Raw genomic sequence first — 230,686 nt, forward strand, 5'->3', positions numbered from 1 at the left:
CGCCTGCACGGAATACAATGCCTAATCCGCCTCCCAGGGTAACGCCCGCATAAAGAGCGGCAAGAAGATAATCATGGGAGTTATGGAAGGTGACAATCCAGCCTTTGTCGATCATCCATTCCATAAGGGCGAGGAAGCCGGATAAGGACACGACACCAATCAATGTATAGGCCATCTCGCCAAGGCCTAATTTCCTCCAGCCAATCAAGAAAAGCGGTATGTTCAAAATCAGCGTGGAAAGAGACAATGGAACCTCGGCAGCATAATTAAGCAATACGCCTATGCCGGTTACGCCGCCTTCCATCAGCTGATTCGGAATTACGAAATAATGAAGACCAAAAGCATAGATGGCTGTACCGACCAAGATAGGCAGTACGGTTTGAAGCTGAAGCATGAATTTCCGGGACATAAAATAAACTCCTTTTAAGTTCTTGAACAGGTTATTTATGTATTATAGCTTAACAGACGGTTCAAAAAACATTGTTTTCATTGCTTCTTTACGTTAACATAGGTGATATTAGCGTTATACATAAGGAAGAAAGGGTCATTCACACATGGCAGAGAAATCTTTAGCCGATATCCAACGTGAGGTGGATGCTTACATCGGTCAATTCAAGGAAGGCTACTTCAGCCCGCTAGCGCTTATGGCGCGAATGAGCGAAGAGGTTGGCGAGCTCGCTAGGGAAGTGAATCACTATTACGGCGAGAAACCAAAAAAGCCGAATGAAGAAGTAAACTCCGTTGAGATGGAGCTTGGCGATATTTTGTTTATTTTGTCCTGTTTTGCGAATTCGCTCAACATTGATTTGACGGAAGCGCATAACAAAGTCATGAATAAATTCAATACCCGGGACGCTAACCGCTGGACGAGAAAAAACGGCGAACAGTAGAACGCACCTTTACATATGCTGTACCATCAACCTGTGTACAAGGAGGATGGGCAGATGGACGGGGAAAGCTGCGTGAAGAAGGCGTATGAGTTTATTCTTAACAGTGATTTTGAACAAGCGATTTATTGGTTCGAGCAAGCGATAGCGGCAGAACCTCTAAATGCGAGCTATCAACATATATGCGCGGTTTCATGCGCCAGAAGCGGGAAATGGACCAAGGCGCATCAATATGCGAAGCAAGCAGTAGAGCTTGACGGAAATCATCCCGAATATCAATACCATTTACAAACGATTGAATCGAGACTACTCGTGGCTGCGGCGGAGCACAAGCTTGCGGAAGAGCCATCGCAGTATACGGATGCAATACCTTTGCTGCAGCAAGCTGCAGATCTGGATCCGCTTAGCTTCGAGGCGTTTTATTTGCTTGCGTTATCCTACTCGGAGATGGGGCGGTTGGAGGATTCCGTCATAAACGCCAGGGAAGCAATCAGATTAGATCCCGGTCATTCCGCGGCGCGCCGCTTATTCGCTGATGTGAATCGGAAGCGCAGAATGCTGCGCAAACGGGTGATGGGCAAACAACAACAGAAGGAATAGGTGATCTTGGTGGCAATTAAGGTAGCAGTAATCGGAGCAAGCGGCCGAATGGGCCGTGAAGTTGTGAAAATGGTGCTGGAGGACGAGGCGCTCGAGCTCGTTGCTGCCGTCGCTCCTTCAGCAGGTCCTGTGGACGCGGGCGTATTTGCTGGCAAAGCGAATACGGGAGTTACCGTTAGCGCAACCATTGAGGAAGCTTTAAGCAGCGCAAAGGCAGATGTTATGGTTGATTTCACCGTGCCGGCGCTTGCTTATCAGCATACCAAGGTCGCGATTGAGCACGGCGTTCGTCCCATCATGGGCACAACCGGTTTTACGCCGGAACAGATCGAAGAGCTGGACAAGCTTTGCCAGGAAAAAGGAATTGGCGGGCTTATTGCTCCAAACTTCTCGATTGGCGCCATTCTGATGATGAAATTCGCTGCGGAAGCATCCAAATATATGCCGCATGTTGAAATTATCGAATATCACGGCGATCAAAAGCTGGATGCCCCGTCGGGCACTTCAATCAAAACCGCCGAATTGATCTCTCAGGTTCGCCAGGAGCTTCGTCAAGGCAACCCTAAAGAGGAAGAAGTCATTGAAGGCGCGCGTGGCGGTTATTATAACGGCTTCCGTATACATAGCGTTAGACTTCCAGGCGTATTTGCGCAGCAAGAAGTTGTGTTTGGCGGTTATGGCCAAACGTTGAAGATCCGTCATGATTCCTATGACCGTGCCGGTTACATGCCCGGCGTTAACGTAGCGGTCAAGAAAGTGATGGACTACAGCGGTTTGGTTTATGGTTTTGAACATTTGATGGACTAATCTATATACAGCCTAGAAAGAGTGGGGATTATAGGATGTTGAAAATTTCCTTTATCGCGCATGACCGTAAAAAAGAAGAAATGGTTAACTTTGTAACCGCCTATGAGAGTGTCTTTGCGCCGCATGAATTATATTCTACCGGTACAACGGGCAGCCGTATTATGGAGAAAACAAATCTTCAGATCCAACGGTTTATGTCCGGTCCGCTTGGAGGAGACCAACAGATTGGCGCTATGGTTGCCCAAAACGAGATGGATCTCATTATTTTCCTCCGGGATCCGCTCATGGCACAGCCTCACGAGCCGGACATTATCGCTTTGCTCCGTCTTTGCGACGTACAAGGCATTCCGGTTGCAACAAACGTGGCTACTGCGGAACTGCTTGTCCGAGCGCTTGCGCGCGGCGATTTCGCATGGCGCGAGCTTGTACACAAATATAAGCCGGGTGTGGATGCACCATGAGCGAACCGTTAGATATTCTCGTCTTTGGCGCGCATGCGGATGATGCGGAGATCGGGATGGGCGGTACGATCGCGAAGTATACGGCTGCCGGGAAACGGGTAGGAATCTGTGATTTAACCGAAGCGGAAATGTCTTCAAACGGCACCGTGGAGCTAAGGAAGCAGGAAGCTTCCGCAGCTTCCTCGGTGCTTGGTTTATATACCCGTACCAATCTAGGATTGCCGGACCGCGGTCTCGAAATCAACAAGCCGCACATTGATGCGATTGTCGCGGAAATTCGCCGTTCCCGTCCGCGCATCGTATTCGCTCCGTATTGGGTGGACCGTCATCCGGATCACATCGCCTGCAGCAAGCTGGTTGAAGAGGCCGTATTTAATGCAAAGCTTCGCCGGTATATGCCGGAGCTGCCGGCCGTGCAGGTGGAACAATTCATCTATTATTATATAAACGATGTCGATAACGTCTCGCTTATGGTTGACGTATCGGACTTTTACGACCAAAAGAGACAATCTTTGATGGCGTACCAATCTCAATTCCAAACGGCTGCCCCCGGCGAAGACCGAGTGGCGACTCCTTTAACGGATCGTTATATCGAACGGGTTGAAGCCCGGGATAGTCTGCTTGGTCAGACTCGAGGCTGGAAATATGCGGAGGGCTTTGCCATCAAACGCCCGCATGCCATTGAGTGGTTTTAACAAAGATAAAAAAATCTCATAATCAAAATGATGTCGAATATATAAAATATCAGCATGTTACACGAGAGGGTGGACTTACGATATGGCACGTAAATTAAAAATCGGAATCACGTGTTATCCAACCCTGGGCGGTTCCGGCGTAGTGGCTACGGAGCTAGGCAAGTTGATGGCCGAACGCGGCCATGAAATTCATTTTATTACCCATAGCATACCGTTCCGTCTCGGGAAATTTCATAAAAACATCTTTTTCCATGAAGTTGAAGTTAACGATTATTACGTATTCCGTTATCCGCCGTATGATTTATCGCTAGCAAGCAAGATGGCCCAGGTAGCCAAAATGGAGAAGCTGGATCTTCTTCACGTGCATTACGCGGTTCCTCATGCCGTATGCGCGCATCTGGCCAAACAAATGATTGGCGACGGCTTCAAAACCGTTACGACGCTGCATGGCACGGACATTACCGTGCTTGCTCAGGATGAATCGCTGAAGGATTTGATTCGTCTGGCCATTAACGAAAGCGATGCCGTGACGGCCGTATCGCAGGACCTCATTAACGAAACAAGACAGCTCCTGGATATTACGCGCCCGATTGATCTGACGTACAATTTCGTAGATAAACGCGTTTATTATCCGCGCGACGCGGTATCTCTGCGGGCCGATTACGCGCAGCCTCATGAAAAAATACTTATGCATATCTCGAACTTCCGTCCGGTGAAGCGTGTTAGCGACGTTGTGGATGTTTTTGAACGCGTATCCTCGCAAATTCCAGCTAAGCTGCTGCTTGTTGGCGAAGGTCCGGAATTGTCCAAAATCCAATGCAAGATCCGTCAAATGGGTCTGGAAGACCGTGTCCATTTCCTTGGCAAGCAAGAGGACGTCGCGCAGGTTATTTCGATGGCTGACCTATTGCTCCTGCCTTCCGAGAAAGAGAGCTTTGGCCTTGTTGCGCTTGAAGCGATGGCCTGCGGAGTTCCAACCATTGGTTCAACTGCCGGGGGGATCCCTGAGCTTGTGACGCATGGCGAGACCGGTTATTTGTGCCCAATCGGCGATGTTGAAGGAATGGCTTCTTATGCCACTCAATTGCTCAAGGACGAGAAGCTTCATCAGTCGTTTAAGGAAGCTTGCTTGTTCCGAGCGCGCAACGAGTTCTGTAATGATGTGATCACCACGCAGTATGAACAAATCTATTATCGGGTTCTTGGAATGGAAGCCGATTTGCCGATGCCGGTATGCGAGGCCTAATACAGGAAGGAAGTGCCTAAGTCCATGGAAGTACGCTTCGCTTTGCCAAACCTCATGCTCCAGGCATTACCTGTGCTTGAAGCGCTTGTGCAGCAGGGCTTTGAAGCGTTTTTTGTCGGAGGCTGCGTGAGAGATACCGCAATGGGATTGCCGATTAAGGATGTAGATATTGCAACTTCGGCCAGACCCGAGCAGGTGATGTCGATTTTTCCGCGCTGCATTCCGACGGGGCTTCAGCACGGAACGGTAACGGTATTGCATGATGGTGAATCTTACGAAGTGACGACCTTCCGTACGGAATCGGAATACGAGAAGCATCGCCGCCCATTGCAGGTCGAATTCATCGACCGCCTGGACGGCGATTTGCTGCGCCGTGATTTAACCATTAATGCAATGGCAATGAATGCGGCCGGAGAATTATACGATCCTTTTCGCGGATTGGATGATCTCAATAAAAGAATGATTCGCTGCGTGGGCGACGCCGACGCCAGGTTTCAGGAGGATGCTCTGAGAATGCTGCGAACGGTCAGGTTTGCCTCGCAGTTTGAGTTCGCGATTGCGCACTCTACCTGGAGAGCGCTTATCAAGCATCGGGAGCTGCTTCGGCATATTGCCATGGAGCGGGTTCAAGCGGAATTAGACCGCATGATAGGCGGAGCTCATCCCGGCCGGGCATTGCATCTTCTCGCAGCTTGTAAATTGCTTGACTATACGGGTACCGTCCTGCCTGCAGCACACAAGCTTGCACAAGGCCATACCCTTTATCGCGGTCTAGACAAACTCGCTGACCCGGATACCCGTTACGCCGCGCTCCTAATGGCGGAAGGGATCACGCTCCCCGACGCGGAAGAAACATTAAAGGCGCTTCGTCTACCTACGCAGAAGATGAACGCCATATTGTCCGTTTTGTCCATTCAAACCGCCATGAAACAGTGGAACGGTAAGTCTGATTTGCGGCTTGTCTGGACAAGCCTGATCCTTCAATACGGGGAAGCGTCTCGCAGATGGCTCTCGATCGCAGCGTGGGATCGCAAGCATAATCTGCATGACCAGACAGAGCTACTGGATAAATGGCTGAACGGAATGCCCGCCATGACGTTAAAGCAGCTGAAGCTCAATGGCAAACAGCTTGCGGAAGGACTGCAGAGAGTACCTGGAACTTGGACAGGACAGCTGCTTAAGCAACTCCTGCTTGAGGTTGCGCTGGACAAGCTGCCAAACGAGAAGGAATTATTACTTAAGCAAGCCCAAATATGGAATGCCGAGGACCGATAACGATGTCAAATAATCGATTGCTTGAATTGTTTGAACTAAATCCCGGATCGTACGTGTCGGGAGAAATGATCAGCCATGAGCTGGGCGTCAGCCGGACAGCCGTATGGAAGCAGATTAAGAAGCTGGAATCGCTGGGCTATGTCTTCGAAGCGTCAAGACGGCTTGGTTATAAGCTCGTGTCACCGCCGGATACCTTGTCTGTACCTAAGCTGATAAGCGAACTGAAATCCAAGGTGTTCGGCAGCTCGATTGAGTGGCATGAAGCGGTGGACTCTACGCAAAATCTGGCACAAAAGCTGGCGGAAGAAGGTGCGCCTGAAGGGACACTGGTTATTGCGGAGCAGCAGCATAACGGGCGCGGCCGAATGGGACGCGGATGGGTATCGCCGCAAGGAAAGGGCATTTGGATGAGCATGGTGCTCCGCCCGTCCGTGCCGATTCATTTTGCTCCCCAGCTGACTCTTCTTACAGCGGTAGCCTTGTGCCGGAGCTTGCGGCGAATCACTTCGCTGCCTATTGGAATCAAATGGCCCAACGATCTGTTGATCGAAGGAAAGAAGATTAGCGGCATTTTGCTGGAATCGACGGCGGAAGAGGAACGTCTCCGCTATGTCATTGCCGGAATCGGCATTAGCGTTAACTTGGAGAAATCGGATTATCCGGAGGAAATCCTCGAGAAGGTTACTTCCCTTCGAATTGCCAATGGTGGGGACGGCTTTGACCGAATCACGGTTATATCCGATTTCTTGCAGGAATGGGAGCAGCTTTATTTCCTCTATCTGGATAAAGGATTTGCGCCGATTATTACGCTTTGGGAAGCGTTATCGGTATCCCTTAACCAGCCGGCGCGGCTAATCACCCCGCAAGGAACAATCGACGGCGTACCGATTGGCCTCGACGCAAGCGGCGCATTAACCGTTCGCAAGGACGACGGCAGCACGGTTGTCGTATTCTCCGCCGAAATGGGCGAGCCCGTACGCTAAAGGCGTTTACGGGCACGCCTTTTTTTGCTACTATAAAGGAAGCAGGCGGTATCTGGTAAGAGCTGCACTGCGAAGGGTAATAGATGTTGTAAGCAAGCAAGGCACACTCTGCTCTGAGCCGTAGGGACCGAGACAGAAGGAAGCAATTATTTAGCATACGTTTCCTTTTTCGTTCGGGAACCTTTTTAGCAGCGGCTAAAAGGTTTTTTTGTGTTTATCCTAAAACTTAAAAGGGGATGAAGCGTAATGAGGAAACGTTTGACGATTACCAACCTCAAGAAGATGAAGCAGGACAAAAATCCGATCTCGATGCTGACCGCTTACGATTATCCGTCTGCCGTACTGGCAGAGGAGGCTGGACTGGACGTTATTCTGGTCGGCGATTCGCTGGGTAACGTTGTACTTGGTTATGACACAACGATACCGGTTACGCTCGATGATATGATTTATCATACACGCGCCGTTGCGCGCGGTGCCAAGAACACCTTTATCGTTACCGACATGCCGTTTATGACTTACGGCATCGGCAGGGAAACCACTCTCCGCAATGCAGCCCGTCTTATGCAGGAGGGCGGAGCCCAGGCGCTGAAGCTGGAGGGCGGAACGGAGATTGCTTCTGAAGTCGAAGCGCTCGTCAAAGCCGGCATTCCGGTGATGGGTCATATCGGACTTACGCCGCAATCGGTGCACCAGCTTGGCGGCTACAAAGTGCAGGGCAAGCTGGAGAAGGAAGCCCAAAAGCTAATGGAAGATGCCAAAGCGCTGGAGGCTGCGGGAGCCTTCGCGATTGTTCTTGAGCTTGTGACAGAGCCAATCGCGGAAGCGATCAGCAAGGAACTGACGATTCCGACGATAGGAATCGGAGCCGGACGCGGCTGCGACGGCCAGGTTCTCGTGTATCACGATATTTTGCAATATTCTTCTCCTTATATGGAGAAAAAAATGGTCAAAACTTATGCGGATATCGGCTCCACAATCCGGAGCGCCATTAGCAGTTATGTCAATGAAGTGAAAGCGGGAGCTTTCCCGGCTGAGGAGCACACGTTTGGCGCCAAGCCGGCAGCGATCAATCATCTGTATGGCGCAGGAGAAGCAACAAATACAAACAACGGTCAGGCAAGCAGAGAGGAGTCTCCCAAGCGTGATTTTGTGTCGAACCATAGCTGAACTAAAAAACGAACTTATTCTTATTAAAAAATCAAACGACAATGCTACAATCGGCTTAGTGCCGACAATGGGATTCCTGCATGAAGGCCATGCCAGCCTGATGCGCCAATCGGTGTCGGAGAACACCGCTTCGGTCTTATCTATTTTTGTCAACCCGATGCAGTTTGGTCCTAACGAAGACTTCGAGCGTTATCCGAGAGACGAGGCGAGGGATCTTGCGATTGCGAAGGAGAACGGCATCGATATCGTCTTTATGCCGGATGTAAAGGAAATGTACCCTTCGAAGCCGCGCACTTCGGTTATTATAAGCCAGCTTACGGACCGTCTGTGCGGTGCCTCGAGACCGGGGCATTTTGACGGAGTGGGTCTGGTCGTCAGCAAGCTGTTCCATCTGGTTCAGCCCGACCGGGCGTATTTCGGCATGAAGGATGCCCAGCAGCTTGCGGTTATTCAGCAAATGACCGATGATCTGAACATTCCGGTTGAGATCGTGCCATGTCCGATTGTACGGGAACCGGACGGTCTTGCGCTCAGCTCGCGCAATGTCTATTTGTCGGCTGAACAGCGCCAGCAGGCTGTCGTCTTATCCCAATCGTTAACCCTTGCGAAACAATGGATGAAAGAGAAAGGGATTACTCCCGAGGAACTGCTTGCAAGGGTAAAAGCTAAAATCAACGAAGCGAGCCAAGCTGACATTGACTACGTGGAATGGCTGACTTATCCTTCTCTGGAGCTTCCGGCTTGGAATGAGCCAATTGCTGCCCAGAGCGGTAAATTTATTTTGGCGCTTGCCGTCAGATTTGGCTCCACGCGCTTGATTGATAATGCCTTATTCGTACCAATTACCGAGGTGAATGATCATGTATAGAACGATGATGAAATCGAAGCTGCACCGCGCAACCGTCACGGAAGCGAACCTGAACTATGTCGGCAGCATTACCATTGACGAGGATTTGATGGATGCGGCCGATATTTGGGAAAATGAAAAGGTGCAAATCGTAAACAACAACAACGGCGCGCGTTTTGAAACGTATGTCATTACGGGCAAACGCGGCTCCGGCGTTATTTGCCTGAACGGCGCGGCGGCGCGTCAGGTACAGCCGGGAGACCAGGTCATTATTATTTCTTATGCTTCCATGTCCAACGAAGAAGCGCGCGCTCACAAGCCGATCGTAACGATTCTGGACAGCGACAACCGTCCGCTGAAAAGCTTGTCCGAGGAAATTCACGCAACGGTTTTGTAAAGCACCGATTCCAGCGCTATGTAACGAATGGCATGGGGTATGAAAAGCACCCCCGAAACAAAGAATGAGCATAACACTCCTCAATTCTTTGGTGAAGGCGGGATGCGTAATGTTCCAACAAATGTTCGATGCCATGAACGAAATACTGGATCACCTAATTGAAGCCTATCCAACCGCAAGCGGCGAGCAGAAAGCCCAATTCGATGAGCAGCTCGTGATGCTTAAGAAAATGAGCGATTCCCTTGTCGAGCAGTGGATTGATTTCGAAGAAAAGTTTTCTTATTTTGTGGAGCAGCATGCAGCAACCTTGGAAGGTCCCGTGACGCAAATGATTCCGCCGCCCATGCTGGCGATGGAGAGCAGCACAGAACTTGGCGAGCCGCCTGCTAAGCCTTCACCGGCAGCAGGGCCGGCTGCGCCGTCACCATCCAAGAAGCCAACTGCGCCGCCGCAGACTATGCATTCTGCTGCCAACCAGGCAGAGGAACATCAATCAGTATCAGCCGAGGAAGCTTACAATGCGGAGCTTGATATGGAAGTGCCGTACGAATACGCGATGATGATCTCGAAGGGGCAGGGGTATTATAAATTATTTATGTTTTCTGATGCTGCCACTCATTTTCAATCTGCGGTTTCTTACCTTCCGGAATGTAATCTGGCCCGGCTGTATCTGGCAATGACGCATATGCATCTGCAAAATTGGAGTGAGGCGCAGCGGCATTTCCAATTGCTGGTTTCATTAACGGACTATCCGAAGTGGCGTGCTTTAGGCTATAATGCCCTTGGGTGCATTCAAGCGATTTATATGAATTTAGAGCAGGCGGAGCAATTTTTCATTAAAGCATACGAAACCTGCCCAAGCTTCAAGGACCCGTTAAACAATTTGAAATGTTGTAAAGAAACGCCGCAGCAATTATCCTTATTTTTCGGCAGTACCGAGCTTTGCTGCTTATGAGGGGATAGAAACGTAATGAAATTCGCAGTATTGGATTTGGAAACGACAGGACATAGCGTCAGCGACGATATTTTGCAGGTGGGTTTGGCCGTGCTGAACGACAACCTCGAAATCGTTGAAACCTACAGCTCCTTTGTACGTCCTACAATAGAAATTCCGGCATTTATTACGCAGCTGACCGGCATCGACGCCGATATGGTGGCGGATGCTCCGGAATTGGATGAGGTGCTTCTGCAGCTCATCCCTCATCTGGAGGATGCCGTGCTGGTCGCTCACAACGTTAACTTCGACGCCGGATTTTTGAATCAGGCGCTTGACCGTTGCGGCTACCATCCGTTTATCGGACGGCGGCTGGATACGATTGAGCTGCTAAGAATTTTGTATCCGTCGATAACGACGTACCAGCTGGGCGCCGTAACCGAGCTGTTCGGCATTGCGCATGATCAGCATCACCGTGCCGACAGCGACGCGGTAGCGACCGCCGAATTATTTGCTCAATCCGTACAAAAGCTCAGACAGTTGCCGCTGCTTACTTTGCAGCGGCTATCCTTTCTTATAGACAACGGGAGCGATCTGAGCTGGTTTATGGCCGAGACGTTGAAATATGCCGAGCTTCATACGTCTATCGACATGAATGCTTATCAATATTTCAATCAATTTGCTCTCAAAGCCGGGGAATGGACCGACGAGCAGCCTGCCCGCGCCGACCAGGAGGAGGATCCGCTTAAAGACGTGTCCTTCGAGCAATATTTGGACGGTATCCGGCAGCGCTTTATGGAGAAGTATCCGAATTACGAAGAGCGTGAAGCGCAAACAACGATGTTCCGCGAAGTTTACGATTCCTTGTGCAATGACCGCCATCTGCTGATCGAAGCGGGTACGGGCACAGGCAAATCGCTAGGTTATTTGATTCCGGCGCTTTATTACGGCATTCAACAGGAAAGCAAAATCGTGGTCAGCACTCATACGATTAATCTGCAGGAACAGCTTCGTCAGCGGGACGTACCGCTGCTTCGCGAGATTTTACCTTTTGATTTCCGTGCTTCAATCTTCAAAGGCAGGGGCAATTATTTGTGTCTGCGGAAATTTGAAAGTAAAATCAATGCGAAGGATCTAGTTGCTCCCATTGATGATGCCATCACGGCATCGCAAATGGTCGTTTGGCTTAGCGAAACGGAAACCGGCGATCAGGAGGAACTGAACTTCGGCAATAAAGGCGCAGATTTCTGGTCTACCGTGGCGAGCGACGCGGATTCTTGCCTTAACCGTCAATGTCCGTGGTTTAAGCGCTGCTATTACCACCGCGCCAAGCATGAATCCAATATTGCAGATGTATGTATTACGAATCATTCCATGCTGTTTACGGATGTTCAAGCGGATCACCGTCTGCTGCCAAGCTACAGCCACCTGATTATTGATGAAGCGCATCACGTGGAAGAAGTGGCGGGCAAGCATCTTGGCATGCAATTAAATTATTTCTCCTTGACGCACCAGACAACAAGGCTGTTTAAGGATGCCCGTTCCGGTCTGCTTCCGGCGCTCAGACTTCGTCTTCAGCAGGAGGATGACGAGCGGGTTCAGGCATGGACGGAGACGATCGATACGGTTATTCCCGTGTTCCAGGACGTAAAGGAGCATTGGGATAAGCTATTTGAGCTGCTGTATGCCTTTGTGGGAGAGTCGGGAGAGGCCGGCAATGATAACGGTCAGGCCGTATGCCGTTTGCGCAGCGATACCCCGCCAAAGGGCTGGGATGACGTTCTGACGATTGAGAACAATGTGCATACGGAGCTAAGCCGCGTTGTGAAGACGGTGGATAAGATGGCATCGGATATCAAGGACCGGCTTGACGATCAATCGATACAGGGACTGATTACGGATTTAAACGGCGTAGTCCGTGATTTGACCCGGGTCAAGGATGATCTCCGAACGTTCCTTAAGATGGAGCAGAACTCGGAAGTCTATTGGATTGAGGCAAGCACGACATACCGATACCGTTCCGTTCATCTGTACGCGGTACCGGTCGACGTAAGCAAGCAGCTTCAACAATATTTCTTTGACGTGAAGGACAGCATTATTCTTACATCCGCAACCTTGTCCGTTCATAAATCGTTCCAATATGCGGAAGAGCAGCTTGGGCTGGAAGGCTTTGAAGAAAATAACCGGCTGAAAACCGTGCAGCTTCCGTCTCCCTTTAATTACCGGGAGCAAGCATTGGTTATTATCCCGCGTAATTTCCCGACCCTGAAGGGTTCGGCGGGCGACCCTCAATTCATCTCGATGCTGGTAAGCTCGCTTGCCGACTCTGCGGTTGAGACAAAAGGCCGCATGCTTGTGCTGTTCACTTCTTACCGGATGCTGAAGCAGGTCTACGAGCCGCTTAAGGAAGCTTTGGCTGGCTCCGGCATTCAAGTGCTCGGCCAAGGCATTGACAGCGGCAACCGGACGAAGCTGACGAGACGGTTCACCCAGCAGCCGGAGACGGTTCTGCTTGGCACAAGCAGCTTCTGGGAAGGGGTGGACATCCCGGGCGAAGCACTGACTTGCCTGGCTATCGTCCGCCTGCCGTTTCAGCCGCCTAATCATCCGCTTGTTGAAGCGAAGTCGGAGCTCTTGCAGAAGCAGAAGCAGAATCCTTTCATGAAGCTGTCCATTCCGCAAGCGGTTATCCGTTTTAAGCAAGGCTTCGGCAGACTTGTACGGACGGCCAAGGACAAAGGAATTGTTATTATCTACGACACGCGCGTCATTGATACGTATTACGGCAAGCACTTCCTCTATTCGCTGCCCGGTCCGAAGATCGAAACGATGCATATCGACCAGATGGTACCGCGGATGCGGGAATGGCTGCAAACGGAAGAGGAGGAAATCGGGTGAAGCAGGCGAAAATATCGGAGGCCGTTGTGAGACGGCTTCCCATCTACCTGCAGGTGCTGAACGAATTGTATAACCGTGAAGTGCAGACGGTTTCGTCGCAGGAGCTAGGGCTTAAGCTGGACCTTAATCCAGCTCAAATCCGAAAGGATCTTGCCTATTTCGGGGACTTCGGCCGTAAAGGCATCGGTTACGACGTCTCTTACCTGATCGAGAAAATTCAGCAGATTCTGAAGCTCGACCAGCGGATTAACGTTGCGCTTGTTGGCGCCGGCAATCTCGGACATGCCTTGTGCAACTACAATAAGTACTCCAAGGACAACATGAAAATTGTCGCGGTCTTCGATGACCATCAGAACAAGATAGGCACGATGATCAACAATTTGACCATTCTGCCAATGGATAAGCTGAAGGAGACCGTTCAGGAGAACAATATCCGGATTGGCATTATTACGGTCCCGGGTCCGGAAGCGCAAAACGTGGCCAATCAATTCGTGGAGGCAGGAATCGAGGGCATCCTGAATTTCGCTCCGGCGATTTTGCGTTTGCCCGAGCATATCCGCATTCACCATGCGGACTTTACGAGAGAGTTGCTCAGCTTGGCTTATTATTTGGAGAAGGAAAGGAATGAGCAGGAAAATGGCGCAGTTGTGGATTGAGAACGGCCTGTTTGTAACAATGAACGATGCCAATGAGGTTTTCCGTGGCCATATGGTCGTTACGGACAACCGAATTACATATATCGGAGCGAAGGCTCCAACTGGCCTGGATGAGCAGGTTGAGCGAATCGACGGCAGCAAGCTGGCATTTATGCCTGGACTTATTAATACGCATGGCCATGCCGCCATGTCGCTGCTTCGCGGTTATTCGGACGACCAGAATCTGCAGGTATGGCTGGAGCAGAAGATGTGGCCGATGGAAGCCAAATACGTCGACCAAGATACGCGTGCGGGCAGCGCGCTTGCGATCGTGGAGATGCTGAAGACGGGAACGACCGCTTTCGTCGATATGTACGATCGCATGGATCAGGTTGCGCAAATGGTGGAGCAATCGGGAATCCGGGGTGCTTTGACCCGCGGCGTAATCGGATTGTGCCCGGAGGAGATTCAACAGGCGAAGCTGAAGGAAGCGATTGCTTTTGCCCGTGACTGGAACGGTAAGGCGGACGGCCGAATCACAACGATGATCTCTCCGCATGCTCCTTACACTTGCCCTCCTGATTATATTGAGAAGTTTGTGCAGGCAGCCCATGATTACGATCTGCCGGTTCATACCCATATGTCAGAGACGCTTGCCGAAGTGGAGCAAAATGTACGCGATTACGGCTCCCGTCCGGTTGAACATCTGGACAAGCTTGGTTTCTTCTCGCGGCCGGCGCTTGTTGCGCATGCCGTGCATCTGAACGATGAAGAGATTGCCCTGCTGGCCGAGCGCAACGTTGCCGTATCCCATAACCCTGTCAGCAACCTCAAGCTGGCAAGCGGCGTGGCCCGCGTTCCCGAGCTCCTTCGCGCAGGCGTGACGGTGTCGCTTGGGACGGACAGCGTAGCAAGCAACAACAACCTGGACCTGTTCAAAGAGATTAAATTTGCGGCGTTGCTCCATAAAGGAATCTCAGGCGATCCGACCGTCATTCCGGCGATGGAAGCATTGCGAATGGGAACCGTCTACGGTGCCCGTTCGATCTGGCAGGAAGGCAGCATCGGGCAGCTTGCGGAAGGAATGAAAGCCGATTTTATCGCGATTGATCTGGAACAGCCGCATTACTATCCGCTTACGGATATCGTATCCCACCTTGTTTATTCCGGATCCGGCCGGGACGTCAAGCATGTATGGGTAGACGGCAAAAAGGTTGTTCATAACGGCGAATGCACGATGATGGACGAGGAAAAAATCCGTTACGAGGCACAGGCCAGCTTTGAACGGCTGCTCAACGCATAATGAGAGCGACAACTAGAAAACGTCAGCCGGTGATGAGTCCGAAGCGCTGGCTGGCTGTTTTCCTTGTCGCTCTGGTTGCTGTCATTGCGGTAGTCATTATGTACTACAACACCATTCAGCAGCCGTTCTGGAATTCGGAGAATCCGATCCGGAAAGAGGCAAAGGAAGCAGCCGGCCTGAGCGAGGTATCATCCATCACGAAGCAGGTTTGGGATACGACATCGTGGATCGTGAAGGGCGAGAATGACGCGAAAGAAGAAATTTACGTATGGCTGATCGGTCCGGACAAGACCGTTCAAACGGTTAAAGCCTCCGAATCAACGGATAAAGATGCCATTAAGCAAGCCGTCTTGCAGAAGAAACCCGATGCGGCGGTCAAACGCATTCAGCCGGGAACTTTAAACGGCCAGCTCGTTTGGGAAGTATTCTATTCGCAAGGCAAGAATCCCGAGAAATACAGCTACGATTTCTATGATTTCCGCAGCGGTGCGTACGTGACCGAATATCATCTTCCCGCCAAAACAGCGAGCTAGCCGCAATAACGCGACTGGCTCCGCTTCCTGTTTTTACACCGCCTCTTTGATGTCGTTATATGATATACTTTCGTATGGCAGAGTTGATATACGTTAGTGTTGCTATATAACAGATATAGAGGAGGAAACCAACTATGAAACTTCGTATTGTCCCGTTCGTGCTTTCCGCTGTAGCTACAGCCTTGCTGCTATTCGGTGGATGGATGTTATATAAGCAGTTCGCCGTTGTTTCTCCTTTCCAGAAGTCTATTGGACAAATTGAAGGCATTGCTTCGGCGAATGCTCCTACTATAGATCAAGACCGCGTTTCGGTGCAGGTAACCCTTAAGCCGGATGCGAATTTGAAAGACGTTTACGAATCGATTTCCAAAGAAGGCAAAGAGGCGATTGGCAGCCGCGAGCTGTCGCTCGACATTACGAATCAAGCGCCAAGCGATCAATTAGAGAAGGTGTGGTCTTCGGTTCTGTTTAATGTGGCTGAAGCGATGGAAAAGAAAAACTACTCGGAGATTCCGAATGCTCTTCATAAAGCAATCGCAAATCACGCCGGCATTACATTCGAAACCGCGCTTGACGATAACAATGTGTACATTACGCTGAAGGATGGTAACTCGACGAAGTATGTAGTGCTTCCACGCACTCCTGCTATGCTGGAGGTGTCGGCTAATGCGTAAATATTGGATTGAGATTACGGCAGGCTTTGTTCTGATGACAGTTGTTTTCCTTGCTTACAGAGGAGTTAATATTTTCCCTGTCCTGCTGCTTGCTTGTTTGGCGGGGGGAGTCTGGTTTGCATCGCGCGGAGGCAAAGGACGTATGACCGCTCTGCCGGGGTCTAAGCGCAGCAAGCAGATTCACGCGGTATCCATCAGTTTTGATCAGATTGGCGGTCAAGACAGAGCCAAGCAAGAGCTTACCGAAGCTTTGGACTTCCTGGTTAAACAAGACGAGATTGCGAAGCTTGGCATTCGACCGATGAAAGGGATTCTCCTTACAGGCCCTCCGGGCACAGGTAAGACGCTGCTTGCGAAGGCAGCCGCCCATTATACGGATTCCATCTATCTGGCTGCCTCGGGCAGTGAATTCGTCGAGATGTATGTGGGCGTAGGTGCGGGACGTATCCGAGATTTGTTCAAAGAAGCTCGCGAGAAAGCAAGAAAAGCAGGCAAGAAAAGCGCCGTTATCTTTATCGACGAGATTGATGTTATCGGAGGCAAGCGGGACGGCGGGCAGCATCGTGAATACGATCAGACGCTGAATCAGCTGCTTACCGAAATGGACGGCATTCATTCCGACGAGGCGCCGCGTATCCTGATTATTGCCGCGACGAACCGCAAAGAGATGCTGGACAGCGCGCTTCTCCGTCCTGGGCGTTTCGACCGCCATATCGGCGTGGATCTACCGGACAAGAAAGGACGCCTTCATATTTTGCGTCTGCATGCGGCCAATAAACCGCTTGATGAGTCGGTTGACCTGGAACGAATCGCATCCGAATCGTTCGGCTTCTCCGGTGCCCAGCTGGAAAGCGTCATGAACGAAGGCGCAATCTACGCGATGCGCGAGCAGAGCGGGACGATTCTGGAGCAGCATCTGGCGATGGCCATCGATAAAGTCATGATGGGCGAGAAAACGGACCGCGAGGCTACGGCGGAAGAGCGTGAACGTGTTGCCTTGCACGAACTTGGTCATGCTATATCCGCAGAGCTGGTTCGGCCGGGCAGCGTATCTCAGGTGGCTTTGTCGCCGCGTGGTCAAGCGCTTGGTTATGTCCGTCATAACCCGCAGCAGGACCGCTACCTGTACACGAAAGAGTTCTTGGAAAGCCAGATTATGATCGCGCTTGGCGGAGCAGCCGCCGAAGAGATTTTCTACGGCGGACGCAGCACCGGCTCCCGAGGCGACTTCGATCAAGCGATGAATATCGTTCGCACAATGGTTGAATCGGGACTTACGGAGCTTGGCATCATTGACGCCAACATGATGACGCCGGACAAATGGGCGAACATTACCCGTTCCATCCTGGATGAGCTGATGAGCAAGACAAAAGCGATGCTGGAAGCAAAACGCGAAGTATTCGTTCAATCCCTGGATGTGCTGATCAAGGAAGAAACGCTTGGCGGCGACGATTTCCGTGCTCTTCTGAGCCGGTTGTCCCAAAGCGCATAATAATGGTATACCGTAATGAACGGCAGTTCATGTTAAACTGCCGTTCATTTTTTGGTGTAAAGGCAACAAAATCGAAAAGCGCATAAATCGTTCATTTGTTGTTCATGAGGTGTTCAAGATCCGTTCATCCTTCCGCCTTCATTCTTTGACTAAAAAAGGGTATAATGGATGCGAGGTAGAGAGAATTATTCTCAATCACACCCATAAAGAGAGAAAACATACGAGGAGAGAATTTACAGAATTATGGCAATTAAAAAAGTTGGCGTTATCGGCGCCGGTACAATGGGGCAAGGAATTGCGGAAATGCTCGCATCTAAAGGGCTGGATGTGTATGTAATCGAAAGCTCGGAGGAACGCTTAACATACGGTATGCAGATGATCGAACTCAACCTGGATAAGCAGATTGAGAAATGGGCTCTGACGCAGGCTGAGAAAAAACTGATTCTGAATCGTATCCATACATGCACGAGCTATGAGGACCTGACTTCCTGCGAGCTGGTTATCGAATCTATCACCGAGGATTTGGAAAGCAAAAAGCAGGTCATCAAGAAGCTGGACGAGATTTGCGACGATAACGTCATTATTGCCAGCAATACCTCCACGCTTAGCTTAACCGAGCTGGCAAGCGTAACCGTCCATCCGGAGCGCGTTATCGGCCTTCACTTTATTTATCCGGTATCCAAGATCGACCTGGTTGAAATTGTCCGCGGCCTGAAAACCTCCGATGCCACGTTTGACGCAACGAAGGAATTCGTGGATGAGGTGATTCAGAAAAAAGGAATCATGGTGTTCGAGTCGCCAGGTTTTGTAACAACCCGTCTGATCTGCCTCTTCATTAACGAAGCGCTGCATGTTCTCGAGGAAGGCGTAGCATCGGCCGAGGATATCGACAATGCGATGCGTATCGGCTATTCGTTCCAGAGCGGACCTTTCGAGATGGCGGACCGCTTTGGCTTAGACTCCGTCCTTGCTGCCCTTGACCGGATGTTCCGCGAGTACGGGGAATTGAAATACCGTCCGTCCATCGTCCTGAAGAAGATGGTGCGCGGTGGACATCTCGGCGTGAAATCGGGCGTCGGATTTTTCAAATATGACAAGGATGGGGACCGTATCTAGATGAAAGTACTCGTAATCAATGCAGGAAGCTCTTCGCTGAAATATCAGCTTTATAATATGGAGAATGAGACGGTGCTTGCGAGCGGGCGCGTAGAGAGAATCGGAATGGATTCCTCGATCGTGACCCACGAACCTCCAGGCAAGCCGGATGTGACGCAAGTAAGCGAGATTCTTGACCACATCACGGCGGTTAAAAAAGTGATCGACATGCTGACGCATCCCGAGCATGGCGTAGTAGCTTCGATGGGAGAGATCGACGCGGTTGGGCACCGGATCGTGCACGGCGGCGAAGTGTTCAAAAGCTCGGCGCTTGTAACGGCTGAAGTGAAGCAGGAAATCAAAAAGCTGTTCGATCTTGCTCCGCTTCATAATCCTGCGCATATGATGGGCATCAACGCGGTGGAAGCCAATATGCCTAACGTTCCGCAGGTGGTCGTATTCGATACCGCCTTCCATCAGACCATGCCTAATACTTCCTACTTGTATCCTATCCCTAGAGTGTTGTACCGCCGCCATAAAGTGCGTCGTTACGGCTTCCACGGAACATCGCATCAATATGTCAGCCGGAAGGCTGCCAAGTTCCTTGGCAAGCCCCTGGAGTCGCTGAAGATGATCTCCTGCCATATCGGCAACGGAGCAAGCGCAACGGCCATTCTGGACGGCAAGTCGTTCGACACCCGCATGGGGATGACGCCGCTGGAAGGCTTGATGATGGGTACCCGCAGCGGTGACCTGGATCCGGCCATTGTTCCGTACGTGATGAACAAAGAAGAACTGACGCTAAGCGAAGTGAATTCGATGCTGAATAAACACAGCGGCATGCTTGCGATCTCCGGCATCAGCAGCGATATGCGCGAAATCGTGGAAGCAATGGGCGAAGGCGACGCCAACGCAAAGCTGGCTTTCGATATGTATACGTACCGCGTCCGCAAATATATCGGCGCTTACGCGGCAGCGATGAACGGCGTTGACGTTATCCTGTTTACGGCAGGGGTTGGCGAGAACTCGAACGTTCTGCGCAAGGCGGTATGCGAAGGCATCTCGTTCCTGGGCGTTGAACTGGATGAAGAACGCAACAATATTCGCAGCAAGGAAGTACGCGAGATTTCGACGGATGCTTCCCGCGTGAAGGTACTGGTTGTACCGACTAACGAGGAGCTTCTAATCGCCCGCGATACGTATGCGATTGTGAAAGGCGAGTCCAAATAAGAATAGCAGTAGTTAAGGTAGCGGAGGGATCGATTGCATGAGCAATGAGGACATGTGGAAGGCCTATTCGCGGGGGATGGCGGCCGTCATGAATGAAGGGGGCGTGCATGTATCCGCGCTTCTTCTACGGTCTTACCGCCAATTGAATTTATCCGATACGGAAGCCATGCTGCTGCTGCAGCTTATGCTGTTCGGAGAATCGGAAGGGATTGAATTCCCCACAATGGAGCAGCTGGCAGAACGTACCGGCTCGACGACCAGAACCATTGAGCAGACGATTGGCCGTCTGATGAAAGAAGGTTTCTTGACCATCGACGAGCGGATTGATCCGGTGACCGGAATTCAATCCGAGCAATATAATTGGAGCGGATGGCTGCTGAAGGCTGCTGAATGGGCGGCTGAAGAGAAGCGGGAGACGCGGAGAGCGGAGCGGCGCACGGTGAAGCGGGCCACGGATCCGGGCAACATTTTCTCCGTGTTCGAACAGGAATTCGGACGTCTGTTATCGCCGATGGAATGCGAGACGATATCCGGATGGCTCGATCAGGACCGTTACGCGGATGAATTGATCCGGTTTGCCTTGAAGGAAGCCGTCTTTGCAGGCAAGCTGAATTTCCGTTATATCGACCGGATTCTGATCGAGTGGGGCCGAAACCGGGTGACGAACGTGGATGAGGCAAGAGCCCATTCCCAGAAGTTCCGTGGACCACGCGGATAGCACTTATATCGATTATACGAAAGCCTTGTACTTCCTAATGCGGAAGGACAAGGCTTTTTTCATTCCGTTATCGCGAGAACTGCTTCCTGTATTTCAGGGGCGATGTGCCTGCGTATGCCCGAAAGCAATTGGAAAAGTATGGCGCATGGCGGAAGCCCGTCTTATCGGCGATAACCGAGATGGACCATTCGGTCTTTACGAGAAGCAGCTTGGCTTGCTCCAGCCGATATTGGTGCAAATAGTCCATGGGGGAGCAGTGATAGATTTCTTTCATGCACCTGACGATGTAATTGGGATGAAAATGAAGCGCCTCCGCCAAGATCGCGTTGGTCAGCTCCGATTGATAATGCTGCCGGATATAGGCTTCCGTCTTGCTGGCGAGCTTCATGGCCGGAGAATCCGTATTCGCGCGATCCCGCCGTTCCTCCAGTAAGCCAAACAGCTCGATAAAGAGCTGATGTTCGTGCCAATAAACGCCTCGTTGATGCTCGTTGGAGTAGGTTAACAGCTGAACGAGATGCCGCTCGGCAAGAGTAAATTCAGGCGGCGCCGCATATTGGGGAATCTGGATAAAATAAGGGTTTTCCCAGACCTGTCGCAAAGGCATAGGCGGGGAAGAAGGTTCCGACGCATGCTCCTCCCATTCCCCTTTAAAGTCGAAATGAATCCAATAAAAGGATGTGTCGCTGTCGCAAGGCTTAGTCGAATAATGATAGCGGTCCGGCAGAAGCAGCAGCGCCTCACCGGCTTTGACTTCCCACTGCTTGTCTTCTTCCCCGATATATAACGTTCCTTTCGTTACCCACAGGAGATCAAACAAGCCAAGGTTGCGGCGGTTAGGATGTTGCTCGCCGGGCTTATACACGGTCTGGCCGATCGCGATGTAGTAGGGTATAGGAGGAAGCTGAAGGGTTACGTATGTCATGCGGTTAGCCCATCTCCCGTCAGTGTTATATTTTATAAAAAAGAAGGTCGTTTTGCTTGTAGTTTCCTTGTCTTCCCGAGAATAAACTAGAAATCAGCAATAATCAAATCTTTTATATTCGAGCAGGAGGAACGTTCATGGCGAAGCAACTTAACAGGCAGCTGGGAAGCAGTCAGGTACATATTGAGGATGCTTTTTGGAACCGCTTTACGGAGCTGGTGCGCGAGACCGTCATTCCTTATCAATGGGAAGCGTTAAACGACCGGATCGCGGATGCGGAGCCAAGCTATGCCATCCGTAATTTCCGTGTCGCGGCGGGACTTGAAGAGCATCCCTACGGCGGTATGGTGTTCCAGGACAGCGACGTGGCGAAGTGGCTGGAGGCGGTTGGTTATTCCTTGGCGAATCATCCCGATGCCGAGCTGGAGCGCACCGCAGATGAAGTGATTGATCTCATCGCGATGGCTCAGCATGAAAATGGCTATTTAAATACGTATTTCACGATAAAAGATCCGGGCAAGCAGTGGACCAATCTGTATGAGGCGCATGAGCTGTATTGCGCGGGCCATATGATGGAAGCGGCGGTTGCTTATTATGAAGCTACGGGAAAACGCAAGCTGCTGGACGTCATGAGCCGGTTCGCCGATCATATCGACGAGGTTTTCGGCGCGGAGGAAGGCAAGCTGAGAGGCTATGACGGCCATCAGGAGATTGAGCTTGCGCTGGTGAAGCTGTACCGGGCGACTGGGGAAGAGCGTTATTTGAAGCTGGCCCAGTTCTTTATTGACGAACGCGGGGCGGAGCCGAATTTCCTGGTCGAAGAAGGGATACAGCGTGACGGCTATAGTTTGTGGGCCGGAGGCAAACGCCCGATTCCAACCGTGCCGCAATTAGCGTACAACCAGGCGCATAAGCCGGTCCGCGAGCAGGAAGCGGCGGTGGGCCACTCGGTCCGCGCCGTGTATATGTATACCTCTATGGCGGATTTGGCGAGATTGACCGGGGATAAGCTGCTCCTTGAAGCCTGCGAGCGGTTATGGAACAACATGACGCGAAAACAAATGTATATTACCGGCGGCATCGGTTCCACGCATCACGGCGAGGCATTCTCCTTTGACTATGATCTGCCGAACGATACGGTATACGCGGAAACCTGCGCCTCTATCGGCCTCATCTTCTTTGCGCAGCGGATGCTGAAGCTGGAAGCAAAAAGCGAATACGCCGATGTCCTGGAGAGAGCATTGTATAACAACGTGGTAGGCAGCATGTCGCAGGACGGCAAGCATTACTTCTACGTCAATCCGCTTGAAGTATGGCCGCAAGCCTCCGAGAAAAATCCGGGCCGCCATCATGTGAAGGCCGAGCGTCAGAAATGGTTTGGCTGCTCCTGCTGTCCTCCCAACGTGGCGCGTCTGCTAAGCTCCTTGAATGACTATATTTATACGATATCTGCCGCGAACAATACGATTTACGCCCATTTGTTTATCGGCAGCGAAGCCCGATTTGAACTCGCTGCAGGCTCCGTTGCATTAAATCAGCAATCGCAGCTTCCGTGGAAAGGGTATACCCGATTCGAATTTACCGAAGTTCCGGGAACACCGTTTACATTTGCCCTTCGGATTCCATCCTGGAGCAGGGGGACGGCCGTACTGAAAATTAATGGCCAGGCGGCGGAATTCAAGGCAGAGAAGGGGTACGCAGTTGTTAACCGCAATTGGCAGCGGGGAGACGTTGCGGAATGGGAGCCGGCGCTTGAAGCTCAATTGACAGCCGCGCACCCTCAAATCCGCGCAAATGCCGGCAAGGTGGCTATTGAGCGCGGTCCGCTTGTTTATTGCTTGGAGGAAACGGATAACGGAAGTCCGCTTGCCGCGGTGTCGCTCGTTACAACGGGAGAGCTTCATTCTCGATTTGATGATCAATTGCTGGGCGGAGCGGTTGTCATTGAAGCCGAGGGGCAGCTGGATGAACAGGATTCCTGGCAGGAGGATACGCCGTATCGTCCGTATGAGCAGCGCAGCGCTTCAAAGCACATTCAGTTGAAGGCTGTACCATACTATCTCTGGGGCAACCGAGAGAAAGGCGAGATGACAGTCTGGATTCGGGCTTTGGGATAGATCGTAAGGAGAGCATGCGAATTGCCGCATGCTTTCTTTTTTACTGGGAAAAAGGACAATGCAAACTTTGCATTGTCCTTTTTTTGCATTTCCAGGAGTCATTAAACTGCTATACCTAGTAACCTGAGCGTTAGTAGACGGCGATGGAGATTTCTATAATTAAGTCAAATGCTAAAGAAACAGGTGACTTGAGACGATGCTAAAAAAACTGAAACGCTATTCAAGCTATTGGCAGCTTTACGTCATGGTACTTCCTGCCGCGATTATTCTGCTCATGAACAACTATGTACCGATGTTTGGTTTGCTGATTGCCTTCAAAAACGTGAATTACACGGACGGCATATTCGGCAGTCCTTGGGCAGGACTCTCTAATTTTAAATTTTTGTTTGCAACGAATGACTCATGGATCATCACGCGAAACACGATTTTGTATAACGCCGTTTTTATTCTGTTGAACATTACAATACCGGTTATTCTCGCAATCCTGCTTAACGAGCTAAGGAGCAAGTTTCTGCCGAAGCTTTATCAAAGCGCGATGTTCTTCCCATTCTTTTTATCGATGGTTGTTGTCAGTTATCTCGTATTCGCATTCTTGAGTCCCGAAAATGGGTTTATGAATAGCACCGTGCTTCCCTCCATGGGAATAGATCCTAAAGATTGGTACTCCGACCCTAAATATTGGCCTTTTATCCTTCCGCTCGTCAACGTGTGGAAAAATATCGGCTACTATACGATTTTTTTTGCGGCAGCCATGGTCGGATTCAATCAAGAATATTATGAAGCGGCCGTTATTGACGGCGCAGGCAAATGGCAGCAAGCCTTTCGGATTACGCTGCCTCAGTTGTACCCGTTAATTATCGTGCTGACCCTGCTTCAAATCGGTCGAATATTCTATGCCGATTTTGGCTTATTCTATCAAGTTCCGCTTGATGCAGGCGCTTTGTATAACACCACTAACGTCATTGACACCTATGTGTACCGCACTTTCATAAAAATGGGCGATACGGGGATGTCTTCGGCAGCCGGGCTTTATCAGTCGGTTATTGGTTTTGTAATTGTATTCGCTTCAAACTATATCGTCCGCAAGACTAACAAGGAAAATGCGCTGTTCTAGGAGGAGTTGCACATGCTGATTCGTCGCAAAAGAAGTTTCAACGACATTGGATTTACTGCGAATTTAGTCATTAATCTTATTTTTATAGGTATAGCCGTGTTATGCATCGTTCCCTTATTGCTTGTTATATCTGTGTCCTTTACGGATGAAAATACATTGATCAACGAAGGCTATCATTTCTTTCCAACACACTGGAGTACAACGGCTTACGAGTATCTATTTCAGGATATGAGCCAAATATTGAGATCTTACGGGAACTCCTTCCTGGTAACGGGAGTGGGGACTTTAATCGGCCTTGTTATTATGGCTCTATATGCTTACCCGATTGCAAGAACGGACTTTCCGCATCAGAAATTTTTCTCCATATTCATGTTTCTGACGATGCTGTTTAATGGAGGCCTTGTTCCATGGTACATGGTATACGTGAAGTATCTTCATCTGAAAGACAGCTATTGGGCGCTTATATTGCCTATGCTCGTTGGGCCGTTTTTTGTCCTTATTTTAAGAACCTTCTTCAAGGGCTTGCCTATTGAATTAATTGAATCTGCCAAGATTGACGGGGCAAGCGAATTCAGAATCTTTAGATCCGTCATTCTTCCGTTATCTACGCCGGTGCTTGCAACCGTAGCTTTGTTCTCCACCCTGGGCTACTGGAATGACTGGTTTATGAGCCTTGTCTTCATTACGGATGACAGCAAGGTCTCGCTTCAATACCTGATGTACAAAACGATGCTGAACATCCAGTACTTAAGCGCCAATACGCAGGCTGCTCAAGGGATAGCCTCAGGGGGCACGCATATCGAGCTGCCGAGCGAATCTGCCCGCATGGCCATGTGTATTGTCGGAATCGGACCCATTATATTCGCTTATCCTTTTTTCCAGCGTTACTTCGTAAAAGGACTTACGGTTGGTGCCGTTAAAGGCTAATAGCAGCTATACCCGGAAATTCCGGATAGCATAGATGAGTAAAAAGTTTTACACTAAAAAGGGAGGCAAAAAGCAATGAAGAAGCTATCTTTCGCACTACTATCTGTAACCGTTTGTATGTCTCTGGCACTTGCTGCTTGCGGCAACAATGAAGCCAACAAAACAGAAGAAGGAAATAAGCCTACGGATACTTCAAGCCCGGCGACTGCAACAAACAGTGGGGGAGACGAACAGGCAAGCCAGTTAAAGCCGTATAAATTAACGATGTTTTATCCTGGCACCCCTCAGCCGGATGAAGCGAAAGTAGAAGAGAAAATGAATGAGATTCTGACGAAAAAAATCAACGCAACCATCGATATCCAAACGATTGACTGGGGCGCTTGGAATGATAAAATGAATCTCATGTTCGCTACGGGAGAACCGGCTGACGTTATCTTCACGGCCAGTTGGAACGGGCATGCCCAGAATGCCAAGAAAGGCGCATTTCTCGAGTTGGATGAATTATTGAACAAATACGGCAAGGAGATTCTGGCTACGGAGAATCCGAAATTCCTGGAAGGGGCGCGAATCGACGGCAAGCTTTATGCGATTCCAACCAATAAAGAAATCGGAACAAGCCGCGGTGTAGTGGTACGCAAAGACATAGCCGAGAAATACAACATGAATTTCTCGAATGTAAAAACGATTGCCGATCTTGAGCCATTCTTGAAAACCGTGAAAGAGAAAGAACCTGGAATGACACCGCTGTTTGAATCGCAAACGGCTACCATTCCTACGTTCGCAAGCGTTCGGGATGCTCTTGGCGATGCTACTATTCCGGGGGTTATCTCTGCAACTGGCACGGATACAAAAGTCTACAATTATTACGAAACACCGGAAGCTCTGGACACTTTCAAAGTGATGCGGTCGTTCTTTACTCAAGGTTATATTAATAAAGACGCAGCAACCAGCAAACAGTCCGCATCCGATGTAGCGAAAGCGGGAAAAATATTTATGTGGCCGGAAGCACTGAAGCCGGGTAAGGATAAAGAGCTGGAAGCTACAGTCGGCTATCCGCTTCAACAGATTGAATTGACGCCGGCTTATATTACAACGGGCGAAACAACAAATTCCATGCTTGGCATTTCGAAAACCTCCAAAGACCCTGAGCGTGCCATGATGCTTATTAATCTTCTTCATTCGGATAAAGAACTGCTTAATCTGCTCGACTTCGGCATCGAAGGCGTACATTACGAAAAAGTAAGCGACAACGTCATTAAGCTGCCTGCTGGCACTGATCCAAGTAAACGAACGTACAATCCCGGTTCCGCATGGATGTTTGGCGACCAATTCCTGAATTATTTGTGGGATAATGAGGACCCGACGAAATGGGATAAATTTAAGGAATTTAATAACAGTGCCATTGCATCTCCTGGTCTTGGCTTTGTCTTCGACTTTGAGCCTGTTAAATCAGAAGTAGCTGTACAGAATAATATCGGACCAGAGTTCCTTGCCGCTTTGGAAGTTGGAGCGGTTGATCCGGAGGAAGTACTTCCGAAATTCATCGAGAAGATGAAAGCCGGAGGACTTGACAAAATTATTGCAGAAAAACAAAAACAACTGGATGCCTTCCTCGCGGCGAAAAAATAGCGCATGAAAAGAAAGAGCTGTACAGGTGACTGTACAGCTCTTTCTTCGTGTAGAAATTATTTATTTAAATAACCATTGCGATATTCCTGTGGAGTTTGTCCAATCACTTTTTTAAACATCTTGGCGAAATGGGAGAAGTGGGTATAGCCAACGGAGGAGGCGGCATTGCTAATCTTTATTTCAGGCTCCTGAAGAAGCTGCTTCGCCTTTTCCATTCGAACTTTGACAATGAAGTCGCTAAGCGAGATTCCTTTCTCTTTTTTAAACAGTCTTGAAAGGTAGGCAGCGTTTAAATGAACATGCAAGGCGATCTGCTCACGCGATAACTCATCGTCCAGATGCTCATAAATATAATCCGATACGGCTTCGATCACGCTGGATTGGTAATTGGGCTGTTCTTCATTCCACTCAAAATAACGTTCCGCAACTTGAATGGCCCATTGACGGGCATGCGAAATCGAGCGTAGAGCCGACTCTTCTTGCCAGTTAATGTTGAACGGAAGGCTTGATGCGCCTCTATTTATCCCCGCCTGGTAATAAAAGTTCAAATAACTTCCGTAAAAAGCCTGCAAGGATTGAGGAGTAGCCGAGTCCTCCAATAAGCTGTCAAACCATAGATGAATTCGCTCCATTAATTCATTCGATTTGCGAGTTTCCAATAAGACCATCCATTCCGTATAAGGCGGCAGCGTGAGCCGGCTTTCAGAAGGAGTTCCTCTGAGATCTCTGTAATAAAGAACCGTACGGTGCTTAGTAAGATTGTTTCTCTCCATGTGAAGCAATTCGCGGAACATGGAGGATACGGAAGGAAGGGGAACGGCATCTCCAATATAGCAGGAAAGATCCACCCTGAAATACGTTCTGCATTGCTGGATATATTGCGTGCATCTTTCCGTCATTTCACTTGTAAATAGGGAAGAACAATCCTCGGGACGCTCGAAAAAAAGCAAAACGACATTAGAACCATGGCGCTCTTGCAGAATCTGGCCCGGATGAGTTCCCAATAATAGCTCGCCGGCGGCATTGCGCAAAGCATACTCCAGGATTTCTTCATCGCGTGTTGTCAAGGCTGTTTGCCATTGTTCAATGCTAATCAGAATGGGAAGCACATGCATATCTTCCGTAACCGGAATATGGTAGAGCTCCGCAGCCGCCTCGAGCTTATCTTGAGCGGCAGAAGAGCGCTCGTTGATCAAATCCTGCCAGAATCGCTCGCGTAATAGAGGAAGCTGTTGATTCCATTGCTTCTGGTACATATCGTAATCGACCGTGTATTGCTTTACTTTTTTCAATTCCGTGATTTTCGTTAAAGCATTCGTTACTAAACCTTTCAGTTCATTGAAATCAAGAGGCTTTAACAGATAGTGCAGGCTGCCGTGTTTTATAGCTTTTTGAGCATAGTCGAAATTGGCATGGCCTGTCGTAATAATGGTAGCGAGATCAGGATAATGTTCATGAACAAATTCGAGCAGATGCAATCCGCTTTTGCCCGGCATCTCAATATCCGTAATTAGTATATCGATAGCATGATTAGTCAGCAATTCAACGGCTTCATCGTAATCATACGCTTCATAAATCGAGGATATCGGCATGTCGCTCCAATCAATGCCGGAGGCGATAGCTTTTACCGCAATCATTTCATCGTCGACGATCAACAAAGTAAACATAGGATGAGCCCCCGTTCCCGTACACATATATTCAAAAAGTTGTTCTCCTACTATAATGATCAGCCTCTAATAAGTATAGCAGTTAGATGACTACTTCTATCAGTTTGGTGATTTTGAACGGAAGGGAATAGTCATTATAATTTTTAGTCCGCCTTTCTCGGCGTGCTCAAAATCACATGAGACTTGATCATCGCCATAATAAAGCTTTAACCTCCGAAGCGCATTCCAAATGCCAAGATGCTTGTTATCCGAATGGGATTGCTGGGCGACAAGCTGAAGATTGTTTAATTGCTCTTCACTTACCCCGGCTCCGTTATCTTCAATAACCAAAATAACCTGGTCGATTTCATTAGCAAACGAGTTCCATTCGGCATGCAAACGTATAGTAAACGGATTGATTTTTCTGCGGAAGCCATGAATGATCGCATTCTCTATAAAAGGTTGAACCGTTAGCGGAGGAATATGAAGCAATTCCAGGTCTTGCGAAAGCTGAACGTCAAAGAGCAGAGCAGATGGATACCGGTATTTCTGTATCGCAAGATAATTGCGGATATGCTCGATTTCCTCCCTTAAAGTAATGACCTGTCTGGAGCTTGTCGTTACAAATCGGAAATAAGCAGCAAGCAGGCGGGTCATCTCCTGGACAGAATGAAAATCGTGCAGCTGGGCCATACCGTTTATGATATTTAGGCTGTTGGCATAAAAGTGAGGGTTAATTTGCATCTGCAGCTGCTTCATTTCTGCCTGCTGAACGCGCAGTTTCTCCTCATAGATAAACAGTTTAAGGCTTTTAATCTCTTCGGCCATGTTATTGAAGGTAGACGTCATGTACTGAAATTCAGTGGAAGCGTTGAGATCAAGACGCAAATCGAAATTCCCGTGAGACAACCGTCTCATTCCGCCTATAATTTGCTGCATGGGCCGGATAAGAATCCGCTGCATAAAGACTAAATACAGAATAATGATAAGTACGATAGCGGCTGGTATCAGCAAAATGACCTTTTGAAAAAAAGACAGCTTTTGCACGATATCGCTGGACGGAATAAGAATGACGTAGCGCAGATCCATGGAAGCGGATGATTTCATTATGAACAGATGCTGCTCATGATCGATTGTCACGGTGCGTTCGATGGGGCTTGAATCGTTTGGATTGGAATCAATGGTTTGTTTAATCCACTTTAATTGCCCATCCGTTAAACCCTCGTTTACAAGCGTAGTTCCGTTCTTATCTAGAATGACCGAGTTTTTTATATTGAGCGATTCAAGCAGATTATTCAGATTAAACCATGCCCCTAGCTGCAAGGTAGAGCTCGCATTATAAATGCGGATGAGGTAATGGATTCCGTTAAGTTCATAGTAGGTTGTATCTAGCAGTCCGCGTTGCGGAACCGGCTGAAGTTCGCTGCGCTCCTTCATCAAATGGTTAGCGGCTTCAAGCTTCCCTTCGTATTCCGTTGTCTGATTGGACGAAATAACGGCCTCTTTGTTTTTTAAAGAGTAAAGCATTAGCGTATCGATACCGGTCATATAGCTCTGATTGATATTAAATCTATTGCTGACTCTCACTTTGGTCAGCGTATAGTTTGTTTGGTCTGCCAAAGACAGATCCATGCTGTTCACATCAAGCTCTTGCTGCTGAACATTGATCAGATATCTTTCGGCCGCGGTCATCATATCGTCGGTTTGTTTAACGAAGTTGGCCAATGTGGTTTCATGGGCCTCAATAGCCTGACCTTCGACGACGTTTTTCGCGTAGTTGTTATTATAGAACAGCAAAAAAACTAGCGGCATGATGACTAGCAGAAACAATAGAATGAATTTAATGCGAATAGACCGAAACCATTCGTTATTCTGAAATTGTATCTTCATCTGTAAGCCCTTTCTTTAAATGAGTACCCCCATTATGAAAGTGATTATGGTTCTTGTCCAGCAATTTGTGAGAGAAGGGAATGACACGCTAATTTAAGTCATGAGAATGCTATAGTTGGTTATTTAACTGATAGAGCAATCAATGTCGGGACGATATACTCTTCGTGAATCTGGAAGAGGAGAGAGGAGGATTCAAAGAAAGGACCGGATTGGATCAAGGATTATTTTGAAAGCGGTTTCTGAAGTTTCGAAATGAATTCGGAGGGTTGTATATGTTGAAACACGCTAAAATTCTGGCTGAAACATGCAGGCCAGTGCTAATGGCATTTCTCTGTCTAATCGTTTGCTTGTCCATGTTCCCCGTTGCAGTCCCGTCGACCGCTGCGGCGGCATCCAGCAATGTATTGGCTAACGGCGATTTTGAGGAGGGCACCAACAATTGGACCGCTTCGGGCGGCAATTATTTTCAGGTGGTCGATGACGCAAGCATTGCGCATGGCGGTTCCAAAGCATTAAAGATTGAGGGTGCCATAGGCGCCTACGAGAGATATGAGCAGCAAGTTCCTGTCGAAGACGATGCTGAATACATTTTGTCGGGATATATCAAATCAGCGTCAACCGATGGTGCCGTAGAGATCTTTTTCCCTTGGGATAACGGCAGCGCGAAATGGATTCAAGTGTCTCAAACCGATAACTGGGAAGCGTTCTCCGTGACCATAAATCCGAAGACTAACAAATATTTTGGAATTAAACATGTTCGAATAGCGTTGTATACCTGGATGATCTTTCGCTCGTGAAAAAAGAGGCTGCAGGCAAGGACTATTATATGTCAACAACAGGCAGCGATCAGAATGACGGCAGCTTGAACAGCCCGTTTGCGACCGTTGCCCATTTTGTAACTCTTGCAAAGCCGGGTGATACTTTATATATTCGCGGCGGTTTCTATGAGCAAAGCACGGATATTACTTGTTCGGGAACGGAAAATGCCTGGATCACGATCCGAAACTATCCGAATGAGGTGCCGATTTTTGACGGTTCGGATTATTGGCACACGGGAAGCAGCTCCAAGACAAGAATAGCCGCTTTCTTTGGAAACGCCGGCTCCAATTATATCGTCATTCAAGGCTTGGTCATGCAAAACTACATTATGTCCGCGATTACAATCGGTTACCGGGAAAAGGATTCCAACGGGCAGTATATCGGAGCCCCGGCTACGCATTATAAAATCCGTTATAACCTTGTGGACCGCATTGGTCAAAACGGTATTTCTTCCGGTTCCGGCGCATCTGACATTACGTATGAGAACAATATCGTAGGCCGGACAGGATACGATATGACCTTTGGCTCCTGGTCAAGCGGATTAAACTTCCTGGATCTGAGCGGAGACGAGAATTACGTCCGTAATAATGTTTCCTACCAAAATATTGATGTTTCCGCACGTCATACCGACGGTAACGGCATGATTCTGGATACCAGCGGTCCCAATACGTCAGTGGTGGTCGAAAATAATTTATTTTTTATGAACGGCGGGGTGGGCATCGCGTGGACGGATGCCAGCAATGCGATAATCCGGAATAATACGCTTTATGAGAACGGACAAGATCCGGATTATGTAAATGGCCCGACAGGCATGGCGTTCTGGGAGGCGCACCATAACATTGACCTCTCCAATAATATTGTGTATCAAAGAAACAAAAACGGATTAAAAACAAATATTCCTTTTGATGAGGACAGCGAGATCACCGCAAACAATATCTCCGGCCAGCCTGGCGCTCATAATCCGAAGTTTATGGACCCGGCTAACGCGGATTTTGCATTAGCGGACGATTCGCCGGACATTGATCGGGGCTACAGCAGCAAGGGCCCTCTGGATACCGTTGTGTTTGACCATAAAGCTCTAAAAAAACAAACGACTGGTCAACCGGTGGATTGGTTCACCTTCGCACCGGATATGGATTATATCATCGGCAAAGGCGGACTTGAACATATATTTACGCCGGCAGAGCGTGAAGCTGAAAACGGAAGAGTAGATTTGGGGGCGTTCACCAGCTCCTATACAAACGCTAATCCCGATGCCGTTATTCCGGATGAGGAGCTTCCGCCAGAACCTCCTAAAGCCATAGAGTTGTTGTCCAACCAAGGCTTTGAAACCGGAGTTGCCGGTTGGAACGCGCTCGAAAGCAGCATTAGCAGCATCAACAGTATTCAAGCCTGCCAAAGCGGCTATCAGTGCATGCAGATTTCGGGTCGTTCCGCATTCTGGAATGGCATCTATCAGTCGATCACCTCTAAGGTGAAAAACGACAAGACCTATAATGTAAGCGGGTACGTTAAATTGCCTGATCAAGCAACCGCAACCGGCAAGCAAATCGCGCTCTATATTAAGATTGTCATGGACAGCGACCCGGTAAACGGGCAAGGCACGAAGGACGGCAATACGTACATGATTGGAAAGGTAACGCCGTCCGCAGCCGGCTGGCAGCAAATTGCGGGCACGATTTCCACGCCGCCATCTGGAAAGATCGAGGAATTCCAGCTCCTTGTGCAAGGAGCGCCCGACTGGAACGGCGATCCCGATGCCTATAACGATACAACGCCAATTCTTGTTGACAACTTGTCTATTAAGGAGCAATTGGGCAAGACGAAATTAACAACAAATGCGGCTAAGGGAAAACCGGATGCCATTGATGGAAAGGCTGACCGCGCCTGGGATTTTCTTAATGAGACGAAGCTGTCCGATTCCAGCAGCTACAAGGCACTATGGGATGAAGGAAATCTTTATCTGCTGATCAATGTAAAAGACGCAACGATCGATAGCCGCGATCATGTGGATCTATTTATTAATGGAGATTACGATAAGTTGTCTTCCTATGAAGGAGAGAATGACCGCATGCTGCGGGTAGCAAGATCCGGTACCGCAAGCGGAGGCAGCTTTGATGCCGCGGTGAAAGAAGTACCCGGAGGCTATATTGTAGAAAGCAAAATTCCGTTCCCGGCGAAGACATTGTCCAAATCGCAGCTGTTAGGGTTTGATATAAAGCTGACGAATAATGATCAAGAAGTCGCGTGGAACAATACTGACCTTAGCCAGTCCGAAGATAAGCAATCGCTTGGCAAGCTTCAGTTGATTCAGCAAAACGGAAAAACGGCTTATGTACCGAAGGGCACGCCAAAGCTTGAACTTCAAAGCGGCATTGACCCTTTGTGGGACAAAGGGGCCGAGCTTAAGACGGAGATCAAGACAGGAGAAAGCCAGAAGAACGGTACGTTCCGTTTATTGTGGGATGATCAATACTTGTATGTCCTTGCTCACGTTACCGGCAGCACGTCTCTTAACAAGGACAATGGGAATGCTTACGAACAGGATTCAATAGAGTTTTTCAAGGACGAGAATAACGAGAAGACGCCGCTGTATCAAAATGACGACGGCCAATTCAGAATCAATTATGCCAATGAACAGAGCATAAACAGCAAAAAGGCTGAAGAATTGGTCTCTTATGCGAAGGCTGACGAAAACGATTATTGGGTGTCGGCTAAGGTGAAATGGACGCTTGGGCATTCGGTGAACGATGTACTTGGATTGGATTTGCAAATCAACGATACGAACGGTACTTCCGGCAGAACAGGAACGCTGAATTGGTCGGATGGAACAGGTCAAGGCTGGCAGAGCACGGAGGGGTACGGTTATATGAAACTGGCATCCGCTCCGAATCATGATACTCCAGATACTCCCGATACGGGAAATGCGGTTATTGATCATGCCCCGCGGATTACCGTAACGGCAGGCACCATTGGCATAAATCCTGCGGAGTCCGATACAACTGCGGATATTGAATTAAGCGATGCCGTCCTTCGAACGGCCATTCAGGCCGCTTCAACCAACAACGCTTCTCTAATCATAAAGCTGGAAACGGCTGGAATATTAAGTCAGGCTCGGTTTCGCCTGCCGGCAGCATCCATGCTAGAGGCGCAGAAGAAGGGGATAAAATCAATTATATTCCAAACTCCATTCCTGATCATGACGTTGAAAGCAGACGCAATAAAGGAATTGGATGCAAACAAGAAGAGCTTCCTTGTAGAGCTGAATAACGGGAAGACGGAAGCCATCGTTGGACCAAATGGACAACAGCAGGGCAGCGTCTATGAAGCTTCACTATTTGTAGACGGTCAGCCGGTTCATACGTTCAAGACCGATAAATCCGTTAGTCTTCAAATTCCGTACGCCTTAAAGCCCGGGGAAGAAGCACACCGAGTTGTGGCTGCTTACGTGAATGACAGCAGCCATTTAGAGATGATTCGCAGCTCGACGTATGACCCATCGACTGGCCTGGTTTATTTCATACCGGCTCACTTCAGCCAGTTTACGGTCTTATCGTCAGCAAATACGTTCAATGATCTCGCTAGCGTTCCTTGGGCGGAAGAAAGCATTGAAGGGCTGGCCGCCCGCGGTATTGTCGCCGGTTATGGCAGCAATCAATATTCACCGGGCAAACCGGTTACCCGTGCGGAATTCGTATCCATGCTTGCCGCGTTTCTTCCTGAGGCCACTACTCAATCGAAAAAATTTAAAGATGTGAAATCGGATGCCTGGTATGCCCGCTCCATATCCGCTGCAGCGGAGCTAGGCTTGATCAAAGGGTATGAGGACGGTCGTTTTGGACCAGACCGGTTTATAACAAGACAAGAAGTGGCCGTTCTTATATGGCGTGCGGTTCAAGCTCTTCAAATGAATCTTCCTGAGCAACCGGCTCATTCATTTAAGGATGATAAGATGATTGCCGGATATGCAAAAGACAGCGTCTCCCGATTGCAAGCCGCAGGTTTATTGAAGGGCGACCAGGCCGATAGGTTTAATCCGACCCAAAACGCTACGCGGGCGGAATCAGCAGTATTGTTGTACCAATTGCTCCTGCAACTGCAAAAGCAATTCTGATTAAAAACGCGGCCTGCCAACCGAGCAGGCCGCGTTTTTATGAATTAGAAAGAGCCATTTATCGATAGTCATGAAAGTGCTTACAATGGTAATCCCAGTGTTAGAAATACAAAGGTTCTAAAATCTATTATTAAGGCAGAAGCGTCCGCTCGTTAGTTTCGGACGTTAGAGGGGGTGGAGAAATAGTAACGCAGGAAAGGATACCATTACCTTAAAAACGGAGGATGATTGAATTGAAGCGTTTAAGAAAAACAATGACCGTTCTTGCAGCCTTGTTATTCGCGGTAAGCATTGCTGTACCGTTGCCTAAGGCGCATGCGGCATCCAGCTATTACGTAGCTCCCAATGGAAGTTATTCCAACGATGGTTCTTTTAGTTCGCCATGGCCGACCATAGCCAAAGCGATGGAAGCGGTACAGCCTGGCGATACGATCTATGTTCGCGGGGGAACATACACGGGTGAAACGTACTTAACGAAATCCGGCAATGCCAATGCCTACATTACGATTCGGAATTATCCCGGCGAAATTCCAATCCTAGACGGCAACGGAACCTCGGGTGTTGCCTTTTATTACGGCGAAGGACAGCAGGGGGCGGGAAATGGCAGTTATATAAATATTGAAGGTTTTATCATTAGGAACTACTGGCGGTCTGCGATTAATATAGGAGCAGCGAGTCAGGTTATCTACCAGGAGGATGGCAGAGACATCTCGCCTTACCAAACCATCTCTCACCTCAATATTCGCAATAATGTCATAGACCGATGCGGTCAAAACGGCATTTCCATTTTTAATGCAAGCGATGTTCTCGTTGAGAATAATCTTGTCGGACGTACAGGCTGGGACCCGAATACGGGCTCTTGGTCAAGCGGCATTAATTTCTGGGGTATGTACGGAACCAATAATGTCATTCGAAACAATGTATCCTATCATAACGTAGACGTATCCAACAACCATACGGACGGAAACGGCATTATCGTGGATCTTTCTTTCCATAAAGGCGGGGCAAAGATCGAAAACAATCTTCTCTTCGAAAATGGCGGTCTCGGCATTGCGATAACGGACAGCGCTTACTCAAGGATTTTTAATAACACTCTAGCCAACAATGGCAAAGAACCGACTTATATTCAAGTGAATTCGGGACTTGTATTTGCCGGACAGGATTCTACCGATCAAGTAAACGTGCGCAACAACATTGTCTATCAGAGTACCATCGGCACGAACGGGGCCATGTTCTATGCGTTTTCCAGCGGCTATACGAATAGCGTATTCTCCAATAACAATGTCTCTGGCCAAGCTGGCGCGAGCGACCCGCAGTTCGTGGATACGAACAACGCGGACTTCACCCTCAGCGCTTCATCCAGCAGTATAGATGCGGGAACGTCAACGGATACTCCGGATGACGGGCTCGTATTTGATCAAGAAGCGCTGATGCAGACAACAGCCAATCAACCGATTTCCTGGTACCGGTGGGCACCGGACTGGAATTACATTGCAAGCAAAGGCGAAATTAAAAACTTGTTCGGATCCGTTGCAAGGCCGCAAGGTTCTGCCAAGGATCTAGGCGCTTTTGAGCGCGCTTCGGGAATAACGCCAAGCTCAGGTACTATAACTTTAAAGGCAAAGGCAAATGGCTTATACGTACGCGCGCATGTCGATCAGAATTACGCGCCATTGTTGGCGGTTGCCTCTAACGCTCAGGCTTGGGAGACTTTCCAGCGAATCGACAACGGAGACGGAACCGTGTCTTTTAAGGCAACTAACGGAAAATACGTGCAAGCCAACGCGAGCTGGACGGATGCTCCGCTGCAAGCGATCTCGGATCAAATTCAACAGTGGGAGAAATTCCAGGAGATAGTAAATTCAGACGGATCCAAATCCTATAAGGCATTAGCGACCAATCTCTACGTTTCGTGTAATCCGAATGCCAATAACGCCGGACTATATGCCAATCAGTCTTCCATTGGCATGTGGGAGAAATTTGATTAATAGAATACATTCGAAGCCGCCACTGATGTGACGGCTTTTTTTTGATTCGCAGAATTAGTCATTAGACTGTTACCGAAGGTTTTCAAACTGTTAGAGGCCGATTCAGGAGGCGAATATACTTAAGCATACGGAAAAATAAAGAACGAAGGAGTGGAAATGTTGACAATCCGAGTAGGCATCATCGGATGCGGATCTATTGCGCAATTTCGCCATGCGCCTGAATATGCCGGACATCCGGACGTGCGGCTTGCCGCTTTCTACGATCGTAATCCTGAACGCTCCGCGAGAATGGCTGAAAAGTACGGAAGTAACGTCAAAGAGTCAACTGAAGCCCTGCTTCAAGATCCCGATATCGATGCGGTGAGCATTTGCACGTCCAATGAAACGCATCATGACCTTTCCATCGCAGCACTCCGCGCAGGCAAGCATGTCCTCTGCGAGAAGCCGATAAGCGTGACGATAGAAGAAGCGGAAGCAATGAAAGAAGCCGCATTGCAAGCGGATCGTATTCTCATGATCGCGCATAATCAACGCTTTAACGAGTCGCATCGAATGGCCAGGACGCTTCTTCGGGAGGGAGCCATTGGAAGAGTATTATCCGTTCGCGTGACATTTGGACATAGCGGGCCGGAAAACTGGGCTTATGTCAAAAGCACGAAATCCTGGTTCTTCGACAAGACAAGGTCCGTATTTGGCGCCGCAGGCGACCTTGGCATACACAAATTCGATCTTGTAAGGTTTTTGCTTGATGACGATTTGTCTGAAATCGCCGCGCTTGACGGGACGCTACATAAATCCGATGAGAATGGTTCGCCGGTAGCCGTAAATGACAATATGGTCTGCGTCTTTCGGACGAGCAGAGGCGTGCTGGGTACGATGGCCTTAAGCTGGACCTATTACGGCGAAGAAGATAATAGCACGATTATTTACGGAGAAAAAGGCATTATGAAAATTCTGGCAGATCCTATTCATCCGCTTATTGTTGTCCATGCGGATGGCAGCGTGGAAAGGTATCAATCTGCCGGCATGCAAACCAATGATAGTCAGTCCGACAGCGGAGTTATCCGGGAATTTATTGCTGCAATCCTGCAGAACGAATCTTCACCCGTGGACTGTAATGACGGAATAGCTTCCCTGCGCATGCTGCAAGCGGCAGCCCAATCCGCCAAAGAAGGACGTTTGATTACTATATAAAGGGAGGAAGACATATGTTGATGAATTCTTCAGGCATCTCTGCCTATAACTATTCTGAAAATTGCCCTGCAGCAACAGGCTTGCGTCTATTCGTTAATGGAAAGCGGGAGTTTTTGTTCCATGCTACCGTGGCTTGCTTTGCATCGTTTTCAATGGAGGGTAGAGCGGAAATTGCTATAGAGACGGATTTTCCGGTTGAGAGAGTTCATATAAGACCATTAAGCTTTGGAATCGAATATCAGCAGCACGAACGATCGATCTCGTTTGTAATCGCAGAGCCAATGAACGTATTCGTGGAAATCAATGATCAGAAGTATCCGTTGTTTATCTTTGCTAATCCACCTATGAAGGATGTGCCTTCCGAGAATGATCCGGATGTGATTTATTTCAAGGCGGGGGTGATTCACGAAGTTGGCACGCTGAGACTGAAGAGCAATCAGACTCTTTATATAGAGGGAGGAGCCGTTGTTCGCGGGGTCATTCGAGCTACGGATGCCGAGAACATTCGTATTTGCGGTTATGGCGTACTGGATGGGTCGCTTGAGCCGGCCGATGGTCCGGACCGCCGTCATTTCGTCGTGCTGGAGGGCTGCAGGAATGTAACAATGGAAGGAATTATATTAATAGAGACTCCCCACTGGATGATTGTCCTGGGCGATTGCGAAAATGTTGAAATTCGGAACATTAAGGAGATTGGGCATTGCGTATCCTCGGATGGTATCGACATCGTAGGATCCAGAAAAGTTCTTGTGGAAGGCGTGTTTCTGCGCAATAATGACGATTGCATTGCGGTAAAAGCCTTGAATAACTCCGAGCCAAGAAACGCGAAACGAACCTGGGCCAATGATGTACAAGACGTGATTATCAGAAACAGCGTTATGTATTCTGCCGAAGAGAACGGCGGGAATTGTCTGGAGATCGGATTTGAATTGAGAACCGGACTTGTCGAAAATATCGTGTTTGAGAATATTGATGTCATTGCCGTACATGGATTTGGCTCTGTATTCAGCATCCATAACGGCGACCGCGCCTTAGTTAGAAATGTTCGCTATGAGAATATCAGAATCGAGCATTTTTACGATAAGCTAATCGATATTAGAGTGGTTGATTCGCCTAAGTGGAATGAGGATAAGGTAAAAGGAGCGATTCGGGACATCCATTTTAAAAATATTCAGGCTATCGAGCAGCCGTTTAACAGCGGTTATACCTGCTCCCTCATCGGGGGAATCGCCTCTTCGACGGTCGATCATATTCTGATAGAAGATTTCTATTTGAACGATAAAAAGATCAACAATGAAGACGATTTATGGCTGCACACCAAGCATGCCAATCATATTCGATTCAAATAAAAGGAGTATGGAAAATGGTAACTTATATCGAATTTCCGGAATGCAACCGAGTAACGATTGGTCAAGAGAGATTGAATGATTCACCGTTAGGCGCAAAGGAAGTCATCATCCGCAATGAAGCCTCAATCATCAGTGCCGGCACGGAATTAGCAAGGCTAAAGGGCATTGAGCCGGGAACCGAGTTTCCGGTGCGGCCAGGATACGGTTCGATTGGAATCATTGAAGCAAAAGGCAGCGAAGTTACGGATTTCGAAATTGGAGATCGTGTATTTTACGCCGGCAAGCATGCCTCGAGAGAAAGATTCGTTCACGATCAAGGACATCAATGGGGACATTTATTTAAAGTCCCTGCCGATTTAGACCCGATTGAAGCTGCACTTGGCTGTATGGTGGAAATCGCCATGACAGCGCCTAACATGACCAGCCTGCGCCTTGGAGATACCGTTGTAGTATATGGACTTGGCATTGTAGGCGTGCTTGCCGCGCTCATGTATCAACTGAAGGGAGCCAGAGTCATTGGCGTAGATCCTCTTCAAGAAAGATGCGAATGGGCAAGGTCTTTAGGGATTCAAGAGGTTGTGGATTGCCATCCTTCTTCCCAGGTGGAGGAGGTGCTTCGATTAACCGGCGCGGAAGGTGCTCCGTTTACGGTTGATGCCGTTGGGCATGTTCGCGTCATTGAGAATTGCGTAAAGACGACGGCGCCGATGGGAGAGATCATTTTGCTTGGCTCGCCTCGTGTTCCGGTGGAGGGTGATTTGAACGCAATCATGTGGGATGTGCATCTTCATGGAAAATCGATTCGCGGAGCGCATATGTATCGTTATCCGGTTCGCCCTCAACGCGGCGTAAGCATGGATGTGGAATGGGTGTTTTCGACCGCCTTCCAGCTTATTCTCGACAAAAAGCTTGATGCATCGCGTTTCATTAGTCATGTCATCAGCCCGGAGCAGGCTCCTGAGATCTATCATGATCTTCTGTTAAACCCTAACGAATATAAAGCGGTTGTGATAGATTGGAGAACTTGTGAATGAAGACAGCTCTTCTGGAACTTCATAATTTCGCTGAACAAATAGAGCATGATGGAAAATGGGTATGGAGCAGAGTCCCGAATGCCGTGCGTCTGGAGTTGAATGCTTTGGCGCAGCAAACCTCCTTTTGCATGAGCGGCTCCGAAGTCAGGTTCCGCATGCAAAGTGACGAGGTTACGATAAGATTCAAGCTGGCAAACGAGCTGCAGCCGGGCGCAGCTCTTGCGGAAATCTTTCACGGCTGTTTCCCGGAGCCGGAACCTGACGTGTTCTTGGGGATTAATCCCGAGCTGCGTATCCGAAAACCGGAAAAGCTATCATTAATGAGAGCTATAGCCGAACAAGAAGACGCATGCTTTAATCCGGAATTGGTTCGAATTTTGCTACCGATAAATGCCAATATTGCCGAGATAGAGCTTGTTCAAGGCGCAATAGCAGCCCCTCTGCCGGAGGACAAGCCTTCGTTGCGCTGGCTTGCTTACGGTTCCTCGATTACGCATGGAGCATCGGCCGGCCTTCCAAGCTCAACTTATGCCATGAAAACGGCCAGCAGCTTGGGAGTTGATTTGATAAATTTAGGGTTCCCGGGCAGCGCTCTTTTAGATGATGCAGCTGCCGCTTATATAGCTAGCCGGACAGATTGGGATTTTGCAACGTTAGAGCTCGGAATCAATGTAAAATGGGATGTTGCTCACAATAAGCCGGTTCCCGTTTCCGTGTTTGAGGACAAGCTGGAGCGATTCCTGCCGCACATTGCCAATGCGCATAAGGACAAATGGATTTTTTGTATAGATATGTTTGCCATGCAGGGAGATTTCGACGGAGATCCGTTAGTCTATCCTTACCGTGAAGCTGTTAAAAAACGAGTGAAGCAATTAAATTTACCAAGGCTTATTCATCTGGACGGATTAGAGCTCTTATCGCAAGGAACAGGTCTAGCATCCGACCTTATTCATCCATCCAATTCTGGAATGGAGAAAATATCCCATAAACTCGCTGAAGTTATATTGGCTCATATGAGTCCATCCAAAGTTTGACCGCAAAGACAACCTTCTTCATTAAGGAAGGTTGTCTTCTTTACGATGCGGTTCTTGTTTATATTTGTGCTCGAATCGTCTGTAATAGGCCATCTTGCGTTATGCGTTGTAGAAGTTTAACTAATTGATCAATTGGAATTTTTTCTCCTTGCTGAAGCCAACTGCCTGTTACTCCTATCATGGCAGAAAGCGCATATTCAAGCACAATCTCCAATTCCATATTCATTGTAATACCGGTATTAGCCAGCTGTTGTACGATCATGTTGCTGTAGCTCGCCTTTATTTTATGTTGAAAAGAAGGGTCCCCGTGGTCCCCTAGAAGAACAGCTAAATATTTGCGGTGTGTGACGAGTTTATTCATCATTTGATCGAGCGGGATTGGAGCTTCGGTAAGTAAACTGACGGGTGTAATCTGCTGCAAATCCGCTATCAGTTCATCCTCTATTTGTGATAGAACGTCGTATACGTCCTTAAAATACTCATAGAAAGTACCGCGGTTGTACCCGGCACGTGAGGTAATTTCTCTGATCGTTATCTTTTCTATCCGTTTAACGGTATACAGCTCCCAGAACGCTTCCATTAAATTCTGTCTTGTTTGTACGGTTGTGTTAGATGAAGCTGGCATAGTTATTCCCTCTATTCCGTAAACGAATAATTCCGACATCTGTGACGAAGTTGTCGGTTGAACATACTTCCGGTGGATCTTAGACTAAAATCATACGACATGTTGTTGGAATTTTCAATTCGATATGAATGAGGAGCGTGTTTGTGAAGTGTTCACTGTATCCGTTAATCGTATTACTAAGAAATACGCAGCGAACAAAGGCGTTTTTGATCTATCATTTACTATTGGCGAAGGGGAGGTTTTTGGGTTTCTAGGTCCTAACGGGGCGGGCAAGACGACAACAATTCGCCATCTGCTAGGCTTTATTCGACCGGATAGCGGGAGCGCTTCTATACTGGGACAAGATTGCTGGCGTGAAACGAAGAGCATTCAGCGGCAACTTGGCTATTTGCCAGCAGAAATTGCACTGCCCAGCCATATGACCGGCACCGAGCTAATCCAGCATGCATCTCGTATGCGTGGATTATCAAGCCATAGTAAAGCTCAGGCGCTAATAGATCGATTCGAACTCGACCCGTCTATCCCTGTGAAGCGTATGTCAAAGGGGATGAAGCAGAAGGTCAGCATCATTTGCGCTTTCATGCATGATCCTCAGGTCATTGTGCTTGATGAACCGACAACTGGACTCGACCCTCTAATGCAGGCCGCTTTCGTCTCGTTAATCAAAGAAGAGAAGGCACAGGGGAAGAGCATTCTGATGTCTTCCCATCTATTTGAGGAAGTTGAAGGTACGTGCGATCGCATTGGCATTATCAAGCAAGGACGCCTCGTCTCCCTCGCTCATGCTGACGAGTTCATTCGCATGAACCGGGCAGTGTATGTCCTGACATTTGGTAATGCCAGTGATTATGAATCATTCCGACAAGGACCGTTTGCAATAACTTCTTCCGACGATAACCGGCTGCAGCTGACCATAGAAATGGAAGAAGGTCGTATTAACAGTCTGATTCAAGCGCTAGCTTCCCATGAATTAGTTTCTCTGCGTGAATCGCAAGCATCTCTGCAATCGCATTTTATGGCATTTTATCATTAAAGGAGGCTCACTTAATGTTTAACCTAGAGCTGTTCAAATATATTGCGAAGTCCCATTTCAAGTCATTCGCAATCATTACCGTTTCTCTTCTCGTTCTCATATCCATCATTATGACGGTCTTTGACCCGTCAACCATTGCGGATATTGCGGCTGCCAGCAAGGATGCTCCCGTCAATCCACTAGGAGATATCACAACATTAATCGCATTTGTCGCAAATCAATATTTCGGAAACTTCGTTATTATCTTAGGTATTATCTATTCTGTCATAACAGCTAACAAGCTTGTCGCCGAACAAGTGGACAAGGGCAGTATGGCATATCATCTGTCCATGCCGGTTACCCGGGTAGAATTGACGGCAACAAGCGCATTGTATTTGTTTTCATCACTTGCATCTTCTAGTATTCGGGGTTGGATGGAGCGTTGCAGAATCGGTACAGCCTGGAGAGCTGCCAGTTGGCATTTTTTTTACCCTCTCATGGGGGGCGTTTCTGCTGCATTCAGCTATCGCAAGCGTTGTATTCCTTGCTTCCTGCTTGTTTAATCGCTCTAGTCGAGCGCTAGCGCTTGGGGCAGGCTTAGCTGTTTTCTTCTTTGCAGCCGATCTACTATCGGGTTTGAGCAGCAGCCTGGAATGGATGCATAATCTTACGATCATTACGCTGCTGGACGTAGATGCTATTGTTTCCGGGGGAAGTTATGGCATTCAGTTGTTCGTTCTGGCCGCTGTATCGTGCAGCCTTACCTTGATTGGAATCAGCATCTTTAAACGTAAGGACTTGCCGATCTGATTCAGCAATAGGCATTTAATATAAGAGCTGAAGGGAACCCCTTCAGCTCTTGTCGGCTTCCTATCCTTATAGAACATATTCTTCAGCCCAGTACCGCGCAGGTACTGGGTTTATTGTATTGCGTTGCTTCATTCAGACTTCTAGTGCCATTTCCGGTGGACCGTTATAACAGATAAAGCCTTGCAATTACTGTATAGATTTTGTATATTGTTTGCATAGTTATTGTATAAATATTGTGTAGCTTAGGTTCCCTTATGGGGAAGAAGGTCTGTCGCATAGCTGCTGAACATTCTAAATGATAAGAGAGAGGATTACGTCTGACTCATGTACACCATTTCTCAAGTATCTGCTATAGTCGCTCTTCCCATTGTTACGATTCGAGCATGGGAGCAGAGATATGGGGCCATAAAACCTCTAAGAAAGGATTCTGGTCATCGACTATACGCGCAATCCGATATTGATGACTTGCTTTGGCTAAAAGAACAGAAGGAGAAAGGCATTAACATTGCACAGGCAGTTATGCTTCTGAAGCAGCGGCATTCTGTCCGAGTTCAGGAATTGGAGCTGCAGGACTCCGATAAGACATTGGGAGTCCCCCAAATGCTTCAGGAGACCTTAAATCCTTGTCTGGAGCTGCAAGAGCAGCTCTTCCATTCCTTTAGCCGTTATGAGACCGAAAAGGCAAAGCTGCTGTTAGACAAGGGGTTTGCGGTTTTTGGCTATGACAATATGATTTGGGAGGTTATTGTACCGCTCATGCATCGGGTTGGCGATAAATGGGAGGAAGGGGAGATAAGCGTGGCGCAAGAGCATTATATTACGCAGCTTGTGGTACAACGTTGCATGGTTTTTCTGCAAGTGTTCACCGCCACGCGCAATTACCCGAGAGTACTTGCCTTCTGTCCCCCTGGTGAACATCATCAATTTGGACTTCTTTTATTTGCGCTTTATCTTCGCCAACAGGGAGCGCAAGTCATTTATTTGGGTCCGGACACTCCTTTAGAAGGGATGATCCCTCTCATTCGGACACAAAACATTCATTTTGCTGCAATTTCCTTAAACAATGTGAACCGTCAACCAAACGCCGTTCATCTCATCGAGAAGCTAAAGAAGGAATTTCCTATGCTTCGTTTCGTGTTAGGTGGAGCGGGGTTTAACGGTATCGGTGAGCCATACCGCAGCTGGTGGCTTTCTGGAGGAACCCAGAGTGAATGGGAAAACTGGTTTAACGGCACCCTCTGCACCAATGAGGCAGTTACCGGTGATCAGGTATTCGAGTAAAGGAGGAATCGACGCATGCATACCCTTGCAGATAAAAGAATCGCCATAATCGGAGCTGGTCCCGGGGGTCTCGCGGCAGCTATGCTGCTCTCAGCCGCGGGCTTTAAGGTGACGATCTACGAGAAACAATCCTATTTAGGAGGCCGCACTTCCCGTTTGACCCTTGGGGACTATCATTTTGACAGGGGACCGACCTTTTTTATGATGCCCCAGCTCCTAGAGGAGCTGTTCGCCGCAACTGGACGCTCCTTGCATGATTATGTAAAGCTCCTGCCTCTTGATCCCTTGTATACACTGCGGTTTGGCAGCGTAGAATTCTCGCCCTCCTCCAACAATGAAGTAACGGCTGAAAGGATCAAATCCCGATTTCCAGGGAATGAAGATGGCTTCAGACGGTTTCTAGTGGATCAGCAGAAGCAGTTTGATGCCTTGGAGCCGCTTCTCAAACGTCCGTTTTCTTCCGTTGCCGACTACTTATCCAAGGATATTTTGAATGCACTTCCGCACCTGCATCCGTTTCAAAGCGTGTATGACCGATTAAAGCTTTATTTTAATGATGAGCGCTTAAGGTATGCATTCACCTTTCAGTCCAAATATTTGGGCATGTCCCCGTGGCAGTGTCCGGGAGCTTTCACCATGCTGTCCTTCTTGGAACACAGGTTTGGTCTCTATCATCCTGTCGGCGGAGTAAATCGGGTATGCGAAGCGATGGGCGAGGTTGTAAAAGAGAACGGCGGAGTGATTCATCTCTCTACGGGCGTTTCTCGCGTGCTTGTCAAACGGGGCAAGGCAGTTGGCGTTAAGCTGGATAACGGAGAGTCCGTCGAAGCGGATCATGTCATTATTAACGCAGATTTCGCAGCGGCGATGAGCAGCTTGTTCGCCCCTGGCGATCTAAGAAAATATACGCCAAAGAAGCTGGAGCGCAAACGTTACTCCTGTTCGGCCTTTATGCTTTATATGGGAGTGAAGAAACCTGTTTCTATGCCTCATCATGCGATATTGTTCGCAAATGACTATCGGAGGAACGTTGATGAAATGATGGGCGGAAGCACGCTGTCCAACGATCCATCCGTTTATGTGCATAATCCTTCGGTGCTTGACAGCACCCTTGCGCCGGAAGGTCATTCCGCCCTTTACGCGCTAATGCCCGTCCCTAATTTGAAATCGGGCATGGACTGGGGCCGAATTCGTGAGGAAGCGAGAGATCGAATGCTTGGAAGGCTGGAGAAGGAGCCCGAATTACGTAGTTTGTCCGCGTCCATCGAACGGGAAGCTGTCATTACTCCGCTCGACTGGCAGGATGCCCACCACATATTTGCAGGTGCTACGTTTAATCTTGCCCATACCCTCGATCAAATGATGCTGCTGCGTCCACGCAATCGCTTTGAAGAGATAGGGAACTGCTGGCTGGTCGGCGGAGGAACGCATCCCGGCAGCGGTCTGCCGACCATATTCGAATCCGCGCGGATTACCTCGCAACTGCTGCTTCAGGACGAAAGGGCTGCTAGCATTGCCTTATCGATGAATGGGGCCTCAGCCGGCGTTGCAAGACAGGGGAGGGTTAACCTATGAAAACAGCCATCGTTGGTGGAGGAATCGGAGGGATCGTGACCGCTTTGCTCTTGGCGAGGAAGGGGATGGAGGTCGAAATATACGAGAAGAGCGGTAAATTAGGCGGGCGTCTTGCTTACCAGGAAGGGGGCGGCTATCGGATTGATCAGGGACCAACTATCGTTCTGCTTCCAGAGATGCTGCTTGAAATATTGGCGGAGTGCGGAGTGGAACGGGATGCCCTGGAGCTTCTTCCATGCGACCCGATGTATGCCATCCATTATGGAGACGGCACAGTATTTCGCAAGTGGAAGGATACAGACGCCCAACTGGCGGAGATTTCCGTTACGTTCCCTGGCGAGGAAGAGGGCTTCAAGGATTACATACGGGACATGAGCCGGATATTTACGGAGGGAAAGCGCGCCTTTCTGGAAAAAGCGTTCCTGCGAAAAAGACATTTTCTCACTATCGGCAATTTGCAGCTGCTATCCAAATTAGGTGCTTTCAGAAGTGTACGTGGACTTTCCGGCCGTTATTTCCATAGCGAGCAATTGAAGGATGCTTTTTCGCTTCAAACGTTGTATATCGGAGGCTCGCCTTCTCGGGTGCCTGGAATATATACGCTGCTTCCGTATGCGGAGCATGCTTTTGGGGTGTGGTATCTAAAGGGGGGGTATGCTCGTCTTGTTGAAGTGCTGGAAAGAGAATTAAGGAAACAAGGAATAACCGTTCATTTGGAACAACCGGTAAGTCAATTGCACATCGAAGAAAGCGTATGCAAAGGACTTGTTACGCAAGGAGAGCTCAAGAGATATGATGCCGTCGTGTACAATGGCGATTTCCCGAACATACGGGAGCTATATCCCGATAATCTCACAGCTGCCAAGAAGAAAGCAGGCGGATTAATGGGCAAAAAATATGTCCCGTCCTCGGGCTGCATGCTCATTTACATGGGACTGAATCGTCAGTGGCCATGTTCCCATGTTCATCAGTTTTATCTGCCCGCTTCACTTACAGACAGCTTGAAAGAGATTTTCGAAGAGCACCGGATTCCTAAAGACCCGTCTTTTTATGTGTTTAATCCTTCGCGTATAGATGAACAGGCAGCCCCTCCCGGCAAATCGGTTCTTTACATGCTTGTACCTGTTCCTAGCGATGAATATATTGATTGGTCTAAAGCTGCCGAACCGCTTAAAGAACGGGTCATGCAGGAGGCGGAAAGAAGAGGATTTCCTGGTTTGCAGGACAGTGTGGAATGGTTGGAGCTGCGGACGCCTGCAGATGCGAGGAGAGATGGTTTGTATGGGGGAGGGAGTTTCGGTATTGCGCCAATCCTTAATCAATCCGGGTTGTTCCGTCCTCAGATTGTCCCTGATACCATTGCTGGCTTATATGCCGTTGGTGCTTCGCTCCATCCCGGAGGCGGGATACCCATCGTCATGCAGGGAGCTCGACTTGCCGCAAATCACATTGAAAAGGAGATGAAAGTTCATGGAGCTTCAACAGACATTGGAGCAATGCGAGCAATTAATCCGCGATAACTCCACTAGCTTCTACCGGGCGTTCAGTACGCTGCCCAGCCCGCAAAGGGAAGCGGTGTTTGTCATTTATGCTTTTTGCAGACTGATTGACAATTCGGTGGACGAACCGGAACAATCGCCCTTTACGCTGGAAGAGCTGGAGATGCAGTTCAAGCAGCTAGAGACTGCGCAAGGTCATTTCATCTGGCCTTCGCTTCGCTGGTTATTTGCCTGCTTTCCCCTTTCGCAAGAGCCTTTCTTCAGGCAAATGACCGGTCAACGCCGGGACGGAATCCTGACTCATTACAACTCAATGAAGGAATTGGAGGAATATTGCTATCTTGTGGCGGGAACGGTTGGGGAAATGCTGCTGCCCGTGCTGCATCCTTCTCCCGATAAGGAAGTAGTGGAGGCTGGTATCTATCTTGGCAAAGCTATGCAAGTAGTCAACATTATTCGGGATGTCGGGGCGGATATGCAGCTTGGCCGCCGCTATCTGCCTCTTGATTTAATGAATAAACATCATTATACTGCGGCGGAATTCGAGCGGAGAGAAGTGAATGCGAAATTTATTGCCATGCTGAACGAGCTCACGGAGCTGGCAGATCATTGGTTTGCTTTGGGGTTGTCTAATTTGAATGAGTATCCTGCCAAAAGCGCCTTTGCGGTTGAACTGGCTGCTTCGTATTATCGTGCGATAATAGATGAGGTTATACGAATCAAATACAATGTCTATAGGCGCCGCGCGGTTGTTGGAGCGCTTGCGAAGAAACGGATTTATACATCTCTTAAGTCGAAATATAATGCTTTGTCATCGGAAGAGAGGCATCCAGACGGCGAGGCGGTATCATGAATGATAGTCGGAAGAATAAAGGCTTTGACATGCTAAGGTTTAATCCAAGTATGCCAGGGAAACAGGAACTCACGACGGAACCGCTTCGGCTATTGTTTCTTGGCTGGTATGCCTGCGGTCTATTGCTCATGCTGACTGTAGGCGTGCCAGACGCGCTCACTTTCTCCAATGGCTTGTTTCTTGTGCTATATGCCTTGTATGCTCTTCGGATTGAAGCCGGCTTGCAGGAGAAGGCCGTTATCCGAAGCGTTAGGGCACTTGGGATTGCTGCAGCAGCTTTTCTGGCCGAAGTCCTTGGTGTAGCAACAGGATGGCCATTTGGCGAATATGTCTATACAAGTGAGCTTGGCTTTCTCGTAGCGGGAGTTCCCATTACAATGACCTGTGCATGGGTCGGCGTAGTGACAAATGCTGTGATGCTCGCCGAAGACTCCAGCTCCCGCATGACAAGGGCGGTGAAGACGGGTCTGTGGACCGTGCTCTTAGATCTTGTGCTGGATCCGGTTGCATCGGCTAGAGGCATGTGGATCTGGGGGGATGGTGAGAGTGGAGCCGAGGCCGTCCGGAATTTTGGCGCTTTTGGCTCAAATGGCTATTACGGTATACCATTCGTTAATTTCGTCGGCTGGTTTCTCTTATCCGCCTTATTATCCTTCCTTTATCCCAGACGGGTTACTAGTGCCGATGTAAGTAGGAGAAGCGTCCGGCTTATGGAGCTAATGCTAATGATGTTTGGCCTGCTTGGAATAAAGGCAGGGTTATGGATTTCCCCGATAGTTGCCGCAGGAGGCTGCCTCCTGCTGGAAGGAGTGCTGCGCCGTGATCCCCGCCGACAAAAGCCGTTTTTTTGAGAAATGGTTTACTCTCTACAACGAGAGATGGCTCATTAAGCGGTATTTCTATCGCGTTTATATGCGCGGCGAGTCCGATCCTGTTTCCGAAGGTCAGCCTGTTCTTTACCTGATGAATCACAGCTCATGGTGGGATGGCTTGCTTGTCTATGCGGTAGTCCGCCAAAGATCTAAACGGCAGCATTACATGATGATGGATGAAGAACAGCTCGCGAAATACCGGTTTTTTCGTCGCATTGGAGCCTTTTCCATAGATAAGCAAACGGTGAGCGGCATAGCGCAATCGCTGCGTTATGCCGAGAATCTGCTTAAGCAAGGCCATAGTGTCTGGTTGTTTCCGCAGGGAGATATCCGGCATCTGGAAGAGCGGCCTCTGAATTTCAAGAATGGTGCAGCCTATCTGCTGTCGCGAGTACCTGAAGCCGCGGTAATACCTGTGACGGCTTATTATAGCTTTGGAGTTAATCAAAAACCGGAAGCAGGGCTTTGGTTTGGCGCTCCTTTGGATGACAGCGAGCTGGCAGGGCTTAAATCCAGAGAAGTGACCTACCATATGAGCAAGCGGGTGCAAGATCAATTGGACGAACATCGGCGGCTGGCGATTAAAGCAGTGAGAGGCGAATCCATGACTGGCTTTTACCCTTTGTTTCCTGGAAGTGAAACGACGGATAGCAGATTTATGTCGCTGAAGAGGAGGTTTTCCCAATGGCGCTCTTACTTTGGACGGTAACGGTGCTGCTTGTTGTTCAGCTGCTGTTTGTCACTTGGAATCTGACCGGACTTCATCCGCTTGGGGGAACAGGGGAAGGCCGAAAACGGCTGGATGAAGGAAGGGAGGGTCATAAGGCAGAGGATATGTTACCGCCCCTACTGTCTATACTGATTCCCGCTCGCAACGAGGCTGATAACATCGCAGTCTGTGTTAAGTCCGCCTTGAGTGAGCAATCGCATCTGATCGAAGTGATCGTATTGGATGACGGCTCAACGGATGGCACGGCCGAAAAGGCGCTTTTAGCCGCTGCGGGAGATGCTCGGTTCACCTTGCTCTCCGGGGCAAAGCTGCCAGACGACTGGATGGGGAAATCTTTTGCTTGCCATCAGCTTGCCGCGGCTTCCCGCGGACAGTGGCTGCTGTTTCTAGATGCTGATGCACGTCTTGAGCCTGACGCCGTCGCCGCTGCTCTGGATACTGCGCTAGCCCAAGAGGAAGGCTTGGTTACTGGATTCCCTTATCAGGAGACCCGGTCGTATATGGAACGATTGATCGTTCCGCTAATGAACTTCACGATTGCCTGCCATCTGCCGATACGGCTTGTCCGGTCCTCGCGGGATCCCCGATTCGTTGCGGCACACGGAGCGTTCATGCTAGTTAATAGCGGAACCTATAAGGCGATAGGAGGCCATGAAGCTTTCCGCCAGCATCTTGTGGATGATATGCAGCTGGCCCGTTCGGTTAAGACGGCCGGTCATCCTGTTACGCTTGCGGACATTTCGGATTATGTGTCCATGCGAATGTATAAGGACGCAACTGGCGTATGGAACGGTTACAAAAAAAATCTGTTTGCCGGCCTCGGACGTCGCGCTCCACTTCTCCTGACGGTATTGATCTTCTATATGGCTCTTTACATTTTGCCGCCTGTTTGCTTGGTATTATACGGCATTTCGCTGACAACTGGTCATGGAGCAATCGGGGATAGTTTTGTCTTGGCGTGCGTGGGAACCTTATTGGGTTTCCTTATTAAAACCATAATTGACCACCGCGGCCGTTTTCCGATGAGGTATGCTCTCCTCCTTATGCCCGGCATGCTGGCGCTTGCGGGGATTGCTCTATCATCGTGGCTTGCTTCTGTCAGGGGAAAAGGTTATGAATGGAAAGGTAGGCGATATTCTTGAAGCGCGCAGTGATCATCGGCGGAGGCATCGGGGGGCTGTCGGCCGCTGTACGTTTGGCTGCAGCCGGCTGGTCCGTCACCATACTGGAACAGCAGAAGACGCTTGGCGGGAAGCTGCAAAAAATTCAATTGGACGAATTCTCCTTTGACCGTGGACCAAGCACGATAACGATGCGCCATGCTTTTCAATCGGTCTTTGCAGCGGCAGGAAGGCAGATGGAAGACTATGTGGAATTCGTTCCAATCAAAGAGGGAACTCGGAATGTATTCCCTGACGGGAGCATCGTGGATGTAAACGCAGATCTTGCGTTCATGGAAGAGCAAATCGCAGCATTCTCGTACAAAGACTCCCGCGCGCTGCGCCCGTTTATGCGAGAATCAGAGCGTCTGTACCGGCTTGCGGATAACTATTTTATGAATCGCCTTCTTCTGTCCTGGAGGGACAAAACGAATCCCCTCCTTTTAAAAGCTTTGCTTCAGGTTCGGCCCTTGCTGACTCTGGATCGTTTACTTCGGCGTTATTTTACCCATCCTCATACGCTTGCCTTGTTCGGGAGATATGCGACATACGTCGGCTCTGATCCAAGGCGAGCGCCATCGATATTCGCTATGCTCCCTTATCTGGAAGCCGTGCTAGGCGTTTACTCCGTTAAAGGAGGAACTTATTCGATTGTAGACGGCTTGCGCCGGCTGGCCGAGGAGCTTGGTGTACATATCCATACGATGACTAGAGCCAAGCGCATCATCGTCAGCGGTGATCGAGCGTCCGGAGTGGAGACCGAAAATGCAATTCATCATGCGGATATAGTTGTGGCTAATGGAGATGTCCTTTCTATAACGCAAGAGTTACTGGATAACCGATACCGGCCATCTGCGTTTAGACAGGAGCAGGCTGTTGACAAGTACGAGCCGTCTCTATCCGGATTTGTGCTGCTTGCGGGAACGAAGCGGCAGTATGATCTGCTCCGGCATCATACGGTTTTTTATCCCGATGAGTATGGCAGTGAATTTGAGGATATCTTCGTGAGAAAGCGGCCTCCCCGAGAACCAGCTATATATGTATGCTGGTCTGGCAGAACGGAAGCCGGAATGGCACCTGAAGGAGGGAGCAACCTATTTATATTGGTAAATGCTCCATATTGTACGGAGGAATTGCAGTGGAACGAAGTTGGCGAAGCCTATGCCGGTAGAACGGCAGAGCAATTGGAACGGCGAGGCTTGCATGGACTATCTAAGGATATGATAGCTTCGAGCCGGTATACGCCGGAGCAACTCAGGAAGGACACTTCCGCTTACAGAGGTGCCATTTACGGCATTTCCTCCAACTCTCCGAGCCAGACCTTTGCTCGCCCGTCCAATCGCAGTCATTTGAAGGGGTTATGGTTCGTAGGAGGAACAACTCACCCGGGTGGAGGCACTCCCCTGGTCGCGCTGTCAGGTCGGCTCGTTGCGGAAGCTATCTTAAACTCATGAATAAAGGAATAACGCACAGTGCCCTCTTCCGTTAGCGGGGAGAGGTGCTGTGCGTTATTTCTTTATAGCTCAAGAGGGGGCACTTCGATAATCAGGTCAGGCTCGTCATGAATAAATGTGATCTGAAAGGTTCCGCGAATATCCTTATTCGAGCTGGCTGCAGTGTCGTTTATTCGATTAGCGATTTGCAGCAGCAACGTATGGGTCTCTTCTGTTATCTTCAGCTGCGTCTGTTGAATAGAAGGATAAAGATGAATGGCGTCATCCGGTTCTATTTCAAATTGTATGCATAAGGATCGGTTCGAAAACATCCTATAATCGGTGACCCAACCGCCGCTGGATGTAATTATTTGCTTTGCATCATCCATAGCATCATGACGATTATATTTGGCTACGGCATTGATCCGTATAAAGGCGATTTCATTGCTCATAAACGTTGTTCCTCCAGAACTTGCAGGTTTCTTACTCATTATAGTAGGACGAAATGTATTGTTCAAACGAGAGTAAGAATCGTTACTTTCCGTATAATACTGGCTATTATAAGGCCTGAATCTTGCGATTGGTATGTCCGCCCGGCAATTCACAAGAAATGAGAATGAGCCGCATATTTTGGGAAGCAATTCAGTCCGTTCTCCAATAGACTTGAAGCAAGATAGCATTACACTACTGGAGGTATTTTAGATGGCTGGATGGGTTGGTCTAAAAGATTTATTGATCACGGAAGTGAAGCAGCGCAGCGACGAGGCATGTTTGGTGGATGGATTTCTGGAACGGATCCAGGCATCCGGAGACAGCCAATCGGAGTTAATGAAAATTTATGAAGAATTATGTGCTTTGGAGCCTGAGCAGCCCAATCATGATGAACCTGATGAACTGGAGGAGATCCGGAGGCTTCGCCCGAACGGTCCCCGCAAATTGGACAAAGAGCTTAGTCATGAACAATGGGCAGATAAATTCTATGGCGCTTGGCTTGGAAGAGCGATTGGCTGTGCGTTAGGAAAACCTCTCGAGTGGCCTCATTTCATGGCTGGCTCCAATGGCAGATCAGGATGGGAAAACGTGTACTTATGGTTCAAGGGAGCAAATGCTTGGCCGATTAAAGGTTATACCCCGGGCCACTCTACAGCCAAGGATGAATTTGGGATCGAGCTCGCTGCCTGGGGCTCCGCAAGTACAAGAGAACGAATTTCCTTCATGGAAACGGATGACGATATTCGCTATACCGTGCTTGGATTAATGATGCTGGAAAGAAAAGGTCTTGATTGGGATTCCTGGGATATAGGCAAGCTGTGGCATGAGGTCTTGTCCTATAACCAGGTTTGTACGGCGGAAACGCAGTCCTATCTGAATTTCGCGCAAGTCACTTATCATTATGGGGAGCAAGGGAGACCGGCGGATTGGTCGCAGAAGAAAGAATGGGTCCGCACTTATTTGAATCCATACCGCGAGTTTATCGGCGCACAAATTCGGGCAGACGGCTTCGCTTATGGAGCAGCCGGCCAGCCTGAGCTGGCAGCTGATTTCGCTTGGCGGGACGCTTCGTTCTCGCATGTGCGTAACGGAATTTATGGTGAAATGTTCGTGGCTGCCATGATCGCGGCCGCATTCGTGGAATCAGATCCGGTAAGAATCGTAGAGATCGGGCTAAGCGAAATTCCTTCAAATTGCCGTCTTGCACGAGATATTCATAAAGCGGTGGAAATCGCGCGGAGTACAGAAGATCAGCTCGCATTGGTTGAGAAGATCTGGAATGCCTTTAAGCACTACGATCCCGTGCATACGAACAATAATGCTGCTCTGGTAGCAGCATCCCTCGTATTTGCGAAAGGGGACTTCAATAAAGCTATCTCTACGTCGGTGTTGGGCGGATGGGATACCGACTGCAATGGAGCGACAGTAGGTTCCATTATGGGCGCATCGCTTGGTGCCAAGCAATTGCCTGCCCATTGGGTAGAACCGCTTCATGATACTTTGTATTCGGCTGTTATCGGTTTTCATCCGATTGCCATTTCAGAGTGCGCCAGAAGAAGTCACGAAGTCTATTTGAAATTGAAGGGACAGCAGAAAGCAGGCCATTAATACGATATGGATTGACGTCCGAGCGAGGGTGCATGACTCCCCATTCGGGCGTTTTTCAGTTACAATGAGGTAAAAAAGCTGAATTTATATCTTAGGAAGGTACGGCATGATACTGCACATTACCTATGAGGATAACGAACTTCCCATTAACAGTTTCAAATGGACGCCAAGCTTCGAGCTGGAGACGCAGCATCATCATCAAAGCTTTGAGATGGGCTTATGTCTTTCCGGTAGCGGGCAGTTCTATTTTGGCAGCACTGTTTATCGCGTAGTCCCAGGCGATATTTTTATCGTTAATATTCTGGAGAATCATATCGCCCAATCCGATCATGGTTGTCCTTGCGAGTTTTTATTCCTTAACTTTGATTCGGGGCTGCTTGCCAAGGAAGAGCCGGAGCTAATGGTGCCTTTTCGTTATTATCCGTTTCATTTTCAGAACCGCTTACACGGCAACACTGATAGTATGGAACGTCTTCGAACGATGATAAAGCAGATTTATGCAGAGAAAGAAGAGCGTGCTCCCGGTTATCGGACGGCGGTGAAAAGCTTGCTGATGACGATCTGCGTAGAGCTTCTCCGCATGTCCAAGGAAGAGATCAGCAATACGAAATGGCTCGATGGCATGCGAAACTATGAGCATATTAGGCCGGTGCTGCAATATATGGACGAGCATTACCAGACGGAAATCAGCTTATCCCAATTAGCTTCGTTATTTCACATCAGCGAGTCGCATCTATCAAGATTGATATTGGAAGCAACAGGAAGAAAGTTTAAAAGCTATTTGTCGACGCTTCGCATACAACATGCCAAGCGGCTATTAGCGACGACCATTATGCCGGTAACTGAAATTTGCTACGAATGCGGGTACCAAAGCATGGCTACTTTTTATCGCAATTTCAAGCAATTTGTAGAAATGTCGCCTGAAGATTATAGGCGCGTCATGCTGACGAATGTGTGAGGATAATAGACAAACATCCGCAGAAGCTTGACTCTGCGGATGTTTGTTATGGGTGTTTCCTTAGGTGATACTGCCCGATGCATCCCGGTATTCCTGTGGCGTCATTCCGAAATATTTCTTGAACAGCTTGATGAAATAGGGCGGGTTCTGATAACCGATTTTGCTGCAGATCTGGTAGATGCGATCATCCGTCTGCTTGAGCAAATAAGCGGCTTTCTCCATCTTGAGACGGATGATATATTCGCTTATATTTTCACCCGTCTCGGTTTTGAAAATTTTGGACAAGTACACCGGATGCATATGGATGTGATCGGCAATTTTCTGCAGCGTAACATCCTCAGCAAGATTAGCGTTAATGTAGCGCTGGATCTGCTGGATCGAGCTGTTTTTGGCTGTTGCCATCGATTGATTCATGTCTTCATAGAACAGTTCTATAACCTGAAGCGCCCACTCCTTCAACTGCTTGACACTAAGAAAGGGCTTATGGGAAACGAAGGGCTCATAAGCAGCGCCGAGCAGTTCCTCGAGCAGCTTGCCGTTCTTGTGGGCGGCATAAGCAAATGCAGCGCCAAGCTGGAAGAATACTTCCGTCAGCTGTTCGTGGGAATCCAGGCCGTGCGACTCCAGCTCGCTAGTAATGGCTTCAAGCTTGGTCAGAGTCATATCTCTTTGTCCCATATCCAGGATCTGCATCATGGTTGGGGTCTCGTACAAACTATTTATTGATCGCATAGCCATGCCTGTAGTCAGGTTATCTCCCGTTGTCATGAACATATCTTGATCATTGCCAACGCTTCGACGAATCGTTGTCACGCAGGCTTGATACAAGGAAGATATGTCATTGGCGAATATTCCCCACGAGCTTATGACAACGGAAATTTTCCCTTTAAGAAAAGTCCTTACGTTTTCTTGCAGCTTCAGCATGGTTTGTTCCAATAACCGGGATAACTGAGCTTCCGAGTCGGGGTAAGCAGCTAATTTCTCGGCTTTGCTTGTCTTCATTTTGATAAGCAGGACCAGGTAGTCATACGAATCTTTTCCTGCTACGAGATCAAAATGCGCGCCGAAGGTTTCTTCCGCAATGTTAAAAATCGCATATTCGAAAAGGGCCAGACTACTGGAATCAAACTTGGAGAAACCGTCTTCAAGCCGAAGGACTGCAATGGCAATGGAGTCATCTCCTTGCATCGGAATATGCAGCATCTCCAGCTTGGACTGCAGCTCTTCGCTGCCAAAGCGTTTGCCCTTGATGAGATCGTTAAGCAGGTTCGCCCGCAGCAGGGGGGCTTGCTCCTTCAAAGCCGCGTACACTTTTTTCTGAGTCAACAGCTCCGTCCACTCCGCAGTCAATACATCCTTCATTCGAGCGACGGCCTGAATAATCTCTTCGTCGCTGGCCGGTTTGATTAAATACTCCGTGACCTGGGAAGACATCGCCTGCTTGGCATAATTAAAGTCCGCGTACCCGGAGTGCACGATGCATTTCAGCCGGGGATTGGCTTCCTTAATCGTTTCGATCAATTCCAGCCCGCTCAGCTCGGGCATGCGAATATCGGTAATGACGATGTCAATAACATGCGTATTGATGACTTGAAGAGCTTCCTTGCCCGAATAGGCACGGTAGACCTGCTCGATGCCGATCTCTTCCCAGTTAATGGTCTCCGCCAGAGAATCGACAACCAGATGCTCGTCATCAACAATGAGTAATTGATACATAGCTAGCCCTCCGTGTTTTTAATTGGCCATACAAGCGATATTTTTAAGCCGCCGAGCGCGGCTTCTTCCATGTCTATACGTGCATCCGGGCCGTAGTGAAGGAGCAGACGCTGGGCAACATTCCACAGTCCGCATAGGTTGTCTTCATTACTTGATTTCATAATGCGATGCAGGAGAGAAGCACGTTCCTCCAGGTTAAGCCCAGCCCCATTATCTTCTACTGACAGCCGGTAGAATCCGGCTTCCCGGCAGCCATTTACCCGAATCCGGCCCGCTTGTGATCGGGGAGCTAGACCATGAATGATGGCATTCTCAACTAAAGGCTGCAGGATGAGCCGCGGTACTTCAAGTGCTCGCATATTGTCCGAGCATTCGATCTCATAGTTCATTTTGTGCATGCGCAGCTTGTGAATCTCCAGATAATTGCGGATGAGCTCCAGCTCCTCCTGGAGAGTGGACGCAGGATTCTCCAGTCGGGTGGCATAGCGGTAATAAGCGCCTAAATTCAGCGTCATGGAGATCACTGCGGCTTCGTTGCCCATCTTGGCGCTGTATTGAATAAAGTTCAAGCTGTTGTACAGAAAATGCGGATCAATCTGTGATTGCAGATGCTTAAGCTTAGCCTCCTGCAGCCGGATACGCGATTCATAGACGGTTTCAATTAACTCCTTAATTTGGTGAGCCATCGTGTTGAACTGATTGATCAGGAACTGGAATTCATTTTTTGGCGTGTAAGTAATTTGCGCATTATAATCCCCTCGCGTAATCGATCTAACGCTGGAGACAAGCTTCAGGATCGGCTTCTGCACATTGCGGTAAATCAGGAAAGACAACGTCAAGGCCAGTCCGATCAAGATGGCTAATGAACCCATAAAAATCTTGCTGGATCGGGAGATTGGCGCCAATACATCATTTAAGGGAAGAAAATCGACCAAATACCAATCGAGAGAATGGGATAACTGATAAGTAACAATATATTTTTTTCCATTCATTTGAACGGTTTCGTTGCCGGACTCCTTCAACTTGGATCCATTCAAATGTTTCATCAGAATAGAGATTTGCGGCTTTTCCGAATAACTGTTCATAATGGGAGCAATTCCAGGCTTATATAGAAACGGGTCATGGATACTGCCATTGCTTTTGAAGGTGTCCAGCATTTTGATAATGTTTTGCGCCGGGAACGAAATCTCGGTCAACAAGCGGTAGGAGGATACCGCATTATTCTCCATTAGATTAGGCTCCACGAAATATCGTAAAAAATATGGCGAGCTCCCGTACCTGTAATCCGGGGACGTATAGGCCCATTCCGTACTCAGATGTTTTTGGAGAAAGGACTCATTATAAGTGATATTTCCCGTATTGGAAATAGCCTCCTTGGCACTGGGAGAATAAACGGCAATTTGATTATCCCATGCCATCGAAGAGCTGTTGAGCTTCAGCTTCTCTTGTATATTCGATACAATTAAAAACTTGTCGTAAGGATAATGAACCTCTTCATAGTTGAGGTAGGACCTTACAGAGCTATCCCGTTCCATGATAAGAGCAAACGTGGAAAGCTGATCAACCATGGTATCCATTTGATTGGTTAATAGCTGCATATTGGAGGAACTTGATTTTAGAATTTCCTTCCGAACGACTGTATTGCTTGTTTGATTGGTATAAAAGTTGAGGGCGAGCAAGGGCAGGAGTATACCGATCAGAATAAAGTTGAATTTGGCAAAGGTGCTTAATCGAAGTGGCATGGGTACCTCCCGAGTACAAATAAAAGATTGGTTCATTCGACATAGGCTTATCATATCGGGAAACTTCAGCAGATGGAAGAGCAAGGCATGCAGGCGCGTGCGAATAATGCAAAGTGATTAAGAAAACATATCGAATCTTAATTTCGTCTTCTATCAGCCGGAAAATGAGGATGATAAGATTTACACATAGACAGACGAATCGACATAAAGGAGCGAAAACAATGCTCGGAAGAAAAGGCATACTGTATGCGATGTTGCTGCCAGGCATCCTGCTAACTTTCATTTTTCACTACTTGCCGATGATTGGACTGGTCATATCCTTTCAGAATTTCAAGCCTTGGTTAGGAATTACGGGGTCTGAATGGGTGGGATGGGATAACTTCCGGACTGTCTTTCAACGGGATGACAGTCTGCAGGTCATCTGGAACACCTTATTCATAGCATGCGCCAAAATTATAGTAAACCTGATAGTTCCTGTCGTGTTTGCTTTACTCCTCAATGAGGTGCGGCAAGCGCGGTTCAAGAAGACGATTCAAACGCTGGTGTACCTGCCGCACTTTTTATCCTGGGTTATCCTAGGCGGGATCATCATTGATATTTTATCGTCAAAAGGTATTGTAAACACGGTCATCCTGCCGACATTCGGAATCGATCCGATACTCTTTTTGGCAGACGGCAGCTGGTTCCGATTTGTTGTCATTGCCACGGATTCATGGAAGGAATTCGGCTTCGCCACGATCGTCTTCCTGGCTGCGCTGGCCGGCATTGATCCGTCGCTGTACGAAGCCGCGGAAGTGGACGGTGCAGGACGCTGGAAGATGACCTGGCATGTGACGCTGCCGGCTCTTGTGCCTATCGTAATCGTGGTAGCCACATTGGCGATGGGGAATGTACTTAACGCCGGTTTTGACCAGATCTTTAATCTTTACAATCCGCTAGTGTATGAAAAAGGCGATATTATCGATACTTTCGTCTACCGGGTAGGCCTTCTCAGCAGTCAATTCGGTCTCGCAACCGCTATAGGATTATTCAAATCTTTAATCGGATTCATCATGATCATCGCAGCCTATCAGCTGGCATCCCGATTCGCGAATTACCGCATTTTCTAGGAGGCAGACTATGTATTACAAATCGCGGCCTTATCGGCTATTCTATGCTATTAATATTATTGTTCTTTCCCTGGTTTCCGTACTTTGCTTGATACCGCTCATCCACGTGCTGGCTTTATCCTTTAGCAGCGGGGTTGCGGTCGAGACCAATCAGGTGTCCTTATGGCCAATTGGGTTTAATCTGGATTCTTACAGCCGGACATTCGCCGACGGTGCGTTCCTCGGAGCCTTGATGCATTCTATATTCCGAGTTGTACTTGGTGTAAGCATCGGTATGCTCGTTACGATCTTGACCGCATACCCGCTGTCCAAAATGGACGGCGGCGGGTTAAAGGGCGGAAAGCTGATTGCCTGGTACTTTGTTTTCACGATGCTGTTCAATGGCGGTCTTATACCTAACTATATCTTGATTCAGAAGCTCCATTTGATGGATTCGATCTGGGCCTTAGTGCTCCCGGGTGCGCTTAGTATTTACAACATGATACTGATGCTCAATTTCTTCCGGACGATTCCAAGGGAGCTGGAAGAAGCAAGCTTGATTGATGGAGCCGGTCATCTGACGACATTGTTCCGGATATATATTCCGGTTTCGCTGCCCTCCATTGCTACGATTGCTTTATTTGTGACGGTAGGCAGCTGGAATGCCTGGTTTGACGGGCTTATCTATATGCATAAAGAGAATTGGCCGCTGAGCACTTTGCTGCAAACGATGATTTCAGCTCCGGATCTAAGTCAGAAATCCGTTTCTGAATCGGAAATCATAAATTTGACGGAACGCTCGCTCCGTGCAGCTAAAATTTTCATCGGTGCTTTGCCGATCCTGCTTGTGTATCCTTTTTTGCAACGGTTCTTCGTTAAAGGCATCGTTGTAGGCGCCGTAAAAGGCTGATACTAAGGTTTCACGCTTTATTTTCATATAGAATTCATGAAGTTGACAAAATGAGAGGGGTATTACTATGCGTAAGAAAGTTTCGAAAGCAACCGCCATTCTGCTCATTTCAACGGTTGCATTCAGTACATTAGCAGCTTGCTCCAATGGAGGAAGCAACTCGGGCAATTCTTCATCCGAAGCTGGCGACAATGGATTTGCCAAGGGGAAATTTGATTCGCCTGTGACACTGACAACCATCGGCTGTATCAATTCTTCCTACAAATTCAAAGAGGGCGAATCTCTCGAGAACAATCTGCACACGCAATATATGAAGGAAAATCTGAACATTGATATCAAATACAAATACGTAACCGCTGCCGATCAATGTTCGAACAAGATTCGGCTTGACATGGCTGCGAACGATCCGCTGCCGGACGTGATGGCTATTAATGATCCGCAATTGATGGCCGATTTGATCGATTCGGGTAAAATGATGGATATTTCAGAGGCTTTCGAGAAGTATGCTTCACCTGAGTTGAAAAAAATGTACGACATTGATGAAAGCTACTGGGCGCAAGTCGTTAAAGACGGAAAGAAGTATGGCATTCCCGTATTGTCGAGAGCGCAGCAGAATGATCCGCTTCTGTGGATTCGCACGGATTATTTGAAAAAGCTGAACATGCAGGCGCCAAAAACATTCGAGGATCTTGAGAAGATTTTGGATGCAATGGTAAATACGGATTTAGGCAAAGGGAAGAACAATCCGCCTCTGGCGATTAGTCTTAAAGGCAATGGAGGCAGCATCTGGGATGGTCCGGTCTCCTGGCGCGGAGATGCAAGCTGGATATTCGGCGGCTTCGGAATTATTCCGACTTATTGGAACAAATGGCATGGTGATCAAATCGAATACGGATCCATTCAGCCGGAAATGAAGGATGCGCTTGCTTTAATGGCAGACTGGTTCAAAAAAGGATATATTTCTCCGGACGTAGGTCTCATTGATGTCGGGAAAAGCGATGAGACGTTCCGTACAGGCCAGGCGGGAATCACGGCAGGTCCTGTCTTTACATCAACCGTCGTACGTAATTATGTTCAGAAAAACGATCCAAACGCGACGGTGTCGCCATTCGAAATTCCTGCAGGACCTTCCGGCCAAGCAGGCCGTCACTTCACGGCAGTTCCGAATGGGGCAATCATGGTCAGCAAGGATTACAAACATATAGATGCGTTATTCCTCTACCTTAATAAATTAGTCGAGATTGGCAATCCGGCACCTGGCAGTGAGTTTGAGAAGGGTTGGAAGGAAGGCTATGATTACGTTCTGAAGGATGGCAAGGTGTCCAAATTAGAAGCGGACTTCCCGGACAAGCTCGCTGTTAACCCAAGCAAGTACTTCTTAACCGGTCAACCGATGATTGACCCGCAGCTGGAGCTGAACGCTCAAATGAAATTCTATAACGGAGAGAAGCCTTCTACTCCTTACGAACAAGGCTTGTATGACTTGATCCCTGAAAATGAAAGACAAAATCCAAAAACAGTAAACGACTGGCTTGGCGCCAAGTTAGTAACGGATCAAAAATCAGCGTCCATTGCCAACCTGTTCCTTGGACCGCAAACCGAGACGATGAAGTCCAAAGGGGAAGCGCTTAGCAAGATGGAAAGTGAAACGTTCCTCAAAATCATCTACGGTAAAGCCCCAATTGACGAGTTTGATACGTTCGTGAAGAACTGGAAGTCGATGGGCGGCGACAAAATTACGGAAGAAGTAAATGCCTGGTACGAAGCTGTACATGTTAAATAAGTAATGAAATAAAGCCAGCTGCAGCGTATGCCATAGCTGGCTTTTTCTAGGACCAGTGGAGCCGCTTCAACGTCTAAGTCCTATTTTGAGCCAAGAAGTGAAAGCGCTTTATTAGAATGTGGATGAATGGGAGGAGAGGAAGAGTATAATGAGGAAAATCGGAATATGGCTGTTGATGTTTACGCTAGTAATAAGTGCTGTATTAACTCCCGGCCTTTCGGGCAAGCAGGCATACGCAGCCGAGGGATTCGCGTATGACGCGGAGGCGGCATCGGGAGATATGGAGAATGTCTCCGGTCTTACCTGGACGAATGTACAAGCAGCCGTGGCAGGGAATTATATCATTCATATCCATTACAGCAATGCGGGGTCTGAGCCCAGACCGTTCAGCTTAAGGGTAAACGGGCAGAAGTATACCAGTTTTACGGGGATTCCAACGGGTGAAGAAGACACCTCTGGCGAGAATACGCCAACCGCGATCGTGCTGTTGAATCAAGGCTCGAACATGATTAACCTTTCTGCGGAAGGCGAAGGCGGTCCTAAGGTTAATTCGATTGAAGTAATCCCGTTTGCGACGATTGTTGAAGCCGAGAATGGAGGAGGTGCTGCTCATTCCGGCGTTACGATTGCCGCCAACTCCGGCACCGCTCCAGGATTCTCCGGCACCGGTTACGCCAGCATTGCTTCCGGCGTTAACGGATACTTGTTATACAATCATGTTGATGTTCCCCAAACCGGGACGTACACGATGAAAGTAAGATACAGTTTGGGCAATACGGCACGGCCTTACGCGATAACCGTGAATGGAGAGAGAATTCAAGATGCGAAAGGGGCTTCAACAAGCTCATGGGCGAACTGGCAGTATGAAGAAATAAAAGGAATCCGCTTAAACGCAGGTGCAAACACATTAAAGATTGAGCGGATCGGGACGAATGCGACGCCGGTCATCGACAGATTCGAGTTCGTTAACGAAGCAATACCCGATCTGGGAGACCAGACATTCCGTACAACGACTTTTGAGGCATCGGACGTGGATCCTGTCATCGCCGGAACAGAAACGGGGGCGACATTAAACTCCGCTCTGATTAGCGGCAGTGCGCTAAAAACCAGCTCCGCCAGCACTGTCAAAATCATCGACGACGAGGGGTCCCGTGTTGCAGAGGTAACAACGCCTTCGTACAAGCCAGGGATTATAGGTTTTCCTTTCCATTCCAGCTGGGTAGCGCCGGTTTCGATGAAGAGCTATACGTTGGAATCCCGTTTTCTGCTGAAGGATGAACAAGCCAATTACATCTTCAAGCTGATCAGTGCTTCCGGTATGGAAAGCCCGATCTTTACATTTGGAATGGACAATCAGATCTACGCCCGATCCAACGCAACAGAGACAGGGGCAATGGCTGCAAGAAGCAGCTGGAGTATGGATAATTGGAACAAGATCAAACTGATTGTTCATTTGGATACAAAAAGCTACGATTTGTACCTGAATGATACGCGAATCGTGAACAGCGAGTCTTTGCAAAACAACGCTTACTTAGGCGGACTTAAGGGCTTCATGATGGAAGTCAAGGACGGTGCGCGTCAGGAAACCAAAATCCTGGTTGATGATGTCCAGTTATCAGGTTCCAATAACGCTGGTACGGCTCCGGTTGCGAACCCGAACCCCGGAGCGGTCTTTGAAGAGCAGCCTTACATTGGAGAGCCTGTTCAATATTATGTCAGCCCTGGCGGAGTGGATGCCAATAATGGATTAAGCACGGCGACTGCTTTCAAGACCATAACGAAAGCGATAAGCGTTACGAATCCGGGTGATACCGTCAACCTCATGCCCGGAACCTATTCTCCGGTGAATGATGCCAATAACTTCGTGCTTATTAATCGTTCAGGGGCGAGGGATGTAAAAACCGGCGAAGAGCATTACATCACCTATAAAGCATACGACATGAACAATAAACCGAAGCTCCTCCTCCCTCCAGGAATTAAAGGGGTATGGGACATGGTTGATGTCTCGGCCAATTATATTATTCTGGATGGTCTGGAGATCGAAGGGAACAACCGGAATCTGACGCTAGCGGAAGGGGAAGCCAATTACGAGAGTATCGCAAGCGGAGGTTCCGACTGGTCGACATACGCGAAGACGAATACCAATGGAATCACTCTAAATGGTCATCATCTTGTCGTAAAGAATAGTCAAATCCATCATATGTCCGGCGGCGGTGTTGGCGGCGGCGGAGATTATATCACGATCGACCATAATGACATTTATTCGAATTCCTGGTATTCCTTTTATGCAACTAGCGGCATCAGCTTTATGAATGATAAGGATTACGATAACAATACGACGGATTATAAAATTATTGTCCGGAACAATCTGGTGCATGACAACGAAACCAAGGTGAAGTGGGAAAAGACGAAGGATTATTCGGATGGAAACGGCATTATTTTCGATGTCGATGAAACTTACAAAGGAAAAAAACTTGTCATAAACAACATTGTCTATGATAACGGCGGAGGCGGCATCCATATTTATCGCAGCAATAACGTTCATGTTATAAACAACACGGTCTATCACAACAGCAGAAGTCCTCACTTGAAATATCCCAATATGGATGTGCAGTCCGGCGACAATGCCATTTTCTTGAATAATATTTCGATTGCAAGGGATGAAGAAGGGGAGTATGCCAATGGCAGCGCGGGCTGGAATAATCTGTTCGCAAACAATATATATGGCGGTTTAACCCGGTTTCTTGGACAAAACGACAAGGTTGCCGACCCTGAATTTGTGTCCGTAGCGGATGAAACTTTTGATTTTCATCTGCAGCAGGATTCCCCGGCTATTGATACGGGCACCCGTACGATGGCGCCAAGTGAAGACTTCGATGGGAATGTTCGTCCGTTTGCAGGGACTGGAGCGAATGCGAGAGTAGATATCGGTGCCTATGAAACAGCATGGAATAATGCTTCTTTCCTTGAGGATGATACGGTGCAAATTACGGAACCTACCCCGGAAGTGCCGAAAGCTACAACGGCAGCAAAGGGAACGCCGGTTATTGATGGGGTTATCGATGATATTTGGTCTACGACACCAAGCAATCAAGCGCTCTATTTAAGCGACCCGACGAAAGGTTATCCATTAGCAAAGGTGCGATTGCTGTGGGATGAACATCAGTTATACGTATTGGCGGAGGTGGAGGATCACAATTTGAATGCCACCGGCGGAAACTTGTGGGAGCATGACTCCATGGAGTTCTTCGTAGACGAGAATGATGCTAAAACAGCAACGTATGAAGCAGATGACAGTCATTATCGCGTCAATTACCAGAATCTCAGAAGCGCGGGCAAGAACGCTACCGCTGACAGCTTTACTTCGGCGGCCAAGGTTGTTGACAGCGGCTATGTGATTGAAGCGGCTCTTCCTTTGCGAACGATTAAACCAACTGTCGGCACGGTAATCGGATTTGATTTTGGAGCGAGCGATGACAGCAATTATGACGGCATTCGGGATAATGCAACGATGTGGAGTAATCGAAAGCTGAATTCGAATGCATCCACGTCTTTATTCGGAAATGTAACTTTGGTAGCTCCACCGGCGGTGGCGCCTGGAGCCGGGAGCGGCAACGGCGACTCAGGCAGCGATACGAATTCACAGGTGAAGGTACCGGACAGTTCGGAAATCGAATTGAGTCCGGCATTAACGGGCAACAAGGCAGCTGCCGAGCTCACCGAGGCGATGCTTCATGCGATGTTGACCAAAGCAGCAACAGATGGCGAGGGAAATAAAAAAGTAACGGTGCACATCAAGGAAACGGCGGGTGCGCAGACCTATGTGCCATCCATTCCTGCGGCGTTCTTTAAAGGAATGGCGGGTTCTAACCAACTGGAGCTGAATACGGCATTGGCAACCATACTTTTATCCAACGAAATGCTGCAGGGAATAGATCTGGAAGGAGCATCGAAGGTTGAGATCACCATTGGCTCCGCTGACCGTTCCAAACTTTCAAGTGAAGTGAAAGGGAAAATTGGCGACAAGCCTGTCATTGATTTGGCCTTATTCGTGGACGGCAAGCAAGTAACATGGAAGAACAAGCAAGCTCCTGTCGTCGTGTCCATTCCGTATAAGCCAACACCGGATGAAAGGAAGAAGCCGGAGCATATCGCGATCTGGTATATAGACAGTGAAGGTAAGGTCGTAAAAATCCCTTCAGGACGCTATGAAGCTAGCACCGGAATGGTCATGTTCACTACCAATCATTTCAGTACGTTTGCCGTAGGTTATCATATCTCGGGCTTTTCGGATCTTGGGCCGTTCGAATGGGCGAAGGAGCCGGTTGAAGTATTGGTGTCCAAAGGCATTATTAAAGGTACAAGTGAAGCAACCTTTGGTCCAGGCAAAAGGATAACAAGAGCGGATTACATTTCCCTATTGATCCGCACCTTAGGAATAGAGAAAGATATAAGTTCAAATTTTGCAGATATTCAAGCAACGGATTATTTTTACAATGAGGTGGGTATTGCCAAGGAGCTTGGGATTGCAAAAGGGCTGAGCGATGGCCGTTTTGGTCCGCGGCAGGAGATCAGCAGGCAGGAAATGATGGTTCTGACTGCAAGAGCTTTGCAGGCTGCGGGATATTCATTGCCAATCGCGGCGGAGGAGAAAAGCTTGGACAGCTTTGCCGATGTTAATCTGGTATCCGAATATGCCAAGAGTAGTATGGCTGCACTTGTGCAAGCTGGAATGGTCCAAGGGGAGAGAGGCAATCTGAATCCAATAGGCTATTCAACCCGCGCAGAAGCGGTCGTGCTGATCTATAGAGTTTATCAACTTCTGAAATAACCTATAAAAAGTCTTGTGCGCAGCAAGAAGTTCACTGCGTGCAAGACTTATTAACTTGAGGTGACTTATGAACAAACCGACAATCCTGCTTCGTTCATCTTGGCAGACTGTGAATATTGGAGATATTGCGCATACTCCCGGCGTATTAAAGCTGTTGAATACTTATATGCCTGAGGCGGGGGTTATTCTATGGGCATCGGATGATTTCAATCAAGAGGTTCTCGCCATGCTCCGCAGACGCTTTCCTGAGCTTCAAGCCGTGCAGGGACGTATTGGCAATGATGGCCGTGCATCCAATCCGGAGCTGCAGAAAGCGGTGGAACAGAGTGATTTTCTGCTTCACGGCTCGGGTCCATTGCTTGTCGGCCATGAGGATGTGAAAGCATACCGGCAGCATACGGGCAAGCCATATGGTGTCTTTGGCATCACTTATGGCGGTTATAATGAATCGAATTGGCCGGCTATGCAGCAGCTCTTGTCAGAGGCAGCATTCGTCTATTTCCGCGACTCCGTTTCACTGGCGAAAGCCATAGACGATGGCATTTATTGTCCCATTATGAGGTTTGGGCCAGATGGCGCTTTCGCAGCAGATTTAAGAGATGACGCCCGGGCAACGGCCTTTTTAAACGAAAAAGGTCTGGAGGAGGGTCAATTTATTTGCTGTATTCCAAGGTACCGCTATACGCCGTTCTGGACAATAAAGAACGTTTCCTTCGATGAAGACAAGCATGCCTATAATCAAGCGATGAAGGAACTTGATCATGTTGAGCTCAGGCAGGCCGTTATCGAGATTGTGAGGAAGACTCCATATAAAGTGCTGATTTGTCCGGAGGATATGACCCAAATGGAACTCGGAAAAGAAATGCTGTGGGATGAGCTTCCAGAGGATGTTAAGCCGAACGTCGTTTGGAGAGACCGATTCTGGCTGACGGATGAGGCATTAAGCGTATATGTGCGTTCGGCTGGGCTTTTCGGCAATGAAATGCATTCGCCTATTATGTGTATTGGCAACGGGATTCCGGCTATCGTATGCAGGTTCAAAGAGCAGACCTCCAAAGGATACATGTGGCAGGACATCGGCCTTGACGAATGGCTGTTTGATTTGGATCTGGAGCAAGACAAAAAAAGAATTATCCCTGCTGTTCTCCAGTTAGCGATGAACGGAGAGTCTGCCAAGCATGCTGCGGCTCAGGCACAGCAGCGTGTTCAGGCACTCCAGCGCGAGATGGTGAATACGTTGAAGCGGGCTATGGGTTGATTTCACATGATAATGGATTATGAGTTTTTCAGTGGTTTTACTCCTCGAATGATCGAGGTGGCTATTCGAAATAGACAGGTATGGGAGCAGCTCGAATACCAAATCGCAAGGGAACGGACGGGTGTACACTCGCTTGCTTATGTGTACAGCGGAGAAGGGGTGCTTGCATTTGACGGCGAAGAGAAGCCTCTTGGTCCCGGAGACTTATTTCAAATCTGGCCGGGACTCCCCATGCGATTAACCTCCAGTCGTTCGAACCCTCTTCATTTCCATTCCTTTCTGTTTCAATACCGGACGATTCAATGGGAAGGGGGCACTATGCTCAGCCGCGAGGCGTCCGGGAAACTGCCGTTGCAGCTTGGAAACGCAGGGCCTGAGCAGATGGTGCTTGAATCTGTTTTTCGGGAGGCCTATGAGCTCTGGCAAGACAAAAACAACGGCTATGAGTGGCATGTCAAGCTGCAATTGTTAAATGCTCTTCAGCTTATTCAAAGACTAGGAGCCAATCGGGAAGATCATCCGGGTGCGGTGACCGCCGTTCAGAAGGCTATTCAGTATATGAAGCAGTCATTCAAAGAGAATCTTACCCGTGATCAGCTGGCAGAAAGCATTTCCTTGTCCCCCGGCTATTTCTCCGTCTTATTCAAAGCTCATACAGGCATTAGTCCAATCCGTTATTTAAACAAAATCAGAATTGATCAGTCTAAGTTATTGCTTAGAAATACGGATCTGCCTATTAAAGAAATTGCGGAGGAAAGCGGGTTCGAGGATTCCTTCTATTTCTCCAGATTGTTTCAGAAAGAGACGGGAATGTCTCCAAGAGATTTCCGAAAATCATAAGCTTTGAAGGGCATGAGAATCTGACAATAATCCAGATTCTCATGCCTTTTCTTCATGTACGTTAGATTCCCGGCATTGTAAAGTAGAGCTAATAAAGCGATTACATTTTTTGCAGGGCAAAGGAGAGGTTCCCATGACTAAGCCTAAAATTATTGATACGGATGTGCATAATGCGATTGCCAAGTCCGAAGATTTACTGCCATTCTTGCCGAGAGTATGGCATGAATATTGGAAATCGGCCGGAGCGGGCTACGGAGGCGGCTGGCATTCGCCAATTGGCGTATTGCGCTCCGATGCCATCCCGCCGGGAGGCGGCTTGCCTGGCAGCGATCCGAAGCATATGCTTGAGCATCATTTTCACAAGTACGGAATTGATTACGGCATATTGACGGGCTCCGGCATTCTGGGAATCTCGCTCAATCCCAATCCGGATTACGGGAACGTTATTGCAAGCGCGTATAACGATTGGCTTGCTGAGACATGGCTCAAGGCCAGCCCCGTCTATAAAGGCTCGATTCTGATTAATCATGCGGATCCACTGGCGGCGGCGAAAGAAATTGATCGTATGGCAGCTAACAAAAACATGGTGCAAGTTATCATGTGCAGCGGTTCGCGGATGCTGTTCGGTCAACGCTTCTATCATCCGATCTATGAGGCAGCTGAGCGTAACGGCTTGCCGGTGGCGGTTCATCCCGGAACGGAAGGAAGAGGGATTGCGGGCGCGCCTACGCCATCCGGTTATCCGACCTCTTACCTGGAATGGCATAATATATTGCCTGCTAACTATATGGCGCATGTCAATTCTCTTGTATGCGAAGGCGTATTTGAGAAGTTTCCCTCTTTGAAGTTCGTGGCGATTGAAGGCGGTATCGCTTGGCTGCCACATCTCATGTGGCGAATGGACAAGAACTACAAAGGCCTAAGAGATCTGGTGCCGTGGCTGAAGCGGCTGCCATCCGAATATATCAAGGAACATATTCGTCTGACGACTCAGCCGATAGAAGAGCCCGCCAACAACGAGCATCTGAATCAAATTTTGGATATGGTTGATGCCGGCAGAACCGTCATGTTCTCATCCGATTACCCGCATTGGGACTTTGATAATCCGAAGATGGCGCTTCAGCCGATTCGCAAGGAGCTTCGTCAGCGTATTTTGGTGGAGAACGCGATCGAGCTCTACGGTCTACACGAAGCTCCGCCTGCTGCCGTGACAGCTGCTGAAGCGGCTTCCAGTAAGGAGGAGTAGCAAGATGGAAAAAACGCAAAATCGTTACGAAGCGGCAACGGCCGAAGAACTGCGAAAGGCCAAACGATTGATCGTTACAGTCAAGGGAATGGAAATCGGCTTATTTGCGGCAGGGGAGCAGTTATTTGCCTGGCGCAACATTTGTCCCCATGCCGGCGCTCCGGTATGCCAAGGTCCGGTATGCGGGACAAGGCTGCCTTCCCTGGTCTATGAGTACAAGTATGGCAAAGATCAAGAAATTGTCCGTTGTCCGTGGCATGGCTGGGAGTTTGATTTGCTTACCGGGCAGCATCTGGTTGACGAGAAGGTAAAGCTGCGCGGTTATAAGGTTGAGGTGGAAGACGGCAAGGTATATGTCGTTATCTAATTTAAAATAGACGGAGGGTATACATTGTTAAGCAAACATTCAAAAAACAATCCCGTTGATTTTCTGATCATCGGCGGTGGTCCGGCAGGATTGTTCGCTGCTTTTTATGGAGGGATGCGCCAAGCCTCTGTGAAGATTATTGAGAGCATGCCTCAGCTTGGCGGTCAGCTGTCCGCGCTTTATCCCGAGAAATATATTTATGACATAGCCGGGTTCCCGAAGGTAACCGCCCAGGAGTTGGTTGACCGGTTGAAAGAACAGTTAAGCCATTTCCCAACAGACCTTGCTCTGGAGGAGAAGGTATTGAATGTCATCAAGCATGACGAGAGGCTGTTCGAAGTTGTAACCGATAAATCTTCCCATTATGCAAAAGCCGTCATTATTACGGGCGGTGTCGGAGCGTTTGAGCCTAGGAGGCTGGAGCATCCCGAAGCTGCCAGATTCGAGAGCAAAAATTTGCATTATTTCGTAGATGACCTTAAGCGCTTTGCCGGGCAGAAGGTGCTGATCAGCGGAGGCGGGGATTCTGCAGTCGACTGGTCGCTAATGCTGGAACCGATTGCGGAGCAAGTGACGCTCGTCCATCGCCGGGACAAATTCCGCGCGCATGAGCACAGCGTGCAGACTTTAATGAATTCGAAGGTTAACGTTCTGACGAATAAGGAAATTACCGGACTGTATGGCGATGAGGGGATCGAAGCCGTGACCCTTCTGGATACAAAGACGAAGGAAGAGGTTCGCCATGAGGTGGATGCCGTGATTGTGAACTATGGATTCGTATCCTCGCTTGGTCCTATTGCAGAGTGGGGAATCGATATTCAGAGCGGATCAATCGTAGTCGATACCCGCATGGAGACAAGCATACCGGGCATTTTCGCCGCAGGAGACATAACGACTTACCCAGGCAAGCTGAAGCTGATTGCGGTCGGCTTCGGAGAAGCGCCAACCGCGATTAATAACGCCAAGGTTTATATCGATCCGGATGCCAAGCTGTCGCCGGGTCACAGCAGTCATATGAAGCGTGCGTAAGGAAGTGGAGAGGTGTATGTAATTGCAAACGAAATAAAGTCGCCATCCGAGGCTTTTCTTGAAGAGCAGCGTGTGCCTTTTAATTGGAAAGCATGCTCTGTCCTGCCGGATGGTATATCGATAACCGAGCTGCATTGGCGTTCGCAGGAGTTGTTAGAGACGGATCATGCCCGGCTAAGGATCACAGTGGCTGTCGATGTCCGGGAGAATAAGACGATCGAAGTGTTTGCTCTGCGTACAAAGAACGTGCTGGGTACGCTGGATATCCGATATGCTCACGTATTCCAGATATTCGAACTGCCTTTAGGATTAAATGAAGCGCTGATCGCATTGAAGGAAGGGGTAGGGCTTCGCATGATAGAAGGAGAAGCCCCGCTGTGGTTTTTTGCAGGGAGTCCTTCCACTAGCAGCATCGAACCTGTGCATTTGCCGCATTTGATGATAGGAGATGCCAAGACGCCTCTGGAGTCGTTCGAGGACAGGTTTAATTCGCTGGCCAGCATTCAGCCATTCGGCTGGATGGAAGGCTGCGTACTTGACGGGCTGCTGGATGCTGGATTTACATCGACCGCACGCCGGCATTTGGAGCTGTTTGTGAAGAACAACGAACTGGTCTATGAGGATCCAAGAAGCAGACCTTCGGATGGCTGCTTCTACGGCATTGAATCTACGCTGCCGATCGCGATGCTTACGAAGCTAGTTCCAGCGCATCCTCTGGCGGACTTGGCCGTTCAATTCATGAAGAAGAGTGCGGATTCGCAAGGCGTAATAAAAGATGGCGATACCGTATCCGCGGAAGGCAGCTATACAATCGCGTACCCGTTATCCGTGATCGCCGCGCACCGGAAGGATCGCGAATTGGCACAGCTTGCCTTTAAACAGCTTGAATTAAGAAGTGCCTTGTTATGGGAAGGCGGAGCTTTATATTTAAGAAGGCAGGATAACGGGTCGCGCAGCTTCAGTAACTGGGGACGAGCATATGCGTGGCATCTGCTTGGGCTTATCCGCACGCTTGAACAATTGAAGGACAAAGAGTTGCTATCCAGTCAACAGCTGCAGCTTATCGAAGAGGAGTATAGGGAAACGCTGCGGCACGCCTATTCGTTCAGAAGCGTTAGAGGGCTATGGAGCTGCTTCATAGATGAAGAGGAGAGCGGCGTTGATACCTCGGCCTCTGCCGGAATTGCGGCGTCACTCGCCATTGCTGACCGTATAGGCATTCGCTTATTTAACGGCGCGTCTGATGCAGCACGCACGGCAGCATCTCTATATCGTTATCTAACGCCGGATGGATTGGTGGCCGGAACGGCACAAAGCAACAAAAACGGGGAAGAGCTGCAGCGAAGCGGGTATCGGGTTATATCGCAAATGACAATGGGACTGCTGGGACAATTGGCAGCGGCTTTACCTTGCAAGCAATGGCTTTAATGATAAACGGGGGGGGGATTCAGGTTGCATATTTCAATTAAGGCGACAGATGATCAAACCATTATACAAACGAATTTCTGGAATCATATTCATTTCCACCCGACAGATGCTATTGAAGACATCTGGGGGAAACGCGTACTGGATAAGGTTGCACAGGATCAAGCGGCCAAGTATGTGCGGATGTATGCCATGCTGGAGGATATTGTTACGAGATCGCCGGAAGGAGAACTTCAGTATGATTTTACCATGAATGATCATCGGCTTGATTATTTGCTCGGGCTCGGCTTTAAGCCGCTTATCTGTTATAATTTCATGCCTCGCGCCATAGCCAAAAACCCGTTGCAACTATCCAAGCTGGAGCGTTACAAAGGCAAACGCATCAATTATTCGGAACCGGCGAATTATCTGGAGTGGCAAGAGGTTGTCCATCAGTATGCAAAACATATAACAGAGCGATATGGCATCGAAGAGGTTAAGCAATGGTATATGCACTGCTGGAACGAGCCAGATCTCCATTACTGGCTGTCTGATCAAATCTATGCGGAGCATCAAGAGAAGCTCCCGGCCTACTGCCGGTTGTATGATCATTTTGCCGCGGGAGTGAAGCGCGTGTCCTCGGACCTTCGCATAGGCGGTCCTTCCGCTTGTTATGATCGCAGCTTCGTCGATGCCTTCCTTCGGCATACGAGAGAGGGCAGGAACGATGCGACCGGGGAAGCGGGAACTCCTATCGATTTCTTCTCCGTACATGTCTATTCCATTAACCCGGCTGAATTCAGCAAAGGTCTGCGGCCAAGCGTCAACGGCATTGTTGAACATATATTCCAGGAATACTCCGATATTGCGAAACGTCATGGCTATGGCGATTTGGAAATTATTGCGGATGAGTGGGGAGCGAGCAGCAACGGCTTCAGTAATGTGGACCATTATCCGGATCTGATTTTCAGGGAGACCGAGTATTTTCCGGCTTTCTACGTTCGCATGGTAGATACGTTAATTCGCGAGATGCCCAAACGGCAAATTCCGCTCAGCAAGATGATGATCTGTCTGTCGGGGCAGCATCATCTGGATCGGGATTTCGAGGGTTACCGGAGCTTCTTCACCTTAAATGACTACAAAAAACCTATCTATAACGGTTACGTTCTTATGGCTAAGCTAGGGAACAAACTGCTGTCACACCATACCGTCGATCGGGAAGAAGGTGTTGGAATCATTCCGACACAGGACGATAACGGCAATTATAAAATCGCATTGTATTATACAGATGACGATTTCTCCAAGAAGCTGGGCAGCAAGCGGGTTACCCTTCGTCTGGAGGGCATTCAAGGACGCTACCGGATACGCCACTACCGATTGGATCATACGCATAGCAATGCGTATACGATGTTCAAAGAGTTAGGCAGCCCGTCTCAGCCAACACAGCAGCAGCGGGAAGCCATTCAGCAGGCAGGAGAATTGACGCTGTATTACCCGGAGTACACGGCTGACCTTCAGGGCAGCTATGAAGAGCATATTGTACTAACGGGACATGCGGTATCATTCCTGGAATTAGAGCCCATTCATTACAATAAACAATAAAACATCATAAATGACTATTTTCTAATATAGGAAGTATGCATCTCCCCTGCGATAATGAATGACGAAGCTTGGTAGAAACAAACGATTACGGAGGAATAAAACATGAGTGTAAAATTTGGCGTACAGCTATACACATTAAGAGATCTAACCGCACGAAACTTTATAGGAACTTTAGAAAAAGTAGCCGCTCTTGGTTACCAAGGAGTAGAGTTTGCAGGCTATGGCGGAATAGAGGCTAATCAATTAAAAGAACGTTTGGATCAATTGGGCTTATTGGCGGCGGGCAGCCACGTTAGCTATGAGAGAATGCTATCTTCCCTGGAAGAAGAAATCACTTATAATAAAATATTAGGCAATCGAAACCTAATCATCCCTTACTTTGAAGGCAACAAATTCTCGGATGGGGAAGAACGCCGTCGATTTCTTGAAAACTTAAATCAAATAGGCCAAAAATGTGCCGAGGCTGATATGCAGCTGCTCTATCACAATCATGAATTTGAGTTTACGATCGAAGTAAATGGAAAAACGATGTTCGATTATATCTTTGACAGCATGGATAAAAGTCTGCTCCAAGCTGAATTAGATGCATGCTGGGCATTCCGCGCTGGTTACGACCCAGCAGCTATTATCAGGCAGTACAATGACCGGATGCCGCTTGTGCACTTAAAGGATATGAGGAAGAACAATGATGGACAAGTATTGACGGTTGAACTTGGACAAGGCGAGGTCAATCTGAATCGCATTGTTGCCGCTGCAACGGATTCGGCTGTCCAATGGCTTATTGTGGAGCAGGATGAATGTCAAGACGAACCTTTGGCAAGTATTGCAACAAGCATGGGATGGATCAAACGTAACACATAGACAACAACTTATAACGGTAATCTCAGGCTTACTCCCATCTGTTGAGTAAGCCTGAATTTTGTTTGGATAAGATACAACATCACGATAAATTCCTATCAATCTCGAAAAAGTTGCATATCTAAAATGACCCTCATTATTTAAGATGAAAGGGCAAGAATAAAAGTCGCAAATAATCAGGAGGGTTAAAGATGAGAGCTACAAACAAAAGATTAATGCTTGCCGTTCTTACTGTTACGCTTGCGGCGTTGACCGCATGCAGCAGCAATAATACGGATAAGGCTGAGGTTAACCATTCTAAAACAGAGAATAATCAAAAAGACACTGCAGCCTCTAATGACGGACCGCTCACAAAGTACCCGGAACCCGTAACGCTAACAACTGCCAAGGTGTTGGAGGGTGATGTGAAGTTTAAAGAAGGCGAGAGCATCGATAACAATATTATTGATAAATCAATCGAGGAAGACCTAAACATTAAAATGAAGTATTTGTGGACTGCTTCGAATACGGCGGAATTGACGGAGAAAATCAGGCTTGCCTTGTCTGCCAATCAAGAGCTTCCGGACATGCTCGCCATATCGGATCCTCTTCTTATGAACCAGCTGGTTCAGTCGGGCAAATATCAGGAGGTTGAGCCGGTTTTCGAGAAATATGCAGTCGACAATTGGAAACAAGGCTATGAGAGTCATCCTGAGGTTTGGAATGGTGTTACGTTTGAAGGCAAGAAATACGGTCTGCCGATGTTTAATATGGTTGGCCGCGGCAATGTCATGTGGATTAGGGAAGACTGGCTGAAAAAATTGAATCTCAAGGCTCCAACTACAATTGCGGAGCTGGAAACGGTTATGGACGCTTTCACGAATAAAGATCCTGATGGCAACGGGAAAAAAGACACCTATGGTTTGGCCGTAGCGTTAAAAGATATGGGGGTCAACAGCACGTGGCTTGGCAGCACGGATTTCGCGTTTGCGGCCGACGGCATCGTCTCCTCAGATAACGTCTGGTTGAAGAAGGAAGATAACTCGGTATACCAGCCTTTGCTTACTCCTGAAGCGAAAGGCGGCCTTGACCGGCTGCAGCAATGGATGAAGAAAGGTTATTTTCCGCAAGACAGCGGTATTTATGACAATATGAAAGCATCCGAGCTATTTACGAGCGGCAAAGCAGGCATTACTTTCGGGGCGTATTGGTTATCGATCTGGCCGTTTCCGGATCTGACCAAGAATGTGCCGGGCTCCGAATTCAAAGCTTATCCTTATCCGGTCGGAGAAGGCGGCAGCTACAAGGTAGCCATGGAAAGTCCAACGAACGGCGTCAATATTATGATTCGAAGCAAGATCGAGCATCCGGAAGCCGTTGTTAAATATTTAAACTGGTTCTTTAAAAACTATCTGGATCCGGGTAAAGGTTCTAAATACGAGTATGGCCTTGCCGAAGGTTATGATTGGGCAGTCGTCGACGGTCAACCAACAAATGATAAGAGCAAGGTACCTAACTATATGGATGCCGTTCGAATCAGTGTGCCGAAAGACTTCCAGCTTCCTGATGCCTGGATGCAAATGCTGCGCAAATTTACCGCCGGTGAGAAGCCGGTTACCCCGATGGAAGTGAAACAGTATGGCGGGGAGGACGCGAAGAGCTTGGAAGCAGCCAAGATTTTGCTGGACGACATCGACGCCGGACGTCAATTGAAGCCAATCATCGGCATCCCGGTTACGCCATCGATGATGACGAAAAACGCGATGCTGGACAAAATGCGCAAAGAAACGTTGACCAAAATCATTTACGGGGAAGCCTCCGTGGATTCGTATGACAAGTTTTTGGCCGATTATGACAAAGCCGGCTATGAGAAAATTAAGGCAGAAGTTAACGAATGGTATCAGTCAAGCAGTAAGTAAACGAAGGCGAAGCTTGCGATTTATCGCGGGCTTCGCTTTTTTTTGTTCGCCGATTCAGTCAGCGTGCATTAGATAGTGAAGACAGACAGGCCATATGGTCCTGTCTGTTTTTCATTCTGTCTGTGTCTGCCTTAATAAATCAAATGATGAACAAAACGTTATGAATGACGAAATCCTTTTCTATAACCTGTTTTGAGGAGTACCTATAATGAAATTACGGCCTCAATAAGTTATTACGCAAAAGGAGAGAAGATTTGATGGACACAAAACCGATTGCCGTCCAGACTCGCAAGCGACCTGGACGCCTATCTTCCCGGAGAAGCAACGGAATACTGTATCTCATGGTGCTGCCGGCAATCATAATTACGTTTATTTTTTCTTATTTACCAATCGGAGGATTGGTAATGGCCTTCCAGGAGTACCAGCCGTGGCTTGGCTTTGACGACTCGCCTTGGGTGGGGTTCGATCAGTTCCGCATGATCTTTCAGTTCCCGGATGCCGTACAAGTCATCTGGAACACGCTTATCATTGCGGGATTAAAAATTATGACCGGCCTGATCGTGCCTTTCGTTTTTGCCTTGCTATTAAATGAAGTCAGGATAAATGCATTTAAAAGAACGATTCAAACGCTTGTCTATCTGCCGCATTTTCTTTCCTGGGTTATTCTGGGCGGCATCCTGGTCGATGTCTTGTCTCCTTCAGGCGGTCTGTTCAACCGGCTGCTGGAGGCGCTTGGAATCGAATCGATCTTCTTTCTGGGGGACGGTGACTGGTTCCGAGTAACCGTTGTCCTCAGCGATATATGGAAGGAGTTTGGATTCTCGACGATTGTGTATTTGGCAGCACTGGCAGGCATAAATCCATCCTTGTATGAAGCAGCCGAAACAGACGGAGCTAATCGTTGGCAGCAGACGCTGTATATTACGGTGCCATCCCTTATTCCAATGGCGATTGTGCTAGGTACGTTGTCGCTTGGGAATATTCTGAATGCCGGGTTTGATCAAATTTTCAACCTTTACAGTCCGCTGGTATATACAAAAGGCGATATTATCGATACTTATGTTTATCGAATGGGCATACAAAGCGGGCAGCTCAGCTTTGGCACGGCGTTTGGTCTTTTCAAATCATTCGTTTCGACGGTTCTTATCGTTATTTCATACCGTCTGGCTTATAAATACGGCAATTACAAGATTTTCTGACGAGGAGCGACGGCATGTATTATAAAACAAAGGCTTACCGCGTATTTAATGGCTTCAATATGATATTCATAGGTTTGCTTGGACTGGCATGCATCCTTCCGCTTGTTCATATCCTGGCTGTCTCTTTTAGCGAGAAGGCCGCAGTAAGCGGGAATTTGGTTAATTTCTGGCCGGTGGGGTTCAATCTGGATGCCTATGCTAAAACAATGGACAATAAGCAGTTTCTAATCTCGCTTTGGATTTCCTTCGAGCGTGTCGTACTTGGAACTGCGGTTAGCATGTTGGTCGTCATTCTTGCCGCTTATCCACTATCGAAAGACAGAGGTGCGTTTAAAGGAAGAATGACGATTATGTGGTATTTCGTCATCACCATGCTGTTCAGCGGAGGATTAATCCCTTCCTATATATTGATCTCAAAGCTGCAATTAAACAACTCCATATGGGCGCTTGTACTGCCTGGAGCGGTAAGTGTTTGGAATATGATTTTGCTCATGAACTTTTTCCGCAATGTTCCTGTTGAATTGGAGGAGGCGGCACTTATCGATGGCGCTAATCACCTTCAGACCATGTGGAAGATCTATCTGCCCGTCTCCATGCCGGCCCTTGCCACCTTGTCCCTGTTTACGCTTGTCGGCCATTGGAACTCCTGGTTTGATGGGCTGATCTATATGACGCGGCCAGAAAAATATCCGCTGGCTACCTATCTGCAAACGATTGTGGTCAGTCATAATTTGAAGGATTTGATTACAAACGTGAATGATGTAGAGAAGTTGACGCAACGTTCCGTGCAAGCTGCGCAAATCTTTATCGCCGCTGTACCTGTTTTATTGGTCTATCCTTTTTTGCAACGGCATTTCGTTAAAGGTATGGTTATCGGCGCGGTAAAGGAATAGTCCGAGTCGTATGTGTTAATTCGCTGCTTAGAATAGGAGAGAAAAAAATGATAGCATTAAATGCGATAGTAACAAACGTATTCTCCATTTCCATTCATGAGAGGACGGATAAGCTTTGGACTTTAAGCTCGCTGCCTGGAAATGAAAGCATTGATTTTGAAGCGCCTCAATTCGAGTTAAATGGTGAATTAACAAAGTGTCGGCTTCTGTCCGTTATGAGCATCTACAATCCTCAAGAAATTGCGGAAGGGATAACCGAATACCAATTTGAAGGCACTGTGGAAACCAACGCGTTGCTCAAGCTACGCCTTATCTTTCGAATTGCTGAACGCAGCCCGGTGATCCGGTTTCGGTATGAGCTTCACAGCTCGGTACCTCAATGGATGACGAAAAGGGCAGAACAGGAACAGCTTGTATATACCAAAGTTTCACTGGATCAAATGCCTGTTGCAAAGGAAGTCCGATTCTCTGAATTTATTGAAATGGTACACAGCTTCTGTTTATCAGAATTACCATTAGCGGAGAACGATTTCAATAACAAACGAAAAGTGATGGGACCTCTGATCGCTGCAAGCGGAACAACAAGCAGCTTCCTGCTCGCTTATGAGCATGGTTCCCAGGTGCCGGATGCGTTTCTTCAATTCGAGCTGGAAGAGCATAGGGGAGTTTCTTTACATGCCGTCAAAGGCAATTATTTAAGAGATCAAATTCTGGATCTTAATAATCCGTTTTGTACGGTTTGGCTGCAAACGGCAATGGTAGAAGGAAATGAAGAGCAGCTGGCTAAGGAATACAGGTTGTTTGCCTTACGCGATTTTAGTTTGAATACGGAAAGCCGCAAGCCATATATTTTCTATAATACATGGAACATGCAGGAACGCTCCAAGCATTGGCATAAGGGGAAATTTCTCGACCCTATGCGGCAAGACCGGATCTTGGACGAAATCGATGCGGCGCATGAGATGGGAATCGAGGTATTTGTTATTGATGCAGGCTGGTTTGAGAAGACCGGAGATTGGCAGGTCAATCGTGAACGTTTCCCGGATGGGCTGGGGGCGGTTAAAAAGCGGTTAGATTGCTATGGCATGAAGCTGGGGTTATGGTTCGAACCCACTTCAGCCGCACTCTCGAGCCGTATGCTTGAGCGGTATAAGTCAAGCCGAATGTCTCGTGATGGAGTCTTGACTCCTCCGCGCCCGGTATGGGAGACCGAGGATAGCTGCTATATGTGTCTGGTCAGCGAATACTGGGAAGGATTTGCAGAAGAACTAATACGTGTTATAGGAGAGACCGGTGCTGCCTATCTGAAATGGGACTGGATCGCCCAATACGGATGCAGTGATCCAAACCATTGGCACGGCAATGAAAGCCATAGCGAGGAGGAGCGCTCAAATCGTTATGCCTTCTTATTGGGCAGTTATATGTCCAAGGTTGTGGACCGGGTTTGCGAGGTTTGCCCTGAGGTTATCGTGGATTTCGATGTGACAGAGGGCAACCGCTATGTAGGCCTTGGATTTCTGTCTTCAGGAAAATATTTTCTCATTAATAACGGGCCATACTACCATAATTATGACTTACCGCTCGACTTGAATGGAGGGAATGGCAATATCTTCTTTTATCCCGGACAGGCACGCGGATGGATTACACGGACACCGCTCAATTTGGATAAGTGGCTGCCGTCTGTTCTATTCTTGACGCACTACTATCCGGACGATCTTCCGGCCGGTAACCGGCTAACATCGCTTGCTTCCCTTATGTTAGGCCATAATGGGATATGGGGAGAGCTTACTAGAGTATCAAGTGAAGGCAGGGCATTTATACGATTATGGCTTGAACGTTACAAGCAGGTCAGGGACAGCATCACGATCAGCGCACCGATCGTTACTGGCGTTGTTGGCGGTAGCCCGGAAATTTACGAGAAAATTAATGCAAATAACGGAGAAGGCATCGTTTCTTTATTTGCAAGTTCAATTGGATCTTACAGCTATGTGACTCATCATCAGGTTCATAAAAATTATGTTGCGTCACCTGGAGTAAGGTTGACGTACACTTCCGAGGGGCATGCCTTAATCGAATTTACTGTAACCGAACCTGGTGCTGGAATTGTGTTGTTCGGCGTGCGGTGACGGAAAGAGCAATCTATACTACTATTCTAACAAGGAGTGGGCTTCTTTTTATTGCCATTTATCACTGACAGGTTAAAGGCAAACGGAGCATTTTAATGATTCTGGAGAAGCGTTAGCGGTCGCTTTTGTGAAGGGATCCCAACCTTACCCTGTTGATTTAAAGGGATCCCTGAGCAATGGCGATTGGAAGAACATTAAAATGCGCAGGTTGCTGTTTAACCAAATCCATTTCAACTAACCGTTCCGATAATCTTGTGGAGTAACATGGTAGTGCTTTTTGAACATTTTTATAAAATAAGAAGTATTCTGATAGCCGATCCTTTCGCATATCTCCTGAATTTTTAGATGCGTGTTTTTAAGATAATAAGCGGATTTATCCATCCTAAGCCTGTAGAGATAATCGCTTATGTTCTCTCCTGTCTCCAGCTTGTAAAGCTTTGAGAGATATCCTGGATTCAAATAGACATGCTCGGCGATGGCTTGCAAGGATACGTCATCCGCAAGCCGCTCTTCAACAAATTGCTGAACACGGTTGATAATGGAAGTATTTGTTGTAAGCTTTTCGTTTTCCATTTCCCGTTGGAACAAATGCAGCAAGCCTTCAGCCCAGCGACAAAATTGATCGGGAGAGCGCCGCGCGTTCATATCCAATTCAAGTGAAGGTTCTCCAATGACATCGGCGATCTGCTTGCCGCTTTTATGGGATAAGTAGTAAAAAGAGGATAACAGGAAATAGTAAACCTCGTTTATGTGCTCAATGGAATTTCCCCAGCTGCCAAACAATTCGGAAACAATGGCGCTTAATTTGAAGGAAGCATCTTCAAAGCGGCCTGCTTCGATTAAATGGGTGAGCAGGGGAGGTTCATACAAACTGCGTAACGACTGAATCCGGATCATTTCCGGCGACGTGTTGATGGTCTTGAAAATTCCGAATTTGCCGCGGATGAGCTTGCGCATTTCATGCAGCATGGATTCATATATTTCAGGCACTTCTTGCGGGAATTCCGCCCATGTGCTTAGAAGGATAGAGATGTTCCCTTTTAGATAATGCTCCACGTTATGCTGCAATTCCTCAGCTTTTAGTTCAACAATCCTCTCCGTGCTTAAATGAAGTTTGCCTGGGTCACCGGTATTTTTCGGTTTAAGTAGAATGGTGAGATACTCGTGGTGGTCTTTTCCATGCCACAAGTCGAATTCATTGTCCATTATTTCCTCAATCATATTGCAAACGGCGTACTCGAATAAATGCATGCTCTCTTTGCTGTAATTAAGCAAATTGCCTTCCATTCGAATCATAAGCATGGAGAACCTGTCTCCGAAACGGTATGGAATATCCAGAAGCTGCAGCTTATCGGACAACTCGCTGGTGATGTTTTTGCCATACAGCAGGTCGTTCAGCAGATTGCTTCTCAACAAAGGAAGATGCTGCCGGAGCGTATAGGAAGCCCGTTGCATGGAGCTTATCTCTTGCCATTCCTCTTGAAGCTGGGCGATCAGTCTCTTAACCGCTGCCATTAATTCTTCATCGCTGACCGGTTTAAGCAAGTATTCAAGTACCTGTGCCTTTAGAGCTTCCTTCGCATAATCAAATTCGGCAAATCCAGTTAATAAGATGCATTTCGATCGGGCTTTAATCGAACGAATACGCCGAATCAGCTCCAGACCGTCTATTCCCGGCATGCGAATATCGCTGATTACAAGATCAATGGGAGTAGATTGGAAAAGTTCCCATGCTTCGTTCCCGGAATAGCATTTATATACATTGGAGATGCCCAGCTCTTCCCATGGTATCCGAATGGCAAGAGCGTTCACGACCGATTCTTCATCGTCTACAAGCAGCAAATTCATAGATGTATCCCAGCCTTTACGAATCTATTGATGAATGTTGCCATTTTAACAGGAACTGCATTCCGCCTGAAGCGGTGGAATGAATGTTAAGACCGGATTCGGCCCCATACTGTAAAACAAGCCTCTGATGGACATTCCAGACACCGTAACCCCGATTATCTTCATGCTCTTTATTTAGAGAAGCCTTTAACGCTTCCAGGGTCTCTTGTGTCATGCCTCTTCCATTATCTTCGATAAGGATAGTGTTCCACCCATTATCTCGGAAGCCCTGTATTCGAATGACTCCGCCTTCCGCTTGAGGCTCGATCCCGTGGATAACGGCATTCTCTACAATGGGCTGAATGGAGAGGCGGGGCAGCGGTTGCTGTAATAATTCTTCCTGAAGATCAATGTCGAAACGCAGCCTTTTCATGCGAAGCTGCTGTATATTCAAGTAGTTTCTAACCAACCTGATTTCCTCTTCAACGGTAGCCCTTTCTTTATCTGTTTGAGTCGTATACCGGAAATATTCGCCTAGATTTAAAGACATGGCTACGACGGCTTTTTCATCGCTTAAGGTCGCCATATTCATAATGTAAAACAAACAGTTATAGAGAAAATGCGGGTTGATCTGCGATTGAAGCTGTTTGAGCCTGGCTTCTTTCGCATGAAGCTGTTCGGCATACACCTTTTCTATCAATTCTTGAATATCTTCAGCCATATAGTTAAAACCCGCGAATAAATAGCCAAATTCGGCGTCGCGGCGTTCCGGAATTCGGACCGAGTAATCTCCGTTACGGACCTTTCGAACTCCTTGCAGCAGCTGCTTGAGCGGCAATTGAATATATCGGTACAGCCAGAGCGAAGCGGCAATGCCGAATACAACCAAAACCCCGATTGATCCATAAAACCAATCACGGCTCTTCGTTATTGGATTAAGTATGGTATGAATCGGTACGATATCGATTAAATAACAGCCCATGCTTTCAATCTTAAACGCGTTTAGCACATAACTGGCTCCATCAAGTTTCACAATTTGATTGGCTTTAACATCACTCAAATTGCTGCTCAAATATTGAATCAATTCATTGCTATAGGATGCTCCTTTCAAAGCGTTTGTTAGAAAACCTTTTGCGGGATGATATAGCAATGTTTCTCCTGCCTGGTTTTGGTTATAGTCATCTATCAAATTTCGAAGCGTGTCGACTGAGAAATAGATCTTTGTAATCTGTTGAACATTCTGAGCATTAGCCTTATAAGGATCAACAACATAATGGGCGAAACGGAGAGCATGGTTTCCTTTAACGGTGGGGTCTTGTTCAAGTACCCAAGGTTTTTCCTGCAATAAAGGCAAATCCTCCAGTTTTAGAGGATTCGCTTGTGCCATCGATTCAGGAACAACTCGTTTAGCCTGCGGGTAATAGACCATAATTCGGCTATCCCATTTGCTTGCGATTTGCTGCAGACGCAGTTTCTGCTCGACGGCATTAAGAGACGAGATTTCTACATACGAAGAAAAATCGGCTCCGACTTGAAGGGATTGAACGGAGTAATCCCGGCTGATTACACTTGAGAGCATTACCAGGCGCTGTGCTTCCTCCTCCAGTTGACTGTTAAGGAATGATAGTCGATTAAGATTAATCTGCTGGATTTGTGATTTGATGACGTTTACGCTCGTGTTGTTGGAGTACCCATATAAAATGACAATCGGACAGAGTAATAGAATTAACATTACGATCAGCTTGATGAAAATATTCGCCTTTAATGCTTTCATTCCTTGGCCCCCTGTAGAAATGGTGAATAGAAGAGTATAAATCTCCAAATTGTTTTACTTTTACGAATAATAGGGACATTCCGGATGCCGTATATTGCTTCCTTAGATGCAGGAATGCTGATGGCATTATAGCAGATTCTGTTCGATTGAAACATGATTAAATAGTTTGGAGAATGCATCTTGATAGGTGTGTGCTTTTGGCAACCAAATCATTGCTTTTAACTAAATCATTCACCGCCAAAACTCGGTATAGTTAAGTTATTCCAATGATTAAAGGAGCTGTTTAAGAAATGAGTACACGTCCATTTATAAAAGCACTCGAAGCGGATGCAAGTCTGCAGCAAGTCATTACGGATGAGCAAGCCAGATTCTTCCTGGATAACGGTTATCTCGTTATTCGTAATGTCGTGAGCGGTGAGGAGCTTCAGCGGCTGCAGGAGCAGACTCTTCAGATTGTCGAGAAGGGACTTGCAGGTCAGGCGGAAGACAGCGACTACCTGTATCGGATCCGGACAAACGGAGAAAAGGTTTATTGGCGGACGGAGTATATCATCGACAAGTGCGAGGCGAACAAAGTGCTTTTGGGCCATCCGTTTATTCTGCATACCGTTGAGAAGCTGCAAGGTCCCAACTTTATCCCGACTTGGGATTCGCTTGTTGTTAAAGCGCCTAATAACGCGGCATCCGTGCCTTGGCATCGCGATGCGGCTGTACCGGTAGATTGTCAGGATCCAAGACCGATTTTTAATGTGGATTTCTATCTGGACGATGCGGATGAACGCTCTTGTCTGTGGGTTATTCCCGGTAGTCAGAACTGGTCGGCGTCTGAAGCGCAAGAACGCTGCTCCAAACCAGGGTTCGAGATGAGCGATGCGGTTCCGGTTCCAATGAAAGCGGGTGATGTAATTCTGCATAATATTCAGCTGCTGCACGGATCGCCGGAAGGGGAAGGAAACGCCATGCGCCGTACCGTCTATTATGAATTCCGTGCAGGAGAGATAGAGGCTCAATATGGACCGCATTCGCTGGCATATCTCCCGATTAAGCAGCGCATCTTGCAGGATTGTATAAGCAGGAGACAGCAATGCGATTATATTGAAGGAGAGAGGGCATTCGTGTACAAGCCAACTGGTACCTTTGCAGAGTATGGCAATGAAGCTCCCGGATCCTACCGAGTCCTGCATGATAAGTTTTGGAGAGACTAGTTGTTTTGGATCGCCAGTATGCAGCAAGTGAAACAAAAGAAGCGGACATTCCAAAGTGAAAAACGATTAGGACTTCGCTCTGCTTAGTTCATTCCTTGTGTCGGGTAAGGTAGGTTCCTTTCAGAGTCTGCCTTACCCGACACTCCATCTTTAAATAATTGACATAATTCAATCCAAACCTATATAGTGTAGTTAAGTAAACTAAACTAAACTATAATTCAACAGGAGGTTATTTTCTCTGGATAAAGAAGCAATCGCAATAGAAAAAGAAAGAAAAGAAAAAAAATCAGTTCTTTATAAAATAGGAATTGGACTTATTATAGTATCTCTTCTCTCTTGGCTTATTCCTGTAATAACTCCTATTACCCCTTTTTCAACTAAGGTAAAGGCAGCAATAATTACAGGCGCTATAATATTTTCAGAAGCAACGTTTTGGGGAGGAGCTTTATTAGTTGGAAAAGAAGTGGCTTCAAAATTTAAAAGGTTTTTAAACCCAAGAAATTGGAAGAAAAAACAACGACATAATGGAGTTCAAGATGATGGAAAATAAAAAAATTGCCGAACAAATAAATAAGACAATAGAAGATATTTGGATGCTTATGGAAAAAAGCGAAAGAAAAATAACGGATTTTGGACTAAATAATCAACAACACGTAATGCTGTCGTTAATTATTCGGCACCCTTTTCCTTCACCTACAGAACTAGCTGAAAAAATGGAAATAACCAAAAGTGCGGTAAGTCAACAGTTAAAAAAACTTGAAAGAGATGGGTATATAAAAAAAATACAAGATGCGCATGATAAACGGGTATTTTCAATTGGGTTAGGAGAAAAGGGTATTATCTACAAAAAAGAACTAGACACATTTAATGAACAAATTCTTAAGGAATATACTTCAAAATTGTCGTTCGAAGAATTATCAAATATGTTATCTTCATTTCAAAAATTCCAAGAGTTGCTTGAACAAATAAAACACTAAAGTTATATTGTCTTTACCTGCGAGGTGTGGGGTAAAGGCGTTATTGATATTCGCCAGTATTTGAAGCGTTAATGGAATGAAACAGCGACAGTCTAGGACATTATTTTCTCGTCCTTGGCTGTCGCTGTTTCAATTGGACATCAGTTTGTTTGACAACCAGTACATTTCTTTTTACATCACCAGAATTCGCTTGCCGAATTCAAGATGATCCTCCATTTGTTTGGAAGCCTGCTCGGGCGCTCCGGAGCGAATGCTCTCGAAGATGCGGACATGATCCTCGTAGGATACCTTTATGCGAGCGCGATCCTTACGAAGTACGCTCATTGCAATCTGGTACAGCATATCTTGCAATTTCGCCATAGCAGCTACAATTTCGTCGTTGCCGCTGATTTCTGCGAGCTTATGGTGGAACAGGGTATCCGCCTTCGTAAAACCGGCATGGTCATCGGAAGAAACACAGCACTCTTGCTCCCGCAAATTCTCCTCAAACCATTTAATGTCGGAAGGGTCCCATATAAGTGCCGATAATTTGCGTACTACAAAGCTTTCAATGGCAATGCGATAATCGTATAAATCGATAGCTCGTTTAAGGGAAACTTCAGCAACTACGAGTCCTTTGTTTGGCGTGTATTTAGCCAGTCCTTGAGCATCAAGTCGCTCCAGTGCAGCGCGGATCGGAGTGCGGCTCATCTCTAGCATTTCGACCAGTGTTCGCTCAGTCAGGATGTCACCTGGCTTCAAATCTCCGTTTAAGATCAGTTGACGAAGCTGTATATAGGCTTTTTCTTTTAGAGTAATCGCTGTTTCGCTCATATATTCTCCTAAATAATTTGAAGTTGCTTCTTTAGATAATGAATACTGGAATCCATCCAGTCTCTCTCCAAACGAATAGTATCCTCTACAGTAGCGCTGTAAGGTGTCCATAGTTCAAGAATGGCATTTGCATGATTGTATGGAATCGCTGCCTTTAGAAGTTTTTCTATATTCAATTTACCATAACCAGCAGGTTTGCCCAAGATGGTGAAGCCCATTTGGTGATCTACACGGACGATGTCGAAATCCTTGAGGTGGAGATTAATCGTGTATGGCAATAACTCTCGTATAACCTCTTCAGGGCCTTCCAAAGCTCCAAATGAATTAACGGTGTCGAGGCAGCAGCCAAGCCATTTACTATCGAGAGAACGAAACAGATTAATTAACTGGCTGGTGGTATGAAGGCCGTGATTCTCAATAGCTATCTTAATTCCGGCAGATTCAAAGTCTGGCAGTACAGCTCGGAGCTGCTGCTCGGCGATATGGATATCTGGTTCGGTTATTAAGGTCCGGAATAAGGATGCTTGAAGCCTTCGCGCGATAGCAAGATACATGAGCAGATGTTCAGGCGAGGTCCCTCTTGTCCCAATCTCGAGCTCTATACCAAGCTCCTTGGCTAGTGAATTCAGCTCATCAAGCTCTTCCTCGCTTAGCAGATGAAGCGGTATATTATCGCAAATCTGGACAAGCGCTAGACCGTTCTGGTGAGCAATACGCAGCAAGTCTACGGCACGGATCGGTGCTTGCGGCTTCTCGTAACCAGGAACACCAACCGCCCAGGTCAGGGTATAAGAACTAAGACCTAACTTCATACTACACTCCTTTTTCTAATAAAATGGTTCTTTTTCAACATTGTATACAATTTCAATTTTATTGTATACATCAAATAAATCGTATGGTATTCTTTGCTTATTCAGTTGGTCTATTAAAGGAGAATGATCAATGACAACGCTTGCACTTATTGGCGCCGGAGGAAAAATGGGCTGCCGAATTACCGATAACTTAGTAAAGGCAACACATCCTGTTCATTATGTAGAGATCTATGAAAAAGGAATTCGGAATCTGGAGAAGCGCGGATTAAAGCCAACTCCTCAAAGTGAAGCAGTATCGAAGGCGGATTTAGTGATTCTGGCAATTCCGGATATAGCAATCGGCAAAGTGTCGCAAGAAGTCGTACGGGAAATGAAGCCAGGAGCCGTTCTTATGGTACTGGACCCGGCTGCCGCCTATTTGGGCCAGCTGCCTGAACGCGAGGATGTCACTTACTTCGCCGCTCATCCCTGTCATCCACCGGTATTTAATGATGAGGTAACTCTTGAGGCCAAACGCGACTTTTTTGGCGGTGTTGCCGCCAAGCAGGCGATCGTCTGTGCCTTAATTCAAGGTCCGGAGGAGCATTATGAGCTCGGCGAGCAGATTGCTCGCGAAATATTTGCGCCGGTTATGCGGGCCCATCGCATTACAATCGAGCAGATGGCCATGCTGGAGCCAACCATGGCGGAGACAATCAGCTCCATGATGGTAACGGTTCTTGGCGAGGCTATGGAGGAAGCGGTCAAACAAGGAGTTCCCTATGAAGCGGCGAAAGACTTTATGCTCGGCCATATTAACATCCAGCTGGGCATCGTGTTTGAAAAGGTAAATCCTTTCTCTGATGCTTGTCTTGTTGCTATCGAGTACGGACGCAGGGCGATGATTAGGGAAGGCTGGAAGGATCTGTATAAGCCGGAGAAGGTGTATGAACAGATTGATGTCATGCTTCATCCGGAGAAGTTACGGGATCTCAAGCTGGAGGGATAACACAAATGAAGTTGTGGAAAGTAGGGCTTGTCGGGACCGGATGGTGGTCTGAGAAGCATCTGAAGGCATGGTCGCAAATACCAAACGTTGAGATTGCAGCATTATGCAACCGCAGCCGGTCCAAACTGGTGGATCGTGCTCGCCAGTTCGGTGTAGGAGATGAGAATCTGTTCCAATCGCTGGAGGAGATGCTGGCCTTGGCAGACATCGATATCGTTGATATCGTAACTGGGCCTGAGACCCATCTGGATCTGGTACGTCAAGCGGCTTCGGCAGGCAAGCATATAATGTGCCAGAAGCCGTTCGCACCTTCTCTTGAGCAGGCTGTGGAAATGGTTGCGATAGCGAAGGAAGCGGGAGTCCGACTTATGGTTACGGAGAATTGGCGGTGGCTTCAGCCGTTCCAGACCATTAAGCAGCTGCTTGTTGAGGGAGTATTGGGACAGCTGCATGTGGCCAGATACGTGCATACGGATTATTACACGCCTCGTATGGAGCCTGGAGCTGTGTTGCCTCAGCCATTTTTCAGGGAAATGCCGAAGCTTCTGTTTTATGAAATGGGTGCGCATTGGTTTGATACTTGGCGTTTTCTGTTCGGGACGCCGGATCGGCTGTATGCCGAAACGTTGCGAGTTAGTCCCTATATCAAAGGGGAGGATTCCGGGATTGTTATCCTCGGTTACGAAAATTTCTACGGAATAATGGATATGAGCTGGGCGACGAGACAGAAGCTGGATGTACCGCTTGGCAAGGAAGTAGGGCCTGTTCATCTGGAGCAGCTGGTCATTGATGGAGAGAATGGCACCATAAAGCTCTACACCAGCGGAAAAATCAGCATCGTTGCCAAGGATAGCAGTCGTGAAGTGATAATTAAGGAAAAGACTGAGCTTGATCATGAGGAAAGTCATTATCGCTTGCAATCCCATTTTATCGAAGCTCTCGAAAAGAATGAGCCATTCCAAACAGAAGGAGATGATAACCTGGTTACGTTGCGTATGTTATTCGGGGTTTATGAAAGCGCAGCCAGTCATCTCCCTGTCCTCATGGAGAGGAGTGGGCAAGCTTGATTATTGATGTTCATGCCCATATTGGCTGGGATCATGTGTTTGATGAAGATTTTACCCTTGAAGAGCTGCTTGAAAAGCACGACAAATATGGGATTGCCACTACGATTGTTCAGCCCGCCACCTGCCATGATCTGGACACGGTACGCGCACAGCATGATGCTATTGGTGAACTCGGTAAGCGTTATCCCGGTCAGTTCCTGGGTATGGCCAACCCCAATCCTCATCTGCCTGACAAGGTGTACGAGGCAGAGGTTCGTCGCTGTATGGAGGAGCTTGGATTTGTGGGCATTAAAGTCCATACGTTCGCTCATGCCGTTCACCCTGGCAGCCGCGACGGAAGGAAAGTGTTCGGTCTGGCGAGCAAACTGGGAGTACCGGTTATGGTCCATACGGGAGCAGGTATTCCATTTGCCAATCCTGCCAATTTGATCGGCGTAGCGCAGGATTATCCGGAGCTTCCTATCGTGATGGCTCACTGCGGAATGATGATTATGGCCGGTGAGACGGAAATCGCAATGAAAGCATGCTCCAATCTATACGCCGATATTACCTGGACAGCAGGTTTTAACCTGCGGCATTGGTCTCGCCAATTCGGCGCTGACCGGTTCATGTTTGGTACGGATCATGCGGACAATACGGGCACCGAGCTGGCGAAGGTGAGAAGCTGCGGGCTTTCGCAGGAAGATCAGGATTGGATTTTGCATGGCACGGCCAAGAAAATATATAAGCTTTAATAGGCTTTTAATAAGAACGGAGGAAGCAGGGCGATGGTACAAAAACTTCGGGTAAGCGACAACGGGCGGCGCTTGACACAAGAAGACGGACAACCGTTCTTCTGGCTTGGCGATACGGCATGGGAACTATTTCATAAGCTGAACAGAGAGGAAGCAGAGCACTATCTGAGAACACGAGCGAACCAGCGGTTCAATGTCGTACAGGCGGTTGCTCTCGCCGAGCTGGATGGACTTGAGACGGCCAATGCATATGGCAAGCGGCCGTTAAGCAAGAATGAAGCGGGAGAATATGATCCTTCTTTGCCGTTAACGGAAGAAGAGGCTTACGATTATTGGAAGCATGTGGATTATATTATTGATTTCGCTGCCGAACTGGGGATTTATATTGCTCTGCTGCCGACTTGGGGAGACAAATACAATCTGATGTGGGGCAAGGGGCCAGTCGTGTTTAATGCTGAGAATGCCAATGCGTTCGGTCGCTGGCTGGGCGCAAGATATAGCAGCCGCTCCAATATCGTTTGGGTGCTGGGTGGCGACCGGCCCCTAACGGAATACGAGCATTTTGCCATTACAAGAGCGCTTGCCGCAGGAATTAAAGAAGGCGGCGCGGAACAATTGATGACGCTGCATCCGATGGGAGGGCATTCTTCATCCTACCATGTACATCGAGAGACTTGGCTTGATTTTAATATGATTCAATCGGGACATGGCGAAGGTGTGCAGCGCAACTATGAGAAGGTGCTGTACGATTATGGGCTCACGCCGGTTAAGCCAACGATGGACGCGGAGCCTTGCTACGAGGATCATCCTGTCGGCTTCAGAGCGGACAACGGCTACTTCGATCAATCGGATGTGCGCAAGGCTGCTTATTATGGAGTACTATCGGGAGCATGCGGACATACGTATGGACATCATTCGGTCTGGTGTATGAGTGGGGGGCAGTATGGATCCTTAGAGTTTGATCAGGCTGGAGGGTATGTTATATGCGAATGGAAGGCTGCGCTCGAGCGGCCTGGAGCCAATCAGATGAAATTTGTTCTGCAACTGCTAGAGTCCAAGGGTTTAGAAGAATTGATTCCAGACCAGGAGCTTCTTGAGGATAGCGGAGCAGGCTCCAATTATGTACCAGCAGCCAGAGGAAATACATTCGCCTTGTACTATTCGCCAAACGGGCTGTCCATTCATGCTCGACTTGGACGCTTATCTGGCCAGACGCTGTCTGCTTCTTGGTACAATCCAAGAAGCGGAGAATTCACCAATGCAGGAATACTGTCTAACGAAGGTACGAGACGCTTCATGCCTCCTAGCAGCGGAAGAGGTGAAGATTGGATATTGGTACTGGCCGAATAAAAAATATTAAGAAACGCAGTCAGTGTAAGAACATTTCCTTTGTACTGGTTACGTAGGACTTATTTACCTTTAAACACGGCATGCCGGACGTCCCTCTTTGGAATGGCAGAAAATCGTGACAGCTTGATTCCAATAGACGGATTTTGCGAGTCGAAGGATTTCACCTTCTGCTATGGCCAATTGGAAGGCTGAACGTCCGGAAGATGCGGGTAATCCGGGATGGAACGTAACAAGGTTCGACCTGGCTTTTTAAATAACCCGAAAATGAACTGATGCCCCAAGTATGCTAAAGCTACCGGAATAATCCCTCAGCCTGATAAAAAACTACTGATTATGACAGAAGTTGTCACTATTAACGGTTACACTATCAGTGAAAGATCAATCTTAAAGGTTGAAGGAGCTGAATAACTATGGAAGTGCAATTGATCCCGTATATTATGCTGGATGGAGGCGCTCGTGAGGCGATCGCCTTTTACGAGCAAGCGTTAGGAGCGAAGGTGGTATTCAAGACGACCTTCGGCGAAGCTGGGCAAGAGGTTTCGGAGCAGGCGAGGGACCGAGTGGCCCATTCCGTCCTGAAGATCGGAGGAACGGATCTGTATGTCGCCGATACAGACCCGGGGGTCCGGTTCACGCAGGGCAAGCAAGTAAACATCTGCATCAACATCGCCGATAAAGAGCAGGCCCATAAGTATTATGAGGCGCTGAAAGAGGGCGGACAGGTCGAACACCCTCTGCAGGAGGTCTACTTCAGTCCCGCGTACGGGATGGTAACCGACAAATTCGGCGTTACCTTCCAGATTTTTACGAAGAGGACGTAATGGTGGGTTCACCTTACGCAAGAACGATGGATGGGAGATTATAGTGCAATCAATATAGCTGCAGCAGGTCAGAGGATCTGCTGCAGCTTTTATTTATTACAATCTCTCCTCGAACGGGATTGATGCCGCGACTGCCTTTCAAGAAAAGTTATGAAGGAAACTTAATACAGTAAATCGATCTTTAGCCAGTCGCCGATGCTAATCGATTACGGTACGATTATGAGGCGAGACCTACCTGCAGAAGAAACGAGTAAGGAAACGATAGTGAAGCGAAGGAGGATGAACCTTGAATAACGAGAAATATGCAAACATGTTGATCATGCCAGAACTTAACACGATCGAGAAGCGACTGCTTCCTTTCGGCCTATTATCGGAGCTAAGACAGCAGACCCCTGTCCGGTACGATAGCGTTCGAAATTGCTGGGACGTCTTCTCATATGGAGAAGTCCAGCGCATCCTGAAGGATCCCAAAACATTTTCTTCCGTGAGAGGAGCGGCGGGAGGCCAAAATCTACTGTTCATCGATCCACCCAAGCATAAGCAGCTGCGCGATCTCGTCAATAAGGCGTTTACGCCGAAAGCGATTCAGGGGCTGGTGCCGCGTATTGAAGAGATTTCCGCGGACCTTCTGGATGGCGTGGACGGAGTGGATATGAATCTGGTTAGTGATTTCGCCACTCCGCTGCCGGTCATCGTCATCGCCGAGCTGCTCGGAACGCCAGCAGAGGACCGGGCTCATTTCAAACACTGGTCCGATATTCTCGTCGAAAGCGCTGAGGACGAGTCTGCCGAAGCATACGAGGCGATCATGCGGAAGCGTACGGTGGCGATGCAGGAGCTCGCCCAATATTTTGGGCAGCTGATTAAGGTCCGCTCTAGAATGCCGAAGGATGATCTGATCTCGGCCTTGCTCGCTGCGAAAATTGACGGGGTCCAACTGACGGAACATGAAGTGATCAGTTTTTGCGTGCTGCTACTTGCCGCCGGCAACGAAACGACGACCAATCTGATTGCGAACGGAATGCGCGTTCTGTGCGAGCAGCCCGAGCTGCAAGACGAGCTGAACCGGAGTCCAGAATTAATCCCCGGCTTCATTGAAGAGACGCTGCGGTATTACCCACCGATTATTGCGATAGGAAGGACCGCGACTATGGATGTCGAGCTCGGCTCGCACCGATTCAAAGCGGGCGACCAGATTATTGCCTGGGTGGGAGCGGCGAACCGTGACGAATCAGTCTTTGCCGCTCCCGACCGTTTCGATCCTCGCCGAATGCCAAATCCACATATGTCCTTCGGCTTCGGCATTCATTTTTGCCTGGGTGCGCCGCTCGCTCGATTGGAGGGCAAGATCGCGCTTCAAATGCTGACGAATCGGTTCGATCAGTTCCAACTGGCAGACGGAAACGACTTGGTGCCGATTCGAAGCTCGTTCGTCTTCGGCGTTAAGGAGTATCCAATTTCATTCGTACGACGATCCTGACGAATTCGTTTGTGGTATTCCTTAACGGGGCATGGAATTTTATAACTTATAGGTATGTAGGTTTCTTGAAAGAGAGAATGGTGTAATCGCATGGGAAATGGTATACGAAAAACATTCGTTAAGCTAAAAGGGAACGAAAACTCAATGAATCATGGGGCAGTTTGCGATCCGCAGCTGCTCCATTTTCATTGCGCTAACGGGAGGATAGCTTAATTTTGCTAACGAATAAATTAATCAATACAAAAAAGGAGAGGAAGTAGAAAAATAAATGTCCTCTTTTATACCAGTTTATAATAAGTTATACGAATGTTCGGATGTTTACTCGACCAGACCATTTAAGGCAGGTATTGAAGCGGACTTTGAATATTCTAGTGCTTTACTACGGGGGGATGTCAAGCCCTCTGAATCACTTGAGACTAGACATTTGAGAGGAACTCATACTCCATCACCTGCCATCTATACCGGCTTTTCTTTATTGCTACATGATTCGATTATTGAAACGTTTATTCAACAACAAATCACAGGCTGGGAATCTTACCGAATAACTCTTTATGGTAAAAACCATGAAATTATCCCCAACTATTCTGGGATTTCTATTACAGGCAGATGCAGCCCAGTGGACTACAACCGCAGTGGAATTGTTTATAAAGAATATCCCGGAGGAATTTTCCCTCGATTTAAGGGCAGCTATTTCAAGGATGATGTTTGGGATGGGACGGATCTGTTCATGGAGAACCCTGACGAACGAGGGTATACCTTGACTCAGTATGTTTCAGAACGGGTAAAAAACATTTTTGATAACAATAAAATTAAAAATTTGCAATTAACGAATCTGACAGAGAGAGAAATCGATGTAATGAAGATTGCACCTGAAAGAATTCCGGAACACTTGAGATAATGTTTGTAAACGGGTCTTAGACGGGAACAATAGCTTAATAAGAACAGTGCAGCAGCCGGTCAATAATGACCGGCTGCTGACGTTTCTCAACTAATGATCTGGATTGTTTAATGGCGCTAAGTGGGGGTTATTAGAAACATTTCCATTTATAATGCGTCTAATTGTAATGGCAGTAAGGACAAATTTGAAATATAGGAGCTGGTATAGTGTCTAATCACGTTTACAAACTCCTGATCGTGGCTGGTTTTGCATCACACGGCGGTACAACTCCTTCTGATTTCAAACTCGTAGATTACCCCAAATTCACTGATAATTGAGCAACACAGCGGCAGTTGGTCAGATGATAATATTCTGCTGTCTTACGATACGAGGAATTTTCTTATACACTATTTCAAACCAGGCTATGGATTTGAATATGTAGCTTCGTTTCCTATGATGAAGTTATTGTTGTCAGAGATTAAGTCCGATTAGAACTTTAAGCTAAACTGATGTGTAATAAGTTATAGGACTTCTTAAATTAATAAAATGCGGAGGTCAAGCAGTGTCAACTTTATTAGGATTGAAAAAGGTAATTGCACCGAAATTGTTGGAAGAGGGCTTTTCGTATGCAGGTAAACTAGACTCTATAAGTTGGGTGTTCTCGCGTGATTATAACGGAGTTACTCAGTCGTTCATATTCGAAAAAATATACTCAAACCCGGATACCATGCGACTTCAATTAAGGACTTCCGCCAATCGTGATACATTAGGACATCACGAATTAAATAACAATTTAGATCCGCTCGGACTTTCATACGAAGATAAAGAAGGCTACGAACAGATACTACATAGCTTTTTAAAAGTTATACCTCAAGGCATTGATTGGCTTAACTTATTTAGCATTCCTGATGTACTGCCTACAAAAGAACACTACTCTATGCTCGAATCTCTAATTGATACAAAAAGGGCTATTAGTCAAGACAGATTACAATCGAATCAGTTTCTTAATAACATAGAAAAAATGATTACTGAAAAGTCTAACGAAGGCACCATGCCTCCAGATTGGGATGCCATAACAGAAATTTCATTACAATTAGGAGAATCTATAAGAACATTATTTGGCGGTGAGTGGACCGTGGATACTAACTTCCAAAGGCCAATGGTTATGAATATTGGTGGCGTACTAAATAATAAAATAAACCCTCTTTATTTAGTATCTAGGTACTGGGGAAAGCCAGGGTACTATCACATCAATTTAATTATTGAAGCGATGAAAAATAGGCTGTAGGTTGGAGCGGTCACTATTGAACGGCTGCTTTTCTCAACTAAAGGGCAAGTTAGCTTGATGAATTATGCCCCCATTTATTGGAGATATTGAAACACAGGATGGGGGACTGAAAATGAAAGTGATTCAAAGCATCTGCTTGGTTGTAGCACTCTTAATTTTGCCTGCCTTTAATACTTCTACAGTACGGAATTTAAAGGTTGAGGATATTAATTCAATACAGGTAGTTACTGGACCCCAACATAGTGGCGAATTAGGAAACGAAGAGATCACACATGTAATTAACTGGCTTCATTTAGCAAAAAAAACGAAGGTAACAGGTGGATTTGACAAGCGCCCGACGGTGTTAAAAATAAAATTGAATGATGGGAGACTACTGGTTGTTACCAAAGCGGTTAGATGGATCCATACTAACAATCCTGATGGAAGTGGATTTTCACAGAGCATCCCCATTCAGGATGAAATTCTAATAAATTTCGATTCTCAAAGAATTCAGCTGAAATCACCAGAGTTGTTCAATTGGTTGACTGAAATCACATATGTGAAACTACACTGACGGCGAACATTAGTTGATAAGCGATCCATCGCTGATTTTGCATTGCTGCAAGCACCTCCCGGATTGAAAGCCTCTATATATTAAAGTATACATATTCCAAAGATCCGTACGACGACAATACCTCAACCAATCTCCTGCGCCGTCTCTTCTCGCAGCCTTCTAATATCACTGATCGGCGGGAGACCGAACAGCCTTGCGTATTCGCGGCTGAACTGCGAGGGGCTCTCGTAGCCGACACGGTAAGCGGCATCGGCGGCATCGAGGGATTCGGCCAACAGCAGGCGGCGCGCCTCTTGAAGGCGAATCCGCTTCAGGTACTGCAGCGGGCTCAGTGCAGTCACTTCCTTGAAATGACGGTGCAGCGACGAGGGACCCATATGGGCCATTCTCGCGAACTCGTCGATATGAAGCGGCTGGGCATAATCCAGCTTGATGCGGGCAATGACTCTGGCGATCCGACTAATGCCGCTACCGGCGAGGCCAAACTGCTTAAAGGCTTCACCTTGGCCTCCCTTCATTATACGGTAATAGATTTCGCGAACGATCAGCGGCGCCAGATGAGGAATGTCGCCAGGCGTATCCAGCAGCCGGACGAGCCGAACCGCCGCATCCAGAAGCTCGGGACTCGTCTGGTCGACGAATGCGCCCCGCTTCGCCTCTCTGCCGTCTTCCGCCTCCGGCTCCACGTCTTTCATCACTTCCAGCACCTGGGCGGGATCCAGACCAAGCCGCATGCACAAATAAGGCGCTTCGGGAGAAGCCTGAATAAGTTGTGAGGTGACCGGCAGATCGACCGATACTACAAAATGCGAGGAGGGACCATATGTAAAGCTGTCTCCTCCCAGCATAACGACCTTCGTGCCTCTGGCGACGATGACGATTGCTGGCTCATAAACCGTATTGACCGGTAGTGTGGTTTTTGAGCTGCGGATCAAATGCAGCAATGGCACGGATGTTCCGAACATCCCGTCTCTGCCCGTATGACGCTCGATCAACCAGACCAGCTCGGCGAGCGTGTCAGCTGACTTAAGGCCACAAAAGAACGATTGCCTGTCTTGATCGTCTCCTATCAGCGGCACTGCAAGTTGTGGTTGCGGCATTTTCTTCCTCCATCGTTTATCCTCTTGGTAAGTTCATTATAACACCGATCTCGTGCACACGTCTGTTCAGTCGGAGGATTAGGCAATAACTTGATACGAATCGGTTACCTAGTAAGGCACCAATCGTTGCATAATAAAGGCGAAGATTAAACATACCTGAAAAGAGAGGCGAATCCGAATATGAAAAGAAGAACGTTAGGCAAGAGTGGCCTTGAAGTGTCGGCGCTCGGACTCGGCTGCATGGGAATGTCCGACTTTTACAGCGGCAGGGACGACGAGGAATCCTTGCGCACGATCGACCGCGCATTGGAGCTAGGCATCAATCTGCTGGATACCGCGGATATGTATGGCGTCGGCAAAAATGAAGAATTGGTCGGCAAAGCACTCAAGGGACGCCGCGACAAGGTAGTAGTGGCGACCAAGTTTGGCAACATGCGTAGCGAGGACGGTAAATACCTAGGTATCAACGGCCGTCCAGAATATGTCAAGGCTGCCTGCGAAGCAAGCCTGCGTCGTCTCGGCGTCGAATACATTGATCTGTACTATCAGCACAGAGTCGATCCGAACACGCCGATCGAAGAGACGATCGGCGCAATGGCCGAGCTGGTACGCGAAGGCAAGGTGCGATACCTTGGTATGTCCGAGGCGGCTCCGGGTACCATTCGTCGTGCGGCAGCCGTGCATCCGATCGCCGCGCTGCAGACGGAGTATTCGCTGTGGAGTCGCGACGTCGAAGACGACATCTTGGCTGTATGTCGGGAGCTAGGCATCGGCTTCGTGCCGTACAGCCCGCTTGGCCGCGGATTTCTGACCGGGCAGATACGCAAGTTCGAGGATCTGGCGGAGGATGATTACCGCCGATTCTCCCCTCGCTTCCAAGGAGAAAACTTCCAGCGCAATCTGGATCTCGTCGAACGAGTCTCGGAGCTGGCTGCCGAAAAGGGCTGTGAGCCGTCACAGCTAGCGCTTGCCTGGTTGCTGGAGCAGGGAGACGATATCGTGCCAATTCCTGGTACAAAGCGAATCAAATACCTGGAGGAGAATGTAGGCTCGCTTGCAGTCGAGTTGACAGAAGCAGACTTGGTGCGCATCGACGAAGCGGCTCCGCGAGGAACGGCCTTTGGCTTGCGTTATCCCGAAGCTGCGATGAGTGGCCTCAACCTGTAAGGCTGATTTTCACCATCTAATCTCATACGTTAACGGCAGCCGATCTTTGAGATCGGCTGCTTTCGTGGTAGGGAAATTTATCTTTAGTCAACAAAACAGGGCAAATGACAATAACTTGATAAAGATAGTGACCTGGTCCTTAAATCCTTCATGAACTCTAGTTAACCAATCTTGAAATTACGATCACATGTTCGTTATAATATAGCTATAATGATGGTTTAGTTGGAGGAGACATATGTTTCAATCTTCAATGAAACTTGATGAAGTACGAGCAATAGGTAAAGAAAGAGCTATTGAGCAGTTGAAATTTCTGGTTGTGCAGCAAATTAGAGCAGCTGGCGAAGAGGAAATGAATTATAGACGATCAATCTCTGAGACTGAACAGGACCTAATAGTAGCTGCTATACTAAAGTAATTGAATTAAACGGTCGGTAGTCCGAAGGGACTTTCCGGCCCTTTAATTTATTGTCGGGTGACAGGAGCATCAAAAAAGGTATTTGGATGTAGTAAAAGTTATTATTATCGTTAAATTTGTAGCATAGTATGTAAGTGAATGCTCTGTAAAGTGGCTGCCACAACAATAGTAGAGTCTCCAAATTTTATGGACATTTCTGGGAATTGCATATACACTTTATAGTGGCTGGGCTTTTGAAGGCGACGGTCTCGCTTTTATGCATGCGGGTGGCACGATCGGAGAGGGACTATTCTTCGCAACGCTGGAAGGACCGGGCACCGTTTACATCCAATCCTTGCCGTTCAGCAGGCTGGCGAGCCGCGTATTCGCCGGATTCGGCACGGGAGGCAAGGAAGAAGGATGCGCGGGCAGGCGCTATCTTCAATATGCTGAAAGGCGACTAGCAGCCTATTCAACTACACTCCGTCCCGGATGGGATGGAGTTTTTTTGGCGGAGGTAATCGATAATGGACTATGATTTTAATCGAGTGTGGTTGACCAAGAAGTTCGAGGAGATACAGAAGCGAATTTTGAAAGCGCTTAATCAGCTGGATGATGGGCAGGTCAATTGGAGTCCGGGACCTAACAGCCATTCCATAGCGACGTTAATCAGGCATATGGAAGGCAATATGCTTGAACGAGTAAATAAAGGGATTCTCAATCAGGATATAGTAAGAGATCGCAATGCGGAGTTAAAGCCGACGTTCGCGACGAGCGAAGAGCTGTCAAGGAGCATACGGCAGCGCCTACAATTTGTGATAGAGACTATTTCCTCCTTATCGGATGAGCAGCTGGAACGAACGCAGCAGGTCCGCGGCAAGGAACGCACAAATGCGGATATGCTGCATCAATGCGCGGCGCATTATTCGGAGCACATGGGCCAGATATTTTATATCGCCAAGCAATTATTGAAGGAAGATTATCAATCGACGTCGATTTAAAAAACTCTCTAAAGCCGCATAGACAATTCCTTTAAGATTTGCTAAACTTTCAAACGGCGTATGTTTAGGGTAATTCACTTTTAAGGAAGAAGGGGACTGTAGATGAACAAAACAGAGCTTGCAAGAGAAATTATGCAAACGTCACGACTGACGGGAGAATTCAAGCTTCGCTCAGGTAAAACCTCGAATCATTATTTCGATAAATACTTGTTCGAATCGAATCCCGTGCTTCTGGCTGCAATCGCAGAACAGCTTGCACCCCTTGTTCCGGAAGGAACGGAAGTTTTAGCCGGACTTGAAATGGGCGGTATTCCGATTGCCACCGCGCTTTCCCTCAAAACGGGCATTCCGGTCGTCTTCGTCCGCAAGAGAGCGAAGGAATACGGAACAAGCAAATTGGCCGAAGGAATCGATATTACGGGCAAAAAAGTCTGCATTATCGAGGATGTCATTACTACGGGCGGACAGGTGCTCTTAAGCGCAGCAGACCTTCTGAACCACGATGCGGAGCTGAAAGAGGTGCTTTGCGTCATCGAGAATGAAAAGGCTGGCAGAGCCAATCTCGAGGAAGCCGAATTCGAAGTGCGCTCCTTGTTCAAGATGGAGGAATTACTGGCCGCAGTTGAAGAAATCGTATAAGAAACCCGCATTTATTAATTCCATAGTAGTAATAACAAAAAGCTGGTCAATCTCGTAGTACGCGAGTTGACCAGCTTTTTCGGTTCATTTACGGCCGTTCAGCATTTCCCAGCGGTACACGTATTCGAACAGGAACTCAAACGCTTCGATATGGCGCTTTGCTTCAAAGGCGTTCGCACCCCATGCGTAAATGCCGTGCTTGCGGAGAATAATGCCCGGAATCCGCTTGTCGAGCCGCTCCGTCACTTCCGGTACGATGCGAGGAATTTCAGCGAAGTTGGAGACGATCGGAATGTCGATATGTGCTTCCTCTTCCCAGATGTTGAGGCCCTTGATCAGTTCAACCCCATCCACAGGCACGGCTCTGCGTTCCCAGAACCATTCGGACATAACGGCGCTGTACACGGAGTGAACGTGGAAAATAGCGCCTGCGCCCGTTAAACGGTAGATCTCATTATGGATAAGCGTTTCGGCAGACGGCTTTAGGCTTGTTGCTTCGCAAGCTTTGCCATCCTTGTCGACAAACAAGTAATCCTCCGGCGTATGTACCGTTTTATCCTTGCCGCTTGCCGTAATGGCGAAGTAGAATTCATCAGGGTTGAAATCCCCTACGCGAACCGAGAGATTGCCGCTTGTTCCGGCAAACCAGCCGCGGGAGGCGAACAGTTCTTTAACGCTGCGCAGTTCGGCGAGCGCCTGCTGCTTTTGTTCCAGCTTAATATCGGTAAAAGCCATGTTAAACGATCCTTTCTTTTTTCAGTTCATGCACAATGTCATGGAAGGTAGTAAATTCGGTATGCGGGAGGCCAAGCTCCTTGCATTTATCCGTCAAATGATGGCGGGAGAAGACCGTATCGGCCAGCTTGGCGCCTTCAAAGTCGGTTACGCTGTCGCCGATAATAATCCGCTCGTATTCGCTTGCCGGGAAACGACGCATGATCGTTGTTTTGCACATGCCGCAGTCATTGGTGCAATGCTCGTCGCATGGATGCGGCCAGGTGATTTCGATCTGCTCGCCGCTGAAGTCGCTGCCGTTGCAGTAGATATGATCCTCGGGAATGCCAAACCGGGCAAGCACCGGATACACGAAGAAGTCGATGCCGCCGCTGGTCACGTAGAACTCGATCTGCTCGTCCTTGCAATATTGGAGAAGCTCGGCAAAGCCGTCACGGATTTGCACGTTGTTGATGCCATACTCCACAACTTCCTTTTGAATGGAAGTCGGGAGGAGGCGGAACATCTGGCCAACGCCGTCGCGGATCGAAATTTTCTGGGAAAGAACCGCGTTTGCAATGTCTTCCCATCCCGGCGGATTAAAATGCTTGATGATAGCTACAATGTTATCGTTGACGGTGATGGTTCCGTCAAAGTCGCAGAAGATGATGCGTTTCTTGGCTGTTGTCATTCCTTAATCCCCCATGCGTCAATAGCCGCTTGAAGCGGCTCATTACCCGGCTGCGCCGCTGCTTCGCGAAGCGGTACGCCGTTCATAGCTGCCGTGATCGCGCTGCGGAAAGCTTTTCCGCCTGCCGCCGTGCCCATTGGATGGCCGTGGATGCCGCCGCCGGCATTAACGACCACGTCCGTGCCAAAGTCGCGCAAAATAAGCGGAACGAGTCCGGGATGGATACCGGCGGACGGTACCGGGAAGCTGGTCCGGAGCGTATCCGAAGGCGCGAGAAGCGCGTCTTTTACCGCCAGGTTCTCTTCCTTCGGCATCACGACTGAACCGTAAGGGGAAGGGAAGAGAACAAGATCCGCGCCTGCCAGACGCATCAGCTTGCCAAGCAGGACGGAAGCGCTGATTCCGTAATGCGGCGATGGATAAAAGGCGCCTGCCATTGCCGGATGCGCAGCGATCGGCACATTAATCTCAGGATCCTTGCTTAGCTCGTGCAGCACGTCGTAGCCGTACGACAATACGTTGAACAGCAATGCGTTTGCACCAGCCGCGATAGCTTTGCGCGCTTGGCTTGCGAGCTGCGAGGTAGGGCCTGTCAGGTTAACCGCGTACAACAACTTTTGACCGGTTTCCTGCTGGGCTTTGCGGGCTGCCTCCATGCAAACCTCCACGCGCTTTTCCAGAGGCGTAAGCGGGTTCTCGAACAGGATCTCGTCATCCTTGATAAGGTCGACACCGCCAAGCGCCTGCTTATAGAACTGCTCCTGAAGGTTCGGAAGATCATGTCCGACTACGGATTTAAAGATACTCATCAGGAGCGGGCGATCGTGAACGCCAAGAAGCTGACGCACGCCTTCCAGGCCGAATTTGGGACCAGGGAAGGCGGATTGGAACTGCTCCGAGACATCCAGATCAATGAGCTTGATTTTGCCGTCCATGGACAGCTTGCCGAAGATCGTCACGAGCAGGGCAGGGATATCGCGGCTGAAGTTGATGTCAGGGTACGCAATGCGGATATCCGCGAAACGCTCGCTGCCCGCCTGTTCATGGACTTCTACGGACAATACCTTGCCAAGATGCTTCTCCATCTCGGCTTTGCGAGCTTCAGGGAGCTCCGTCCAGCTTCCAACCGTTAAGCCAACGGCGATGGACAAAGCTTTTTTATCGAAATCCGCTTTCTCGTCAAAGCAGCGGTAAGTAGCGACACACATTTGATTCATTAGGACAACGTGCTCCTTTCAATATCCGATCCGATTTCGCCTGCGCGTTCAGCCGAACGCAGCATGCCGCGAACGACGGCTTCCGTTAACCCGCTAGCAGCCATGGATTCGATCGCAGCCTGCGTTGTACCGTTAGGGGAGGTGACCTTGCGGCGGAGCTCAGCAGGCTCTTCGCCGGTTGTTCTGACCATCTCGGCAGCGCCAAGAACGGTCTGAACGATCAGCTCCTTCGCTTGGTCGGCAGGGAGGCCAAGCTTCTCCGCGGCTTGCATCATGGCTTCCATGAAGAAATAAACATATGCCGGGCCGCTGCCTGACACGCCAACGATCGAATCCTGCAGCGATTCCTCGACAACCGCATTAATGCCGATCGAAGCGAACATCGTTTCCGCAAGCTTGCGTTGTTCTTCCGTAACGCTGCCCGAGTAGCTGATACCCGTTACTCCCAGGCCGATTGTGCTCGAAGTATTGGGCATCGTGCGTACGATGGCGGTGGACCTGCCCAGCACGCGTTCGATGGAAGAGATCGACAGACCGGCAATAACCGAGACGATCAGCTGCTTCTCCGAGAGGAGATGCTTGATGGACGAAATCGCGCTGATGGCATCCTTAGGCTTCATCGCCAGGAAAATAATATCCGCATCCTGAATAAACTGCTCGTTCGTAGAGCCGTTTAACACCGTCTGAATACCATACTTCTCGCTCAGCTCGTTCAAACGGTCCGCGTTCTGACGGTTCAGCATCGAGATTTGCTCCGGCTTTGTCAGCTTTTGATTAATAAGTCCGCGTACGATAGCTTCCGCCATCGACCCCGCGCCGTAGAAGCTGATTTTCAAAGCTTCAATGTCTATTCCGGCATTTGTTTGTTCCATTGATAACATTTCGTTCACCCTCCAAGCTTGTTTTCCTCTATCTTAACCGCGGATTTGACCGTTGCCGTAAACCCGGAATTTTGTTGATGTTAGAGCCGGCAGACCCATTGGTCCGCGTGCATGCAGCTTTTGCGTGCTGATTCCAATTTCCGCGCCAAAGCCGAATTCGAAGCCGTCCGTGAAGCGGGTAGAAGCGTTATGATAAACCGCTGCCGCGTCAACCTCGTTCAGGAAGCGCTCGGCATGTCCGGCATTCTCCGTTACAATGCATTCCGAATGCTTCGTGCTGTATTTGCGAATGTGATCAAGCGCCTCGTCTAAGTTTGCTACAATACGAATATTTAAAACATAATCGTTATATTCCGTAGCAAAATCCTGTTCAGTGGCAAGCTTGACTTGCGTTACGTTTTCCGTCGTTTGTTTATCGCCGCGCAGTTCGACGTTTGCCGCAAGGAAGCGGTCAGCGATTTGCTCAAGATGTTTCTCTGCAAATGCTTCGTGCAGAATCAGGGTTTCCATCGAATTGCAGACGGAAGGACGCTGAACCTTTGCGTTGAAGGCGATTCGTTCCGCCATGTCGTAATCCGCGCTCTCATCGACGAATGTATGGCAGATGCCGGCACCCGTCTCGATAACCGGCACGGTCGCGTTTTCGACTACATTACGGATCAGGGCTGCGCCGCCGCGCGGGATGACAACATCGAGCAATCCGTTTAATTTAAGCATCTCGTTAACGGAAGCGCGGTCCGAATCTTCAATCAGCTGAATCGCATCCTCAGGCAAAGCGGTTGAAGCCAGCGCTTCCCTAAGCACCTCAACGATGCGGCGGTTCGAGTCCAGAGCGGCGGAGCCTCCGCGAAGCACAACGCAGTTGCCGGTTTTGAGGCAAAGGCCTACAGCGTCAACGGTAACGTTAGGACGCGCTTCGTAGATCATGCCGATAACCCCAAGCGGCACGCGCGTTTTCTCTACGCGAAGACCGTTAGGACGGTCGAATTGCTCAAGCAGCTCTCCCACCGGATCCGGAAGCTCCACAACTTGGCGAAGACCTTCGGCAATGTCCGCAACGCGGCTTTCGTTCAAGGCGAGACGGTCCAGCAGGGAAGGGCTTGTGCCGTTTTCCCGGCCTCGTTCCAGATCTTTTTTATTGGCTTCGATAATAGAAGCCTGATTCTTGATAAGGGCATCGGCCATCGCCGTAAGAGCGGTGTTTTTCTGCGCGGTCGTCATTTTGTTCATAATGCTGGCAGCGGCCTGAGCAAGCGTTGCTTTTTGTCTAACTTCACTAACCATCTTGATTCCTCCTAAAATGAATTGCGAAGCAATTCATGCTTCGAAAGCATAAACTTAATGAAATGCTACATCCCCTATCGCAGGGAAACCCACTCGTCGCGGTGAATGACTTCGATTCGGTTAACATCCACCCGGCGTTTTACTTCTTCGGTACTGAGACCGGCTACGGCTTGAACCTGCCAAGCTTCGTAGTTTACGACGCCGCGGCCAATCGTGTCTCCGGTCAGGTTTGTTACCTCTACAACATCTCCCGAATGAAAATCGCCTTGAATCTCGCGGATGCCGGCTGGCAGCAAGCTTTTGCCGCGTACAAGCAGGGCATGCTCGGCGCCGTCGTCAACGATAATGCGTCCATGGGGGTTGGAGTGGAAGCCCAGCCATTGCTTCTTCATGGGCAGGCTATGTAACCGGGTATCGAAATAAGTGCCTTTGCCCGTACCGTCAACGGCTAATTGCAGATCACCAGCCTGTTGAACTTTTCCGATAAAAGCTCTGACGCCGCCGCGCATGGAAATTCGCGCAGCCTCGATCTTGGAGCGCATGCCCCCGGTACCGACCGCAGAGCCAGCTCCTCCAGCCAGCTGCATAATTTCCTCCGAGATCTGATCCACCCGTTCGATCTTGACGGCCTCCGGATTTTTTCGCGGATCCTCCGTATACAGGCCGTCCATATCGGTTATCATGACCAGGCTGCTTGCTTTCGTCATCGCCGCAACCAGCGCGGACAATTTGTCGTTATCGCCAAACTTCAGCTCAAGCTCGTCGGTAGCCACCGTGTCGTTTTCATTAATGATAGGTATGATGCGGAGGCGAAGCAATTCCTCTATCGTTTTAAGCGCATTCTGAATCCGTTTGCGGTTGGAGAAGTCTGCCCGGGTCAGCAGGATTTGGGCCACCCCAATGCCGAACTCTCCGAAAGCTTCCTGATAAGCCTGCATGAGCAGCGCCTGGCCAACCGCGGCAGCTGCCTGCTTCTCGTGTACCGCTTTTGGCCGCGCTGCGTAACCGATCTGGCGGAAGCCCGCAGCGACCGCGCCGGAGGTTACCAGAATAAGAGGGCAGCCTTGCTTGTGCAAAGCGGCGAGTTCAGAAGCAAAATAGGTGATACGTTCGCGGTTTAAGCCGCCTTCTTCCGAGGTTAAGGAGCTGCTACCGATTTTGACAACAATTCTCTCCGACATCTTCTCATCCCATTTCCTGACAAAATAAAAAGACCTTCGTCCATAAAGGACGAAAGTCTATAGCTTCCGCGGTACCACCTTTGTTGACCGAATGGCAAATACGCGCAATCAGGTCCATCTCAAGCCTCATAACAGGAGGCGCTGTCCGGCTCTCGCCGGCCGCTCGGGGGTTGGATTCAGCAAGGAACCGAGGCAAATCTTGCAGCCTGACGAATTTGCTCTCTGGGCACGGCCGCCCTCGCTTACTAGTCCCGTCATCACGTTACATGTTCAGTTAATGCTAGCATATCATGATCATTCCTTACTGTAAAGCAAGGCAAACGCCATAAAACAGCCGTCAGACCGGGATTTGCCGGTCTGACGGACAGATTAAAAGATGCCTAGCTTGCCTATCCGTTCGATGGCTTCAACGAGCCGTTCCTCGCTTGTCAAAAGGCCAAGGCGCACATAACCTTCGCCATGCGTGCCGAAACCGTTGCCCGGCGCGACAACAACGTCGGCTTGCTCAAGGACTAGGTCCGCGAAGGATTCGGAGGTATAGCCCTCTGGTACCGGAAGCCAGCAGAAGAAGGAGCCGCCGGGACGGTCAGCTTTCCAGCCGATTTTCGCAAGTGCCCCGAATACCGCTTCGCGTCGGCTTTCGTAACGGGCAGTCAGCTCGGTTACGCAATCCTGCGGACCCGTAAGGGCGAGCGCGGCCGCTTCCTGAATGCCGCCAAACAGGCTGCAGTAGTAATGATCCTGGATGAGATTGATCAGGGAGACGATCTGGGCATTGCCGATGGCAAAGCCAACCCGCCAGCCAGCCATGTTGTATGTTTTGGAAAGCGTATAGAACTCTACGCCAACTTCCTTGGCGCCGGGCGTTTGAAGGAAGCTGACCGGTTTTTTGCCGTCAAATCCAATGGCGCCGTAAGCAAAGTCGCTTGCAACTACGACTCCCGTGCGGCGTGCAAAGGCAACTGTCTGCTCATAAAAGGCGGAATCCGCAACGGCGCCGGTCGGATTGTTCGGATAATTAATGAACATCAGCTTGGCGCGTTTCAAAGCTTCCTGATCAATAGCGCTGTAATCAGGCAAGAAACGGTTAGCCGCCGTCAGCGGCATAAAGCTCATCTCCGCACCGGAAAGCGCAACGCCCGACCAGTAGTCCGGATAACCGGGATCCGGAACAAGACATACGTCACCTGGATTAAGCAGGCACTGGCTGATTTCAACGAGACCCGTTTTGCCTCCGAACAAAATGGCAACCTCGGTAGCAGGATCCACCTCAACGCCATAATCCTCTTTATAGCGTGTGGCTACCGCTTCCTTCAGGAACGAATAGCCGCTGAAAGGAGGGTAACGGTGGTACAACGGATTAGCCGACGCTTCCTGCATTTTTGCTACGATATGGGGAGGGGTAGGCTGGTCCGGATTGCCTTGCCCCAGATTGATCACATCCCGGCCTTTGGCGGCTTGGGCATTCGCTTTGCCGACAAGCTTGGCGAAAAATTGCGTTGGCAGCGCCGTCATGCGGTCTGCCGGTTTGATTACATGCTCACTCACTCGAGTTTCCATTTGCTCACACTCCACCATCAATGCTCTCTAATCGCCTTAACGACATTAGCTTAAATGTAGCATGTAAAAACCGTTTATGTCGAGTAAATTAGTCGGCATGGAGCGTGCAATTAGACAGTTTTATTCCGCAGGAATCCCGATTTTCTTAATAAACGGTTTAATGTCCTCTTTGAAGAGCAGCAGGTAAGGTCTACGCTGTTCATCGAATACGAGAAGGAGCGGAGGCTTGCCATCGCAATAAAACAAGAACACATCGTCGGCCATCAGCTTGGTGCCGTTGACGGAAATCGTAACGGGCTTCTCTAGCGGCACGCGGTAAACGTAATTGCAGCTGTCGTCATTCGTAAGCTGAGGGGCAAGTCCCGTAATGGATGAGATCCATTTGTTCGCAAATTCCTGGTACTCCTTGTCGTTTGGCGTGGTAAGCACGACTTTGCCGGCTTTCACGTCAAATACCTGAACGGGTTTAAAAGGCTGATCCTCCGGTGCTGCCGCAAAGGCGGAGGCAGAGGCGAACGTCAGCATGACGCATAAGGCGAGCAGCAGGGCTGCTAATTGTTTTTGGCGCATTTTATATCTCTCCTTGTCCGGGAATGAATAACTCTTCTCCATTAATCTGTCCATCTTGACACAGAACCATGAGAAGGTATCATTAGGGAAAAGTAATCGATGAAAGGAACAAGGCCTATGACACAGCTATTGCGTATTGCGCTTTTGCAAATGAATATAGAGGTAGGACAGCCCGAAGCGAATTTCGCCAAGCTGTCCGCCATGCTCGAGGAGGCTGCTTCCCAGCCTAACAAACCGGATGTCATCGTCTTTCCGGAGATGTGGAACACAGGTTATGCCTTAACCGAAATTACGGAGCTCGCTGACCCGCATGGTGAACGCACGAAAGCTTACCTCACGGAATTCAGCCGCAAGCACGGCATTCATATCATTGCCGGATCGATCGCGGAAGGGCGCGAAGACGGCGTGTACAACACGATTTACGCTTTTGACCGGGAAGGAAATCAGATCGGGGATTATTCGAAAATTCATTTGTTCCGCTTAATGGATGAGGAGAAATACCTGGCAGCGGGCGATAAGCTTGGCAAGCTTGAGATTGAGGGCGCGGGAGCAGGAATGATGATCTGCTATGACATCCGGTTCCCGGAGCTGGCCAGAAAGCTTGCGCTGGATGGAGCGAAGCTGCTCTTCGTGCCGGCTGAATGGCCGCATCCGAGGCTTCATCACTGGCGCACGCTTCTGACGGCCCGCGCGATCGAAAACCAAATGTTCGTTATTGCCTGCAACCGCGTAGGCATTAGCGGAGAGACGCATTTCTTCGGGCATTCGATGATTCTTGATCCTTGGGGCGAGACCATTGCCGAAGCCGGGGAAGAAGAGACGATTGTTTACGCCGAGATCGATTTATCTCTCGTTGATGCCGTACGCGGTAAAATTCCGGTATTCGAGGACCGCAGACCTTCCTTATATTAAGGAGCTATTTGTACGGACTGATCGTTTTGTTCATCGTTTCAATAAACGCCACGGCCGCTTTGGACAAATACCGTCCTTTGCGGCTGGCGATTATCAAGGTGCGGGAAGGACGGTCCTTTAGCGATAAATAAACGGGTACGAAATCGCCGCCCGCGGCCCGGGTCAGCATTTTCGGGACAAACGTGATGCCCATGCCGCCCGCAATCAGCGATTGCACCGTCTCAATGTTGCTGCTCTCAAACACGATGTTAGGAGTAAATCCAGCCTGCTGGCACAGATGCACCAGAATCTGGCGGAAGCCTTGGCCTTTCTTCAAGCCGATGAAATGCTCGTCCCGCAGCTCCTCGATCGAAATCTCGTCGGTGCGTCCGGCCAGGCGATGGCTGGGCGGTACGGCCAGGCAGATTTCCTCTTCCATTAGCGGTTCCCATTCCAGCGTCTGATCGACGAGAGGAAGAGTAAGCAGGCTTAAATCCGTTCCCCCGTTAGCCGTAAGCTGCTCCAGCTTGACGGTTGTGTCTTCTACTAATATGACCTCGATCTGCGGATACAGTTCCCCGAACACCGGCAGTACCAGCGGCAGTATATGCGATCCCGTGATAGGCAGCGTCCCTACGACAAGACGGCCTCGCTTCATCTGCGCCATATCGTCCATCTCTTGCTTTAGCTGCTCGATGGCATCCAGAATCGACTGGGATTTATCCACGAATACCTGGCCGGCCTGCGTCAGCTCAACCGAATTCGTCGTGCGGCGGAACAGCAGGACGCCTAGCTCTTGTTCTAGCTTGGACAGCTGCTGGCTGAGCGAAGGCTGCGCGATATGCAGCTTCTCGGCAGCGCGCGAAAAATTTTTCTCGATTGCGATTTGAATGACGTATTGAAGTTGTCTAAGTTCCATTCCAGCATTCCCCTTATAGTCCAAATGAGAATAGTTATCGATATTTTATAGTTATTGCCTATAATCATTATAGATATTATATCTTTGTTGAATCAAGCAGGAGATGCTATGCTAGTAACATCTAATAGAGCAAAGCGATTTATTCGCTTGAACGATGGGGTGAACATAATGACGAAAAGAACACTGTTTGAGAAAATCTGGGATAAGCACGTCATTCATCAAGAAGAGGGCAAACCAAGCATCATTTACATCGACCTTCATCTGGTGCACGAGGTAACTTCGCCGCAAGCATTCGAAGGACTCCGTTTGTCGAACCGCAAAGTTCGCCGTCCTGACCTGACATTCGCGACAATGGACCACAACGTTCCTACCAAGGACCGCTTCAATATTAAAGACCCGATCTCCAAACAACAAATCGATACGTTGACGCAAAACTGCGCGGACTTCGGCGTAAAATTGTTCGACCTGAACAACCTCGACCAAGGCGTCGTGCACGTTATGGGTCCTGAGATCGGCCTGACTTACCCGGGCAAAACAATCGTCTGCGGCGACAGCCACACTTCGACGCACGGCGCGTTTGGCGCTCTTGCGTTCGGTATCGGTACTTCCGAGGTTGAGCACGTTATGGCGACGCAATGTTTGCAGCAAGCAAAACCTAAAACCATGGAAGTTCGCTTCAACGGTTCCCGCAAACCGGGCGTTACCGCGAAGGACTTGATCCTTGGCGTTATCGCGAAATACGGCACGGACTTCGCTACCGGTTACGTTATCGAGTACACAGGCGAAGCTATCCGCTCCCTGACTATGGAAGAGCGCATGACGGTCTGCAACATGTCGATCGAAGGCGGCGCGCGCGCCGGTCTGATCGCACCGGACCAAACTACGTTCGACTACCTGAAAGGCCGCGAGTACGCTCCTGCGAACTACGACGAAGCCGTGGAAGACTGGAAGCAGCTTACAACAGACGAAGGCGCGACTTACGATACAGTGGTTGAATTCGATGTTGATTCGCTGATCCCGCAAGTAACTTGGGGCACTAGCCCGGGCATGGGTACGGACATCACTTCTTCCGTTCCGTTCCCGAAAGATCTGCCAACGGAAAACGAGCGCAAAGCAGCGGAAAAAGCGCTTGAATATATGGACCTGAAACCGGGTACGCCAATGTCCGAAATCGAGATCGACTATGTCTTTATCGGTTCCTGCACAAACGGCCGTATCGAAGACCTTCGCGCTGCGGCTGAAATCGCGCGCGGCTACAAAGTAAGCGAGAAAGTAACGGCTATCGTCGTTCCGGGCTCCGGACGCGTTAAGCTGCAAGCTGAAAAAGAAGGTCTCGACAAAGTATTTACGGAAGCTGGTTTCGAATGGCGCGAAGCAGGCTGCTCGATGTGCCTTGCGATGAACCCTGACGTATTGCAGCCTGGACAACGCTGCGCATCGACATCCAACCGTAACTTCGAAGGCCGTCAAGGCCGCGGCGGACGCACGCATCTCGTATCGCCTGCAATGGCTGTAGCAGCTGCAATCAATGGCCGCTTTACGGACGTGCGCGACTGGAAAATCAAATCCGAAGTGTTGAACTAATTGAACGTGTGAGAGAGGGGTATTACCGACATGGAAGCTTTTAAACAACTTACGGGCATCGTTGCCCCGGTCGACCGCGTGAATGTCGACACGGACGCTATCATTCCTAAACAATTCCTGAAACGCATCGAGCGCAGCGGCTTTGGCCAATTCCTGTTCTTCGAATGGCGCTTCCACGAAAACGGCGAGGTAAACGCTGATTTCGAACCAAACAAACCGCGCTATCAAGGCGCTTCCGTTCTGATCTCCCGCGCGAACTTTGGCTGCGGCTCCTCCCGCGAGCATGCTCCTTGGGCGATTCTGGACTATGGCTTCAAAGTTGTTATCGCACCTTCGTATGCGGACATTTTCTATAACAACTGCTTCAAGAACGGCATTCTGCCAATCAAGCTGAGCGAAGAGCAAGTCGAAGACCTGTTCCAACGCACGGCGAAGCATGAGGGCTACAAGCTGTCGGTTGATCTCGAGAACAAAAAGCTGACTGACGAATACGGTCTTGATCTTTCCTTCGATCTTGACGAGCACCGCCGCCAGTTCCTGCTTCTTGGTCTGGACGACATCGGCCTGACACTGCAGCATGAAGACGAAATCACAGCTTACGAACAAAAGCGCCCTGCCTATTTGGGTTAATAGATAGACTAAGAAAAGGGGGCAGCTCTTCGGACAAAGAAGAGTTGTCCTCTTTTTTCCTCTGCACGCAACTTTTTCTGACAAATTGCGTCTATTTAATCGTCTAGCAAAGTCGAATGATCTCACATTCGATGCAGGCAATTTCAGTCATCGAGGTGGAAAATGAAGAAGAAGTTTGTACCTATTTTGTTGTTTATGGCGGTTCTGTTTACTTTGTTCACTGGAGTGGGACAAGCTGCAACAACGCCAGTCGTCCCGAAGCTTTATCTGAACGACCAATTGCTGAAGCCTTATGATGATCCACAGATCGTCAACGATTTTACCCTCGTCCCGATCAGGGTCGTGTCCGAGAACATGGGCTATGAGGTAAATTGGGCGGCAGCTACAAAGACAGTCACCATACATAACGATCAGAACGTAATTGTACTTACCATTGACAACAACATCGCACTCGTTAACAACAACAAGGTGCAAATGGACATGTCTGCCAAGCTGCAGAAGGGCAGAACAACGATGATTCCAATCCGTTTCGTAAGCGAACAGCTTGGATTAACGGTGAAATGGGATCAAGCGTCTCAGTCCGTCTATTTGTACAAAGCAGCGGACCCTGATGAACCTTCAACTACGCCGGATCCCGGTCAGACAGGTTCGATCACTTCGATTCAATACGACAGCAGCTTCGGCATTATCATCAATTACGATGGTAAAGTAACGGCGAATAAACCGTTTAAGCTCGATAGTCCCAAGCGCATCGTAATCGATTTCCCGAACGCGACTTATTCGGACAATTTGTCGTCGCAATTCATGGGCGCGGAAACACGCATTCCCGTAGCGGATAATCCGTACATCTCCATGTTCCGTTACTCGGTATTTTCTACGAATCCGGCTACTGCTAGACTAGTGCTTGATTTGAATACGGACAAAGATGCGGATGCCGTGGTTCAAGATAACGGAGCCGGGGTAATAACCATTGGTCTCACGGATCCGGTGACAACTCCTCCGGTTGATACCACAACCCCTCCGGTAACAACAGATCCGGGTACGAAAGTATACAACGTTGTAATCGATGCCGGTCACGGCGGAACCGACCCAGGCGCGAAAAGCATTAACGGCCGCTGGGAGAAGGAAGTAAACCTTGCTATTTCTCTTAAAGTCAAAGCTTTGCTGGACAAAGAAAAAAATATTAAGCCGCTGCTTAGCAGACCGGAAGATAAATTCGTAACGCTTGCAGACCGCGTAACGTTCGCCAAGAACAACAAAGCGGATATTTTTATTTCGATTCATGCGAACAGCAATCCTACATCGAGCGTGTCCGGAACCGAAACTTACTATACGCGCGACAACAGTAAAGCGCTTGCGAATGTGATCCACAAGCATCTCGTGAAGGCTACCGGTCTTAAGGACCGCGGCGTGAAATACGGAAACCTGCATGTAACGAGAGAAACAACGATGCCTGCCATTTTGCTCGAGACCGGGTTTTTGTCCAATAAAGGCGACTCCGATATCCTGTACAGCGATGCGGCGCAAAATAAAATGGCATCAGAAATCGTAGCTGGAATTAAGGAGTACCTGAAACTTTCCTAGATTCTAAGAATTTAATCTTTTGACTTAGATATAAGGGCTTAGAATTCACCGGAATGAGACAAGCTTGCCGTCCAAGAACGGCGAAAGCAGTTTCACCTTGAGAAAGCGAGGAATTCGATCGTGCGCAAACCGGCATTCATCCTATTATTATTAGCCGTTATTCTTACCGCAGCCGCATGCGGAAACACAAACAAACCTCTCGGGCAGTCCGGAAATGAGGTAAGCGGCAATGCACCTTCTCCAAGCCCAACGATAGAAGCGCCTGCAACTACGGAGGAAGCGGCGACTCCCGATCCATCCGTAGAACCGACCGTACAGGCTGAACAAGAAACTTCCGTTAAGATCTATTATTCGGATACGGAGCTCGAGAAGATGGTATCTAAGGATATTCAAGTGAAGTCGGGCTCCAATGAAGACCTGATCAAGCAGGCCTTGGCTGCTTTGCAGCAGGATGGACCCGAAGGCACGGTGAATTTGTGGAAGCCTATTCCAATCAAATCCGTGACGCTTAAGGACAAAGCGGTAACTATCGACATTGAGCTGCCGGATACCGCCCGTCTTGGCGCACCGGGAGAGCAAATGCTGCTGGATTCCCTGGGTCAGACCTTGTTCCAGTTTGATTTTGTGCAATCTTACGATCTTCTGGTTGACGGTAAAGCGCTGGAGAGCCTGATGGGTCACTTTGATCTTGACCATCCAACGGTTCGTCATTCCTAGAATCAAACAAATGAATTGAGGAGGATTATTCAACCATGCCAAAGCATTCATCCCGTTCCAAACTTATTGCCGGCGCCTTAGCGTTCTCCTTGCTTGCCGGTGGCACCTCCATTGCGATTCCGGCTCCATCCGCGTTTGCGGCCGTATCGAACAGCATGTTTGTTGACACGATCCCCGCATGGGCGCAGAAGCATGTTTCCAAGCTGGCGCTTCAAGGCATTATTAATGGTTATAAAACATCCAGCGGCACGACGGAATTCCGCCCTCTGAAAAGTGTCTCCCAAGAAGAAGCGGTCGTTATGGCTCTTCGTTTCGCCGGACTTGAGGGTGAAGTAGATCCGGACGGTATCGTCGCGTATCCGGATTCCTTCAAGGTAAGCAGCTATGCGAAGCCTTATATTATTGTAGCTTTCAAGAATGGTCTTCTTGACCAGAATGATGAGTACGCCAACGCGGCTGCCAACCCGAAAGCAGCATGGGGCACAACGCCGGCGACTCGCGAATGGGTAACGAAGCTGTTGGTGAAAGCCATTGACAAGAAACAATTAGCGGATGATCTGAGCAAGACCGCTTCCACGTTCGCCGACGGCAATCAGATTACGGCAAAATATTTGGGCTACGTTAACGCGGCCGTATCGCTTGACCTGGTAAAAGGCGTATCCGCGACGAAGTTCGATCCGAAAGCTCCGGTTAACCGTGCGAGCCTTGCCACTCTGTTCAGCCGGGCAGAGAAGCAATACAAGGTGCCTTATGCCGGACAAGTAAGCGGCATTGTTACCGCTCAAACCGCTACATCGATCACGCTGTTCAGCGAAGGGAAAGAAACAACCTACACGCTGGATTCCAATACTTTGTACTATTCGGCAGACAGCGATAACGCCATTGCGGCGGGGGATATCAAGCTGTATACGGACGTTACACTGATTGGCAACTCCGGCAAAGCGCTGTACGTGGAAACGCAAGGCACGGAGCAGCATGTCAAAACGACAATCGCCAAGCTGGACCGCATCAATACGACGGACCGTTACTTCTACGCATGGGTAAACGACGAGCCTGTGAAGTTCACGTATAGCAGCGCGGTTACCGTAAAAGACAGCACCGGCAAAACGCTTCAAATCTCCGATCTGAAGCGCGATACGAATCTGACGATCGTACAGGATACTTTCCGTACGGCTCCTCAGGTTGTATCCATTACGGCAGAAGCGCAGACTGGCGCTAATACCGTAACCGGACAATTCTATTCCGCAGGCAGCGGCCTGATTAACTATCTGGTAGACGGCACTCTGCAGTCCAAGTTCCTGGCCGATAACGTAGTTGTCGTGATCAACGGCATCGATTCGCCCACGGTTAGCGACTTGCTTAAAGACGTTGATAATATCAAGCTGACATTGAATGATAATCAGCAAGTGACGCGCATTGAGGTGGTAAACCGGAATGTCTCGACGATAGAGTCCGCTACGGTTGTCAATTACAGCGGCGATAATAAGCTGCTTACGGTATTCGATCCTGCAACTTCGAACGCCAATGCTTTGTTCCTGACGGATTCCACCAAGATTGATTACAGCGGATCGTCTATCACGGTAAGCCAGGCCAGATCTTATCTGGTTGCGAACCGCAAAGTGAAAATTACGTATTCCGGCAAAAACATTATCTCGCTCAGCTTTATTTACAAACAAACCGGCAGCTTGGTGTCGGTAAATACAACGGATAAATTATTGTCCGTTAAACTCGATTCGGGCGAAAAGGTATCCATTCCTTACGTGTCGCCGCTTCTCCAAATTCCCGGCGTATCCTTGCCTACAATCGGAAGTCTGCAGGCAGGGGATACCGTAACCGTACTGCTGGATGCCAACCAGGAGAAAGCGGCTACGATTCAGGTTCATAAAACCTTGCAGTACCAGGTTGTGTCCGCAAATGCGTCGACGAAGCTAGTTACGGTGAAAGCGGCAGATAATTCGCAGAAAGACATTTCGCTGGTTAATGTTCCGATCACGGACGAGAACGGAAATGCCTTGACGGTGGGCGCTTTGACAAGCGGCACGATCATTAATGTCCCTTACATCGGCAGCAACATCCAGTCGGTGAAGACGATTACGATGAAATACGGCACCGTTTCCTCCGTTGCGGCAAGCAGCTTGACCGTTACCGAATCTAACGGCACATCGTCAACGGTGACGTTCTCGAAAGGCATTAAAGTCATCAAAGGCACTCAGACAACCTATTCGTCCTCCGCGATAGCCGCGGGAGATATCATTCAAGTCTACAAGGACGAGAACGAGCAGACGATTGTTACGGTAGCAGTCGGCGACAAGCGTACCTTCTGGAAGTACGATGCTCCTAACGCAACCCTGTGGACTTACAAAAATACTTCGGAGGATAACAGCAACTTTGCTTATATTACTTCGAACACAAAAATCCTGTATAACAATGCGTCCATCCAAGTGAGCGCATTAAAAGACGGGGATACGATTACGGTATATGCCTTCAATAATACGGCTCTCAAAATCGTAAAATCGTAGGCTTTTGTTAAAAATTAACGGGATTTCATGAAGACCTCGGCCTAAATTCTTATATTTTGTGAAAATACCGTCCAAAAGGGCGGTTTTTTCTTTATTTAGGGCTGAATAAGGTTGCTTCTCGTGACAAATTTCGCTACACTTTGAACGATAGTGTTTGGGATTAGGAGAGAGACGATGAATGCGAAGCAGAAGATGCGACATATATTGGATACGTTGGCGGAGATGTTCCCGGATGCACATTGTGAATTGCATCACAGCAACCCGTTCGAACTGACCATAGCCGTCCTGCTGTCGGCCCAATGTACGGATGAGACGGTGAACAAAGTCACGGTCAATCTGTTTCAGAAATACAAACGGCCGGAGGATTATTTGGCTGTGCCGCTGGAAGAGCTGGAGCAGGATATTCGCCGTATCGGATTATTCCGCAGTAAGGCATCTAATATTCAAAAGCTATGCCGCATCCTAATCGATAAATACGAAGGGGAAGTTCCCGAGAGGCATGAGCAGCTGACGGAGCTGCCCGGCGTTGGGCGAAAGACAGCCAATGTGGTTGTCTCGAACGCGTTTGGCGTTCCCGCAATCGCCGTAGATACGCATGTGGAGCGGGTATCGAAACGGCTTGGCGTGGCTAAGCTGGATGATACCGTGCTGGAAGTCGAAAAGAAGCTGATGAAGCTTGTGCCCCGCGAGGAATGGACGCTCACCCATCACCGGCTAATTTTTTTCGGCCGCTATCATTGCAAAGCACAAAACCCGCAATGTCCGATATGCCCGCTGCTGGATCTGTGCAAGGAAGGCAAACAGCGTATGAAGCCGGGTGGACAAACGAAAACTAAAATTAAGGCAACTAAACCGAAAAAAGCCAGTGAAGGATGATGAAGATGAAATGCATTTCCGTGTATACAAACAATTTTGAACTGTTCTCCGATATTTTTGAGCAGGTTCTCGAAGCACCTCCGCAAGAAAACGAGGATATTCTGGTAGAAGGCGTCACCGTAAGCGGCTCCGGCGATGTACCGGATCAGTACATCGAGCGTATGCGCCAAAAGCCTGAAGTCGTTGTTATGAAGGAAAAAGAACGCAACATTATGATTTTGCAGCACGGCAACGTGTTTGAAATCTGCCTGCCTGCGGAAGAGGAAGCTGTATAGACCATGATGGAAACGACAGTACGAAGCATGACAGAAGCACTGTCCCATGCCGCTGCGGAAATGCAGTCGGCGGGCGACAGTCTACACGCAAAGCAAGTACTGGAGTTGAACAGTAAGCTGGCCGAAGGCCGGCTTACTGTTGCATTTTGCGGACATTTTTCAGCCGGCAAATCAACTCTGGTCAACCGATTATGCGGAGCACAACTGCTTCCGTCCAGCCCGATCCCTACAAGCGCAAACGTTGTGGCCATTCGCGGCGGCGAGACGGCAAAGGCAAGCGTCGTTAGCTTGAAGAACGGAGAGCGCGTCAGCGTGGATATTCCGCTCGAGGAGCTGGACGCGTATTGCAAAGACGGCGAGAACATTGAATCCGTATCGATCTATTATCCTACCGATCGCCTTGGCGATCATACGGTTCTTCTTGATACTCCCGGTATCGATTCCACGGATGACGCTCACAGAATGTCGACCGAATCCGCTCTTCATTTGGCGGATGTCGTCTTTTATGTAATGGATTATAACCATGTCCAATCCGAGATTAACTTTGCGTTTGCGAAGCAATTGAAGGACTGGGGCAAGCCCTTATACTTTATCGTAAATCAGATTGATAAGCACCGTGACCGTGAATTGTCGTTCGAGCAGTACCGGAAGAGTGTGGAAGAAGCGTTTCAAGCTTGGCATCTGGAGCCGGCGGGAATCGTTTATTTGTCGTTGCGGCAGCCGGATCATCCCCACCAGGAATGGGAGCAGCTGGAGCTTTTGCTGTCCCAGCTGGCAGAGGAAAGAGTGCCTCTTGCGGCTTACAGCGTAGACGCTTCGCTGCATCATCTGGTGGCCGAGCACAAGAAATGGTGGGACCTGCGGGATGAGCCGGAGCGCGAACGCCTAATAGCGGAAGCCGGCGGCGAGGAAGCCGCAGCCAAGGTGAAGGCGGAGATGGCTCAGCTTGAAGCCGAGAAGAACAGGCTTGCCGAAGAGCCGGAGCGCTTGCGCGTTGAGCTCCGCCGCAGCGTTCAGTCGCTTCTGGATAACGCGATCATTACCCCTGCGCCATTGCGGGACAAAGCGCATGTCTTCTTGGAAAGCCGGAAGCCTGGCTTTAAGACGGGCCTGCTGTTTGCCGGGGCGAAAACGGCAGCCGAGCAGGAACGCAGACTGGAGACGTTCCGGACCGAATTTGCTTCCCAGGTGAATGCGGCCATTGATTGGCATGTGAAGGACTTGCTTCGCCGTGCGGCGGAGAAGGCCGGTTATCCGGCTGACCGGATGGAGCAGGAGCTGATCTCCGGCTTGTCCTGGCAGCCTGAGCCGAACTGGCTTATTGAGAAAGTAAATACAGGAGCTACCTTCGGCAATGAATATACGATGGTTTACAGCCGCGAGCTGGCTGCGGAAGTGAAGCTCATCTACCGCAAGCACGCGTTCGATATCATCGACGTGCTTGCGCAGCATGTTGCCGCGGCGAGCACAGCCGCAGCGGATGAGGTTGCCGCGCAGCTATCGGCGCTTGGCGAGCAGGCCGGCGCGCTCGCGCAGCTAGCGGCGCTGACGCAGCGCGCTGCCGCGCATGCGGCGCAGCTTGCCGCAGCGCTGCCGCCGCGCGCGCCGCGCCCGGCGCTGCCGGCGCCTCGCGCCGCGCACGCGGCTGCGCCAGCGGCAAGCGCCGCGGCTGCGCCAAGCGCCGGCGCGCCAGCGCAGCCGCGCATGGCCGCGAGCGCAGCGGCGCCGCAAGCTGGCGCCGCGCTGGCCAGCGGCGCAGCGCTCGCGCAGCAGCATAGCGCCGCTGCGCGCCTCGAGCGCGTGGCTTCGCTGCTCGCGCCTTACGCGCCGCTGACCGCCAGCGCGGACGCTATGCGCGATAAAGCCAACCGGCTGCGGGACAGCCGGTTCACCATCGCGCTGTTCGGAGCCTTCAGCGCGGGCAAATCCTCGCTCGCGAACGCGCTGCTTGGCGAGCCGGTGCTGCCGGTGTCGCCGAACCCGACAACTGCAGCGATCAACCGCCTCGTGCCGCCGACGGCCGAGCACGAGCATGGCACGGCCCTTGTCGTCATGAAATCCCATGACGCCATTATCGAAGACCTGCGCTACTCGCTGGCGCTGCTTGGCGAGGACGCATCCGAATCCGCCTTGCCGAATGCATCGGCCATCATGCTTGCCATTGATATGCTTACCCCGGATGTCATCCATGCCGGCGGACGTCCGCATTACAGCTTCCTTCGCGCAGCCCGCAAAGGCTGGGAAGCGCATGAAGCGCTGCTTGGCACCCAAATCTCGGTCTCGCAGGACGAATACGAGAAGTTTGTAGCCGAGGAGTCCCGTTCTTGCTTCGTCAGCGAAATCGAGCTTCATTACGATTGCCCGTTGACGCGCCAAGGGATCGTGCTTGTGGATACGCCGGGGGCAGACTCCGTGAATGCCCGGCATACGGGCGTAGCCTTTAATTACATCAAGAACGCGGACGCCGTTTTGTTCGTCACTTACTATAACCACGCCTTCTCGCAAGCGGACCGTCAGTTCCTGATGCAGCTTGGACGGGTGAAGGATCAATTCGAGCTTGATAAAATGTTCTTCCTGGTCAACGCAGCCGACCTGGCAGCCGATGACGAAGAGCTTGAAGGCGTGCTAAGCCACGTCGAGAGCAACCTGCTTCAGCATGGCATCCGTAACCCGCGCTTGTTCCCGGTATCCAGCCTGCAAGGCTTGGATGCCAAGATGGACGGCAATATGGAGCTGCTCTCCCAATCGGGGATCGGCGCCTTTGAACAGTCGTTCCTTGGCTTCGTGCAGAACGATCTCGGCAAGCTGGCTATTGATGCTGCAGAGCAGGAGATTACAAGAGCCGCTTCCACGGTGGCCGGCTGGCTGAAGAGCGCCGCGGGCGATGCCGCGTCCCGCCAAGCGGAAAGCGAACGCTTAGGCCAGCTGCAACTTGAGGCGAATGCCTCGATCCGGACGTTCCAGGAAAACGATCCTCCGGCGCAAATGCTTCAGGAGCTGAACGAGCTGCTCTATTACGTGGTGCAGCGGATTCAGCTTCGCTTCGGCGAGTTTTACAACTATGCGTTTAACCCTTCGACGCTGCAGGATGACGGCCGCGATCTGCGCAAAATGATCTGGACCGCATGGCTGGAGCTTCAGCGTCAAGTGCAGACCGAGCTGTCCCAGGAGCTTCAAGCGACAACGCTGCGTATGGACCGCAAGGTGAACAGCCTGCTCAAGAAGCTGTACGCGAATTTGACCGAGCAGCTGGAATCGCTGATTGCCGGTTACAGCAGCGCGGCTTACGCGGCTAAGGATCTTCCTACCCCGGATGCCGTTGCGGATTGGAAAATGTCCGGCGTGGATGCCAAATGGCTATGGAGCCGGTTCAAATCTCCCCGCCAATTTTTCGAGGGAGATGGCAAAGGCCAGCTTCGCAAAGAGCTGGAAGAGGCCGCTTCTCCTGCCTTGCAGGCGTGGATGAATGAGCATATCGACAGCTGGTCTGGCCTTTATACCGGCTTGTGGAGACAATGTGCGGAGGAGACGGGCGCTGCCCTTGCTGACGATTTATCCCGTTATGTGCAAGGCATGCAGACCTCCTTGTCCGACGAAGCGGATACCGAGCAGCTTGGCAGACTGCATCAGCAGATTGCGGAGCTTCAATCCTCGGTGGACGTTTAACCTTTTCATGCATTTATCGCGTTTTATGCCCGCAACGGCTTTATGAGCCGTTGCGGGCTTTTTTTGCGTCTAGGGGAGGTGCAGCGCCGTGAATCTTACGGACTATATCTTCGGAAAGCAATCCTTCGAATGCAGGGTGCGAGTATGATCATTGCTAGGTTAGTTAAAGGTTACTGCTCACAAAGTCGGTTTTTTGGAACAAATACACTGATTTTTAAATGGGAAATGCATGGCCTGCAACTATAATGAAGGGGTGATTTCCAGAATTTATCTGGTATAGGAAGAAAGGAGGGTAACCCTGGCAACTGCTTTTGTAAGCGTATCCAAATCTTTTTTTGGGAGGAATTAATAAATGGCAAAACGTGCAACTAGCGGGAAACCCATTCGTGCAATGATGGCTGGCGTTCTCGCCTTATCGCTTACGATGACGGGTTCTGCATGGGCAGCTCCTGCGGCGCAAGGTACCGTCGGCCAACAAGGGGGCAAAGAACGCGTGCAATTGGAATATTTGGACCGGGGACTTGCGGCAGCTACAACGTCTGAAGGCGTGTTTATCAGCTGGAGGCTTTTATCCTACGAGGTAACGGGCAGCACGGAAAAAGGTTTAACGGGACCGGCATTCAACGTCTATCGTGACGGGGTTAAGATCGCTACCGTAACGGACAGCACCAATTATCTGGATCCTTCGGGAGCATCGTCTTCCAAGTATTACGTGGCGGCGGTAACCGGCGGGAAAGAAACCGATCAAAGCGCGGTCGTTCAGCCATGGGAGCAGGCTTATTACGACCTGAAGCTGAACAAGCCTTCGGACGGGGTCACCCCAAAAGGCGAGGCTTACACGTATTCCGCTAATGATATGAGCGTAGGAGACGTAGACGGAGACGGGCGGTATGAGTTTTTCGTTAAATGGGAGCCTTCCAATTCCAAGGATGTCTCGCAGCGGGGCTATACGGGCAAAACCTATATCGATTGCTATACGTTCGAAGGCAAGCTGCTGTACCGGGTTGACCTTGGCGTTAACATTCGTTCCGGAGCGCATTACACGCAATTCCTGGTTTACGATTTTGACGGGGACGGCAAGTCGGAGATGATGTTCAAGACCGCACCGGGAACAAAAGTGTTGAAATACGGAGCAGACGGCAAGGTCGAATCCGAAAAATATATTACCATGCCAAAAGCGGATCTGGAGGCCGGCTACAGCAATGAAGATGATTACCGTCTCAGCGCGCAGGGCTATTACGATCATGTGGTGAACATGTTTATGGGCTGGAGCGACCGGGAAGAGGTGAAGAACGGCAGCTGGCCCAAAACGCTGGAGGAAGCTTTCGGCATAACGCCGAAATACAGCTATCCGCTGTCGCTTGAGGATGCGCGCAGCCTGACGGATTATTTCATGGATGTCTACGCGCCAAGCCGGAGCGTAAACAACAAGCTGCGCGAATTCGAGGGCTTTATTGTGGACGGGCCGGAGTACTTAACCGTATTCGAGGGAGCGACCGGCAAAGAGCTGGAGACCATTCCGTTCAAGACGCCTCGGGAGGATGACGGACTGTTGTGGGGCGATTATGCGATGAGCCGGATCGAGCCGGCTAACCGGGTTGACCGTTTCCTTGCCGGAGTTGCTTATCTGGACGGTCAAAATCCGTATGCCGTTTTTGCGAGAGGGTATTACACAAGATCAACTCTTGTCTCTTATGGTTGGGATGGCCATCATCTGAAGGAGAATTGGTACGTGGACAGCGGCTGGACGCCGATGACGAATCCGTTTAACGACGGACCGCATGGCCGGGACGGTACGGATCCGGAGTATGGCACGCTAACTACCCAAGGCGCGCACTCGTTAAGCGCGGCGGACGTAGACGGAGACGGCAAGCAGGAGATTGTTTACGGCTCCGCAACGATTGACAATGACGGCAGCCTGCTCTACAGCTCGATGGATGTGATGCCTCCTCAAAGCGCAACGCCCGGCGCGGTAGCAAGACTTGGTCACGGTGATGCTTTGCATGTGACGGACATCGATCCGAACCGCCCGGGTCTTGAAATCTTTATGGTTCATGAGGGCGGAGCTTATGCTCCTTACGGTTATTCGCTGCGCGATGCAAAGACCGGGGAAGTGTTGTACGGCGGATATACCGGCAAGGATACGGGACGCGGCATGATTGGGGATGTGGATCCAGCAAGACCTGGTCTGGAAACGTGGGCAGTTGGTCTCTGGAGCGCTGACGGTCAGAAGCTGGGGAATACGGCGCCGGGAACGAATATGAGCATCAAGTGGGCGGGGGATATGACGACGCAAATCGTGAATGGCGCTATCGACGTTACGCCAACCATTGAGGACTGGAAGCGTGGAAAACTGCTCACGGCAACCGGTACCTTGACCAACAACTATACGAAGGGTAATCCTTCGCTTGTGGCGGATATTTTCGGCGATTGGCGAGAGGAGCTGCTTGTACGTACAACGGACAGCAGCGCCATCCGAATTTATATGAGCACTGAGCTGACCGACCGGAAGCTGTATACCTTGATGCATGATCCGCAGTACAGAGCCGAGGTTGCCCGTCAAAATACGGCGTACAACCAGCCATCGTATACCAGCTTCTATTTTGCTTCGGATACGAACTTTAACAATGTTCCGGTTCCTGACGCATCGATTCCTGGTATCTTAAGCAGTCTGCAAAATAAGCTGGACGGTTATATCGCGGACGGCAGCGTAAAAGGGGCAATTGTCAGCCAGCTGACCAATACCCTTGAGCAAGCACAGCATCAATACGAGAAGGGCTCCAAGGACAAGGCCGTTGATTTTGTAGGCAAATTCCTGTCTCAGTTAGAGAAGCGTACCGGTAAGGATCAAGTTTCGGATGCGGCCGTCAAAAATCTGACCTCTCAAGCTCAGCTGTTAGTGTCGCAGTGGAGTAAATAATCGGAATAGAAAATTTGAGAGGTCACGGCGAAAGGGTTCCGCTTAAGCTCAGCTCATTCGAATGCTAAATTGCAGTTAAAAACGCGAATGAGGCACTTTTGCAGGCTGATCCACAAATAAAAGGGGCTATCCCATTTGTCATATTGATGACTTATGGTACGCCCCGTTTAATCATATCCGCCTTCGGCAGCGGGCAAGGCTTTATAAGCGTCTTTTCCCTCTACAATCTTCTGGATATAACTCCTCAGCTCGAGCAAATCCTTCGCATCCTTCGTCATGTCGCAGTACTCGTTTGTCCATGACAAGGTCTTCGTCTCGCCGTTTACGGTAATTTTCCAGCTGTCTGTACTGCTTGGCGTCTGTGAACAGTTACCCTTACGCGGGAATTGTTTCTCGTCCAGGACGGCGATTTCTTTCATTTTCCCGTAAATCGATTGAAGCTCATCGTTGCTAAAAGACAAAGCTGTCGTGGCTGTCCCCTTCGTGACGAGATCCTTGGTGACGGTGTGGTTGTACGTGTTGATTTCGTTTTTATGGTCTTCACCGTATCCGAAGCTGACCGAGAATCGGAAATCCTCCGGCATATCCTCGGGCATTTGAAGCTTTTTCGTTTCCTTGCTGCATCCCGCGATAAACGCAAAGGCAACGCTTAAGATGATAAGAATACGAATCATGTTCTCCCCCCTTGCAAAGATAACGCAAAAAGAGGAGGAATGGTTGCGCTTGTTTATGCCGTTTGCGTAGTTTTTGCTTGATTTCTGACAAGCGGGGGAAGAACGACAAAGTAATAAATGCTTACGCCAAGCATGCAGATGGCGAGGATATAATGCAGCCAGGTGATGGAGATCCAGGAGGGAAAAGCCAAGGCTACAAAGCCAAGAGCCAAGGAATGGCCCAGCATCATAACGGGATCGGTCAAAGCATTAACTTTCCCCATGAATTGCGGCGCAACAAGCTCGGGCATCCATCCGCCGATGACGATATTAGCGGGTGCAAGAATAACCCCGGTCAGAAGAATGAGGCCAAGATACGCGTAGATTGACGTTATAGAGCCGATTGTAAACGTAAGAAGGCTGGCGAGGAAGAAACCGGCAATCATGACAGGGGTCTTTGAAAATTTATTTATGAGGACAGGTGCAAGCATACTCCCGATTAAGAATCCGATGCCGAGAAAAATCATAATGAGGGAGGAATGGAGTAAATAATTTTCCGGACTTAATTTGTATTTCATGACGAAAATCGGAAGAACGGCAAACACGCCATTCACGATCCCGAAAAAGAAGAAGCCGTGTATCAGGTTCAACAGCAATTTGTTGCGATAGATATATTGAATTCCTTGCGCGAAATCTTTCCATATGAGTGAAGCGCTAATGTCGCGAACCCGGCTTTTCCCGTTCGGAATTCGGGCAGCTTCCGGATATCGTCCCCAAGCTATAAGCACGCCGGAGATAATAAAGCTGATCGCATCGATTAGAATGGCACCTTCAATCCCGAGCCAGTGATAGGCCGCCGCGCCAAGGCTTAAACCAAACAACATGAACAAAGCGCTGACGATCTGGTTTAATCCCGCTGCTTGAACATATTGTTCCTGCGCGAGACATCCTTGCACAAGTCCCATCTCGGCAGGACCGAAAAATCGGGCTACCGCGCTGCGAAGGAACAGTACCAGGAAACAAAGAAAGAGCCAATCGGTATGAACGCAAACAAGCAGGACGAATGTAAGTAGGGTACGGATCCAGTCACTGTAAGCCGCAATGAACTTTCGGTCGAAGCGGTCGGCGGCAACTCCGACAATCCAGAATACGGCGAGAGTCGGGATCGAATACATAAGCTCCGCGGTTGAGGCGAGCGAAGGTCGGGAAGCGAATCTGTCAACCAGATAATAAGCGAATGCCATATTGCCGATGACCGTTCCAAGCTGCGAAGCGATCGAAGCCATAAATAGCTTGTTAAACGCGGGATTGCGAAACAAAGTGATCACGGCTCATCCTCCTATTGGTTCTATCCGTCAAGGGACGGGTTTAATAAACGATAAAAGTATTGGCTCATCTCCTCAAGCTGAACGGTTGTGCGCGCCATTTCAGCGCCGACGGCAACGGTAAGGGTAATGATGCCTTCCTGATAGGAAGAGATCATTCTGGCGATGTCCGTTACCGGCTTTGCCGGATTAAATTCACCCTTGTCAATGCCTTTCTGGAGTAGGCCCGATAAACGGTTGATTCCATTCTCGTAACGTTGAAGCAATAATGCTCTTATCTCCTCGTCCCTCCAGCCGGTAAGGAAATATTCATAGAAGGCGGGAAGCAAGCTTTCGTTTCCGGGTAAGCACAGCTCTTCTTTCAACTGATTAATCTGATTGTTGATGATTGACCAGATGCGGGGATTCATGGCTAGAGCATCCTCTAGCTGCTTGTCGTATTCCTCGTCTTGATGGTCCATCAATGCTTCGAAAATCTCTTCTTTCGTTTGAAAATATAAGTAGATCCACCCTCGACTCATGCCCGTCTCAATGACAATATCCTTTAACGTTGCCGCACCATAGCCTTTTAGCGAAAACACTTGTTTTGCGGCTTCGAGAATTTGAAGCCTGCGTTGTTCCTTTTGATCGTTTGAAATTTTAGGCGACATCCTGCTTACCAACCTTTCATTAAAATGAACCGCGTGTCATTTTAATTATAATGACACGCGGTTCATTTTTCAATCGTTATGATCCATAATTTCCATTTTTCTCTCTATTGCCTGTTACTCCGGGTACCTGTATAACCGCCAACTGGCTGCCTTCCTTTGTTTTTCTCATAATGGGATAGAACAACTTACAAGAACAAGGAGGCGCTTGATATGCGTGCAATGATGATTCCACAGTTTGGCGATGCCGAAGTATTGACCCTAACCCGTCTGGAGGTCCCTGCACCTGGACCTTTTGAAGTTACGATAGATGTTGCTTATGCCGGGGTTAATTACGCCGAGGTGTTGTTCCGGAAAGGAGGCGTCCCGAATTTGCCTCTTCCTTTCGTACCTGGCATAGAGGTTTCCGGCACGATTCGAGAGATAGGGGAGAAGGTGACGGGCCTGCGCACTGGTCAGCGAGTTGCAGCCTTAACGATAGTTAGCGGAGGCGGATACGCGGAGGTGGTTAAAGTGAATGCGGATCTTGTTTTCCCGCTTGATGAAGCGGGAGGCCAAGTCAGCATGGAGAGCGCGGCTGCTTTCCCATCGAATGTAACGACTGCGTACATGATCATATCGCAGGTGTCCCGCATGCAGCGCGGAGAGACGGTGCTGGTCCACGCTGCTGCGGGAGGCGTGGGCAGCGCAATCGGCCAGGTAGCGAAGGCGCTTGGCGCCGGACTTGTTATCGGAACGGTCGGAAGTACGGATAAGGTGGACTATGCGAAAAGCCTAGGTTATGACGAAGTCTATCTGCGGGAGGATTTCGAGGAGCAAGTAACGGAAAGGACGGGCGGACGGGGAGTAGACGTTGCGGTGGATCCGGTTGGCGGGTTGATGAGGGAAGCGTCGCTGCGGCTGCTTAAGCCTCTCGGAAGATTAATTGCAATGGGGAATGCCGGCGACTCGGAAGACGTGAAGCAGTCCCTCAATGAATTATGGTTTACAAGCAAAACGGTATCGGGCTTTAATCTGCAGCTATTGAGCATGACCGCACCGCTGATGGTGGCTGAATCGGCCAGAAAGGCCTTGGCACTGGTAGCGAGCGGGGAGGTGAAAGTGGATGTAACCGGCCTTCTGCCGCTGCTCAGAGCCGAAGAGGCCCATAGACGAATCGAGGAAAGAAAATCCACGGGCAAAATCGTTTTAAAAATAGGCTCCTGACAGCATACCGTTAGCTGTTAAGCAGATGCTGCATGTTCTCTTGCGTACCGGTTCCTTCCACGGGAACGTAGACGCAGCAATGCGCGCTGCCGTTTCCGTTAATCTGGGAGAAGGTATTGATATTGAAGGTGAGCAGTCCGGCTTCGGGATGATGAAGACGAATGGTTTTGATGGTCTTATCCATAATGTCATGCGTCGACCATAAAGCGAGAAATTCCGGGCTTGCATCTATTAGTCGGTCAATCAGCTTGCGGAAGGCCAAGTCGTTTAAATTTTTCTCGTAGCGTCCGCGAAGCACTCCGGCCGTATATTGGGCATATTCTTCCCAATTCGGTAAGGAACGGCGTAAATTCTCGTTCATGAACGTCAGCCAGGCCATGCAGCGGTCTTCCGCGGGAACCGAGGGGAAATCGAAAATGATCCGGCAGGCGGCATCATTCCAGCTCAAAACCTCCGTGCGGTCCGTCGCAACGAAAGCAGGGTAAGGAAGCTGATCGATAAGCTTGTTGATATCCGGGGACAGCTGATTCACGGCCGGAGAAGGATTCGGCAGCTCCAGATTTGCCAGGTGAAGCATATGCAAATGCTCGTTCTTGCTTAGCTTCAATGCCTGGGCGACGCTGTCCAGCACTTGTCTGGAAGGGGCGGCAGCCCGCCCTTGCTCGAGCCAGGTATACCACGTGGTGCTGACGTGGGCAAGCTGGGCGACCTCTTCGCGGCGGAGCCCGGGCGTTCTTCGTTTGCCGTAACCCGAAGGGAGACCGGCTTCGGCAGGATTCATTTTCTCCCTGCGCGATTTCAGAAATTGTCCGAGCAGGACGGCTTTTTGCTTATCCATTCGGCATATCCTCCTCGTTTCTTTATACCCCATTATACTCGGGGATGAAGATGGAACAAGAGCAAGTCGCCGGCCTGCCGTACCCCATGCAAAGAAGCGTCCTTTCCTCGCGAAAGGGCGCATTTTTATTTTTAAAAAAATCTTTTCTTTGGCCTATTTACATATCCCTGTGTGTTTCTGTGCAAAAATGGAGGAATTGCCACACATCTGGGATGATTATGGATTATTTAGGAGGATACCCCGTTAATCTTTCCCGATTCGCCATAATCGGCTGTTTCAGCTAATTATACGTGATTATCTACTGTTTGCGCGGGTCTCGCCGTTACTGCTAATATTCATTGCATAATTATACAAATAAAGAACGGGGAGATGGATTTACTTGGACGTCTTTAGGCAATTGAAGCGGTTTTATTGGGTTGAGCGAAGGTATCTGCTGTCATCCATTATTTGTTTGATGTTTGCGACTGCGCTTGGCCTGGTGTATCCGAATTTGCTGCGTTACTTGATTGACGATGTTATCAAGCCAAAAGACTTTGACAAAGTGCCGATGCTAGCTCTTTCCGTCGTAGGGGTCGTTACCTTGAAGGGCTTCATGCAGTTCCTGCACGGATTTTTCGGCGGCAGGCTCGGCAACCGGGTAGTTTTCCGCATGCGCAACGCCTGTTACGACAAACTTCAAACGCTTTCATTCCAATATTACGATAAAGCGAAAACCGGCGATTTGATGTCCAGGCTAACGGCCGATCTTGAAGCAATCCGCCAATTTATCGGCTTTGGCTTTGCCCAGATTCTGAACGTAGCGCTGATGATCCTGTTCGGCGGAGCGATGATGATGTCAATCGACTGGAAGCTGACGCTGATTACGCTGGTCACGATCCCGTTCCTTGCTTTTACGGCAATCCGCTTTGAGAAACGGATTCATCCCGCCTTCCGCGAAATGCGCAAAGCGATGAGCAATCTGACAACGGCGGTTCAGGAAAATATTACGGGCGTGCGGACGGTCAAGTCCTTTGCGCGCGAGCCGCATGAGGTAGACAAATTTTCGAAGCGCAACGAGCAATACAAGGCGAATCAGATTGGCGCCTCTTCGATTTGGGCGAAGTTTTTCCCTTCGATGGAGCTTCTCGCCAACTTGAGCGTCGTCATCCTGCTGGTGGCAGGCGGTACGATGGTTATCCGCGGCTCCTTAACGCTTGGCGAACTTGTCGCCTTCTTCAGCTTAATCTGGTACATCATCGGTCCGATGTGGGGAATTGGATTCCATATCAATAACTATACCCAGTCCAAAGCATCAGGCGAGCGGATCATGGAGCTGCTTAACACGCATATCCATGTCCAAAGCATCGAAAACGCCGTTGAAGTGGATAAAGAAGTGGTTAGAGGCCATGTTCGCTTTGAGAACGTGACGTTCAATTATCCGGACAAAACGCCTGCGGTCACGAACATTAACATCGACGCGCCGGCGGGCAAAGTGGTTGGTCTCCTTGGGGCGACGGGCTCGGGCAAATCCACCATTATTCAACTCATGATGAGGGCTTATAACGTAAAAACGGGCCGGATTACTCTTGACGGCATCGATATTCAGAATCTGGATGTGCAAAGCCTGCGCAGCCAAATTGCACCGGTATTTCAGGAGACCTTCCTGTTCTCGGCTTCGATTCGCACCAACATTGCATACGGGGAAAAAAATGTAACGGACGAACAAATTATCCGCGCAGCCAAGCTTGCGAAAGCGCATGATTTCATTATGGAGCTGCCGCTCGGCTATGAAACGATCGTAGGCGAGAGAGGGATGGGCTTATCCGGCGGACAGAAGCAGCGTATTGCGATTGCCCGCGCGCTGATCCGCAATCCCCGGATTCTTATTCTGGACGATGCGACCAGCGCCGTCGACATGGAGACGGAACACGAGATCCAGGCAGGCTTTAAAGAGCTGATGGCCGGACGGACTACGTTTATCATTGCGCACCGGATTTCGTCGCTCCGCCATGCAGACGAAATTATCGTGTTGGATAACGGTCATATCGTGCAGCGCGGTACGCATAACGAGCTGATTGCCGAGCATGGACCTTATCGCGACACCTATAACATTCAATATGCCGATCGGCCGCTTGCGAACCTCGATTCTTCGATACCGGGGCGGAAAAGGAGCGTTGTTCAATGAGCAGTTCGAATAAGGAACTGAAGGATAGAATCAAGAATGCAAGCGAAAACGGCAAGAAAGAACGTTTTATTTACCAGGATGACGATGCGATCGAAAAACCGTTTAACTGGTCGCAGATGCGGCGCTTGTTCATTTATATGAAGCCGTATACGCGCCAATTGATTCCGGTAATTGTCGCCATGATTATCGGCACGATCACCAGGCTGACCATTCCGGCCTTAACCATTGTGGCGATTGATCAGGCTATTCAGCCGGAGAGTGGAGAAACGAGCTACGGTAAGCTTTATTTGGTTGCAGGCGTTATGGTGGCTCTATTCATTATCCAATGGGCTTCCAACCAGTATCGGATCAAGTATACGAACATTATCGGCCAGAAGGTTATCTACGACCTCCGCCATCACCTATTCCAGCATATTCAGAAGCTGTCGTTCCGTTTCTACGACAAGCGTCCCGCAGGCTCCGTGCTTGTGCGGGTAACCAATGACGTCAACGCCCTGCAGGATTTGTTCACGAACGGCGTCGTCAACTCGCTTATGGACTGCGTGCAGCTTGCCGGTATCGTGATCATCCTTCTGATCTGGAACTTCAAGCTTGGTCTTGCCGTGATGATTACGGTTCCGATTATGTTCCTTGTCTCTTCCGCGCTCCGCAAGCGAATCCGCTTCGCCTGGCAGGATGTGCGAAAGAAGCAGTCGCGGATCAACTCCCACTTGAACGAAAGCATTCAAGGGATGAAAATTACGCAGGCCTACGTACAGGAAAAAGAAAACATGCGTTTCTTCGATAACATGAATGCAGTCAACGTAAAAGCATGGAATAAGGCTTCGGCGCTTAACCAGACGTTTGGCCCGGTTATCGAGGTTACTTCGGCAATCGGTACGTTTATTTTGTTCTGGTACGGCTCTTATCTCATTGAGCATCAGGAGATTACCGTTGGTCTGCTCGTCGGCTTTGCCAACTATGTCGGCAACTTCTGGGATCCGATCAACCGCCTTGGCCAAGTGTATAACCAGCTGCTAGTCGCGATGGCTTCATCGGAGCGTATCTTCGAGTTCATCGACGAAGAGCCGACGGTAGGCGAACTGGAATACGCGAAGCCGCTTGCCAGTATTCGAGGCGACGTGCAATTCGATAATATCGTATTCGAGTACGAGAAAGGGCGCCCTGCGCTGCATGGCATCAGCATAAACGTAAAAGCCGGCCAGTCCATTGCGCTTGTTGGCCATACCGGCTCCGGCAAAAGCACGATTATTAACTTGCTCTGCCGCTTCTACGACCCGGTTTCCGGCGTTGTCCGGATTGACGGTCAAGACATTCGCAACATTACGCTAGACAGTCTTCGTTCTCAAGTAGGCTTGGTTATGCAGGATACCTTTATTTTCTCCGGCACCATCCGCGACAATATCCGTTACGGCTGCTTGAACGCAACGGACAACGAGATTGTAGAGGCTGCCAAAGCCGTTAACGCGCATGATTTCATCATGTCTCTGCCTGACGGATACGATACGGAAGTGGAGGAGCGGGGGAACGTTCTGTCGATGGGGCAGCGCCAGCTGCTTTCTTTCGCCCGCGCTTTGCTGGCGGATCCGCGCGTGCTGATCCTGGATGAAGCGACGGCAAGCATCGATACCGAGACGGAGCTGAAGATTCAGGAGGCGCTTAAGACGCTGCTGAAGGGACGCACGTCCTTCATGATCGCTCACCGTCTGTCAACGATCCGCAATGCGGACGAAATTATCGTTCTGGATCACGGCAGGATCGTAGAGCAGGGCAATCATGAAGCTTTAATCAAGAAAAACGGCGTTTATAACGGACTTATCGAGGCCCAATATCGATTCTTGTCGGCCTAGTATTGATTTTTAGTTAAAGAACCTCCACAATGGAAGAAAATAAACCAGACTTCGAGGAATACAAGGATATTCCGTTCGCTCGACGCTGGGTTCTTCCGGGAGGTTCTTTTTTATTATGTATGGATCACCATTGACAACGAATGCACGCAAGCTTCTTCTGCTCGGCTCGGGCGAGCTTGGCAAGGAGGTTGCGCTTGAGGCACAGCGCCTTGGCGTAGAGACTATCGCGGTTGACCGCTATGCGAACGCGCCGGCCATGCAGGTTGCCCATCGTTGCCATGTTACGGATATGCTTGACGGTGCCGCAATCAGACGGATTATCGAAGACGAGAAGCCGGACTTTATCGTTCCGGAGATTGAAGCGATTGCTACCGAAACGCTGCTGGAGCTTGAGCAAGAAGGCTTTAACGTCATCCCTACCGCACGCGCGGCACGTTTGACGATGGACCGCGAGGGCATCCGCCGTCTGGCGGCCGAGACGCTTGGTCTCCCAACGGCTCCTTATCGGTTCGCGGATTCGCTTGACGAACTTAAGTCCGCAGTCAAAGAGATAGGTCTGCCTTGCGTAATCAAGCCGATCATGAGCTCTTCCGGCAAAGGGCAAAGCGTCTGCAAGACGGAAGCGGACATCGAAAGCTGCTGGAATTATGCGATGGAAGGCGGCCGCGCGAAAAAAGCGCGGATTATCGTGGAAGGCTTTGTTACGTTCGAATCCGAAATTACGCTTCTTACGATCCGTTCGGTATCCGGAACAAGCTTCTGCGCGCCAATCGGCCATGTTCAGAAGGATGGGGACTATATCGAGTCCTGGCAGCCTCATAATATGACTCCGGAGCAAATCAAGCAAGCGGAAGATATTGCATTGCGTATTACGGACGAGCTTGGCGGTTACGGGCTGTACGGGGTAGAGCTGTTTATTACACGGGACGGCGTTCTGTTCAGCGAAGTATCTCCTCGTCCTCACGATACGGGCATGGTTACAATGGCGACGCAGGATTTGTCGGAGTTCGCCCTGCATGTACGCGCTATTCTCGGCTTCCCGATCCCGACGATCCGGCTGCTGACGCCTGGGGCAACCCATACACTGAAGGCGGACCGCGAATCGGCTTCTTTCCGTATCGGCGGCGTTGAACAAGCGCTCGCTCTGCCGAATACGCAGGTACGCGTCTTCGGCAAGCCGGAGACGAAAGTCGGCCGCCGGATGGCCGTAGCCTTGAGCTCGGCCGGCAGCGTTGACGAGGCGCGCGATCTGGCCCGCCAAGCGGCGGAATCACTCCATATTCAGTACGACTAATCAGACTTCTTAGCGGCGGCTTCCCTTGTGCGATAACAAGGAGGAGCCGCTCCTTTTTTGGCGAGTCATGAATGGAACTTGGCAATAACGAGCATGAATAATTTAGCGTGGGACGCGAATTTATGTTATTCTGTTAATCCATCGAGCGCATTTGACCGATATTGATAAGGGCACAAACTTCATAACCGTCGTTATACTCGTATCTTTACTAATCGGGATAAGTTGAATTAAAATAGCTTGAAGATATGGAAACGTGAAGCTTCGCAAAATTTAGGAGGCATACCCATGGCAGAGCAAGTAGATCTTTTCGCAAAAACAGCGGCCCCGGAACGGAATTACGAGGCCGATGACATACAAGTGCTCGAAGGCTTGACCGCTGTCAGAAAGCGGCCGGGCATGTACATTGGCAGCACGAGCAGCTCCGGCCTTCATCATCTGGTCTGGGAAATCGTCGATAACGCCGTGGACGAGCATTTAGCGAAATTTTGTACGGCGATCGACGTCACGCTGCACAAGAATGGCGCGGTTACCGTGCAGGATAACGGGCGCGGCATTCCGACAGGGATGCATAAGACAGGAATTCCGACGCCGCAGGTCGTATTCACCATCCTGCACGCGGGCGGCAAGTTTGGCGGCGGAGGATACAAGAAATCCGGCGGTCTGCACGGCGTAGGCGCTTCGGTAACAAACGCATTGTCCGAGTGGCTTGAAGTGGAAATTTTCCGTGACGGGAAAATACATAAGATGCGCTTCGAATACTGGGTAGACGATAAAGGCAAGGAGCATGTCGGCGAGCCGGTAACAGGGCTTGAGATTACGGGGAACACGAACCGGACGGGTAGCAAGGTAACGTTCAAACCGGACGCCCGCGTCTTCCAGGGCGGCACCTCGCTGAACTACGATACCCTGGCCGAGCGCCTGCAGGAGATTGCATTCCTGAACTCGGGCCTTAAGGTTACGATCAAGGACGACCGCAGCGGCAAAGAGGATATTTTCCACTACGAAGGCGGCGCCCGCCAGTTCGTGCAATATTTGAACGACGACAAGACCGTCCTGCACGATGTCGTTCATTTCACGGGAGAGAAAGACGAGATTGAAGTGGAGGTTGCCCTTCAGTACAACGACGGATATACCGAGACGATCGCATCCTTCGTGAACTCGATCCCGACACGCGGCGGCGGTACGCATGAGACCGGTTTCAAAACCGCTTATACGCGGGTTATGAACGAATATGCCCGCAAGGCTGGTCTCCTGAAGGAAAAGGAAAAGAATCTCGAAGGCAATGACCTGCGCGAAGGCATGATGTCGGTCATTAACATCAAGATGTCCGAGGTCGAATTCGTCGGCCAGACGAAGGACCAGCTGGGCAGCGCGTCGGCTCGCAGCGCGGTAGACGCCGTAGTCTCCGACAAAATGCAGGTGTTCCTGGAAGAGAATCCGCAGGTCGCGCAAATGCTGCTGAAGAAGGCGGTACAAGCCTCCAAGGCAAGAGAAGCGGCACGCAAAGCGCGCGAAGAGATCCGCAGCGGCAAGAAGAAGAGCGAAAGCTCCAATCTGAACGGCAAGCTGACGCCGGCGCAGTCGAAAGATTTCTCGCGCAACGAGCTGTTTATCGTCGAAGGGGATTCGGCGGGCGGCTCGGCGAAGCAGGGCCGGGATTCGAAGCATCAGGCCATACTGCCGCTGAAGGGCAAGCCGATGAACCCGGAAAAAGCGAAATTGCTGGATATTCTGAAGAACGAGGAATACAAAGCGATTATAAGCGCGATTGGAGCGGGCGTTGGTCCGGAATTCGACGCCGATGAATGCAATTACAACAAAATTATTATTATGACCGACGCGGATACGGACGGCGCGCATATTCAGGTGCTGCTGCTGACGTTCTTCTACCGGTACATGAAGCCGCTGATCGACACCGGGCGCGTCTATATCGCTCAGCCGCCGTTGTACAAAATTACTCGCAAATCAGGCAAGCTGGAGACCGTTCGGTACGCCTGGACGGACGAGCAGCTGCAAAACTATTTGAAGGAATTCGGCAAGAACTTTGAGCTTCAGCGCTATAAAGGACTTGGCGAGATGAACCCTGACCAGCTGTGGGAGACCACGATGGATCCGGAGACGCGGACGCTGCTGCAGGTGCAGATCGAGGATGCGGCCAAAGCAGAACGCCGCGTGTCAGCGCTGATGGGCGATAAAGTCGACCCGCGCAAGCGTTGGATTATCGAGAACGTGGACTTCACAGAATACGTAGAATAGGAGGTAACGGCATGGGCATGCTGGAACAGTTTTTACCGGCGTATTTGGAAGAGGTCGTTGGAGACCGATTCGGCCGTTATTCGAAATATATTATTCAGGACCGCGCTATTCCTGACGTAAGGGACGGGCTTAAGCCCGTTCAGCGCCGCATTTTGTATGCGATGTACGATTCGAACAATACCCCGGACAAGCCATACCGCAAATCGGCGAAAACCGTCGGGGATGTTATGGGTAATTACCACCCTCACGGCGACTCTTCGATCTATGAAGGCATGGTGCGGATGGCGCAGCCTTGGAAGATGGGCCATGTTCTGATCGACGGACACGGCAACTGGGGCTCGATGGACGACGACCCGGCAGCGGCAATGCGTTATACCGAAGCGCGCTTGTCGCCAATCGCCATGGAAATTTTGCGCGATATCGATAAACGGACCGTCCAATTCAAGGATAACTTCGATAATACGACGAAAGAGCCGGTTGTATTGCCGTCCCGCTATCCGAACCTGCTGGTGAATGGCACAAGCGGGATTTCGGCCGGTTTTGCGACGGAAATTCCGCCGCATAGCCTTCGAGAAACCATCGATGCTTGCATTGCCGTCATGGCTCGTCCGGAGATTACCGTTGAAGAGCTGATGGGCATCGTGAAGGGTCCGGATTTCCCGACCGGCGGCATTATTATGGGCGAGGAAGGAATCCGCGAAGCCTATACGACGGGCAAAGGCCGAATCTATATCCGCTCGAAAGTCGAGATCGAGGATGTACGCGGCGGCCGCCAGCAGATTACGATTACGGAAATTCCGTACCAGGTCGTGAAATCACGCCTTGTCAGCGCGATGGAAAATATCCGTCTCGAGAAGAAGGTAGAGGGGATCTCCGAGGTTCGCGACGAGAGCGGGCGCAACGGTCTTCGAATCGTTGTTGAGCTGAAGAAGGAAGCGGATGCGAACGGCATTTTGGCTTATTTGCTGAAGAAAACCGATCTTCAAGTCACTTACAACTTCAACATGGTCGCGATTGTGAACAAAGCGCCGCAGCAGCTTGGCATCAAGCAGATTCTAAGCGCTTATATCGAGCATCAGAAGGAAGTCGTGACTCACCGCACCAAATACGAGCTTGAGAAAGCCGAAGAGCGTGCGCATGTCGTGGAAGGCCTCGTAAAGGCGCTGAATATCCTCGACGAAGTAATTGCGACCATCAAAGCTTCCAAAAACCGCGCTGACGCGCAAAACAACCTCGTAGCGAAATACGGGTTCAGCGAGCGGCAGGCGGATGCCATTCTGACACTCCAATTGTATCGTTTGACGAACCTGGAGATAACGTCGCTGGAGAAAGAATTGAAAGAAACGCAGAAGAAGATCGCTTACCTGCGTTCGATCCTCGAGAGCGAGAAGAAGCTGCTTGGCGTAATCAAGGATGAGTTGACGGAGATCCGCGAGAAATACGGCATCGACCGCCGCTCGTCGATCCGCGGCGAAGTGGAAGAGCTGAAGGTGAACCTGGAGGTTATGGTTCAATCCGAAGACGTAATTGTTACGCTTAGCGAAGAAGGCTACATGAAGCGGACAAGCATGCTGTCGTTCACCCGGTCGGGCGGCGATCTGCAGACGGCAGGGGTGAAGGAAGGCGACGCCATCAGCAGCGTTTACGAAGTAAATACGATTGATAATCTGCTGCTATTCACCCGTAAAGGCCAGTACTACATGCTTCCCGTGCATCAAATTCCGGAGTTCAAATGGAAGGATACGGGGACGGCGGTCGTCAATATCGTACCGATTCCGAAAGACGATTCCATCATAGCCATTATTCCGGTGAAAGATTTCAATCTGCCTGGAGCATCGCTTGTATTTGTTACGAAACGCGCCCAGGTGAAACGGACGGAGCTTAAAGAATACATGACCACCCGTTCAACCGCCATTGCAGCCGCCAAGGTTGCGGACGGAGACGAGGTTATCCGAGTTATGCTAAGCGACGGAACGAAGCAGCTGCTGCTCGTCAGCAAGCTTGGCATGAGCATTCGATTCAGCGAGCAGGAAGTAAATGCAATGGGGCGCGTCGCCGCAGGCGTACGCGGCATGCAGCTTAGAGAAGAGGATGAGCTGATTGCGGCGGAATGGGTTGCGGATGACGAAGGCGAAGTGCTCGTCGTGACGGATTTGGGTTATGCGAAACGCACGCTGCTGCTTGACTATCCGCTGCAAGGAAGAGGCGGCAAAGGCGTTCAAACCTTCGAATTCAAGGAAGGCAAGCGCGTGAAGCCGAACGGCTCCGCACTCGTCGCAGCTTTGTACTGCAAGGAAGAGTTAGGCATTATAGCGCTTACATCGCAAGGCGGCCAGCTTGCGGCGTCTTCGGAAAAAGCGCCGATTGAAGACCGGAAGTCCATTGGACGCATCCTGCTTCCGCTCGATAAAAACGATGTTATTGCGACGATCTTTATCAGACCTGAAATATCTCCTCAATCATAAGGCCGGTTAGGCGGATCAAACCGTTCAATCAACCGAATGATTGCATCAAACATGACCCACATTGGCACCAGCTCATCCGGGCGGTCAAGCCATTGTGGGTCTTTTATGATGCCGTAGGCTTTTATCTTGCGAATGATTTCTGCTTTTTGGTCATCCATAGGGATCACTCCTTCATGCATCGATTCGACGAATTGGTCAGATGCCTATGCCCATTGTATGTCTACTGTTGTCAGAATGTTCGACTTTATCGCGATTAATGACTCAAATTATTAATCGGGTTAACCTTTTATTCGACATTAGCGAATGTTATAATTGGTATAAATGAGAAAATTGGACAGGAAGCGGGTGCTCATATGGTTTCAGAAGAATTTACTCGGCTGTGGATGAAGATGACAAGAGATTGGAAGGATAGTTTGGAAGATGGACTTGCGCCTCTGACGGAAGGTCAATTGAATGTACTTGATATTTTGCTGCGGCATGAGCCAATGAAGCCTTCTGAACTGCTGCAGTATCTTGCGACAACTCCTGCTGCCATTACAACTTTGCTCGACAGGATGGAGCGCAACGAGTTAATTGTACGTACAAGAGACAATCAAGACCGCAGGATCGTATGGGTTTCCGTATCGGAGAAAGGAAGAAGCGAGGCCCAGCGCGGAGCGGAAGTCCGCTCCAAGCTTATTGGAGATTCGCTGGACCGTATTTCTTCCCATAACCAGCAGCTTCTCGTGTATCTGCTGGGCAAGGTTGCAAATGCTTGATTAGCTTTACTGTGAATCCGTGTTTAACATAGCGCGCAGACGATTGCGAAGAACCTTAAGCGTTTGCTTCATGGAGCTGTAGTCATTCTCCGTAAGCAAGCTGTCGCTGGCCGCTGTAATCGTCTGCTCGACCGGCAGGATGCGGTATTTATAATAGCTGCCCGATAAGTAACGGTGTACCCATGTAGGAGTTGCTTCAATATCCGATAGCTCGATTGAGCCGTCGGATTTATTTTTTCGTACGGTTACTTTATAGATTACGCCATAATCCTTAGTGTCGCCGCGCTGTGCGGAGATGAAATTGCCCATAGAATAAATAATAAGTCCGTGTCTTTCATGTCCGCTCGCGTCGGTCGTATCAAGTACCTCGTACGGCTGTATAACATGGGGATGGGAGCCGGCAATGATATCCGCTCCTTCGGCAACCAGCTTGCGGGCGAGCTGCTTCTGCTCATCGTTAGGCGTTGTCTGATATTCGATGCCGAAGTGCAAAGCTATCGTTACAAAATCCGCGCCAAGCTTTTTCAAGCGATGAATATCGTTTATCATTTTCTGCTCATCGATTAAGGAGACGGCGTACGGCTTGCCCTTCGGAAGCGGGATTCCGTTAGTTCCGTAGGTGTAAGCGAGCAGCCCCATCTTGATGCCGTTATGCTCGACAATGACAGGCGTATCCGCTTCTTCCTGGGATTCCGCCGTACCTTTGATGACAAAAGGATATTGCTTGAGATGCTGCAAGGTGAGCATCAGTGCTTTGTCGCCTTTGTCGAGCGAATGATTATTGGCATTGGTCAGGATATTGAATCCGGCATACTGCAGCGCGTCCAGCAGCTCCACCGGAGCATTAAAACTTGGATAACCCGTATAGCCGTATGCGGGGCCGGCAACCGGTGTCTCCAGATTCGCCATTACCCAGTCGCCTTGTTCAAGAATCGGTTTGACTTCGTCGAAGAAATAATTGAAGTTGTATTTCTTCGTTTTGCTGTCATACGCGCCGGGAAGCTCCGGCTTATGCATCATGATGTCGCCTACGGCCATCCATACGGCTTCCTCGTATTCCGGGGTTGGCACTGGCGTTGGCACCGGCGTTGGCGTCGGCTCCGGCGTCGCGGTTGGTGCAACCGTAGGGTCCGGAGTGGCTGAAGGCTCTGCGGAAGGCTCAGGACTGTTTGAGACGACAGTTGGTTTGACGGAGTCCTGCTTGAGAGTTGCGGTAACGATAATCAAGATACCCGCTGCCGAAAGCAGCAGGAGAAAGAAATGAATGGTCAGGCGCTTCTTGCTTCGCATTCTGCGCATGAAGGGCGAATCCCTCCTTAAAGGTAGATGCTGGATGCTTCCTCGAGCTGATCGCTTGTCCACCAGGACCATGCGGGAGAACCGTATGGAACGGACCGGAAGCATTGAAGCTCTTTCGTAACCGGATGAGGCGCTTCCACCGAAGTAGACCAAAGGGCGATATCGGTTACGGACGCCGTGGCCGGAGCGCCGTATTTGCGGTCTGCGACAAGCGGACAGCCGATATAAGCCATTTGAGCCCGGATTTGATGCGGTCTGCCGGTATGCAGCTTTACGGCGATCAGGGAGTAACCTCCAGCCTGTGCGCATACCTTGTATTCCAGAATGGCTTCCTTCGCTTGGTCTGCGGGTTCTTTGAATACGGTTACTTGATTGCGTTTGGCGTCTTTGCGTATGTAATGGCGAAGACGGTCCTGCTGCTTAGCCGGTTTGCCGTGAACAACGCAGACATAGGTTTTGCCGAAAGTGCGGCTTCTGACGGCTTCGGACAAGCGGGACGCCGCCTTGGAGGTTTTTGCGAACAGCATCGCTCCGCCAACGGGCCGGTCCAGTCTGTGAACGAGGCCGAGGAAGACATTCCCCGGCTTGTTATGGCGGATTTTCAGATCCTGTTTAATTAGCGTCAGCATGTCAGGGTCCCCAGTCTCGTCCTCTTGGGACGGGATTCCGGGGAGCTTGACTACGGCAATAATATGATTGTCTTCATACAATACCGGTATTTGAGTTGCTTCGTTCCCTGCAGCCATTATTCCGACTCCCAGCGTCCAAGAATGCCGCAAGGCAAATGCAGGCCCGATTGGGTGATCGGCAAGCCGATTTCGCCGCAGTTGATCATGCCGCCGAATTTGCCCTTCATCGTCGTATGCAGCAAATTATGGAGCACGGTCGGAGACAGGCCGGTCGTATAGGAGTTGATCAGCAGGAACAACGGGTTATCCGAAAGGATAGTCGTACAGAATTCTAGGAACGGATAGAGGTTCTCTTCCAGCTTCCAGGTTTCGCCGTTAGGTCCGCGTCCGTAAGAAGGCGGATCCATGATGATCGCATCGTATTGGCGGCCGCGGCGCTGCTCGCGCTGCACGAATTTGAAGACATCATCGGTAATGTACCGGATTGGCGCGCTTTCAAGGCCGGATAGCTGCGCATTTTCTTTCGCCCATTGCACCATGCCTTTGGAAGCGTCCACGTGCACGACTTCCGCGCCGGCTGCCGCTGCAGCAACCGTAGCTCCGCCGGAGTAGGCAAACAGGTTCAGCACGCGGATTGGACGGCCTGCGGAACGGATTTTGTCCATCATCCAGCTCCAGTTCACCGCTTGTTCGGGGAACAGGCCGGTATGCTTGAAGTTGGTCGGCTTAATGTGAAACTTAAGCTCGCCGTAAGCGATGGTCCAGCGCTCGGGCAGGCTGGATTTGAACTGCCATTGTCCTCCTCCGGAGGAGCTGCGGTGATAATGCCCGTCTGCCTTTTTCCAGGCTCCGGATTCATCGGCGATTGGCCAAATGATCTGAGGATCCGGACGGCGGAGAATATATTGGCCCCAGCGTTCAAGCTTGTCCCCCGCACCAGTATCAATGACCTCGTAATCAACCCATTTATCTGCTACGTACATGTTATTGTAATCCTTCCTTGGTGTATAATTTTCGTTGTATTATAATGAAAGTCTTCGACTATTATAACGAAGCGCACCAGATGAAGCAATTAGGTTCATGCTTACGAAGCAAGAATCGCCACAAAAAGCGCGTGACAATTCTTTTCAGGAGGGACTTATTATTCGAAAACAAGGGTGGTTAATCGGTTTAACGGCAAGCTTGATTATCTTTATCACAGATGCGATGCTGGCTTCGCGCCATAATGTCTCGCAGCTGGATGAATCGGTTGCGGATTGGTTTGCAAGCATACATAGCGGTACCTTAACCGATGTGTTCAAGGCAATGACAACATTGGGGTCAACGGTAGGCATTATCGCAATTACGCTTTTGCTTGCGATATGGTTTGCCTGGAAGCAGGGGTGGAAGAGCGCGGTTCTGCTCATTGCGGGGGTAGCGGGGGCCTATGTAGTGAATACGCTCGTGAAGTCCGGCTTTGACCGGGCAAGACCGGCAATGGCTTGGGGAATCGAAGCTGACGGATCGAGCTTTCCGAGCGGCAATGCCATGCTGGCTATTGTGATGTACAGTCTGGCGGCGGCCTGGGTTTTAGCGGATAGCGGTATAAACCGTACGGTGAAGTGGATGACGGCTATGATCGCTATTGCGTTGATCATACTAATGGGAGCATCGCGTTTATATTTCAGCGTGCATTACGCCACTGACATAATCGGCGGTTATGCAGCCGGATTTGCAATCGTATGCCTCGTAATGGCTCTTGCCGGGGGGAAGAGGCTTAGTAGCCGCTAGTCAAAGTTGGACAGCGGCTAATTAAGACTCCCGGATAGCATCCAGCATTTTGTCGATGGATTCCTTGCGTTTGTCTTCGTCCATGTTATTGAGCAGACGGATGATCTCAGCCGCATCTGCTGCTACTTGAGGCTCTGTACCGCGTGTATCACCATCGATAATAAAATCCGTAGTGACTTCAAAAAAGGACGCTAGCTTAATCAGAGTCTCGTACACGGGCTGCCGGTTGTTGATCTCGTAGTGGCTGTAAGCGGATCGCGTTATTCCGATGGATTGTGCAACTATTTCTTGCGATAAGCTTCGCTCTCGGCGCAGCTCCTTTAGGCGATCTCCCATCGTCAAGGTCATTCGCTCCTCACATTGGTATCAATCAAGCAATATGTTACACTCACTAATAGTAATTTATGATACGAATCGTATCATTGTCAAGCTTTATATGAGAAAGTTACTAATATAATAAAAAAAAATAGGAAAGGGGATTGGAAATTATGGTTTTGACCTTTGAATGCGAATGCGGCAACAAAACAGGGCTGTTTGCAACCGGAGACCGCGATGAAACAGGAAGAGAATTTATCGAGCTGGAAGACGATGACCGCATGACTTATATCGTCGGAGAAGACGGAGTACTATTTAAATGTAAGTTTTGCGGATACACTTACCGTATGGACAAGCTATAAAACACAAAAAAATTATCAAAATGCATATTGAAATCCGGCCATGTTCGGAGTAGTATAGAGGATAAGTTGTACGTACAACTTATCCTCTATTTTTATTTTATTTTCAGATCATGTACGTACAAATTCATTCTCAGCTAGGAGGAATTATGGTGTTATCCATTAAACCTTATCAATTTTGGTTTGTAACAGGCAGTCAGCATTTGTACGGTCCAGAGACTTTGGAAGAGGTTGCCGTGCATTCGCAAAGCATTACTGCGGGATTAAACGAATCTTCTAACCTTCCATTTGAGATTGTATACAAACCGGTAGTGACAACTCCGGAGGAAATTTACAAAGTTTGCATTGAAGCGAAAGCGGATCCAAATTGCGCGGGCGTTGTTGCCTGGATGCATACCTTCTCGCCGGCGAAAATGTGGATCAGAGGACTTTCCGAGCTCCGCAAGCCGCTCCTTCATCTGCATACGCAATATAACCGCGATATTCCTTGGGATTCCATTGACATGGACTTTATGAACACGAACCAGTCGGCTCACGGCGACCGCGAATTCGGTCATATTTTTGCCCGTCTTGGCCTTGACCGCAAAGTGGTTACCGGACATTGGCAGGAGGGCGAGGTTCAATCCCGCATCGGCGCATGGATGAACTCCGCAGCAGCGTCCATGGAGAGCAAGAACCTGAAGATCGCAAGATTCGGCGATAATATGCGTCAAGTAGCCGTTACCGAAGGCGATAAAGTCGAAGCGCAAATCCAGCTTGGCTGGCAGATTGACGGCTACGGCATCGGTGATCTGGTTGCCAGCATGAACGAAGTGAGCGATGCAGAGGTACAAGCACTGCTGAACGAGTACACAGAGCGTTACGAGATTGCAAGCAGCGTCCGCGACAATGCCGCAGCTTGGGCAGCTATCGAAGAGCAGGCAAAAATCGAGCTTGGCATGAAGCGTTTCCTGCAAGCAGGCGGTTATACGGCATTCACAACAACCTTCGAAGACCTGCATGGCATGAAGCAGCTTCCGGGTCTGGCTGTTCAGCGCCTGATGGAGCAAGGCTATGGCTTCGGCGGCGAAGGCGACTGGAAGACTGCAGCGCTTACCCGCATTATGAAGCTGATGGCCGGCAATGTTGGCACGTCGTTCATGGAGGATTATACTTACCATCTGGAAAACGGCAACGAGATGATTCTTGGCGCTCATATGCTTGAGGTATGTCCGACAATTGCGGAGAGCAAGCCTCGCATTGAAGTTCATCCGCTCGGAATCGGCGGCAAAGCCGATCCTGCGCGTATCATCTTCGACGGTAAAGCAGGCGAAGCCGTAAACGCATCCCTGGTCGACCTAGGCAACCGTTTCCGTTTGATCATCAACGAAGTTGACGCGGTGAAGGTTGAGAAGGAAATGCCTAAGCTTCCTGTTGCCCGCGTATTGTGGAAGCCGCGTCCATCCCTTCGCGATTCGGCAGAAGCATGGATCTATGCAGGCGGCGCGCATCATACGGCGCTGTCGTATGTCGTAACGACGGATCAGCTTGTTGACTGGGCAGATATGCTCGGCATCGAGGTTGTCGTTATTGACAACAACACAACAATCCGCCAGTTCCGCCAAGAGCTGCGCTGGAACGAACAAAGCTTCGGCCGCCGTTAATCCGTAAGGCAGGCAAAAGGGCCATTCCACTTGTCATTGACAATGGGATGGCCCTTTAATTTATTTTATAAAACGGATTTCATGAGTAACACCTGGTACAGCGAACTCCAACAGCTTTTTGCCCTCTTGAATGAGATCTAGCTGTTCCTCTTTCGTGAGAGGGCGGAATGGATCGATAAGGAGTGCAGCCCTCTTGGTGTCGCGTTCGATGGACCATAATCCTTCGATGTAACCATTCAAAAGAATCGTTGAGCGGAGGATGCCATTAGCGGTGAAAATTCGTTTGCCATAATTAAGATTCATTACTCGCGATCGGTCGGCGATACCAAGCAGCATGGGATCAAATTCTCCGAGGAAGCGGACCGGAGGCATGTTGCCGGGATCCGGACGAGGAGCATCGGGCAGATCAAATAACTCATTTCCTAGTTCATCTCGGAAAATAACAAGGCCCGGTCTAAGATTCTCGAAATAATCCTTAAGTCGAGTAAGCCCCGACCAAGCTTGCATATCCTTAACGGATGCAGGGCCGTAAGCACTCAGATATCGCAGTACAAGCTGCTCGACGTCCGGCTGCTCAAGCATAGGCTGCTCCATCCAAACTTCAGCGGAAGTATGAATGGCTTGACCGCTTTCTCCCCACAATCCGCGTGGCGGAACTTGAACGAGAGGGACATAGGTACGTACAGCTGCTGCAAGTGCCTCCGGATCGGAATCCGGCCAATACGGGGCTAGCAGCTTGCCAATCTCGCTGAAGGTAAGGGGCTGCTCCTCTACGAGTTTTCTTCCTTCCGATGCAAGGACGTTCAAATCAACTGCGGCAAGACGTTTGCCGAAGCTGCCCTTGAGTGCGCGCTCTTGAGCCGGCTGGACCCATGGTCTGAGAAGCAGGCAGTCATTTGCCGATACCAAATGAAGCGTGGAGCGCATCAAAGCGATCCTTACTGCCAACCGATTCGAGATAAGCGTGGATAGATCGTCTGGGACAAATCCCTCAAGCCTTGTCCAAAGCGAGTAGTAAGGTGCTTGGGGAGCTTGGGCCTGCAAACCGATAAACCATTCTAATGCATGGTGAACAGGCGTATTCGAACGTGCGAGCAGCATTTGCCTTGCAAGGATAGCCCGGTTTAGCTCCAATGAGCTTATGGGCATGCCTTTACTAGTCATGGTTACCAGCGCCTTTTTATTCAGAATTGCTTTCCAATTTAGAATCTATTTCCAATTAGAGTAGCTCTATTCGGCGAAAGTTACAAGTCTGGCAAGCGATAAAAGAGCAGGTGGGGTTTTATCCATACCTATAAAAAAAGCCGGCAACAGAAGTGGGGCATCAACCAATTATTGGCGACCCCGGACTTCTTTGCCGGCTTTTTATTGTTATCTCGAAGTTACTGCAGTTTTCTCGCGAGCGGTTGCAGGTGCGGCAGCTCGGTTCTTTCTTTCAATGGCCAAGCTGACCAGGTAAACAAGCATAAAGATGACCATGGCTACCGCTGCCCAGCGGTACATGATTGAATAGCTGGAAGCCGAAGCGACGATACCGAGCAGCATGGAGCCTACGGCTACCCCAAAATCAATCGTATTGTAATACAAGCTGTTCGCGAAGCTGACTTGATGAGGAGCTGCCTCGCGCAGCATCCATGCTTGCGTTGTCGGCTGGATGGCGCCAAAACCAAACCCGTACAGCAATGCGGATACGATAATGAGCGGAAGGGAGTCTGCATAGGACAAGATGATTAAGCTGGCAATGACAACAAGCGCACCCGGGATAACGATGGGCATCGGTCCGCGGCGGTCAAACAGCTTGCCGGAAATCGGACGGATAATAAAGACGGTAAATACAATAAATAAGAAGAACAGGCCAATCTGTTCAATATGTTTTTGAGCGCCATAGAGCGCAATAAACCCAAGGATACCGCCGTAAGTAACGGACATTAACACATTAAGAATAGCGGGCACCATCATACGGCCGGTTGAAGATTCGGAAGCCGATTCTCCTACTCCGGTCTTGTTTGCCGATGGAGCTGGTTTGGCAGGCTGCTTTGGAATGCTGCGCATAACAAGTAGCAACGGAATAATAAGAACGAGGGCAATCGTACCGATCATCGCGAGGGTCGTAAATCCAAATTGCTTAATGACGGAAAGACCAATCATAGGACCAAGGGACATAGCGATACTGGTCGATAAACCGAAGTAACCGATGCCTTCTCCGGTTCTTTTCTTCGGGATAATCTGCGACACCAGGGTAGGGATAATGGTACTCGTCATCCCGAAGCCGATACCAAACAACGCGCGAAGAATAAGAAGCGATGTCATGGAGCCCGCGAACGGGTAGAGGACAGTTGCTATTGCTGCCAATACAAGACCCACGAACAAAATAACGTTGCGGTGAACCTTGCGAAGCAAGGCAGCGGTGGCAAACCGCGTAACGATTGCGGCTAAGGCGAATAGGCTTGTTACAAGACTAAGCGCGAAGTTATTCGGATGAAATTGCTCTTTCGCGTAAGTAGGGAATGGAGACAGCAGCATTTGCAGGCTCAAGAACAGCAGTAAATAGCTGACCGTTAAGGTTACGAATGACCGGCTCCATAGTTTGTCTGGTTGTATATTCATGTTGCTCATTACTCCTTTTCTTGATCGATTAAGCCTTTTGCATGTTCATTTAACTTTTTCAGAAGGCTTGTCATTTGCTCGTATTCGTCCGTAGACAAGACTTGTGCGATTTCCACCATCGTGCTGTATTCAATCGGTTCGATGGCATCCGCCGTCGCTCGTCCTTGCTCGGTGATAAAAACCTGGAAGGAACGCCGGTCATGCTCGCTGGCACGCTTCGTAACAAAGCCTTTTGCCTCCAGGGAATCGAGGATTCGGGTTGTTGTAGGCTTATCTTTGCCCGCACGGTCGGCAATTTCCTTCTGTATTAAGCCGTCTTCCTCGCGGACACGGTAGAGAACGGCCCATTGTTCGGGCGTCAAGCCAAATTCCTTAATGCGGGAGCTAAAGAAATTCGTCAGCTTCCGGTAGGTTGCTCCGAGCAGGAAGCCAATCGAATGATCCAATCCTTTCTGATGCATAGCGAATCACGCTCCAAAATTAGTTGTTATAACAACTATATGCCTGACAACTAATTTTGTCAATTCGAAAATAGTGGATTGGAAACGGAGAATGCGGGAAAAATAAACGGACTACACATAGAGGAGCAGAAAGAGGAATGAGAAAAACATCAGCATGGGTCCATACCTTATGGATCGCAGCCGTTTTGTCCTTGCTGGTTGCGCAGCATCCGGCTGAAGCACAGCAGGGGCCGTTTCATTTCGGATTCAAGAAAAGCGTAGGTGGACAGCTGCCGTCCATTAATGAAGAGGGCTTCAAGGATATTGTCATGAAGCATGGGGCGATTTTTCTCGGGGACACAACCAAGAAGGAGCTGTACATGACCTTCGATAACGGGTATGAGAACGGGTATACTCCGAAGGTGTTGGACGTGCTTAAGGAGAAGCAAGTGCCCGCGATCTTTTTCGTGACGGGGCATTACGTGAAGGACCAGCCGGAGCTGGTAAAGCGAATGGTCAATGAGGGACATCTGGTTGGCAATCATTCCTGGACGCATCCGGATATGACGCAAATCTCGTCGAACCAGATCCGTACGGAGCTCGAAAAGGTAAGGGAGCAGGTCCAATCGCTGACCGGTCAGCAAGCCATGACCTACCTGCGGCCGCCAAGAGGAATCTTCAGCGATAATGTGCTTGCGGTAAGCAAGGAGTCCGGATATACGAACGTATTCTGGTCCGTCGCTTATAAGGATTGGGACGTCAATCAGCAAAAAGGAGCGGGCTTCGCCTTTAATCAAGTCGTCGCGCAGCTTCATCCCGGAGCGGTAATCCTGCTTCATACCGTATCCAAAGACAATGCCGCCGCGCTCGGCTCAATTATTGACGAAGCCCGCAAGCAAGGCTATGAATTTAAAAGTCTCGATCAAATGACTGTCAAGACGTATGGCAATTAATTCGAAATAAGATGCTCGGAAGGTTCAAGAACGATAGACCAGCCGAACGGATCTTCAACCGTACCCTTTTGAATACCGGTCAGCGTGTCGTACAGCTTTTGCGACAGCTCGCCGGTATTTCCTCCGTTAATGACGTAACGCGTACCTTCCCAAGACAATTCTCCGATTGGAGAAATAACAGCGGCAGTACCCGTACCAAACGCTTCAACAAGACGGCCTTCCTGATGAGCCGTAATCACTTCGTCAATCGACAGCTGTCTTTCTTCTACCGGCACGTTCATATGCTTGAGCAGACGGATGATCGAGTCGCGCGTAATACCGTCCAGGATACTTCCATTCAGGGCAGGGGTTACAACCGTACCGTCAATGTTGAAGAAGACGTTCATGCTGCCGACTTCCTCGATATATTTGCGGTGAACGCCGTCCAGCCACAGAACCTGGGATGCGCCTTGCGCATACGCTTCTTCTTGCGCTTTCAAGCTTGCCGCGTAGTTGCCGGCAGTCTTCGCGTTGCCCACGCCGCCGCGTACCGCGCGAACGTATTGGGATTCCACGTGGATTTTAACCGGATGAATGCCTTCCGCGTAGTAAGAGCCTACCGGGGACATGATGATCATGAACATGTATTGCGTCGATGCGTTAACGCCAAGCTGGGCTTCTGTTGCGATAACGAATGGACGTACGTACAGGGAAGTTTCCGCGTCGGAAGGGATCCAGTCACGGTCTGTCAAGATAAGCTGCTTTAGTGCTTCAAGCGCCAGTTCCTCGTCAACGGCAGGGATGCTGAGACGCGCGTTGGAACGGTTGAGGCGCGCCATGTTCTGCTCCGGACGGAACATACGGATTTTGCCATCGCCGGTCAGGTAAGCTTTAAGGCCTTCAAAGATCGTTTGGCCATAATGGAACACTTTTGCCGCCGGATCGAGCGAAATCGGCTGATAAGGGACGATACGCGGGTTGTACCAGCCGCCCTTGGCTGCATCATAGTCCAAAATGAACATATGGTCCGTGTAGTACTTGCCGAATCCAAGCTCGGATGCTTTAGGTTTTTGCTTTTTGTTAGTAGAAAGTTCTATGGTAATGGCCTTGTTCATCGTCTTTGATCTCTCCTTGTTGCTCGTTTATAGTTGAATCGTACCATGCCAGCCGATATATTTAAAGTATCTGTTTTATCGCGAACGCATACCGAAAAGGTATATTGGGGGCTGGTTATGGATATTCGACAGTTAAGGTACTTTTTGGCGATCGCCAAGGAAGGACAAATTACCCGGGCAGCGAAAGCGCTTAATATGGAGCAGCCGCCGCTAAGCCGTCAACTGAAGCTGATGGAGGATGAATTAGGCGTAACTTTGTTTGACCGGAGCGGGAAGGGGCTAAGTCTGACGCATGCTGGCGAGCTTCTGCGGGATAAAGCAGAGAAGCTGCTGCAGGAATTTAACGAAACCATGCATGAGGTTAAGGAGCTCGACGCGGGCTTGCACGGCATGCTGGCTATCGGTTCGGTTGTGTCCTGCATTTCGCTGTTGCCGCCGCCCATCGAGCAATTCCGCAGACTGTATCCGAATGTAACGTTCAAAATCTGGGAAGGCGATCACTTCATTCTCGGCAATCTGCTGGAGAAGCGGGATATCGAGCTGATTGTGGCGAGGCTTCCCTTTGAATCGACGCTGCATACGCAGCCCTATTCGGTGCTTCCGCTTCCTTCCGATCCGTACGTAGCCGTTCTTCCTGCCAGCTGGGTGAGTGCCCCGGATAAAAATACGATGCTGATGAGCGAGCTTGCGGATATGCCGTTTCTGACCCTCAAGACGGACAAAACCATCGGGATGCATCATCGCGTAATGATTGAAGCGAGGGCTCATGGCTTCGAACCAAAGGTCATCTGCGAATGCTCAAGCGTTGCGATCATTGTAGCCCTTGTGGCGGCCGGTATCGGCGCGACGGTATTTCCCAAATCGGTTATGGCCTCGTTTCCGCTTCCTACCATTAAAATGCTTACCATCTCGGATGCCGATTTTCAATCGGAGGTCGGCATTATCTGGCTGAAGGACCGGTACCTGTCGAAGAGTGCCCGGAACTTTATCCGTTTGTTCGAAGAATAAAAAAAGGATGCAGCATCGTATGCTGCATCCTATTCTTTATCCGTTCACTTTGATCTCGAGAAGTTCATATTTGATGACGCCGATTGGCGCATCCACGCTGATGACGTCCCCAACGGATTTGCCCATAAGCGCCTGGCCCATCGGGCTCTCGTATGAGATCTTGTTCTCGAATACGTCGGCTTCCGCAGGTCCTACGAGGCGGTATTCGATTTTTTCCGCGACTTCAATGTCGTTCAGAACCACAATGGAGCCTACGCCAACTTTCGTTGTATCTTTCGAATTGGATACCCGGGCCGTCTTGAGCATTTTCTCCAGCTGCGCAATGCGGGTTTCCATGAAGGCTTGGTCGTCTTTCGCCGAATGGTATTCGCTGTTTTCCTTCAGGTCTCCATAGCTGATGGCTACTTTCAGACGATGCGCCAGCTCGGAGCGTTTGACCGTCTTCAGCTCTTCCAGCTCATCCTCTAATTTTTTTAGTCCTTCAGGGGTTAAAATGATTTCGTTTTGTGCCAAGCTCGACAACTCCTGCCATTGATTTTCGTTGATTCGTTTCCTACATCTTACACTATCCGTTAGGGAAAAGAAACTTGGGCAAAGCTCCCAGCAGGAATATAAAACTAACATATTTCTAACTAAAACGAAATCGAAAACTCAAATTTATAGTGTAGGATATGTCGTGCTGGCATCGCGTATATCTTTTTTCGAACGGACCTCGATCAACATGAACAACCACCCCAGACAGAGGTCTTTTTGACATGCCGCCGCCGACATTACAGAGAGGGAGTCATTGAGAGAAATGCTGAAGAAGAGGTTCGAACTACCCAGGTTATTTCAAACGCGGAAAATTGCCCACCGCATGTTGATCACGACGCTGATTATCGCGATTGCGATTGTAGCGTCCATGTCGACAGCTTTATTTCTTGCGAACTCCTCGTTGTTCAAGAGCCAGATCAAGAGGGAGCTTGCCCAGCAGGCCGATGTCATTACCGCAAGGCTCGACGAAGAGCTGCAGTCCAAGGTATCCAAAATCAACGCCCTGGCGGGAGTTGGGCAATACTATGGCCGGGATGCCGGTAAGCACCTGGAATTGATTGAGCATTTCATTAAAGAAAATCCGGAATTGATGTCCCCGGGCTATTCGCTTGACATGACAGGCAAAAATTTTGTTGCCACGCAATCCGGCGACAAGATTGATTTGTCGGAACGGCCGTATTTCAAATCCTTGTCGGAAGGCAATTTGACGGTCAGCGATCCGCTGGTGAATAAACTCGATCCTTCCAAGGTATCTATCGTAATCGCAGCACCTCTCAAACAGGATGGAAAAGCTTACGGCTTCTATGCATTCGGTTATGAAATTAACAAAGCCGCGGCGATTGTAAGCGAAACGAAAGTCGGAAAAACCGGCTACGCGATTCTGCTGGACAGCAACGGGCTTGTTGTCAGTCATCCGAAAGCAGACTTGGTCATGAAGAAAACCGTTTACGACATGAATATGCCGGAAACCGTGAAGGCTTTCGAAATGGCTAAGCAGGGCAAGGACACGAACTACTCCTATACCTTTAACGGAGAGAAAAAGATCGGCTATGCCGAAGCGACGCGGAACGGCTATGTCATTCAATTATCGATCTCGGAGCAAGAAGCGATGCAGCCCGTTACGAACATGCTCTGGAAAACGATCGGCGTTGCTCTCGCGGTAACCCTTCTTGCTCTAATCGCTACCTATATATCCGCCAATCAAATGGCGAAACCGATTGTCTACATATCAAATGTCATTAAAACCCTCGCAAGCGGGGATCTGCGGCCAAGACTGGAAGTCAAGGCGAAAAACGAGCTTGGCCAGCTTGCGGATAATATGAACGAGATGCTTGATTCGTTCTCCGATACGATAAGCAAAGTCAGCTTCGCGGCAGAGCAGCTGGCCGCTTCCTCCGAAGAGCTGACTGCTTCATCCATTGATTCCGTCGATATTTCGAGCCGTATCGGAGAAGCGATACATAATGTGGCATCAGCCGGGGAGAATCAAATGATCTCTGCCGAGCAGACCTCTACTGCGATGGAAGAGATGGCTTCCGGCGTGCAGCGGATTGCCGAATCCTCATCGGTCGTTGCGGAAGCTTCGCAGACCTCGCTTGAAGAAGTGCAGCTTGGCCAGGTTGCCGTCACTCATGCCGTTGAGCAGATGAAGCTTATTCACGCATCCACAATCAAGTCGGCCGATGAAGTCCGCGATCTGGAGCTTAAGTCGAACCAGATCGGCAGCATTGTATCGGTTATTCAGGAAATCACGAATCAGACGCAGCTGTTATCGCTTAATGCATCCATTGAAGCTGCACGGGCAGGGGAGCATGGCAGAGGTTTTGCCGTAGTCGCCAATGAAGTGAAAAAGCTGGCGGAGCAGTCGGCGCAATCCGCGTCCGAAATTACGGCGTTGATCCAGGAAGTACAAGGAACAACGATACGCGCCGCACATGCGATGAATCAAGGCGTGAATGATGTAGAGATTGGATCGAAGCTTATTAATGAAGCGGGCGAAGTATTTGGCCGCATGACCGCAACGTTCCAGGAGATCTCCAGTCAAATCCAAGAGGTGTCTGCCGCATCGGAGCAAATGTCCGCGGGGACGGAAGAGGTTACGGCGTCGATGACCGAGATTGTATCGATGACGCAAACCACGCATAACCATTCTCAAGATATTTCGCAGGGGGCCTCGAAGCAGCTGTCATCCATGAAGGATATTTCGGCGTCTGCCGAGGATTTGAGCCATATGGCACAGCATTTGCAGGAAGTGCTGTCGAAATTCAAAACGAATTAACAGGTTTTGATTATTTATATCGAAAATGGTACAGTATGGAAGGGTAGCCATCCAACGATTTTATAATCGTCATACAAGGAGAGATTGAGATGTCAGTTGATGCTTATTTGAACTTTGACGGAAATTGCCGTGAAGCGGCGGAGTTTTATGCCGAAGTATTTGGACTGGACAAGCCTAAACTGATGACGTTTGGCGAAGTTCCTCCCAACCCGGAATATCCTTTGCCGGAAGAAGCGAAAAACTTGATCATGCACACGCGCCTGAATATTGGCGGCAGCAACGTGATGTTCTCCGACGTATTCCCGGGCATGCCGTTTACGGTAGGCAACAATATTTCGCTGGCCTTCGTGGAGGAAGACGAAGCCAAACTCCGTTCGGCCTTCGATCGTCTGAAGGTTGGCGGCAACATCGCGATGGAGCTGCAGGAGACGTTCTGGAGCAAGCTGTACGGTCAGGTTACCGATAAATTCGGTATTCATTGGCAGTTCAATCTCGGAATTGGCGAATACTAACTAATAGTTATCTAACAAAAATAGAAGGAACCAGTAGTCTGTTTGGGCAGGTACTGGTTCTTTTTTTATACCTGAAAGGAGTATCGCATAAGGCATGATTAAGAAGATGACGCATTCCAATAAAGATGATTATAACAAGTCCAACGAAAGCTTCCTTGTAACCGGACGTATAATCCCCAAGTTTGAAAACGATCATTGGACCTATATGGAAGAGAGCTTTTCTGAACCGTACTTGAAGAAATATGATAACGATGATATTGACGACTCGTATATGGAGGATGCCGAAAAGGCTGTTTTTTTCTACTACGCGGACGATAAATGCATTGGCCGGATTAAACTCCGTTCCAATTGGAACGGCTTTGCGCTTGTAGAAGATATCGGGGTATCCGCCAGCAGTCGTCAGCAAGGCATCGGAACCCGATTGCTAGAAAAAGCGGTCGAGTGGGCAAGGCAAAATCATCAGATTGGTCTTATGCTCGAGACGCAAGACGTCAATTTATCTGCATGCCGTTTCTATGCCAGGAATCAGTTTATAATCGGCGGAGTGGATACGATGCTCTACTCCAAATTTTCCACGGCACGGGAGAAGGCTATATTTTGGTATCGCAAATTTTAAATACGGTTTAGCAGAGAGTAGATGTAAGTATCATACGCCTTCCCGTCTTGAACCATATAGTCCCTTAGAATGCCTTCTTGTTGAAACCCCAGCTTTGTCAGCAGATGATTCGAGGCTACGTTTTCCTTAAACACTACGGCACCAATGCGATTGAGCTTAAGTTCTTGAAATCCGAACTGCAGAACTGCGGAAATCGCTTCCGAAGCGTATCCATTCCTCCAGGATTCGGGAAGAAGCTCATATCCAACCTCGGCTCTTCTATGCTTGGGAGACCACTGATTAAAGCCGACGGTTCCGATAAGATTCTTTGCTTCCTTACGTTCTATTCCCCAGCGAATGCCGCGCTTTTCCGCATAGCTTCTTGAGAAAAAATCAATAAGTGCCTGTGCTTGGTCCATGTGCTCCAACGCTTCTTGTCCGTAATACATGGTAACCTGTTTGTTCGAAAAGCAAGCAAAGATGTCCGATCGATCCTCGCACGTGATCTCTCTTAATAGCAATCGGTCAGTCTCTAGAACAGGGAACATGCGGTTCCTCCTTCACGCTACTTTGCAAAACAAGAACAAATGTTCTATAATGGGCTTATGACTACGACAAAGAGATTATCGAAGAGAGGTACTCCATTGGCTGAGCCGTTAAAAGATATGTACGACGAAGCTTTCCTGCGGCAATTCGCGGATAAAGTGCTGGCCGCTTATCCATCGTTTGCGAAAGAGGCTTTTGTGACTGAAGTTATGAATGAAGAGTGGAACGAGCTGGCGTTGAAAGGGAGGATCAGGCAAATCTCAACGGTACTGGGCAGGCATTTGCCGGCAAATTACGGCGACGCGCTTGCAGTCTTGTATGCGATCTGCGAGGAGTGCAGCGGATTCCCGTATCTGTTCTTCCCGGATTTCGTTGAGGTGTACGGCGGAGCCGAGGAGCATTGGGAGCTGTCCATGCAAGCCCTGGAGAGATTTACTCCGAAATCTTCGGCGGAATTCGCCGTCCGCGTGTTTTTGCTGCGTGATCCCGAGCGTATGATGAAGCAAATGCTGACATGGGCAAGCGACCCGAATGAACATGTGCGAAGACTGGCAAGCGAAGGCTGCAGGCCTCGTCTTCCATGGGGCCAAGCTCTTCCCGTCTTTAAGAAAGACCCTTCGCCGCTGCTTCCGGTACTGGAATTGTTGAAGGCGGATCCTTCACTTTACGTGCGCAAGAGCGTTGCCAACAATCTGAACGATATCGCGAAGGATCATCCGGATGTTGTACTGGGCATAGCCCGGCGCTGGCAGGGGCAGGATCCTTACACGGATTGGATCATCCGTCATGCTTGCCGGAATCTGGTTCGCCAAGCACATCCGGAGGCTCTGGCCATTTTCGGTTATGCAATGTCCGATGATTCGACCCCCATTGTTACGTCCGCAGATCTGCAGGCCCGGCCTTCCATTCTGGCAATCGGGGACAGCTGCAGACTGGAATATGCCTTGCAAATCCAAGAGGGAGAGCCGATGCATCTTAGGATTGAATACGGAATAGATTTCGTGAAATCGGGCGGTAAAACTTCACGCAAGTTGTTCCTCTTATCAGACAAGACGGTTCCGGGCGGTTCAAAGCTTTCTGGCAGCAGGGTTCACCGGTTCGCGGATTTATCTACCCGGCGGCATTACGTGGGAGAGCACCGTATCGTGCTGATGGTAAATGGTATTGAAACGGCTTCCACGGTAATTGATCTGCGACCGCAAGCTGAATAGAGAGAAGAAGAGCTATGCCTTGGCATAGCTCTTTATTTCGAATTGGTAAAAGGCAGCCGGGTACGTCTCCATGGCAAGTCTCTCATTCACTAACGCAAATCCATGCTGTTCGTAAAACTGCCGCAGAGCAGCACGGTCGGCGGCACAGTCCAGCTTCAGAAATCTTTTTTGGGAGGTTCCGGCAAGATTTTTCGCATACCCGATCATTCTGTCAGATAATCCGGTCTTCGCATATTTTCGCCTAATACACAGCTTGTGGAGGTATAAAGCCTCGCCCTCCGGGTCTTCCGGCCAGAAAAAGCGGTCCTCATCCTGCAAAATCATAACCCCTGCAATCTCACCGTCCATAAAGGCCGCAAAAAAATTGTTTATCGTAAGTCCTTCCATCAAGCTGTGCGCTTGAAGATCGGCTTCATCCCACATCCGTTTTTTGTTAGCGGCTATCCAACTTGCGCCTTCCATTAAAACCTGAATAAACAGGTCAATCTCAGACTCGCGAATGCTTCGGATTTCCACGAATGGATTACCTCTTCCCCTGTGAAGTTAGTACGAGATCATTGCGCCCCGTTCGTCGAATACGGCAGAGGGATTCCAGGCCACTTCCCACAGGTTGTTCTCCGGATCGGCGAAATACGCCGTACGGCCTCCCCAGAACGCATCGCTAGGCTCTCTTAATATCGTACCGCCAATCTCTCGGATTTGTTCAATGACCGAGTCTACTTGCGAAGGCTCGTCCAAGTTAATGGCAAATGAAACCGCACGGTAGCTATTTCTGTCTTGGGTAAAGGTTATTCCGGCATCCTTGGCGAGTTCTTCAATCGGGAATAGGGTCAAAATGACGCCTGCGGTTGTAAATGCAGCATAGTTATCCGAACTGTGGGCGGTTTCCTCCCAGCCAAGCTTCTGGTAGAAAGCACGAAGCACAGGTAGATCGTAAGCACCAATCGTGATCAAGCTGACACGCTGAGGGATCATATCGGTTGTCCTCCTAAAAAATATGAAATATTGGAATATGGAACCAATTATACCGTTTTGGAATTTGGAGAGGCAATAGAGAAATGCGAACAGCTAGTTATGTTAAAAACCTTTTGCACGTAAATATATAGATTGCAGCAGCGGTTGTAATTGTACGTTGAGCCTTTGGAGAAGCACGGGGAGGTGGAACGGATGAAACGCCGGAAACCGATGAAAGGCGCTTTGGGAAACCAAAATAGACATAAATCCAAAATAAAAGGATTTGGGCAAGAAACGGGTACGGTTTTGCAGCTTCTGCAAGAGTTAAGGACGATTATACCTATTGTGCTGAAGGATGCTCCAACTCCCCAAGCAATCGTATACCTTCAGGAGCTTTTAAGCAGGCTGCTGAAAATAACGGAGTGCTCGAGAATAAAAAATGCGAACAAAGCCCGTCTGGTTGCCAGAATAGAGCTGGCACTAGTAACGGCTAAAATAACTCCTTTTGCAACCCTGAGCGTCGGTATTGCCTTACAGCAACTGATGAATGTTTTGTTGTCTATCGTGAGGCAGGGTTGTCTGGATCCCAGTTATACGAGCAGGTTCATAACGATTATTTCTTCTATTCAGGCAATATTGGCGGATGCGTTAAGATGCCATTGCCAACCGGGTGCAACGGGAGCTACAGGGCCGGCAGGACCTGCGGGGCCTCAAGGTGCGCAAGGAGCGCAAGGAGCGCAGGGGGCGCAAGGAGCACAAGGTGTGCAAGGGCTTGTTGGAGCAACCGGTGCGACTGGGGCGGTAGGTGATCCGGGAGTAACGGGTTCAACCGGTGCAACCGGTGAAGCAGGAGCAACTGGGCCAACAGGGCCAACAGGGGCAACCGGTGTAACAGGGCCAACAGGCAGTAGCGGAGGTGAAACCGGAGCTACAGGTAATACTGGCGCAACAGGAGTTACAGGAGCGACGGGAGCAACGGGAGCCAAAGGGGCGACGGGAGCAACGGGTGCGACAGGGGCAACGGGAGCGACGGGCGAGACGGGTGCGACAGGAGCGACAGGGGCAACGGGAGCAACGGGAGTAACGGGCGCGATGGGGGCAACGGGATCCACGGGGGCAGCGGGAGCTACGGGAGCTACGGGAGCTACAGGAGCGACAGGTGCGACGGGGGCGACAGGCGAGACGGGAGCAACGGGAGCGACAGGAGCCACAGGTGCGACGGGTGCCACGGGAGCAACAGGAGCAACAGGAGCCACGGGAGCTACAGGGGCCACGGGAGCGACGGGAGCGACAGGTACGACAGGAGCCACAGGCGAGACGGGAGCAACAGGAGCCACGGGGGCAACGGGAGCCACGGGAGCGACGGGAGCGATAGGGGCCACGGGAGCGACAGGGGCGACAGGCGAGACGGGAGTAACGGGCGCGACGGGAGCCACGGGAGCGACGGGTGCGACAGGAGCGACGGGAGCCACGGGCGCGACAGGGGCAACAGGAGCGACGGGAGCGACGGGAGCGACGGGGCCGACAGGAGCGACGGGAGCAACGGGAGCGACGGGACTTACAGGAGCGACAGGGGCAACGGGAGCAATAGGAGCCACGGGAGCAACGGGAGCCACAGGTGCGACGGGTGAGACAGGTGCCACAGGCGAGACGGGAGCAACGGGGGCAACGGGAGCCACGGGAGCCACGGGAGCCACGGGCGCGACGGGCCCGACAGGAGCAACGGGAGCCACAGGAGCAACGGGTGCGACAGGGGCCACAGGAGCAACGGGAGTAACTGGTGCGACAGGAGAGACGGGAGCAACAGGAGCCACGGGAGCAACGGGAGCCACAGGTGCGACAGGCGCGGCGGGAGCGACGGGAGCGACAGGTGCAACGGGAGCTGGAGCGACGGGAGCGACGGGAGCCACGGGGGCAACGGGAGCGACAGGTGCAACGGGAGTAACGGGCGCGACAGGTGCAACGGGAGCCACGGGAGCCACGGGGACAGCGGGAGCGACGGGAGTTATGGGTGCGACAGGTGCGACGGGTGAGACTGGAGCGACAGGAGCCACAGGTGAGACGGGAGCCACGGGAGCCACGGGGACAGCGGGAGCGACGGGTGCAACGGGAGTAACGGGCGCGACAGGTGCAACGGGAGTAATGGGCGCGACGGGGGCAACGGGAGCCACGGGGGCAGCGGGAGCTACGGGAGCGACAGGTGCGACGGGGGCAACGGGAGCCACGGGGGCAGCGGGAGCTACAGGTGCGACAGGTGCGACGGGGGCGACAGGCGAGACGGGAGCAACGGGAGCAACAGGAGCAACGGGAGCAACAGGAGCAACGGGAGCAACGGGAGTAACGGGCGCGACGGGGGCAACGGGAGCTACGGGTGCAACAGGTGCTACGGGTGCAACAGGGGCGACGGGAGCGACGGGCGAGACGGGAGCAACGGGGGCGACAGGTGCGACGGGCGCGACAGGTGCAACGGGTGCGACAGGTGCGACAGGTGAAACCGGAGCTACAGGTAATACTGGCGCAACAGGAGCAACAGGAGCCACGGGGACAGCGGGAGCGACGGGAGCGACGGGAGCGACGGGAGCGACGGGACTTACAGGAGCGACAGGGGCAACGGGCGATACGGGAGCCACGGGCGATACGGGAGCCACGGGAACCACGGGAGCGACAGGAGCGGCGGGGGCGACGGGAGCGACAGGTGCGACGGGAGCGACAGGAGCAACTGGTGCGACAGGAGCAACGGGGACGACGGGTGCCACGGGAGCGACAGGTGCAACGGGCGAGACGGGGGCGACAGGGGTAACGGGAGCTACAGGAGCAACTGGTGCGACGGGAGCCACGGGAACCACGGGAGCGACGGGGGCGACAGGTGCAACGGGCGAGACGGGTGCGACAGGGGTGACGGGAGCTACAGGAGCTGCAGGAGCCACGGGTGCGACAGGAACTACAGGAGCCACGGGTGCGACAGGGACGACAGGCGAGACGGGAGTAACGGGCGCGACAGGAGCGACAGGAGCAACGGGTGCGACAGGGGCGACGGGCGAGACGGGAGCGACAGGGGTGACAGGCGAAACAGGAGCAACGGGAGCGACGGGGGCCACGGGAGCCACGGGTGCGACAGGAGCGACAGGAGCGACGGGTGCGACGGGTGAGACTGGAGCCACGGGAGCAACAGGCGCGACAGGGGCCACGGGAGCTACAGGAGCTACTGGAGCTACGGGAGCCACGGGAGCCACGGGAGCCACGGGAGCGACGGGTGAGACGGGAGCGACAGGGGCCACGGGCGCGACGGGAGCGTCAGGGGAAACGGGAGCGACAGGTGCAACGGGATCGACAGGAGCCACAGGCGAGACGGGAGCAACGGGAGCAACGGGAGTCACGGGAGCTACAGGAGCGACGGGTGCGACAGGTGCCACAGGCGAGACGGGAGCCACGGGAGCGACAGGTGCGACAGGGGCCACAGGAGCGACAGGTGCAACGGGCGAGACGGGTGCCACAGGAGCAATAGGAGCTACAGGTGCGACGGGAGCAACAGGAGCCACAGGAGCCACGGGAGCAACAGGTGCGACAGGGGCCACGGGAGCTACAGGAGCAACAGGAGCCACGGGCGCGACAGGAGCGACAGGTGCAACGGGAGCCACGGGAGCGACGGGGCCGACGGGCGAAACAGGAGCCACAGGTGCGACGGGGCCGACAGGAGCAACGGGAGCCACGGGTGCGACAGGTGCGACAGGTGCAACGGGGGCGACGGGAGCGACAGGTGCAACGGGAGCCACAGGAGCCACGGGAGCCACAGGAGCCACAGGCGCAACAGGCGCAACAGGAGCTACGGGAGTGACAGGAGCCACAGGAGCTACGGGCGCAACAGGAGCTACAGGAGCAACAGGAGCAACGGGAGCAACGGGAGCAACAGGAGCTACCGGCCCGAACATCCTGACGGAAGGGTTTTCGGGATTTATAAGTACGCTGAATTTGGCGGCAAGCCAGCAATTGACCAACTGGTCGACGGCTTCGCCGTATTTTACAAGCGCCAGCTTTAACGCCGTCACAGGCAATTATACCGTTCCGGTTACAGGCAGATATGAAATCCTGGCGACGATCAACTATTCAACAACAGCCGCAATAACCTTATCTCTAGGAGCAGGTATAAATCCCTCCTTTGCCGTCCAACGAACTTCGCCAACGGCTACGACGCTTATTAGCGGATTATTCCCGCTTCTCAATGTTAACGTTACGCTTCTCAACCTTAGGGCCATATTGGGGAATGGCACGGTTACCTTATCCGGCGACGTAACTTTGAATGCGGGAGACGTAATCGGATTGTTTTACAATGCGGATGGGTTAACCGTTGCGCTTATATTAGGCGGGGCCAACTCGGGAGGAATTGTCTGGAGCATGCACCGTTTAACTTAAAAAGAGACAGCAGCACGATGGTTCCTCAGGCCAACGTGCTGTTTTTTTGCTCTTAAAAAGCAGTGTCGTAATACTTTTGCCGTGTTCCTTGATTGGAAGATATGTGAAAATGCGATTAGAAGTTGTGAAGGAAGAAGGGAATGAACCTTATGGCCATCGTGCAGTTGAAATCTACGAATCCGAAATTTTCTTATCTCTTAAAAAAGAATCCGGGCTCCGGCATGCAAATCCGATCCGTCCGGAAAGGTATGGCCTTTGGCTGGTATACCAACGACTCGGCTTACAATGTCTATTTCAAGGATGCGGACAATGAAATTTCCTATAAAGAAAGCGAAGAGGAACAATTCGAATATTTGAATGTTTCCAGGTACAATACGCCGTTGCTTCCGCTTAATGCCATCAACGAATATTTTTCGGCACCTTACAAAACCCGGCATGAAGAGGATATAGACGGATTCGTGCATGCTTTCCACATCAATATGGTTCATGTGGAATGGGTCCGCTACGTCGAGATGTTCGAGAAGCACATGCGGGATTGCAGCTTCGAATATCAATCGTTATCCGGCAAGAGCTATGCGTTAACGGTCACAACCGAGAAGAGCTTGTATCATTTCCTTCATGTGGTTAGCGTCCTCTGCCTGTTCCTGGCCATGTCGGGCAAGGAGTATATCGATATCAACGATGAAGTTCTGGACAAATATATTCATAGCATTCAAGTCATTGATGCTCCCTTTTATATTCGCAGCCTATTCGCTAGAAACTTCCTGCAGTCCAAGTCGAGCTTCTGGAAATACAAACAGGCATTGGAGCATACGGAACGTTACGCCATTGACTTTGATTTCGGCGGAACGGCGTTCCAGAGAAGGAATTATATCGGCAGCTCCCTTACATTCGATAAATCTATATTGGATGTCGGCTGCGGGGAAGGCTTTTACGCGATACCTTTCTCCAAAAAGATAGAGGGAAGCTATTATGCGATCGATATTAACGAGGAGCAGCTTGCAGCCGTTGAACGTAAAGCAAGCTTGAAAGAAATCGAGAACATTGCGCTTTACCGGTCGATTGAGCATTTCTTGGAGGATTACAACGGGGAACAGGTCGATATTATCCTGACCGAGGTTATCGAGCATATGAGCATGGATGATGCCAAGCAGCTTATTCAAACGATTTGTGCCCATATCGAGTTCGATCAATTTATTTTGACAACGCCTAATGCTGACTTTAATCCCTATTACGAGCTTCAGAACATGAGGCACGAAGATCACAAATGGGAGATGACGCAAAAAGAATTCCGGCATTGGTTCGAGGATATCATTCATGAAATCAAATGGGATATGGAATTTATCGCAATCGGCGATGGCGTGAACGGCATCCGGACAACGCAAGGCGTTATTTTGAAGAAAAGAGGGGCATAACCATGCAGATCTCAACAAAAATCCATACCATCTTTCTAATGGTCGGCTCAACGGAATGCGGGAAGTCTACCTTCGCGAACGAAATATTGATTCCGGGCCTGAAGTTCCGGGATGAAGAGAAGGGCATTACATCCAATATACAATACTTGTCCTCGGATTCCATCAGGCAGGAGGTATTGGGCTTTGATTACGATAAATATGACCGGGTCATGCTGGAAGCAAGCGATCAGGCTTTTCAATTGTTGTTTACCAAGCTGAAGCTTGTAACCTCCTTTCCGGTCAATGCGGAATTCGTCATTGTAGATACAACGGGGCTGGCAGAGGATTTCCGCGCAAAAGTGAGAGAAATCGCCCATGAGAACAACTACAATGTGGAAGTTATCCTGTTCGATTATCGCAACCGTGCCGATTATTACGCCTCCGAGCGTTCCAAAAAGGTGATCACGGCACACCTTAACCGTCTCAAGACCGAAGTGCTGCGTTCTTTATCCAGAGAAGGCTATACCGCCGTTCACAAAATAAGGGCCAAAGATTTCTACTCCGTCACGGAGAAGAAAACAAATCCCGAATACCGGGTTCAAATTGAGAATCTGGATGACTACCTGGCAACCGCGCTGCCAAGCCGCTATAAATATATCGTGGTAGGAGATATCCACGAATGCCTGGATACGTTCCAATCCCTGCTGCGCAGCTACGGTTATCAGATTGAAGGGAATACCTTAACGCCTGCTGACCGGGTCAAAGATACGAAAATCGTCCTTGTGGGTGATTGGATTGACAAAGGAAAACAGACCAGGGACACGATTCAGTTTCTTTATGAGAATCGGGAGCATTTCTATTTTGTGCTGGGCAATCACGAAAATTTCGTTCACAAGTATTTAAAAGGGGATGTACAGGGAGTCGACCAGGAGCTGCTGCATACGTATTTCGACTCCACGCAGGTGCTTGCCGGCGATCCGGAGCTGCTTGAGCAATTTCATCAGCTTGTTGCGGTGTCGAAGCCTTTTTACCGCCTGGTTGGCGGCAACGGTTCTTCCTTTTATGTCACTCATGCGCCATGCCGGAACAAATATATCGGCAAGCTGGATACGCATTCGGTTCGCCATCAGCGGAATTTTCGGATTGACCGCGAAGCAGAGTTGGAGTCGCAGCTGAAATTTCTGGAGGAAGAAGCGGTGAGCAATTATCCGTTTCATGTATTCGGGCATGTCGCCGCGAAGAATGCGTTCCGGATCAAAAATAAAGTCCATGTCGATTCCGGCTGCGTGCATGGTAACGCACTAACCGCTGTGAGCCTGTCTTATAAGCCATTTTATAAGTCCCAGCCATCCAAACAGGCTTATATGACCGAGGAGCTGAAACCATTATTTGTGTCGGTACGAAAAGTAGCGGTTCAGGATTTAGGGGAAGAGGAGCTGCGCCGCCTACGCTACGCCACTCATCACAAGATCAATTATATTTCCGGAACGATGGCTCCGGCGGATAAGGATGATTCGGCGGGCCAATTGGAATCTATCCGCAAAGGTTTGCAGTATTACGCGGAGCGCGGTGTGAAGGAAGTTGTGCTGCAGCCGAAGTATATGGGCTCGAGATGCAATATTTATCTCCATGCCGATGCGGAGCAATGCTTTGCGATCAGCCGTAACGGATACAAAATCAAGAAAGTGGATATGAACGGCATCTATTCCGGGCTGCTTAACAAATTTGGCGGTTTTATGAGAGATCATGCAATAGAAATGCTTATCCTGGACGGAGAACTGCTTCCTTGGCAGGCAATGGGGGAGGGATTGATCCAGCGGCAATTCAAGCCTATTGAGAAGGCGCTAGAGACCGAGATCGCTTTTCTGCAGCAGAACGGATTTGAAGCGGCTCTTCATCAGTTAGCCGAGGGTTACCGCGCAAGCGGCTTCGAAAAGGATCAACATCATACGCCAAAGGCGGAGTTAAACAAAAAATACGGATCGATCACCTATCAGAACTACAAGCATCTGCCTGCCGTCCTTGATTCCTATGTGCCGCTGGATGTCCACCAGGCTGCTTACGAAACCTATAAACAACAAATGGAGCTGTATGCGGAAGAAGGCGAGCTTGCCTATAAGCCTTTTGCTCTGCTGAAAATCATTTATGAATCCGGTCAAGAGGAGCTTCCGGTAAGCTGGAAAACCTCCGAAATGTATCGCTTTCTCTCGGACGACGAATTCCTGCTCCTGGACTTGACGAAAGAGCACGCAGCTGAGCAATCGGAGCAATTTTTCTCCAAGCTGACCGTCGATCAGAAGATGGAAGGCGTGGTCATTAAGCCGGAAACGAACGGAGATCAGGTTGTTCCATTTATCAAGGTTCGGAATGCGGAGTACTTGTCCATCGTGTACGGGTATGACTATCGATTCCCTCATAAATACAACAAGCTGATGAAGCAAAAGAATGTCAGTCAGAAGCTTCGCACCTCTGCTGCGGAATACCGGATCGGTCAACGGATGCTGGCCGTTCCTCACGCAGAGATCTCGCCGGATAATGAGCATTACAAAAATATCGCAGCAAATCTGCTGTTCGAGGTGGCTAAAGAAAAGGAAATCGACCCAAGGCTATGAGTAGATTATTTCAGGAAAAACGCACTGTTCAGGTGCGTTTTTTCTATTGCTAATGTACAGACAAGCTTGTCGAATGGCACATATAATCTAGTAGAAAAAGGATGGAAGGTGAGCAGCGGATGAGTGATGGATTAACAGGTTATACGGGATTGACAGGTATGACAGGACCACCCGGGCCGCAAGGCATTCAAGGTCCGCCCGGACCTCCCGGACCAACCGGATTAACGGGAAGAACCGGCGCTACGGGACCAACCGGGCCAACAGGACCAACGGGACCAACGGGACCAACGGGATTAACCGGACCGCCCGGGCCGTCCGGGCCGCAAGGAATACCGGGACCGTCGGGTAATCCGTTTACAAGCTTTGGAGACGCCGGAACAGTCTCGGAAATTAAGCCGGTGAGCGGTGAGGCGATCGAGGTGACGGAGCTCTATGATTCGGAGAATACGGATTTGCGGGACGGTGCCATTGTAGTGTCCCATGCCGGCTTATATCTGGTCTCGTATTCCGTCAACGCTACGGTACCTCCCGTGTCGAATGCAACTTTTATCCTTTTCGTAGATGGTGAAGGTATTGGCAAAACAAGAGGAAGGCTTGGCAATGGCAAGAATGGTGATTCCATTACGGCTGGAATAAGCAGAACGCATATCCTTTCTCTTCCTGAAGGAGCGGCAATCAGCCTGGTCGTAGAGAGCATGACGGGCAGCGTTGCCGTGTTCGAGCCTGTCCTGACAGTCATTCGGTTAGGAGATCCCCAAGGTATTTCCAGTATTTTATAATTTCCTATCCTGTGTTATTCTCTCTTTATCCTACATTTGAGGGTGAAGCGAATGACGATGCCTGAGCAAGTCCAAACGGTATTGGATCAATACTTCGCCAGAATGAACAAGGATCTGCCCGGCCTATTGGAAGCCTTCTACCTGTTCGGATCCATCTCGCTTGCCTCCTTTCAGGAAGGGGTTAGCGATTTGGATTTTGCGGCAGTCACCTACCGGCCGTTAACGGAGCAAGAAGTGAAGGTCCTCGAGCGGATCCATTTCGATCTGGAAAAAAGCCGTCCGAAGATCAGCTTGGACGGCAGGTACATATGGAAGGCGGATTTGGACAGTCTCGAAGATCAGGATTGCCCTTACTATTATTTTAATAGCGGCAGGTTGGTCGGATTAGAGCGGTTATCCAAAAATTCGGTTGATGCGTTCCAGCTCAAGCATTACGGGATGGCGATAATCGGGCCGGCTCCCCAAACCTTCGGCTATACGATTGATTGGGATGTCTTAATCCGTAACATGAAGTTGAATTTAGAGCACTATTGGCTGAAATGGAAAAGACGAGCTGAGAAATTTCCTTCCTTGCCTTACTTCGGCATGTTCATGAAAGGCTGGATGATTGAGTGGGGTGTGCTTGGCGTTTCCCGCATTTATTACTCGATTAAGGAACGGGATCTGATCTCGAAATCAGGGGCAGGTCAATATGCCATGCGGCATGTACCGGCAAGATGGCATCTTATTTTACGGGAATCCATTCGTTTGCGAGAGGGCAACTCCAAATCCTTGTACCTTAACGTCTTCAAACGCAGACAAGATGCCTTAGCCTATATGGACTATATGATTAAGGAGTGCTTGAATGAATAAGATCGCTGCCGTTATTTTCGATCTGGACCAAACGTTGCTGGATAAACATCAATCCTTAATCGGATTCGCCAATTATCAATATGATGCTTATGCTCTGGAAGCCTATCGTATAGACAAAGGGGAATATATTCGAAAGTTTACGGAAATGAATCATGTCGTTCGTCCGAAGGAAGAGGTCTATAAGGATTTAATCGGGTTTTTCGACATGGACAGCTCCTTGCTTGCCGTTATGCTGGAGGATCTGAATTGTAATTTTTCGAAGCATGCTATCGGTTATCCGGGGCTTGCGGAAATGCTTATCGGTCTGAAGAAGGCCGCATTCAAATTAGGCATGATTACGAACGGAAGAGCGTTTTATCAGCGGGACAAAATACGGGCTTTAGGCATCGAGGATTATTTTGACGACATTGTCATCTCGGAAGCGGTAGGTTTGCGGAAGCCGGATCCCGCTATTTTTCAATTATCCCTATCCAACCTGAACGTATCCGCAGCGGAGGCCGTTTTTGTAGGCGATAACATGAAGAAAGATATGATACCGGCGAAGGAGCTGGGGATGAGGACCGTATGGAAGCAAAGGGCCGATCCTAACGAGTATACGGACTTCGCATGCGATGATTTATCGGAGATACCGAATCTTATCTACAGTTTCATTCAGACAAAAACCGGGTAACACTTTCGTGTTCCCGGTTTTTCCATTACTTTTTATTAGCGGCCAGAAACTTCTCCATCTCATCCCGGTTCGCATTGTCGCCGGAGGGAGCGGTGTTCGTTACCCCCCAGTAATCGCGCTGGACGGTATCTTTATTAGGGAATGCGTATAAGTCCAAATCATGCAAAATACGGTGCATGAAACGCAAAGCATCCGGATCATGCTTCTTGCGGGCAATATCGGCAAGCTCGATCAGGTTGTTCATATCAATCTGCAGACCTTCGACGCTAGACAGGGCTTTGCCAATGTCTTCGTAATTTTTGGCGTTGAAGACTTCCGACGCGAGAAACTCCTCCCAGGCGGTATCGTTGTCCGGCTTGAAATTATCCAGTCCGCCGCCCGTTACCTTGAGATCGAAGGTCGAATGATACTCCTTAATCTTCGCGATCGCTTTACCTTCCGTCGAATTCGCCGCAAAGTCAACTTGCGGAACATGCAGCGGTTGTACTGTATCCGTTGTTTCCGTTTTATCGGTTGTTTCAGTCTTATCCCCACTATCCATGGCTTTAAGAACGTAATTCGCGCCGATGGCTCCCGCACCGCAGATGAGTACAAAAGCGATTGCAGCGCCAATCAGATTCTCTTTTACTCGCAATGTATAAATCCTCCCTTAGCTGACTGTGACAATCGTAACGTTTAGTGTACCAAAATATGAACCCGTATGGAAATGTTCGAAAGTACCAATGTGCTCACTTCCATCCTTCTAAAGTCTTTATTTCAAATATACATTTTCGTAAAGGAGGGGCAGGATAAGTCGGCATCCCTTATGTATTACTATTACCATCTTCCTGAATTATACAATTGTACGTCTTTATGTTTGGTAAGTTGCGGTGGGAAGGGGGAAAAAGAAAACCTAGTGGCATCAGGTATGCGGGAGTGCAACGAAATGAAACGAAGAAGTAATTTTATTGGAGTATCATATTTAATTTTCTAAGTAAGCAATTAAACAATTGTGCAAAAACGTCGGGTCCTTTAAAATCAAGAAATAGGTCCCGGATAGGTAAGAGCTGGAGGACCTCGGGTAACAGAAGAGGAGATGATACCAATCTCAACGATTCGATTGCACTTATTGCATGCGCAGATTGCACAGCAGTCGGTAGCCGTAAGAACCAGCAAGGGAAAAGTATGGAGCGGGAAAATCGAAAAGGTAGAGGAGCAGTTCGTGCAGCTGCGTTACCAGTCCAACGTGCTTGTGCATGTTCCGATCTCTGTTATCGAGGAAGTTAGGCAATATTAGGAAATATTAGGCAAGGAAGAGGCGAGCCTGCATAGGTTTGCCTTTTTTAAATTTTAAGAGCTCATAAGCTGCCTGCCGTTAATCTTGTGCAAGAAAAGTCGGATAGGGAGAATTCCCTTTTGTTAATCTATTGGTGAGGAAAGGAGGGGAAACGGATGAATACGCTGGAACAAATGAATCAGGCTTTGAAATATATCGAGGATCATTTGGCGGAGGAGATTGATCTCAAGGAAGCGGCCAGAAGGGCACACTGCTCGGAATACCATTTTTCGCGCATGTTCTCGTTTCTTGCCGGGGTTTCCTTGTCTGAATATATCCGAAGGAGAAGACTTACGTTGGCGGCTTTTGATCTGATGAACTTTTCATCCAGAGTGATCGACGTGGCGGTCAAATACGGTTATACCTCCGCGGATTCGTTCAGCAAGGCATTTCAGGCTGTTCACGGGCTTACACCGTCCGAGGCAAGGCAGCAAGGGCAGTCTTTGAAAGCTTTTCCCCGCATGTCCTTTCAATTAACCATAACAGGGGGAGACGAAATGAATTACCGGATTGAAGATAAGGAAGCGTTCCGCATTGTTGGGCTGATGAAGCGGGTTCCGATTGTATTTGAAGGCGTGAACCCGGAAATTGCCGCGATGTGGCAGAGCTTGACCGAGGAGAGGATCCGCGAGCTTAAAGCATTGTCCAACGTGACACCTACAGGCTTAATTAGCGCCTCCGTAAATTTCTCCGAGGGCCGTATGGAGGAAAAAGGAGAGCTAGACCATTATATCGGTGCAGCAACGAGTTCCGCATGTCCGGAGCATTACAGCGAACTGCTGGTTGAAGCCGGAACATGGGCAGTATTCGAAGCGGTAGGGCCATTCCCGGCAACGCTGCAAAATGTTTGGGGACGCATCTACTCGGAATGGTTTCCGTCCTCGAATTACGAAGCGGCGCAAGGTCCCGAAATTTTGTGGAATGAGCATAAGGATACCAGTTCGCCGACGTTCAGGAGCGAGATCTGGATACCGGTCATTCAGAAGGAATAGATCAAGCGATCTTCTATGCGGAGCTGAAAGTAAACGGGGCAATCATTGAAGCCGAGCCTGTCCTATCCGAGCATGATTGGGGAGTGTGGAAGGAATTCTCGGTGAAGGATCCGGACGGTTATGTCATCGGATTTGGTTCCGGGAATAAGAATGAGCAATCTTAATATGGCGTCATGGCGTTAGCTCTTAAGGAAGGTTGAATATAGGTGTCAAAAGCTGTACAGGGACTATCCCTGTACAGCTTTTTTGTTAGAAGCGAGTGGAAATTGCAGCTTGATCCGAACTTCGTTGCCGCGGTGTATTTTTCGTTGCTGCGGTAGATTGATGAAGGATAGCGCGACAAACTATGCTTGGGATCGTCCAGGAAAATCTGCCGCTGGAGGCAGGAGCTGCATACAAGATGAGCATGGATGTCAAGCTTGGTTGTCAAATAATAACAGACATCTATCCTTATCATCCCCGCGAATCGCGGGGAGGCTTCTCTGCTATTGGAAGAATGGCGGTAAGCTGGCGTTGTAAGTAATAGAAAATTGAAGGGAGAGGCGGAGACAGAGTGTTTACGAGAAGAGCGTATCTAATTGAACCGGGCAAATTGGAGGTAAAGGAAACGGAGCTGAAGCTGCAGCGCGATGAATTGCTGCTGGAAGTTTTAGCTTGCGGTTTATGCACATGGGAGCTGAACCATTTCCAAGGACGAATCGGAGAAGCTCCCATGTCGCTGGGACACGAATTCGTAGGCAAAATAATAGAGATGGGAGCAAGCGTATCCGGCTTCGAGCGGGGGGATGTTGTCACCGGTTTGCCCGGAGCGCTTGACGGGTTCTCCGAACACATGACGGTAGCGGCAAAGAACTGCGAGAAGATAGCGCCGGGCATTAAGCCGGAGCATGCGCTGGGAGAACCTCTCAAATGCGTCGTTACCGTGCTGCGCGGCGCCGCCCCGGAGGCAGGCGATTACGGGGTAGTTATCGGTGCGGGGCCGATGGGGATATGGGCGGTTCAAGCGCTTGCGGGCAATTCGCTTAGCGCATTGATTGCCGTAGACGTGGATGAAGAGAAGCTGAAGCTGGCCGCGCAATACGGGGCAACGCACACGATTAATCCGGCGGCCGGGGATGCCGTCGAAGCCATTCGCGAGATTACGCGGGGCCATATGGCGGATTTCGTTATCGAAGGAACGGGCAATACGAAGGTCATCAACGACGGGATAAAAATGCTGAAGGCAGGCCGAGGCCGGCTCATATTGATGAGCTCGTACAAGTCGGCGGCAGAAAGCATGGACGTCGTGGGCATGGTGGAGCGTTCCGCCGAGATACGCGTGCCTCATCCGGGATACTCCCTAAATGAGCAAGATGATTTGAGAAGAGCCGTCCAGCTGCTTAACAAAGGCGTGTTCTGTCTTGATGGCATCGTAAGCCACAAGTTTTCCCTGGATCAGATTCAATTGGCGTTTGAATCGCTTGAGAAGCGGCCTGCCGGTTACTTGAAAGGAGTGGTGATTCCAAAGCTATGATAAGAAGATTCAGCGTGAATTTTTTGTTTGCGGACGGTGCGGTGCTGCAGCGTGACAAGCCCATCCGGATTTGGGGCAGCTGGCAAGGAACGGATGTTGAGCTGCATGTGAGCTTGGGGGACTATTCCTCATCCGCCTCCGGCAGTGAAACAAATTGGGAGGCTGTTCTGCCAGCGCTTGAAGCAGGAGGTCCCTATGAATTGCGTATCGAGGATAGGGGTCGCGGCGATTGCTTGACGATTTCCGATCTCTTGATCGGAGACGTGTGGCTTGCGGGCGGCCAATCGAATATGGAATGGCCTTTGGAAGAGTCTCTTGGCGGGCAAAAGGAGCTGCTGCGTTCTCAAGATGCCCTTCTGCGGTATTTCCATGTTCCCCGAGTCGCCCACGAAAGCTTATACAATGAAGAAGAGCATGGACAACCCCGCTGGGAGTCATCTTCGCCGGTAGCGGCCGGGAAATTCTCGGCGGCAGCCTATTATTTTGCGGCTAGCCTGCGCGAGGAGCTGGACGTTCCAATCGGCATAATCGGCTGTAACTGGGGAGACACGTCGGTAGCCTGCTGGATCCCGGAGGAGACGTTGTTTGCCGATCCCGAGCTGGCACCGATTGTGGAGAACCACCGGAAGGCGATGGAAAAGTTTAATCCCGCGGAATACGAGCGGCAGATGAATCATTACCTCGCGCAGGTGCAGCAGCACGAGGAAGGGATCAGGCAACGCTTGCCAGCAGAGCTGCTTCCGCCCTATCCCTGGCCTATGCCTCTGGGGCCTCACAGCCGACAACGTCCAAGCGGACTCTATTACACTATGGTTAAGCGTGTTATCCCTTATGCAATAAAGGGGTTTATTTTCTATCAGGGCGAAAACGATATCGCGCTTGGCGGGCGATACGAGCGGCTTCTATCCGCCTTGATTCACAAATGGAAAGAGGATTGGGATGATTATCTTCTGCCTTTTCTCTATGTTCAGCTGCCGTTCTTTGGCAAGGGCAGCGCGGCATCGGGCGAAGATTGGCCGCTGCTGCGAGAAGCCCAACAAGCGGTCGCGCGTATCGTGCCCCATGCGCATATGGCTGTGGTACTGGATTGCGGAGAGCGGGAGGATATCCATCCGAAGAATAAGAAGCCGGTCGGGGAGCGTCTAGCCCTAACAGCTTTGAATAAAGTTTATGGATCGCCAACGGTTTGCGAAGGGCCAGTCCTCGAAGCCGTATGGCCGGATAACGGAGGAGCATGCCTTCGCTTCGGGCATTGTGATAGCGGGCTGGAAGGGGGAGAGCAAGGCGTAGAAGGCTTTGAGCTGGCTGGAGAGGACGGTGTATTCCATCCCGCGTCAGCGCTTGCGCTGGCAGACGGCCGAACGATTCAAGCATGCAGCGGGAAGGTCCCGGATCCAAGGGTTGTCCGCTACGGCTGGCGGAACTGGATGAACGCCAATCTGAAGAATGGCACCGGACTGCCTGCAGCACCGCTGAGAGCGGAGCTTGCGCCTGCTCGCATACGCAAGCCCGGCGAGCTTTGGCTGGATACGGAAGGGCATCCCATTCATGCTCATGGGGGAAGCATGCTGTTCCACAATGGCAGTTACTACTGGTATGGCGAGTATAAGCATGGTTCGACGTCCACGAGTCCCGCCGGCATCAACCGGGTCGACTTTCTGGGCATCGGCTGTTATTCTTCGGTCGATCTGACCAACTGGCAGTTCCGGGGCCTTGCCCTTAAAGCGGAGAAGAATCCGGCGAGCGAATTGCATGCAAGCAGGGTAGTGGAGCGTCCCAAGGTTCTCTATAACGATACCGCCAAGCAATTCGTCATGTGGGTGCATGCCGACGACGAGGATTACAAAGCCGCCAGCTGCGGGATTGCCGTGGCGGAATCGCCCGAAGGACCGTTCCGTTACCTCGGGAGCTTTCGGCCGAACAGGGAGGAAAGCCGGGATTTTACGTTGTTTCAAGACGAGGATAACCGTGCCTATCTTTATTATTCCTCCGAAGGTAATGCCACTCTTCATGTGACGGAGCTGTCCGTCGATTACACGGGAGTACGAGAGGCTTATACCCGCAATTTCGAAGGCCGTTATAGAGAAGCGCCGGCAGTCTTCAAGAAAGACGGCCGCTATTACATGATTACCTCCGGCTGTACCGGCTGGGAGCCTAACGAGGCAGAATGGGCCGTATCGTCCGCTCCTGAAGGTCCTTGGACGGCGGTCGGCAATCCGTGCCGGGGCGAAGGGGCGGACCGAACTTTTGAAGCGCAGGGAACTTGGGTCGTTCAACCGCAAGGTGGGGATAAGCCGGGAATTTTTATGGCCGACCGGTGGAATAAGGATGATTTGGAGAACTCTCGTTATGCCTGGTTTCCTCTCGACTGGGAGGATAACCGGCCTGTTATTCGCATGCCGGGCAAAGCAAACGATGTTGTGATATAGAGATTGATAGAAGGCCTTCCGCGCCCCTCGCGGAGGGCTTTCTATCGTCTTGTAAGAGAGATTTGCAGAAGTCAGTTGCTGCCGTCTATTTTTCGTTGTTCGCGTCGATTGATGGTCCAGGCGGCCGGAAGGTATGCTGAATACAGACAAAACAAGGCAATTGGTTACTGGAGGGACAGTTAGGATGAGAACACAATTACCGTTAAAAAAACGATTAAGACGAGAATGGGATATTCACCTCATGATTATTCCGGGCGTGCTGCTGCTCTTTGTGTTCAGTTATCTGCCCATGTACGGCGTGGTGACGGCGTTTCAGGATTATAACTTGTTCAAGGGCTTTGCCGACAGTCCTTGGGCGGGAACCAAACACTTCCGGATGTTCTTCCATTCTCCGGATTTCTGGACCATTATGCGGAACACGGTTGTCGTAAGCCTGTTGAAGCTGATCTTCAGCTTCCCGGCACCCATCGCGCTTGCGCTCCTTCTGAATGAAGTAGGCAAGGCTGCCTTTAAGCGAATCATCCAGACCGTAAGTTATTTACCTCACTTCCTGTCTTGGGTTATTGTCGGTGGATTCGTCATCTCCATGTTATCCGTTGACAATGGCAGCATTAATATACTGCTGATGAAGCTGCACCTGATCGACGAGCCGGTAAATTGGCTTTCCGAATCGAATTATTTTTGGGGAATCCTGATTGCGAGCAATGTGTGGAAGGACATCGGCTTCGCATCCATCGTCTACCTGGCCGCCATTTCCGGCATAGATCCCCACTTGTACGAATCGGCTTCCATCGACGGGGCGAACCGCTTCCGGCAGATGTTCTCCATTACGGTGCCAAGCATCATGCCCGTCATCGTCATCTTCATGATCCTGGCGGTTGGCAATGTGATGAACGCGGGCTTTGAGGATATTCTGATCTTGACGAACAACGGGGTTAACGCGATTGTCCGCAACGTATCCGATGTCATCGATACTTACGTATACCGGATCGGCATTCAGAACCAGCGCTTCTCTTATGCGGCTGCCGTCGGATTGTTCAAATCCGCCATTAACGTGCTGCTGCTCATCGGGGCAAACCGGTTGGCCCGAAAATCGGGTCAAAGCTTGTGGTAAGGCTAGAAACGAAGAAACGAGGATTCTCATATGACAAAGCTTAGCTCTGGCGAGAAGGTATTCCAATCCTTTGTATACGTCGCATTGATTCTGCTGGGTATCGTAACTCTGTATCCGTTCTGGAACGCCATTGTCATTTCGTTTAATGCGGGTGCCGACACGGCGAGGGGCGACATCACCTTGTGGCCGCGGGTATTTACCTTGGACAACTACAAGCTGGTCTTCGAAGACGGACGGCTTACCCACGCTTTTCTGATCTCGGTCTTGCGCGTTCTTGTCGGGACCACGCTTTCCGTTGCTTTAACCTCGATGCTGGCTTACGGATTATCGAAGTCGAAGATTTTATTCTTCAAGCCCTACATGTTCTATTGCATCTTCACCATGTTCTTCAGCGGCGGACTCATTCCTTCGTTTGTTCTGAACAAGGAACTGCACCTCAACAATACGTTCTGGGTGCTCGTTATTCCATCCTTGATCAGCGTATACAACATGATTATCTTCCGAACCTTCTTCCGCGAGCTGCCGGACGGATTGGAGGAGTCGGCCAGAATGGACGGCTGCACGAATATCGGAACCTTCATCCGGATCGTTATTCCCGTATCGGGGCCGGTGTTCGCGACTTTGGCGTTGTTCACGGCGGTCTATCACTGGAATGATTGGTTCACCGCCGCTATCTATATCAATAAGATGAATTTGCTTCCCATCTCTTCCATCCTGCAGCAGATTCTCAACTCCAATCTGGCGACCGAAATGCTCGCGACCCAGACCGGAGGAAATGCTTCCGCAATTGACGCCGTCGGCAAGATTCAGACCGTCACAAGCAAATCGCTCAGCATGGCAACGATGCTTGTCGCCTCTATGCCTATCATTCTGATCTATCCTTTTTTGCAGAAATACTTTGTAAAAGGCGTTCTGGTAGGTTCCATCAAGGGGTAGAGTTTCTTCGGAGAGGCTGCCGGATTACCTGCTTCCTCCCTAAGAGTTTCTATATATAATAAAGAATGACGAGAGGGGATTACTTAGACAATGAAGAGATCAAGGAAATCATGGTTTGCCATCGCGTCCGCGCTCCTTATTGCAGGCTCGGTTCTCGGAGCCTGCAGCAATGGCAATAACAAACCGGAAGCTTCTCCGGCCGGATCCTCCGGTGAATCAACGCCATCCTCCGATAACGCATCCGCTTCGCCGGCCGGCTTCGAGCTTGGAAGCCAGCCGCTTAAGTTTTCCATGTACGGCAATTATGACTGGCTTACGCTTGATCCTTGGGCCGAAGACGTTGCCACGAAGTGGATTCAGGATAATCTGAAAGTTACGATTGATCCGGTTCAATCAGGCGGCGCCGCGCAGCAGAAATTCAGCACCATGCTCGCTACCGACGATCTGACGGACGTCATTCTCCTGGACCGCGGACCGGATGTGGAGAAGCTCCGCCAAGCCGGCAAGCTGGTTCCGCTCGACGATTACTATAACAAATATCCGAACTTCAAGAAGTGGATGGGCGACGAGACAATTAACATGCTCCGCTCCCCGGACGGCCATATCTATCAAATGCCGAACTGGTACACAACTTCCGCTAACGGGAACGCGGGTTATTTAATCAATCGCAAGGTATATAAGGATCTGGGCTCTCCGAAGCTCGAGACCTTTGACGATTTGTATGCGTATCTGCAGAAGGTCAAAGCAACTTACCCGGATATGGTGCCACTTGAGACGGACGTTGAGGCACAAGGCGTTCAAATTCTCGCTTCCGGCTTTGGCGAAGGTTATTCGCCGAACTGGCCGGGTCAGAACCGCGCAGTGCCTGCGGACGGCAAGTTTGTCTCGATTTTCACCGATCCGGTGTTTAACGAAACGATGAAATACGCAAGCAAGCTGTTCAGAGAGAAGCTGATGACGCAGGATTCGTTAACGGAGAAGAAGGAGCAGGTATTTGAGAAGCTTACGAACGGAAAAGCAGCCGTATTCGTTTCTTATTCCGTACTGGAAAATCAAATCAGCGCGGCCAATACCTTGATGCGGAAAAACGATCCGGACAGCGGTTACGAAGTCATTTGGCCGGTTCACAAAGACGGCGTAAGCAAGGACAAGGTGTATCCGAACAATTATAACAAGCTGGGCTGGAACGTTAACGTCATCACGATGGCCGCCAAGGATCCGGAAGCCATCTTTGCCTATTTAGACTGGCTTACAGGTCCGGAAGGCATGTCGACTATATACTTCGGACCCAAAGGAAAGTACTGGGATGAAATGGATGCAAACGAGTATCCCGTCCTGAACGATACCTGGTTTAATACGCCGCAAGAGGAAAAGGACAAGGATAAGCTTGGCCGCTGGGCATGGGTTGGCAACACGACGTATTTGGATACGATGAAGATGGCCAACAACGCGAAGATGAAGCCGGAGCAAGTGCAATGGCCGGATACGCAGCAGGCGGCGGTAACCTGGAAAACGTCCCAGGATCTGACGGCTTTCGTTAATCTGATGCCTGCCGGCGATACCGAGGCCGGCATTGCCAAAACGGCTGTTGACGAGATCTTCAAGAAATATTATGCGCAAGCGTTGTTCGCCAAGAGCGATGAAGAAGTAGATGCCATTCTGAAAAAAGCGGAAGAGGAAGCCATGTCGCAAGGCTATCAGAAGCTGCTGGATTTCGAGACGGAGGCTTGGCAGAACAACCTGAAGCAAATAGCCGGCAAATAGGCAAATAAGAATATTTTGCACTGTGAGCGAAAGGGCCGAGCAGATATACTATAGCTATATCTGCTCGGCTCTGCCTTTATTTGCTAGAGCCGCCGGTAAAGACGGGAATCGAGGTGACTACCATGTATCGCGTAATACTTGCCGATGATGAGATGCTTGATTTGGAGGGCATGGAGCTCCTCATGCCTTGGAAGGAGCTTGGTATGGAGGTTGTGTACCAGGCGACAAACGCATATAAAGTCCTGGAGTATTTGAGAGACAATGAGGCGGATGTGCTGGTCACGGATATCCGCATGCCGATTATGTCGGGACTGGAGCTCGTTCGCAAACTCAAGGATACGCATCTGGGCATTAAGGTCGTATTCGTAAGCGGGCATGAGGAATTTCAATACGCCAGGCAAGCGATTCAGATGAATGCAAACGGTTATGTTCTGAAGCCGGTTGACCAGGAAGAGCTTATTCGAGTGCTCCAGGAAATCCGTTCTCAGCTGGATACCGAACGCTACCGCGGCGCTCTGGACGAGAAGTATAGAGAGTCTGCTCCGCTTATCCGGGAACAAAAAATGAAAAAGTGGCTGAGGGGAGAATATTTGCCTGCCGCGGAAGAAGACTGGCTTGCCGAGGCGGAATTGGAAAAAAAGGAATCCAACTATACAGCCTTATTAGCGGAGCTGGATGATGCCGGCCTTAATTATTTAAAACGAACGGAGTCCGATTCCGGCGATGAGCAAGCCGATCAAGCGATGAAGGTAATAGAAAGCTGTTCCCGCTTGCTGGGAGCTTTATTTGCGTTCCGGATCGATCCGATTCGGATGCTTCTCGTCATTGACATTAACGAAGAGTCGGCGGAAGCACGGGGAGCCCAGCTCCTTTCCATGGTCAGAGAGCAATTAAACGGAACCATTACGGTTGCCGCAGGAACTCCATTCTCATCGCTTGCCGAATTGCCGGCTGCTTACTCGGAGGCAAGCCGGATATTGGAGCATAAATGGCTGTCAGGGAAAAACCGCTTGATACGATCCATGAATATTGAAGAAAGAGATTCGGAAGGCAGCCGTCCGGAAATGATGCTGGACGAGCTTTTCAACGCTATGATGCAATACGATCTTGTAAAGATAGACGATTGCCTCGAGAGTTTATTCGCATTCATCAAGCGGCTCGACCGGAAGCTTCATGTCCAGTCCTTCGCCCAGCATATTCTTTCCAAGCTTGATACGTATCTTGAAAGCGTTAACGAGAATTTGGAAAGTCTCTTGGGCATCCGCTTCGAGCAGCTGGATATTCTCTATCATTTCGAGACCGTATACGACATCCAGTCGTGGATGCGCAGACGGTTTTTCGAAATTTCGGAATCCTTGCAAAGAAAAAAACAGAAGAAAAATCATAAGATCATGAAAGAGATTGAAGATTACGTCAATGCCCATCTAGACCGGAGCATTGAGCTGAGGGAAGTTGCGGACCGTTTCTCGTTCTCGCCCAACTATCTGGGACATCTTTTCAAGGAAGAGAGGGGCGTTACCTTCAGCGAGTTCGTTATCCGCCAGCGCCTCGCCAAAGCCCATGAAATGCTGCAAGATCCGGTACGCAAGGTGTACGAGGTGGCGTTCAGCGTCGGTTACAAAAATCTGACCCACTTCAACAAGCTGTTCCGGGATGCTTACGGGCTTTCGCCGAACGAGTTCAGGAGGCAGCGTTGATGAATCGATTGCTTGGACTTAAGGATAAGCGGATGTCCTTCGGCTTCAAGCTAATGATCTCTTACCTGGTATTCGCCTTAACGCCAACCTCCGTTGTCGGCATGATCGCTTACCAATCCTCGGTCCACTCCATTAAGGAACAGACCCGGGTTAATCTTAGCGGTACCTTGGAGCAGATGCGGGACAATATCGATTATAAATCATCCGAAATCAAACGCAGCTCGGACCAGCTGTTCTATGATCTTACCGTTCAGAAGCTGCTGCGAACCTACAAGGCGGGCTGGACAAGCTACGACTCGCTGCAGAATTACATGCTGCCAACGTTGCAAAACATTATGCTCCGGGCAAGCGGGAAGCTGCAGGTCCGGCTTTATTTGGCCGAGGAGTCTTTTCCCGAGATCTACGGTGAACTGGATTCGCGGAAGGATCCGCTTGACGAGAACAACCGGTTTGATATTTACCATCTGTCACGTATCGAGGAAGAAACCTGGTACAAAGACTTGCCTTGGCAAGCCAATCCGGAGGTCATCGACCCCAAGGTATACAGGGGAGAAGAATATGTCTGGAGCCAGGTTGAGAATGACGGGCAATTCGGCAATGTATCGATGATCCGCCGTCTTGTCGATTTCGATAAGGGAAGGACATTTGGCATTCTCCGCATTATGGTCAAGGTGGATGCTTTGCTCGAAGCTGCCGATTACCGCAAGCTGGGAGAATCCAGCACGATTTTGGTTGCGGACGGCAAAGGCTTGACCATGCGTCTGTCGGGCGTGAGACCGGATATCTCCGGAGAGCATGCTGGAACGCAAACCTTTAAGATAGAGGATGTCTTGCCCGGGTTAGGCTGGAAAATTGTCGCGTCGCTTCCGCAATCGGTGCTGGAGAAAGATGCCAGGCATGTCCGGAATTTGACGCTGCTCGTTTGTTTTATAAGCACGATCGTCCTTATTGCGATAGGTATATTAATTTCGCGTTATTTTTCCAATGGGGTAAAAAGGGTCATCGCTTCCTTGAACGCGTTCCGGAGCGGAGATTTCGGAAACCGGATGGAGATTAACGGCGCCGATGAATTCGCTCAAATTGCAAGGGCTTTCAATAAAATGAGCAAAGACATCGACCGGCTGATTCAAGAGGTATACCTGGCTAACATTGAGAAAAAGGAAGCTGAACTCGAGACGCTGCAAGCGCAAATTAATCCGCATTTCCTGTACAATACGTTATCCTCGATCAGCAGATTGGCCAAGATGGGCGAGATCGACAGGCTGCACGACATGGTTATGGGGTTGGCGAAATTTTACAGACTTACCCTTAACGAGGGCAAGACGCATATTCCCGTTACGAAAGAGCTGGAGCAGGCTATTACTTATTTGGAAATTCAGAAAATCAAGCACCGGGACCGGATTCAGGTATGGTATGACATCGAGCCTTCCGTATACGGGTATGAGACGATCAAAATCATTCTGCAGCCGTTTCTGGAAAATGCGCTACAGCATGCTTTTTTCGAGGATCGGATGTCGTTAAAGCTGACGGCTAGACGGAAAGGGGAAACCATCGTCTTTGGCATTGTTGACGACGGAGTAGGGATGAGCCGAGAGCAGCTTCGGCAAATGAATGATCCGGATGGCGCAAGAATAGGCTACGGCGTACGCAATGTCGATGAACGAATCAAGCTTCAATACGGTCAGGCTTACGGCGTGGAGTTTGGCGGGGGTCAAGGGATGGGAACCTCCGTGCGGATTACGATTCCGGCGATCCGGGCCTCCGGATCAGGGACGTGCAGAGCGGCACAGGCAGAATCATGCCTCAGGTAAATGAGGAATTTGGTTGCGAGGATTATTACCTAACGGCGTGGGGCGAAGGGAAAGTCTATCCGATGAGAAGCCGTGCTACGCTGAGGCGCAGAGCGTGGGATTTCCCACTCTACTTTCGTAAAGCCGCCTCTATAATGAGGAGGATTTGCGAAAAATATAAACTTTATAACGTACTAGGAGAGGATCCTTTGTGAATTATAAAAATCTCTATCTGCATAATGTCGCCCGGCTCAAACCGGTGCATGGCGGCGAAACGGTGCAGCTGTGCCGTATTCCGGATGCCCTGCGGCTGCAGCTGCACGAAATTGCGCATGCTTCGGCCCTCAAAATAGGCTCCTTCGGAATCCGTTTGACGGTGACAATATGATACGGCTGCTCATTCGGGGCGATGATTTCGGAGGCAGCCTGTCGGCGAATCAAGCGATTGCGGAAGCCTGCGAGCACGGCTTGTTGAAAAACGTCAGCGTGATGGCTCCCGGACCTTATCTGGAGCAAGGCGCCATGCTGATGGCCGATTGCAAAGACATTTGTTTCGGCATGCATATTACGATGAACGCCGAATGGGACCGCGCGAAATGGAAGCCTGTGCTTCCTGCAAATCAGGTGCCGAGCCTTATAGATGAACAAGGGGATTTTCTGTCTCATCCATCCCTAATGGGGAAGGTGAATTTAGAAGAAGCCATTGCGGAGACGCTCGCGCAATATGATCGTCTCCGCGAGGTTGGTTTCCGGATCTCGTATGTCGACGAGCATATGTTTTTCGGCTACTCCGTAAAGGGTTATGCGGAATGGCTGGATACCTGGTGCAGACGGGAAGGACTCCTTAATTTCCATCGTTACTTCCGGCCGCTTCCAAGGTCAGCCGAAGCCGCGGCAGGAAGCCCGGCAGAGACGGCTGATCTGGCGCAAATCTACTTATCCCATCATAGGCAAGATATTCAATCAGCCCCGGAAGGGCTCTATACAGTCATTTTGCATCCGGGCTTTGACAGCAGCGAGATGCGTCAATTCGGAAATGCCGAGATAAGCGGTGAGCAGATTGCCGCAGAGCGGGATGCCGAACGAAGGATGCTGCTGGAGCCGGATCTTGCCTCATTTTACAGCCAATACGGCGTGACCTCCGTTCGTTACGACGAACTGGAAGAAAGGAAATAACCTGACCCCGGATGGCAGGACGCTTCGCGACACCGGTATGCGGATTAACCCGCTCAGCTCGTCCAGCTCTACGACGGATAAACAGGACGCCACGTTTATCATCCATTAATGCAAAAAGCTGCCGGAGACGGCAGCTTTTTGCATGCAGCAGCCACGAGACTACTGGTACGTATGCTTGATAGCACTTCGATACAGATTGGGTGTTACCCCTTTATGCTTCTTAAACAGCTGGGAGAAATACGGAGCGCTAAAGCCGCCGATCATTCGGCCGATCTCGTTAATGGAATAATCCGTATTCTCGAGCAGCGCGCACGCTTCGCGAATCCGGCGTCCCGCCACGTAATCGGAGATGGTCATTCCGGTCTGCTGCTTGAACAAGTGCGATATATGGTAAGAGGATAAATGAAGCTCCCGTGACAGGGATTCCAGGGATATCGTCTGACGGTAGTGCGTTTCGATCCAGTCTAGTATTTTCTCGACATGGCCGGAGTTTTTATCCATGGAAGCGTGCGTATCTTCTAATTCAAATACATGCAGTTGAAGATGCTTAAAAAGGGCTAGAAGAAAAAGTACCCGATCCTCTACGCTTGGCTCGCCTCCGGTAAGAGTTCGCATTTTATCATAGTCCAACAGCAAATTCGCTAAGGTCTTGTCATCGCAAAACGTAAATACCTGGCGCCTGAGCAAGCCGTACATTAAACTTCGCAGAAAAGCTTGCATTTTGGGAAAAGGCTGCAGATAGGGATCCAATATCCGGGCATCAAAGGTCAGATTGGTTCTTATATAGGTAGCTCCGTCCTTTAATGGAACATCTACTTTATGAAGCTGGTAGGGCTGAAAACAAAATAACATGTTATCCTCAAGCTTATACTGCTGGCTTTCCAGCGTTACCGTGCCGGATCCTTCGTGGATGTACAGCAGCTCTATCCCTTGATGCGCATGCAGCATCAGCCAATTCTCGTTGCGGGTTTCATATCTATGAGTAAAGGAAAAAGCGTTAGCGCCAAGATCCATAGGCTGAACATTTGTTGGCATTACGTACCTCCCGGCGGGGCAAAAATCGCAATTTAGCTACATTATAGCACAACTCCCCTTAAGCCCAAGAGATTTATAATGAGGCCATAAACCTTATCGGGAGGGCATCGAAATGTGGAAGAAAGCCATTGAAGATACGCTGCGGGTAACTAGAGCCAATATCGAACGGTTTGGGAGCAAATTCCCGCATGTCAGCGAGAACAGCAGCGGTCAATACGTACTCATTGAAAACGAAGGCTGGACGGAAGGCTTTTGGCCCGGGATTCTATGGCTGAGCTACGAGTATTCCGGAGACAGAGCTTACCGAGAAGCAGCCGTGCAAACGGTTAATAGCCTAGGGAAGAGGCTCGAGAACAATCTGAGCCTGGACCATCACGACATCGGCTTCTTGTATTCCTTGTCCGCAAAGGCGCAATGGATCTTGGAGAAGGATGAAGCCGCCAAGCAAATAACGATAGATGCTGCGAAAGTACTGATGAAGCGCTGGCGCGAAAATATGAATATTTTGCAGGCTTGGGGACCAAAGGATGATCCGGTCAATGGCGGCCGCATTATCATTGACTGTATGATGAACCTGCCCCTGCTGCACTGGGCTTATGTGCAGACCGGGGACAAATCGTTCAGGGAGGCCGCGGAGCAGCATACGGAGATGAGCCGCCGCTTCCTTGTGCGCGGAGACGATTCCTCTTACCATACCTTCTGGTTTAATCCCGAGACCGGCGATTCCAACCGGGGGGGAACCCATCAAGGCTTTAAAGACGGCTCGACCTGGACGCGCGGGCAAGCGTGGGGGATCTACGGCTTTGCGCTGGCTTATCGTTATTTGCGAAAGCCGGAGTATTTGGAGACGGCCAAGCGGCTCGCCAACTATTTTGCAGACCGAATTCCGGAAGATGGCGTAGTGTATTGGGACTTTGACGCGCCTCAGGTGCGGGAAACCATGAGGGACAGCTCCGCTTCGGCCATCGCTGCTTCCGGCATGCTGGAGATTTGCGGCTTCCTATCGGACAATGATCCTGCGTACAAAAAGCTGATGCAAGCGGTGAACCGCTCCATGGAAGGACTCGTCAGCCATTACTCGACGAATGGAGAGAAAGAAGCGGAAGGCTTCTTGAACCGCGGTTCGTATTCCGTTCGCACGAATACTTCGCCGGATGATTATACGATTTGGGGCGATTACTTCTACCTCGAAGCGCTGATGCGCCTTGAAAAAGGCATTCCGGGTTACTGGTACGAGCGTTAGCGTTATTAAAAATGGCAATGAAGACAAGACTGCAGGGGGCAAAAACGATGGCTGAAGTTACGCAGGATCGTGAGCAGTGGATAGAATGGATGCTTCGAATCGGAAGGCCGGTATTGGAAGCTTTAGCGGAACGCAAGCTGAAGGAACGGATGCCGGTTCAAGCGTTCACAGACGACCGCAGCGAATACACATACCTGGAAGCCTTGGGGCGGTTGCTGTCCGGAATGGCTCCCTGGTTCGAAATGACCGGCTTAACCGGGGATGAGGAGAAGCTGCGAAGCGGGATGGCGCAATTGGCCAGAGAAGCCATTGACGCGGCAACGGATCCGTTATCGCCGGACGTTATGAACTTCGCCGGCGGCTATCAGCCGATTGTCGATTCCGCCTTTTTGTCCCATGCCTTTGTCCGGGCACCGCATGAACTGCTTGGCAAGCTTGAGGACCGGGTAAAGCAAAACGTAGTCACCTGCTTAAAGGCGACCCGCTCAAGAAAACCGGGCTATAACAACTGGCTGTTATTCGCAGCCATGACCGAGACGGCCTTGTATCTGCTCGGCGAGGATTGGGATCCGATGCGCATCGATTATGCCCTCAAGAAGCATCAGGAATGGTATTTGGGCGATGGGGTATATGGGGACGGGCCGGAATTCCATTGGGACTACTATAACGGATTTGTCATTCAACCGATGCTGGTTGATATTCTCCGGACAGTCGGACCGGAATTGCCGGAGTGGGAGCAAATAACGACTGTTGTTATCCGCCGGGCGGCCCGCCATGCGGCGCAGCAAGAACGATTGATTTCTCCGGAAGGCACTTTCCCGCCGATCGGGCGCTCGCTTGCTTACCGGTTTGGCGCGTTTCAGCTGCTGTCGCAGGCCGTGCTTCAAGGCTGGCTTCCGTCAGACATTGCTCCTAATCAGGCAAGATGCGCGCTGACGGCGGTTATTCGCCGTATGATGGAGCAGCCCGGGACCTTCGACGAGGGAGGCTGGCTTCGAATCGGATTCTGCGGCGACCAAGAGGATATTGGCGAAGGATACATCTCGACAGGCAGCTTGTATCTATGCGCCGCCGTGTTCCTGCCCCTTGGCTTGAAACCCGAGCACCCGTTCTGGCAGGGCGAAGCGGACTGGACTTCCAAGAAAGCATGGTCCGGACAGCCGTTTCCGATAGATAAGGCCCAAAAGTAAAAATAAATAACCCCCGGTTCTCGCTAGGCAGCGAGGACCGGGGGTTTTGTTTACCCTTGCTTTAAACGAAGCATCATCGTCCAGAGATCAGGTGTCTCATAGCCGAGGCGCCAAGCGGCAACGCCGGCAAGGTCGTATTTAATCGCGAGGTTGATACGCGCCTGCACGCTGCTCGCGGTTTCCGCCCAAAATACATAGGTGAAGCCGTCCTTCACGTATTTGTATTTGGTCTGGCCGGGAGTGGCAGGATCCGAGACGCCAACGGCATTCGTGTCCGCGATCAGCTTAGGAATGTCGCTCATCAGAACCGCGCGGTTGCTGACGAGATTGCCGGAGCCGTCAAGCTTCCATTCCCGCACGTAGAACGGAATGCCCAGCATCAGCTTGCTGCGGGGTACGCCGTACGCCAGGAACTGCTGAACGCCTTTTTCCACCCATGGCAGGCTGGCTACGGAACCCGCCGTTGAGCTTCCGCTCCAGTGCTCGTCATACGCCATAATGATGATCGTGTCCACCACTTGGGCAAGCTCGGCATGTTCGTAGGCGGTGAGATGATCCCAGCTGGTATCGCCGCGCGGCAGGTCGATGGAGACCTTCAGCCCTTTGGCGTGCGCCGCTTTCGTTAAAGCGGTAACGAATGCGGTGTATCCAGCTCGGTCCGTACCCGCAACCTCTTCGAAGTCGATATTAACTCCGTATACGCCCAAGGTATCAAGCTTTGTTACCAGACCCGAGATGAATTGCTGCTGAGCATTCGAGTTCGCCAGGAAAGCCGTTGTCATCTGCTTATCGAAGTCGTTCGACACAAGCGGCATCACCTGTATGCCCTGAGCCTTCAGCGTCGTTACGATCGACGGATCCGACAGGTCCGTTAATGCGCCGCTGCTATCCTTCAGCTCAAACCATGACGGGGAATCAATGGACAGACCTTGCGTCTTCGACGTTTGATTCAGAATCGTCTGACTGTTGGATGAACCATTCCATGCCAGATAGACAAGGTTTTTGGTATTGCTCCATAATTTGCGACCGTCTGCATTGACGACATAGCTGTTGGAGTAGCTTTTCGCGTAAGCGACAGCCGATGCGCGTGTAAAGAATGATTTTAACTTGTTATTGCCTTGATAGACCGAAAGATAAGGCACGCTAGTCCACCAGGTTGTTCCGTTATGTTTGACTTCGGAGTTACCGAAATATTTGGCATATTGCAAAGCAGGCTGCAGAGCGACAAAGGATTTGATCGTTTTACCGCTTTGCTGAACATCGTAAGCCGGCACATTGGAATGCACGACAAGTCCGGACACCTCGTTTACAACGGTGCTGTTTGGAATAGCTGCCGCCGCTTTTATCGCATCGTACAGAAAAGCATACGTTTTTGTCCCGTCCACCGGTACCTGATCTACCTTAATGGAGTAGACCGGGCTGCCGCTCCGTATTTTTTTCTCCGTAGCATCCGTCATGTTGTCCCAGATCCAGCTATTCGAGCTGAGCTCCATAATATGGGCGTTTGTCCAGCGCTTCGCTTCCTGCTTGGCTGCATCGAGGGTCGTATAACCCCAATTCGCGTTTGTTTTGTCGCCTTGATAGAGCTGATATTTCGGATAGGATTGATAAATCCAGCCCGGGCTTTCCAGATCCCGGATATGTACGCCTTTCATCTTCTTGGCTGCGGCCATTGCCTCGTTGTACGTGCGGTATTCCCATTTGGTGCTGGAAGTGCCGCCTTGATAGATTTTGTACCTGGGCAGGTTGTCCCACACCCACTCACGGCCCGTAATCGCTTCCACATGACTGTACTCGAAACTCGACGCGTAAGCAATCGCCTGTTTATCGGTAGCAAATTCACGCAATGCACGATCGTTCTGATAGACGCGATACTTGGTCATTGTGCCGGAAACCGGGCTGGCTGCCATGCTGATCGCGGATGTCCCAATGGTTTGGGCAACGAACAGAAGCAGAACCGCCGCCGATAGTTTTTTGAACATGCTTCTTTATCACTCTCCTCTCAAAGTCTACTAATTTAGACGCAATTGAGAGAGATAGGTTGCGATGAATTTCAGCTGGCTTTCAGGTGTAAATAATGGCAATCGTTGCGCAAACCTTGAGAGGGACGGATAAAAGAGGTGGAAAAGAATAACAATAAGGTCATGCAGGGAAAATCTGGATGAGGTGATGGCATGGCACAGCTGTTCGAACGGCTGGACCTGAAGGAATGGCTTGACGGGGATAGCGTAGAACCGGTGGAGCTGGAAAAGAGCCTTCGGGAAGTGTGGGGCGTCAACCGGTATCTTGGCGGTAATCCGGCTTTGTTTGTTCATCTGGAAAGGCTGATGCGCAAGCTGGCGCCAAGCGAACCGGTGCGGGTATTGGATGTGGCCACGGGTCTTGCGGACCTTCCGGTTGCATTTATTGACTGGTGCAAAAAAAGAGGCAGGAACGTCTCGCTTGTCGCCGTGGACAACCATCCGCAAATTGTGCAGCTCGCTGCCCGGCGGACGGATGCGTATCCATCCATTGAAGTCTTGCATGCGGACGGAACGGCCCTGCCTTTTGAAGACCGAAGCTTTGATCTGGCCTTTTGCAATCTTGCACTGCACCATTTGGACGAGCAATCAGCGATAAAGCTGTTCGCCGAAATGGCCCGCGTAACCCGCGCAGGTTGGGTTGTAACGGATCTGGAACGGCATCGGCTCGCTTATCTGGCGGCCAAGCTGCTGGCCAGATTCGTATGGAAAAGCCCGGTAACGAGACATGACGGACCGCTGTCTGTCATGCGCTCCTTCACTCCGCAGGAGGCACGGCAGCTCGTTCAGCTTGCTGGCGTAAACGCGGCGGTGCATAAACATTTTCCGTTCCGGCTAGCCGTGGTTGGCCATGAATAGGTATGACGTCATTGTTGTGGGTGCCGGCCCGTCCGGAAGCGCATCCGCCAGATTGCTGGCTGCCAGCGGTGTTCGCGTGTTGATGCTGGATGCGGAGGCCTTCCCGCGGCGCAAGCCTTGCGGCGAGTCCTTGAATCCGGGAGCGGTTGCCGCCCTTGGGAGAATAACGGGGCATTCTCATGCCCGGGAAGCCTTTGATTTCCCGTCCAGTCCGATACAAGGCTGGAAAGTAAGCAGCGGACGAGCCTTGCTTGAAGCCGTTTATCCGGAAGGACAGTACGGAGCGGGATGCCGCAGGGAACAGGTCGATCTATGGCTTGCCGAGCAAGCCAGCCGCGCTGGTGCGGTATTTGAGCAGCGTACGAAGGTGGAACGTCTGATCTGGGAAGGAGAGAAGGCGGCTGGCGTAATCGCCCGCTCTCCGGAAGGCAAGCCGATGTTCATAAGAGCTTCCCTTGTCATCGGAAGCGACGGTTTGCGGTCCGTTGTGGCGAGAAACGCCAAAGTGAACCGGTACGGATCGCTTCGCAAGGCCGCTTTTACGGCCCGTTTGAATGGGGTGCGAGGTTTAAATGGCAGGGTCGAGCTGTTTACGGCCGGCGATGGAAAAGTCATTGGCCTCGCCCCGATTGGCGCCGGGCTGGCGAATATGACCGTTGTGCTTGGCAGCGCCAAGGCGGCTTCATTAGCGGTCAAGGACCTTTCCGGCGTTGTCCTTGGCGAGGCGAGGGCTGTTCCGGAGCTGACGGAACGGCTGCGGGATGCGGAAATCGAAGACGGCGTGCTGACATGCGGTCCCTTCGACAGACCGGTCATTCCTCATGACATAGCGGGCATGCTTCTGCTCGGCGATGCGGCGGGTTATTACGATCCGTTAACCGGACAAGGGATCTATCGGGCATTAAGAAGCGCGGAGCTTGCAGCACCCGCCATCGTACGAATGCTTCAAACGCGCAGTCACGAGCCGCTGCGTCAATATAGAATGGACCAGCAGGCCGAATTCGCAGCCGGTACCCGATTGCAGCACATCATTGAACGTTTAAGCAGGCAGCCTATCCTATGGCGTTCAGCCCTTAGAATCGTTGGCACTTCCTCGCTGCTGACCAATAAGCTTGCGGGGATCATCGGAGATTGCCCGAAGGAGACGAATACATGTATACCCGTAATGAAATCACCATAAATTGCGATAAAGAAACGGCTTTCCGTTATGCCCGGCAAGTGGAGAATTGGCCGGCGCTGCTTCCGCATTACCGGGGAGTCCAGTTCGAGCAGGGCGGCAGCGACCGGGGCGGACTCGTCATGATGAGAGCGGTAAGGCCGTTTAAGCCGTTTAAATGGCCGGTCTGGTGGGTTAGCGAAATGAAGGTGGACGAGCAGTTATGCTCGGTGTATTACAAGCATGTTCGCGGCGTTACAGCCGGAATGGAAGTCGAATGGCTGATAGAAGCATTGGATGAGAAGGAGCCCGTAAAGGTGACGATCATTCATCGTTGGCTGCAGCCGCCGCTTGGCAGAAGACTGGCAGCCGACATGATCGGCGAGGTATTCGTTTACGCGATTGCGGACCGGACTTTGCAGGGCCTGAAGCAGCGGATCGAAGAGCACGGGAACGAGCAGGACATTCCAGGAAGAGGTGGGCTAATATGAACGAGATTAGAGCGGTGGTAACCGGCATCGGCTGCGTAACCCCGATTGGCATAGGAGTCGAAGCGTTATGGGCAGGCGTGCAGCGGGGAGAAAGCGCGGTCAAACCGATTGACCGATTTGTGCCGGAAGGGCTTCGCAGCCGGATTGCCGCGCAAATTCCGCATTTCGACGCGACGGCATTTATGGATAAGAAGCGGGCGCACCGGATGGACCGTTACTCCCAGCTTGCGGTAGCCGGCGGCATTATGGCGCTTCGCGATTCCGGACTGGATGCGGAGGATCTGGAAACCGAGCGGGCCGGCGTCTTTATGGGCTCGGCTCTAGGCGGTATCGCCTTTGCGGAGGAACAATGCGGGCAATATTTCCATGGCGGCTTCCGTTCAGTGTCCCCAACGCTTGGATTTTCCGTATTCGGCGGGGCAGCCTCCTGCAATCTGGCCATGGAGTTCGGATTTACCGGACCAAACGAGACGAATTCGATGTCCTGCGGCTCGGGTGCGGTTGCCATCGGCAGGGCATTGCAGGCCATCAAGCGCGGCGAAGCGGATGTCGTGCTGGCGGGCGGCTCGGAAGCGCCGCTCGCTCCTTTATCCTTCGGCGCATTCGATATGCTGCGCGCGATGTCGACTCGCAATGAAGAACCGGCAAGCGCAAGCAGACCGTTTGACCGGAACCGGGATGGCTTTGTGATGGGAGAAGGCTCCGCTATTCTTGTTATCGAGGCCGAGCATCATGCCCGTGCCCGCGGCGCAAGGATCTATGGCGAGCTTGCGGGATTTGGATTAACAAACGACGCCCATCATATGAGCGCGCCGCTTCCCACTGGCGCGCAAGCTGCCCGGGCGCTTAGGCTGGCGCTCTCGAGCGCGGATATGTCGCCGGATGACGTCTCGTACGTCAATGCGCACGGATCTTCAACGCTGCTTAATGACGTGACGGAATCGAAGGTGATACGAAGCGTATTCGGCAGCCGTCCGGTTGCGGTCAGCGGAACAAAAGGCTTGTACGGGCATCCGCTTGGAGCTTCCGGCGCAATAGAAGCGGCGATTACGCTGCTTTCCTTGAACCAGGGCTGGCTTCCGCCAACGACGAATTTGAATGATCCGGATCCGGAGGCCGAGATTGATCTGGTCGCCAGGCAGGCAAGAGAAGTGAAGGCAGAGGCAGCCGTATCGAATTCCTACGGCTTCGGCGGAGTCAATGCGGTATTGGCATTCCGCAAAGCATAACGAAAAGGCCGTTTCCATGTTACATTGGAAGCGGCCTTTTTTCTATTACAGCTCTTGCACGTGAGGCTTTACGGGCATTAACGATTCCTTCCGTAGATAAAAATTGTAAATATTACCATAAAATTTATTAGCAAACACGTTCGATTGTAAATGCCATTTGAATCAAGCATCACTTGCCCGCAAGCGAATATTGTAATACTAGGATAAATGGAGTCGAAGCGATATAACCGGATCGGAAGGGCGGGAACCAGCATGGAAATACCCGTATATCGCCCGCAAAACCATGTGCGATTTATTACGGCAGCCGCTTTATTTGACGGGCATGACGCATCAATCAACATTATGAGGCGGATTCTGCAAGCCTCCGGGGTCGAGGTTATTCATCTCGGCCATAACCGGTCGGTTCAGGAAGTGGCCAGCGCAGCGATACAAGAAGATGTCCAGGGTATTGCGATAAGCTCCTACCAAGGCGGTCATATCGAATATTTAACCTATATGATTGATGTGCTGAAGCAAGCCGGAGCCGGGCATATCAAACTATTCGCAGGCGGAGGCGGCGTTATTATTCCCTCCGAGATTGAAGCGTTGGAGCGTTACGGCGTCGCCAAAGTGTTTTCCCCTGAGGATGGGCGCAGGATGGGGCTGCAGGGGATGATCAATGCCATGATCGAAGCTTGCGATCATCCGACGCCGAGACAGGCTGAACAGGATCTTAAGCTGGTGAAGCAGCGCAACTGGGGAGCGATTGCAAGACTGATCTCTTCAGCCGAGGATATGGCGGCGGGCGTTTCCGCCGATGACGGTACCGTAAATGTATTGCAACAGCTGAAGGAACAAGTTCCCGGCGTGCCTGTGATAGGGATAACCGGAACGGGCGGCGCCGGCAAAAGCTCCTTGACGGATGAGCTTGTGCGCCGGTTCCTGGACTATTTTCCGAACCGTTCGATTGCCGTCATTTCGGTAGATCCAACGAAGATGAAATCCGGCGGGGCTCTTCTTGGGGACAGGATCCGAATGAACGCCATACATGATCCGCGGGCTTACATGCGCAGCATGGCGACAAGGAAATCCAGGTCGGAGATCAGCGAAGCCACAGGTGACGCGATCGCGATCGTCAAGCAAGCGGGTTACGACTTTGTAATTGTCGAGACTAGCGGAATTGGCCAAGGAGATGCTGCCATTGTAGAGCTATGCGATATCGCCATGTATGTCATGACCAGCGAATACGGCGCACCCAGCCAGCTGGAGAAGATTGATATGATTGACTATGCCGACATTATCGTCATTAACAAATTTGAACGCCAAGGATCAGAGGATGCCTTGAGGGATGTCCGTAAGCAGTACAAGCGAAGCAGAAGGCTTGACAGGGTTTCTAATGAGCAGCTTCCCGTATTCGGGACGATGGCGAGTCAATTCAACGATCCCGGCGTAACGATGCTCTTCCGGCATGCGATGGAGCTTGCCCAGGACAAAATGGGCGGAAGCTGGCCAGTTCGGCTGGAGGATTCCGGTATTAGGGCAACCAAGAGAAACCTGATTATTCCGCAGGAACGAACCGGATATTTGCGCGAGATTGTTCAGACGGTCCGGCAGTATAAGAAGGATATCGAGGATCAGGTTGCGGTTGTCCGAACACTTGCTCAGCTGAAGGGCACGAGGCAGCTGATTTATGCCAATCAGGAACGGCTTCTAACGAGAGAGGAAACGGCTCTCTTCGCGGATAAGCTTGATGCAATGGCAGCAGAATGGGAAGAACAGCTGCACCCGGATTGCCGGAAGCAGCTGGCCGATTGGCCGACCATTCGCAATCTTTACCGGCCGGTTGTACTGGAATCGCTTTCGGGCAGCGCGGTGCCCAGAGTCAGTCTCCCCAAATTCCATGAGTCGGGCGAGCTTCTCCGCTGGCTTCTGAAGGAGAATCTGCCCGGGTATTTTCCTTATACGGCTGGCGTATTTGCCTTCAAGCGAACCGACGAAGAGCCTAAACGCCAGTTTGCGGGAGAAGGATCACCCGGGAGGACGAACCGCCGGTTCCATTATTTATGCCGGAATGACGAAGCCAAGCGGTTATCCACCGCCTTCGACAGCGTAACCTTATACGGCCAGGATCCGAGCGACCGGCCCGATATATACGGAAGAATCGGAAATAGCGGAGTTAATGTGTGTACCCTTGAGGATATGAAAAAGCTTTACGAAGGCTTTGATCTATGCCATCCTTCCGTCAGCGTATCGATGACGATTAACGGACCGGCGCCTATCCTGCTGGCCATGTTCATGAATACGGCGATCGATCAGCAGGTGGAAAAATTCGCGGCGGAGAACGGCCGTCAGCCCGATGAAGCGGAATACCGGAGCATTAAGGCTGGAGCGCTGCGATCCGTTCGCGGTACGGTGCAGGCCGATATTTTGAAGGAGGATCAGGGACAGAATACCTGCATTTTCAGTACGGAATTTTCGCTCAAAATGATGGGAGACATCCAGCAATATTTCATCGATCACGGCGTACGGCATTATTATTCCGTCAGCATAAGTGGTTACCACATCGCAGAGGCAGGCGCCAATCCGGTCACGCAGCTGGCGTTTACGCTTGCGAACGGCTTTACCTACGTCGAGTATTATTTGGCGCGGGGCATGTCTATCGATGATTTTGCTCCGAATCTATCCTTTTTCTTCAGCAATGGCCTTGATCCCGAATACAGCGTAATGGGGCGCGTGGCGCGTCGCATCTGGGCAACCGTCATGAAATTTAAATACGGGGCTAACGAACGCAGCCAGAAGCTGAAATACCATATCCAGACATCAGGCCGCTCGCTGCACGCACAGGAGATGGATTTTAACGATATACGGACGACGCTGCAGGCGTTAATGGCTACCTACGATAATTGCAACTCCTTGCATACCAATGCGTATGACGAGGCGGTCACCACCCCTACGGAAAATTCCGTCCGCCGGGCGATGGCGATCCAGCTTATTATCAACCGGGAGTTTGGACTGGCGAAGAACGAGAATCCGCTGCAGGGCTCTTTTATCGTGGAGGAGCTCACCGACCTGATGGAAGAAGCGGTGCTGCAGGAATTTTTGCGCATCCATGAGCGCGGCGGCGTTCTTGGCGCAATGGAAACCCAGTATCAGCGGGGGAAGATCCAGGAAGAATCCTTATTCTATGAGCAGAAAAAGCATGCCGGGGAGCTGCCGATTATCGGAGTGAACACGTTCCTCAATCCCAACCCCGAAGAGTTACGCACGGATATCGAGCTGGCGCGGTCGACGGAAACAGAGAAGCGGGCTCAAATCCGCCAATTGCAGGCTTTCCAGATGAAACACCAGGAGGAATGCTCGGGCGCCTTGGAGGCTTTAAAGGAGGCGGCGGTATCCGGAGGCAATCTGTTCGAAGCCTTAATGGAGGTTGTAAAAAGCGCATCGATTGGCCAAATCACGGATGCGTTATTTGAAGTTGGCGGCCAGTACAGGAGGAATATGTAAGGATAGGATAGAAGATATAGGAAAATGCGGCTTGTGAGAGAAAACGTAAATGCAAGCTTAAACGAACCGGAGGGAAGCGCCCGTGCTTGTGCTGACATTCCTATTAACTTTGATGAACTCGATATTGCTGCTCATTATATACCTCAATCTGCCGAAGCGGGATATTGCGCAAGAAGCCGTTGATCAGGCATGGGCGAATGACCGAAAGAGACAAGAGGAGAAGCAATCTGGCGACGTTTAGAAAATCTTGTGCATGATTGAAAAAGAAAAGCCTCCAACCCTTAAGGGTTGGAGGCTTTCTCATGCCCGGTTACTCTTCGATATCCGCCCACATTTCCTCTTCGTCCACATCCAGCTTAATGTTGGTGCGGAAGACTCGGCGGTTGTACTGCCGGTACATATATTGCTCGATGGCTTCGAGCAGATTCGCTTCAATGATATATTGGCTCCGACCGCTAACCCATACTTCCGCGGTGAAGCCGTACTCTTCGTCCCAAGCCAGCTGCACCTCCACGTCCGAAGGTTGCACGCCTCTTCGATCTGCCATATGCAGACAAACGGCATTAATAATTTCGTCCGTGTAAATTCGAATCATTTAGTAAGGTCTCCGCGTATCGGGATTGTTTTTCTTCTTGAACATTCGGAACAGCGAAATAACGATTCTTACCAGAACAAAGATCGCAATCAGGTTAATGAGGAGGCCGAAGAATTGACCCATGCCGCCCATGTTGCCAAGCAGACCGCCGAACAGCATGCCCGCGAGACCGCCGATTAACATCCCTTTCATAAAGCCGCCGCCGCTGAAAAAGCCTTTGTTCGTTGTTGCTGCGCCGGTTTTGTTCGTTGTTGCGCCAGTCTTGGTACCGGAATTCGACTCCTGTACGTTAGCTTGTTTCTTAGGCGTTTGCGTGTAGCTTTGTTTTGGCGATTTGAATCCGCCGCCTCGTTTTGCAGCATCCGCTTGGCCTAGACCAAATGTCAGGAACAAAGCGAAAGCCATGATGACCAGTAACCCTTTTTTCATTGTGTACGTCTCCTCCTGCTTCAATGTGTAGCTCAATCATTGCTATGATACACATTTACGGCTAATATTAACGGAGGTTTCAAAATATTTTTGTACACAATGTACCAAAACATATATATGCAAAGGAGAGAACCCCTATGAATTATCCATCTGCCTACGTATCGTACTTGGCGGAGTTTAACGGGACGCGGGATTTCTTCGAATGCCATGAGCTTCTGGAGGAGTACTGGAAGGAGCATCCGGGCGATCCGCGGGCATTGCTCTGGGTGGGACTCATCCAGCTTGCGGTTGGGCAATATCATGAGCGGCGGGGCAATGCGAAGGGGGCTTTAAAAATGTATGAAAAGGCGCTCGGAAAGCTGGATCGAACCTCGCTTGAACGGTTAGGACTGGATGGAACGCGGGCTATCGCGGATCTGTCGCGAAGATACGACTATCTGCAAATGGGTCAATCGCTGCCTTATCAAGACATAACGCTTATCGTAAAGGATCCCGAGCTTGAGCGGCAATGCATTCAGCTTTGCGATACCTTGCAGGTGGAATGGGGAAGCAGCAGCCGCATGGATACGGAAGCGTTGATTCACCGTCATAAATTGCGAGACCGCAGTGATGTATTGGCGGAAAGAGCAGCAGCCATCGAAGCGAAAAAAAGGAACCGGACCGCGGAATAACCACGGTTTCGGTTCCTTTTTTGATTGGTCTATTTTTGGTAGCCGTCCACGATCAGGTCAAGAGCGCCTGTGTCCGGGTGAATGGCAAGGCCGTGCACCGGGGTGTTCGGCGGAAGAAGCGGGTGGTTGCGCACGATGCTTACGCTCTTCTCAACGCTGTCGCGCAGGTTGTCAAAGCCGGTCAGCCAGCGGTTCAGGTCTACGCCGGAATGACGGAGCGTATTGATCGTTTGCTCGGAAATGCCGCGTTCCAGCATATGGCCGACTACAGTATCCGGATCGATGCCGGTCATGCCGCAGCCGTGGTGCGCAATAATAAATACTTCGTCCGCTTTCAGCTCATACAGCGCGACAAGGACGCTGCGCATAATGTTACCGAATGGCTGCGTAATAATCGCTCCGGCGTTTTTAATAATTTTGGCATCGCCGTTTTTCAGGTTCAAGGCTTTAGGAAGCAGCTCGACAAGCCGGGTATCCATGCATGTGACTACAACGATTTTGCGGTTAGGGAACTTATCCGTAAGATATTGCTCGTATTCCTTGTTTTCGACGAATGCTTTGTTGTGGTTCAAGATTTTTTCCAGATTGTTCATGTGAATTACCTCCTAAATAATAACGATTAGATATTAGTTCTTCAGAAAACGAAGGTCAAGCGTATAGATCTGGCTGTCGCTCTTGAGGCTGTACGCATCGCGCGCGGCATCGTAATCAATGCGGAGCTCCGGCTCGAAAAACACTTCGTGACGAGGCTCGTACCAGAAGGGGAATGGGTCGCCTTGGGTAAGCCGGTCATCCGGGCCGCCTTGTTCAATGAGCTGAAGGGCCGGCACGCCGCTGACGACGCAGCCGCAGCCTTCGGTATCATGCAGCAGCTTAAGCTGCTTGCGGCCATCCTCTATGTAAGGGGTCAGCGACTTAGCGGCAGCAGGAGTAAAGGTTATGCGCATGTAGTATTCTCTCCTTCTCTCTACTCTATTAACGACAAAAAAAGGTTAAAGTTGATTATACGTTTTGTAATCGTTAAGATCAAGATAGGCTCCGTTCAAAATGAGCAAATTTGGAATAGGGAAGGTGGATGGAATAATGACCGTACATAAGGAAACAACCGCAAAATTTTTGGAGACAATCCGTAAAATTAAAAGCTACGAGGAAGCGTTAGGCGTTCTGTATTGGGATCTTCGGACCGGGGCGCCGCGAAAAGGAATGGATACCCGCTCGGAGGTTATCGGCGCTTTGTCCGGCGACATGTTCAAGCTTTCGACCTCGCCCGAGCTTGGCGAATATTTGAACGAGCTGGAGCAGCCTGCTGCCCGGGAGCAATTATCCGATATTGAACGGAAGCTCGTTAGCGAAACGCGCAAAGACTACGATCGAAGCGTCAAAATTCCACCAAAGCTCTATCAGGAATACGTTGTGCTTGCTTCGCAGGCGGAATCCAAGTGGGAGGAAGCCAAAGCAAGCAACGATTACGCCAGCTTCCAGCCGCTTCTTGAAAAAGTAATCGATTATACGCAGCAATTTATTGATCTGTGGGGGCCGAAGGCAACCCGTTATGATACCTTGCTTGACCAGTATGAACCTGGAATGACGACGGCAGAGCTGGACCGCGTATTCGGCGGCTTGCGCGAGCAGCTGGTGCCGCTTGCTGCGGCAATCGCGGCGTCCCCGCATCAGCCGGATGCTTCCTTCCTCGGGCAAAAATACGATAAGCAAGCGCAAAAAGCGTTCAGCTTGTATATTTTGAACCAGATGGGCTACAACTTTGAAGCCGGCCGCCTCGACGAAAGCGTTCATCCGTTTGCAACCGGGCTTAACCCGGGCGATGTCCGCATTACGACCCGTTACTTGGAAGACGATGTGACCAGCGCGCTGTTCGGTACCATTCATGAAGGCGGGCATGCCTTATACGAGCAAAATATTATGCCCGAGCTGATCGGCACTACGCTGTGCACGGGTACCTCGATGGGAATCCACGAATCGCAGTCGCGTTTCTGGGAAAATGTCATCGGCCGCAGCAAGCCGTTCTGGGAGCAGTATTTCGGCAAGCTGCAGGAGAAATTCCCCGGCCAGCTTGATGTATCGGTGGAACAGTTCTACCGCGGCATCAACGTCGTGCAGCCTTCCCTGATCCGGATCGAAGCGGACGAACTGACATACAACCTGCACATTATTATTCGTTACGAGATCGAGAAAATGATCTTTAATGAAGGCGCAAAAGCAGCCGATCTGCCGGCGATCTGGAACGACAAGTACAAAGAGTACCTGGGCATCGTTCCTCCGACTAATGCGGAAGGCGTGCTGCAGGACGTTCACTGGTCCGGCGGCGCGTTCGGCTACTTCCCGTCGTATTCGCTTGGCAATATGTACGCCGCGCAAATCGCGGACACCATGGAGCGCGACCTGGACGGCTTCTGGAACCTGGTCGGCCGCGGCGAGCTGCTACCGATTAAGGAATGGCTCACCGAGCGCATCTACAAGTACGGCAAGCTGAAGTCGCCGTCGGAGCTGATCCAAAGCGTTACCGGCAAGCCGCTGGATCCTCAGCATCTGGTCACTTATCTCGAGCGCAAATATAAAGATATTTATAAGCTGTAATGGAAAGCAGCCGCCCCTTGTTGGGGCGGCTCTTTTTTTGTATTCCGTTAGCTTTTGTTTAAGGATCACAACTTCGGAGTGCCCACTTGCTATACAGGGTCTCCATTGTTCGGAATGCACCGACTTTTTTGCTCCTGCATAGGCTATCGTACTTACTACTTACTTTAATTGAGTATTCACGGGAGGTTAACGGATGAGAAGGAAGCTATGGCTGTCGCTGCTCCTCATTGTGGCGCTGACGACAACAGCCGCGCTGGCCGGCTGCGGCAAGGGAAGCTCGGAGAAGGTGAAGCTGACCATCGGCGAAGTAACGAGGTCGGTCTTTTACGCTCCGGAGTATGTAGCTCTGGCGAAAGGATTTTTTGCCGATGAAGGGCTGGATGTTACGCTGACGACAACGGCAGGCGGGGACAAAACGATGACCGCGCTGCTCTCCAACACGATTGACGTTGCGCTTGTCGGTTCGGAAACGTCGATTTATGTGTACCAACAGGGCTCTGACGACCCGGTTATCAACTTTGCTCAATTGACGCAAACCGACGGTACGTTCCTGGTTGCCCGGAATGATGCAAACTTTGATTGGAACAACCTGAAAGGCTCGACGTTCCTCGGCCAAAGAAAAGGCGGAATGCCGCAAATGGCGGGCGAATTCACGTTAAGAAAGCATAACATTGACCCGCATGCGGATCTGGAGCTGATTCAAAACGTCGATTTTGCTAATATCGCGCCTGCCTTCGCTTCCGGCACGGGCGACTATGTACAGCTGTTTGAACCAACGGCTTCCGTATTCGAGAAGCAAGGAACGGGCAAGGTGGTTGCCTCCTTTGGCGTAGAAAGCGGACATCTGCCTTACACTGTCTTTATGGCGAAACAAAGCTATATCAAGAAAAATAATGCCGCGATCCAATCGTTCACCGATGCCGTACACCGCGCGCAGCTGTGGGTACAGGAAAACGATGCCGCAACGATTGCGGACGTCGTAGCCCCTTACTTTGACAACGTGGATAAAGACATCCTGGTCAGCTCCATTGACCGCTACAAGCAACAAGGCTCCTACGCAACCGATCCCGTAATTGACGAAGGCGAATGGAATAACCTTCTTGACGTGATGACTCAGGCCGGCGAGCTGAAGGAACGTACCGAGTACGGCAAAATCGTGGATAACAGCTTTGCCGAGAAATCGATAGAAGACGTTAAGAAATAAAATAAGGGGGACTTTCGATGGCTGGCGAAGATAATCGGCTGGAGCTGAAGGATGTGTCCCATGTCTACGTCAACGAAAAGGGTGCTTCCTTGGCCGTCGAGAATTTGAATTTGACGGTTCGGCGCGGTGAGTTCGTCAGCCTCGTCGGTCCGAGCGGCTGCGGTAAAACAACGATTCTCAGCATGCTTGCGGGTTTATTTCCTCCAACCGGAGGGCAGGTGCTTCTCGCGGGAGCGCCTGTCCTTGGCCCGTCAAGGCTCGTCGGCTATATGCTGCAGCAGGATTTCCTGTTCCCGTGGCGGACGATCCGGGATAATGCCGCAATCGGCCTGGAAATTGCCAGCGGGAAGACGGCCGCGGCGATGAAGGAAGTAGACCGGCTGCTGACGGAGCTGGGGCTGCCTGGTTCGGGCGGGAAGTACCCTCATGAGCTTTCGGGCGGCATGCGGCAGCGTGTTGCCTTGGCCCGGATGCTGGCGACTAATCCGGAAGTGATGCTGCTGGATGAACCTTTTTCCGCGCTGGATCTGCATATCAAGCTTCAGCTTGAAGATCTGGTAGACGAAACGCTTAAGCGTCTTGGCAAAACAGCCGTTCTCGTTACTCACGACCTGGCGGAAGCCGCGGCCATGAGCGACCGGGTAATCGTGCTGGCCGCTAACCCGGGCAGAATCGTGAAGGAGCTTGTGGTGCCGGACGAAATCCGTCAGGCCACGCCGATGGAGGCGCGCAAGCTTCCGGGCTTTCAGGACGTATTCGATCAGCTGTGGGCAGAGCTTAACCGGGCGGAAGGAGGCGGAGGGCATGCCTAAGGAAGAGAAATCGGGCAAGAACGTATGGTTATCCGGCGTTGAGGAAGACCGCGAGAGCGGTATGAAACAGCTTCATTCGCAGTTCAAGCAAAAAGCTAGACGGGTCACTGCGGCAGTAGGCACAACACAGATTACGATTCTGCTGCTGTTCATTGCGTTATGGGAAGCGGCAGGCAGACAAAAGTGGATCGATCCTCTGCTTTTCAGCTACCCGACGAAAATCATCAATCAGCTATGGAATTCGATGGCGGACGGCTCGATCTGGCCGCATATCGGAATGACCGTGTCCGAGACGATTATCGGATTTCTGCTTGGTACCTTAGTAGGAACCGGTATCGCGGCGCTATTGTGGTGGTTTCCTTTTTTATCGAGAGTACTGGACCCTTATCTGGTCGTCTTAAACAGTTTGCCGAAGGTTGCGCTTGGTCCGCTCTTCATCGTTACGCTCGGACCGGGCTTTACCTCGATTGTGGCGGTAACCTTGTCGGTAACGGTTATTATCACAACGATTAATATATACAACCGGTTCAGAGAGATTGAAGCGGGTTATATCAAGGTGGTCCGGCTGTTTGGCGCGAGCAGGGCGCAGCTGTTCCGGCTTGTCATTCTGCCTGCCTCTTTTCCCGTCATTATATCGGCTTTAAAAGTCAATGTAGGTCTCGCCTGGATCGGGGTTATCGTCGGCGAATTCCTGGTCGCCAAGCTTGGACTCGGCTATCTGATGATTTACGGCTTCCAGGTATTTAATTTCACCCTCGTCTTATCCACTCTGATTGTCATTGCCGTAGTCGCAACGATTATGTATCAACTTGTGGCGATATTGGAACGTAAGTTGACGTCAGGCTGGCGGGAGCGTTAGGATAAGCGTATTAATCTATCCGAACGTGAGGGAAATAAGTGGGCATTCGCATTATCAAAACAGCTTTAGCAGCCATTATCGCCATTTATTCGGCTGTATATTTGAACTTGGATCCGCCGCTTGGTGCGGGTATTCTTGCTATTCTCGGTGTAGAAGTCAGCCGGATGAAAGGGCTGAAGAGCGCTGTTGAGCGCTTCGTCGCTTCTTCGCTGGGACTTTTTTTTGCCTCTTTGGTCTTTACGATCTTTGGCTTTCATATTTGGGTAGTGGCGTTATTCATTTTGATGACGTTCCCGGTATTGGCACGTTTTCAACTAAAGGACGGCATCGTAACCAGCGCGGTTATCGTATTCCAGCTGTTCGCTCATGGGGAAGTCACCGTTGACGTATTGGAAAACGAAGTGCTGCTCATGATCTGCGGTCTGGGCTGGGCAACCGTGATCAACTTCATCTATATGCCGAAGGATCAGCATCTGCTCGAATCGCTCAAAGCTTCCGTCGAGAAGCTGTTTGGCGATATTTTTACCGAGATGGGCAGTACGCTGCGCGACCCTTCGCATATTTGGAATGGCAGCGAGCTGCTGGAGGTTCACCGGATTATAAATGAAGGGGCCCGCCGGGCCGTGCTGAACAAGGAGAACCGGCTTTTCGGGCAGGAGCATTATTGGTCCACATACTTCGAAATGCGGCGTCTGCAGCTCGAATCGGTGCAGGCGATGCTGGAGGAGCTGGCGCTCGTCTACGAGAAGCTGCCGCAGAACGAACCGCTTGCGGAGCTGCTGGAGCTTCTGTCCGGGGAAGTGAAATCCGAGGTGTACCGCGGGATAACGGAGAAACGCTTGTCCGAGCTGAGGCAGCTGTACAAGTCGATGGAGCTTCCGCGCACGCGCGATGAGTTCGAGCTCCGCGCCGCAATATTGAAGATGACGATGGAGCTTGAAAGATATTTGGCAATCGCCAAACGATTAAAGAAAAGAAATGTCATGTTAGACAAAGCGGAGCCATAAAATAAAGAGGGATAAAATTCGTGGCGGCGCGGGAAAGATTCAGTCACCCTAGACGAATGACCTGCATACACTTTAAATGAATGATTGTATGGAGGAGGTTAAATCGATGACATTTGCAGATAAACAGCTACAAGGTAGAGAGATTATAACGAAAGCTGTCTGCGGGAAAGGTCGTAAGTTTTCCACTGTCTCTCATACCGTAACACCGCCTCATCACCCGACCAGCATATTGGGTGCGTGGGTAATCAACCACCAATATGAAGCGGTTCGATCGGGCGACGGAATTGAGGTAATTGGTACTTACGATCTCAACATTTGGTATTCGTATAGCAAGAATTCGCAAACGGACGTAGCAAAAGAAACCGTGCATTACGTAGAGCATGTGCCTCTGTCTTACCTGGATCCTAAGCATCGGTCTTCTACGGAAGAGGTATCCGCCGATTGCATTCAGGAGCCTAACTGCATTGAGGCCAACATCTCGTCAAGCGGTTCCGGCGTTGTCGTTCGCGTTGAGCGCGAGTATGCGGTTGAAATGATCGCCGAGACTAAAGTTTGGGTAGCCTGCTTCCCGGGCGGCTACGACGACGGCAAAGAACTTGAGTTCGGTCTCGGCGATGGGGATTACGAGGATCTGGATCCCGACTTACTGGACGACGATCTGTAAGCCGGAAGCCCATATCCGCTTCTGTACTGTAAGATATGCCGCTAAGGCGGTAAATTCGAGGGCGAAAGCCCTCTTTTTGTTGAATTCATTTAATTTGGGCATTCGCCGCATGCCCTTAGTCGTTATCGAATCCAATGAAAAGAAGGTGGCGGGTATGGCTGGCAACCGGCTGAACCGGCTTGAGAACGAACGGCGGACAATTGCTTTGACGGAAGCCGAGATGCAGGCAAGGTGGCTTCGGGCCGGTCTTTACCGGGAGCAGCAGGGGGATGAACGTTTATACCGCGTTCAAGCAGCCGATCTTGCGCTGATTGAGCTTAAGCGGATTAACGGGGCAGGCAGGACGTTAGGCAGCGGAGAACCGATTGCCGCCGCCACTGGCGGACATCCGGCCGAATGGCCGGCGGATTCCGTGCTCCGGAGGGTGATCCGTAGAGCGATCGCCGGACTTTACGCAGCAGGCATGGATGCGGGAGAAGCGGATGTTGCGCTGGGCTCGGACGGCCGCGTATCGATGAGAGCGGCAAGGAGGCGCAAAATAGCTCCGCTGCAGCAGCAAGAGGCTGAAGCGGAGCTCCAGGAAGCGCCGCTGCTTATCGGGGCGGATCCGGAATTTGTGTTTATTAGGCCGGATGGCAAGGTTGCTCCGGCCTCCCGGTATTTGGGAGGTGTCGGCGGCGCCGCTGGCAGCGACGCCATGCTGATCGGGCGACGGCTGATGTATCCCGTCGCCGAGCTCCGGCCCGAGCCGGCCGCTGACCCGGCCGGGCTCTCGGCTAACATCCGGCGGCTTCTGCTCCGCGCCGCCGGGCTTGTCCGCGACCCAAGCCTCCGCTGGGCCGCGGGTGCCATGCCCGTGCCGGGGCTTGCGCTCGGCGGGCATATCCATCTCAGCGGCGTGCGGCTGACTCCGCGCCTGCTGCGCCTGCTCGACAGCTACGCCGCGTTCCCGCTGGCGCTGGTCGAGGATCCCGCCGGCCGCGGGCGGCGCCCCCGCTACGGCGTCCTGGGCGATTACCGCCAGCAGCCGCATGGCGGCTTCGAATACCGGACGCTGCCGAGCTGGCTCGTGTCGCCGGCCGCGGCCAAAGCCGCCTTCGCGCTTGCGCTTCTCTGCGCGCGCGAGGCGGATGCGTTGCACGACATACCGGCTCTTGACGAGCGGTATGTCGCAGCCTACTACGCCGGCGACCGCGCGGAGCTCGCCGGCTGCCTCGACGGCGTCGCCGCAGCGATGGCGGCGACGGCAAGCTATGCCGCGCTGGCGCCGTACATCGAGCCTTTGCTCGATGCGGCAAGGCGCGGCGTCGCCTGGGATGAGCGGGCTGACATCCGCGTCAAATGGCGCATCCCTCGTTAATAAGGGATGCGCCATTTGCTTACCGTCCAACATACCTAATCGCCTTTATGATGCTTTCTAAGCCTTTAGAACGCAAGATGCCGTTATAGGCTTCACCCTAGCTGAACGGTTTTTTTCTTCAGGCTTCTTCCGTTTGTCTGCCCGGCTTCGGTTATGCAGGTTGGCGCGCGGCAATCGGCTTGGTATAATAGCAGAATGATGTTTTTTAAATATTGAATAATAAGAAACTCGAATGCTATGTACCTGGGAGGGGCAACAGTGGCTGGTTATACCCCGATGATTCAACAATATCTCGCAATCAAGGAGCAAGCGAAAGACGCGTTCCTTTTCTTCCGTCTCGGCGATTTCTACGAGATGTTTTTTGACGACGCTATAAATGCTTCGCGCGAGCTTGAAATTACATTAACGGGCAGAGAGGGCGGCGTGTCGGAGAAAATTCCGATGTGCGGCGTCCCTTATCATTCTGCGGAAAACTATATTGCAAGGCTTGTCGAAAAAGGCTTCAAGGTAGCGGTCTGCGAGCAGGTGGAGGATCCTAGCGCGGCCAAAGGCGTTGTGCGACGGGAGATCGTCCGCGTTATTACGCCGGGTACCGTAATGGAATCGAAGTCGCTTGCCGATAAATCCAACAACTTTATCGTATCCGTCGGGTCGGTCTCTACGGCGGCAATCGGCATGGCGGCCTGCGATTTGTCGACCGGCGAGCTGTACGCGACCTCGCTGGCCTTCAATATCGATACGTTAATCGATGAGATTAACGTCTATCAGCCTGCCGAAATCGTAGGCGACGAAAGCCTGCTGGCTCAGCTCAAGGAGCAGGCGGTATGGAACCGTCCCGTACTGCTGACAAGCCGCGAGCCTATGGCCGAGGACAAGCTCCGCCAGCAGTTCGAAGACGAGCAGCTGGAAGGACTTAACGAAACGCGTTACCGCGCCGTTAGCCTCTTGACCGGTTATCTGGAGGAGACGCAGAAGCGCTCCCTTGGCCATGTCCGTACAATCCGCGCCTATGAGCCGAATCAATATATGATTCTGGACCATTACACGCGCCGCAATCTCGAGTTGACCGAGACAGTCCGCGACCGGAGCAAAAAAGGTTCCCTTCTGTGGCTGCTCGACCGGACCCAGACGTCGATGGGGGCAAGGCTGCTTAGACGCTGGATCGACAAGCCGCTGCTGAACCGTTCGAAGATTGAAGATCGGTACGAAGCGGTTGATGCGCTCTACCGGAACTTGATTGCCCGCGACGATATCCGTTCGGAGCTGAACCATGTTTACGATCTCGAGCGGCTTGTTGGCCGCGTCGCTTTCGGAAGCGCGAACGGCAGGGATATGAATGCGCTGAAAAGCTCCATCCGCCGCACGCCTCAGCTTGTCGAGCTGGCGCGTCAAGCCGGCTCCGAGCGGCTTCGCCAGCTTGTTGACGGGCTGGACGACTGCTCCGATCTGGCCGATCTGATCGAGACGGTTATCGTGGACGAGCCTCCCGTATCGATACGGGAAGGCGGATTAATCCGTGCAGGTTACGACGATTATCTTGATCAGCTTCGCGAAGCCAGCACGAACGGCAAGAAATGGCTTGCGGAGCTGGAACGTCGGGAACGCGAAGCAACCGGCATCAAAACGATTAAAATCGGGTTCAACAAAGTATTCGGTTATTACCTTGAGGTATCCAAAGGCGCTTTGGGCATGCTGCCCGAAGGCCGTTACGAGCGGAAGCAGACGCTGGCGAACGCGGAGCGCTTCGTAACGCCGGAGCTGAAGGAGAAGGAACGGCTTATTCTCGAAGCCGAGGATAAGATGGTTGACCTGGAGCATGCCCGTTTTATCGAGCTTCGGGATCATCTGGCTCTGCAGCTTCATCGTCTGCAGCGTCTGGCCGAGGTTGTGGCGGAGCTGGACGTCTACCAGTCGCTCGCTACGGTCAGCGCGGAGAGAAGATTTGTCCGTCCGGTTATAACCGATCAATATAATCTCGTTATCGAAGAAGGAAGACATCCGGTAGTTGAGGCGGTAATGGACGGCGTACCGTTTATTAACAACGCTACTTCGCTGCGCCAAGAGGACCAGTCGATGCTGCTTATTACCGGCCCGAATATGGCGGGTAAAAGCACCTATATGCGCCAGGTGGCCTTAATTTGCATCATGGCCCAGATTGGCTGCTTTGTGCCGGCAAAAACGGCGGAAATTCCGATGATCGACCGCATCTTTACCCGGATTGGCGCTGCAGACGATCTTATCGGCGGTCAAAGTACCTTTATGGTAGAAATGAAGGATATTCAGCTCATGACGGAAAAGGCGACGGCAAGCAGTCTCGTGATCATTGACGAGCTTGGCCGAGGTACGTCAACAAGCGAAGGGATGTCGATCGCTCAAGCGGTCATCGAGTTCGTGCATCACCATATCGGCTGCAAAGCGCTTGTCTCCACGCATTTCCATGAGCTGTCGCATCTGGAGGCTTCCCTGCCGAAGCTGGCGAACGCCTGCATGGCCGTACAGGAAAGCGGCGACCATGTGACCTTCCTGCGCAAGCTGATTCCCGGAGCTGCAAGCACAAGCTACGGGATTTATTGCGCAAGGCTGGCGGGGCTTCCGAATTCCATTATTGACCGGGCTTACGTCCTGCTTGAGCATTTGGAGGAAGAGGCTTCGGAGAAGTCGCCGGCAGACGCAGCCATTGCAACCGCGAGTTTAGCGGCTGAAGCTTCCTCAGCTCCTTCGTATGCGGTTGTTCCCGAGTCCGGGATGGCATTCAAGGAAACGGCGGCTGCCGTGCAGCTCTCCATCTTTGACGAGCCGCCAGCGCCGGCTGTTCAGCCGGTACAGGAGCAAGGGCGCCGCAAAGCCTCGCCGAAGGCCGAGCAGCTCGCCGACCAGCTCCGCAAGCTGGACTTGTTCAATATGACGCCGATGCAAGCGATGCAATGGCTTAACGAAATGAAGCAGAAGCTGAACGATTAGCTTTAAAATTAGCATAGTCGTTTTAGAAGCAAGGAGGGGTTCGCATGGGGAAAATCCAGGTATTGGATGAGCAGCTTGCCAACCAGATTGCGGCAGGCGAGGTTGTGGAACGGCCTGCGTCCGTCATCAAGGAGCTGGTCGAGAACGCGATTGATGCCGGAAGCTCCGTTATCGATATTACGATCGAAGAAGGCGGTTTGTCGTTTATTCGGGTTACCGATAACGGCGCGGGCATAGAGCCGGCGGATATGGAAACCGCGTTTCAACGGCATGCCACGAGTAAAATCTCGTCCAGCAGCGATCTGTTCAAAATCGCAAGCCTTGGCTTCCGCGGCGAGGCTCTGCCGAGTATCGCAGCCGTATCGCGGCTCGAATGCGTGTCGTCGATCGATTCGACGGGCTTGGCCCAGCGCCTTTTAATAGAAGGCGGAACGGTTACGGCCAATGAGCCTGCCAACGCCCCACAAGGCACCGACATGTCGGTGCGGGATTTATTTTACAATACGCCGGCAAGGCTGAAATATATGAAAGCCATCCAGACGGAGCTTGGACATATAACCGATTACGTATACCGGATCGCCTTGGCGCATCCGGGAATAGCGGTCACGCTGAAGCATAACGGCTCGGTGCTGCTTCGGACGCTTGGCACCGGCGATAGACTGCAAGTTATTGCGGCCGTGTATGGAACGAATACGGCTAAGGCGATGCTGAAGGTGGAAGGCGAGACGTCCGATTACGATTTGCGCGGGTTTATATCGAAGCCGGAGCTGACGCGGGCGAACCGCAACGGCATGACCGTCATCGTGAACGGCCGCTATATTCGAAGCCATGCGGTCAATCAGGCTATTCTGCAGGCTTATCACACGCTGCTGCCGATCAACCGTTTTCCCATTGTCGTATTGGAGATCGGCATGCATCCAAGCCTGCTTGACGTGAACGTGCATCCTTCCAAGATGGAAGTTCGGTTCAGCAAGGAAAACGAGCTGAGAACGTTGGTAGAGCAGGCGGTAAAAGGAGCGCTTGGACAGGTAAGGCATATTCCGGGGCCTGCTGAAAAGCAGGAGCGGGAGAAGCCGTTGTTCGTACAGGATGCGATTTCCTTCCATCGGCCAGATCCGCTATCCATGCCTTGGGGACAGGAGCGAAGCAATTCCCAGCCTAACGGCTCGGGAACTCCCGGCGGTACGTCTAATTTGCCCGGAAGCGGCTTTAACCCAGGCAGGCCAGCCGGACTGTCAACGTCTGCAGCCGCCGGCACGGGTACATCCTATAATAATTCTTCCTTCCCGCAGCCTCCGAAGCGCGATTACGTGCCTAAGGATGCGACGGAACGTCTGTACAAGCCCGCCGAGCAGCGCGAAGCATCCGTGCGCGAGGCAGCGTCTCCGTGGGAGCAAGCCGCTCCGGCACTTCAGGCGGCGGAAGTAACAGCGGCAACGCCTCCGGTACCGGATTCGGAGCTGCCTGCGGGCGAGGCGAACGAACGTCCGGACGGTACGCCGGCCTTCCCGGACCTGTACTGGATCGGACAGCTTCATGGCACGTATATCGTGGCGCAGGCTGAGGAAGGACTGTATCTGATCGATCAGCATGCGGCCCATGAACGCATTAATTACGAGTATTACTTCCGGAAATTCGGCAATCCGCAAGCGGCAAGCCAGCAGCTGTTGGTTCCTCTCACCCTGGAATTTACTTCAGGCGAAGCTGAGCAATTGCGAGGCATGACAGGTTTATTCCAGGAGGCAGGCGTTGAGCTGGAGCCGTTTGGGGCGCAGACCTTTCTTGTGCGGGCTTATCCGGAATGGTTCCCGCAAGGCGAGGAGCAGGCCATTATCGAGGAAATGGCGGAACTCTTGCTAAGCGAGCGCAAGTCCATTAATATTGCGAAGCTCAGGGAAAAAGCAGCGATTATGTGCTCCTGCAAAGCTTCGATTAAAGCCAATGACCGGAAGACCCGGGAAGAGGGAGAAGCGCTGCTGGCCCGCCTTGCGGCTTGCAATCAGCCTTATACCTGCCCGCACGGCCGTCCGATCGTGGTTCATCTTTCGACCTATCAGCTAGAAAAAATGTTTAAACGGGTGATGTCATGATCGTAACAACCTCCGACAAGCCTTCTCAGCGGGCATTAGCGACCGCCAGACGGCTTGCGGGAGAGCTATCCGCTCCGTACGTTCCGCGAGGCAAACAAACGCTTCGGCAGATGGCGGAGAGGATGGAGGAGATCCGTCTGATTGTCGTAACGGAGAAGGAAGTCCGTTATTACGACGGCCAGACGGAGTCGCCGCTCTATTTTCATCCCAGCATGGCTTTCGTAAGGGTGAAAAGGCTGCGGCGCGGAGAAAGTGATCCCTTGCTTGACCTGACGGACTGCAAGCCGGGAGACCGCATCATAGACTGCACCGCGGGGCTTGCGGCGGATTCGCTTGTATTCTCGTACGCGGCAGGCGAATCGGGAGCGGTGACCGCCATAGAGAGCGAGCCTATCTTGTGCGCGGTTGTGCGCGAAGGGCTGGCGGGTTATCAATCCGGCTTGCCGGATGTGGACGCAGCCATGCGCAGAATCAATATGATCAACGTTAACCATGCCGAATATTTGGCGGGACTTCCGGATAATAGCGTTGACATCGTCTATTTCGATCCGATGTTCCGCCAGCCGATTCACGAGTCAAGTGCTCTGGAGCCGCTGCGCAAGCTGGCTAACGGCAGCGCGTTGACGGAGAAAGCCGTGCAGGAAGCAATCAGGGTCGCGCGCAAGACCGTCGTAATGAAGGAGCATCGCGAGAGCGGGGAATTTGAACGGCTTGGATTCGAACGGCGGCATGTGAATACGTCGAAAATAGCTTATGGAGTGATAGAGGTTGCAGGAAGCAGCAAATAAGGAACGCAAGCAGCCGCTGCTTGTTCTGGTTGGACCGACGGCTGTAGGCAAGACGCAGCTCAGCCTCGATCTTGCCAAAGCATGGAACGCCGAGATTATATCCGGCGATTCGATGCAGGTGTACAAGGAGATGGATATCGGCACGGCCAAGCTGCCGCTGGCCGAGCGGCAGGGAATTGTCCACCATCTGATCGATATTTGCGAGCCGGACGTGGCTTATTCGGTCGCCGACTTTCAAGTGCACTGCAGGGAGGCGATTGCCGATATTTCGGCTAGGGGCAAGCTTCCTTTTATCGTGGGAGGTACCGGGCTCTACGTTGAATCCGTCTGCTATGGCTTTGAATTTAACGAAAACGGTTCGGACCCCGCCTTTCGGGATGAGCAGCAGCGTTATGCGGAGGAGCACGGCGCGGAAGCCCTTCACGCAAGGCTTGCTGAGGTAGACCCGAAGTCCGCCGAGCGGCTGCATCCGAATGACCAGCGCCGTATCATCCGCGCGCTTGAAATCTTTCATTTGTCAGGCGAGATGATGTCGGCCCAGCTGGAAAGACAAAAAAAAGAATCGCCCTACGAATTGTGTATATTGGGTCTCACCATGGATAGGAAAGTGCTCTACTCCCGCATCGAACAGCGGGTTGATCAAATGCTGGAGGATGGACTCGTCGAGGAAGTAAGAGGACTGCTGGAGCGCGGCGTGACGGAGGACAGCCTTGCCATGCAAGGGCTTGGCTACAAGGAAATCGTCATGTACCTGCGCGGCGAATGCACGCTTGAGGCGGCAGTAGAGCTTTTGAAAAGGGATACGAGAAGGTTCGCCAAACGCCAGCTCTCCTGGTTCCGGCACATGAAGGATATCGAGTGGATCGACATGGGGGAAAATTTTCACAACAATTTGCGGCGGATTCATGGTATAATAGCAGGAAAGTTTCAAGTCAATCTTGAATATACTTCTAATCAATCTTTTTTAGACGGGGGTAACGTCCAATGAACAAATCGATCAATATTCAAGATACTTTCTTGAACCAACTGCGTAAAGACAACATTCCGGTTACGGTTTTCTTAATGAACGGCTTTCAGATCAGAGGCGTTATTAAAGCGTTCGATAACTTTACGATCATCATTGACAGCGAAGGCCGTCAGCAAATGGTGTACAAGCACGCGATTTCGACGTTTACTCCTCAGCGTAACGTATCATTAATGCAAGACAACAGTGCTTCGGAAGCATAGAACGTAACGTTATTTGTGAAACCTTCTACTTGCAGGTAACGTTTAACTTGATAGCGGAAGGCAAGAACAACCCGCTCCAGCAGGGTTGTTCTTTTCATTCCGGGGTATATTGAAGGGTAGAGAAAACAGATTTTGGAACAACTGGAGGGAACCTAATGGCTGAACAACCAAGACGAAGCAAACCAAAGGAGACGAAGCGCGGGCCCGTCAAGAAAAAGAAAAAAATGACGCCCCGTAAATGGTTTTTCGCGTTTTTCTTCACCATCGTGTTTGCCATCGTCTGCGGAATCATCGGTTATTTGTTTATTACCTTGAACGGCGAACGGATCTTGACGGAAAATGCGGATAAGCTTGAACTCGGCGAAGCGTCGATTATATATGATGCAAACGGCAAAGAGGTTACAAAGCTGTACGACTCTAGCGCGAACAGGGAAATTGCCGAGTATGACGAAATGCCGAAGCTGCTCCTCGATGCTTTCGTGGCAACGGAGGATCAGCGGTTCTACGAGCATTCCGGGATTGACTTTTTCTCCATCGGACGCGCTGTCGTGAAGGACGTTATCGCCAGAAGCAAAGTGGAAGGCGCAAGCACCATCACGCAGCAGCTGGCGAAAAATATATTCCTGACCGCGGACAAAACCTTCTTCCGCAAAGCGACGGAGGCTTCCATTGCGGTAGCGCTTGAGAATAAATATTCCAAGCAGGAAATTTTGACGATGTACCTGAACCGGATTACTTTCGGTAAAGGGATCTACGGCATTAAAGGCGCCGCGGATTATTATTTCGATACGGACCTTAAAGATTTGAAACTATGGCAGATTGCAACGCTTGCGGGAATGCCTAAAGCTCCAAACCGTTATAATCCGATTAATGATCCCGAATCATCGATGACGCGGCGCGCTGTCGTTTTAAAGCTGATGTATGATCAAAAACTGATTACGCAGCAGGAAATGGAAGAAGCGAAAGCGGTTGTTTATGAGCCGCCGGCCAATATCGATCAAAAGAAAAGCGATCCCTATAAAGCTTATGTGGATTATGCGATAGAAGAGGCAATCAAAGTAATGCCGGGTATGACGGAGGATGAGCTTCGCATCGGCGGCTACCGCATTTACACGTCCCTTAACACGACAGCTCAGCAAGCGGTAGAGAAAGAATTCGCTGACGACGGCAACTTCGAGAAGAGTCCGGACGACCAGAAGGCGCAAGGCGCCATGATTATTATGGACCACCGCGACGGAACCATTCAGGCGATGGCCGGAGGCCGTGATTACGTCCGTAAAGGACTTAACCGCGTCGAAGTGAAACGTCAGCCTGGTTCATCGTTTAAGCCAATCGTTTCATACGGTCCGGCTCTCGAAACCGGGGATTATTATCCTTGGACGGTTCTGAATCAGGATTCGCAAAAATGCTTCGGCAATTATTGCCCAAGGGATCCTCATGGAGCCGGTCCGGTGACTATGCAAGAAGCAATCAAGGAATCCCGCAACCTGGCTGCCGTATGGACGCTTAATCAGGTGGGCATCAGCAACGGTATTGCCTTTGCCAAGAAGCTTGGAATCGAGCTGGCTCCGGAAGACCGCAACCTTGCGATAGCTCTTGGAGGCCTGACGCAAGGGGTAACGCCGATGCAAATGGCGGAAGCCTACAGCGTATTCGCAAACGGCGGCAAATCGGTTGATCCTCATACGATTACGAAGATTGAAACTGCAGCGAACAAGAAGGTTTATACGTATCACGCACCGGCGTCGAAGCAACTGATGAAGCCGGAGACCGCGTGGTATATGACGCAGATGATGCAAACCGTTCTTGAAAGCGGCGGTACGGGTACGGGAGCGCGAATCGACCGTCCGGTAGCCGGCAAGACGGGAACGTCCCAACACGGGATTCCTAACTTTAATTCCAGCGCGAACAGGGATGCCTGGTTCGTGGGCTACACGCCGGAATGGACTGCTGCCGTCTGGATGGGCTATGATAAAACCGACAAGCAGCATGTCATCAAGAAGAGCAGCTCGCAGGCTGCGGCAATGTTCGGCAAAGTAATGAAGCAGGCGATGAAGAACGTACCGAAATCTTCGTTCAAGCAGCCTGAAGGCATCAAGCAGGAAGTGAAGGAACAAGCGCCGGTGACGAACTTCAATGCGGTGTTCCTGGAAGACCAGGCGAAGGTTCAATTGTCCTGGACTGCGCCGGAGAACAGCAAAGGCGTCACTTACCGCGTATACCGCAAAGACTCGGAGCAATCGGAATTCTCCGTATTTGTAGACGTAGCTAATCCGACGGTAGACGATATGACCGTCTTCCCGGGCATGAAGTATCAATACTACGTCGTTGCCTATAACTCGGAAGAAGATAAGGAAAGCAAGCCTTCGGAGACGATTACGATTGACGTGCCGAAGACCGAAGTGGATATACCGGAGCAGCCTATGGAGCCGGATCAGCCGTCTGACGGCGAGCTTCCGGGCGATGGCAATAACGGAGGAGAAGTATCGCCACCGCCATCCACGGATCCGAATCAGCCGGTTGAATCGGAGTCCCCTGGCAACGGAGGCACGGTGTCGCCGGGTCCCGGAAATAACGGGAACGGATCAGGCAACGGAAATGGCAACGGAACTGTGGGACCTGACCAAGGTGCGGGGGGACCGGTCGAATCGACCGATCCGGGCACCGGGAACGGAACGGTAACGGGCAAGGGAACCACTGACAAAAACGAAGCCGGAAGTGCAGGCGGCAAAGCGTAAGGAGCTGGACTTAGGGTATGGGCAAGCTGGGGAAATTTAGCTGGAGCATCATCATAATCGCAGCAGTAGCCGTATTGTTAACCAGCTGCGGCTCATCCGGCGGCTCGCCCGGACTGAAATGGGATAAGATGCCGGAGATGTCGATCAACTTAAACAAGCAGTACACCGCGAAATTTGCGACAAGCAAAGGCGATTTCACCGTAAAGCTTTACGCGGAGGAATCGCCGGTAACGGTCAACAATTTTGTTTTTCTCGCGCGTAACGGTTATTACGACGGCCTTACGTTCAACAGCATTATCGAAACGTTTATGATTCAAGGCGGGGACCCGAAGGGCGATGGAACAGGCAATCCCGGTTACTCGATACCGGATGAATTTGATACGAGCCTGAAATTCGAGCCTGGCGTCATGGCCATGATGAACAGCGGGAAGCCGAATTCTGGAGGCAGCCAGTTTTTTATCTGTACCGGTCCCGACTCTTTGAATTTGAACCAGACGCCTACGTATTCCATCTTCGGCAAGGTGGACAGCGGCATGGATACGGTTCTGGAAATTGCAAAGACGCCGGTGAATGACAAGCATGTACCGAAAGATAAGGTCACTATCGAATCGGTTACGATCGTGGAAACGTAAGGGTTAGGCTAGTATCAACGGGATACAGCGGTTCGTCCGCTTTGTCCCGTTTTTTGTTTTTTTGCCCGGCGGCACATAAATCCCGTGAAAAGCTTGGTTTATTTTTCATGCGTAGTGGAGATGAGCGTTAAGTTATGGTAAGCTTTTTACAACGCTATCCATCATCATCGAAAGCCAAGTATTACAGGCTTATCTCAACGGAAAGGTACGTTCCGTATGAAACGAAAATTTTCGGACCGGGCAAACTGGCGTCGCATTATACGCAAAAGCTACAATTGTCTGGCGCTCGACAATGATGAATTCAAAGGTCTTGTCACGTTCTACCGGATTCATGAGTTGCGTGAGCCGCTATGGAAGGAATACAATGGGCGGCGTTTGTGTCTGGCAGACCGCGGGTATTTATGGATGCAGCATTTTCCGCGCGGCGAGCATTTTGTCGTAACAACGATGTTTGACGATAAAGGCCGTGTGGTGCAATGGTACATTGATATTTGCAAAACGCAAGGGCTGACGGATCAGCATGTGCCTTGGTTTGACGACCTTTATCTGGACGTGGTTGTACTGCCAAGCGGGGAAGTTTTTCTTCTCGATGAGGATGAGCTGGAGGAAGCTCTCCGTGACGGAGAGGTAACGGGGAAAGAAGCGGCGCTCGCCCGCAAAACAGCAGGAAGATTGCTTTCCAGTATCCGGAACGGCAGGTTCCGGTATTTCACGCTCAGCTTGAAGCATCGCAAAAGCTTGACGGAGAGAGAGCTAAGAGAATCATGAAAAGTATCGTTCAGACGGGGAGCAAGTCACGCAAACGGCGCGGGCTGCTCCTGTTTCGTCTCTTTGTAGGTTTATGTCTGTTAGGGGTATTGTGCTGCGGTTACCTGTTATGGCTGATTAACAGCTACGACGATTCCAAGCCGGTCGAACAAGCCGATGCCGCTATCGTGCTTGGCGCTTCCTTGTGGTCGGACAAGCCAAGTCCCGCATTGAAAGAACGTCTCGATTTTGCGGACAAGCTGTACAAGGACGGCAAGGTGAAGATGCTTATCTTGAGCGGAGGGCTTGACCGCAACGGATCCAAGCTGACCGAAGCGCAAGGGATGCGGGTCTATCTGCTTGCCAAGGGAATTCCGGAGGACAAGATGCTCCTGGATAACGCGGCGCGAAGTACATACGAAAATCTGCTGAACAGTAAAGTAATCGCCGCGGAGCACGGCTTGAATAAGCTTTTGATCGTAACTCACGACTATCATGCGCCAAGAGCGATGGAGATGGCCCGTTATCTCGATTACGAGAACGTTCAGGCCGCCGCCTTTCACTCCGAAGTGCTGAGTCCGTTTAAGAACCAGTCGCGCGAAGTGCTGGCGTACGCCAAGTGGAAGGTGGATGCCGTCCTGCTGCATTTCGGTTACCGTTCTCCTGACTATCCGTAATAAAATCTGTTAATATGACCGATTCCGATAGAATACACTTGTTAGAGCGGGATATGCCGGGCTTATCTTACCGGCATGCCAAACGCTAGTGACGGTGCGAAGGATAGGTGATGCAATAGATGAGCGGACATGTCATGTCGGGATCGAATAACGGAGCAAGGCCGTCCCGTCAAATTAATGTGGTGTTGAGAAGCCAGGAACCGGTCCAAATGACGGCTTCTGCGCCTGTCGTGGATAATGAACCTCTGCCAGCCGTCAAGCCGCTCCCGCCGGGAGACCATTTTGCCGATATTCAGAAAGAGCTTGAGCCGATGGTGGGGATGGACAATGTAAAAGCCCTTATTTACGAAGTCTATGCGCTTTTATATATAACCCGTATGCGTTCGGAGGCCGGCTTGTCCGGCGGTTCCCATGTCTATCATATGATCTTTAAGGGGAATCCCGGAACCGGCAAAACAACGATAGCCCGAATTGTGGCGAAGCTGTTCCAGAAGATGGGCGTGCTCTCGAAAGGGCATCTGATCGAAGTGGAGCGGGCTGATCTGGTTGGCGAATATATCGGGCATACGGCTCAGAAGACGCGGGATATGGTACGGAAGGCGATTGGCGGCGTTCTATTCGTGGACGAAGCGTACAGCCTTGCGCGCGGCGGAGAGAAGGATTTCGGCAAGGAGGCCATTGACACGCTCGTAAAGGCGATGGAGGATCACCGCAATCAGTTTGTGCTGATTCTGGCGGGGTATCCGGCGGAGATTGATCATTTTCTGCTGACCAATCCCGGTCTGCCTTCGCGTTTTCCGATCCAAATCGATTTTCCGGACTATTCCATTGACCAATTAATCCAAATTTCCGAGCTGATGGCGAAGGAACGCGATTATAATTTAATGCCGCAGTCCATATTTAAGTTAAGGCAGCATTTGATTCAAGAGAAGATGAGCGACATATTTTCGTTTAGCAATGCCAGGTACGTGCGGAATATTATTGAGAAATCGATCCGTTACCAGGCTGTCAGGCTGCTGAACCAATATTCCAACAGTATTCCCCCCAAGCAAGAACTGATGGCCATCAAGCCGGAGGATTTCAAATGGGAAACCAAATAACTCCACTCTAGAAGGAGCAAACATGCGAGAAAAAACATTTAATACGACGGCTACGATGCTGGAACGCGCCGTATTGGTCAGCTTGGTTACCCCGAATATTAAGCGTGGCATTAGCGATCCGGAGCATTCGCTCGAGGAGCTTGTTGCGCTTGCCGAGACGGCGGGAACCGAAGTGCTGACTACGATGGTGCAAAATAAAGAAGCCCCCGATACCAAATGGTTTATCGGCAAGGGGAAGGTCGAAGAATTAAGAGCGATTGCCGACGAGTTGGGAGCGACAACGGCGATATTTGACCAAGAGCTGTCCGGTGCGCAGGTTCGGAATCTGGAGGAAACGCTGGATCTGAAAATTGTGGACCGGACGCAGCTTATTCTGGATATTTTCGCGCAGCGGGCGAAGACTCGCGAAGGCATCATCCAGGTTGAGCTTGCCCAGCTCAGCTATTTGCTTCCGCGTTTGTCGGGCCACGGCAAGAATCTGTCGCGGCTTGGCGGCGGGATCGGAACGAGAGGTCCGGGCGAATCCAAGCTCGAGACAGACAGGCGTCATATTAGAGGCCGTATTTCCGATCTGAAGGCGCAGCTCGACGAAGTGGTTCGCCACCGGAAGCTGCACCGGGAGAGAAGGAAGAAATCAGGCGTTATTCAGGTTGCGCTTGTAGGCTATACGAATGCCGGAAAATCTACGTTGCTCCGTGAACTGACAAGCGCTGACGTTTATGTGGAGAACCAGCTGTTCGCCACGCTTGACCCGACTTCCCGTACGCTGGAGCTGCCGAACGGCAGAGAGGTCGTACTAACGGATACGGTTGGTTTTATTCAGAACCTTCCTCATGACCTTGTCGCGGCATTCCGCGCTACGCTGGAGGAAGTGCTGGAAGCTGATCTGGTACTCCACGTCGTTGACGGCAGCTCGCCAATGCGCGAGGAGCAGATGAGAGTCGTGGAACAAATTATTGGCGATCTAGGAGCGGCGGGAACGCCTAGCTTAACGATCTACAATAAAAAAGACCTTTGCGAAGAAAATCACGTGGAATTGCCGACACCGGGCACGGACACGCTTGTTATCAGCGCTTATCAAAAAGAGGACCTCGAGCTCGTGCGGAATAAAATTCAGGATAAATTGACCGGCGACACGGTTGCGTTTATTCTGCCGGCTGATCGCGGCGACCTGATTGCGCTTGCTTACCGCAGTGGGGAAGTCGTGGGCAACGAAGTGAGCGAGGATGGCGAATCCTTGCGTCTGACCGTACAGGTAAGCCGTCAGGCATACGAACAAAACGGTTATAAGCTTCAGCCGTATATTGAATAATAGAATAGGGTTTACGTTAACTTAAGGGAGAGACAGGCTTAGAATGAGTTACAATGCGCAGGAAGACAATGAATCCGTATGGGATGAACTTGAAAAATTAGCGGACGAAGCGGAGGAGCTGGCTGCAGGCCAGCTTCGCTCCATTGACCGCATCGCCGAAAAAAATCAATGGAAGGTGATCCGGGCTTTTCAGCGGCATCAGGTCAGCGATTTTCATTTTACCGGCTCAACGGGGTATGGCTATAATGACCGGGGCCGTGAAGTGCTTGATCTGGTCTACGCGGATGTATTTGGAGCGGAAGCCGCGCTTGTGCGTCCGCATTTCGTGTCGGGTACGCACACCATCGGGTGCGCGTTATTTGGCGTGCTCCGGCCGGGGGATGAGCTCCTTTACATTACAGGTAAGCCATACGATACGCTGCACAAGGTGATCGGCAAGCCCGGAGACGGGACGGGCTCTCTTCAGGATTGGGGCGTCCGCTATAACGAGGTGGCTCTGCACGAGGACGGAAGTCTGGATTGGACTGGCATTGAAGCCGGCATTAACGAGCGGACGAAGGTTATCGGCATTCAGCGATCGAGAGGCTACAGCTGGAGGGCGTCATTTACCGTTGCCGAGATTGGCGATATGGTTCAGCGCGTGAAGCAAATCAAGCCGGATGTGCTTGTATTTGTAGATAACTGCTACGGGGAATTTACCGAGCTTCTGGAGCCAACCCAGGTTGGCGTTGATCTCATGGCGGGCTCGCTTATCAAAAATCCCGGAGGCGGCCTTGCTTCGACCGGGGGATACATCGTTGGTACTGCTGCTGCGGTGGAGCAGGCTGCCTATCGTCTTACGGCGCCTGGCATCGGAGGCGAAGTTGGCGCGATGCTTGACACGCTGCGAGGTATTTATCAGGGCTTGTTCCTGGCGCCGCATTTGGTTGGACAAGCTGTTAAAGGAAGCGTATTTGCTTCGGCAATGTTCGAGCAGCTTGGCTTTGAAACGAAACCGCATTGGTCTGAGCCGCGTACTGACCTTATACAGGCTGTCCGTTTTGGCGGTGCGGAGCAGTTGATCGCTTTTGTACAGGGGATTCAGAAGGCTGCGGCGGTAGATTCGCATGTTGTGCCCGAGCCATGGGACATGCCGGGATATGAGCATCCCGTCATTATGGCGGCAGGGACGTTTATTCAAGGCGGAAGCCTTGAATTGTCTGCGGACGCGCCTATCCGCGAGCCTTATATCGCTTATATGCAAGGCGGTTTGACGTTTGCCCATGCGAAGTTTGGTGTTCTCACGGCGTTACGTCGACTCATTAACAACGGGCTTATCATAATTAAACGTAATTAAACCTAACACAACTTGACACGTTTTTGGTAGGGCGTTATGATAGGTGTATAAATGAGCGACTGGAAGGTTGATGCGACATGGGTGACGATATTCGTAGAAACATGGCCTTATTTCCGATCGGTATCGTAATGAAGCTGACGGATCTAACGGCGCGTCAAATTCGTTATTATGAGCAGCATGAATTGATTGTTCCCGCCAGAACGGCGGGCAACCAGCGACTGTTCTCTTTTAATGACGTTGAACGGTTACTGGAAATTAAGGCGTTAATCGAAAAAGGCGTTAATATCGCCGGCATTAAGCAAGTCATGAATCCGGTTTCAAAAGAATCGGATGATGCAACAATCGTAAGCGAGCAATCCGAAGTGAAGCGCAAGGAGCTTTCCGATGCGCAGCTGCACCGCCTTCTCAAGCAGCAATTGCTGGAGAAACGCCCTGGCCAGGCTTCGCTTATTCAAGGCCAGTTGTCCCGTTTCTTGAACAAGCGCTAGCATGTCCTATTAAAGCGTATGCTTACGAAGCAAGAATTGCTTCACAATTCTTTAAGTTTATGCTTACGAAGTAAGAATAGCTTCGCAATTCTTTAAGCGTATGCTTCCGAAGCAAGAATTGCTTCACAATTCTTTTAAAGGAGATGAATGCTGTGAGCTACACAAAAGAGGATATCAAACGCATTGCGGAGGAACAGAACGTACGATTTATCCGTCTTCAATTTACCGATTTGCTCGGAACGATCAAAAACGTAGAGATTCCGGTAAGCCAGCTGGATAAAGCATTAGACAATAAAATGATGTTCGATGGATCTTCCATTGAAGGTTACGTTCGTATCGAAGAATCTGACATGTACTTATACCCTGATCTGGATACTTGGGTCGTATTCCCATGGGTTGCGCAAGACCGCGTTGCCCGCCTGATCTGTGATATTTATATGCCTGACGGCACTCCGTTTGCGGGCGACCCGCGCGGTATTCTGAAGCGTGCGCTGCAAGAGGCGGAAGAAATGGGCTTTACGGCGATGAACGTTGGTCCGGAACCGGAATTCTTCCTGTTCAAAACGGATGAGCGCGGCGAGCCTACAACCGAGCTGAATGACCAGGGCGGATACTTCGACCTTGCGCCTATGGACATGGGAGAGAACTGCCGCCGTGAAATCGTATTGACGCTGGAAGAAATGGGCTTCGAGATTGAAGCTTCCCACCATGAGGTTGCTCCAGGCCAGCATGAGATCGACTTCAAATATGCGGATGCGATCAAAGCCGCAGACCAAATTCAAACGTTTAAGCTTGTTGTTAAGACGATTGCGAGACAACATGGTCTCCATGCCACCTTTATGCCGAAACCTCTGTTCGGCGTAAACGGTTCCGGTATGCACTGTCACCAATCGCTCTTCCAAGGCAGCACAAACGTATTCTATGACGAGAAGGATCGTCTGGGTCTTAGCCAAACCGCACGTTACTACATGGCAGGCATCCTCGAGCATGCTCGCGCGATGGCGGCTATTACGAACCCTACCATTAACTCGTACAAGCGGATGGTTCCCGGTTATGAAGCGCCTTGCTATGTAGCTTGGTCGGCAAGCAACCGCTCGCCAATGATCCGTATCCCGGCTTCCCGCGGACTTAGCACGCGTATCGAGGTTCGCAACCCGGACCCGGCTGCCAACCCGTATCTGGCTCTTGCCGTAATGCTGAAAGCCGGCCTTGACGGCATCAAGAACAAAACGACGCTTCCGGCTCCTGTAGACCGCAACATCTACATCATGACGGAAGAGGAGCGCCTGGAGTCCGGCGTGCCAAGCCTTCCTTCCGATCTGAAGGAAGCGCTCGACGAAATGCTTCGCAGCGACGTGATCTGCGATGCGCTTGGCGAACATGCTCTTGCCCATTTCTACGAACTGAAAGAAATCGAATGGGACATGTACAAAACACAAGTCCATCAATGGGAACGCGATCAGTATCTGACGCTGTACTAAGATGGAAATCCCTTGGCGCTCTAAGCGTCAGGGGATTTTTTTCTATCTCTTATATAACAACGGTGGGCTGGCTGGAATAACGTTCGCAAGGATGATGTAAACAACAAGATTACAGGGGATAAAGAGGAGGAACAGCAGTCTTACAAACAAGGAGGAAAGGTTGAAGTATTCGGCGATTCCTCCGCAAACTCCGGCAATGGATTTATCAAGACCTCGTTAATTTTTTCTTCACGCTTAACCACCTCGTCGCCTAAAGATGAAGTAATACGATAATACCATAATCAGGTAAAAAAGAGGCTGTTCTCCCTTACCGAATGCGAAATCGGATTAGCGGGAACAGCCTCTTTTATGCGAACAGATTAGTGAAAGTCACGGAACAAGCCAACTACTTTACCAAGAATGGTGACATTGTTCAAACGGATTGGCTCCATGGTGGAGTTCTCCGGCTGAAGGCGGATATGATCCTTCTCTTTGTAGAAGGTCTTAACCGTCGCTTCGTCATCTTCCGTCATGGCTACTACGATATCGCCGTTGTTGGCGGTCTGCTGCTGGCGGACGATAACATAGTCACCGTTATGTATGCCGGCTTCAATCATGCTGTCACCAATGACATTCAGGATAAATACCTCGTCGTCGCCAACGAAGTGTGCGGATAACGGG

General features: G+C 50.3%; 198 protein-coding genes and 1 pseudogene (2 of these 199 only partly in view). 151 read left to right on the top strand and 48 right to left on the bottom strand.

The window, feature by feature from the left end:
* Window positions 1-409: the start of a YitT family protein gene (locus ACR9FF_RS11980; protein WP_127494104.1), read on the bottom strand. It extends 458 nt beyond the left edge of the window; 409 of the gene's 867 nt are visible here — the first part of the coding sequence; it begins with the start codon at window positions 407-409; the stop codon falls past the left edge of the window.
* A 145-nt stretch (window positions 410-554) separates the two neighbouring features.
* On the opposite strand from ACR9FF_RS11980, the gene ACR9FF_RS11985 reads away from it, so the two are divergent.
* From ACR9FF_RS11985 to ACR9FF_RS12085, 21 genes are all read left to right on the top strand, one after another.
* Entirely contained in the window at window positions 555-890 is a 336-nt protein-coding gene (locus ACR9FF_RS11985; protein ID WP_435171240.1) for a nucleotide pyrophosphohydrolase, read from the top strand.
* A 54-nt stretch (window positions 891-944) separates the two neighbouring features.
* Window positions 945-1,487 (top strand): tetratricopeptide repeat protein, encoded by a 543-nt coding sequence (locus ACR9FF_RS11990; protein WP_164775435.1) that lies wholly within the window; start codon window positions 945-947, stop codon window positions 1,485-1,487.
* Between the two features lie 48 nt (window positions 1,488-1,535).
* A complete protein-coding gene (gene dapB / locus ACR9FF_RS11995; RefSeq protein WP_373312726.1) occupies window positions 1,536-2,294 on the top strand; it encodes a 4-hydroxy-tetrahydrodipicolinate reductase in 759 nt (252 codons plus the stop codon).
* A gap of 35 nt (window positions 2,295-2,329) precedes the next feature.
* Window positions 2,330-2,755: a methylglyoxal synthase gene (mgsA, locus tag ACR9FF_RS12000; RefSeq protein ID WP_127494098.1), complete on the top strand. Its 426-nt coding sequence runs from the start codon at window positions 2,330-2,332 to the stop codon at window positions 2,753-2,755.
* Entirely contained in the window at window positions 2,752-3,450 is a 699-nt protein-coding gene (gene bshB1 / locus ACR9FF_RS12005; RefSeq protein ID WP_248756358.1) for a bacillithiol biosynthesis deacetylase BshB1, read from the top strand. Before mgsA ends, bshB1 begins: the two co-directional genes overlap by 4 nt.
* A gap of 82 nt (window positions 3,451-3,532) precedes the next feature.
* Window positions 3,533-4,696 (top strand): N-acetyl-alpha-D-glucosaminyl L-malate synthase BshA, encoded by a 1,164-nt coding sequence (gene bshA, locus ACR9FF_RS12010; RefSeq protein ID WP_127494094.1) that lies wholly within the window; start codon window positions 3,533-3,535, stop codon window positions 4,694-4,696.
* A gap of 24 nt (window positions 4,697-4,720) precedes the next feature.
* Entirely contained in the window at window positions 4,721-5,971 is a 1,251-nt protein-coding gene (locus ACR9FF_RS12015; RefSeq protein WP_435171246.1) for a CCA tRNA nucleotidyltransferase, read from the top strand.
* A 2-nt stretch (window positions 5,972-5,973) separates the two neighbouring features.
* A complete protein-coding gene (locus ACR9FF_RS12020; protein WP_201003518.1) occupies window positions 5,974-6,954 on the top strand; it encodes a biotin--[acetyl-CoA-carboxylase] ligase in 981 nt (326 codons plus the stop codon).
* A 246-nt stretch (window positions 6,955-7,200) separates the two neighbouring features.
* Window positions 7,201-8,121, top strand: a complete 921-nt coding sequence (gene panB, locus ACR9FF_RS12025; RefSeq protein WP_127494088.1) for a 3-methyl-2-oxobutanoate hydroxymethyltransferase — start codon at window positions 7,201-7,203, stop codon at window positions 8,119-8,121.
* Entirely contained in the window at window positions 8,096-8,989 is an 894-nt protein-coding gene (panC, locus tag ACR9FF_RS12030; RefSeq protein ID WP_435171249.1) for a pantoate--beta-alanine ligase, read from the top strand. Before panB ends, panC begins: the two co-directional genes overlap by 26 nt.
* Complete coding sequence (gene panD, locus ACR9FF_RS12035; protein WP_015844046.1) at window positions 8,982-9,365, top strand: aspartate 1-decarboxylase; 384 nt, start codon at window positions 8,982-8,984, stop codon at window positions 9,363-9,365. Before panC ends, panD begins: the two co-directional genes overlap by 8 nt.
* A gap of 109 nt (window positions 9,366-9,474) precedes the next feature.
* On the top strand, window positions 9,475-10,320 hold the full coding sequence (locus ACR9FF_RS12040) for a hypothetical protein (RefSeq protein ID WP_127494084.1): 846 nt from the start codon (window positions 9,475-9,477) through the stop codon (window positions 10,318-10,320).
* 15 nt (window positions 10,321-10,335) lie between these two features.
* The gene (gene dinG / locus ACR9FF_RS12045; RefSeq protein WP_435171252.1) at window positions 10,336-13,197 is read left to right on the top strand and encodes an ATP-dependent DNA helicase DinG; all 2,862 of its coding nucleotides are present in this window, start codon (window positions 10,336-10,338) and stop codon (window positions 13,195-13,197) included.
* Complete coding sequence (locus ACR9FF_RS12050) at window positions 13,194-13,853, top strand: redox-sensing transcriptional repressor Rex (RefSeq protein WP_127494080.1); 660 nt, start codon at window positions 13,194-13,196, stop codon at window positions 13,851-13,853. The genes dinG and ACR9FF_RS12050 overlap by 4 nt, the downstream gene beginning before the upstream one ends.
* Window positions 13,822-15,135 carry an amidohydrolase gene (locus ACR9FF_RS12055; protein WP_435171254.1) on the top strand — a complete coding sequence of 438 codons (1,314 nt, stop codon included), beginning with the start codon at window positions 13,822-13,824 and terminating at the stop codon, window positions 15,133-15,135. The genes ACR9FF_RS12050 and ACR9FF_RS12055 overlap by 32 nt, the downstream gene beginning before the upstream one ends.
* Entirely contained in the window at window positions 15,135-15,668 is a 534-nt protein-coding gene (locus ACR9FF_RS12060; RefSeq protein WP_435171256.1) for a DUF5590 domain-containing protein, read from the top strand. The genes ACR9FF_RS12055 and ACR9FF_RS12060 overlap by 1 nt, the downstream gene beginning before the upstream one ends.
* Before the next feature lie 134 nt (window positions 15,669-15,802).
* Window positions 15,803-16,342 carry a hypothetical protein gene (locus ACR9FF_RS12065; RefSeq protein ID WP_435171258.1) on the top strand — a complete coding sequence of 180 codons (540 nt, stop codon included), beginning with the start codon at window positions 15,803-15,805 and terminating at the stop codon, window positions 16,340-16,342.
* Entirely contained in the window at window positions 16,335-17,834 is a 1,500-nt protein-coding gene (locus ACR9FF_RS12070) for an AAA family ATPase (protein WP_435171260.1), read from the top strand. The genes ACR9FF_RS12065 and ACR9FF_RS12070 overlap by 8 nt, the downstream gene beginning before the upstream one ends.
* Before the next feature lie 243 nt (window positions 17,835-18,077).
* Window positions 18,078-18,950 carry a 3-hydroxyacyl-CoA dehydrogenase family protein gene (locus tag ACR9FF_RS12075; protein ID WP_127494070.1) on the top strand — a complete coding sequence of 291 codons (873 nt, stop codon included), beginning with the start codon at window positions 18,078-18,080 and terminating at the stop codon, window positions 18,948-18,950.
* On the top strand, window positions 18,951-20,159 hold the full coding sequence (locus ACR9FF_RS12080; protein WP_435171263.1) for an acetate/propionate family kinase: 1,209 nt from the start codon (window positions 18,951-18,953) through the stop codon (window positions 20,157-20,159).
* Window positions 20,160-20,196: 37 nt separating this feature from the next.
* A complete protein-coding gene (locus tag ACR9FF_RS12085) occupies window positions 20,197-20,877 on the top strand; it encodes a DnaD domain-containing protein (RefSeq protein ID WP_127494066.1) in 681 nt (226 codons plus the stop codon).
* Between the two features lie 67 nt (window positions 20,878-20,944).
* Here the strand turns inward: ACR9FF_RS12085 and ACR9FF_RS12090 are convergent, their stop codons facing one another.
* Window positions 20,945-21,802, bottom strand: coding sequence for an AraC family transcriptional regulator (locus ACR9FF_RS12090; protein ID WP_435171266.1), 858 nt, complete (start codon window positions 21,800-21,802; stop codon window positions 20,945-20,947).
* 137 nt (window positions 21,803-21,939) lie between these two features.
* Here ACR9FF_RS12090 and ACR9FF_RS12095 point away from each other — a divergent pair, with 137 nt between their 5' ends.
* The 4 genes from ACR9FF_RS12095 to ACR9FF_RS12110 all read left to right on the top strand — a co-directional run bounded on the left by ACR9FF_RS12095 (window position 21,940) and on the right by ACR9FF_RS12110 (window position 27,589).
* Window positions 21,940-23,919 (top strand): glycoside hydrolase family 127 protein, encoded by a 1,980-nt coding sequence (locus ACR9FF_RS12095; protein ID WP_435171268.1) that lies wholly within the window; start codon window positions 21,940-21,942, stop codon window positions 23,917-23,919.
* Window positions 23,920-24,115: 196 nt separating this feature from the next.
* Window positions 24,116-25,033 (top strand): ABC transporter permease, encoded by a 918-nt coding sequence (locus ACR9FF_RS12100; protein ID WP_435171270.1) that lies wholly within the window; start codon window positions 24,116-24,118, stop codon window positions 25,031-25,033.
* Window positions 25,034-25,045: 12 nt separating this feature from the next.
* Window positions 25,046-25,960 carry a carbohydrate ABC transporter permease gene (locus tag ACR9FF_RS12105; protein WP_435171272.1) on the top strand — a complete coding sequence of 305 codons (915 nt, stop codon included), beginning with the start codon at window positions 25,046-25,048 and terminating at the stop codon, window positions 25,958-25,960.
* Between the two features lie 75 nt (window positions 25,961-26,035).
* Entirely contained in the window at window positions 26,036-27,589 is a 1,554-nt protein-coding gene (locus ACR9FF_RS12110; protein WP_435171274.1) for an ABC transporter substrate-binding protein, read from the top strand.
* 56 nt (window positions 27,590-27,645) lie between these two features.
* Here ACR9FF_RS12110 and ACR9FF_RS12115 read toward each other — a convergent pair whose 3' ends face one another.
* Both ACR9FF_RS12115 and ACR9FF_RS12120 read right to left on the bottom strand, forming a co-directional pair.
* On the bottom strand, window positions 27,646-29,256 hold the full coding sequence (locus tag ACR9FF_RS12115) for a response regulator transcription factor (protein WP_435171276.1): 1,611 nt from the start codon (window positions 29,254-29,256) through the stop codon (window positions 27,646-27,648).
* A 99-nt stretch (window positions 29,257-29,355) separates the two neighbouring features.
* Complete coding sequence (locus ACR9FF_RS12120) at window positions 29,356-31,125, bottom strand: sensor histidine kinase (protein WP_435171278.1); 1,770 nt, start codon at window positions 31,123-31,125, stop codon at window positions 29,356-29,358.
* 272 nt (window positions 31,126-31,397) lie between these two features.
* On the opposite strand from ACR9FF_RS12120, the gene ACR9FF_RS12125 reads away from it, so the two are divergent.
* The 7 genes from ACR9FF_RS12125 (at window position 31,398) to ACR9FF_RS12155 (ending at window position 42,657) form a co-directional block, all read left to right on the top strand.
* Complete coding sequence (locus ACR9FF_RS12125) at window positions 31,398-31,922, top strand: carbohydrate binding domain-containing protein (RefSeq protein WP_435171280.1); 525 nt, start codon at window positions 31,398-31,400, stop codon at window positions 31,920-31,922.
* A complete protein-coding gene (locus ACR9FF_RS12130) occupies window positions 31,919-36,058 on the top strand; it encodes a sugar-binding protein (RefSeq protein ID WP_435171282.1) in 4,140 nt (1,379 codons plus the stop codon). The genes ACR9FF_RS12125 and ACR9FF_RS12130 overlap by 4 nt, the downstream gene beginning before the upstream one ends.
* A gap of 233 nt (window positions 36,059-36,291) precedes the next feature.
* The gene (locus tag ACR9FF_RS12135; RefSeq protein ID WP_435171284.1) at window positions 36,292-38,046 is read left to right on the top strand and encodes a right-handed parallel beta-helix repeat-containing protein; all 1,755 of its coding nucleotides are present in this window, start codon (window positions 36,292-36,294) and stop codon (window positions 38,044-38,046) included.
* Between the two features lie 156 nt (window positions 38,047-38,202).
* Window positions 38,203-39,240, top strand: coding sequence for a Gfo/Idh/MocA family protein (locus tag ACR9FF_RS12140; RefSeq protein WP_435171286.1), 1,038 nt, complete (start codon window positions 38,203-38,205; stop codon window positions 39,238-39,240).
* 14 nt (window positions 39,241-39,254) lie between these two features.
* Complete coding sequence (locus tag ACR9FF_RS12145; protein ID WP_435171288.1) at window positions 39,255-40,589, top strand: glycosyl hydrolase family 28 protein; 1,335 nt, start codon at window positions 39,255-39,257, stop codon at window positions 40,587-40,589.
* A 14-nt stretch (window positions 40,590-40,603) separates the two neighbouring features.
* Window positions 40,604-41,623, top strand: a complete 1,020-nt coding sequence (locus ACR9FF_RS12150) for a zinc-binding dehydrogenase (protein WP_435171290.1) — start codon at window positions 40,604-40,606, stop codon at window positions 41,621-41,623.
* Window positions 41,620-42,657, top strand: a complete 1,038-nt coding sequence (locus ACR9FF_RS12155; RefSeq protein ID WP_435171292.1) for a GDSL-type esterase/lipase family protein — start codon at window positions 41,620-41,622, stop codon at window positions 42,655-42,657. The genes ACR9FF_RS12150 and ACR9FF_RS12155 overlap by 4 nt, the downstream gene beginning before the upstream one ends.
* Window positions 42,658-42,715: 58 nt before the next feature.
* Here the strand turns inward: ACR9FF_RS12155 and ACR9FF_RS12160 are convergent, their stop codons facing one another.
* The gene (locus ACR9FF_RS12160; protein ID WP_435171294.1) at window positions 42,716-43,282 is read right to left on the bottom strand and encodes a TetR/AcrR family transcriptional regulator; all 567 of its coding nucleotides are present in this window, start codon (window positions 43,280-43,282) and stop codon (window positions 42,716-42,718) included.
* A gap of 148 nt (window positions 43,283-43,430) precedes the next feature.
* On the opposite strand from ACR9FF_RS12160, the gene ACR9FF_RS12165 reads away from it, so the two are divergent.
* The 11 genes from ACR9FF_RS12165 (at window position 43,431) to ACR9FF_RS12215 (ending at window position 54,528) form a co-directional block, all read left to right on the top strand.
* Complete coding sequence (locus ACR9FF_RS12165; protein ID WP_435171296.1) at window positions 43,431-44,315, top strand: ABC transporter ATP-binding protein; 885 nt, start codon at window positions 43,431-43,433, stop codon at window positions 44,313-44,315.
* Between the two features lie 14 nt (window positions 44,316-44,329).
* Window positions 44,330-44,857: a hypothetical protein gene (locus ACR9FF_RS12170; RefSeq protein ID WP_435171298.1), complete on the top strand. Its 528-nt coding sequence runs from the start codon at window positions 44,330-44,332 to the stop codon at window positions 44,855-44,857.
* 94 nt (window positions 44,858-44,951) lie between these two features.
* Window positions 44,952-45,104 carry a hypothetical protein gene (locus tag ACR9FF_RS12175; protein WP_435171300.1) on the top strand — a complete coding sequence of 51 codons (153 nt, stop codon included), beginning with the start codon at window positions 44,952-44,954 and terminating at the stop codon, window positions 45,102-45,104.
* 324 nt (window positions 45,105-45,428) lie between these two features.
* Window positions 45,429-46,385: a MerR family transcriptional regulator gene (locus tag ACR9FF_RS12180; RefSeq protein WP_435171302.1), complete on the top strand. Its 957-nt coding sequence runs from the start codon at window positions 45,429-45,431 to the stop codon at window positions 46,383-46,385.
* 15 nt (window positions 46,386-46,400) lie between these two features.
* Window positions 46,401-47,960: a phytoene desaturase family protein gene (locus ACR9FF_RS12185; RefSeq protein WP_435171304.1), complete on the top strand. Its 1,560-nt coding sequence runs from the start codon at window positions 46,401-46,403 to the stop codon at window positions 47,958-47,960.
* Window positions 47,957-49,480 (top strand): phytoene desaturase family protein, encoded by a 1,524-nt coding sequence (locus tag ACR9FF_RS12190; protein WP_435171306.1) that lies wholly within the window; start codon window positions 47,957-47,959, stop codon window positions 49,478-49,480. The genes ACR9FF_RS12185 and ACR9FF_RS12190 overlap by 4 nt, the downstream gene beginning before the upstream one ends.
* Entirely contained in the window at window positions 49,431-50,312 is an 882-nt protein-coding gene (locus ACR9FF_RS12195) for a phytoene/squalene synthase family protein (RefSeq protein WP_435171308.1), read from the top strand. The genes ACR9FF_RS12190 and ACR9FF_RS12195 overlap by 50 nt, the downstream gene beginning before the upstream one ends.
* A gap of 50 nt (window positions 50,313-50,362) precedes the next feature.
* Window positions 50,363-51,163 (top strand): carotenoid biosynthesis protein, encoded by an 801-nt coding sequence (locus tag ACR9FF_RS12200; protein WP_435171310.1) that lies wholly within the window; start codon window positions 50,363-50,365, stop codon window positions 51,161-51,163.
* Entirely contained in the window at window positions 51,132-51,893 is a 762-nt protein-coding gene (locus ACR9FF_RS12205) for a lysophospholipid acyltransferase family protein (protein ID WP_435171312.1), read from the top strand. Before ACR9FF_RS12200 ends, ACR9FF_RS12205 begins: the two co-directional genes overlap by 32 nt.
* Entirely contained in the window at window positions 51,869-53,056 is a 1,188-nt protein-coding gene (locus tag ACR9FF_RS12210) for a glycosyltransferase (RefSeq protein ID WP_435171314.1), read from the top strand. Before ACR9FF_RS12205 ends, ACR9FF_RS12210 begins: the two co-directional genes overlap by 25 nt.
* Window positions 53,053-54,528 carry a phytoene desaturase family protein gene (locus ACR9FF_RS12215; protein WP_435171316.1) on the top strand — a complete coding sequence of 492 codons (1,476 nt, stop codon included), beginning with the start codon at window positions 53,053-53,055 and terminating at the stop codon, window positions 54,526-54,528. Before ACR9FF_RS12210 ends, ACR9FF_RS12215 begins: the two co-directional genes overlap by 4 nt.
* A gap of 62 nt (window positions 54,529-54,590) precedes the next feature.
* Here the strand turns inward: ACR9FF_RS12215 and ACR9FF_RS12220 are convergent, their stop codons facing one another.
* On the bottom strand, window positions 54,591-54,959 hold the full coding sequence (locus tag ACR9FF_RS12220; RefSeq protein ID WP_435171318.1) for a hypothetical protein: 369 nt from the start codon (window positions 54,957-54,959) through the stop codon (window positions 54,591-54,593).
* A gap of 250 nt (window positions 54,960-55,209) precedes the next feature.
* Between ACR9FF_RS12220 and ACR9FF_RS12225 the strand changes: the two genes are divergently transcribed.
* Together ACR9FF_RS12225 and ACR9FF_RS12230 are read left to right on the top strand one after the other, a co-directional pair.
* Entirely contained in the window at window positions 55,210-56,607 is a 1,398-nt protein-coding gene (locus ACR9FF_RS12225; protein ID WP_435171319.1) for an ADP-ribosylglycohydrolase family protein, read from the top strand.
* A gap of 106 nt (window positions 56,608-56,713) precedes the next feature.
* Window positions 56,714-57,565 carry a helix-turn-helix domain-containing protein gene (locus ACR9FF_RS12230; protein ID WP_435171321.1) on the top strand — a complete coding sequence of 284 codons (852 nt, stop codon included), beginning with the start codon at window positions 56,714-56,716 and terminating at the stop codon, window positions 57,563-57,565.
* 60 nt (window positions 57,566-57,625) lie between these two features.
* Here the strand turns inward: ACR9FF_RS12230 and ACR9FF_RS12235 are convergent, their stop codons facing one another.
* Window positions 57,626-59,281, bottom strand: coding sequence for a response regulator transcription factor (locus ACR9FF_RS12235; protein WP_435171323.1), 1,656 nt, complete (start codon window positions 59,279-59,281; stop codon window positions 57,626-57,628).
* A gap of 2 nt (window positions 59,282-59,283) precedes the next feature.
* Complete coding sequence (locus ACR9FF_RS12240; protein ID WP_435171325.1) at window positions 59,284-61,023, bottom strand: sensor histidine kinase; 1,740 nt, start codon at window positions 61,021-61,023, stop codon at window positions 59,284-59,286.
* A gap of 221 nt (window positions 61,024-61,244) precedes the next feature.
* On the opposite strand from ACR9FF_RS12240, the gene ACR9FF_RS12245 reads away from it, so the two are divergent.
* From ACR9FF_RS12245 to ACR9FF_RS12320, 16 genes are all read left to right on the top strand, one after another.
* Window positions 61,245-62,132 (top strand): ABC transporter permease, encoded by an 888-nt coding sequence (locus tag ACR9FF_RS12245; RefSeq protein WP_435171327.1) that lies wholly within the window; start codon window positions 61,245-61,247, stop codon window positions 62,130-62,132.
* Window positions 62,133-62,142: 10 nt separating this feature from the next.
* Window positions 62,143-63,021: a carbohydrate ABC transporter permease gene (locus tag ACR9FF_RS12250; RefSeq protein WP_435171329.1), complete on the top strand. Its 879-nt coding sequence runs from the start codon at window positions 62,143-62,145 to the stop codon at window positions 63,019-63,021.
* A gap of 67 nt (window positions 63,022-63,088) precedes the next feature.
* A complete protein-coding gene (locus ACR9FF_RS12255; RefSeq protein ID WP_435171331.1) occupies window positions 63,089-64,804 on the top strand; it encodes an ABC transporter substrate-binding protein in 1,716 nt (571 codons plus the stop codon).
* 148 nt (window positions 64,805-64,952) lie between these two features.
* Window positions 64,953-69,635: a sugar-binding protein gene (locus tag ACR9FF_RS12260; protein WP_435171333.1), complete on the top strand. Its 4,683-nt coding sequence runs from the start codon at window positions 64,953-64,955 to the stop codon at window positions 69,633-69,635.
* A 67-nt stretch (window positions 69,636-69,702) separates the two neighbouring features.
* Window positions 69,703-70,893, top strand: coding sequence for a polysaccharide pyruvyl transferase family protein (locus tag ACR9FF_RS12265; protein ID WP_435171335.1), 1,191 nt, complete (start codon window positions 69,703-69,705; stop codon window positions 70,891-70,893).
* A 6-nt stretch (window positions 70,894-70,899) separates the two neighbouring features.
* The gene (locus ACR9FF_RS12270; protein WP_435171336.1) at window positions 70,900-71,733 is read left to right on the top strand and encodes a helix-turn-helix domain-containing protein; all 834 of its coding nucleotides are present in this window, start codon (window positions 70,900-70,902) and stop codon (window positions 71,731-71,733) included.
* 133 nt (window positions 71,734-71,866) lie between these two features.
* Window positions 71,867-72,979, top strand: a complete 1,113-nt coding sequence (locus ACR9FF_RS12275; RefSeq protein WP_435171337.1) for an amidohydrolase family protein — start codon at window positions 71,867-71,869, stop codon at window positions 72,977-72,979.
* A 4-nt stretch (window positions 72,980-72,983) separates the two neighbouring features.
* Window positions 72,984-73,346, top strand: a complete 363-nt coding sequence (locus tag ACR9FF_RS12280) for a Rieske (2Fe-2S) protein (RefSeq protein ID WP_435171338.1) — start codon at window positions 72,984-72,986, stop codon at window positions 73,344-73,346.
* Between the two features lie 24 nt (window positions 73,347-73,370).
* On the top strand, window positions 73,371-74,375 hold the full coding sequence (locus ACR9FF_RS12285; protein WP_435171339.1) for an NAD(P)/FAD-dependent oxidoreductase: 1,005 nt from the start codon (window positions 73,371-73,373) through the stop codon (window positions 74,373-74,375).
* Window positions 74,376-74,387: 12 nt separating this feature from the next.
* Window positions 74,388-75,803: a glycoside hydrolase family 88 protein gene (locus ACR9FF_RS12290; RefSeq protein ID WP_435171340.1), complete on the top strand. Its 1,416-nt coding sequence runs from the start codon at window positions 74,388-74,390 to the stop codon at window positions 75,801-75,803.
* A gap of 24 nt (window positions 75,804-75,827) precedes the next feature.
* The gene (locus ACR9FF_RS12295) at window positions 75,828-77,381 is read left to right on the top strand and encodes a GH39 family glycosyl hydrolase (protein WP_435171341.1); all 1,554 of its coding nucleotides are present in this window, start codon (window positions 75,828-75,830) and stop codon (window positions 77,379-77,381) included.
* A gap of 102 nt (window positions 77,382-77,483) precedes the next feature.
* Window positions 77,484-78,242: a sugar phosphate isomerase/epimerase family protein gene (locus ACR9FF_RS12300; RefSeq protein WP_435171342.1), complete on the top strand. Its 759-nt coding sequence runs from the start codon at window positions 77,484-77,486 to the stop codon at window positions 78,240-78,242.
* A 188-nt stretch (window positions 78,243-78,430) separates the two neighbouring features.
* Window positions 78,431-80,137, top strand: coding sequence for a sugar ABC transporter (locus ACR9FF_RS12305; protein ID WP_435171343.1), 1,707 nt, complete (start codon window positions 78,431-78,433; stop codon window positions 80,135-80,137).
* 257 nt (window positions 80,138-80,394) lie between these two features.
* A complete protein-coding gene (locus ACR9FF_RS12310; RefSeq protein ID WP_435171344.1) occupies window positions 80,395-81,336 on the top strand; it encodes an ABC transporter permease in 942 nt (313 codons plus the stop codon).
* A gap of 14 nt (window positions 81,337-81,350) precedes the next feature.
* Window positions 81,351-82,229, top strand: coding sequence for a carbohydrate ABC transporter permease (locus ACR9FF_RS12315; RefSeq protein WP_435171345.1), 879 nt, complete (start codon window positions 81,351-81,353; stop codon window positions 82,227-82,229).
* A gap of 47 nt (window positions 82,230-82,276) precedes the next feature.
* Complete coding sequence (locus ACR9FF_RS12320) at window positions 82,277-84,355, top strand: alpha-galactosidase (RefSeq protein ID WP_435171347.1); 2,079 nt, start codon at window positions 82,277-82,279, stop codon at window positions 84,353-84,355.
* Window positions 84,356-84,589: 234 nt separating this feature from the next.
* On the opposite strand, the gene ACR9FF_RS12325 is transcribed toward ACR9FF_RS12320, so the two are convergent.
* Entirely contained in the window at window positions 84,590-86,203 is a 1,614-nt protein-coding gene (locus ACR9FF_RS12325; RefSeq protein ID WP_435171349.1) for a response regulator transcription factor, read from the bottom strand.
* A gap of 16 nt (window positions 86,204-86,219) precedes the next feature.
* Window positions 86,220-87,956, bottom strand: coding sequence for a sensor histidine kinase (locus tag ACR9FF_RS12330; protein ID WP_435171351.1), 1,737 nt, complete (start codon window positions 87,954-87,956; stop codon window positions 86,220-86,222).
* 290 nt (window positions 87,957-88,246) lie between these two features.
* Here ACR9FF_RS12330 and ACR9FF_RS12335 point away from each other — a divergent pair, with 290 nt between their 5' ends.
* The 3 genes from ACR9FF_RS12335 (at window position 88,247) to ACR9FF_RS12345 (ending at window position 90,138) form a co-directional block, all read left to right on the top strand.
* Window positions 88,247-89,161: a phytanoyl-CoA dioxygenase family protein gene (locus ACR9FF_RS12335; protein ID WP_435171353.1), complete on the top strand. Its 915-nt coding sequence runs from the start codon at window positions 88,247-88,249 to the stop codon at window positions 89,159-89,161.
* 307 nt (window positions 89,162-89,468) lie between these two features.
* The gene (locus tag ACR9FF_RS12340) at window positions 89,469-89,711 is read left to right on the top strand and encodes a transporter suffix domain-containing protein (RefSeq protein ID WP_435172088.1); all 243 of its coding nucleotides are present in this window, start codon (window positions 89,469-89,471) and stop codon (window positions 89,709-89,711) included.
* On the top strand, window positions 89,701-90,138 hold the full coding sequence (locus ACR9FF_RS12345) for a MarR family winged helix-turn-helix transcriptional regulator (RefSeq protein WP_435172090.1): 438 nt from the start codon (window positions 89,701-89,703) through the stop codon (window positions 90,136-90,138). The genes ACR9FF_RS12340 and ACR9FF_RS12345 overlap by 11 nt, the downstream gene beginning before the upstream one ends.
* Before the next feature lie 171 nt (window positions 90,139-90,309).
* Here the strand turns inward: ACR9FF_RS12345 and ACR9FF_RS12350 are convergent, their stop codons facing one another.
* Together ACR9FF_RS12350 and ACR9FF_RS12355 are read right to left on the bottom strand one after the other, a co-directional pair.
* Complete coding sequence (locus ACR9FF_RS12350) at window positions 90,310-90,951, bottom strand: GntR family transcriptional regulator (protein ID WP_435171355.1); 642 nt, start codon at window positions 90,949-90,951, stop codon at window positions 90,310-90,312.
* Window positions 90,952-90,959: 8 nt separating this feature from the next.
* Complete coding sequence (locus ACR9FF_RS12355) at window positions 90,960-91,763, bottom strand: sugar phosphate isomerase/epimerase family protein (RefSeq protein ID WP_435171357.1); 804 nt, start codon at window positions 91,761-91,763, stop codon at window positions 90,960-90,962.
* A gap of 130 nt (window positions 91,764-91,893) precedes the next feature.
* Here ACR9FF_RS12355 and ACR9FF_RS12360 point away from each other — a divergent pair, with 130 nt between their 5' ends.
* The 9 genes from ACR9FF_RS12360 to ACR9FF_RS12400 all read left to right on the top strand — a co-directional run bounded on the left by ACR9FF_RS12360 (window position 91,894) and on the right by ACR9FF_RS12400 (window position 100,921).
* Window positions 91,894-92,751 carry a phosphogluconate dehydrogenase C-terminal domain-containing protein gene (locus ACR9FF_RS12360; protein ID WP_435171359.1) on the top strand — a complete coding sequence of 286 codons (858 nt, stop codon included), beginning with the start codon at window positions 91,894-91,896 and terminating at the stop codon, window positions 92,749-92,751.
* 5 nt (window positions 92,752-92,756) lie between these two features.
* Complete coding sequence (locus tag ACR9FF_RS12365; protein ID WP_435171361.1) at window positions 92,757-93,818, top strand: Gfo/Idh/MocA family protein; 1,062 nt, start codon at window positions 92,757-92,759, stop codon at window positions 93,816-93,818.
* Complete coding sequence (locus ACR9FF_RS12370; protein ID WP_435171363.1) at window positions 93,815-94,552, top strand: amidohydrolase family protein; 738 nt, start codon at window positions 93,815-93,817, stop codon at window positions 94,550-94,552. The genes ACR9FF_RS12365 and ACR9FF_RS12370 overlap by 4 nt, the downstream gene beginning before the upstream one ends.
* 33 nt (window positions 94,553-94,585) lie before the next feature.
* Window positions 94,586-95,902, top strand: coding sequence for a glycoside hydrolase family 140 protein (locus ACR9FF_RS12375; protein WP_435171365.1), 1,317 nt, complete (start codon window positions 94,586-94,588; stop codon window positions 95,900-95,902).
* 410 nt (window positions 95,903-96,312) lie between these two features.
* Window positions 96,313-96,723, top strand: coding sequence for a VOC family protein (locus ACR9FF_RS12380; protein WP_435171367.1), 411 nt, complete (start codon window positions 96,313-96,315; stop codon window positions 96,721-96,723).
* A 310-nt stretch (window positions 96,724-97,033) separates the two neighbouring features.
* Window positions 97,034-98,203: a cytochrome P450 gene (locus ACR9FF_RS12385; protein WP_435172092.1), complete on the top strand. Its 1,170-nt coding sequence runs from the start codon at window positions 97,034-97,036 to the stop codon at window positions 98,201-98,203.
* Between the two features lie 268 nt (window positions 98,204-98,471).
* Window positions 98,472-99,101, top strand: coding sequence for a hypothetical protein (locus ACR9FF_RS12390; protein WP_435171368.1), 630 nt, complete (start codon window positions 98,472-98,474; stop codon window positions 99,099-99,101).
* 541 nt (window positions 99,102-99,642) lie between these two features.
* On the top strand, window positions 99,643-100,368 hold the full coding sequence (locus ACR9FF_RS12395) for a hypothetical protein (RefSeq protein ID WP_435171370.1): 726 nt from the start codon (window positions 99,643-99,645) through the stop codon (window positions 100,366-100,368).
* Window positions 100,369-100,480: 112 nt separating this feature from the next.
* The gene (locus ACR9FF_RS12400; RefSeq protein WP_435171372.1) at window positions 100,481-100,921 is read left to right on the top strand and encodes a hypothetical protein; all 441 of its coding nucleotides are present in this window, start codon (window positions 100,481-100,483) and stop codon (window positions 100,919-100,921) included.
* A gap of 122 nt (window positions 100,922-101,043) precedes the next feature.
* Here ACR9FF_RS12400 and ACR9FF_RS12405 read toward each other — a convergent pair whose 3' ends face one another.
* The gene (locus ACR9FF_RS12405; RefSeq protein WP_435171374.1) at window positions 101,044-102,021 is read right to left on the bottom strand and encodes an AraC family transcriptional regulator N-terminal domain-containing protein; all 978 of its coding nucleotides are present in this window, start codon (window positions 102,019-102,021) and stop codon (window positions 101,044-101,046) included.
* Between the two features lie 180 nt (window positions 102,022-102,201).
* Here ACR9FF_RS12405 and ACR9FF_RS12410 point away from each other — a divergent pair, with 180 nt between their 5' ends.
* The 5 genes and pseudogenes from ACR9FF_RS12410 to pyrE all read left to right on the top strand — a co-directional run bounded on the left by ACR9FF_RS12410 (window position 102,202) and on the right by pyrE (window position 105,222).
* Window positions 102,202-103,188, top strand: coding sequence for an aldo/keto reductase (locus ACR9FF_RS12410; RefSeq protein ID WP_435171376.1), 987 nt, complete (start codon window positions 102,202-102,204; stop codon window positions 103,186-103,188).
* A 235-nt stretch (window positions 103,189-103,423) separates the two neighbouring features.
* Entirely contained in the window at window positions 103,424-103,603 is a 180-nt protein-coding gene (locus ACR9FF_RS12415) for a hypothetical protein (RefSeq protein WP_127494050.1), read from the top strand.
* Between the two features lie 235 nt (window positions 103,604-103,838).
* Window positions 103,839-104,046: pseudogene (locus tag ACR9FF_RS12420) on the top strand (TIGR00266 family protein); the annotation flags it as partial.
* Between the two features lie 63 nt (window positions 104,047-104,109).
* Entirely contained in the window at window positions 104,110-104,583 is a 474-nt protein-coding gene (locus ACR9FF_RS12425; protein ID WP_435171379.1) for a DinB family protein, read from the top strand.
* 102 nt (window positions 104,584-104,685) lie between these two features.
* Complete coding sequence (pyrE, locus tag ACR9FF_RS12430) at window positions 104,686-105,222, top strand: orotate phosphoribosyltransferase (protein ID WP_127494046.1); 537 nt, start codon at window positions 104,686-104,688, stop codon at window positions 105,220-105,222.
* 84 nt (window positions 105,223-105,306) lie between these two features.
* On the opposite strand, the gene mtnB is transcribed toward pyrE, so the two are convergent.
* The 8 genes from mtnB to ACR9FF_RS12470 form a co-directional block, all read right to left on the bottom strand.
* The gene (gene mtnB, locus ACR9FF_RS12435) at window positions 105,307-105,957 is read right to left on the bottom strand and encodes a methylthioribulose 1-phosphate dehydratase (RefSeq protein ID WP_127494044.1); all 651 of its coding nucleotides are present in this window, start codon (window positions 105,955-105,957) and stop codon (window positions 105,307-105,309) included.
* Between the two features lies 1 nt (window position 105,958).
* Complete coding sequence (locus ACR9FF_RS12440) at window positions 105,959-106,627, bottom strand: 2-hydroxy-3-keto-5-methylthiopentenyl-1-phosphate phosphatase (RefSeq protein ID WP_201003481.1); 669 nt, start codon at window positions 106,625-106,627, stop codon at window positions 105,959-105,961.
* On the bottom strand, window positions 106,624-107,844 hold the full coding sequence (locus ACR9FF_RS12445; protein ID WP_435171382.1) for a 2,3-diketo-5-methylthiopentyl-1-phosphate enolase: 1,221 nt from the start codon (window positions 107,842-107,844) through the stop codon (window positions 106,624-106,626). The genes ACR9FF_RS12440 and ACR9FF_RS12445 overlap by 4 nt, the downstream gene beginning before the upstream one ends.
* A complete protein-coding gene (gene proC / locus ACR9FF_RS12450) occupies window positions 107,844-108,725 on the bottom strand; it encodes a pyrroline-5-carboxylate reductase (protein ID WP_435171384.1) in 882 nt (293 codons plus the stop codon). The genes ACR9FF_RS12445 and proC overlap by 1 nt, the downstream gene beginning before the upstream one ends.
* Before the next feature lie 33 nt (window positions 108,726-108,758).
* On the bottom strand, window positions 108,759-110,009 hold the full coding sequence (locus ACR9FF_RS12455; RefSeq protein ID WP_435171386.1) for a glutamate-5-semialdehyde dehydrogenase: 1,251 nt from the start codon (window positions 110,007-110,009) through the stop codon (window positions 108,759-108,761).
* A gap of 74 nt (window positions 110,010-110,083) precedes the next feature.
* On the bottom strand, window positions 110,084-111,190 hold the full coding sequence (gene proB, locus ACR9FF_RS12460; RefSeq protein WP_248756389.1) for a glutamate 5-kinase: 1,107 nt from the start codon (window positions 111,188-111,190) through the stop codon (window positions 110,084-110,086).
* 369 nt (window positions 111,191-111,559) lie between these two features.
* Window positions 111,560-112,750 carry a pyridoxal phosphate-dependent aminotransferase gene (locus ACR9FF_RS12465; RefSeq protein WP_435171389.1) on the bottom strand — a complete coding sequence of 397 codons (1,191 nt, stop codon included), beginning with the start codon at window positions 112,748-112,750 and terminating at the stop codon, window positions 111,560-111,562.
* Window positions 112,751-112,870: 120 nt separating this feature from the next.
* A complete protein-coding gene (locus ACR9FF_RS12470; RefSeq protein WP_435171391.1) occupies window positions 112,871-113,320 on the bottom strand; it encodes a hypothetical protein in 450 nt (149 codons plus the stop codon).
* 117 nt (window positions 113,321-113,437) lie between these two features.
* On the opposite strand from ACR9FF_RS12470, the gene ACR9FF_RS12475 reads away from it, so the two are divergent.
* Window positions 113,438-114,232: a carbon-nitrogen family hydrolase gene (locus tag ACR9FF_RS12475; protein ID WP_201003470.1), complete on the top strand. Its 795-nt coding sequence runs from the start codon at window positions 113,438-113,440 to the stop codon at window positions 114,230-114,232.
* 4 nt (window positions 114,233-114,236) lie between these two features.
* Here ACR9FF_RS12475 and ACR9FF_RS12480 read toward each other — a convergent pair whose 3' ends face one another.
* Window positions 114,237-115,130: a LysR family transcriptional regulator gene (locus tag ACR9FF_RS12480; RefSeq protein ID WP_127494026.1), complete on the bottom strand. Its 894-nt coding sequence runs from the start codon at window positions 115,128-115,130 to the stop codon at window positions 114,237-114,239.
* A gap of 168 nt (window positions 115,131-115,298) precedes the next feature.
* Between ACR9FF_RS12480 and leuC the strand changes: the two genes are divergently transcribed.
* The 9 genes from leuC to ACR9FF_RS12525 all read left to right on the top strand — a co-directional run bounded on the left by leuC (window position 115,299) and on the right by ACR9FF_RS12525 (window position 129,901).
* Window positions 115,299-116,714 (top strand): 3-isopropylmalate dehydratase large subunit, encoded by a 1,416-nt coding sequence (leuC, locus tag ACR9FF_RS12485; protein ID WP_127494024.1) that lies wholly within the window; start codon window positions 115,299-115,301, stop codon window positions 116,712-116,714.
* Window positions 116,715-116,744: 30 nt separating this feature from the next.
* Window positions 116,745-117,344 (top strand): 3-isopropylmalate dehydratase small subunit, encoded by a 600-nt coding sequence (leuD, locus tag ACR9FF_RS12490; RefSeq protein ID WP_127494022.1) that lies wholly within the window; start codon window positions 116,745-116,747, stop codon window positions 117,342-117,344.
* Between the two features lie 162 nt (window positions 117,345-117,506).
* A complete protein-coding gene (locus ACR9FF_RS12495) occupies window positions 117,507-118,928 on the top strand; it encodes an N-acetylmuramoyl-L-alanine amidase (RefSeq protein WP_435171394.1) in 1,422 nt (473 codons plus the stop codon).
* 120 nt (window positions 118,929-119,048) lie between these two features.
* Window positions 119,049-119,645, top strand: a complete 597-nt coding sequence (locus ACR9FF_RS12500) for a GerMN domain-containing protein (RefSeq protein WP_164775434.1) — start codon at window positions 119,049-119,051, stop codon at window positions 119,643-119,645.
* Between the two features lie 35 nt (window positions 119,646-119,680).
* The gene (locus tag ACR9FF_RS12505) at window positions 119,681-122,164 is read left to right on the top strand and encodes an S-layer homology domain-containing protein (protein WP_435171396.1); all 2,484 of its coding nucleotides are present in this window, start codon (window positions 119,681-119,683) and stop codon (window positions 122,162-122,164) included.
* A 174-nt stretch (window positions 122,165-122,338) separates the two neighbouring features.
* The gene (gene nth, locus ACR9FF_RS12510; RefSeq protein ID WP_132304825.1) at window positions 122,339-123,040 is read left to right on the top strand and encodes an endonuclease III; all 702 of its coding nucleotides are present in this window, start codon (window positions 122,339-122,341) and stop codon (window positions 123,038-123,040) included.
* Between the two features lie 5 nt (window positions 123,041-123,045).
* Window positions 123,046-123,315, top strand: a complete 270-nt coding sequence (locus ACR9FF_RS12515) for an NAD/NADP transhydrogenase alpha subunit (RefSeq protein WP_127494012.1) — start codon at window positions 123,046-123,048, stop codon at window positions 123,313-123,315.
* 3 nt (window positions 123,316-123,318) lie between these two features.
* Complete coding sequence (locus tag ACR9FF_RS12520) at window positions 123,319-126,981, top strand: dynamin family protein (protein ID WP_435171399.1); 3,663 nt, start codon at window positions 123,319-123,321, stop codon at window positions 126,979-126,981.
* A gap of 352 nt (window positions 126,982-127,333) precedes the next feature.
* Window positions 127,334-129,901 carry a rhamnogalacturonan lyase gene (locus ACR9FF_RS12525; protein WP_435171401.1) on the top strand — a complete coding sequence of 856 codons (2,568 nt, stop codon included), beginning with the start codon at window positions 127,334-127,336 and terminating at the stop codon, window positions 129,899-129,901.
* Window positions 129,902-130,068: 167 nt separating this feature from the next.
* Here ACR9FF_RS12525 and ACR9FF_RS12530 read toward each other — a convergent pair whose 3' ends face one another.
* From ACR9FF_RS12530 to ACR9FF_RS12540, 3 genes are read right to left on the bottom strand one after another with little or no spacing between them, the layout of a single operon-like run.
* Window positions 130,069-130,575, bottom strand: coding sequence for a hypothetical protein (locus tag ACR9FF_RS12530; protein ID WP_435171403.1), 507 nt, complete (start codon window positions 130,573-130,575; stop codon window positions 130,069-130,071).
* A 53-nt stretch (window positions 130,576-130,628) separates the two neighbouring features.
* Window positions 130,629-131,882, bottom strand: a complete 1,254-nt coding sequence (locus ACR9FF_RS12535; RefSeq protein ID WP_435171405.1) for an MFS transporter — start codon at window positions 131,880-131,882, stop codon at window positions 130,629-130,631.
* A 20-nt stretch (window positions 131,883-131,902) separates the two neighbouring features.
* Window positions 131,903-132,529 carry a TetR family transcriptional regulator gene (locus ACR9FF_RS12540; RefSeq protein WP_435171407.1) on the bottom strand — a complete coding sequence of 209 codons (627 nt, stop codon included), beginning with the start codon at window positions 132,527-132,529 and terminating at the stop codon, window positions 131,903-131,905.
* Between the two features lie 210 nt (window positions 132,530-132,739).
* Between ACR9FF_RS12540 and ACR9FF_RS12545 the strand changes: the two genes are divergently transcribed.
* Complete coding sequence (locus ACR9FF_RS12545; RefSeq protein ID WP_435171409.1) at window positions 132,740-133,732, top strand: quinone oxidoreductase family protein; 993 nt, start codon at window positions 132,740-132,742, stop codon at window positions 133,730-133,732.
* Between the two features lie 10 nt (window positions 133,733-133,742).
* On the opposite strand, the gene ACR9FF_RS12550 is transcribed toward ACR9FF_RS12545, so the two are convergent.
* On the bottom strand, window positions 133,743-134,570 hold the full coding sequence (locus ACR9FF_RS12550; protein WP_201003448.1) for a helix-turn-helix transcriptional regulator: 828 nt from the start codon (window positions 134,568-134,570) through the stop codon (window positions 133,743-133,745).
* A gap of 379 nt (window positions 134,571-134,949) precedes the next feature.
* Here ACR9FF_RS12550 and ACR9FF_RS12555 point away from each other — a divergent pair, with 379 nt between their 5' ends.
* From ACR9FF_RS12555 to gyrA, 5 genes are all read left to right on the top strand, one after another.
* Window positions 134,950-136,734 (top strand): ABC transporter ATP-binding protein, encoded by a 1,785-nt coding sequence (locus tag ACR9FF_RS12555; protein ID WP_435171412.1) that lies wholly within the window; start codon window positions 134,950-134,952, stop codon window positions 136,732-136,734.
* The gene (locus ACR9FF_RS12560; RefSeq protein WP_435171414.1) at window positions 136,731-138,584 is read left to right on the top strand and encodes an ABC transporter ATP-binding protein; all 1,854 of its coding nucleotides are present in this window, start codon (window positions 136,731-136,733) and stop codon (window positions 138,582-138,584) included. The genes ACR9FF_RS12555 and ACR9FF_RS12560 overlap by 4 nt, the downstream gene beginning before the upstream one ends.
* Window positions 138,585-138,699: 115 nt before the next feature.
* Window positions 138,700-139,878 carry a formate-dependent phosphoribosylglycinamide formyltransferase gene (gene purT / locus ACR9FF_RS12565; RefSeq protein ID WP_317980584.1) on the top strand — a complete coding sequence of 393 codons (1,179 nt, stop codon included), beginning with the start codon at window positions 138,700-138,702 and terminating at the stop codon, window positions 139,876-139,878.
* A 285-nt stretch (window positions 139,879-140,163) separates the two neighbouring features.
* Complete coding sequence (gene parE / locus ACR9FF_RS12570; RefSeq protein WP_127499006.1) at window positions 140,164-142,134, top strand: DNA topoisomerase IV subunit B; 1,971 nt, start codon at window positions 140,164-140,166, stop codon at window positions 142,132-142,134.
* Window positions 142,135-142,145: 11 nt separating this feature from the next.
* On the top strand, window positions 142,146-144,599 hold the full coding sequence (gyrA, locus tag ACR9FF_RS12575) for a DNA gyrase subunit A (protein WP_435171417.1): 2,454 nt from the start codon (window positions 142,146-142,148) through the stop codon (window positions 144,597-144,599).
* On the opposite strand, the gene ACR9FF_RS12580 is transcribed toward gyrA, so the two are convergent.
* Window positions 144,590-144,757 carry a hypothetical protein gene (locus ACR9FF_RS12580; RefSeq protein WP_164775626.1) on the bottom strand — a complete coding sequence of 56 codons (168 nt, stop codon included), beginning with the start codon at window positions 144,755-144,757 and terminating at the stop codon, window positions 144,590-144,592. The two genes, gyrA and ACR9FF_RS12580, sit on opposite strands and share 10 nt — an antisense overlap.
* A gap of 195 nt (window positions 144,758-144,952) precedes the next feature.
* On the opposite strand from ACR9FF_RS12580, the gene ACR9FF_RS12585 reads away from it, so the two are divergent.
* Window positions 144,953-145,357 carry a MarR family transcriptional regulator gene (locus ACR9FF_RS12585; protein WP_127499002.1) on the top strand — a complete coding sequence of 135 codons (405 nt, stop codon included), beginning with the start codon at window positions 144,953-144,955 and terminating at the stop codon, window positions 145,355-145,357.
* A 6-nt stretch (window positions 145,358-145,363) separates the two neighbouring features.
* Here ACR9FF_RS12585 and ACR9FF_RS12590 read toward each other — a convergent pair whose 3' ends face one another.
* From ACR9FF_RS12590 to ACR9FF_RS12600, 3 genes are read right to left on the bottom strand one after another with little or no spacing between them, the layout of a single operon-like run.
* Window positions 145,364-146,656, bottom strand: a complete 1,293-nt coding sequence (locus ACR9FF_RS12590; RefSeq protein ID WP_435171419.1) for a CapA family protein — start codon at window positions 146,654-146,656, stop codon at window positions 145,364-145,366.
* A 17-nt stretch (window positions 146,657-146,673) separates the two neighbouring features.
* On the bottom strand, window positions 146,674-147,402 hold the full coding sequence (locus tag ACR9FF_RS12595) for an RluA family pseudouridine synthase (RefSeq protein ID WP_435171421.1): 729 nt from the start codon (window positions 147,400-147,402) through the stop codon (window positions 146,674-146,676).
* A complete protein-coding gene (locus tag ACR9FF_RS12600) occupies window positions 147,402-148,268 on the bottom strand; it encodes a class I SAM-dependent methyltransferase (protein WP_127498996.1) in 867 nt (288 codons plus the stop codon). Before ACR9FF_RS12600 ends, ACR9FF_RS12595 begins: the two co-directional genes overlap by 1 nt.
* Window positions 148,269-148,365: 97 nt before the next feature.
* Here ACR9FF_RS12600 and ACR9FF_RS12605 point away from each other — a divergent pair, with 97 nt between their 5' ends.
* Window positions 148,366-149,055, top strand: coding sequence for a phosphatase PAP2 family protein (locus tag ACR9FF_RS12605; protein ID WP_435171424.1), 690 nt, complete (start codon window positions 148,366-148,368; stop codon window positions 149,053-149,055).
* A gap of 21 nt (window positions 149,056-149,076) precedes the next feature.
* Here ACR9FF_RS12605 and ACR9FF_RS12610 read toward each other — a convergent pair whose 3' ends face one another.
* Complete coding sequence (locus ACR9FF_RS12610; RefSeq protein WP_127499213.1) at window positions 149,077-149,403, bottom strand: helix-turn-helix transcriptional regulator; 327 nt, start codon at window positions 149,401-149,403, stop codon at window positions 149,077-149,079.
* A gap of 140 nt (window positions 149,404-149,543) precedes the next feature.
* On the opposite strand from ACR9FF_RS12610, the gene ACR9FF_RS12615 reads away from it, so the two are divergent.
* Together ACR9FF_RS12615 and araA are read left to right on the top strand one after the other, a co-directional pair.
* Window positions 149,544-149,732: a hypothetical protein gene (locus ACR9FF_RS12615; RefSeq protein WP_015844100.1), complete on the top strand. Its 189-nt coding sequence runs from the start codon at window positions 149,544-149,546 to the stop codon at window positions 149,730-149,732.
* A gap of 149 nt (window positions 149,733-149,881) precedes the next feature.
* On the top strand, window positions 149,882-151,372 hold the full coding sequence (araA, locus tag ACR9FF_RS12620; protein ID WP_435172094.1) for an L-arabinose isomerase: 1,491 nt from the start codon (window positions 149,882-149,884) through the stop codon (window positions 151,370-151,372).
* Between the two features lie 60 nt (window positions 151,373-151,432).
* Here the strand turns inward: araA and ACR9FF_RS12625 are convergent, their stop codons facing one another.
* From ACR9FF_RS12625 to ACR9FF_RS12635, 3 genes are all read right to left on the bottom strand, one after another.
* On the bottom strand, window positions 151,433-152,536 hold the full coding sequence (locus ACR9FF_RS12625) for a winged helix DNA-binding domain-containing protein (protein WP_435171427.1): 1,104 nt from the start codon (window positions 152,534-152,536) through the stop codon (window positions 151,433-151,435).
* Window positions 152,537-152,743: 207 nt separating this feature from the next.
* Window positions 152,744-153,979, bottom strand: a complete 1,236-nt coding sequence (locus ACR9FF_RS12630; protein ID WP_435171429.1) for an MFS transporter — start codon at window positions 153,977-153,979, stop codon at window positions 152,744-152,746.
* 8 nt (window positions 153,980-153,987) lie between these two features.
* Window positions 153,988-154,440 (bottom strand): MarR family winged helix-turn-helix transcriptional regulator, encoded by a 453-nt coding sequence (locus ACR9FF_RS12635; protein WP_127499207.1) that lies wholly within the window; start codon window positions 154,438-154,440, stop codon window positions 153,988-153,990.
* A gap of 137 nt (window positions 154,441-154,577) precedes the next feature.
* On the opposite strand from ACR9FF_RS12635, the gene pdaA reads away from it, so the two are divergent.
* Complete coding sequence (gene pdaA / locus ACR9FF_RS12640) at window positions 154,578-155,372, top strand: delta-lactam-biosynthetic de-N-acetylase (RefSeq protein ID WP_435171431.1); 795 nt, start codon at window positions 154,578-154,580, stop codon at window positions 155,370-155,372.
* Here pdaA and ACR9FF_RS12645 read toward each other — a convergent pair.
* The gene (locus tag ACR9FF_RS12645; protein WP_201003419.1) at window positions 155,369-156,466 is read right to left on the bottom strand and encodes a branched-chain amino acid aminotransferase; all 1,098 of its coding nucleotides are present in this window, start codon (window positions 156,464-156,466) and stop codon (window positions 155,369-155,371) included. The two genes, pdaA and ACR9FF_RS12645, sit on opposite strands and share 4 nt — an antisense overlap.
* A 117-nt stretch (window positions 156,467-156,583) precedes the next feature.
* Here ACR9FF_RS12645 and ACR9FF_RS12650 point away from each other — a divergent pair, with 117 nt between their 5' ends.
* Window positions 156,584-157,474: a LysR family transcriptional regulator gene (locus tag ACR9FF_RS12650; protein ID WP_127499201.1), complete on the top strand. Its 891-nt coding sequence runs from the start codon at window positions 156,584-156,586 to the stop codon at window positions 157,472-157,474.
* A 36-nt stretch (window positions 157,475-157,510) separates the two neighbouring features.
* Here ACR9FF_RS12650 and greA read toward each other — a convergent pair whose 3' ends face one another.
* On the bottom strand, window positions 157,511-157,987 hold the full coding sequence (greA, locus tag ACR9FF_RS12655) for a transcription elongation factor GreA (RefSeq protein ID WP_127499198.1): 477 nt from the start codon (window positions 157,985-157,987) through the stop codon (window positions 157,511-157,513).
* A 343-nt stretch (window positions 157,988-158,330) separates the two neighbouring features.
* Here greA and ACR9FF_RS12660 point away from each other — a divergent pair, with 343 nt between their 5' ends.
* The 3 genes from ACR9FF_RS12660 to ACR9FF_RS12670 all read left to right on the top strand — a co-directional run bounded on the left by ACR9FF_RS12660 (window position 158,331) and on the right by ACR9FF_RS12670 (window position 161,414).
* On the top strand, window positions 158,331-160,286 hold the full coding sequence (locus tag ACR9FF_RS12660; RefSeq protein ID WP_435171434.1) for a methyl-accepting chemotaxis protein: 1,956 nt from the start codon (window positions 158,331-158,333) through the stop codon (window positions 160,284-160,286).
* 89 nt (window positions 160,287-160,375) lie between these two features.
* Complete coding sequence (locus ACR9FF_RS12665) at window positions 160,376-160,798, top strand: VOC family protein (RefSeq protein ID WP_127499194.1); 423 nt, start codon at window positions 160,376-160,378, stop codon at window positions 160,796-160,798.
* Window positions 160,799-160,892: 94 nt separating this feature from the next.
* Window positions 160,893-161,414, top strand: a complete 522-nt coding sequence (locus ACR9FF_RS12670) for a GNAT family N-acetyltransferase (RefSeq protein ID WP_435171437.1) — start codon at window positions 160,893-160,895, stop codon at window positions 161,412-161,414.
* On the opposite strand, the gene ACR9FF_RS12675 is transcribed toward ACR9FF_RS12670, so the two are convergent.
* Entirely contained in the window at window positions 161,411-161,941 is a 531-nt protein-coding gene (locus tag ACR9FF_RS12675; RefSeq protein WP_435171439.1) for a GNAT family N-acetyltransferase, read from the bottom strand. The two genes, ACR9FF_RS12670 and ACR9FF_RS12675, sit on opposite strands and share 4 nt — an antisense overlap.
* Window positions 161,942-162,037: 96 nt before the next feature.
* On the opposite strand from ACR9FF_RS12675, the gene ACR9FF_RS12680 reads away from it, so the two are divergent.
* Window positions 162,038-163,150: a DNA alkylation repair protein gene (locus tag ACR9FF_RS12680; RefSeq protein WP_435171441.1), complete on the top strand. Its 1,113-nt coding sequence runs from the start codon at window positions 162,038-162,040 to the stop codon at window positions 163,148-163,150.
* A 12-nt stretch (window positions 163,151-163,162) separates the two neighbouring features.
* Here ACR9FF_RS12680 and ACR9FF_RS12685 read toward each other — a convergent pair whose 3' ends face one another.
* Together ACR9FF_RS12685 and ACR9FF_RS12690 are read right to left on the bottom strand one after the other, a co-directional pair.
* Window positions 163,163-163,666: a GNAT family N-acetyltransferase gene (locus tag ACR9FF_RS12685; RefSeq protein ID WP_435171443.1), complete on the bottom strand. Its 504-nt coding sequence runs from the start codon at window positions 163,664-163,666 to the stop codon at window positions 163,163-163,165.
* A 27-nt stretch (window positions 163,667-163,693) separates the two neighbouring features.
* The gene (locus ACR9FF_RS12690; protein ID WP_435171445.1) at window positions 163,694-164,125 is read right to left on the bottom strand and encodes a VOC family protein; all 432 of its coding nucleotides are present in this window, start codon (window positions 164,123-164,125) and stop codon (window positions 163,694-163,696) included.
* A 192-nt stretch (window positions 164,126-164,317) separates the two neighbouring features.
* Between ACR9FF_RS12690 and ACR9FF_RS12695 the strand changes: the two genes are divergently transcribed.
* The 6 genes from ACR9FF_RS12695 to ACR9FF_RS12720 all read left to right on the top strand — a co-directional run bounded on the left by ACR9FF_RS12695 (window position 164,318) and on the right by ACR9FF_RS12720 (window position 174,821).
* The gene (locus ACR9FF_RS12695) at window positions 164,318-168,514 is read left to right on the top strand and encodes a collagen-like repeat preface domain-containing protein (protein WP_435171447.1); all 4,197 of its coding nucleotides are present in this window, start codon (window positions 164,318-164,320) and stop codon (window positions 168,512-168,514) included.
* A 149-nt stretch (window positions 168,515-168,663) separates the two neighbouring features.
* A complete protein-coding gene (locus tag ACR9FF_RS12700) occupies window positions 168,664-169,929 on the top strand; it encodes a class I SAM-dependent methyltransferase (RefSeq protein ID WP_435172096.1) in 1,266 nt (421 codons plus the stop codon).
* A 2-nt stretch (window positions 169,930-169,931) separates the two neighbouring features.
* On the top strand, window positions 169,932-172,520 hold the full coding sequence (locus ACR9FF_RS12705; RefSeq protein ID WP_435171449.1) for a metallophosphoesterase: 2,589 nt from the start codon (window positions 169,932-169,934) through the stop codon (window positions 172,518-172,520).
* Window positions 172,521-172,639: 119 nt separating this feature from the next.
* Window positions 172,640-173,299 carry a hypothetical protein gene (locus ACR9FF_RS12710; RefSeq protein WP_435171451.1) on the top strand — a complete coding sequence of 220 codons (660 nt, stop codon included), beginning with the start codon at window positions 172,640-172,642 and terminating at the stop codon, window positions 173,297-173,299.
* A 57-nt stretch (window positions 173,300-173,356) separates the two neighbouring features.
* A complete protein-coding gene (locus tag ACR9FF_RS12715; protein ID WP_435171453.1) occupies window positions 173,357-174,151 on the top strand; it encodes an aminoglycoside adenylyltransferase domain-containing protein in 795 nt (264 codons plus the stop codon).
* The gene (locus ACR9FF_RS12720) at window positions 174,144-174,821 is read left to right on the top strand and encodes an HAD family hydrolase (protein ID WP_435171455.1); all 678 of its coding nucleotides are present in this window, start codon (window positions 174,144-174,146) and stop codon (window positions 174,819-174,821) included. Before ACR9FF_RS12715 ends, ACR9FF_RS12720 begins: the two co-directional genes overlap by 8 nt.
* 25 nt (window positions 174,822-174,846) lie before the next feature.
* Here the strand turns inward: ACR9FF_RS12720 and ACR9FF_RS12725 are convergent, their stop codons facing one another.
* Window positions 174,847-175,455, bottom strand: a complete 609-nt coding sequence (locus ACR9FF_RS12725; RefSeq protein WP_127491518.1) for a hypothetical protein — start codon at window positions 175,453-175,455, stop codon at window positions 174,847-174,849.
* A 441-nt stretch (window positions 175,456-175,896) separates the two neighbouring features.
* On the opposite strand from ACR9FF_RS12725, the gene ACR9FF_RS12730 reads away from it, so the two are divergent.
* The 11 genes from ACR9FF_RS12730 to ACR9FF_RS12780 all read left to right on the top strand — a co-directional run bounded on the left by ACR9FF_RS12730 (window position 175,897) and on the right by ACR9FF_RS12780 (window position 189,547).
* Window positions 175,897-176,097 carry a hypothetical protein gene (locus ACR9FF_RS12730; protein ID WP_127491516.1) on the top strand — a complete coding sequence of 67 codons (201 nt, stop codon included), beginning with the start codon at window positions 175,897-175,899 and terminating at the stop codon, window positions 176,095-176,097.
* A 155-nt stretch (window positions 176,098-176,252) separates the two neighbouring features.
* Window positions 176,253-177,128, top strand: coding sequence for an AraC family transcriptional regulator (locus ACR9FF_RS12735; RefSeq protein WP_435171458.1), 876 nt, complete (start codon window positions 176,253-176,255; stop codon window positions 177,126-177,128).
* 553 nt (window positions 177,129-177,681) lie between these two features.
* Window positions 177,682-178,641 carry a zinc-dependent alcohol dehydrogenase gene (locus tag ACR9FF_RS12740; protein WP_435171460.1) on the top strand — a complete coding sequence of 320 codons (960 nt, stop codon included), beginning with the start codon at window positions 177,682-177,684 and terminating at the stop codon, window positions 178,639-178,641.
* 14 nt (window positions 178,642-178,655) lie between these two features.
* Window positions 178,656-181,070 (top strand): family 43 glycosylhydrolase, encoded by a 2,415-nt coding sequence (locus ACR9FF_RS12745; RefSeq protein WP_435171462.1) that lies wholly within the window; start codon window positions 178,656-178,658, stop codon window positions 181,068-181,070.
* A gap of 184 nt (window positions 181,071-181,254) precedes the next feature.
* The gene (locus tag ACR9FF_RS12750) at window positions 181,255-182,184 is read left to right on the top strand and encodes an ABC transporter permease (protein WP_435171464.1); all 930 of its coding nucleotides are present in this window, start codon (window positions 181,255-181,257) and stop codon (window positions 182,182-182,184) included.
* Between the two features lie 30 nt (window positions 182,185-182,214).
* Window positions 182,215-183,120, top strand: coding sequence for a carbohydrate ABC transporter permease (locus ACR9FF_RS12755; RefSeq protein WP_435171466.1), 906 nt, complete (start codon window positions 182,215-182,217; stop codon window positions 183,118-183,120).
* Between the two features lie 90 nt (window positions 183,121-183,210).
* The gene (locus ACR9FF_RS12760) at window positions 183,211-184,884 is read left to right on the top strand and encodes an extracellular solute-binding protein (protein WP_435171468.1); all 1,674 of its coding nucleotides are present in this window, start codon (window positions 183,211-183,213) and stop codon (window positions 184,882-184,884) included.
* 122 nt (window positions 184,885-185,006) lie between these two features.
* Complete coding sequence (locus ACR9FF_RS12765; RefSeq protein ID WP_435171470.1) at window positions 185,007-186,581, top strand: response regulator; 1,575 nt, start codon at window positions 185,007-185,009, stop codon at window positions 186,579-186,581.
* On the top strand, window positions 186,581-188,392 hold the full coding sequence (locus ACR9FF_RS12770) for a cache domain-containing sensor histidine kinase (RefSeq protein WP_435171472.1): 1,812 nt from the start codon (window positions 186,581-186,583) through the stop codon (window positions 188,390-188,392). The genes ACR9FF_RS12765 and ACR9FF_RS12770 overlap by 1 nt, the downstream gene beginning before the upstream one ends.
* Window positions 188,393-188,582: 190 nt before the next feature.
* Complete coding sequence (locus tag ACR9FF_RS12775) at window positions 188,583-188,759, top strand: hypothetical protein (RefSeq protein ID WP_435171474.1); 177 nt, start codon at window positions 188,583-188,585, stop codon at window positions 188,757-188,759.
* Window positions 188,756-189,547: a ChbG/HpnK family deacetylase gene (locus tag ACR9FF_RS12780; protein ID WP_435171476.1), complete on the top strand. Its 792-nt coding sequence runs from the start codon at window positions 188,756-188,758 to the stop codon at window positions 189,545-189,547. Before ACR9FF_RS12775 ends, ACR9FF_RS12780 begins: the two co-directional genes overlap by 4 nt.
* Before the next feature lie 159 nt (window positions 189,548-189,706).
* On the opposite strand, the gene ACR9FF_RS12785 is transcribed toward ACR9FF_RS12780, so the two are convergent.
* Complete coding sequence (locus ACR9FF_RS12785) at window positions 189,707-190,582, bottom strand: helix-turn-helix domain-containing protein (RefSeq protein ID WP_435171478.1); 876 nt, start codon at window positions 190,580-190,582, stop codon at window positions 189,707-189,709.
* A gap of 112 nt (window positions 190,583-190,694) precedes the next feature.
* Between ACR9FF_RS12785 and ACR9FF_RS12790 the strand changes: the two genes are divergently transcribed.
* Both ACR9FF_RS12790 and ACR9FF_RS12795 read left to right on the top strand, forming a co-directional pair.
* The gene (locus ACR9FF_RS12790) at window positions 190,695-191,825 is read left to right on the top strand and encodes a glycoside hydrolase family 88 protein (RefSeq protein WP_435171480.1); all 1,131 of its coding nucleotides are present in this window, start codon (window positions 190,695-190,697) and stop codon (window positions 191,823-191,825) included.
* Between the two features lie 47 nt (window positions 191,826-191,872).
* Window positions 191,873-193,015, top strand: a complete 1,143-nt coding sequence (locus ACR9FF_RS12795; protein ID WP_435171482.1) for a DUF2264 domain-containing protein — start codon at window positions 191,873-191,875, stop codon at window positions 193,013-193,015.
* 50 nt (window positions 193,016-193,065) lie between these two features.
* Here the strand turns inward: ACR9FF_RS12795 and ACR9FF_RS12800 are convergent, their stop codons facing one another.
* On the bottom strand, window positions 193,066-194,997 hold the full coding sequence (locus ACR9FF_RS12800) for a glycosyl hydrolase family 18 protein (RefSeq protein WP_435171484.1): 1,932 nt from the start codon (window positions 194,995-194,997) through the stop codon (window positions 193,066-193,068).
* Window positions 194,998-195,189: 192 nt separating this feature from the next.
* Here ACR9FF_RS12800 and ACR9FF_RS12805 point away from each other — a divergent pair, with 192 nt between their 5' ends.
* The 6 genes from ACR9FF_RS12805 to ACR9FF_RS12830 all read left to right on the top strand — a co-directional run bounded on the left by ACR9FF_RS12805 (window position 195,190) and on the right by ACR9FF_RS12830 (window position 202,494).
* Window positions 195,190-195,894, top strand: coding sequence for a methyltransferase domain-containing protein (locus ACR9FF_RS12805; RefSeq protein ID WP_435171486.1), 705 nt, complete (start codon window positions 195,190-195,192; stop codon window positions 195,892-195,894).
* Window positions 195,887-197,074, top strand: coding sequence for an NAD(P)/FAD-dependent oxidoreductase (locus ACR9FF_RS12810; protein ID WP_435171488.1), 1,188 nt, complete (start codon window positions 195,887-195,889; stop codon window positions 197,072-197,074). The genes ACR9FF_RS12805 and ACR9FF_RS12810 overlap by 8 nt, the downstream gene beginning before the upstream one ends.
* The gene (locus ACR9FF_RS12815; protein WP_435171490.1) at window positions 197,047-197,541 is read left to right on the top strand and encodes an SRPBCC family protein; all 495 of its coding nucleotides are present in this window, start codon (window positions 197,047-197,049) and stop codon (window positions 197,539-197,541) included. The genes ACR9FF_RS12810 and ACR9FF_RS12815 overlap by 28 nt, the downstream gene beginning before the upstream one ends.
* The gene (locus tag ACR9FF_RS12820; RefSeq protein WP_127491439.1) at window positions 197,538-198,770 is read left to right on the top strand and encodes a beta-ketoacyl-[acyl-carrier-protein] synthase family protein; all 1,233 of its coding nucleotides are present in this window, start codon (window positions 197,538-197,540) and stop codon (window positions 198,768-198,770) included. Before ACR9FF_RS12815 ends, ACR9FF_RS12820 begins: the two co-directional genes overlap by 4 nt.
* A gap of 252 nt (window positions 198,771-199,022) precedes the next feature.
* Window positions 199,023-202,253 (top strand): fused isobutyryl-CoA mutase/GTPase IcmF, encoded by a 3,231-nt coding sequence (gene icmF / locus ACR9FF_RS12825; protein WP_435171492.1) that lies wholly within the window; start codon window positions 199,023-199,025, stop codon window positions 202,251-202,253.
* Window positions 202,254-202,335: 82 nt separating this feature from the next.
* Entirely contained in the window at window positions 202,336-202,494 is a 159-nt protein-coding gene (locus ACR9FF_RS12830) for a hypothetical protein (RefSeq protein ID WP_201003370.1), read from the top strand.
* 69 nt (window positions 202,495-202,563) lie between these two features.
* Here the strand turns inward: ACR9FF_RS12830 and ACR9FF_RS12835 are convergent, their stop codons facing one another.
* Together ACR9FF_RS12835 and ACR9FF_RS12840 are read right to left on the bottom strand one after the other, a co-directional pair.
* On the bottom strand, window positions 202,564-202,848 hold the full coding sequence (locus tag ACR9FF_RS12835) for a YxcD family protein (RefSeq protein WP_127491435.1): 285 nt from the start codon (window positions 202,846-202,848) through the stop codon (window positions 202,564-202,566).
* Window positions 202,849-203,277: a hypothetical protein gene (locus ACR9FF_RS12840; RefSeq protein WP_127491433.1), complete on the bottom strand. Its 429-nt coding sequence runs from the start codon at window positions 203,275-203,277 to the stop codon at window positions 202,849-202,851.
* A 137-nt stretch (window positions 203,278-203,414) separates the two neighbouring features.
* On the opposite strand from ACR9FF_RS12840, the gene ACR9FF_RS12845 reads away from it, so the two are divergent.
* A complete protein-coding gene (locus tag ACR9FF_RS12845; RefSeq protein ID WP_435171495.1) occupies window positions 203,415-203,948 on the top strand; it encodes a DUF309 domain-containing protein in 534 nt (177 codons plus the stop codon).
* 29 nt (window positions 203,949-203,977) lie between these two features.
* On the opposite strand, the gene ACR9FF_RS12850 is transcribed toward ACR9FF_RS12845, so the two are convergent.
* Together ACR9FF_RS12850 and ACR9FF_RS12855 are read right to left on the bottom strand one after the other, a co-directional pair.
* Window positions 203,978-204,541, bottom strand: a complete 564-nt coding sequence (locus tag ACR9FF_RS12850; protein ID WP_127491429.1) for a beta-class carbonic anhydrase — start codon at window positions 204,539-204,541, stop codon at window positions 203,978-203,980.
* Between the two features lie 33 nt (window positions 204,542-204,574).
* On the bottom strand, window positions 204,575-204,895 hold the full coding sequence (locus ACR9FF_RS12855; RefSeq protein WP_435171498.1) for an iron-sulfur cluster biosynthesis family protein: 321 nt from the start codon (window positions 204,893-204,895) through the stop codon (window positions 204,575-204,577).
* 136 nt (window positions 204,896-205,031) lie between these two features.
* Between ACR9FF_RS12855 and ACR9FF_RS12860 the strand changes: the two genes are divergently transcribed.
* The 21 genes from ACR9FF_RS12860 (at window position 205,032) to glnA (ending at window position 230,026) form a co-directional block, all read left to right on the top strand.
* Entirely contained in the window at window positions 205,032-206,543 is a 1,512-nt protein-coding gene (locus ACR9FF_RS12860; protein WP_435171500.1) for a carboxypeptidase M32, read from the top strand.
* 193 nt (window positions 206,544-206,736) lie between these two features.
* Window positions 206,737-207,747 (top strand): ABC transporter substrate-binding protein, encoded by a 1,011-nt coding sequence (locus ACR9FF_RS12865; RefSeq protein ID WP_435171502.1) that lies wholly within the window; start codon window positions 206,737-206,739, stop codon window positions 207,745-207,747.
* Between the two features lie 17 nt (window positions 207,748-207,764).
* Complete coding sequence (locus tag ACR9FF_RS12870; RefSeq protein WP_435171504.1) at window positions 207,765-208,559, top strand: ABC transporter ATP-binding protein; 795 nt, start codon at window positions 207,765-207,767, stop codon at window positions 208,557-208,559.
* Window positions 208,552-209,418, top strand: a complete 867-nt coding sequence (locus ACR9FF_RS12875; protein ID WP_248762532.1) for an ABC transporter permease — start codon at window positions 208,552-208,554, stop codon at window positions 209,416-209,418. The genes ACR9FF_RS12870 and ACR9FF_RS12875 overlap by 8 nt, the downstream gene beginning before the upstream one ends.
* A gap of 38 nt (window positions 209,419-209,456) precedes the next feature.
* A complete protein-coding gene (locus ACR9FF_RS12880; RefSeq protein ID WP_127491416.1) occupies window positions 209,457-210,425 on the top strand; it encodes an aromatic acid exporter family protein in 969 nt (322 codons plus the stop codon).
* 106 nt (window positions 210,426-210,531) lie between these two features.
* Window positions 210,532-211,089, top strand: coding sequence for an outer spore coat protein CotE (locus ACR9FF_RS12885; protein ID WP_127491414.1), 558 nt, complete (start codon window positions 210,532-210,534; stop codon window positions 211,087-211,089).
* A gap of 76 nt (window positions 211,090-211,165) precedes the next feature.
* Entirely contained in the window at window positions 211,166-212,449 is a 1,284-nt protein-coding gene (locus tag ACR9FF_RS12890; RefSeq protein WP_435171507.1) for a putative amidoligase domain-containing protein, read from the top strand.
* Between the two features lie 258 nt (window positions 212,450-212,707).
* Window positions 212,708-215,410 carry a DNA mismatch repair protein MutS gene (gene mutS, locus ACR9FF_RS12895; RefSeq protein ID WP_435171509.1) on the top strand — a complete coding sequence of 901 codons (2,703 nt, stop codon included), beginning with the start codon at window positions 212,708-212,710 and terminating at the stop codon, window positions 215,408-215,410.
* A 44-nt stretch (window positions 215,411-215,454) separates the two neighbouring features.
* Window positions 215,455-217,500 carry a DNA mismatch repair endonuclease MutL gene (gene mutL / locus ACR9FF_RS12900; protein WP_435171511.1) on the top strand — a complete coding sequence of 682 codons (2,046 nt, stop codon included), beginning with the start codon at window positions 215,455-215,457 and terminating at the stop codon, window positions 217,498-217,500.
* Window positions 217,497-218,288, top strand: coding sequence for a class I SAM-dependent methyltransferase (locus tag ACR9FF_RS12905; RefSeq protein WP_435171513.1), 792 nt, complete (start codon window positions 217,497-217,499; stop codon window positions 218,286-218,288). Before mutL ends, ACR9FF_RS12905 begins: the two co-directional genes overlap by 4 nt.
* Window positions 218,269-219,276 carry a tRNA (adenosine(37)-N6)-dimethylallyltransferase MiaA gene (gene miaA, locus ACR9FF_RS12910; protein ID WP_435171515.1) on the top strand — a complete coding sequence of 336 codons (1,008 nt, stop codon included), beginning with the start codon at window positions 218,269-218,271 and terminating at the stop codon, window positions 219,274-219,276. The genes ACR9FF_RS12905 and miaA overlap by 20 nt, the downstream gene beginning before the upstream one ends.
* Entirely contained in the window at window positions 219,273-219,515 is a 243-nt protein-coding gene (hfq, locus tag ACR9FF_RS12915; RefSeq protein ID WP_015844208.1) for an RNA chaperone Hfq, read from the top strand. The genes miaA and hfq overlap by 4 nt, the downstream gene beginning before the upstream one ends.
* Before the next feature lie 155 nt (window positions 219,516-219,670).
* The gene (locus tag ACR9FF_RS12920) at window positions 219,671-222,253 is read left to right on the top strand and encodes a PBP1A family penicillin-binding protein (protein WP_435171518.1); all 2,583 of its coding nucleotides are present in this window, start codon (window positions 219,671-219,673) and stop codon (window positions 222,251-222,253) included.
* A gap of 17 nt (window positions 222,254-222,270) precedes the next feature.
* The gene (locus ACR9FF_RS12925) at window positions 222,271-222,885 is read left to right on the top strand and encodes a peptidylprolyl isomerase (protein ID WP_127491400.1); all 615 of its coding nucleotides are present in this window, start codon (window positions 222,271-222,273) and stop codon (window positions 222,883-222,885) included.
* A 216-nt stretch (window positions 222,886-223,101) separates the two neighbouring features.
* A complete protein-coding gene (locus ACR9FF_RS12930; RefSeq protein ID WP_015844211.1) occupies window positions 223,102-223,653 on the top strand; it encodes a DUF402 domain-containing protein in 552 nt (183 codons plus the stop codon).
* Complete coding sequence (locus tag ACR9FF_RS12935; RefSeq protein ID WP_127491398.1) at window positions 223,650-224,309, top strand: YdcF family protein; 660 nt, start codon at window positions 223,650-223,652, stop codon at window positions 224,307-224,309. The genes ACR9FF_RS12930 and ACR9FF_RS12935 overlap by 4 nt, the downstream gene beginning before the upstream one ends.
* Before the next feature lie 119 nt (window positions 224,310-224,428).
* Window positions 224,429-225,409 carry an AAA family ATPase gene (locus ACR9FF_RS12940; RefSeq protein WP_127491396.1) on the top strand — a complete coding sequence of 327 codons (981 nt, stop codon included), beginning with the start codon at window positions 224,429-224,431 and terminating at the stop codon, window positions 225,407-225,409.
* Window positions 225,410-225,431: 22 nt separating this feature from the next.
* Complete coding sequence (hflX, locus tag ACR9FF_RS12945) at window positions 225,432-226,721, top strand: GTPase HflX (protein WP_435171521.1); 1,290 nt, start codon at window positions 225,432-225,434, stop codon at window positions 226,719-226,721.
* Window positions 226,722-226,764: 43 nt separating this feature from the next.
* On the top strand, window positions 226,765-228,057 hold the full coding sequence (locus ACR9FF_RS12950; RefSeq protein WP_317980543.1) for an aminotransferase class I/II-fold pyridoxal phosphate-dependent enzyme: 1,293 nt from the start codon (window positions 226,765-226,767) through the stop codon (window positions 228,055-228,057).
* Between the two features lie 77 nt (window positions 228,058-228,134).
* Window positions 228,135-228,545 (top strand): MerR family transcriptional regulator, encoded by a 411-nt coding sequence (locus tag ACR9FF_RS12955; RefSeq protein WP_015844216.1) that lies wholly within the window; start codon window positions 228,135-228,137, stop codon window positions 228,543-228,545.
* Between the two features lie 152 nt (window positions 228,546-228,697).
* Window positions 228,698-230,026: a type I glutamate--ammonia ligase gene (glnA, locus tag ACR9FF_RS12960; protein ID WP_127491389.1), complete on the top strand. Its 1,329-nt coding sequence runs from the start codon at window positions 228,698-228,700 to the stop codon at window positions 230,024-230,026.
* 42 nt (window positions 230,027-230,068) lie between these two features.
* Here glnA and ACR9FF_RS12965 read toward each other — a convergent pair whose 3' ends face one another.
* On the bottom strand, window positions 230,069-230,176 hold the full coding sequence (locus ACR9FF_RS12965; RefSeq protein ID WP_435171524.1) for a hypothetical protein: 108 nt from the start codon (window positions 230,174-230,176) through the stop codon (window positions 230,069-230,071).
* A gap of 209 nt (window positions 230,177-230,385) precedes the next feature.
* Window positions 230,386-230,686: the 3' end of a transcriptional repressor LexA gene (lexA, locus tag ACR9FF_RS12970; protein ID WP_127491293.1), read on the bottom strand. 320 nt of this gene lie beyond the right edge of the window; 301 of the gene's 621 nt are visible here — the last part of the coding sequence; the start codon falls outside the window, past its right edge — the gene reads right to left on this strand; it ends in the stop codon at window positions 230,386-230,388.

Origin of the sequence: Paenibacillus glycanilyticus (assembly GCF_051200795.1) — a bacterium.
Classification (GTDB): domain Bacteria; phylum Bacillota; class Bacilli; order Paenibacillales; family Paenibacillaceae; genus Pristimantibacillus; species Pristimantibacillus glycanilyticus.

What these genes read in the sequence shown, in the direction of transcription:
- ACR9FF_RS11985 (WP_435171240.1), top strand. Translation starts at nt 555, where the DNA reads ATGGCAGAGAAATCTTTAGCCGATATCCAACGTGAGGTGGATGCTTAC.
- ACR9FF_RS11990 (WP_164775435.1), top strand. Translation starts at nt 945, where the DNA reads ATGGACGGGGAAAGCTGCGTGAAGAAGGCGTATGAGTTTATTCTTAAC.
- dapB (WP_373312726.1), top strand. Translation starts at nt 1,536, where the DNA reads ATGGGCCGTGAAGTTGTGAAAATGGTGCTGGAGGACGAGGCGCTCGAG.
- mgsA (WP_127494098.1), top strand. Translation starts at nt 2,330, where the DNA reads ATGTTGAAAATTTCCTTTATCGCGCATGACCGTAAAAAAGAAGAAATG.
- bshB1 (WP_248756358.1), top strand. Translation starts at nt 2,752, where the DNA reads ATGAGCGAACCGTTAGATATTCTCGTCTTTGGCGCGCATGCGGATGAT.
- bshA (WP_127494094.1), top strand. Translation starts at nt 3,533, where the DNA reads ATGGCACGTAAATTAAAAATCGGAATCACGTGTTATCCAACCCTGGGC.
- ACR9FF_RS12015 (WP_435171246.1), top strand. Translation starts at nt 4,721, where the DNA reads ATGGAAGTACGCTTCGCTTTGCCAAACCTCATGCTCCAGGCATTACCT.
- ACR9FF_RS12020 (WP_201003518.1), top strand. Translation starts at nt 5,974, where the DNA reads ATGTCAAATAATCGATTGCTTGAATTGTTTGAACTAAATCCCGGATCG.
- panB (WP_127494088.1), top strand. Translation starts at nt 7,201, where the DNA reads ATGAGGAAACGTTTGACGATTACCAACCTCAAGAAGATGAAGCAGGAC.
- panD (WP_015844046.1), top strand. Translation starts at nt 8,982, where the DNA reads ATGTATAGAACGATGATGAAATCGAAGCTGCACCGCGCAACCGTCACG.
- ACR9FF_RS12040 (WP_127494084.1), top strand. Translation starts at nt 9,475, where the DNA reads ATGTTCCAACAAATGTTCGATGCCATGAACGAAATACTGGATCACCTA.
- dinG (WP_435171252.1), top strand. Translation starts at nt 10,336, where the DNA reads ATGAAATTCGCAGTATTGGATTTGGAAACGACAGGACATAGCGTCAGC.
- ACR9FF_RS12055 (WP_435171254.1), top strand. Translation starts at nt 13,822, where the DNA reads ATGAGCAGGAAAATGGCGCAGTTGTGGATTGAGAACGGCCTGTTTGTA.
- ACR9FF_RS12060 (WP_435171256.1), top strand. Translation starts at nt 15,135, where the DNA reads ATGAGAGCGACAACTAGAAAACGTCAGCCGGTGATGAGTCCGAAGCGC.
- ACR9FF_RS12065 (WP_435171258.1), top strand. Translation starts at nt 15,803, where the DNA reads ATGAAACTTCGTATTGTCCCGTTCGTGCTTTCCGCTGTAGCTACAGCC.
- ACR9FF_RS12070 (WP_435171260.1), top strand. Translation starts at nt 16,335, where the DNA reads ATGCGTAAATATTGGATTGAGATTACGGCAGGCTTTGTTCTGATGACA.
- ACR9FF_RS12075 (WP_127494070.1), top strand. Translation starts at nt 18,078, where the DNA reads ATGGCAATTAAAAAAGTTGGCGTTATCGGCGCCGGTACAATGGGGCAA.
- ACR9FF_RS12080 (WP_435171263.1), top strand. Translation starts at nt 18,951, where the DNA reads ATGAAAGTACTCGTAATCAATGCAGGAAGCTCTTCGCTGAAATATCAG.
- ACR9FF_RS12085 (WP_127494066.1), top strand. Translation starts at nt 20,197, where the DNA reads ATGAGCAATGAGGACATGTGGAAGGCCTATTCGCGGGGGATGGCGGCC.
- ACR9FF_RS12090 (WP_435171266.1), bottom strand. Translation starts at nt 21,802, where the DNA reads ATGACATACGTAACCCTTCAGCTTCCTCCTATACCCTACTACATCGCG.
- ACR9FF_RS12095 (WP_435171268.1), top strand. Translation starts at nt 21,940, where the DNA reads ATGGCGAAGCAACTTAACAGGCAGCTGGGAAGCAGTCAGGTACATATT.
- ACR9FF_RS12100 (WP_435171270.1), top strand. Translation starts at nt 24,116, where the DNA reads ATGCTAAAAAAACTGAAACGCTATTCAAGCTATTGGCAGCTTTACGTC.
- ACR9FF_RS12105 (WP_435171272.1), top strand. Translation starts at nt 25,046, where the DNA reads ATGCTGATTCGTCGCAAAAGAAGTTTCAACGACATTGGATTTACTGCG.
- ACR9FF_RS12110 (WP_435171274.1), top strand. Translation starts at nt 26,036, where the DNA reads ATGAAGAAGCTATCTTTCGCACTACTATCTGTAACCGTTTGTATGTCT.
- ACR9FF_RS12115 (WP_435171276.1), bottom strand. Translation starts at nt 29,256, where the DNA reads ATGTTTACTTTGTTGATCGTCGACGATGAAATGATTGCGGTAAAAGCT.
- ACR9FF_RS12120 (WP_435171278.1), bottom strand. Translation starts at nt 31,125, where the DNA reads ATGAAGATACAATTTCAGAATAACGAATGGTTTCGGTCTATTCGCATT.
- ACR9FF_RS12125 (WP_435171280.1), top strand. Translation starts at nt 31,398, where the DNA reads ATGTTGAAACACGCTAAAATTCTGGCTGAAACATGCAGGCCAGTGCTA.
- ACR9FF_RS12140 (WP_435171286.1), top strand. Translation starts at nt 38,203, where the DNA reads ATGTTGACAATCCGAGTAGGCATCATCGGATGCGGATCTATTGCGCAA.
- ACR9FF_RS12145 (WP_435171288.1), top strand. Translation starts at nt 39,255, where the DNA reads ATGTTGATGAATTCTTCAGGCATCTCTGCCTATAACTATTCTGAAAAT.
- ACR9FF_RS12150 (WP_435171290.1), top strand. Translation starts at nt 40,604, where the DNA reads ATGGTAACTTATATCGAATTTCCGGAATGCAACCGAGTAACGATTGGT.
- ACR9FF_RS12155 (WP_435171292.1), top strand. Translation starts at nt 41,620, where the DNA reads ATGAAGACAGCTCTTCTGGAACTTCATAATTTCGCTGAACAAATAGAG.
- ACR9FF_RS12160 (WP_435171294.1), bottom strand. Translation starts at nt 43,282, where the DNA reads ATGCCAGCTTCATCTAACACAACCGTACAAACAAGACAGAATTTAATG.
- ACR9FF_RS12170 (WP_435171298.1), top strand. Translation starts at nt 44,330, where the DNA reads ATGTTTAACCTAGAGCTGTTCAAATATATTGCGAAGTCCCATTTCAAG.
- ACR9FF_RS12175 (WP_435171300.1), top strand. Translation starts at nt 44,952, where the DNA reads ATGCATAATCTTACGATCATTACGCTGCTGGACGTAGATGCTATTGTT.
- ACR9FF_RS12180 (WP_435171302.1), top strand. Translation starts at nt 45,429, where the DNA reads ATGTACACCATTTCTCAAGTATCTGCTATAGTCGCTCTTCCCATTGTT.
- ACR9FF_RS12185 (WP_435171304.1), top strand. Translation starts at nt 46,401, where the DNA reads ATGCATACCCTTGCAGATAAAAGAATCGCCATAATCGGAGCTGGTCCC.
- ACR9FF_RS12190 (WP_435171306.1), top strand. Translation starts at nt 47,957, where the DNA reads ATGAAAACAGCCATCGTTGGTGGAGGAATCGGAGGGATCGTGACCGCT.
- ACR9FF_RS12195 (WP_435171308.1), top strand. Translation starts at nt 49,431, where the DNA reads ATGGAGCTTCAACAGACATTGGAGCAATGCGAGCAATTAATCCGCGAT.
- ACR9FF_RS12200 (WP_435171310.1), top strand. Translation starts at nt 50,363, where the DNA reads ATGCCAGGGAAACAGGAACTCACGACGGAACCGCTTCGGCTATTGTTT.
- ACR9FF_RS12210 (WP_435171314.1), top strand. Translation starts at nt 51,869, where the DNA reads ATGGCGCTCTTACTTTGGACGGTAACGGTGCTGCTTGTTGTTCAGCTG.
- ACR9FF_RS12220 (WP_435171318.1), bottom strand. Translation starts at nt 54,959, where the DNA reads ATGAGCAATGAAATCGCCTTTATACGGATCAATGCCGTAGCCAAATAT.
- ACR9FF_RS12225 (WP_435171319.1), top strand. Translation starts at nt 55,210, where the DNA reads ATGGCTGGATGGGTTGGTCTAAAAGATTTATTGATCACGGAAGTGAAG.
- ACR9FF_RS12230 (WP_435171321.1), top strand. Translation starts at nt 56,714, where the DNA reads ATGATACTGCACATTACCTATGAGGATAACGAACTTCCCATTAACAGT.
- ACR9FF_RS12235 (WP_435171323.1), bottom strand. Translation starts at nt 59,281, where the DNA reads ATGTATCAATTACTCATTGTTGATGACGAGCATCTGGTTGTCGATTCT.
- ACR9FF_RS12240 (WP_435171325.1), bottom strand. Translation starts at nt 61,023, where the DNA reads ATGCCACTTCGATTAAGCACCTTTGCCAAATTCAACTTTATTCTGATC.
- ACR9FF_RS12245 (WP_435171327.1), top strand. Translation starts at nt 61,245, where the DNA reads ATGCTCGGAAGAAAAGGCATACTGTATGCGATGTTGCTGCCAGGCATC.
- ACR9FF_RS12250 (WP_435171329.1), top strand. Translation starts at nt 62,143, where the DNA reads ATGTATTACAAATCGCGGCCTTATCGGCTATTCTATGCTATTAATATT.
- ACR9FF_RS12255 (WP_435171331.1), top strand. Translation starts at nt 63,089, where the DNA reads ATGCGTAAGAAAGTTTCGAAAGCAACCGCCATTCTGCTCATTTCAACG.
- ACR9FF_RS12260 (WP_435171333.1), top strand. Translation starts at nt 64,953, where the DNA reads ATGAGGAAAATCGGAATATGGCTGTTGATGTTTACGCTAGTAATAAGT.
- ACR9FF_RS12265 (WP_435171335.1), top strand. Translation starts at nt 69,703, where the DNA reads ATGAACAAACCGACAATCCTGCTTCGTTCATCTTGGCAGACTGTGAAT.
- ACR9FF_RS12270 (WP_435171336.1), top strand. Translation starts at nt 70,900, where the DNA reads ATGATAATGGATTATGAGTTTTTCAGTGGTTTTACTCCTCGAATGATC.
- ACR9FF_RS12275 (WP_435171337.1), top strand. Translation starts at nt 71,867, where the DNA reads ATGACTAAGCCTAAAATTATTGATACGGATGTGCATAATGCGATTGCC.
- ACR9FF_RS12280 (WP_435171338.1), top strand. Translation starts at nt 72,984, where the DNA reads ATGGAAAAAACGCAAAATCGTTACGAAGCGGCAACGGCCGAAGAACTG.
- ACR9FF_RS12300 (WP_435171342.1), top strand. Translation starts at nt 77,484, where the DNA reads ATGAGTGTAAAATTTGGCGTACAGCTATACACATTAAGAGATCTAACC.
- ACR9FF_RS12305 (WP_435171343.1), top strand. Translation starts at nt 78,431, where the DNA reads ATGAGAGCTACAAACAAAAGATTAATGCTTGCCGTTCTTACTGTTACG.
- ACR9FF_RS12310 (WP_435171344.1), top strand. Translation starts at nt 80,395, where the DNA reads ATGGACACAAAACCGATTGCCGTCCAGACTCGCAAGCGACCTGGACGC.
- ACR9FF_RS12315 (WP_435171345.1), top strand. Translation starts at nt 81,351, where the DNA reads ATGTATTATAAAACAAAGGCTTACCGCGTATTTAATGGCTTCAATATG.
- ACR9FF_RS12320 (WP_435171347.1), top strand. Translation starts at nt 82,277, where the DNA reads ATGATAGCATTAAATGCGATAGTAACAAACGTATTCTCCATTTCCATT.
- ACR9FF_RS12325 (WP_435171349.1), bottom strand. Translation starts at nt 86,203, where the DNA reads ATGAATTTGCTGCTTGTAGACGATGAAGAATCGGTCGTGAACGCTCTT.
- ACR9FF_RS12330 (WP_435171351.1), bottom strand. Translation starts at nt 87,956, where the DNA reads ATGAAAGCATTAAAGGCGAATATTTTCATCAAGCTGATCGTAATGTTA.
- ACR9FF_RS12335 (WP_435171353.1), top strand. Translation starts at nt 88,247, where the DNA reads ATGAGTACACGTCCATTTATAAAAGCACTCGAAGCGGATGCAAGTCTG.
- ACR9FF_RS12345 (WP_435172090.1), top strand. Translation starts at nt 89,701, where the DNA reads ATGGAAAATAAAAAAATTGCCGAACAAATAAATAAGACAATAGAAGAT.
- ACR9FF_RS12350 (WP_435171355.1), bottom strand. Translation starts at nt 90,951, where the DNA reads ATGAGCGAAACAGCGATTACTCTAAAAGAAAAAGCCTATATACAGCTT.
- ACR9FF_RS12355 (WP_435171357.1), bottom strand. Translation starts at nt 91,763, where the DNA reads ATGAAGTTAGGTCTTAGTTCTTATACCCTGACCTGGGCGGTTGGTGTT.
- ACR9FF_RS12360 (WP_435171359.1), top strand. Translation starts at nt 91,894, where the DNA reads ATGACAACGCTTGCACTTATTGGCGCCGGAGGAAAAATGGGCTGCCGA.
- ACR9FF_RS12365 (WP_435171361.1), top strand. Translation starts at nt 92,757, where the DNA reads ATGAAGTTGTGGAAAGTAGGGCTTGTCGGGACCGGATGGTGGTCTGAG.
- ACR9FF_RS12375 (WP_435171365.1), top strand. Translation starts at nt 94,586, where the DNA reads ATGGTACAAAAACTTCGGGTAAGCGACAACGGGCGGCGCTTGACACAA.
- ACR9FF_RS12380 (WP_435171367.1), top strand. Translation starts at nt 96,313, where the DNA reads ATGGAAGTGCAATTGATCCCGTATATTATGCTGGATGGAGGCGCTCGT.
- ACR9FF_RS12385 (WP_435172092.1), top strand. Translation starts at nt 97,034, where the DNA reads ATGTTGATCATGCCAGAACTTAACACGATCGAGAAGCGACTGCTTCCT.
- ACR9FF_RS12390 (WP_435171368.1), top strand. Translation starts at nt 98,472, where the DNA reads ATGTCCTCTTTTATACCAGTTTATAATAAGTTATACGAATGTTCGGAT.
- ACR9FF_RS12400 (WP_435171372.1), top strand. Translation starts at nt 100,481, where the DNA reads ATGAAAGTGATTCAAAGCATCTGCTTGGTTGTAGCACTCTTAATTTTG.
- ACR9FF_RS12405 (WP_435171374.1), bottom strand. Translation starts at nt 102,021, where the DNA reads ATGCCGCAACCACAACTTGCAGTGCCGCTGATAGGAGACGATCAAGAC.
- ACR9FF_RS12410 (WP_435171376.1), top strand. Translation starts at nt 102,202, where the DNA reads ATGAAAAGAAGAACGTTAGGCAAGAGTGGCCTTGAAGTGTCGGCGCTC.
- ACR9FF_RS12415 (WP_127494050.1), top strand. Translation starts at nt 103,424, where the DNA reads ATGTTTCAATCTTCAATGAAACTTGATGAAGTACGAGCAATAGGTAAA.
- ACR9FF_RS12425 (WP_435171379.1), top strand. Translation starts at nt 104,110, where the DNA reads ATGGACTATGATTTTAATCGAGTGTGGTTGACCAAGAAGTTCGAGGAG.
- pyrE (WP_127494046.1), top strand. Translation starts at nt 104,686, where the DNA reads ATGAACAAAACAGAGCTTGCAAGAGAAATTATGCAAACGTCACGACTG.
- mtnB (WP_127494044.1), bottom strand. Translation starts at nt 105,957, where the DNA reads ATGGCTTTTACCGATATTAAGCTGGAACAAAAGCAGCAGGCGCTCGCC.
- ACR9FF_RS12440 (WP_201003481.1), bottom strand. Translation starts at nt 106,627, where the DNA reads ATGACAACAGCCAAGAAACGCATCATCTTCTGCGACTTTGACGGAACC.
- ACR9FF_RS12445 (WP_435171382.1), bottom strand. Translation starts at nt 107,844, where the DNA reads ATGAATCAAATGTGTGTCGCTACTTACCGCTGCTTTGACGAGAAAGCG.
- proC (WP_435171384.1), bottom strand. Translation starts at nt 108,725, where the DNA reads ATGTTATCAATGGAACAAACAAATGCCGGAATAGACATTGAAGCTTTG.
- ACR9FF_RS12455 (WP_435171386.1), bottom strand. Translation starts at nt 110,009, where the DNA reads ATGGTTAGTGAAGTTAGACAAAAAGCAACGCTTGCTCAGGCCGCTGCC.
- proB (WP_248756389.1), bottom strand. Translation starts at nt 111,190, where the DNA reads ATGTCGGAGAGAATTGTTGTCAAAATCGGTAGCAGCTCCTTAACCTCG.
- ACR9FF_RS12465 (WP_435171389.1), bottom strand. Translation starts at nt 112,750, where the DNA reads ATGGAAACTCGAGTGAGTGAGCATGTAATCAAACCGGCAGACCGCATG.
- ACR9FF_RS12470 (WP_435171391.1), bottom strand. Translation starts at nt 113,320, where the DNA reads ATGCGCCAAAAACAATTAGCAGCCCTGCTGCTCGCCTTATGCGTCATG.
- ACR9FF_RS12475 (WP_201003470.1), top strand. Translation starts at nt 113,438, where the DNA reads ATGACACAGCTATTGCGTATTGCGCTTTTGCAAATGAATATAGAGGTA.
- ACR9FF_RS12480 (WP_127494026.1), bottom strand. Translation starts at nt 115,130, where the DNA reads ATGGAACTTAGACAACTTCAATACGTCATTCAAATCGCAATCGAGAAA.
- leuC (WP_127494024.1), top strand. Translation starts at nt 115,299, where the DNA reads ATGACGAAAAGAACACTGTTTGAGAAAATCTGGGATAAGCACGTCATT.
- leuD (WP_127494022.1), top strand. Translation starts at nt 116,745, where the DNA reads ATGGAAGCTTTTAAACAACTTACGGGCATCGTTGCCCCGGTCGACCGC.
- ACR9FF_RS12495 (WP_435171394.1), top strand. Translation starts at nt 117,507, where the DNA reads ATGAAGAAGAAGTTTGTACCTATTTTGTTGTTTATGGCGGTTCTGTTT.
- ACR9FF_RS12505 (WP_435171396.1), top strand. Translation starts at nt 119,681, where the DNA reads ATGCCAAAGCATTCATCCCGTTCCAAACTTATTGCCGGCGCCTTAGCG.
- nth (WP_132304825.1), top strand. Translation starts at nt 122,339, where the DNA reads ATGAATGCGAAGCAGAAGATGCGACATATATTGGATACGTTGGCGGAG.
- ACR9FF_RS12515 (WP_127494012.1), top strand. Translation starts at nt 123,046, where the DNA reads ATGAAATGCATTTCCGTGTATACAAACAATTTTGAACTGTTCTCCGAT.
- ACR9FF_RS12520 (WP_435171399.1), top strand. Translation starts at nt 123,319, where the DNA reads ATGATGGAAACGACAGTACGAAGCATGACAGAAGCACTGTCCCATGCC.
- ACR9FF_RS12525 (WP_435171401.1), top strand. Translation starts at nt 127,334, where the DNA reads ATGGCAAAACGTGCAACTAGCGGGAAACCCATTCGTGCAATGATGGCT.
- ACR9FF_RS12530 (WP_435171403.1), bottom strand. Translation starts at nt 130,575, where the DNA reads ATGATTCGTATTCTTATCATCTTAAGCGTTGCCTTTGCGTTTATCGCG.
- ACR9FF_RS12540 (WP_435171407.1), bottom strand. Translation starts at nt 132,529, where the DNA reads ATGTCGCCTAAAATTTCAAACGATCAAAAGGAACAACGCAGGCTTCAA.
- ACR9FF_RS12545 (WP_435171409.1), top strand. Translation starts at nt 132,740, where the DNA reads ATGCGTGCAATGATGATTCCACAGTTTGGCGATGCCGAAGTATTGACC.
- ACR9FF_RS12550 (WP_201003448.1), bottom strand. Translation starts at nt 134,570, where the DNA reads ATGGATAAGCAAAAAGCCGTCCTGCTCGGACAATTTCTGAAATCGCGC.
- ACR9FF_RS12560 (WP_435171414.1), top strand. Translation starts at nt 136,731, where the DNA reads ATGAGCAGTTCGAATAAGGAACTGAAGGATAGAATCAAGAATGCAAGC.
- purT (WP_317980584.1), top strand. Translation starts at nt 138,700, where the DNA reads ATGTATGGATCACCATTGACAACGAATGCACGCAAGCTTCTTCTGCTC.
- parE (WP_127499006.1), top strand. Translation starts at nt 140,164, where the DNA reads ATGGCAGAGCAAGTAGATCTTTTCGCAAAAACAGCGGCCCCGGAACGG.
- gyrA (WP_435171417.1), top strand. Translation starts at nt 142,146, where the DNA reads ATGGGCATGCTGGAACAGTTTTTACCGGCGTATTTGGAAGAGGTCGTT.
- ACR9FF_RS12580 (WP_164775626.1), bottom strand. Translation starts at nt 144,757, where the DNA reads ATGGATGACCAAAAAGCAGAAATCATTCGCAAGATAAAAGCCTACGGC.
- ACR9FF_RS12585 (WP_127499002.1), top strand. Translation starts at nt 144,953, where the DNA reads ATGGTTTCAGAAGAATTTACTCGGCTGTGGATGAAGATGACAAGAGAT.
- ACR9FF_RS12590 (WP_435171419.1), bottom strand. Translation starts at nt 146,656, where the DNA reads ATGCGCAGAATGCGAAGCAAGAAGCGCCTGACCATTCATTTCTTTCTC.
- ACR9FF_RS12595 (WP_435171421.1), bottom strand. Translation starts at nt 147,402, where the DNA reads ATGGCTGCAGGGAACGAAGCAACTCAAATACCGGTATTGTATGAAGAC.
- ACR9FF_RS12600 (WP_127498996.1), bottom strand. Translation starts at nt 148,268, where the DNA reads ATGTACGTAGCAGATAAATGGGTTGATTACGAGGTCATTGATACTGGT.
- ACR9FF_RS12605 (WP_435171424.1), top strand. Translation starts at nt 148,366, where the DNA reads ATGCTTACGAAGCAAGAATCGCCACAAAAAGCGCGTGACAATTCTTTT.
- ACR9FF_RS12610 (WP_127499213.1), bottom strand. Translation starts at nt 149,403, where the DNA reads ATGACCTTGACGATGGGAGATCGCCTAAAGGAGCTGCGCCGAGAGCGA.
- ACR9FF_RS12615 (WP_015844100.1), top strand. Translation starts at nt 149,544, where the DNA reads ATGGTTTTGACCTTTGAATGCGAATGCGGCAACAAAACAGGGCTGTTT.
- ACR9FF_RS12625 (WP_435171427.1), bottom strand. Translation starts at nt 152,536, where the DNA reads ATGACTAGTAAAGGCATGCCCATAAGCTCATTGGAGCTAAACCGGGCT.
- ACR9FF_RS12630 (WP_435171429.1), bottom strand. Translation starts at nt 153,979, where the DNA reads ATGAATATACAACCAGACAAACTATGGAGCCGGTCATTCGTAACCTTA.
- ACR9FF_RS12635 (WP_127499207.1), bottom strand. Translation starts at nt 154,440, where the DNA reads ATGCATCAGAAAGGATTGGATCATTCGATTGGCTTCCTGCTCGGAGCA.
- pdaA (WP_435171431.1), top strand. Translation starts at nt 154,578, where the DNA reads ATGAGAAAAACATCAGCATGGGTCCATACCTTATGGATCGCAGCCGTT.
- ACR9FF_RS12645 (WP_201003419.1), bottom strand. Translation starts at nt 156,466, where the DNA reads ATGAACAAGGCCATTACCATAGAACTTTCTACTAACAAAAAGCAAAAA.
- ACR9FF_RS12650 (WP_127499201.1), top strand. Translation starts at nt 156,584, where the DNA reads ATGGATATTCGACAGTTAAGGTACTTTTTGGCGATCGCCAAGGAAGGA.
- ACR9FF_RS12660 (WP_435171434.1), top strand. Translation starts at nt 158,331, where the DNA reads ATGTTGATCACGACGCTGATTATCGCGATTGCGATTGTAGCGTCCATG.
- ACR9FF_RS12665 (WP_127499194.1), top strand. Translation starts at nt 160,376, where the DNA reads ATGTCAGTTGATGCTTATTTGAACTTTGACGGAAATTGCCGTGAAGCG.
- ACR9FF_RS12670 (WP_435171437.1), top strand. Translation starts at nt 160,893, where the DNA reads ATGATTAAGAAGATGACGCATTCCAATAAAGATGATTATAACAAGTCC.
- ACR9FF_RS12675 (WP_435171439.1), bottom strand. Translation starts at nt 161,941, where the DNA reads ATGTTCCCTGTTCTAGAGACTGACCGATTGCTATTAAGAGAGATCACG.
- ACR9FF_RS12690 (WP_435171445.1), bottom strand. Translation starts at nt 164,125, where the DNA reads ATGATCCCTCAGCGTGTCAGCTTGATCACGATTGGTGCTTACGATCTA.
- ACR9FF_RS12695 (WP_435171447.1), top strand. Translation starts at nt 164,318, where the DNA reads ATGAAACGCCGGAAACCGATGAAAGGCGCTTTGGGAAACCAAAATAGA.
- ACR9FF_RS12700 (WP_435172096.1), top strand. Translation starts at nt 168,664, where the DNA reads ATGGCCATCGTGCAGTTGAAATCTACGAATCCGAAATTTTCTTATCTC.
- ACR9FF_RS12705 (WP_435171449.1), top strand. Translation starts at nt 169,932, where the DNA reads ATGCAGATCTCAACAAAAATCCATACCATCTTTCTAATGGTCGGCTCA.
- ACR9FF_RS12710 (WP_435171451.1), top strand. Translation starts at nt 172,640, where the DNA reads ATGAGTGATGGATTAACAGGTTATACGGGATTGACAGGTATGACAGGA.
- ACR9FF_RS12715 (WP_435171453.1), top strand. Translation starts at nt 173,357, where the DNA reads ATGCCTGAGCAAGTCCAAACGGTATTGGATCAATACTTCGCCAGAATG.
- ACR9FF_RS12720 (WP_435171455.1), top strand. Translation starts at nt 174,144, where the DNA reads ATGAATAAGATCGCTGCCGTTATTTTCGATCTGGACCAAACGTTGCTG.
- ACR9FF_RS12730 (WP_127491516.1), top strand. Translation starts at nt 175,897, where the DNA reads ATGATACCAATCTCAACGATTCGATTGCACTTATTGCATGCGCAGATT.
- ACR9FF_RS12735 (WP_435171458.1), top strand. Translation starts at nt 176,253, where the DNA reads ATGAATACGCTGGAACAAATGAATCAGGCTTTGAAATATATCGAGGAT.
- ACR9FF_RS12750 (WP_435171464.1), top strand. Translation starts at nt 181,255, where the DNA reads ATGAGAACACAATTACCGTTAAAAAAACGATTAAGACGAGAATGGGAT.
- ACR9FF_RS12755 (WP_435171466.1), top strand. Translation starts at nt 182,215, where the DNA reads ATGACAAAGCTTAGCTCTGGCGAGAAGGTATTCCAATCCTTTGTATAC.
- ACR9FF_RS12760 (WP_435171468.1), top strand. Translation starts at nt 183,211, where the DNA reads ATGAAGAGATCAAGGAAATCATGGTTTGCCATCGCGTCCGCGCTCCTT.
- ACR9FF_RS12765 (WP_435171470.1), top strand. Translation starts at nt 185,007, where the DNA reads ATGTATCGCGTAATACTTGCCGATGATGAGATGCTTGATTTGGAGGGC.
- ACR9FF_RS12770 (WP_435171472.1), top strand. Translation starts at nt 186,581, where the DNA reads ATGAATCGATTGCTTGGACTTAAGGATAAGCGGATGTCCTTCGGCTTC.
- ACR9FF_RS12780 (WP_435171476.1), top strand. Translation starts at nt 188,756, where the DNA reads ATGATACGGCTGCTCATTCGGGGCGATGATTTCGGAGGCAGCCTGTCG.
- ACR9FF_RS12785 (WP_435171478.1), bottom strand. Translation starts at nt 190,582, where the DNA reads ATGCCAACAAATGTTCAGCCTATGGATCTTGGCGCTAACGCTTTTTCC.
- ACR9FF_RS12790 (WP_435171480.1), top strand. Translation starts at nt 190,695, where the DNA reads ATGTGGAAGAAAGCCATTGAAGATACGCTGCGGGTAACTAGAGCCAAT.
- ACR9FF_RS12795 (WP_435171482.1), top strand. Translation starts at nt 191,873, where the DNA reads ATGGCTGAAGTTACGCAGGATCGTGAGCAGTGGATAGAATGGATGCTT.
- ACR9FF_RS12800 (WP_435171484.1), bottom strand. Translation starts at nt 194,997, where the DNA reads ATGTTCAAAAAACTATCGGCGGCGGTTCTGCTTCTGTTCGTTGCCCAA.
- ACR9FF_RS12805 (WP_435171486.1), top strand. Translation starts at nt 195,190, where the DNA reads ATGGCACAGCTGTTCGAACGGCTGGACCTGAAGGAATGGCTTGACGGG.
- ACR9FF_RS12810 (WP_435171488.1), top strand. Translation starts at nt 195,887, where the DNA reads ATGAATAGGTATGACGTCATTGTTGTGGGTGCCGGCCCGTCCGGAAGC.
- ACR9FF_RS12815 (WP_435171490.1), top strand. Translation starts at nt 197,047, where the DNA reads ATGTATACCCGTAATGAAATCACCATAAATTGCGATAAAGAAACGGCT.
- ACR9FF_RS12820 (WP_127491439.1), top strand. Translation starts at nt 197,538, where the DNA reads ATGAACGAGATTAGAGCGGTGGTAACCGGCATCGGCTGCGTAACCCCG.
- icmF (WP_435171492.1), top strand. Translation starts at nt 199,023, where the DNA reads ATGGAAATACCCGTATATCGCCCGCAAAACCATGTGCGATTTATTACG.
- ACR9FF_RS12835 (WP_127491435.1), bottom strand. Translation starts at nt 202,848, where the DNA reads ATGATTCGAATTTACACGGACGAAATTATTAATGCCGTTTGTCTGCAT.
- ACR9FF_RS12840 (WP_127491433.1), bottom strand. Translation starts at nt 203,277, where the DNA reads ATGAAAAAAGGGTTACTGGTCATCATGGCTTTCGCTTTGTTCCTGACA.
- ACR9FF_RS12845 (WP_435171495.1), top strand. Translation starts at nt 203,415, where the DNA reads ATGAATTATCCATCTGCCTACGTATCGTACTTGGCGGAGTTTAACGGG.
- ACR9FF_RS12850 (WP_127491429.1), bottom strand. Translation starts at nt 204,541, where the DNA reads ATGAACAATCTGGAAAAAATCTTGAACCACAACAAAGCATTCGTCGAA.
- ACR9FF_RS12855 (WP_435171498.1), bottom strand. Translation starts at nt 204,895, where the DNA reads ATGCGCATAACCTTTACTCCTGCTGCCGCTAAGTCGCTGACCCCTTAC.
- ACR9FF_RS12860 (WP_435171500.1), top strand. Translation starts at nt 205,032, where the DNA reads ATGACCGTACATAAGGAAACAACCGCAAAATTTTTGGAGACAATCCGT.
- ACR9FF_RS12865 (WP_435171502.1), top strand. Translation starts at nt 206,737, where the DNA reads ATGAGAAGGAAGCTATGGCTGTCGCTGCTCCTCATTGTGGCGCTGACG.
- ACR9FF_RS12870 (WP_435171504.1), top strand. Translation starts at nt 207,765, where the DNA reads ATGGCTGGCGAAGATAATCGGCTGGAGCTGAAGGATGTGTCCCATGTC.
- ACR9FF_RS12875 (WP_248762532.1), top strand. Translation starts at nt 208,552, where the DNA reads ATGCCTAAGGAAGAGAAATCGGGCAAGAACGTATGGTTATCCGGCGTT.
- ACR9FF_RS12885 (WP_127491414.1), top strand. Translation starts at nt 210,532, where the DNA reads ATGACATTTGCAGATAAACAGCTACAAGGTAGAGAGATTATAACGAAA.
- mutL (WP_435171511.1), top strand. Translation starts at nt 215,455, where the DNA reads ATGGGGAAAATCCAGGTATTGGATGAGCAGCTTGCCAACCAGATTGCG.
- ACR9FF_RS12905 (WP_435171513.1), top strand. Translation starts at nt 217,497, where the DNA reads ATGATCGTAACAACCTCCGACAAGCCTTCTCAGCGGGCATTAGCGACC.
- hfq (WP_015844208.1), top strand. Translation starts at nt 219,273, where the DNA reads ATGAACAAATCGATCAATATTCAAGATACTTTCTTGAACCAACTGCGT.
- ACR9FF_RS12920 (WP_435171518.1), top strand. Translation starts at nt 219,671, where the DNA reads ATGGCTGAACAACCAAGACGAAGCAAACCAAAGGAGACGAAGCGCGGG.
- ACR9FF_RS12925 (WP_127491400.1), top strand. Translation starts at nt 222,271, where the DNA reads ATGGGCAAGCTGGGGAAATTTAGCTGGAGCATCATCATAATCGCAGCA.
- ACR9FF_RS12930 (WP_015844211.1), top strand. Translation starts at nt 223,102, where the DNA reads ATGAAACGAAAATTTTCGGACCGGGCAAACTGGCGTCGCATTATACGC.
- ACR9FF_RS12935 (WP_127491398.1), top strand. Translation starts at nt 223,650, where the DNA reads ATGAAAAGTATCGTTCAGACGGGGAGCAAGTCACGCAAACGGCGCGGG.
- ACR9FF_RS12940 (WP_127491396.1), top strand. Translation starts at nt 224,429, where the DNA reads ATGAGCGGACATGTCATGTCGGGATCGAATAACGGAGCAAGGCCGTCC.
- hflX (WP_435171521.1), top strand. Translation starts at nt 225,432, where the DNA reads ATGCGAGAAAAAACATTTAATACGACGGCTACGATGCTGGAACGCGCC.
- ACR9FF_RS12950 (WP_317980543.1), top strand. Translation starts at nt 226,765, where the DNA reads ATGAGTTACAATGCGCAGGAAGACAATGAATCCGTATGGGATGAACTT.
- ACR9FF_RS12955 (WP_015844216.1), top strand. Translation starts at nt 228,135, where the DNA reads ATGGGTGACGATATTCGTAGAAACATGGCCTTATTTCCGATCGGTATC.